We start from the raw sequence: 230,686 nt of genomic DNA, 5'->3' as shown, positions 1-230,686 counted from the left end.
AAACGATTTTTTCGCTTTTTAAGTAACTTGAATCCATTTTAATCGAATCAATCATGCCATTTTTCATGATTTTATTTAATGAATTCAAATCTTTTCTTTTCATCTCTAGTTCTTCCCACTCCTGTGGAAGATCTGTATCTAACCCTAATAAATATGATAATGTTTTTTTCTTATCACTGGCTTTTTGTTGTTTAATAAATTCTGTGGACTCCGAAAAACCGCCGTCAGCGTCTCTTCTTAAAAAGTATGATAAGGTGCTTCTCAATGAAACCGATTCCGGCATATCCCAAAAGAATTCCTGTCTTAGTAAGCCTATCAATTCAGTTTTTGAATAAATTCGAGTTTCCTTTTGCTCTTCTCTCATCATATTTAGTATGAATTTTGTCGGTTGCTTTGCTGACCTTGTAATCGTAAAGTTTTTATTGTTCACTTCAAAATCAACCGAGAAACTATGTTCGATTAGTTCTTGTGATTTGAAAATCGGATCCACATTACCGCCAAACAAAAAGTGAAGAATCTCTACAATTGTCGATTTTCCAGCTCCATTTCTCGTTGACTTTCCAGACAGCGGATTACTTTTTTCGGCAACAATTATATTTAAGCCATGATGAAATTCTACTGTTTTAAAGGTTGGAAGAGAACTATAAACTTTTTTCAGCATGTTCAATCCTCCTTATTGCCTGATTCTTCATCTCAATTGCATTCATCGTATAAAGAAAACATAAGGCATTGACAAAAACGTCAAATGAGACGACCGGCAACTGTTCGTCTTCCTGCATTCTTTTATAGTCATTCCATAGCTTCGAAACACTCTGTGGACGTTGAAGGAGATAGATGATTTTGGCACCAATTGACACTAACGTTCTTTCCGGATGTATGTACTTCCCTGGTAATAACATCGTCTCCCTCAACTCCTTTTCGCGAATAATATCGTCTTTAATTAATAACACTATATCATAGCTCTCTTTCGAAAATCGAACAACTGTTAAACAAATAAGCAAGAATTGTCAAGTAAACCGCCTGATCCTTATCATTAGTTGCTTTATCGTAACGAGTATACGTAAGTAACTTCATAAAAATGACATTTGGATCATTTGGGTACTCACTTTTCAACCTATGATATTCAGCGTTCACTTTTAAAGCGAGTTCCATGAATGCATTTTCATCTCCAGATAGCTCAATATACTTATCGATTAAAGCAGCCTGCTTACTTCCTGATTTAATAAGCGTTTCTGCAACATCATTTAATTTATTTATTTGGATTTTATTAATCGGTACAGGTGTTAAATCTTCTTCGGGGACAGATGGCATTGTTAGCGCAATCCCTTTAAGCTGATTCAGTACAGGTTCAATGTCACTGACTCGAATGGAGTATATTTCTTCAGTTGAAGGAGGTTTTTTAAAAAGTATTCTAAGGCTTTCTTCCGGTAAGCTGAGTACTTTATGTTTTAAAAGCTGTGTTGACCACCACTCGATTTCAATCCTGCCTTTATATTGCTCCTTTAAATCAAGTAAATACTTTAAAACGGAAGTAGGCACATCATTTACAACACGAGGTCCTCCCAACATTAGTACCCACTTTTTAATATGTACTTCCCAATATTGTTTTGATTTTTCAAAGTCTGTAGCGATTTTTTTAATTGTTTCAGCTGCTTTGATATCGTAAGGAGAGTAGCATTGAAACAATATTTTTTCAGTGATTAAATATCCATCATTCCCCCGATCTCCAAGCGTCCCCCATGGCATCGCGTTCGTAAAATTTTCTTTATGTAGTTGAACCATCACTTCTTGAAAAAATGCTTCAAAAGATGTTCCATTCAATTCCGTTAGCTTGCTTTTGTAACACATCTCATACCATTCTGTATTCATTTCATTCACCCCTTCTCAAATCCACCATTAAACCGCGATTCTAGCCACTAACCCTGTACGGTTTGCTCTGAGCACTTTCCCTTTTACACAACATGCCAATCAGATTGAGATCTTGCATCTGCATGTATAATGTAGTTTTATGTATATAAACTTTATATATTAATACCTATTATTTTAACACATACCAAAATGTTTACTAGTAATTTTCAGAATAAAGGTAATAATACTTTTTTCTGATAGAATAATAAAAATAAAGTTGGCCAAGGAGCGAATGGGTTAATTGAAAATATACCTGGACAAACTGGGATAAGACTGAAAGCAGTCCAATTCAAAATGATGTTGGAAGCTACCGTGAGTATGCAATAAAAATACACCAAATGTATCTGAGACTAACTCGATGCATTTGGTGTGTTCAACTCAATTCAAATTCCTACGAACAAACTCCAAATCAATCGTCTCCCCAAATTCCTTTTCCAACCGCTCAAAAATCGGCAGAAGACCACTCTTAATAATCGCAGATATTTGATTGTTTTTCTTCTTCTCAATTGCTTTTCCAAGCTTCGAAAGCTCAGCTTGCATATTAGACGTCAACTTGTGATACGTTTCCCAGTTAGAAGGGCGTTCTTTGCTAGTAGAAACCACTTTCAGCATATCATTCAGCCATTCTACCCCACCTAACAGCATATCGAATCTTTCCCAGGTATCATTGGTAGGAACACGATTGAAGTCATTGGCAAGTGCGCACACGTCGGGAATTGCACGCTGCAAATATTCCTCTGCCGATAGTAAAACATCATTCATGAATTCCTTTTCCGTCTTAATGACAACCTCAAGCTCCTTGATCTCGTCCAAGTTACTCTCCAAATACTCCTCATGCTCATCGTACACTTCTTCACCATCAGAAATGAAGTGGCTGAAATAATACCCTTCCGTCAGGCTTTCGTTAATCAGTTCAATCACTTCATCCGCAGACGGTATCTCTTTATACTCAATATGTTGTTCCCCGATAATTAATTTCAAAATGCTGCCTCCATCGAATTCAAATTTGCGGTGCTGTGTTTATATCGGTTAGTATGGGCATTTTTTCAGTTAAACAAAAGTGCTTTATTCTTGATTAAAACAGCGCTTCCCCTTTCGTCAAATCCAACACAAATTCGTTCACTTGCCTTTTCGGTAAATGATAGACTTGTCCCTTGCGCCGCTCGTGTTCTTGCTTCACTTGTGCCATCATCTGATCCCAGTTTCTACGCAATGCCGTCGGAGATAAGATAACTGTCTGCCAGAAATGGTGCTGCTGGGACCACTTTAAAAGATGATGGATCTGCTCAATTGTCCGGTGATCGTTTTCAACGATGAACCTCATGTCATTTATCCATTTCTCTAGATCGGGTTCCCTCTTGTCAGGATGATTCCTCCTGATATTATCATGTAGTGCCAACGCTAGTTGATAATACTCAGACGATTCATCGAAAACAACTGGTGGATAATTAGTTTTTACATTCTTTTCGTTCTTAACCTTCTTGTTAGATGTTACATGCCTGTTCTCCAGCTGTTGACTGCCTGTTGAAACGGCTGTTTCAAAGCTATCATTCTGTTGGTAAACATCCCAACTTACAATGGTTATGAGCCGGTTTTGATTCGTTGATTCGTCTGTTAGAAATCCGTATCTTTCAAAGCGTTTGAGAGCTGTGCGAATTTTCTGCACAGTTACACCTTTGCCGCATTGTAATACGAGAGACGGGAGAGACGTTATCAATTGTCCCGGTTGCAATGAATACTGCTTCCCTTTCCATTCCCACTGCCGCTCCTTATATGTCGCCATCTTCAACAAAGTCAATAGAATAACTTTCTGATCCGACGTCGCCCCCGTCCAAATAGGTTTATCCCACAGTGACCGATGTACTTTGATCCAACCTTGATCCATTTTCCTTCACCTCATATTAAGTATTTTATGAACAGTCCTTTCATTAATGATATAGACTGCTCCGAGGGAAAAGGATACACATTGGTTATAATTATTTTTTTGCAATCATAAATCGGTTATTTTATGTTCAAGATCAGCCTTAAATTATCATCAAAAATTAAAAGATAATAATTGTTTCACTGAACAAATCTATGATCTAAATATTGCTACTACATGATGAACAATTTAGGCAATTTTGATATAGTAGGAATATAATTTCCTAAGGAGGGAAATACATTGTCTTTTAATCAATTCATTTGCGGAAAATTATTAGGAGACGGTTGTATTACAAAGCAGGATAAAAGAAAGCCCCGTTTTCAATTCATGCATCGCGTAGAAGACTTCGGCTGGTCACTGTACTGTTATGAGGAACTAAAAGACGAAATTCCCTTAAACCCTCCTGTTTATAGGAAAGTTGCAGACAAGCGGTTGAAGAAAGGGTTTTCCGAAAGTTATGTAGTTCAGTCGAAAACGAATCTAATCATCACAGAGTTACATGAGATTTGGTATCCAGAAGGAAAAAAGAAATTACCAATCCGATGGGTTCAACAATATTTAGATGAGCGAGCGTTGGCGTGGTGGTACCAAGATGATGGGCATTTGAAAATGGTTAATGGAGTTGCAAGTAAAATAATATTATCGACCGATAGCTTTTCTTCGGAAGAAAACGAGTTTCTTATGCAGCTATTGTGGGATAATTGGAGATTGAAATTTAGTATAGACGGTCAAAATCGGCTCATCCTATATGATCAATTCCAAATCATTTATTTCGTTCACTTGATATCACCATGGATACATGAGTCAATGGATAGGAAAATATTGCCAACCCAACCACTCCGAACAATAGCGAAAAGGACAAGCATTTACTTACCTACCACTTACAAAATTGAAAAACCTACAGTTGAAATAAACATGAAATTGTCAACACTTTCGTCACTGTACAAAGACCCGTTCACGCGTACAGTTTGTCTTGATCATATCTTCCATACATTTCATCCTCTTATTAGAAAGCAAGAAAAGACAATCGGCTATCAAATTGTCATTGAACAACAGCATAGGACTGATTTAGCTAAAATACGCCAACAGACTGGTTTGACAGTAAGTCAGTTAGCGGATTATTGCTTTTCGTATGCACTAAAAACATAACCCTTGTTATTCATGCACTAAGTTGATTTCGAGTGGGCTAATTTGTAAATATCCATTTTATGTACAGTCAAAAAAGACCCTACGCGAACAGTCGAATAAGATCTTTTCCTGATCGTGCTCGTTTTAAATAATGCTCTCTATTTCGGTTACAAGATCCAAACCGTAATTTCTTTAATATTTCTTTAACTTCTTCCATTTCACCTGCCATTAATTTATTCTAAAATAATCAACCTAGTTATTGTGTAATGTATAAGAGAATTGGTATATGGGATTTTTGAAATTGGGAAAACTAAATAAATAGGATTCATATATTTAGAACCACAAACAAAGGACCTTTAAAAATAGTAATTCATAAAGTTTTGATGCCATTCAAATCTAAATTAAACAATATAATTAGATCATAGTTTATCCCATTTTATCTCATCGCCTATTTTGATTTCCTCCCGAGAAACCATAACAACACAATAATTGAAGTAGTATAGTGCCAAACATCGTATAGATAATTTAATTCAGCTCCGTTGGGCAATATTCTATGTTTAAACATTCTATTTCTGATTTCAACAATGTCTTCTGGATTGTTTTTGCTTATACTTTTGTAGACAAATAGATGAGACTCTTCTTCAAGTTTCTTTTTGTCGGTAGATGTGCCATGTCTTGAAATAAACCCCAGTTTTTCGGCCTCGTTAAATAATCCAAAAAAATGCTTTCTCTCTTTGTTACTAACTAGATCTAGTAATTCAATCAACTTATCGAATCCACTATCCTTTCTGAATTTGCTACTATTTTTTTGTACATCTGCTTTAATAAACTCTAAAATCTTACTCGCTGTCGATATAAATTGCACATCACTGTAATTATTTAATTTTCTCCAATTATGCATTACCATTCCTAATTCCGGATTGGAAGCCATTTTTATAATTAGATTATCGTAATCACTAATCATAAATTCCTTCTCATCGGCGGATAAATATGGTGAAATTCCATGACTTTCTAGAATCTTATTCAAATTCATAGCAAGCCAAGCCTCTAACACTTCACTTTTAGTTATATATCCATTATTATCAGTTCTATCTTGTCCAGGATAATAGGTGCAAAGGTACGTAGTTGCATCAACGGACTCATAATTAAACTCCATAATGTTGTAATGTAATGATTGTTTCTGTATTTCATCAAAGCTCAAATTACTTTCTTGAATATTCTTGTAGTACTTACTCGCGAAATGATTTAGCATATGGGCTGCATCAAAAAAGGACAAGATAACTCTATGAAAATAATATGTACCTTGTTCACCTAATAACTTTGGCATGGATTCTAACTGCTCATGCAATATAAAAAATAATCTATTAGGTCTTTTAAAGACATGTTCAGTAATGTCATTTCTTGCCCATTCATCTTGAATAAAAAACAATTTAGAATCGTGTTTGGTAGGTAGTTTACAAAATGGAGAATTAATATTTAAAGCAATTTTACTTGATTGCATATAGACTTCCTCCCAATTACTTTTATGCTTTAAGCAAGTTACCTACTCAATTTCCGTTATTTTAATTATGTATTCTCATTATGAAATCGCATTCAAACAGTATCTATAAGTAGTTTATAAAACATTTCCTAATTACTTTCAATTAATTTTGAAGAGTAATGTATTCAATAACAATTTGTCTCTAAGTACAAAAACGCGATCCGAAAAAACTCCGGACCGCGTTTTATTAACCAGATTAGCGTAGAAGTTGAAGTACGCCTTGTGGTTGTTGGTTGGCTTGCTTTGCCGCCATGTCTTTCAATCATGGAATAGACTATATCTTCACCCTCAAGTTGCCTTGTAGGGGCTGGGCACTTCGAATGTTACAACTCGTAACACCCTACGGATTTCATCGTCATAGCGATTGCCTTAGACGGTCTATCCTAGTCGTTGAACGTTCCCCACGGTTTCCCGACAGGGGCTTCGCTGCTGATTGTCCAATCTCTTCGTTTTTCAAGCCGTCGCGTTTACCGTTTCCAGTTCCGCTGTGGCAGAAGAGCTCTCAGGAGGTTCCAGCAATTCACCCAGTGATCCTCTAACTCGTTACCAAGTTAGACGCCCGTTCACAACATTACCGAAGAAGTTGTAAGACTCCTTGCGGGGATTGCTGTGCTTGAGCCAACATTGCTTGTGCTGCTTGAGTAAGGATGTTGTTCTTTGTGAACTCCATCATTTCTTTCGCCATCGTGCGAACATTAGCTTTCACTAATGACTAGACTATATCTTCACCCTTCGATTGCTCGGTAGGGGTCGGGCACTTCGGATCGGCAAGGTTCTCAGTCTTGCGTTTCCTACGGGTTTCATCATCATGGCATGTGCTGTAGATGGTATACCCTAGTCGTTGAACCTTCTCCACTCTTTCGAGACAGGAGCTTGGCTGCTGATTGCCCAATCTTTCTTCTTTTCGGCCCGTCACGCTTACCGTTTCCGGTTACGTTGTGGGGAAGAAAGCTTCAGGGGTTTCCAGCAATTCACCCGATTGTACTCACTGACCGTTACCAGTCAGGACGACTGTGTCTGTCACTGCTTACGCAGCAGCTAAGACATAATCCACGTCGCGGATACGTGATTCCGCAGCTGTTAGGTTTTCGGAAGAAGTTCCGAGGTTGTTGATTGTGTGCTCTAGTCGGTTTTGGTAAGAACCAAGCTTTGATCTTTCTGCCGATACTTTCTCCAAAGCATCATTGATAGTTGTAATAGCTTTACTAGCAGATTGTCCGTCAGAAATGTTAATTCCTTTTACATCAACTTGTGCTCCATCTGTAAGAGCAACTGTAGCTGTAAATAAAACTTTTGTTGTGTCGTTCATGTCAGTAAATGTAATTCCCGCGTCTGCAGTTTTAGCTACCGCTTTACCTGCTGCATCTCTTAATACACTATTTGCAGAATCGAACTTAAATGATCCTGACTCTAGTCCATTATTTTGGAATGTTGCATTAGCTTTCAAATTAGTGCCATCGAATGTCGCTTGACCAGTAGTGGTTTTTTGAGTGAAAACTATAGTACCAGTACCAGCACCAGTTCCATCTGCTTTTTCTGTTGTAAATGTTAAACCATCTGCACTTTTTGCCACAATATTATTTGATGAATCTACTAAATTATACGAGCCTGCAGTAGCACCGTCTTGAATTGTATAAACTGTTCCTTGAGACAGTGTGTATTCACCCGCAGCACCTGCAGTATAGGTTCCACTACTTGCAATGCTTGCATCTCCAATAACTCCAAGAGATGAAGATTTCATATCCTCAACCGATAAGGAGATGTTTTGTCCCTCATTGGCACCTATGTGGAAAGTTCCTTTAAACGAACCATCTAATAGCTTTTGTGTATTAAATTCTGTGTCATTACCAATTCTAGTTAACTCCTGTGCTAATTGGTCAACCTCTTTTTGTAATTCTGCACGGTCCGAATCATTATTAGTTCCGTTAGATGATTGAACAGCTAACTCACGCATACGCTGAAGGATTGCATGGGTTTCATTCAATGCACCTTCAGCAGTTTGAATCAAAGAGATACCGTCTTGCGCGTTCTTTTGAGCCATATCCAGACCACGAATTTGACCACGCATTTTTTCGGAGATTGCTAGACCTGCTGCGTCGTCTCCTGCACGGTTGATTTTAAGACCTGAAGATAGTTTTTCTAGGTTTTTAGATGCTTGAGTGTTGTTAGCACCTAGTTGGCGGTGTGTGTTAAGAGCCGCGATGTTGTGATTAATTCTCATTGTAATTTCCTCCTTGAGTGTTTATGGGTTCACGTCCTTGTGACCCTAAGTAGTTTAGTGCTCACGGAGTAAGAGCCGGCCGAACTCGTTACTGCCGCTTACAATATTAGTATCGGACAAGTTGGTTATGAGTTTAGCGTTTTGTGAAAGATTTTGTGGGATTTTAGAATATTTTAAGGAATGTTTTAGAGGGTGGGTTGGATGCCCTAGCTTTCATGAGTAGTTCAGGCATCCAATGAAGGTTATTCTTTTTTTGTAAGCTGTGAAAATAAGGATGCATCTAATGTTAGTGCTTCGGTATTTGTTTCTGTAATTGATTGCACGAGTTCGCCACGAAGGATATCAACGTGCTTCGGCGCTTCAATTCCTATTCGGATTGTGTCGCCCTTTACATCAAGGATTCGAATCTCGATTTCATCACCGATTTTAATTGTTTCGTTCGTTTTACGTGAGAGGACTAACATTTATTTTGCCTCCTTTGGTTGACCGATAACATAGCGGGTTGTAAAACGATTATCGTTTAAGATCATTTGCTTTGCTTTCCTGTTGTTCAATTGGAAGATAAGCGGTGCTTGTAGGTTGATTGTGGATGTTTCAAATGGTTGTTTGAGCGTAAGAATGCCTAGTACGAATACATCTTCCGGTTTTTCAATATTAAGCAGTTCGATTGTCGGTTCGTCGATATCGAATGAATAATCATCAACAAGTGTATATGGGTTTGTGACGATGAAAGCCACTGATGGTGTTCTAGAAGACTGCAATACTTGAAACATATCGTTTCCTTCAATAGGAAGAAGGATAAATTCATTTTCGTCTTCAAAGCCAGGCATTCCTTTTGGGAAGTTCCATAGTTGTTCGGACTGAATGTTAACTTCGCCGTGGAATTTTGTTTGGATGATCATGTATGTCGCTCCTTTAACTAGTTCACTATATTGAGAGTACCATTGTCTGAGAAAATAAAAAAGAACGAGCTCTCCCGTTCTTTTACACTTTCCAATCGATTTGGATGGATGGGTACTGTTCCATCACGCCGGATACTTTGCCCGTTGTGTAGGTGTGAATCGGTTTGTTCACTTGGACATCGAATACCGGCTTTTGCGGTGTTGCGTTGATGTTGAGTGTTCCCGGTTGGAAGGACATTTGGATTTTGGTGCGATTACCAACGAAACGGATGCCTAGTGGTGCAGGAGGCGGATTTGTGTTTTGTTTAGCTATGTCGGCGATTGGGTTGCCGCCGTTTTCGATTTGCATGAGCTGTTGGCCTTCTTGCGCTCGTCTTGCGATACCTTCAAGTATGGTCTGCATCCCGTATTGAGCGTTCTCATCGCCTCTTCGCAACGGGCTTTTCAAGTCGATATCCGCACGTGCTTCTGTTGTGTCGATAGACAGCTGTGAACTTGTTGTCGACATTTCAAGGATGGCAGCCGGTTGTTCTTGGTGAATGGTCGCTTTGGGTTGTTCAATCTCCTGAACTGGTTTATCGATTTGAAGGCCGAGGATGCCGCGCGTTGTCTGGATTTGAAGTTGTGGGATGTTCATAAGTTTTCACCTTTTAGCAAAGCGTTTGGCGTTAGACCAAACGCTTTCGGTTTATTAACGTAGAAATTCTACTAAAGACGGTTGGATGATCCTTGCGCCTACGGATAGAGCAGCGCGATGAACCGATTCTTGTGTGATCATTTCTGTGATCACTTTCTCGATATCGATGTCCTCGTTTTCGGACATTTGTTTTTTAGAGATGACTTCTTGGGAATAGAGACGGTTATCCATCATTTCTGCTCGATTTTGACGGGCACCGATGTTTGCACGCTCCTTCAGGACAAGGTTCTGTACAGTGTCTACATTACCTAAAAACGAACCGATGTCCGATCCACTCTTTCCTTCATCATTGATCGTCTCAGTCAATTGTCGGAACATGTCATCTATTTTAGAAAACAATTCAAAGCCATTTGTGTTAACTTGTAGTTCAACACCATCGAAAACTTCTATTGTTACGGATTGTTCGTACGACGAATAATCAGTAAAGGTTGGATAAGGTTCACTTGCGTTTTGGGGGATATCAAGACCTGCGATTTTCTCGGCATTAAATAGCGGTTCTCCGGTTTTTGTTCCGGAGAAAAGATAATTTTCTCCCGACTTTGTATTCGCCAGGTCACGCACTTGTTCACGCAGCTGCTCGATCTCTTTTAAAACTTTTTGCCGATCATCGTATGTTTTTGTATCGTTTGCTGCATCCGTTACAAGTTCTTGAAGCCGTTTCATTGCTTCACCGACATGGTCAAGTGCATCGTCAGTTGTATCTAGCCAGTTATGCACTTCTCCAAGATTTCGCTGATATTGCTCTACTTTATCCACCTGCATACGATATGCCATGCCCTTCATCGCAACGACCGGGTCATCGGATGGGCGGTTCACTTTCTTCTGGGTTGCTAACTGGTCTTGCAGTTTGCCCATTTTATTGTAGCTCGTCGATAAATTCCGGAGCATGTTGTTGGAAAGCATTGATTGTGTTACACGCATTGCAGTTCTACCTCCCCATTATCTGCCGACTACACCCATGCCGTTGATAATTTTATCTAATGTTTCATCAATTACTGTAATCATTCTGGCAGATGCGTTGTACGCTTGCTGGAACTGGATCATGTTTGTCATCTCTTCGTCCAAGGAAACTGAGCTGATGGATGCTCTTCGATGTTCGACCGCTCCGAGCAGTGCACCTGAATTGAATGCCATCTTCGAAGCATTCTGCCCTTCAACTCCTAGCTTTCCTATGACCCCTTGGAAATAGGATTGAATAGTTGACTCTCCTATTAAGGATTCAAATTGCATACGGGCAAGATTTTTCGCATTATCTCCGTTGCCTTCTTCGTTAGGTTTTAAAGAAGCTGCCAGTTTATCCGAGTTCTTTTGAATTTCGCCATTCACCTTAATATCTGCTGCAGTCATTTGGCTATAATCATATGGATCAGCGGGGTTATTAAGGTCCTCCGTGTAGCCTATGAAGAAATTATCGCCATGCGTTCCACTGTTCAATTCGTAGCCGCTACTATGAATCTCGTTAAACTTCTCAGCAAACTTTCTCGCCATTTCATTCAGGTTTTCAATCATTTCCGGATAAAGACCCCTGAGTTCATTGTTATCAACCTGGTAGCCGAAAGAAGTGATCAGGGAATTAATTTTTCCCACGTCCTTTGATTTTGCGAAGGTAATAGGGTCGACTTTGGTTTGGCTGTCAGATAAATTCAGATTGACAAACTTCTCGACTCCTTCTTCAACGGACTTTCCATCAACTAAATAGAAGCCTGCAAAAGGAGACGCGCTTGGAGTTGTCTTATTCTTAACATCTGCTCCCTCTGTTCTAAACTGTGCATACTTCGAACCTTCAACCACTTTTATTTCCTTACCGCCGAATGTTACTGTCACCGTAAGTGTGCCTTCTGCTATTTTCAAAGCCCTTCCGCCGGATTCAACCTTCTCTGTCTTGACTGGAAAATAGGCGGATAATTGATCCAATAAATTATCACGTGCATCATACAAATCATTTGGCAAGTAGCCGTTCGGTTCTACTTGGGCAATTTGTCCATTTAGTTTCGCAATTTGATCAAGGATTGAGTTTACGTCCTCCATTGCTATTCCAATCTCACTGCCAATATCCTTTTGTATCTGTGTTAATGAACTATGGAGATAGTTGAATGAATCAGCAACAGCCTCTCCACGTTGGACGACGACATCCCGCGCTCCGCCATTTTTCGGGTTGACGGCAAGGTCGTTCAGTGACTGCCAAAATTCACTAAGCGATTTTTGAAGACCATAGTTTGATGGTTCATTCAAAACATCTTCCATCTGGGAGATGGCTTTTGATTTTGATTCCCAATACCCAAGCTTATTAGATTCCTGTCTGAACTGCTGGTCGACAAACGAATCACGGATACGCTGGATAGAACCAGCTTCAACTCCTGTCCCAAGGAAGCCGGGCATTGTTGGTGTGTTGAGACCTACGCCTGGGAAGCCCGCTGTTGCTTGCATGTTGACGCGTTGGCGGGAGTAGCCGGGTGTGTTGGCGTTGCTGATGTTGTGACCGGTTGTATATAAGCCGGATTGTTGTGTGAACAAGCCGCGTTTGTTTGTTTCGAGTCCCATGAATGTGGAGCGCATGGTGAGTGTTCCTCCTTAGGCTTGCGAGTCGAAGTTTGGTATGTCCTTCGTCTCTTTTTTGCCGTTGATTTCTGTTTTTGAGTAGGTCGCCGATTCCGGGCGTGGGCGGATCATGTCCAGCGATAGATTCACGAATTGAAGGGATTGGTAAGTTAGTTTTTGGTTCAAGTCGTTCTGCGCTTTCAATTCATGAATCGCATGCAGGAGACGGTCCTTCGCCTCCGTTAGTTGTTTGTTTTCCGGTTCGGGCGTTGCTTCGATTAAGTTGGAGATTGTCGGGTTCATCGGTACGGGCCGTCCTTGTCCCTTCAAGTAGGCGATGACCGCTTTTTGCCGGTCGTTGTCCATTTGGACGATGGCAGCAAGATGTGCCTGCTCGTCTTTCATGAGCTGGTCGATGCCGTTGATGTCGCCGCTTTTAATAAGCGTAGTTTTTTCATTTGCAATGCGCAGTAGGCTCTTATGCAGTTTTTCCAAGTTGTCGAGTATGGAAAGGATTGTTGGGATAGACATGGAGACCCCTGCTTTCGTCTTCGTTTATTTTTTGTAGTACTTGATCAGGTTGGCAGCGAGTTTTTCATACTCGATTTTGTAGTTCCCTGATTCGATTTGGGCTTTCAATTGTTGCACACGTTCATTTCGTTCCGTCGTAATCGGTGAAGTTTCTGAAAGTTTTTTCGCTTCGGATGAGATTTCAAGTTTATCCGTTTTGATTTTCGCCTGTTCCTTCACCTGTTCCGCTTTCAATTGGTTTGTGCGGTACGGGTTAATGGCCGGGATGTTGATTTTACTTATTTTCATTTTTCCTCGCTCCTTTCGGTTTCATTATGCTCTTAGTCTTTATTTCGGCAGATTTGTGACAACGTTTAGGGGCTTTTGGACGAAAACCGGAAATGTGCTTTTTTCCTTGGGGTTTCCGTGCTTATTATTTCCTATTAGATGAAGAAAAAACCGACTTGTGCAAGTCGGTTGCGGCGTTTATGCGCATTTGTTGAGATTTATGCGTACGTTTTGGCATTTATGAGTATCTGTAAGCACTTATGCGTATTTTGAAGGATTTATGCGTGTATTCTGCGATTTATGCGCAATTGTTGGGTTTTCTGCGTTTTGGGTCAGACTATATTGAATAAGCTGAGTCTCTTCTCCCAAATATTCTTCGGTACCAATTCTACTTGTTTCCTCGAACCCTAAGTTCTCCAGCATTTTCCGAGACCGCTTATTCGTTTCGTGAGTTTCTGCAGTAAAAACGGTGATTCCTAGTTTCGTGGATGCGTATTCCATTAATCTCTGCGCTGCGTGATAGCCAATGCCTCGTCCCCATAGCGAGCTTTCGCCGATTGCGATGCCGATTTCAGCGGTGTTTCCTTCTATATTTGCCAAGTCTGCATAGCCGATCATTTTTCCATCTAATTCGATTCCCATTCTGATGAAATCATCTGCTCTATTGTTTACACAAAAAATCCACCATTGACGCAGCTCTTCTTCATCGCGGTTCCTCTCCCAGTCATTTGCGGAACAGAACTGATCGTCCTTGCTCCACTTCAGGACGGTTTCGTAATCATCGATCCGCAATGGTCTGAGTACGATTGATTCCTTACTCATCTTGCTTGCGCTCGGCTAAGTATGTGCCAGTTTCATTTCTTTTGATAGCTTCCCTGAATTCTTGAGCGGCTTCAAATTGGCGCAGACCGCTTTTTAGTTCTTCAGTGCAGTTGACGCAAAGCTTCCCTTTTGTTGTCAGTTTGCCGCAGTTGTCGCATGGGTAGCCGAGGTTCGGGAATAGTGCCGGTTGCAGGCGGCCTTTTCTCACCCATTTATGGAGCAATGTTTCAGTGACGCCTGTCACTTCGACGATTCGTTCGATAGTCGCGGCGCGGTTTTCGCGTTTTCTGAGGAAACGGTATACTTCCTCGTACATTTTCTCTTCATCGCGAGCGCAGTTAGCGCATACTTCGCGGATACCTGTGTAATTGAAAAACTCTCCGCATGTCGGGCAATTTCGTAATTCAGCCATTTTTGTTCCTCCTAGTTTTCGGCACGGATAAGTGTAACTGCTTCCACTCGATCAGCGCCGGCTTCCTTTAGGACAGCAGCAGCTTGACGTAGTGTCGTGCCTGTTGTGTAAATATCATCGACGAGTATATACGTCGTATTTTGAATGTCGCTTCCGGGTTTAATTACGAATAAATTCTGCATCGCAAGCCGCTCTTCCCTCGTCTTCTCCCCCATCACTTCGGTGTTCGTCTTCATGAGCAGATCTTCGAATGGAATGCCTGCCGCCACCAACATTTCTTCGACGTGTGCAAAAGTCCGTTCGATTTTCTTTTTTGGATGCATCGGAATCGGCACGATGATGGCGTCTTTTCGGGCGAGCTCCCCTCGCAGCTCATTCGCAAAGACACCTGCAAGCGCGACGTCCTGAAGGAATTTAAATTGGTGGAGATATTCGCGCATCGGCTCGTTGTATGTATAGATGGAAGTGATGTGATCGACGATATCGCCTTCCTCTTTTATGTCGACACGTTCGAAGCTTTTTGAACAGTTTCCGCAAATTAATGATGACGTTTCAATGTCGAATAGGGACTGCCAGCTCGGGATTGAAGCGAGTTTTTGTTCGCAAAGGAGGCAATTCATGTACGGACTCCTCCTTTATTCAACTTGAGGATTTCAGCTTTCGCTTCGTCCATCGCGTACGTGATGCCGTTATGGAACAGGATGAAATCACCTGTTGGATAATCGACCGAACGTCCGACACGGCCACCAATCTGAATGAGTGCCCCTTTGTCGAAAATTTTCTGCTCGGCCCCAACGACCGCCACTTGGACATTCGGAATGGTAATCCCACGTTCCAAAATTGTTGTCGTAAGCAGTCCAGGCAGTTCTTTATTCCGCAATTCTTGTACATGCTCTTTTCGGTCTGGGTGCGAGGCATGGACGGACCGGATGCGCGGGTCGATGAGTTGGAATAAAGGCTCCGCTTCCTCCATTAAGCCAATATGATGGAAGAAGATGAGGAATGGTTCGTTCCGCATGAGTCGTTGCTCCGTCCAATCGATGAGTTTTTTCGGAAGTTTTCCTTTCCGGATTTGCTTTTCGTAATTCCATAGCGGGCTGAAGGTTGGGACTGGTAATGGATGGCCATGATAGCGACGATTGATGATCGAGACGAAGCCGGTCCGTTTCGTTTCTAAGAGGAGTTTGTCTGAAGGCGTTGCGGTAACGTAATGGACGGGGGATCCAGGTTTGACGGCTTTTTTCACGGCTCGTTGCAATGTCGCATCTGCCTTGTATGGGAAGGCGTCCGCTTCGTCGACGAAGACGGCATCGAATGCATGCCGGAATCTGTACAGCTGATGGGTTGTCGCAAGGACGAGATGCGAGGCTTCCATAGCTGGCTTGGCACCGCCGGATAAAGCTTCGATTTTCGTTTCCGGAAATGCAGCACGGAGGCGCGGTTCGAGTTCGAGGATGACGTCGACGCGGGGCGCGGCGATGCAAACACGTTTTCCTTCCATGAGTAGCTTATGGATTGGCTGGAACATTATTTCTGTCTTCCCCGATCCACATACGGCATAGATTAGATGGGAAACTTTCTTTTCTTGGCTTTGCGTTAATTCCTCGGAAGCTTTTTGCTGAAGCGGTGTCAGTGTACCTTGCCAAGCGATTGTATGGTCCGTCGAGTATTCCGGTTTCTCTCCTTTCCAGACGATGAGTTCTGTACAAGACGAAACCCGCCCCATTTTCAAGCATTGTCGGCAATACGTGCACGACCCTTCGCATTTCGCACAGTAGAACGTTGTGAATCTAGTCTGATCATCGTTTTCACAACGGTTGCAGAAATGTTGTTTTTGATTGAGAAAAGACGGTTTTGATTCAATACCTTTGATTGTATCGATATGGCCTCCTTTGATGAGCGCGTCAATTTCTTCACGTGGAAAAGGGGTGTGCATGCGCAGCCAAATGCGGCCTTCCAGGAAATCACGGATTGCCGGATTGAATGGTTTTGTCATGTCTCCACCCCCAGTTTTGTTATTTGTTGTTGTGCGCGGCGGGTTTTTCATTGAACGAAACTTTGTGCCGTGCTAAATGCCTTTGACAAACTAATGATTTAGATAAGTGATGGAAGATTTATGATCACTTATTATGATTTATGAGCGCTCGGACGGCGTTTATGATCACTTATTCCGATTTATGAGCGCTCGGACAGTGTTTATGATCACTTGCCACGATTTATGATCACTCATCAAATCACGCCCTCCGTTTCACCCATCCAAGCCCCATTGCCCCCTCGCCTAAATGCGTTCCAATCACCGGGCCGAAGTGGCTGATCGTGAACTTGACGTCCGGCAGGCGTTCTTCAAGTTCTGCCTTCCACGCTTCCGCTTCTTCCGGCTGGTTGGCATGGATAATCGCTGCTTCTAGTGGCATGATTGCCGCGTCTTCCGCAAGCATGTCCGCAATTCGTTTCATCGCCTTTTTACGAGTACGAATCTTTTCGAATGGGACGATGACTTTCTCTTGGAAGTGAAGAATCGGCTTCACTTGCAGTAATCCACCTATCAATGCTTGTGCGCCTGATAGTCTGCCGCCACGCTGTAGATGTGCGAGGTCGTCCACTATGAAATAGGCGCGCATCGTCTTTTTCATTTCTTCGAGCTCCGCCATTATTTCGTCGGGGCTGGCACCGTCTTTCGACATTTCCGCTGCACGGATGACGTAGAAGCCTTGCATATAGCAAGACAGTTCCGAGTCGAATGCGCGGACGTCGACGCCTCCTACCATTTCCCCAGCTTGGACGGCACCTGTGTATGTACCGCTTATGCCACTTGATAGATGGATAGAAATAATCGCGTCATGATCCGCTTTCAACGATTCGAATAGCTTGGCGAATTTCCCGATCGGTGGCTGGGACGTTTTTGGCAATGGGCCTTCCCCGCGCACTTTATCGTAAAATTCCTCTGTTGTGAGATCGACTTCTTCCTCGTAAGCTTGTCCGTCGATCGTCACCGTCAACGGGATGACGTGGATATCGAGTTTTTCCACTATGTATGGAGGCAAGTATGCCGTGCTGTCTGTAACAATAGCTGTCTTCATTTTCTTATCAACTCCTGCAGACTATTCTACTAAAAATGCAGGTGAAAAGAAATGACATAGAGTTCATCTTTCAATCATCTGTGCCCACTGGTTTGCTTTATTGGAAAACAATGCAATCTCTTCTTTCGATATCCCAAGCTGTTTACTGATTTTCTCGATTTTCTCCAAATCGAATCGTTCCGTAGCAATGGCGAGCTCCAAGTAAGTCGTCATGCTCGTCTTCTTGCCAAGTAACGTTTCCGCCACTTTCTCGGAGAATGGGAACATTGGCAATATATCGTTCCAGCTGCGCTTCATAATGGCGTCCAGCAACGAGAACAATCCGACAAAGAAATGTTCGTCGCCGTTCGGATACCCCATACGGACTGCGACGAGTTCACACATTTTGGCTCGTGACATCGAATAAGAAACAAGCGCTTTAATGCGGCCACTTGATGAATGATCGCTAATATCTTGCAGCATTAAAATCCGCATCCATCTACGCAGTTCACGTAATCCAATCAGGACGATTGCCTGTTTGACGGAGCCGACACTTTTCGGGATGCTGAAATTGAGTGTATTAATGAATCGCAATAATTTGTATGTGAGTGAAATGTCATGGAGGATTAGAGTTGCGATTTCGTCAATGTTCGGAGCGTTGTCATTCAACCTGTTAATGATTTGCATATGCAAATTGAGGTTCGCGGGTATTTCGACGCCTTTAATGATATCGGGTTTAGCGAAGAAATAACCTTGGAAAAGGTCATATCCGCTTATTTTCGCTTGCTGGAATTGTTCCTCAGTTTCAATTTTTTCCGCAAGCATCTTAATATGCGGATATTTTTTTATGAATCTTTCGATCGTTTTTCTGCCCTCTTCATCGACATTGAGGAAATCCACTTTCACGTAATCGATGAGATCGAACAGTTCGTTATGTAAGGCATATTGGTCTTGCAAGATAAAGTCGTCAAGCGCAAGCTGAAATCCATCTTGTTTGATTTCCTTAATTCTCGAAATGAGTGTCGGTGTAATTTCGACGTCTTCTAAAATTTCGATGACGACATACTCCGGCTTCAAGCTTGAAAAAATATCTTTGATAAGCAGATCACCGGAAAAATTAATGAAAGACTTCGAGTTTCCCGAGATCTGATCGACGCCGATCGACAGAAACGTATTGACAAGCAATTGGATCGTCGCCTGTTCGGGATCGATGTTCGGAAAGCTATTCCGCTCACTATTCCGATAAAGTAATTCGTATCCATAGATGCGACCTTCACTGTCTAAGATCGGCTGTCTGCCTACAAATATATGCACTTCCATTCTCCCACCCCTCAATGCAAACAGTATACCAAAACTAGTCCTCTTTGACTATAAATTTTCAAACTATTTTAATAGATTGAAGTTGTGAAAAATGATATGTTGTAAGAAAGTTAGGGAATGGGAGGAGACAAACAATGGAAACGCTATTATTTGAACAACAAGGACATATCGCAAAGGTGACGCTCCACCGCCCGGAAGCGATGAATGCTTTCAATTACAATATGCTTACAGAACTAGGACAAGTAATCGAGTCAATCCGCATCAATCCCGATATCCGGGTTGTCATTTTTACAGGGGCTGGGGACCGGGCATTCAGCGTGGGGGCCGATTTGAAGGAAAGACGGCAGCTGACGGATTCACAAGTAAAACGGAATATTTATAAAATCGGCGAAGTGTTTACGATGGTGGAGAATTTGCCGCAGCCGACGATTGCGATGTTGAATGGCTATGCATTCGGCGGCGGAATGGAGCTTGCGCTTGCGTGTGATTTCAGGTTCGCAGCGGACACGGCTGTCATGGGGCTGACGGAAACGGGGCTTGCGATCATTCCGGGAGCTGGCGGAACGCAGCGGCTGCCGAGGCTCATTGGCGAAGCGAAAGCGATGGAGCTTATTTTAACGGCGAAGCGATTAAAGGCGGATGAGGCGTATTTGTATGGCATGGTGACGGGTGTGGCTACTGCAGACGGTTTGAAGGAGACGGTGGACCGATTTACAGAGCAGCTGCTCGCAAACGGTCCAATTGCGTTGCAGCAGGCTAAATTTGCCATTAGGCATGGAATGAACACCGATTTGCAAACCGGGCTTGCAATCGAGCGGAAGGCGTATGAAATCACCATTCCGACGGAGGACCGGTTGGAGGCGCTAGCTGCGTTTGCGGAGAAGCGGAAACCGTTGTTCAAAGGGAGATGATAACGGGACGTCCCGGGAATCGCAAATGCCGTGTGTTCCTGGGAGTTCTCGTAACTGCGCAAAGAGTCTCATATTCACCCGGAAACTTCTCGTAACTACGGAAAGAGTTCTCTTATTCTAACGGGAAGTTCTCGTAACTGCGCAAAGAGTTCTCATATTCACCCGGAAACTTCTCGTATCTACGGAAAGAGTTCTCATATTCTAACGGGAAGTTCTCGTAAGTGCCAAAAGTGTTCTCATATTCACCCGGAAACTTCTCGTAAATACGGAAAGAGTTCTCATATTCTAACGGGAAGTTCTCGTAACTGCGCAAAGAGTTCTCATATTCACCCGGAAACTTCTCGTAACTACGGAAAGTGTTCTCATATTCTAACGGGAAGTTCTCGTAAGTGCCAAAAGAGTTCTCATATTCACCCGGAAACTTCTCGTAAATACGGAATAAGTTCTCGTATTCACCCGGAAACTTCTCCTTCAAAGGCGGTCCGTCGTGAAATTTCTGCGTCGCGTTACTTGCTTTGCGACTTGCCATGACGCGATTAGCTGAACGGTTATTTCTTCGACATGGCCGAGCAGGTCATCTGTTTTGGCCATATGCGTCTGGACTAGGCATTGGTTCATATGTAGGTAAATGACCATTAGCCGGTCGCTTCGTTCTGCTTCGTGGTCGGTCGTCGTCATCAATTCGAAGAGGAAGTCTTGGGCTTTTTTCAGTGTTCGGTCACGTTCGTCGTTGTCGCCTGCTTCTATTGCCTGCTTGCAATGCTGGACGTTTTTTTGGAATTCGTTAAGCAGGAGAAGGACGTATTCCATCATGGAAAGTGTTGATGCGCTTGCTTCTTTGTAGATTTGGATCGCTTTTTCGATGTCTACGGTTGTCATGAGTAATTCCCCTGTCGCTTTTTCTTTAGTATCGGCTTTTTTCTGTTCATTTGAATGATTTGGAGCCGATATAAAAAGAGAAGTTGACGAATGTTGGAATTGGGGTGATGGAATGCGTGTTTTGAGTTCAGAGCATATTGCGGTTTCGGCAAACCGATCGATGCGGAATGCGGGCCAGATCGAGAAGAGTTTGTTGAAGCTCGGGTCTGGAACGAAGATTGCGAAAGGCAGCGATAATGCGTCGGGGCTGTCGATATCAGAGACGATGCGTGCACAGATCCGCGGGATTTCGCGGGCGCAGAGCAATATGCAGGATGGGCTGTCTTTGCTGGAGGCTTCGAATGAAGGGCTGAACAATGTGAATGGCCTGCTGCAGCGGGCGCGCGAGCTTGCGGTCATGAGTTCGAATGATACGCTGACGGTGAATGACCGGGCGGCGAGTCAATTGGAGCTTGATCAGTTACTTGAGGCAGTAGATGATACGGCGACGAAACTTGAGTTCAATACGAAGAAGATTTTGGGGCAGAACGGTTCGTTGACGTTGCAAGTTGGGGCGAATCCCGGGCAGCAGATGCAGATTACGCTTGTGGATGTTAGTTCGGAAGCGCTTGACCTTAAAGGTGCTTCGTTGGAGTTGCGGGATCTTGCAGAATCGTTAATTACAAAAATCGATGACGCAATTAAAACGGTTTCAAGTCATTTGACGCGAATCGGATCAAACATGGAAGCCGTCGAGCATCATTTGACGAATGCTTTAACGTTCGAGAATAATTTGACGAAGTCGCTTTCGTTGCTGGAGGATACGGATATGGCGAAGGAAATGATGAACTTCGTCAATTTGGACATTCGTCAGCAAGGCGATCATTTGCTTGTGAAACAGGTGAATCAGAATATCCATAGTGTGATGTCGTTGTTTTCGAAGTGAGTAGGCTCGGGATTTCTCCCGGCCTACTCTTTTTTTGTGTTTTCGCAGCGGGGTGATGCGGAGACGATTCGTGCTGCTTTTACGACGGTGGAGAGGATGTTCGTGGCGGCTTGCCGATCGGCGACGTGGGCGGCACGGATGTACGGGCTATGTTTTTCGTTGACGATGTATTGTGGCTTGAGCTCGTTGAGTGCGATTGCCATGATGTCGTCTTTGCATCTGTCACAATCGCAATTCAGTTGAAGTTCTTTTTTGTATTGTTGCAATACGGCTTGGACGACTTCTTCCATTACGTTGTATACTGGCATGTTTTCGTAACCCCCCTAGGATCTATTCCGCGGCGGATGTTGAGCTTTGGAGATGGACCGCCATTAGGATTGGTTATATTTTCATCAATTGTAACATTGTTGGAGTTGGTTGTGAATGTAGGATGGAAATGTTTTCATGGTTATGCGCGGATACAGGGATTTATGCGTATCTGGCACGGTTTATGCATTGATTTCATGATTTATGCGTAGCCGGACGGATTTATGCGTAGATTTCTTGATTTATGCGCATCTGGACAGAGTTATGCGTAGATTTCTTGATTTATGCGCATCTGGACAGAGTTATGCGTAGATTTCTTGGTTTATGCGTCGATTTCTTTATTTATGCGTAGCTTGATGGATTAATGCGTAGATTTCTCTATTTATGCGCATCTGGACGGATTTATGCGGGTTTCCAACAAAAAAAGAAGGTGCGAGACCTTCTTTTCATTCATTCCTCCGGGGCAAGGCCTTTTTTGAGGAAGTGGATCATTCGATTGATTTCCTCCTCGTCATCCCATTTTACGCCGAGGACGTATTTTGTGGCGAAGAAGCCCATGATTGTCGGAGCTGCGAGGCGGATGACGGTTGTTGCGGGCAACTTGACGATCTGGCCTTTCGATTGGTAGTGTTCGATAATCTGAATCAAGCGGTTGATTACTTTTTTTCCGATGTGCTCGATGAATTGCTCTTTCAGTTCGGGGTGGAACGGGACTTCCTGGAGAAAGATTTGGACGACTTTCAAGTTTTTCTCAAGGAATTCCTGGCGGTTTTTGATCATCGCGCGTACGAAGTCTTCGAAGTGCTCGAAATCTTTGTTCAGCACTTTATTCAAGTCTTTCAAAATGATGGGACCAAGCATTTTGAGCATCATTGGTGTGACAATGGAAAGCAGGAGGTCCTTTTTCGTCTTGTAATGGCGGAAGATTGTACCTTCTGCGACCCCTGCTTTTTTGGCGATTTCATTTGTTGATGTCGCGGCAAAGCCTTTTTCTGCGAACATTTCAGTAGCTGCGATGAGGATTTGCCGCTGTTTTTCTGTTAAGCTGTCGTCTTCCTGCAGTAGTTCTTCAAACATATTTTCGTCTTTCATGAGTCCCTCCTAAATTTTGCGATATTTGCGTAGAACGGCGATGTTCATTCCAATGAATAGCAGGCAGAATCCTGCAAGTATGAACAGGTTTATCATGATGTCGCCAAATCCGGCACCTCTTACCATGACGTCGCGTAACGCTTCAGCGGCATAATAAAGAGGTGTAAAGTAGCTGATCCAGCTGAGCCACTCGGCAATCGTCTCCAAGTTGAACAGGCCGGAAAAGAACACTTGCGGCACGACGACAATCGGGATGAATTGCATCATTTGCAGTTCGTTATGGGCGAATGATGAAAGTAGGATGCCAAGCGTCAGCGCAGTCATTGCTAGGATGAGGATGATTAGGAGCACGTATATGAAGGCCCCTTCCATCACCATGCCGAGCACATAAATCGCATACGCTGTTATTATTGTAGACTGGATTGTCGTGAAAAGTCCAAAGCCGATGACGTAGCCGGCAACGATTTCCCATTTCCGCAATGGGCTAGCGAGAAGTCGTTCGAGTGTGCCCGTCGTCCGTTCGCGCAAAAATGAAACGCCTGCGATGAGGAAGACGAAAAAGAACACGAAAAATCCGAGTAGGACGGGACCGAAATAATCAAACTGCCCCATGTCGCTTGAACCGTGCAAGTAGGTAACTTCCAATTCGGGAATGTCGACTGCTTGCGGCGGTTTCGGCAATGCGTTCTGTAGCCATTTCATCGTGGCACCCGTGACGCTTGGATCACTTCCTTCAAGAACGATGGCGGGAGTATTGCCTTCAATCTTCAAATAGCCGTCGAGTTCCTGCGCGGCAAGGCTTTCCTTTGCTTTTGTTTCCGTTTCGAAGAACGTTACTTGCGCACCTTCTGTGTTGATTTGGTCAGCGAGCATTTCCGGCACATCGACCAACCCGATTTTCGGGATATAATCCTCACCGTTAAAGACAAAATAAAGCATCGTCAGCACAAGAATCGGCGCGAAAATAAGCAGTCCAATCGTCCGTTTATCCCGGACGAGTTGACGGAGAATCCGTTTCACTAATGCCATCACTCTCATCGTTCCTCACCTCCGAATACAAGAAACGCTTCCTCGATTGTCGAAGAGTTCGTTTCCTTTTTCAGCTCAGCTGGCGTGCCGACCGCAATCAGTTTGCCGTCACGGATCAGCCCGAGACGATCGCATTTATCCGCTTCATCCATGACGTGGGTCGTAACGATGAGCGTCTTCCCTTCCGCCTTCAAATCGGTAAATGCTTTCCAAATGCTTTTCCGTAGGACCGGATCGATTCCGACGGTCGGCTCGTCGAGGATGAGTAATTCCGGTTCATGAAGAAGCGCAATCGCAAGCGACAATCTTCTTTTCATTCCACCCGAGTAGTTCGACACGAGTTTCGTCATGTCACCCGAAAGCTGGACGAGCTCCATCACTTTGCTGATTCGCTCCATTCGTTTTTCTCCTTTTAACCCATACAGTTCAGCGAAGAATTGGAGATTTTCCTTCGCCGACAATTCCTCGTATAGTGCGTCCGATTGTGCCATATACCCGATGCGTCTAATCAGATCTAACGAAGGCATCCTCTGTTGAAATAAATAATTCTCCCCTTCCGTCGGCTCGTCGAGTCCCGCCAACTCCTTCACCAATGTCGTCTTCCCCGCTCCGGACGGTCCAAGCAAGCCGAAGATCTCCCCTTCGTAAATATCGAGGTTAATCCCTTTCAGAACTTGATGCTTGCCAAAGCTTTTGGAGACGTTGCGGACAGAGACGCATACTTCACTTTTATTCATTGATGGTCACCTCTTTTTCATAGTGAGTGATTACTCACTTTAGTATACTCTATGAAAATCGGATTGTATAGTGAGTAATCACTCATTATTTTTATTTACTAAACAGCTATATGCAATGAATGCTTGCTAGATTTACCTTTTGAATTCTGAGAAGATTCAATTAAGGAGGTGGTGATAATGAATCTTGGAGAAAAATTAAAACTCAGGAGAAAAAAATCAGGTTTGACACAAGAGCAAGTTGCCATGGAACTGAATATCACACGACAAACATTATCGAATTGGGAAGTTGGTAAAAACTATCCCGATATTGACTCTATAATTTCACTTAGCCAAATTTATAATCTCTCGTTGGATGAGTTGCTGTTAGGGAAAATCCATTTTAAAGGAGAATCTGTTATGAGTAAGAAACTTTCAATAGAGGAAATCAAAACATTGATCACAACACATTACCCGGAAGCGATCAATGTGAAAGAATTGACTGGCGGTCTCGCTTCCCAAACGTACTTCTTCGAACAAGGCAAGCAACGGTTTATTTTTCAAGTAGGAAATCTTAAAGGTTTTCAAAAAGAACAGTTCATTGATCAAAAACTTTCTAACACGTTGCCTGTCCGTCATGTAGTAGAGATTCACGAGACAGATGAGGTAGCCTACGCTATATCCGAATATATCGAAGGCAATAAATTGTTTGACCTCAACAGCCAGCAATTACTCGACATCGTCCCTGCTGTCTTACAAACATTCGAAATGTTGGAATCGATTGAAGTAGAAAAGGAAGGCTATGGCTATTTTGATGGCACAGGAAATGCTTCCTACCCAAGTTGGATCGATTTTATCAAGGCGGTTTACAACAATGACATTTATAATTGGTCGTCATTAGAGGAAAAGGGATTGGATTCGGATGTTGTTCAACATGCCATTCAAGAGTTGAGGTCCCATATAAGCTGCATCAATTCCACCAAAAAGCATCTTGTCGACGGAGATGTAGGCTCATACAACTTATTGGCCGAGGATAACCAAATAACAGGCATCATCGATTGGAGCTTGGCATTGTACGGAGACCATTTATACGATAAAGCCAATTTACTCTTTTGGAATGAAGATAAATTACAACCACTCATTCAGGAAGTGAAAAAGAAGTACATTACTTCTGATGAAACAAGAGAAGTCATTTATTGCTATATGCTTCGGATTGGACTCGAAGAAATCTATAACACAGTAATCCTCAACGAAGCAGGATATGACATTGAATGGGTTGCCAATCGATTGAATGACATTTTGAACAGCTGGAAATCGAATTAAAAAAGAGGATCGTGTGTCATTACGACATACGATCCTCTTCTGCTTTCATGCGAAGCTTGTAAAAATCCCTTACAAGGTCTGCTTCTGCTTCAACGTTCATGTTGGCCCATCTTCTTTTCCCGAGGCGCCGGTCGAATAAGGCAATGGCCCGGATGAAAGGATGCTCATAGGTGAGCGCTTTGTCAAAGGCCATATGGATGTAATCGAACAGTAGCCCGATGATTTCATATGCGGGATATAAGCCGCTCTCTCTCACTTCTGTTTCGGCATCATCATATGCGGCGTGAAGTTGCTTAAGTTCATTTGATTCCCACATCTTCTTCCAATCAGAATCCCATTTCAATGAGAGTGCCCTCTCCTCAGTTAATTCCTGACCTCGAGTATTGGCAGCGATGTTGTAGGGAATATCCGAAGCTCGAAAAATCTCCTTACCGTCAAAGGTGATCCGGAACGTCCCCGGTTGGTCGTGGCTTTTCCGGTGGATGACATAATGGTATTCGATGCGTCCTTTGAGCGACTCGCAAAGCAATCCTTCCGCCAGTTGCTTAACTTTCGACCATCTCATTTCGCTTTATGCGCTTCCCATTCCTCACGAAGCATGCCCATCCGAATCGAGTCGTAGTAGACGCCTTCCCAATAGCGGACTTTGCGGATGCGGGCTTCCATCGTCATGCCGAGCTTTTCGGCGACGCGGATCATCCGGGCGTTACCCGACCACGTCGTAAGGCCGACGCGGACGAGCGGCATTTCATTGAATAAATGATCGATCCACATCGTGAGCGCCTTCGTTCCATAGCCGCCACTCCAATATTTCGGCTCGTAGATGAGAATGCCCATCTCAAGCCAGAGGGACGGCTGGTGCTCCCAATAGTAGCTCACCATGCCGATCAACTCGCCGTCCACTTCGATGGCCCAGTAATCGCCTTGATCGACGATTTGCTCTTTCCTTTCCAGGAACTCTTCGTACGTCATCGTCACGTGCTCAAAGTACGGGGCATCCCATTTCTTCCACTCGGGATTCTTCTCTTTGAAGCTTAATTCCCACATGCGATGCAAATCTTCTTCTTTAATTGGTCGGATCGTTACGCCTTCTAGAGTGTATGACAACTAAAATCCTCCGGTTCTTATAGGTATTTCTCGAACCAGCCCGTAATCTCGTTCAACCTCTCAACACGCAGATTCGGTGCACCGGTCCGCGATAAGTTATGGTCAGCATCCGGGAAACGGACGAATTCCGTCTCTTTCCCCATGCTCTTTAATGTAATATATAGCTGTTCCGCTTGTTCGATTGGGCAGCGGAAGTCTTTTTCCGAATGTAGAATCAATAGTGGCGTCTCCACGTTCTCCGCGTATTTCAACGGTGAATGCTTCCAAAGTGTTTCAACGTCCTTCATGTCTGCCGCGATTTGCCAGTCGCTGAAGTAGTAGCCGATGTCGGATACGCCGAAGAAACTGATCCAGTTACAGATTGAACGTTGCGTCACCGCCGCTTTGAAACGGTTCGTATGGCCGACGATCCAGTTCGTCATGAAGCCACCGTAGCTGCCACCCGTTACACCGAGGCGATCTCCGTCAATCCATTCATTTTCCGCCAAAACATAGTCGACCGACGCCATAATGTCTGCATAGTCGCCGCCGCCGTAATCACCGCGAACTGCATCAACAAATTCCTGGCTGTAGCCGTGGCTGCCGCGCGGATTAGTGTATAACACACCATACCCCTTCGCTGCAAAAAGCTGCATTTCATGGAAGAAAGAATTCCCGTACATCGTATGCGGTCCACCGTGGATGTTAACGATTAGTGGGTACTTCTCCCCTTCCTTGTAGCCAGCCGGTTTCATGAGCCAACCGTGCACATCCCAGTCTTTCGCGCCTTTGAATACAATCGCTTCCGGCTTAACGAGTTTCACTTCCTGCAAATAGTCTTTATTGAATGAAGTAAGGGCTTCCCTTTCGCCCGTTGCAATCGTCAATTGATAAATTTCGCCTGGATTTACCGGATCGCTCACCGCGACTAACGCGAAATCGCCTTCCCGATGGACGGCATAGCCATAGACGTGCTCGTTTTCAGCAGTTGCCGGATACAGCTCCCCTTCAAGCGTCGCGAAATAAAGGCGGACATCGCCCATCGCAGAAAGTTGGAAATACAAATGATTGTCCTTCGTCCATTCAGCACTTGGTGCACTTGCCCCTTGCTGATGGTCCGCAACCGTATAATCCCCGACCGGAGCATCAACGCTTTCCGTAATATTGATTGTATTGCCACGTCTCGTGTCATATACATACAAATTGCCGTGCGTCGCGTTTTGGAACGTGCGATCCGAGCCGACAAAAGCGATATAGTTGTCGTCGAATGAGAATCTAGCACCACCGTAGTAGCCTTGTTCTTCGACGATGACCGTCTCTTCTTTCGACTCGATATCGACTAAATAAAGAGGTTGGCGGAATTCATGATCCAAATTCTCGCTCCGGTTCACACCGATGACGAGCTGTTTGCCGTCATTCGAAACAGCCTGTAACGTATGCTGGTGATTCCCTTCCGTAAATTGAGTAACTTCTTCCGTTGCAATGTCGATGACACCGATTTGCTTGAATGAATCCTGCGGCAATAAACCGACGCCGTCCATTTTATATTTCATTTTTGTCACGCGAACCGGTTCAGGCTTTTTCTTTTCATCCTTCTCTTCTTTGTCCGTGAACTTCTTGCCTTCCTTCACAGAAGCGTCAAACCAGATTTTCGTTCCGCATGGTGACCATTCGAAGCTGGAAACACCCTTTTCAAATGAAGTGAGCTTTTTCGCTTCGCCTCCGCGGGCGGAAAGGATGTAAAGCTGATTTTTATCATCGCGATTCGACAAAAAAGCGATCTGCTTGCCGTCCGCGGACCATTTTGGCGAGCTGACACGGTGTTTTCCGTATGTCCATTGCGTCGTTTCTTTCGTCGCTAAGTCGATGTGGTATAGGTTGGAAATATATTTATTTTCCTCTTCGTCGATATGCGTTTTGATGAATACTGCTTCTTTTCCATCAGGCGAAAGCTGTGGATTCGTGACCGATTGCAGTTTGAATAAATCTTCTGTTTGTAAGTTTCTCATGGGAATTCCCCCTTCTATTTTTCTCTCCTACATATTTCGACATCCGGAGGAGTTTTCCCTTTTAATATTTTGATTTATTTCAAGACTTTTTTCCGATATAGACGGATTGCGGCCGGAAGATCGTGTTGTCGCTTAATTGTTCGATGGCGTGGGCCGTCCATCCCACCATTCTCGCTGCGCTGAATGTCGGGGTGAACAGTTCTGGCGGCATGTTAATCGCGCGCATGATTGCGGCTGCGTAATACTCGACGTTCGTGTATAGTTTACGACCAGGCTTGTATGTTTCGAGCAATGCGATAATCTCTTTTTCGGCCGCTGTCGCGAGGTCGAGCCACCCGTCTTTCCCTGACAGGTTTTCGCATTTGTCTCGTAATATGATCGAACGGGGATCTTCCGTTTTATAAATGCGGTGGCCGAATCCCATGATCCGTTCGCCGGTTTGCAATTTTTGCTCGATGATCGGTCGGATGTTTTCGATTGTGCCAATCTCTTCAAGCAGTTCGATGACCGCTGAAGGAGCGCCGCCATGCAATGGCCCTTTCATCGTGCCGAGAGCGGACGTGACAGCTGCCGTCAGATCTGACTCAGTGGAAATGGTCACCCTGGCTGCGAAAGTGGACGCGTTCATCCCGTGTTCCATCGTCAATTTCAAATACGTTTCAAGCGATTCAACATGGACGTCTGAAGGTTTAGTGCCGGTAAGCATCCATAAGTAGTTGGCTGTATGGGATAAAGCTGGGTCCGGCTCTATGATTAGTAGTCCGTTCGCGTTCCGGTAATGTCTCGCGATGATGACGGGCAGCGCCGCTGTGAGATGAAGCGCTTGCTGTTCGATCGATTGATTCGTGAAACTTTCATGCACGTATGCAGATATGGCGGTACGCATCGCGTCCATCAATGGCGTTTCGGGCGGGAGAGCGTCGATGATCTTTTTTACATGAGGGGGTAAGTCTCTTCCGTCTTGAAGTGTAAATGATTCGTTTTCGTCCGGGAATTTTCCGTTCCAGAGGAAATATGCAATCTCCTCGAATGAATGCTCATTGATAAGCTCACCTACTAGGACCCCACGGTAACGGAGTTCTCCAATATCCCCTTCGACTGAAGCGATTTTCGTGTGTACTGCAACGACATCTTTCAAACCTTTTTGAAACATGATCATTCCTCCTCCTTTTCTTCAGTATAAGAGAAAGGTATAATTAGGTAAATTGAATGTTTTGGAATGATTTGATTAATTTTATTAATCAGGAAGGCGGTTGGGGGATGGATACGCAATGGCTTCGAACATTCGTCGTGGCGGCGGAGACATTGAACTTCAGGAAGGCATCAGAGAAATTGCTGTTGTCGCAGCCGACGGTCACGGTACATATTAAGCTTCTTGAGGAGCAGTTAGGTGTTCAGCTATTCGACCGGATCAATAATCGTGTTTCGTTGACCGATGCGGGTAGATTATTTTACGCAGAAGCGACGAAGCTGTTGGCGCGGTTGGATGATAGCGTGAATCGGATGCATGCATTTGCACAAGGGTATCGCCGGATGTGGACAATCGCCATTTCGCCGCTCATGGCGGAGACGATTTTACCGTATTTCTTGCGGACGTTCATGGAGCGGCATACTGATGTGGAAATCACGATCCGAGTGGAAGAATCCGCGATGATCGAGCAGCTTGTCGATTCGGGCGAAGTCCATTTGGGCATTTCGGCGTTGGACGCAACGTTAAAAGGCATTGAGTCGTTCCGTGTCTACGATGATCCGATTGTTTTCATTACACCAAATGATAGCTACGACGAGGAAAGCGGGCCGCCTGTCGATGTGGAGGAGGCGTTGCTCGGGAATTATTTACTGACGCATCATCACCCCGTCTATTGGGACGATTTGCTTGTCGTTTTGAACAAACATGTACCGGGGTTACGTACGATGAAAGTGACACAGCCGCATATCGCGAAACGCTTCATCCAGGAAGGGCTCGGCGTCTCGTTCCTCCCCCATTCCATCGTCCGCCGCGAACTGACAGAAGGCCGGCTCATGCGCCCGCATTTCGATCTTTTTCGGTTGCCGACCGTTTCAACGTTCATTCTCGTGAAAAAGAAAGGCGAATTGGAGGAAGAGTTCATTCGGGAGATTTCGGCTTATTATTTTGGGTAGTGGATGGTGGAATGGACCTTCAACGGGGAATTTTGGAGCATCCCTCGACCACTTATCAAGGCTCTTTCTGCTTTTCAGGGTTCTAAGCTTCATATCACCATCCGCCTCCTTTATTTTAGGCATAGAAAAAGCACCCAAAGAATTGAGTGCTTAATAAATATTAGTCTTCGATGCTTTATAATAGTTTAAAATAACCGCGTACTTGTTTTCACCACACCATAGAACCTGATGGATTTCGACTTCTTGAGCTCCGTTTTCTCTTTTGCACATCCCTACAATTCGATCTACACCAGACCTCATATTCGGAATACCAGGCCCTAAAGTGAATTCACCAATATACTGTCCCTTTGTAAATGTTGATATCACTTATCTCACCCCCACTGACACTATTCGCCAAGAAAGGTGAAAATCCTTCAATTGAGCCCTTGCCAAAAAAGCCCTACCACGCCACGTGGAAGGGCCTCCGCACTTACTGCCTCACTCGATCTTTCAACGAGCGGCGCAAAATTTTACCGGTCGTATTCTTCGGCAGCTCGTCCAAAAACTCGATAACATTCGGTATTTTGTATTTCACGAGGCGGCTCGCACAGTAAGCTTTCAGTTGTTCGGCGTCCACTTTAGATCCCTCTTTCACAACGACGAAAGCTTGGACTTGTTCGCCGAAGTCGGGATCTGGAGCGCCGACGACAGCGGCTTCGACGATGTCTTCATGTGTGAAGAGCACCTCTTCGACTTCGCGCGGATAGACGTTATAGCCGCCGACGATGATCAAGTCTTTTTTCCGGTCGACGATATAGAAATAGCCTTTTTCATCCTGTTTGGCCAAGTCGCCCGTGTACAGCCAACCGTCACGGATGGCAACGGCGGTTTCTTCCGGCATTTTGTAATAGCCTTTCATGACGTTCGGCCCTTGGACGACGAGCTCGCCGACTTCGCCGACTGGCACTTCATCGCCAAATTCGTCGACAACTTTATTCACGACATTGACGATATTCGTGCCGATCGATCCCGGCACCCGTTCGCGGTCTAGCGGATTAAAGCATGTGACTGGAGACGCTTCTGATAGGCCGTAGCCTTCTGAGATTTTCACGTTGAATTTATTCTCAAAGTTGTGCAGCAACGCGACCGGCATCGACGCCCCTCCCGAAATCGATAGGCGGATTGTGCTGTAATCCGCGGGTTTGGCTTCCGGGAATTGATACAGGAAATTGTACATCGTTGGCACTCCCGCAAACACGGTTGCCTTTTGCCTCTTTATCGTTTGGAACACATCCGCCGGGCTGAATCGCGGCACGAGCAAGATCGTCGCTCCTCTAAGCAATGGTGCGTTGACGACGACAGTTAGCGCGAACACGTGGAAAACAGGCAACGTTGCGACGACCCGGTCGTTTTCCGCGAACCCTAAATAATCCGCGACATCACGCGCATTCGAATATAAATTATGATGCGTCAGCATCGCGCCTTTCGGATAGCCCGTCGTTCCGGACGTATACAAGATGACAGCGGTTTCATTTCCGTCAACTGCGACAGGTTCGAAATCCGGACGACCTGTCTTGATCAACTCGGAAAACAGTTTCACTTTCGCTTTCACACGATCCGGCAATGCCGCCACTTTCTCCCCGATGTCAGCAGTCATTTCACAGATGATATACTGCTCGATCGATGGGAACGAAGCGGATGCTTTCTCGACTAAAGGCAGTAATTGATCGAGCGCAATAACCGCCTTCGCATCGCTATTATGTAAAATGTATGAAATTTCGTCAGGTGAATAAATCGGATTGATTGGAATCGCAGTCGCCCCGATTCGCATCGTCGCATAAAGCGAAATGAGGAAATGCGGCGTATTCCCTAACAGTAAGGCGATATGATCCCCTTTTTCGATTCCTAAATCCTCCAATGCAGACGCAAACATTGACACTGACTGATCGAACTCTGCATACGTAGTGTCTTTCCCCATGAAGTGATATGCAGTTTTCCCAGGCTGCAGCTTTGATGTTTCGTAAACTTGAGTTACCAAATTCATACTGAACATCCTCCCTTTCATAAAATGAATGACTATTCATTCAATCCCGCTATTATTATATAAGAAAAATTTAAAGTTTACAATACTTTTAGAAAATCTATGCATATCACACATCGATGGGAAACACTTTTTATTTCAAGAAAATAATTACCTCAACCTTCCCCACATGAGGGAAGGCGGCAATGGTCAACCCGGTATCCTGATATGGGCTAAATAGCGCCAACGGATGAGGTAGAAATAAATGATTTGTAAAACCGTAAAGCCGACGAGCACCATCGTCAGTTCGCGGACGATGGAAATTTCCGCGAGGGCGTCCCAAATGACTTGCAACGACAGGAACGCAAATGAGCTATGGACGAGGGCCACGCCCCATGGAACAAAAAACTGCGGGATGAGCTGTCGGTTGACGATTTTTTTAAATTCCTTGTCCGTAATCCCCATGCGCTTCAGCACATCGAATTGCTTGCGGTCGCTTTCGAGCGATGTATAGAGACGGAAGTAGATAAAACTTCCCGCGGCCAGCAGGAACACCCCTGCGAGCAACAGCCCGATGAATAGTAACAGCGTAAACGTTGTGCGCATGATGGAATAATTGAGTCCCGGGTTGTCAAAGTTGAAGCGCAGTTCGCTGCGCGTCCCAGTCAACAGCGATTCCGTCAATGTATTCTCGATCTTCAACCCGATGTTTTTCGTGTTCTGCCAGTCTGGGATATCGAAGGCGTGATAGACGGAAGATGGCTCAACTAGCTCAGCTAACTTCGTATAGTCAGCATCATTCAAGATGATCGTGTTTGTACCGATCGCATGAGCCGGGAACAATTGATACGGATAAGCGCCGTTAATCCGTACCGCAATGCCGCTTTCCTCTAGAACCGTCTCGACAGTTTGACTGTTCAGCTGCTCATAAGTAGAGGCGGTCGGTGGCAGGAAGAGTGCCTCTCCTTCCTTCAATTCGAACGCCTGGTAGCCAAGTGACTTTGACAGCCTGTTGACGCTCGAAACTTTGATGATCGTCACTGTATAGCTCGTCAACGATGACCGCTGTTTCAGAATAGGGAAACGGACGTATGTGTAGTCGATCTCGTTCTTCCTCAGTTCATAGCCGAGCCGGTTAATATGCTCCTCCTCGAGTTCATTGCCCGGAAAGCTTTCGTAGACAAGTCCGAGCGGGTTCATTGCCCGGTATTGGGACGCGAATGACGTGAGGGACGCGAGGATACCGACCGACATGAACGCGACCGTTGAGACGATTGTCACGATGAAAAACATCCGGGCGTTCTCTTTCAGCCGAATGACGCCTTCCGAAATCGCGAGCAATCTAAAATGCCGCCAATAGAACTCCTTCCGCACTTTGAATAAATGAAGGAGGAACGGCAATGAGTCCGTGAAAAAGAAATACGTTCCAAGCGTCGCGAGCGGAGGCAATAGGAAAATGAGCCCGATCACGATGCTGTTCGATGTGAAAGCAGCCATGCAATAGGACAGACCAATTAGAAGAAGACCGATCACACCACGGACTTTTGAAAAGCCATGCTGCCCGACACCACCTACAGCCTCTCCGCGAATCAATTCGTCGAGATTACCTGTCCGGATGAAAACCGGAGCGACCCAAGAGATGATGATGAATAAGCTTAGGAATGCTCCGACGGTTAACGCGAAAGGTTCCCATGATAAATACAAGGGAAGCGCCGGCAGCATGACAATATTTTTGACGACCATAAAGAAAAACTTCGAAAACATATATCCTAAAAATATCCCGATGCCAATCGAAGCTGCACCGATAATGAGAGTTTCAATGAAAATGAGACGGTGCAACTGCCGCTTCTCCATCCCTAAATGAAGGAGGATGCCGAATTCCTTCGTTCTTGCGAGCAAAAAGGCTCGCATCGAATAAAACAGAAAGAACATCGTGAATATGTACAGAATGATTTCGGCAATCCCCATGCCGAGCACCGCGATCTCCTGAAGCGCACTTCCTTCAATCGACGGATGGAACAGCAGCATGGAATAAAGAAAAAACACCATGACCGAAAAAACGCTCGCCATGAAGAAGGCAGCGTAAATCCGACGGTTGCGCACGACATTTCGAAAAGCGAACTGGCGAAATGTCATGAAGCACTCCTCCTTATTCGGCTGTCACTGTTACAGCATCCGCAAATCATGGACATTCCCTCCAAGTAAACTGAGCACATTCAAAATGCGCTGGAAAAACGTCTGGCGCCGCTCGTCCTTATAGATTTCATTGAAAAACTCGCCGTCCTTGATGAACAGCACGCGATCGCAATAGCTCGCCGCAATCGGATCATGCGTCACCATAATGATCGTTGTCCGCTCGGTTTGATTCACAACGCTGAGCAATTCGAGGACTTCCTTTGCCGAGTTCGAGTCGAGGTTTCCGGTCGGTTCATCCGCCAAAATGAGCTTCGGCTTATGGATCAGTGCTCGTCCGACAGCGGTCCGCTGTGCCTGTCCACCCGACAGTTCATCCGGACGTCGGTTGAGAATATCCTTCAAGCTCAACTGCTTCGCAAGCTGTTCGACCCGTTTTTTCATTTCCGCGATCGGTAACCCATCCAATGTGAGCGGCAGGACAATATTTTCTTCTAACGTCAAACTTGAAAGTAAATTGATGTCTTGGAAGACGAAGCCGAAATTATGACGCCTGAAGAGCGCCAATTCATTCGAATTCAACGCTTCGGGCTCGATGCCGTCAATGATGACACGCCCGTACGTCGGCATGTCGATCGTCGAAATGATGTTTAACAACGTCGTCTTCCCGCTCCCGGAAGGCCCCATGATGGCAATGAATTCGCCCTGGTCCGCCTCAAAGTCGAGTCGGTTCAGCGCTCGGTGCATCACTTTCCCTTCATAGATCTTCGTCACTTGCTCCAATTTCACGATCGATTTCTTCATCCGCTTCACCTATCTCTCCATTTGTAAACAGAATCCTGACGGAAGTCCCTTGCCCCACTTCCGATTCAATCGTCAATGGATGCCCGAGCTTCAAACAGATCTCATCAGCGATGTACAGCCCCATTCCAGTCGATTCACCAGTCAATCGGCCGTTTTCACCCGTAAAGAATGCCTTCGTCACCCGCTTCAAATCGGATTTCGGAATGCCGATCCCTTCATCACGGATTGTAAGTTCAAAGCCGATAGCCGTCTGTTTCGTAGACAAATAAAGGCGCTTCCCTTTTTCAAACGTATATTTTACAGCATTTGTAATGAATTGCCCGATGACAATCTTCATCCATTTCGCATCCGTTGCGACGACGAGCGACTCATCGATCGAAATGACCGGAAACACGCCATTCGCAATGAAAAGGCGTTTATGGTCCGTCACAATTTGCTGAACGAGACTTTTCAAGCCGACTCGCTCGATCTGCATGTCTTCCTCGAACGTCTCAAGCCGGGCGTTGAGGAGCACGATATCGAGCCCACGCTGGATTTTATCCATTTCTTCGCGGACGCTACGTTTATCAAGCTCGCCCTCTTCCTGGAGCAGCAAATTGATGACGGAGATCGGCGTCTTCATCTGGTGCACCCATTGATTGACGAACTGCAGCTGCCGATGCTGGGATGCGTACAATGATTGCACTTCGGCTTGATACAGCCCATACAAATCGCGCATGAATGCAGCTGATTGCAGTTGCTCCGCTGTCTGCACTTTTCGGATGAGCGCATCTTCCATCTTTTCTGGCTTTCGAAGAATCGCTTCGTAATACGAGCGCCGGGTGATAAACTTCCCAACAAGGAACCCCGCCGTCAACAGCAAGCTCATAATGATCGAGTAGATTGCTGTATTGAGCCCCCGGAATCCGTCCAGCCAATATAAGACGAGGATGAATGTCACGAGCAGCATTTCAAAAATGAGCCATGACAAATGCTCTTTTAGGAATAAAACAATGATCTTCATGATTCCTCCGGCGCAATAAGGAAACGGTAGCCCGAACCGCGAACCGTCTCAATGACCGATTGCACGCCATAATCCGCTAGCTTTTTCCGCACGCGCGTCATATTTACATTGAGTGTGTTTTCATCGACAAAGGATTGATCATCCCATAATTCTTCCAGCAATGTCTCCCGCGATACGACTTTCGGTGACGCCTCCATCAGCAGCTCAAGAATAACGCACTCCTTTTTTTGAAGCGGAATTTCTTCATTCCGTAAATGAAGTTCCATCCGTTCAATGAACAGCTCGAGTGAACCGAGCTTTATGGTGCGTTCCCCTTGGCTCGGAGCATATTCTCCGAATGCCCTTCTCAAATGGCTTCTGATCTTCGCAAGGACGATCTCGTAGTGGAAAGGTTTCGTAATGAAGTCATCCCCTCCGTTTTCGAGCGCAAACACTTGATCCATATCGCCCGAACGTGCGGAGATGAAAATAATCGGGCATGTCGTCGTCTGCCGAAGCTGCCTGCACCAATAATACCCGTCGTAGGAAGGCAGATTAATATCGAGGAGTATCAGATGCGGATCGAACGCGGAACACTCCGCCTCCACATTATCGAAATCCTCGACAATCGCTACATCATATTGGTATTTGCGCAACGTATCCGCCAACAGCCGCGCAATTTTTTTATCATCCTCAACAATGAAGATACGGTGGTTCCTCATCGTAAATTCCCCCTTCGCTATTCCGTATATTATATCGTAAAAATGGAATGTACGCTCGGCGGGCGTGGGCGAAATGGGTTATTACCGACTTGGGCGACTTTATCACCGACATTATCCGGGTTATCACCGTTTCTCGGCCCGTTACCACCGACTCTATATGGTTTACCACCGAATCTCGATGCATTACCACCGATTCGGAGGACTTTACCACCGATTCTCGGCCTGTCGTCACCGATTGACTACAACTTATCACCACTCAGCGGAAGTTTATCACCACTTAGGAAGGCTTTATCACCACTCAGACAATGTTTATCACCACTTAGGACGACTTTATCACCACTCAGACAAGGTTTATCACCACTCAGACAAGGTTTATCACCACTCAGACAAGGTTTATCACCACTCAGCATTCAAAAGATAAAATCTCAGTCGAAACCGAGGTAACCACACAAGCTGATACCATCTAGCATAAACTAGGACAAAAGAAAAAACCGGTTTGCACCGGTCTTCTACTTAGTATATTAAATTAATGAACTCTTCTTTCGTAATTCCGCCTAATATTGTCGGGATGTCGATTGCGTCGAGCGCTTTTCTGATTGATTCGCGATCGTATTGTACACCTTTCAAGCTTTCTTCAACGACCGCCACCTCACCGACGCCAAAGAAGTCTCCGTAAATATTGACATCATCAATAATATTCCCTTTTTCAACTTGCAAGCGCACATCGATGCCGCCGACAGGGAAACGATGGGAATGCTGCATGTTGAATTTGGGGGATTTTCCATAGTTCCAATCCCAGTTCCCGTATCGTTCAGCGGACAATGCACGGATGTTGTCCCAATCTTCATCCGTTAGCTCCCAATATTGGATGTTCTCTTCACCTTCGAAAATTGATTTCAAAATGTTCATCCGGAATTGTTCGATCGTCATCGGCTCTTCAATGAACTCGGAAATGTTTGCTACACGGCTGCGGATCGATTTGATCCCTTTCGATTCAATTTTATCTTTCTTCACTTTCAATGCAGACACGACTCGCTCGATTTCCGTATCGAACATTAACGTCCCGTGCGTAAACATGCGGCCGTGTGTCGCAAATTGCGCATTGCCTGAAACTTTCCTACCTTCTACAAGAATATCATTGCGGCCTAGCAACTCCGCCTTAACGCCCATTTCTGCCAGCGCTTTAATGACCGGCTCGGTGAATTTTTTGAAGTTGCGGAACGACTCTCCGTCGTCTTTCGTAATGAAGCTGTAATTGAGGTTCCCTACGTCATGGTAGACAGCGCCTCCGCCTGAAAGTCTGCGGACGACGTGTATGCCATTCTCATCGACATACTCTGTATTAATCTCCTCGACCGTATTCTGGTTCCGTCCGATGATGATGGACGGTTCGTTGATATAGAACAGCAAGAACGAATCTTTATCGACATCCATGTTTTTCAATACATACTCTTCGATCGCAAGGTTGATCCTTGGATCTTTAATGCCTTTATTATCAACGAAATACATTAGTTATCGCTCCCTATGTAAATGAATTTACATTTATTTTATCTGAAAAGAACATATAAGTCTTGACATTTGATTGGCTGTTATATTACAATCACTCTAACAAATTTAGTTATAGAACAATAGGAGGATGAAAAAATGATCGAGAGTATCGTTGAGTTTTTCAGAAACCTGCCTGCTAAAGTCTGTGTCGTATGTGGAAAAAATATTGAGGAACAGCATGAATGCTATAGCAATAAATGTGACGAGTGCAACAGCGTCTAATTTTTTTATCGTACCTGTTATATTACAATTGTAGAATTACTCATTTAGTACTATTACAGAAAGAGAGGAGAGAACGCTAATGTTAGAGAATGTCATTGAGTTTTTCAAAAACCTGCCTGCGAAAAGCTGTGCCGAGTGTGGAAAAGAAATCGAGGAACAGCACGAATGCTACAGCAATAAATGTGACGAGTGCAACATCGTCTAATTTTTTTACCTCGGCTGTTATATCACAACAGTACAAACACCCATTTAGTACTAATACAACAAGATAGGAGGAACGCCAATGTTAGAGAATGTCATTGAGTTTTTCAAAAACCTGCCTGCGAAAAGCTGTGCCGAGTGTGGAAAAGAAATCGAGGAACAGCACGAATGCTACAGCAATAAATGCGATGAGTGCAACATCATATAATAAACAGTAAAACAGCTGAGAACCCGTATCTCAGCTGTTTTACTTATCATTCTTCCAATATATCCGGCTCATCCGTATGAATCCCGTTCACGCCCATCGCTTTCAACCGCAAGGCAGCTTCCTCGTCATTAACCGTATACCCGTACACCGCAAGCCCTTCGTCTTTCATCGTGTTGACGAAAGGAGGCGTCAGTGCCTCGTAGCTTACGCTAATGCCTGAGGCGTATGTTTTTATATCCTCCAGTTCCTCCTCCGAAATTCGCGCTTCTTCCCCTTCTTCGAAAGAAATCAATTGTAGCAATGGAATGGTTGGTTCTATTTTATGCACTTGTTTCAATGCCTTTTCATCGAATGAATGGATGACCGCTTTTGGATACTGCTGTCCGTCAACGCCGATCATGTCATTTTCCTTCAGTAAACGGACCAATTCCTCTTCTACGCCAGGATATTGCTCCGTATCTTTCAATTCAATGACGTAGCGGATATCCTCTTCCATCTCGTTGATGACTTCTTGTAAAGTCGGGATTTCGTATGCCTCTTCATCCTTGCCGCTAACGGCGACCTTTTCACCTTTATCCTCATTCGCAGTCAGCTGTTTCAATTCGGCTAGTGTGTAGTCCTTTATTTTACCGACCGCTTCCGTCGTCCGCTTTACGTCATCGTCGTGCATGACGATCAGTTCTCCGTCTTTCGTCAAATGGACGTCAAGCTCGACATAGTCCGAATCGAGATGTTCTGCAAGTTTGAAGGAAGGTATCGTATTTTCTGGTTCGTATGCGGAGGCACCACGGTGCGCGATTATGAGGAAGCCTTCTTCTGGCATCGGGTTATCCCATGTATTGCCGATGGAGCAAGCGGACAATAAAATCACTGTACTGATTATGAATACTAGCTTTCTCATATAACATTCCTTTCTAATATAAAAAGTCCGCACAGGGGCGGACTTTTCGATTTTATTTCGCAAATAGATCAGCAATGACTTCTTCCACTGCTGCTTTACCTTGGTTAATACAGTCCGGCAATCCGACACCGTCATAAGAGGCGCCTGCCAATTTGACGTTCGGAAAAGCTTCTTTCAATTCGGCACGAGCGGCGTCGACACGTTCGCGATGACCGACCCGGTATTGCGGGCGGTCTTCCTTGAAGCGTGTAATGACCGTGAAGTCCGGCTTGCCTTTGATCGTCATAATTTTCCCGAGATCTTCGAGCACGATCCGCTCAATTTCATCGTCCGGCAAATCGACAATCGCGTCTTCACCGACACGTCCGACGAACGCGCGCAACAAGACTTTTCCTTCCGGCGTCGTCGTCGGCCATTTCCGATGGACCCAAGTACAGGCAGTGATCGAATAATCGCTGCTTCGGGACACGAGGAAGCCGGTTCCTTCCGTATCTTGGACGATGGACTCCTCCGGAAACGCGAGAGCAACCGTCGCGACGGATGTCGTCTGAATTTCCTTCAGCCCTTCGAGCAGTCCATGGGAGGCGAAAATCTGGCTTGCCGCCATATGGCCAGTCGTTAAAATGACCGAATCAGCGACGACTGTCTCCCCCGTATTCAGTTCGAGTACGGTTTGATCCCCCTGTTTGGAAATGCCTTCGATGCGAATCCCTTTACGTACTGTACCTTGTTCCAGCTGCTGTTCTGCAGCTTCCACGATTGATTCAAGGCCATTCCGGAACGAATGGAACGCCCCTTTTCGGGAAGCTCCGTGGCCGTCTTTTTGCGGTACTTGCTTCGGCGTCGTTTTCTTCATGCCGAGGATCAGGCTACGGTGTTTCTTTTCCACTTCGAAAAACTGCGGATACGTCGACTGCAAGCTCATATGGTCGATATCTCCCGCATACACTCCCGATAAGAGCGGTTCGATGAGGTTTTCGACGAGTTCCGTCCCGAATCGACGGCGGAAGAAGTGACCGAGTGACTGATCTTTATCCGCCCTCGAGCGCGGCAAGACGATATCTCCCGCTGCCCTCAACTTGCCTGCCAATGAAAACAGATCCGATTTCAAGAATGGACCGACTTTTGTCGGAATTCCCATGACGGAACCGCCTGGGATAGGATGCAATTTTCCATTCACAAGAATATACGCTTGTCCAGTTGCATTTCGCACAAGGTCTCCGTCGATGCCGAGATCCTTTGCGAATGTCTCCATACTTTTCTTCCTTATAAGGAAACTGTCCGGTCCTCGTTCGATGACAAAGCCGTCCCGGCGGACCGTCTGGATCTTCCCGCCAAGACGATTCGTCGCCTCAATCAGCATTACTTCAATCGGCAAGTTTTGTTCACGTGCCGTTTTTTGCATATAAAATGCCGCGGAAAGCCCGGTGATCCCTCCACCGACGATGACGACCCTTTTTTTCTGTTCACTCATGTTCATCATCACTTCCTAGCTGCCGTCAGGCGTTCTTCAATTGTTCACGTACTGCGTCTGCCATTGAGCTGATGAAAAGCGGATCCGTATTCGGCATAGCCGGACGGTAATACGATGCACCGATTTCATCACATACGACTTTACACTCGTAGTCGTTGTCATACAGGACTTCCAAATGGTCCGACACGAAGCCGACCGGTGTGTAAACGAATGTTGTATAGCCTTCCTTCTCATGCAAATCGCGTGTTAAATCTTGGACGTCCGGCCCGAGCCACGGCTCACCCGTTTGTCCTTCACTTTGCCAACCGACTGCATACTGTTTCACATCTGCTGCTTCCGCGATCAATTGAGCCGTCTCTTCCAATTGCTCAGGATAAGGATCGCCGAATTGCTTGATTTTTTCAGGCAAGGAGTGTGCCGAAACGATCAGGCACGCTTTTTCCCGCTCTGCTTCACTCATCGTTTCATACGTGGCACGGATTTTGTCGGACCAGTATTCGATGAATTTCGGCTGCTTGTACCAGCTTTCGACCGATGTAATGGAGATGCCATGATTCTCAGCTTCTTCCTTCGCCCGTTCGTTGTATGATTTCACCGAGAAAGATGAATAATGGGGTGCCAATACGATCGACACCGCTTCTTTTATTCCATCCGCTTCCATCTGTTCAACTGCCTCTTCGACGAATGGAGTAATGTGCTTCAATCCGACGTATACCTTAAATTCGATTTCATTCTGCATCTCATTCAGACGGTCACCGAGCGCATTCGCCTGATTTTCTGTAATTTTTGCAAGCGGTGAAATGCCGCCGATCGCTTGATAGCGCGCCTTAAGGTCTTCCAGTTGTTCCGGTGCTGGCGGACGACCGCGCCGGATATGCGTGTAATACGGCTCGATATCCTCTTCCTTATATGGCGTTCCGTACGCCATGACTAATAGGCCCATTTTCTTTTTTGTCATCAATTGCACCTCTTTTTCGTTTTTCGCGTGATTATTTGCGAAGCTGCATACTATATTCGTGAACAAACTCTGTTAAACGTTTCAATGTTGCCGGCTGGACTTCAGGGAAGACACCGTGGCCGAGGTTGAAAATATGGCTGCCGTGCTCGACGCCCTGTTCAACGATCACTTTTGCACGTTCCTCGATGATGTTCCAATCCGCAAGAAGCAAGGAAGGATCCAAGTTGCCTTGTAATGTTTTCGTTAATCCTCTTTCCCCAGCTTCCTTAATAGATAAACGCCAGTCCAATCCGACGACGTCGACAGGAAGGTCATGCCATTCATTCGCCAAGTGGCTTGCACCAACGCCAAACGTGATCAATGGAACATTCAATTCGCGAAGCTCAGTGAAAACTCGAGTCATAACTGGTTTGATGAACGTACGGTAATCGGAAACGTTCAATGCGCCGACCCATGAGTCGAATACTTGGATTGCCGCCGCTCCCGCCTTCACTTGAGCTTTGATCGATGCAACGATCGTGTCTCCTAATTTATCCATTAGTGCAAACCATGCTTCAGGCTCGGACACCATGAAGGATTTTGTCAAATTATAGCTTTTGGAAGGTCCACCCTCAATCATGTAGCTTGCAAGCGTGAATGGCGCCCCCGCAAAGCCGATCAGGGGTACAGTCAATTGTTCTTTCAAGATTTTAATCGTATCGATGACGTAAGGGATGTGGTCCTCCGGCGAAAGCTCTCCGAGATTATGTACATCCTGAACCGAACGGATTGGATTGGAAATGACCGGGCCGACACCCGCTTTTATTTTTACATCCACTCCAATTCCCGGAAGTGGCGTTACAATATCCTTATACAAGATCGCAGCATCGACATTATAGTTGTCGACAGGCAGCTTTGTTACATAAGCACAAAGCTCCGGCTGGTGAGTAATCTCTTCAAGTGAATACTTCTCTTTGATTTTACGGTATTCAGGTTGAGAACGGCCCGCCTGCCTCATAAACCAAACAGGCGTATGTTCGATTTTTTCTCCTCTTGCAGCACGAAGCAGTGTATCGTTAAATGTTGTCATAAAATCGATTCCCACTTTCTTTATCTTATTTTCGAACTTCGAACTTCACATATTCGCTTTCAAATATAGACGTTTCCTTTTTGAATGTATAGTGTTTGTCCCGATTTGTCATGAAATTGTGCTCACTTTCACTTGTTAGCCGCCACCAATTCGACAATGTTTGTTTTAATTGCCTGATTAAGGGAAAATATGAGATATACGTTAATTTTTAAGGAGGGTTTGGGAATGTATATGTATTTCACTACCGGAACGAGAGATTTCATGAAGAAACTCCGAGAGCGCCATGCGACGAAAGAGATGATTCTCATGCATGGCGGAGGCCAATCGGTCCTTTTGCATGAAACCGAAGCGAAGTCGGTCTTCCAGACTCCGAGGCGGTATGAAGTGATCAGCTCTGTCGGCAAATTGCAGGAACAGGGATACTTCGTCTGCAACAACGTCCCTGTTACGGATGAAGGCCGCCCTGTCTTCGAACACCGATTTTCGAAAAGAGACAGCCTCATTGAAAGCCAGAAAGGGTTCATCGCTTTCCGTCTGCTTCGACCGCTCGATTCGGACACGTACGTCGTCATGACCGAATGGGAGGAGCCCGCCGACTATGATCGGTGGAAAAACTCGCAAGCGTTCAAGCAATCTCCTTTATCGAACGATATGAAAGAATTCGCGAATAACACGACACATATTTTCTCGAGCGCTTCGTATATTACGACGTACGTTGCGAAAATCGATGACAGTGAATGATCGTTTCGACTGGATTGCTACCCCAGGAACGTATTGTTATAATTATGAATGAATAAATAAAATAACGCGTTTCGAGAGGGGTAATGGAATGAACGAGCAACTGTTCGAAAAGTTGGATCTCGCTTATGAAGAAATGGTCGTCATTCGCAGACATCTGCATATGCATCCGGAATTATCTTTTAAGGAAGAGAAAACGGCACAATACATCCACGATTTTTATGCTGATCTCGGCGTTGAAGTCCGTACAGGCGTAGGTGGCAACGGCGTCGTCGCACGCGTAAAAGGAGCGCGTCCCGGAAAGACGGTCGCGTTGCGCGCGGATTTCGATGCATTGCCGATTCAGGACGAAAAGGATGTCCCATACAAATCGACGGTACCTGGCGTTATGCACGCTTGCGGGCATGATGGGCATACAGCTGCATTGCTGCAACTGGCGAAAGCGATCCATGAACTGCGGGAAGATCTCGCGGGGGAATATGTCTTTATTCACCAACATGCAGAAGAATTTGCTCCAGGCGGGGCCATTTCAATGATTGAGGACGGTTGCCTGGATGGTGTCGATGTAATCTTCGGTACACATCTTTGGTCGCTTACCCCTTTCAAAACTATTGAATATTTAACAGGGCCGATCATGGCGGCTGCTGACCGTTTTGAAATTACGATTCAAGGCGCGGGAGGCCATGGAGCGGCGCCACACCAGACGAAGGATGCCGTCGTTATCGGCGCGCAGCTTGTCATGAATCTTCAACAGCTCGTGTCTCGCCGTGTGGATCCGATTGAATCTGCCGTATTGTCAGTCGGTTCATTCGTTGCGGATAACGCGTTCAACGTCATCGCGGACTCTGCGAAGCTTGGCGGCACCGTGCGGACATTCGATCCCGACATTCGTGACCTGATGGAGCGGGAAATGGCTCGGGTCGTGGAAGGTACGGCACTTGCCAACAATTGTGAAATTGAATTCAACTATTTCCGCGGCTATCCGGCAGTGGTGAACCATCAAGCCGAAACCGAGTTTTTGAAAACTGTGGCGGAGTCGGTTCCAGGCGTCGAGCATGTCGTTGAAAGCAAACCGCAAATGGGCGGAGAGGACTTCGCGTACTATTTGGAAAAGGTACCTGGCACATTTTTCTTCACAGGCGCCCAGCCTGCTGAAACCTATCCTCATCATCATCCGAAATTCGATTTCGAGGAACAAGCTATGCTCGTCGCAGCGAAAACACTCGGCGCTGCCGCATTGGATTATCAAGCCGAATAAAGAGTTTACCAACAGGCTGAATCCCCCGTTTTTTATAACGGCGGATTTTATGATTTCATAAATGGTAGAATTGTACTTTTTATCGAATAGTTCCAATTATTCATTCAAAAGGCTTGTTTTTCTATTTCCTTATCCTATAATACTAGTAAGGGATGGAATAAATAGGATAGGAGGAAGTAGGTTTGACTGAATTTGTAACTAGGTATTATATCTCGTTCGATACTCTCATGTTACAACCGAAGGAAGAAGGCAATAAAATCTTTACGAGGGTGATTGAGCGGAACAGAACTGTAATTGTACCAAAAAAACCGATACATATCGTGACGGGTTCTTGCGCTTTTTATGGCTCTACCTATAAAAATGTCATGAACACGTCAAGAGTACTATTTGGGGATAATAAGCAGAAGTCGCCTCTTTTAATGGCAAACGCTTTCGGAATTCCATTCATCTTCATTCCAACATTATCTCCCCTATCGGATCAAAATGTATGGATTTCCTATCATGCAATCGATTTCTTCACAGCTGACGGACTCGGGACTTCCGTCACATTGGAAAATGATCAGAAATATAAACTGGATATTTCAATCCCGACGATGTACAGGCAATATGCGCTGGCAAGACTGTTGGAGAGGGATTTTTTAAAAAAGCAGAAGGCATTTGACCGTTCCGCTTTCCTGTTTCCACCTAATGGCCAGCAAATTGATTACCCGATCTTGTAAAATACAAGTCCAATAATTCTTCAGTCCGGTTGCGCAGCCTAACATTCAAATAGCGACGGTGGTCTTCATAGCCTCCATTAATGAAAATGTATTCCGTAAACATACTATCCCTCGTTTTCCGAATCACTTTCATATTATGGCGCCGCAAATAGAACGTCGTTTCCTGCAGCTCACTTTGGACTTGCTTCACGGTAGCGTCGACGATTTTCAAGTAAGGGCCCTTCAATTTGAATGGGCCTTTTTCAAATAGTTCCCGATCGCGCTGCAACACGGTCAGAACCATCGGCAAGTAGATCATATTTTCAAAATGAGGCAATGCCTTTGCTGGAATTAAAGGCATCACGGTTTCCTCCTTTCAAAAGGAACATCTGTTCTCATTATACATTTTTCATTTCCGGAAAGCAAGATGGCGCAGTAGGTAATTTTAACCGCTAAAACTTGCTTTCCGTTCCGGCGTCCGCTTTCCGCGGGCATGGCTTGAGCCTCCTCGTCCGCTTTGCTCCCTCCGGGGTCTCAAGTCTCATGCTATTCCCGCAGGAAGACGCCTCCACTCCAAGCTTCAAATGTCAAATAAATTTATCCATACATTTAAATAGAACGAAAAAACTGCCCGGCAATAAAGGCCCGGACAGTTTTAGTTTGTGGAAGTTTTATTGTAACTAAACGTTATTTCTGATCTTCCATATAATAGACAGAATTTACTTTCCAATCCTCGCCCTCTTTTGTGAATACGGTCACTTGCCTGCCCTCACGGTTTGTCTCCAAGCCGGTGGACTTCTGTTTCATCTTCGTCGACAAGTTGGCAAACACTTGCGCCTCGCCTGTCTCCTCATCAAATTTTACAATTGTAATATCTTTCGCATCACGCGTCAGTTCAAATTGATCAAATACCGTTTCGATATACTCCCGCTCTTCATTCAGATCAAAGCTTTTCGGGTTTTCGGAAAGGGTACTCATATATTCATCGATATCCTGATGATTGAACGCATCGATATATGTATCGAACGATTTGAGAATGCTTTCCTTCTCTTCCGCCGGCACGTTTGCTGCCTCTTCGATCGTGCCGCCAGCCAAATTGAAGCCTACTTTACTTTCATCTACACCGTGATCGATTGAACCGAATTCACTCGGAACTTCCCCGTCATTTACCGAGCCGTGGTTTGATGAAGTATCTTCCTTTTTCGAACATGCGCCAATCATGAGTACGGATATAAGCAATGAGAAAACGAGTATTTTTTTCATTCTTCTTCCTCCTATACAGTTCCTATACAGTAAAAGGGACCTTCCTAATAGGAGGCCCCTTACATTATAACATTACTTCACTTCGACCCAACCATTTTTGATCGCTGTAACGACTGCTTGTGTACGGTCGTTAACGCCCATTTTCTGTAAAATGCTGGATACATGGTTTTTTACCGTTTTTTCGGAAATGAAGAGCGTTTCCCCGATTGTCCGGTTACTTTGCCCATCCGTCAACAACTGTAACACTTCACATTCACGCTTCGTCAATAGATGAAGCGGACGGCGAATATCATTTTGTTGGAAAGACCCTTTATGTTCACGCTCGCTTAGACGGCGGAATTCGGCTACAAGGTTATGCGTCACTTTTGGATGTAAATAAGATCCGCCTGAAGCAACAACTTTAATAGCTTGTACAATTGCGTCGGCATCCATTTCTTTCAGCATATAACCGAGTGCACCCGATTTCAATGCGTGCGATACGTATGATTCATCGTCATGGATAGATAGCATAATGACTTTTGCTTCCGGAAATTCGTTTTTCAGAACTTCCGTCGCCTCTACTCCATTCATTCCAGGCATATTAATGTCCATTAAGACGACGTCCGGCTCAAAGCGGCGATATAGCTCGACCACTTCTGTGCCATCGTCTCCTTCTCCCACAACATCGAATGAGTCTTCAAAATCAAGAATCCTTTTTACTCCTTCGCGGAAAAGCTGATGATCATCTACAATTACAATTTTCGTTTTCGTCATTGTCATTCCCTCCCAATACCCTATTCAATTATATTTTCATGTAACGGAATACGGAATAATACAGTTGTGCCTTTGCCAATTGTCGACATGATTTTCATCTCGCCTTTTAGCAGTTCGACGCGCTCCCGCATCCCTATAATGCCAAATGATTTTTCTTTTGTTTGGTTCGGATCAAATCCTTCACCATTATCTTTCACGATAATATTCATTGTATCACGAAGCCACTCTACTTTCACCCAAACATCTCTTGAATTTCCATGTTTAAGTGCATTTGAGATACACTCCTGGACGAGCCGGAAAATCGCTACTTCGATATTCGACTCGAATCTCCTTTCGGATCCATTGTTCACAAAATGGATTGTCGTGCCTTTTTCATATTCCATAACCGTCGAAGAATATTTTCGGAGTGTCGGAATTAATCCGAGATCATCGAGAGCCATCGGTCGCAAATCATAGATGATGCGACGGACTTCAAGAAGGGCATTCCGAACCATTTCCTTCAATTGATGCAGTTCAGATAAGGCGTCAATCGGACCTCTTTCGGTATACGTTTTTTCAATGAGTCCCGACCTAAGTAATACATTCGCAAGCATTTGTGCAGGTCCGTCATGGATGTCACGTGAAATCCGTTTACGTTCATCCTCTTGGGCTTGGATAATTTGAATGGCGAACTCTTGTTTCTGTCGGGCTGTTTCAAGCACTTCCCCGACTTTCTTCAAATCGGAAGTCAAATATGTAATGACTGTCGTCACTTGATTGACGAGATGATCCGCCTTTTCGATCGTCTCTAAAAGAGCTGCAATGCGCCGATCCAACTCATCCCGGCGAACACGCAACTGCTTTTCTTCCATCCGGTTGATTGACAGCCTGACGAGCAAATCATTAGCAACTTCATATGCTTGACGCACTTGTTCTTCAGAATAATGCATGAAGTTTTTAGAGACATCAGCAAGCCGTCTTCTAGATTGGCGAGTCATATCTTCCAAATAATCACCTTCAGTGATTACCCGGGAAATATCTTCTTTAATAACGGCGAGTTCATTTTGCATCTCATGGAAGGATTGACGGCTTTGTTCGCTAATCGCGAAAATATCATTTTTGGATTGATCCATTACATTAACCATATTGTCGAATATCTTTTCCAAATTTTGGATATTTATCGTCTCTTCGACCATTTCAACCCCTCCCTCCTGGAAATGAAAAACAGCTACACATAGGCATTGTTGCAGTATTCCTTAATTCCTTATACACTTTATTATTATATCATCGTAAAACTAATTGCGTATTACGATTGTATTACAAGTGATAGGAGTGCTGCAAATGCGAACGGATTATAAAACGGTCAAATTGTTCGGTGAAAGCGAGATCGTCATTCAGAAATCCAGGTTCCTCACATACGTTAAGAGAGTGGAGACGGAGGAGGAAGCGATAAGCTTCATTCAAGACATCAAGAAGATGCATCATACAGCCACACATAATTGTTCTGCCTATATCATCGGCGAGCACGATCAAATTCAAAAGGCGAATGACGATGGAGAACCTTCTGGCACAGCGGGTGTCCCAATGCTAGAAGTACTAAAGAAACAAGGGTTGAAAGACACGGCTGTTGTCGTGACACGCTATTTCGGTGGCATCAAATTAGGAGGCGGCGGACTCATCCGCGCGTATGGCCGCGCAACGACTGAAGGGATCGCCGCAACAGGTGTCGTCGAGCGCAAGCTTCACCAGCTTATGAAAGTGACCATTGATTACACATGGCTAGGAAAGGTTGAAAATGAAGCGCGGCAGTCGCCTTACCCTCTCGTAGAAATCCTCTATGAAGAAGACGTAAGTATAATAATGAATGTTCCAATTGCAGAGACCGAGGCATTTGTCAGCTGGATGACGGAATTAACGAATGGTCAAGCCGAAATTTCGGAAGTCTCAACTTCCTTCCTTGAATTTGATGTGCAATAATAGTATACGATTTAGAAAATTAATAGTATAATGGTGAAAGTTGACGATTCATTGAGTATTCTGTTGGATCGTATACATGGCGCGTCAACATATATGGAAGAGTAAATTTGCTTGGGATGATTCCTTAGCCAATGGTGGAGGCCAATACAAGCTATGAAAAGAAGAGACTATAAAAAAATGAAAAAGAAGAGGTCCAAAACACGACTGGCCATAAAGGTCGGTCTGTTAGTTTCGCTAACTGCCTTGCTTGCGATAGCAGCTTATGGCCTTTCATTGCGCAACCAAGCGGAACAGGCAGTCGATCGCGCATATGAAGCGGTTCCCGCCACACAGAAATCCGAAATTAGGGGCGAAGCAAAAGTGGAACCTGCTAAGGACAATGTGTCCGTCCTCCTGATCGGTGTGGATGATAGCGATGTGCGCCAAGGCAATAGCCGTTCTGATGCTCTTATTGTCGCTACATTCAATCCTGAAGAGAAATCAGTGAAGATGCTCAGCATTCCGCGCGATTCCTACGTCTATATTCCGAAGGTCGGCTATAAGGACAGAATCAATCATGCCCATGCATTCGGTGGAACTCATGCTTCTATCGAAACGGTAGAACAAATGCTTGATATTCCGATCGATTATTATGTGAAAATGAACTTCAATGCATTCATTGATGTTGTCGACGCACTAGGCGGGATCGAAGTCGAGGTTCCGTATAATAGGCTCGAAAAGGACGAAAATGACAGAAACACGATTCAATTGAAAAAAGGATTGCAAAAGCTTGACGGTAGACATGCCCTCGCATTGGCACGGACGCGTATGGCGGATAGCGATATCGAACGCGGAAAACGTCAACAGATGATTATGCAAGCGATCATTAAAGAGATGATATCCGTGAAGTCCATTGGGAAATACGGTGATGTCATCGAAGCAGTCGGCGACAATATGAAAACCGACTTGACCTTCAAAGAAATGACGTCTTTCTGGGAATATGCAAAAGGCGGCATGCCAAAAATGGACTCACTCAATTTGAAAGGCTATGATGATTGGTCGAAAGGTCCATATTATTATCAATTGGACAAGAATGATTTAGAGAATGTGAGCCAACTGTTGAAAGCTCATCTCGGCTTGATTCCAGACTCATCCTCTTTAACAGATAGCAATTCGAACATTATCGGAAGTACCGATGAATCCGCTGACGGCAGCGATGATTTTTAAATCGAATAAAATCAATAAATAAACCATCCCGGCTGATTTAATTAGTGGGATGGTTTTTTAATATATAAAAGTTAGAAAAGGGGTTGTATATTGTTGATTTACGCTCCAGGTGGACGCTTTCCGCGGGCGAGCGCTGAGCCAATCGAACAACGAAGAGTTCGATTTGCCGTATTTCTGCGTCCTTTGCAGAAATTAAGGCAGCCTATTTCCATCGGAGATATCACTATCTATAATTGCTGTGTCTCTAGAAAATCGCCAGAAAAGGCGACACTCCTGCGGGAAAAGCGTCAGGTGAAGACCCCGCAAACGGAGCGAAGCGAAGTGAGGAGGCTGAGGCGACGCCCGCGGAAAGGGAGCCGTTCTGGCGATTTTCGGTATTTAGGATAACCCTCTATCACTTTTTGAAAAGAAAAAAACTGTAGGCAAACACAGGAAATTCCTAGTGTTTGTCTACAGTCACTTATTTATAGCATTCATTTATTTTCCAATCATACGAACTAAATTCAACAACGGCCGGTAATTTGTTCCGGCCAGGCCGATGATTTCGACGAATAGCTCGATTGCTAGGAGCATGACGACGATCAGGACGATTGCACCCCATACAGTCGCTTGCGAGAAAAGCACTGCCGCTACACCGAAAAGAATAGCAAGTCCATAGATGATCAGGACCGTTTGTCGATGTGAGAATCCTGCCCGCAGCAAGCAATGATGCAAATGCGATTTATCAGGAGCTGAAATCGGTTGTTTCATCCGCACCCGACGGATAATCGCAAAGAATGTATCCGAAATCGGAACACCCAGAATGATAATCGGAATGACGAGTGAAATCATCGTGACGTTTTTATATCCTAATAGCGCAAGCACTGAAATCATATAGCCAAGGAATAAAGCTCCTGTATCCCCCATGAATATTTTCGCAGGGTGGAAATTATAAAATAGGAAGCCGAGTGAGCTTGCGGCCAAAATGGCAGCAGTCGCCACAACAAACATTTCACCCATGATCATCGCCATGAGCGTGATGGAAATAAGCGCGATCGTCGAAACGCCCGCCGCCAGACCATCCAATCCATCAATAAGATTAATAGCATTTGTAATGCCGATGATCCAAAGAATTGTTATAGGTATACTTAAATAGCCAAAATCAAACGGGCCAAAAAATGGTAAGTTAATAAATTCAATTTGTAATCCGCCCCATGTGACGACGACAATTGCAGCAGCCAATTGACCGAGCATCTTCGCCTTGGCGGTAATATCAAGCATGTCATCAAGGAAGCCTGTTATAATGATGATAACGGCTCCAACGAGAATTCCGATCGCATGTTCATCTTCAGGACGCAACAATAAATAACCGACAACGAAAGCACCGAAAATCGCTATCCCTCCGATACGTGGCATGACAGATGCATGCACCTTCCGATAATTCGGATGATCGACTGCTCCAATGCGGAACGCGAATTTAATGACTAGCGGAGTCAGTATGATGGAAGCTATGAATGCAGCAGCCATTGCAAGGAATAACATGTCCTTCCTCCCCGTAATTACATTAATTTATTTAGCCACAAGTATTATAGCACGTCTGTCAATGGAAAGCACCCAAGTTCGTGAAACTGGACACTCAATTCTACCTTACCCTTTTGTAAGATAGAGTATGCATAACTACAGAATGCACAATTTCGTAACAAGGTAGTCTTTTCCCATATAGTTTGATAAAATAAAACAGTATCCTTAATAGTAGGATAAGATAAAGGAGCGTCAATCATATGTTATCAATATTTAAACGTTCAAATCAAACGAGCGAAAGACAACTTCGAAAATACCGCAAAGTTGTGCAACACATAAATGACCTGGAATCGAAATACGAAACATTGTCCGACGAAGAACTTGCACATATGACGGAAGTGTTCAAAGTACAAGTTCAAGAAGGCGAAACGATACAAACAATTCTTCCCGACGCATTTGCCGTCGTCCGCGAAGCTTCCAAGCGGGTATTGGGCATGCGTCATTTTGACGTGCAGCTCATCGGCGGGATGGTTTTGGCGGAAGGCAATATCGCCGAAATGCCTACCGGAGAAGGAAAGACACTTGTCGCTTCCCTCCCATCCTATTTACGCGCTTTGGAAGGAAAAGGCGTTCACGTTATTACGGTAAACGATTATCTAGCAAAGCGGGACTATGATCAGATCGGCCAAATCCACCGTTTTCTAGGATTGACTGTCGGCTTGAACGTTCCGATGATGCAAGGCCCTGCGAAACAGAAAGCGTATATGGCCGATATTACATACGGCGTCGGAACGGAGTTCGGTTTTGATTACCTCCGTGACAATATGGTTCAGCATACTTCCCAGAAAGTTCAACGCCCGTATCACTTCGCCATTATTGATGAAGTGGACAGCGTTTTGATTGATGAAGCGAAAACACCTTTGATCGTCGCGGGGAAAATGCAAGCGGATCCGGACCTTCATTACATCGCTGCAAGACTTGCAAAGCGATTTAAAAAAGGCGTAGATTTTGAGTTTGATGATGAAACAAAAGCGACTTCCCTCACAGACGAAGGGATTGGAAAAGTAGAGAAGGCATTCGGCATCGATAATCTATACGAACTTGAGCACCAAACCCTTTATCATTACGTGATTCAGGCTGTCCGTGCCTACGTCATTTTCAAACGTGACGTCGATTATATCGTGAAAGATGACAAAATCGAACTTGTCGACATGTTCACTGGGCGGATCATGGAAGGACGGACGCTTTCCGACGGTCTTCACCAGGCGATTGAGGCGAAGGAAGGCTTGCCGATTACCGATGAGAATAAAGCCCAAGCACAAATTACGATCCAAAACTATTTCCGTATGTATCCAAAGTTAAGCGGTATGACGGGAACGGCGAAAACTCAGGAAAAGGAATTCCGTGAAGTCTATAATATGGAAGTCATCCAAATTCCAACGAATCGCCCTCGCCAGCGGATTGATTCGCCTGACCGAGTATATCAAACTATTGAACAAAAGTATGAAGCGGTTGCGAAGGAAGTGGCGGAGCGCCATAAGAAAGGACAACCTGTTCTTGTCGGAACAACTTCTATCCTTCAATCAGAAAAAGTAGCAGAGTATTTGGATCGCGAGAATCTTGAATATCATCTATTGAATGCGAAAAGTGTCGAGCAGGAAGTCGATCTCATTTCCCAAGCGGGGCAACGAGGACATATTACGGTCGCCACAAATATGGCGGGACGCGGAACGGACATTATGCTTGGTGAAGGTGTCGAGGAACTTGGCGGTCTGTTCGTCCTCGGTACGGAAAAGCACGAAAGCCGACGAATCGACAACCAGCTTCGCGGACGGTCCGGCCGTCAAGGGGACCACGGCGAAAGCCAGTTTTTCATCTCACTTGAAGACGATATGTTCAAACGTTTCGCAAAGGATGATCTTGAGAAATTCAATAAGAAAGTCGATGTGGATGAAAACGGTCTCGTCTTAAACTCCGATGTGAACGAGCTTACGGAGCGTACACAGCGGATCGTCGAGGGCGCCCACTTCGCAATGCGTGAGTACAATTTGAAACTCGATGACGTTATCAATGATCAGCGCGGCGTCCTCTATACGTTGCGGGATAAAGTGCTCGAGCGCGAAAACCTTATGGATCAATTGAAAACAATGATGTCCGAGGCAGTGGAATTCGTTATCTATGATAGCTGTCCAGAACACGAAACTTCGGACAGCTTCGATTTCGATCGAATTGAGCGCACGATGAACGGACTTCTATTGGAGCCTGTTGCACTTCCACGCACCTTAGAAAAGCCAGCCGACATTTTGAAGTTTTATGAAGAGCCGGTTGCTGCACTGTTTGCGTATTTAAATACGTTTGCTGACAATGAACAAGTGAATGAGATTATTCCACAAGTGATGTTAAGCCATATCGATGTAATGTGGGTGAAACATCTGGAAGTAATGGCTCGTCTGAAGGAAGGAATCGGATTGCGGTCGTATGGCCAAGAAGATCCGATGCGTATTTATCAGCGTGAAGGCTTGCAATTATTCGGCAAGCACTATCAGAAGCTGCGGAGGGATATCGCAGCCGAAGTGATCGGCTTTATGAAGGTTATTTCACAACAACAGGAGGCCCAAGAATCATGAAACTCTTTAATTTATTCAAGAAAACCGAAAAAACGGGTTCAGACAGCACGATCGATTCAGAAGAAATTTTAGAAGGTAGTGCACAGTCACAAGGAACGGACGAAGTCGAGACGACTCTTTCGCTCCATCCGCAATGGACGCTAACCCAAGAACAGGAATACGTATTCCGCTTCCTTGCAAATGAACTGGAACCGCTGAAGCCGAACCAAATTTCCCTCTCCGGCATCGACATTGACGTCGAACCGGCAAATGGAAGCTGGCTCGTCAAATCATTCTTCCGTTCTTCATTGGAACAGTCGATTTCCGTCGGCTCTGTCGAGTTGATGTTGCTTGATGCTGAAGGTAAGACACTTGCATCGCAAGAATTCGATTTGAAAGAGCTGGGCGACATCCCTGGAAAAAGCGCACGTCCTTGGGTATTCGCTTTCACGAAGGATAATATTTTCGCCGAAGAGCCTCCTGCTGAAAACTGGAAGCTTGCGTTCAACGTCCAATCGATGGTGCCGCATAAGCTTGAGTTGGAGCAAGCGTGGGAAGATGGCCTAACAGCTGAGCAAAAAGAAGCGCTTGAAAAAGTCGTTGCCAACATGCCAAAGCTGAAGCCGCGTGAAGTGAACTTTGCCGGGTTCCAAGTGAAGAAACAGGAAGACGGAAGCATTGCAGCATCGATCTTCATCCGCAACGGCCATTCGAAACAGATCAATATCGAAAAGCTTCCATTGGAACTTGTCGATGCGACTGGCGAAATCGTTGCACGCGGATCATTCGATCTAGCGCCGCTTTCTGTCAAAGCGAACACATCGAAACCATGGACGTTCATTTATCCGAAAGAAATGGTCCAAAAGGAAAACCCGGATTTCTCCCGTTGGACAATCCGTGTACCTCAATAATGTAAATTTGAAAGCCGCGAAATTCGCGGCTTTTTTAATTTTGCGGCGTTGCGTTCGGTTATGCTCGAGTTTAGTACTGTTTTGCGCGATTTAGGTTGGGTTATGCGCGAGTTCGAAGGAGTTTTGCGCGAGTTTGAGTGAGTAATGCGCGACTTTTGCCTAGTTATGATCATTTCGTTACTTTAGACCCACTCTCGTATTTTATTATTGAACATAAAAAAACGGATTCCCCGTAAAGGAATCCGTTTTATTTATTGAATGCTACATCATCAGTTCCAGTAATGCGCTTCGCTCCTACATACCGCTTGCCCCAATAATGAGGGTCGTCGATTTTGGCGATGCTCACTCCTTTAGTTGATGATGAATGAGCGAAACTGCCGTCCCCAATATATATACCGACGTGGGAGACCCCTTTGCCGGACGTGTTAAAAAATACAAGATCTCCTTCTATTAGATCGCTTTTGTCGACCTTTGTCCCGGATGCGTACATGCCGGAAGACGTGCGGGCTAATGAGATTCCATGTTGATTAAACACATATCGTACAAATCCAGAACAATCAAATCCAGCTGTCGTCGTTCCGCCATACGCATAGCGGATGCCTTGCAGGCTCTTAGCCGTTTCTGAAATGGAAGCCGTATCGGATGATGCTTCGACCTGATCAAAGATAGGTGTGAACGATAACACGAGGACAATTGCAAAAAATGCAATCTGCCTTTGCATGCGCGTAAGTATTCTCATATGATCCCCCGAATTTATATTTATCTGAATATTTGTATGAGATTACTTTAACATGTACTATGCTCGTCCTATATTACAATTCGGTAACAGAAACATTACAAAATCTTTCGTTTTTTTCACTTTGAAACATTCCTGTCATCTATCTATCCATAAGAAAAGCCGCATCCTATGGGACGCGGCTTTTCATTAAAATTCCAAGTCTGTAATAATTGTAACATCATCGTGTTCGAGAAGGTACGTAATCGTCCAGTCAGGGTCGACTTTGCCTTCGAGCACTTTTGAGATGGCTGGGCGTTTTTTCTCTCCAAATGCTAAAAGTACCAACTTTTTGGCGCTCATAATGGAGGCGATTCCCATCGTAATGGCTATATTCGGGATTTCTTCGTCATTTTCGAAGTACTGGCTGTTCACGCCGAGTGTTGAATCTGTCAACGTAGCGACATGTGTGACGGAATCTTTCGGTGTGCCAGGTTCGTTGAATGCGATATGGCCGTTTTCGCCGACGCCTAACAGTTGAATGTCTAGTTTTGCGTCTTGCAATGCTTGCTCATAACGTCTGCATTCTTCCTCCAGGTCTTCCGCCATGCCGTCCGGTATATTTGTTTCCTTAAATTTCTTCTTATTAAATAGATGTTCTTTCATGAAATACGCGTAGCTATTCGGGCTGGATGCAGTTAAGCCGACATATTCATCGAGATTGAATGTTGTTACATCCGAGAAGTCCAGTTCCGATTCCGTCAATCTCTTATAGACGGGGATCATCGTACTTCCTGTTGCCAATCCAAGCACATGAAGTCGATTATGCTCAAGCTCTTCTTTTATCACCTGATAAAAGCGCTCTGCTCCTTTATCTGGGCTTTCAACTTGAATAAGTTTAACGTTTTCCATCATTCTCAACCGACTTTCATTATAGATTTGGTTTTACTGTCTAATTGTAATTTCCAAAAACAGTATGGTCAATTAAAAGATTAATATGCACGGAAGATTGACCACACTTCTATTCCCCTTTTGTATCTTTTAAAACTCATATCATTTTGCTAATTTGTATGTCTAATTTTTGAAGGCGTTGTGAACAAAGTGTGTACTATTTCCCAAAATATAGATTCATAGGGATTTCCCTAATTCTCTATTTTTTCACCAAGCTTATGATAAAAGTATGAGGCAGACAACTTCAAGCAGGAGGTGGAAAGTATGGCTAAGGGCAACTCAAAGAAGCGTCCACAAGTAACCGCTGATTCCGGAATCAATCTAAAAGGGACTTTCATCTCAGTCATGCTGCTAGGTGTCTTTATCCTAGTACTATGGTTCGGACTGTACGCACTTTTTTTATCAAGATAATGAAACTTGTTAGGAGGAACAACGATGCATTTGCATAAATACGAAAAGATCTGGCTTACGTTCGGATTAGGGTCGCTCGCACTTTTCCTTATCATTATCGGTTTTGCAGCTTTCTGGAAAGGAACGCATCCAATGAGCCATATCGAAACGATCGATCCGCAAAACGTCGAGGCGCATGATTCTTTTAAACCTGAGAACCTCGGCCTTCGCGAAGTGGCAGAAGGAAAATATACGGTGAATATCGTCGCTTCCGCATTCAATTATGATTTCGGTAATGACGCGGACGGTAAGCCCGTTAAAAAGATCCGTATACCAAAGGGTTCTACTGTTTTATTCCAGGTCACTACTAAGGACGTCGTGCACGGCTTCCAAGTTGCAGGCACGAATGTCAACATGATGGTTGAGCCAGGGCATGTGAGCCGGCTTGAAACAGTAATGAAAAATACCGGTGAATTCACCGTCGTCTGCAATGAGTATTGCGGAATCGGCCACCATCAAATGTTTGCAACTGTGGAGGTGTATGAATGATGTTAAAAAACAATTCGTTTTCGAAGAAGGAATCCCGTCTGTATATGTCGTTCATGCATGTCACGTTCGCGGCATTGCTCGTCGGGGGGCTCATGGGTCTCTTGCAAGTATTGTCCCGGTCGGGTAAGTTTCAATTGCCATTTGGAATTAATTACTATACGATTTTGACTGTTCACGGCGTTATTTTAGGTTTAGTCTTAACGACATTCTTCATCATCGGTTTTCAATTTTCCCTCATGGGGAAAACGGTCGGCATCTCTGATCAACAACGTAAATGGGGATGGGTTTCGTTCTGGACGATGCTCGTCGGAACGATTACTGCAGCAATCACCATTCTAGTCGGTGAGGCAAACGTATTGTATACATTTTATGCACCGCTTCGTGCGCATGCTGCATTTTACATCGGACTCGCTCTAGTCATCGTCGGGAGCTGGATTGCCGTATTCGTCAATTTCAGACAGCTCTATGTTTGGAAAAAGGCGAATCCGGGTCAGAAATCTCCATTGCTCTCATTCATGGTTGTTATCAATATGGCGATGTGGTTCATCGCATCGCTCGGCGTGGCATCGTCCGTTTTAATTCAATTCATTCCTTGGTCATTAGGTTACGCGGCAACAATCAACGTATTGCTAAGCCGTACGCTGTTCTGGTATTTCGGCCATCCGCTCGTCTATTTCTGGCTGTTACCGGCGTATATGGCATGGTATGCAATTATCCCGAAAATTATCGGCGGTAAATTGTTCAGTGATTCTCTTGCAAGACTTTCTTTCATTCTATTGCTTATGTTCTCAATTCCAGTTGGCTTTCACCATCAATTGACAGAGCCCGGAATTGATCCGACGTGGAAATTCATCCAAGTCGCCCTGACATTCATGGTTGTCATTCCGACATTGATGACCGCGTTCTCGATATTTGCAACATTTGAAATTACAGGTCGTCGTAAAGGCCATAAAGGGCTGTTCGGTTGGTTCAGACATTTGCCTTGGAAGGACGTTCGTTTCCTTGCGCCTTTCATCGGGATGGTCGCTTTCATTCCGGGCGGCGCGGGCGGTATCGTCAATGCGTCCCACCAAATGAATACGCTCATCCATAATACGATTTGGGTAACTGGCCATTTCCATTTGACGGCTGCAACGACAGTAATTCTGACGTTCTTCGGAATCGCCTACTGGCTCGTCCCACACTTGACCGGCAGACGTTTAACGCCGAAGTTGAATAAGCTCGGGATCATTCAAACGATCATTTGGACTGTAGGTATGACGATCATGTCAACAGCGATGCATATCCAAGGTCTCCTTGGCGGTCCAAGACGTTCCGACTTCTCGAATTATGCGGGCGGTGAACAAGTGAGCACATGGATCAGCTACCAGATGGCTCAAGCAATTGGAGGAACGATTCTGTTCATCGGGATTATCTTGATGGTCTATATCTTCATCCAACTCGCGTTTTTCGCACCACGTGGCGTTCAGGAATACCCGATTGCAGAAGAAGAGATCGATGCAGACCCAACTCCAAAAATTTTAGAAAACTGGTATTTATGGATTGGGATTACAATCGCCCTCATCCTCTTTGCCTATACAATTCCAGTAATCGATATTATCAAGCACTCCCCTCCAGGGTCGCTGCCATTTGACTGGCCGATAGGACGATAAGAATAAATTAAGCCTTACGCAATAAGTTTTCCGTTGCGTAAGGCTTTTTCGTTATTAAGCGGAAGGGAGAAGCAACTTCCCGCCCCGCCCGTATTTACGAATCATTTCATTAATTTCATCGACAGGAATAGGTCTGCTGAAATAAAACCCTTGCAGCTCGGAGCAGCCAAATCCCTTCAAAATATCCCATTGCTCTTTCGTTTCGACACCTTCGCCGATCGTTTGCAAACCCAGCATCTCCGCTAGATGGATAATTGTTTGGACGATTCCGGAGCTTTTCGGGTTCTTTCCTAATCCATTGATGAACTGACGATCGATCTTAATTTGCTGGATTGGAAAGTGCTGCAAGTAGATGAATGCAGAATACCCTTTTCCGAAATCATCGATTGAAATAAAGTAGCCCATTTCTTTCAATAAATGAATTCGCTTTGCAACAGCTTCCGTATCTTCCATTGCGACGTTTTCGGTAATTTCGAGCACAAGGCTTTTCGGTTTAATATTCGCTTCGGTGATGCATTTTTCCAGAAAGAACGGAAGGTTATGATGCAAGAAATGCCTCGGTGACAAATTCACCGATACGGTGACATTGTTCAAGCCTTGCTCATTCCACTCACGGATTTGATTGGCCGCTTGCTGGATGACCCATTCTCCAATCGGCGTAATCAGACCGGTCGACTCGGCGAGCTCGATGAAGTCCCCCGGAAAGATGAGACCCCGCTCTGGATGCTGCCACCGAATGAGTGCCTCAAACCCGATTACTTCTCCTGTTCGGCAATTTACTTGAGGCTGATAATGAAGTTGAAATTCATTCATATCAAGCCCTCTTCGCAAGTTCATTTCGGAAAGCATCGTCTCTTTCAAATACGTATGCATTTCGGGATTATATACGATACCACTTTTCCGGTTCGTTGCCACTTTCCCCGATTGCAAAGCCATGTAAGCCGCCTGAATTCCATATTTCACATTCGAGGCGTGTTCAGGATAGACGGAAGCCCCATAGCTGAATGTCATATACACTTCCTGACCAGATACGTGCATCGGTTGCTTTAATTTATTGACAATGAGCTCCATTTTCGCTTTTTCATTTTCCAGTTCGCCGTCGAACGGTGAAAAAATGACGAAATGATCAAATGCCAATCTAGCTGTTTGCGAAGGGTACGGGAACAATTTCTTCAACCGGTTCGCTGTGATTTGGATCATCAGGTCCGCTCCGTCAGGTCCGAGAACCCCTTGCATTTCCGTAAATTGATCCATAACTAAATAGTAGAAGATCCCACGCTGCCCTTCTTTGAAACTAGCAATTTGCTTTGTTACCTTTTCGGCGAATGAATATTCATTGTCTAGGCCGGTCAATTGATCGGTATACGCAAGTTGTTGAACGTGCTCCTCCACTTCAATCCGTTCCAGTCGGTCGAAAATGTAAGAAAGCATGTCTGCAATCGACGCTACAAGTACTCTATCAAGATATGACCACTTCCTCAGTTCGGTCGAATCGCAGCAGACAACACCGCCAATTCCCTTACCTAAGATGATTGAAGCATCTATAAGTGATTTCACTTCTCCCTCGTCGTAGAATGGATGTTGCCTCAATTCCTTCGTTACCGGATCCGTAGAAGCGTCCTCAATCGCTAAAATCCGCTCTTGTTGGACAGCTTCAAAATAGGATGGCAGCTCTTTCGCAAAAATCTTTACGCCGGATGAATAGGCGGAATCTTTTTTATGGAAACTATTTTGCATTGTCAACGTTGTATGACTTTCATTAAATAACCAAATACTCACTCGATCGCACGACATTATTTTTGATATGCGCATGCATAATTCTTCTAATACAGGGGCAATTGTATGTCGTGAAAGGTCCGACTGTTTCGCCTGTGTAAATATAAATTCCTGTTTTTTTTGGAGTTCCTCCAATATCATGTTTAGTTCATCTTTTGAACGATTCATCGGACGGATACTACCCCTTTCTGACTAAAACTATCTCTACCCCTTACTATCGACATAATTTTATAATTATAGAGGTATACCAACATATACTATTATATTACTAGTTTCATATAAAACACAATTCCTCTCGCTTTCCTCCTCTTGTTTTACTACTAGATTGCAAGTAAAATAGAACCAAAGAAATTTGTCGATGAGGGGGAAATAGGAGTGAAAAAGAAAGTTTTTTCAGTGATGGCCACATTTGCTCTTGCGACATGTATCGCAACTGGAAGTGCGGAAGCCGCCACTGAGCAATACACTGTGAAAACAGGTGATTCACTTTGGAAGATCGCTTCCCTACATAAGTTAACTGTAGACGAATTAAAGAAAATGAACAATTTAACATCAGATTCTATAATAGTTTCTCAAAAATTGATTGTCAAAAAACCGGCAAACGTTGAACAGAAGACAACTGCCAATGCCAACAGTACAAACCAGTTGAATACGAGCAAACCTGTCGAAAAACTGACATCTTCAACGAGCTTTTTCAAATCATTCGAAACGAAGGACAAGCCTACCTTGTTGCCTTTATCGAAAACAGCAAAAGAGATTCAATTGGCAACTATCGACGTTGCCCTTCCACTTCTGGATACACCATATGCATGGGCGGGCGTAACGCCTGAAGGATTCGACTGCAGCGGATTCATCTATTATGTGTTTACGAATGCCGGCCTCCAGTTACCGAGGCTAGACACCTTTAGCATGTTCACGAATTCACATCCTGTCGACGAGCCGGTTCCCGGTGACCTCGTCTTCTTCGAAAATACGTACAGGAGCGGCATTTCGCATGCAGGCATTTATTTAGGTGGCGGTCAATTCATCCATGCCGGGACACAGAAAGTGGAAATCTCATCAATCGACTCCGTTTACTGGAAGGATAAATTCGTCGGCTTTACCCGCTTCAATCAACTCCAAACAGTTCAATAACATAAACCAAGACCAAGAGATATGTGATTTTTATTCTCTTGGTCTTTTTATATCTAAAAGTACAATCGGGTCATAAGATAAGAATAAGTTGATTTGCATTTCCTTCAAAAAAGGCTTCCTTATTTGGTCATAATGGATTAGTATAGTCATGTGTCTTGACATCTATCTTGATCACAAAGAAAAGGAGAATAGTAATGAAAAAGAAACGTATGTGGACGTTGCAGTTTTCAACCGCTGCGATTGTGTTGATTCCTGCGGCGGTCGGCATCAACTTTTTGGGGAAATTGTTTGCAAGCGTCTTGAAATTGCCTCTATGGGTGGACGCGATCGGAACTGTGTTGGCGAGTATGCTTGCGGGGCCGATTGTTGGTGCGATTGTCGGTATCGTCAATAATATCGTCTACGGCTTTACGACAGATCCCGTTTCGTTCGTGTACGCAATAACCCAAGCCGCCATTGGGATAGCTGCCGGAATCATGGCTTACAAAGGCTGGATTTCGAATGTCGGCAAAGCGATTGTCCTCGGACTTGTCGTCGGATTCATTGCTGCTATCGTATCGACGCCTCTCAACATTATCTTTTGGGAAGGTACTACATCAAATGTATGGGGTGATGCATTATTTGCAATTATGCTTGCAAAAGATATGCCGCTCTGGCTCGCATCGTTTGCAGACAGCATCGTCGTCGATGTGCCTGATAAAGTCGTCACTGTCCTACTTAGCTTTTTGATTTTCAAAGGATTGCCGAAGAACGTGAAACTTATGTATGACAACTCAGGAGAGATTGAAAGGTTGTAAGCATTGCCAGGAAGGATGATTCGGATGAACAACATGACATTGTACGTTCAAAGGGATTCTCCGGTCCATCGTGTAGATCCTTTGACAAAGCTATTATTCGTCTTCATTTCCATCGCATCGACCTATCTTGTTTCGGATCATCTGGTCGTTTTAGGGATTCTCCTTTTTACATTCGCTATCTTGCTCACCGGTAAAGTGTTCAAGTCCATTTTGCCGGTGATCGGGGTCAGCTTTTTGTTGATTGCATCGATCATTATCGTGCAAGGATTTTTTCATCCCGATCGGACAACCGTGCTGTTCGAAGTCGGCCCTTTTTCGATTTACAAAGAAGGGTTTTCCATTGCATTTCTCATCACGCTTCGTGTCGTCAATATGGTATCCGCTTTCGGAGTACTCATTTTGACGACAAAGCCAGATGATCTTGTGGAAGCACTGTTGCAAAAAGGGTTGTCGCCGAGATTCGGCTATGTGTTGCTGTCAGTGCTGCAAATCATCCCACAAATGGTCGCGTTGACCGGCAAAATAACGGATGCACAACGGGCTCGCGGCATGGAGACGGAAGGCGGGTTGTGGATGCGATTCAAATCCTTCCTTCCCCTTCTCGGTCCCGTCGTCCTCAATTCACTGACAGAAACACGCGAGCGATCGATTGCACTTGAAATACGCGGTTTCAACAGAAAAGGGAAACGAACATTTTTAAATGAGACGGAAGACTACCGGTATGGCATTCCACTACGGATTGCATTGGTCGCCTTCTTTATCACTGTCATCGTTTGGAGGGTCATTTCATGAGTGTATTGCGTTTGGAGAATCTGAAATATAAATATCCAGCCAGTTCCCGATTTGCACTCAATGACATTTCTTTCACCGTCGAAAAGGGTGAATTCGTCGGGATTGTCGGGATGAACACTGCTGGAAAAACGACGTTATGCTATGCGTTGAGCGGACTAGTTCCCCATTTTTTCAAAGGGGCTTATGGCGGCGATGTATACATTGGTGACATGGATGTCCTAACGCATGAAATTAGCGAAATTACGGCAAACGTAGGGCTCGTCTTTGAGAATCCATTCTCGCAAATGACTGGCGCTAAATTCACGGTCTATGATGAAATTGCGTTTGGCCTTGAGAATCAAGGGATCCCACGTGATGTGATGCACGAACGGATTCGGGAAAGCATGAGACTGCTCGATATCGAAGAGTTGCAAGAGAAAAATCCATTTTCCCTATCAGGTGGACAAATGCAACGGGTCGCTATTGCAAGCGTCATCGCCATGAAACCTGACGTCCTCATACTCGATGAACCGACTTCTCAGCTTGACCCCGAAGGCACTGAGGAAGTGTTCCACGTCATTGAAAAGTTGGCGCAGGAAGGTATGACGATCATTATGGCCGAGCAAAAAATGGAGAAGCTTGCGGAATATGCAGATCGGATCCTCTTAATGCATAACGGAAAACTGATTGAGGACGGAACGCCGGAAGAAATCTTTTCGAGGGATGATTTGAATGATTTCGGCGTGGAACCACCCGTTTATGCAAAAATCGCCCGGACTCTCGGCATGCGAGATGATGCTACAGGGCTTTACCCGATTTCGCTAACGCAAATGCCTGCGAATCTTGACATTCAATTTGCACCAGAAGTTGAATCAAGATTGAAAGAGAAGGACACTGCTGAACTTATCGTGCGGAATCTTCACTTCGGCTATGAGAAAGGACAGGACGTCATCAATGGGCTGAATGTCTCTTTGCAAGGCGAGCCCATTGCAATCATCGGGCAGAATGGTGCAGGAAAAACGACATTCGTAAAATTATTGAAGGCTTTATTGAAACCGGATGCCGGCGAGATTGAACTAGACGGAACCCTGATTTCCAAAACAACGGCTGCTGCATTGGCAAGTCGCATCGGACTCATTTTTCAAAACCCGAACGACCAGATCTTTAAAAATACAGTGATTGATGAAGTCATGTTCGGACCTTTGAATATCGGCCAGTCTAAGGAAGAAGCACTGGCAAACGCCAACAAGATGTTAACACTTGTCGGGCTTCTTGAAAAAGCGGATGAAAATCCGTATGACTTGAGCCTTGCGGAACGAAAAATGGTTGCCATGGCGTCCATTCTTGCGATGAATACCGATGTTGTCATTTTCGACGAACCGACGATTGGACAGGATTCGCGCGGAAAGGCAAAGGTGAAGGAGATCATCGATTTGCTTTATGAACAAGGCAAGCTTGTCATCTGTATTTTGCATGACATGGATTTTGTTGCAGAAACGTTCGGTCGAACAATCATTTTCAGCAACGGTAAAATGCTTTTCGATGGACTGACACGCACTGCATTTGCACAAGAGGAAGCTTTGCGGATTGCCCGGGTCGAACAGCCACATATTACAAAGCTCGTCCGCAGTTTAGGATATGAGCAGATCGTGTTGAAAGAGAGCGAGTTTCTTGCGAGGAGTACTGCAGGAAATTAAAGGGAGACCTTGCCATCACTGCGTTTGTCGCCTATAATAATGATAGGAAATGTTTTTACAAAAACAGTGGAAGAAGTGTGACCAACTTGTTCAAAGATCAGCGATTTGTTGATTATAATGCGGCAGGATTTCGAAAAGATTTACTTTCAGGGATTACTGTCGGCATCGTAGCCATTCCACTCGGGATGGCTTTTGCAATTGCCTCAGGTGTTAAACCGGAATATGGCTTGTATACGACCATCATTGCCGGTTTTCTCGTTGCCCTCTTCGGCGGTTCCCGTTTTCAAATTGCCGGACCGACGGGTGCTTTCATCCCGATTCTCCTTGCTATCGTTCTTCAATATGGTTATGAGGATCTTTTAATAGCTGGTTTTCTAGCTGGTATTTTTCTAGTCATTATGAGTTTTGCAGGGATCAGCAATCTCATTCATTACGTCCCCCGCTCTGTTACGATCGGTTTTACTTCGGGAATTGCCATCATCATCTTTACCGGTCAATTTGGGAATTTCCTTGGTCTCACAGGTATGGAAAGCAAAGAATTTTTCCATGAAAATATGATTGAGGTAGCAAGACATCTTCATACGGTGAATATCTATAGCGTCCTTACAGCGGTGATCGGAGTCGCGTTGATTTTCATTTTGCCGAAAGTGGCGCCTCGGCTTCCTTTGCTCCTTTTCGCACTTATCATTCCAACGATTATATCCGTGCTGCTCTACCCCGGAAAAGTGGAAACGATTGGTACGGCCTTCGGTGGAATTCCTCAAACTTTACCGGGCTTTCAATTTCCGACGATTACACTGTCCAAACTCGTAAACCTTTGGCAGCCCGCTTTGATTATTGCTGCACTTGGAGCGATTGAGTCGCTTTTGTCGGCAGTCGTAGCGGATGGTATGAAAGAAGGTCCGAAGCATGATTCGAAGCGCGAATTGTTCGGGCAAGGTATTGCGAACATCGTCTCTCCTCTATTCGGGGGTATCCCAGCAACAGGTGCGATTGCGCGTACAGCGACGAATATTCGGTCAGGGGCGGTCAGCCCTGTTTCCGGTATGGTGCAAAGCGTATTCGTTTTACTTTTTATTTTGGTGTTTGCGCCGTTCGCTTCCTATATTCCGTTGGCCGCCATGGCGCCTATTTTAATGTTCGTTGCATGGAATATGAGTGCCCGCAAGGCATTTCTTCATATTTTATCGGTCAGGGGCAGTGATTCGATCGTACTTGTAACGACATTCCTTTTGACGATCTTCATCAATTTGACTGTCGCGGTTCAAGTAGGAATTCTGTTAGCCGCCATTTCATTCTTGCGTAAGATGAGTGGCAAACTCTATATTGCTGAAAGCAAACTTTCCGACGTTGAAATTCATAAATTCGGTGAAGATGTAACGAAATTCATCGTTGAAGGGCCGTTATTTTTCGGAACTGCAAAACCGTTCGAGGATAAAATGCCTGATATGCTTTCAAAAGGCACATCGAAAATCATCCTCGATTTTGAGCACCTCTCAATGATTGACGCGACAGGTGAAGCCGCCCTTTCCGCATTAGTGGATCGAGCAACAAAAAAGAATGTAAGAATCATTGTAAAGAAATTGCCGAAACAGAAGCTTACGTTGTTTAAAAAGAGCGGACTGTACGACCGGATCGGGGAAGAGAATTTCTTCATGTAATTGCTTATGCAGGACTTACGGAAAACTAATAAACAAAAATCACTCCATTTCCCGACAAACCGTCTGGGATATGGAGTGATTTCTTTTATTCCATAAATGAAGCTTTTGCCAATGTCGCCGCGAGTACTCTTGCACCTAAATCGAGGGCGTCCCGATTGAATGTCATGTCCGGATGGTGAAGTCCAGGGCCTAAATCCGCACCGACGCCAATCATTGTCGCTTTCAAGTCAGGGCGGTGAATCGTATAGAAATGAAAGTCATCGCTGCCGGATGTAATAATGGCAGGAGCAAATGCCCCTTCCCCAGCAGCTTCGATAATCGCATCCTTCGCAATGGAAGCAGCTTCTTCAGATACTTCTGCTGCAGGCGTATAGTCCGACCAGTTCAATTCGATATCGACACCGTACAGTTGGGCAATCGAATGGATTCCTCCATCTATTCGCCCTTGCAATTCGTTCAGCACTGCGTTCGACTGTGCTCGCACGTCAATTGCAAAAACGGCGTTCCCCGGGATGATGTTCAAGCTGTCTCCACCTGCTTGGACTTTCGTCAATTTTGCGGAATATGCTTCATACGGCGAAAAATGAATCGTTTTCAAAAACTGTGCAATCGCGAATATCGGATCAAGTGCATTTTTGCCTTGCTGCGGCCTCGCGCCATGAGCATCGATCCCTTTCACTTTCCCTTCAAGGAAAATGGCTGCCCCATGATGAATCGCGGGTGAAATCTTGCCAAACGGAATTTCTTCCTGCGGACGGAGATGGACGCCGAATAAGTGCGAAACGTCGTCAACGGCTCCCCTTTCGATCATCGACTTTGCTCCATTCCCTTTTTCCTCTGCAGGCTGAAAAATGAACCGAATGCGGCTTCCGATTTGTTGTTCCAGTAAATAGGAAAGCGCGCCGAGCACCATTGACATATTGGCGTCATGCCCGCATGAATGGTTCGCCCGGAAAACGCCGTCCACTTCTTGCCAAAGCGCATCGATGTCAGCACGGACTGCAATGATCTGATCCCCTTCTCCGATTTCAGCAACTACCCCTGTTACGTCATCGAAAGTATGATGCTTCACCTTCATGTCGGTTAGGATTTCTGCTATTTTCTTAGTCGTTTCGACTTCTTTCCAGCTGACCTCAGGGTTTGCGTGGAAATGCGCAAACCATTCCCCTATTTGTTTTTCTATCGCCATTGACATTCTCTCCTATTCGCTAACTAGTTTCTTCTTTCATTCAGAATATCGCAATTTGGCAATGAATAATAGATGGAGTTTATACTGTATCGCGGTTTATGCGTCGATTTTGGGATTTATGCGTATACGTAGTGATTTATGCGCGAATTCCGGGATTTATGCGTACGTATCGGAAGTTATGCGTTTTTAGAGGTGTTTATGCGCAGGTTTTCAAATTTATGCGTTTTTGATAAAAGAAAATCCCGCATGCAGTCGAGCTGCGGCGGGATTTATGAAAGATTATTATAGCTTCCATTTCAGTCTTGCGTAGATCATGAGCATGATGAAGTTGAAAGCTGAGCCGATGACGGTTCCATATGCAATTGCTGGCGCACCAATTGAATCAATGAACAGATAAATGATGGCGATATTAATTCCGAGAACGCTAACAAGACTAAAGATTACCGGCAATATTGAATTGCCTTTAGCATAATAAAAACGTGTTACATACGTTGTCCCCGCGAGGAAGAACATTGACAATGCGAACGCCTTGAAAATTGGAACCGTAATTAACACCGATGCCTCGCCGAATTCCCCCCGTTCGAAAACGAGACGGACGAGCGGATCTGCGAAAAAATAAGCGACTGCAGTTGCTGGCGCAATTAAGGCTGCCAACAGAAGCAATCCTTTTTTGTACAATTTCTTGATCGTTTCGTGATCCCCTTCACCTTCCTTCTTGCTCAGCATTGGATAGATGACGGTCGTAACAGCGGTCATCATGATCGCTTGAGGGAAGTTGCTCAGTTTAGAGGCGTAGTTAATTGCTGAAATTGCCCCTTCACTTAAACCTGTGGCGGCGGCCCTATGAATGAGAGCATAGAATTGCATCGATGCGCCGCCTAAAAGAATTGGCAACGCAATAATCCAAACTCGTTTTACATCTTCCGACTTGCCGAAAGCAGGCTTTAATGAATACAGCCTGCTACGCTTAATTCCGGCAAATAAGAAAATGCCCATGAGTACTGCACTCAACAATGCTCCGATTCCGTATGCCATTGTACCGTACCATTTGACAAGAGGAGCAGAAATGATGACAAACGCTGCATTGTAAACGAGAATAGCAATGCTTGATAGCTTGAACTTATCATTCAAATTCAACAATCCACTTAGCCAAGTTGAGAGCACAAGAATTATTGTCGATGGCATCATCCATAAAAACAACGGATACGTTAATTCAAACTGGTCTGGGTTTAATAGTATTTGAAAAATTGGTTTTGCAAAGATGAGAACAAGTGCTGTAATAATCGTTGCCGCCATTAACACCGAAGTCAACATTTTTCTAACGAATACCGCTTTGTCGGTTTTGGAAGAATGATAAACAGAAATGAAAGCTGTCGTTAGTCCACCGCCAACAACTAGATAAATAAAATTCGGTATCGTATAAGCGGTTGCGATGGCGTCTGCCGCTACAGACGTCCCGAATTGTTTTCCAATAACTACTTCCCGAAGGAACCCGAAAAGACGGGCAACGATATTAATGATGGCGACTGCGCCGATGATTTTCATCATTCTACTCATTTTACACTCTTTCCTTTCGACACAGCGTCATAGATGGCCATCAATCGTTCGGCAATGACATGATACGTATGTTTTGCGACGGTTTCTTCTGCGATTGTCTTTCTCGTGTCAGACGGCTCTTCCAACGCCTGTTGCAAGCCTGCAGCAAGCGAATCCGGATTTCTCGGTTCAACGAGGATACCTGCTTCATTGCCAAGAAGGAACGAAAGCCCCCCGACATCACTTCCGACAACCGTTGTTCCGACTGCCATCGCTTCCAGTGCGACGAGCCCGAATCCTTCATGGTGGGAAGGAAGTACGAAAACGTCCGCAGCCGCAATCCATTTTGCGATTCGTTGTTGGGACAGCGGTTCTTGATGGGTGATCTTATGATTATCCGACTGTAGCCGTGTTTTAAATCTTTCCATAAAATTTTCATCTTTGCTAGAGCCGATGAAGTGAAGAGATGCATTCGGATGAGCTTTCTGAACGGTCTCAAACGCATCGACCAAATCAAGAACGCCTTTTGCTTCAATCATATTGCCGACATATAATAGAAGTTTTTCATTCGAAGGGATGTCCAATTGTTGACGAGCTTCCTCTTTCGGCATCGGTTTAAAGATATCCGTGTTGACGCCCATGCTCATCACATGGACATGTTCTTCCTTCACACCGAACTTCGTGATGACGTCCTGTTTCAATCGCTCTCCAACGACGATGACGGTATCTGCGCCTTGCAGTACTTTCCGTGTATAGTTCGCAATACGAGCACTTTTCGCAGCCATTTTGTCGATATCCCCGCCGTGGACGGTGACGACATATGGGATTCCAAACAGTCTCTTCCCTATCAAGGATAGAACTCCTGTCGGAAATGCATAATGAGCATGCGTGAGTGATATATGATTTTTATTTTTTAATAAAAAACCGATTGACTTGAGAAACCAAGCTACATATTTTTTTAATGTGGCGACTTTTCCTTTTCCTGGCTCATCGATTGCAATGAGATCCACTTCAATTCCTTTTGAGCGTAATAGCTCGACTTGGTTCTTGACAAAAATACCGAAAGTCGGATGTTTTTCCGAAGGATACATATTGCTGAAAACAGCGATTCTGCGCATTAAGTTCTCATCCCATCTACAAGTAATTCTTATATTGAACGATTATACCATATAGATGGTTGCACCTCAGCCTGTTGACAAACACTCGCATCCGTTGTTGCTCGTGTCGCTCGTCCGCTCATGAACTTAAGTTCTATTCGCGTCTTCGCTCCACTTCGCGCGGGCTCGCAGGATGCGAGTCATGCAACCGTTGCCACAGGACGTGGCGCTTTTAGGTTGCCTTCCTTGACAAGCGTTTTCAATCAGGCTGAGGATATCTCTATTTATATTTTTTTCCAAAAGTAGAGTGTAAGCAAAGTCAAAAAACGACTTTTACTAGAATCAGAGATGGTTCTAACTATTTTGTAATATGACTGTCATAATACATATTCTCTATTGTAATAAATTAAGGTGAATTACCTAATAAAATGGAGAAAATTGACGAATTATAGGTTTTTATTCAACACAAAAAACGTTTATCACAAAAATTCACTCTTTAGGAAACGTTGATATGATTGGGTTTTCGACATGCGTCGAACGATGTAATGTTATTGTAATGTAACTGTAACCGAAATGAATGTTTAGCTATGGTAGGATGTTCTCAGATAAAGCACAGTGCAAGTAAACGTGCGAAAGGGGAATTTGGGGACCATATGAAGAGAATGTTTTTGCTGTTTTTCGCATGCCTTTTATTGTCAACAACCGTACCAAACATGGCTTCGGCGAATTCACCTACTTCGCTCGTCAATACAGCGCGAGCCTATATAGGAACGCCTTATGCCTATGGAGGCACAACCACTTCCGGATTCGACTGCTCAGGATATACGCAATACGTCTTTAAAAAGCAAGGAATTACAATTCCAAGATCGACTGGTGAACAGTTTGCTATGGGAACAGCTGTTAAGAAAAGCGATCTTACAACAGGAGACCTCGTCTTCTTCAACACTTTCGGGAACAGAGTTTCACATGTAGGAATCTATATCGGCTCCAACAGATTCATCCATGCTTCAACATCAAAAGGCGTGATGATTTCTTCCATCAACGATCCCGCATATTGGGGGAAACGTTATTTGGGCGCTCGTCGCGTAGCGGATTTCACACCGGATAAAGCTGTTGCTTTCGAAGAACCAACGGCAACCGAGAAAGCTCCAGTCTATGTATCTCGTGCAAAAATTGCAGAGACTCTCGTAAAAGAGCTTGGACTTGAAACTGAAACTACCGACATTTCATTCACCGACGTAGCTGCGGATCACCCGCAATACGATGCGATTGCAAAAGTGGCAAGCGCCGGACTCTTTACAGGAAATGACGGTAAATTCAATCCCAATGATTCATTGACTCGTGCACAAATGGCGAAAGTGGTAGTGGAAGCATTCGGACTTCAAGGTTCCGCAAACACTTCCTATAGTGATGTACCTGCCGATCATTGGGCTAATGAATATATCAATATACTAGCCTATAACAATATTGCTAGCGGATATGAAGATGGATCATTCGGTCTGAACGATAAATTGACTGAAAAGCAATTCCAGAAGATTCTTGATCGCCTTCATTGATAGCCTTAGTAAGTCGGGTGTTCCGTTAAATTGGACACCCGTTTTTTTTCGACAGGATTCTATTAAAATAGTAAACTTTCTATGGATTTACGACATGAACACTGGTAAACTTAATCTACATCTTATTTAGGAGGACACCATGAAAACGATTAAATGGGCAGCTGTTGCTTTACTGTTTTTCGCTCTTGTTTCCATCGTCCCTGGTCAATCTTCGGCGCAGTTCAAATTCTCGGACATTTCACCTAGTAAGGAATACTATGATCAAGTACATTACATAGCGGAACTCGGAATTGTCAATAAAGCCGACAAGTTCAATCCCGGCAACAATTTGACACGAGCACACGCAGCAAAAATGCTTGTCATCGCTTCCGGAAAAAAGGACATGCCTACGCCAAACATTCACTTCAAAGACTTAAAGCCCGGCACAGAGCAATATGAATTTGCGAGCCGCGCTGTAGACCTCGGTTATTTCAAGAAAAAAGCCGATGGAAGCTTTGGTCCGAATGAAAAATTGAAACGGGATGAAATGGGTTATGCCCTCTCCGTCGCCTTCAATCTTTCTGAAAACGTGACAGTCGATCGTCCCCTTATGCTCACTGACATGAAAGACCATCCTTACGTAAAAGAAATAAATGGATTGTATTACGGTGGTGTTACTCGAGGTGATGCGGGCAAATTCCTACCGAATGATTACTTGACCCGTTCACAATTTGCATTATTCGTTGCACGTGCATTGAATGACGACTTTAAGCTAACTGTCAAATTGCCAGAGCAGACGTCTAGAACGTATTTTGCGAAAGTAGCAACGGGCGGTGACAACTTGAACGTTAGAAGCCACCCAGCAGTGACAGGTGATGTTGTCAACCGATTGAAAGATGGCGAGATCGTAGAAGTCATCGGCCAAACTGGTGATTGGCTGAACGTCATCATTGACGGTAATTATGGGTATATCCACGGCCAGTACACAGTCGAAGTCGGTACTACGACACCATCCGATGATGTCGCGACTGAGGAGCCGGACGAGCCTGAAGTGACTGAACCGGAAAGTGATGAACCTGAAGTTACAGAACCTGAAATTACAGAGCCTGAAGAAGAGTGGGACACGCCTACCGAAACGACTGGCCTCGTCGGGAAAGTGACTGCCAAAGTGTTGAACGTCCGCAAATCCCCTAGCACGTCAGCTGCTATTACCGCGAAGTTATCAGCGGGACAGAAAGTTGATGTCATTTCATTGGACGGCAATTGGGCTCAAATCCGCTTACAAAGTGGTCCTGGCTATGTCCATAAAAACTACTTGAAGCTACTCAACCAAACTGGTAATCCGTTGAAAGATAGAGTCATCATCATTGATGCCGGCCACGGCGGAAAAGATCCGGGTGCTTCCAAAAATAAATTAAGTGAAAAGAACGTTGTATTGCAAGTTTCAAAGCTCGTAGAAAGCAAGTTGAAAAAAGCCGGTGCAAAAGTATTGCTGACGCGTTCTAATGATACGTACTTAACATTAGAACAACGAACTGATTTCGCTAAGAAGCATTATGCAGAAGCTTTCGTTTCAATTCATGTGAATGCAGCAGGCTCCTCTGCAGCAAAAGGTGCGGAAGTATTCTATGATTCTTCCACGAATCCGAATGCTTCAGAGAGTAGGCAACTGGCAAGCAAGATTCAAGCAAATCTTGTGAAAAACGCTAATATGTACGATCGTGGAGTTAAGGACCAACGTTTTTATGTCATTCGAAATAACGACGTTGCAGCAGTCCTTGTCGAACTTGGTTTCATCACGAATCCTGATGATTTCAAAAAACTATCTAGCGATCAATATGCAGAAATTTATGCAGAAGCAATCTACCAAGGGCTTGTACAATATTACGCAATACAATAGTAAAATATGCCGGAAAGAAGTGATTTTTACTTCTTTCCGGCTTTTTCTTTTGACCTATAAATTTACTAAAAATTAATTTGTTCTTTATTAGTGGCAATGGTAAACTATCATTGACTGTAATTTCATCTTTATTCCATCTTTGAAACTCTACTGGAATATTGATGAATGAAAAACCATAAAAGGAAGGTGCATTATGTCAAAGAAGTATGTAAAAGGCGCGGCTGCATCCATGTTGCTGTTCAGTATGGCAGGAATCACTCCTACTGCCGTTTCCGCAGAAGAAGCGTCAAAAGATTTCTCAATGACAGTGTTCCACACGAATGATACTCATGCGCAGTTGGACAACATCCCTTACTTCTCTGCATTATTGAAAGCGAAGCGGGCGGAAGTACCGCACAACGTATTGTTGCATGCAGGAGATGTGTTCTCGGGATCCCTCTACTTCAATGAATTTATCGGACAAGCAGACCTTGAATTCTTGAATTATTTTGGGTATGACGCAATGACATTCGGAAATCATGAATTTGACCTTGGAGGATCGGATGTCGGCCATAAAGGACTCGCTGACTTCATCAAAAAAGCGGAGTTCCCATTCGTTTCAGCCAACGTTGATTTCACGGAAGACAGCACCTTTGAAGGGCTTCAATCCCGTGAAGTGACTGCCGAGCCTGAAAACGGCAAAATCTTCAACGGAATCGTAAAAGAAGTGGACGGGGAAAAAATCGGTATTTTCGGTTTGACGACTGAAGAAACTGTCAATCTCTCAAGTCCTGGCGAAATTAAATTCACGAACTACATTACTGAAGCGAAGGCTGCAGTGGCAGCTTTTGAAGAGATGGGCATCAATAAGATTATCGCGTTGACACATATCGGTTTTGATGACAACTCCGCTGTCGATAACGATCAAGAATTGGCTAAGAATGTGCCTGGAATCGATATTATTGTCGGTGGACATACACACTCAACATTAAAGGATCCATATGTACATGAAGGAGAATCAGGCCCTGTCGTCATTGTACAAGCTAATGAACATCATAAATTCCTTGGACAATTGGATATTACATTCGATGAGAATGGAGTCATCAAGGAATATAATGGCGTACTTCATGAAGTCGACACGAAAGAAGGAGCAAAAGACGCTGAGGCTGAAGAGCTGCTGAAGCCGTATGCTGAAAAAGTGGAAGCTACAAAAGTTTCTCCTACTGGCGGAGTTGCAGAAGTATTCCTGAACGGCTTGCGAAACTTGGGCGGTGTCCGAACATCTGAAACGAATCTAGGCAATATCATTACAGATGGAATGCTTGAAAAAGCGAAAGAAGTAGATCCGGAAGTTGCTATCGCGTTCCAAAACGGTGGCGGTATCCGTGCATCTATCGATAAAGGTGAAATCACTTACGGTGAGGTCATCACTGTCCTCCCATTCGGCAACAGCCTTGCAATCATGGAATTGACCGGTGCGGAACTCCGTGAAACATTCGAGCATTCCGTTAAGGAGTACCCGAAAGAGAGCGGCGGTTTCCTTCATGTCGCTGGCATGCAAGTCATTTTTGACGGTACAGCAGAGCCAGGTAAACGGATCGTTTCATTGAAGATCAACGGTAAAGAAGTTGAAAATGACAAAATGTACAAGGCTGCCACGAACGTTTTCACCGCTAGAGGTGGAGACGGTTTTACAGCTCTTGGCAAAGCATATGAAGAAGGTCGTGTAATCGAACCTGGTTTCAGTGACTGGGAAAACCTTGCGAACCATGTCAAATCGTTAGGCAACGTTACAACTGGCCTTGAAGGACGCATAATCGCTACAGTTCCTTATAAGGACTTAAAACTCGGACAATGGGCATATCCATATATTTCAGACCTGCATTACCGAGACATTTTGACGAAAGAAACTACGTTCAAGCCAAATAAGCATATCACTCGTGCTGAAATGGTTTCATGGATCGTCAAAGCGAACGGATTGAAAGCGGAAGGTGAAGCGCCATTCTCGGATCTCAACGGACTTTCAGATGACTTGAAAGCTGATATTGCAGCTGCATACGAAAATGGCATCGTGAAAGGTGATAACGGCAAATTCAAGCCTAACGATAAAGTGACACGTGCACAATTCGCTTCGATCCTTGAGCGTGCATTTGAAAACTACACAGGCGAAAAATACACAGCTGCTGCAAAAGCGCCTTATTCCGACCTCGGCAACTACGCCGATGAAACGGTAAATGCGATTTCCATGTTGCATGAGCTTGGAATTGCTTCCGGCTATGAAGGGAAGTTCATGCCAGAACAATTCACAACTCGTCAACAAGCGGCAAAAATCGTTTCCAATTATATTTATAATACGAAACAAGTGAAGAAAGCAGAATAATAATATGTCCTCTGCACAACTCTCGTGCAGAGGACATTTTTTCATTCAGGCGGAAGGCCGACATGGTTCGTCACCCATGCCTCATCAAACATCGTCTTTTCACTCACATCCTGTAGTGGCACGACAACGAATCTCTTCTTGTCATCCCGGATGACAGTAGTCGGAAAGAATGTGGACTTCTTCACTTCCATATATCGTTTTCCCGCTGCGTCAATCGTCGAAATTTGCACTTTCGCAATGCCCCCAATGTTAGTGGAGTCGAATTGCTGAGCAGAGTAAAAGTTACCGAGCGAATAAAACACTTCTGTATTGCCGATTTTTGTATAAGGTTGGAGGACGTGTGGATGATGACCAAAAATGATATCGACACCTTGCTCCGCAAGCCATGCCGCCAGTTCCTCTTGTCGAGAAGATGGGTACAACGAATATTCGTCACCCCAATGGATAGAGACGACTGTCAAATCAACTTCCTCTTCCAATTCCCTAATTTCTGCCTCCATCCTGTCTTTATCAATTAATGAAACTAAGTAACTCTTCCCTTTCGGAACAGCAAGTCCATTCAGGCTATATGTGTAGGCTAAAACGCCGATACGAACGCCTTTCACATTGAAGATCCGCTTTGCCTCTCGGTCTTCCGGCGACTCATATGCACCTACGTATTGCATTCCATACTCCTTCATATGGCCAATGGCTTTTAAAAGGCCGCTATCTTTTCGATCGAGCGTATGGTTGTTCGTGATTGATAGTAAATCTACGCCATTTGTTTGTAAATCTCGGATAATATGCTTCGGACTATTGAACAGCGGGTAACCGGACAAACCTAGCTCCACTCCCCCCGGCAACGATTCCTGGTTAGCAATCATGAAGTCAGTACCGATCAAATGCTCTTTCACGGCAGTGAACGATTTATCATAGTTATCGTACGTGTAGAGCGGATAATGTAACAGGATATCCCCTATCATTCCGATTGTGATGTCCGATGACTTTTCATTCAATTTCATCTTAGGTGGATTGCACTCTATGATGCCAAAATTAGTAGGATGGACGATCATTTCTTCTTTTTTGATGCAGCCCGTCAATAAAAAACAGCAGGCAATGGTAAATAAAGCAAAACGTTTCAACCAACTATCCCCAGTCAAAAGTAATGGTATCTTTTCACTATACACCACTCTTGTAAATTTTGGAAGATAGAAAAACCTATGCTTCTCAAGAACGAAACATAGGTCACAGTTTTATTGTTCCCATTTATGATCTGTTGGCTTTTCTCTGCATTCGGTAGAATTCCGGAATTGTGCCATTTGCTTTTCCGCCTCTTGTTCGGGCTCTAAGTCAGGGAATTGCTTAGCGCTCGGCATACCCGTAAACGCCTCTCCCTTCTCTTCGTTGGGATTGGTTTGAAAACGGTTGTCCTTCATGATGAACAGCTCCTCCACTTTCATGTTGTACCTTATCAATACCCATAATCCGCTCTTTTAACCTGAGATGACAACGGGAGGGATTAAAATGCAGGGGTTATGATCACTTGCAAGGATTTATGAGCACTTGCAGGGATTTATGAGCACTTGCAAGGATTTATGAGCACTTGCAGGGATTTATGATCACTTGCAAGGATTTATGAGCACTTGCAGGGATTTATGATATCACTTACAAGGGTTTGTGAGCACTTGCAGGGATTTATGATCACTTGCAAGGATTTATGAGCACTTGCAAGGATTTATGATCACTTACAGGGATTTATGATCACTTGCAAGGATTTATGAGCACTTGTCAAGGTTTGAGCGTGTATGCATGTAAAAAGAAGCAGGGAATTCTCCCTGCTCCTGCATACACTCTACTTATTTCAATTGAATTGAGAAGTTGGCAAAGCCGTCTTTTGTTGGTGCGATGAATTTGATTCCGCTATCGGCTGGAATGAAATCTTGAGCTTTTGCCGATGTTTCGAAGACGATGTTTACATCGGCTTCAATCGGAACGAACTTCCAGTTGTCATCTGCCGATGGATCAATCGTTTCTTGCGCAATCATATAATCCATGATCGCTTCACGGTTTTCATAAGCATACTCGATCTTATCGGATGCATTGATGACACCCGGGAAGCTACCGCTCGCACGATAATTGTTCGTTACGACGATGAATTTCTGCTCAGGATTGATATCCTTACCGTCGTACTTCAAATTGACGATACGGTTGGCGTCTGCATTGATTGTTTTTCCTGCGTAATCATACTTCGCCGGTTGTGTCACATCAATTTCATACGTCACACCGTCAATAACGTCAAAGTTGTACGTGCGGAATTCACCATTGACCAAATTCTGCTGTTCTGTTGAAGCCGGGTCGATCTGATTGAATTGGCCTGCAGACATTTCAAGCCATTCTTTCACGTCCGCGCCTGTCATGACGAGCGCATTCACCGTATTATCAAACACATAAAGGTCTGCGACGTTTTTAATCGCGATTTCGCCTGCAGGAATATCCGTATAGTAGCTCGCCCCGTTGCGTCCACCCGCTTTAAATGGCGCACCTGCGGAAAGTATCGGCAAGCTTTCATACTCTGTTCCTTTCAACTGCTCTTCAACATACCATTTTTGTGCATTGGTGACGATTTGAATCGAAGGATCATCCTTCACCAGTGAAAAATAGCTAGTAATCGCAGCTGTCGTTTTTCCGACAGGGCTACGGACATACTCGACCGTGCCTTCATGAGCTTCCTTCACAGCTTCGATTACTTTTTCTGAAGCTGCATCCGATTCGGAATCAATTGCACGGACTTCGCCTTTCCCGCTGACGACTTTCCAGCTATCGCCGTCTTTTTCAAGAATAAGGTCCATGACGCCTAAATGGCTGCCGAATTTACCTGGCATAACGACAGGCGTCCCATTGACAGTTCCGTTTTCGCTGTCGACATTTTCGAGGTCCGCAAAATCACCAGGGAATACGGAGTGATTATGCCCCGTTAGAATCGCGTCGACTCCATCGATTTGGGAAATTTGATAAACAACATCATCTTCCCCTTTCGTATGGGTTTCATCTCCCATTCCGGAGTGGGATAGGACGATAATAATATCCGTGCCTGCCTCTTTCATTTCAGGTACGAATTTCTCCACAGTGTCCGCAGCATCTTCCGCAGTCACTTTCCCTTCCAGATGAGAACGGTCCCAGCGCATAATTCCAGGAGCGACAACACCGATCACACCAACCTTAAGTTCGTGTACTGCTCCGTTTCCATCGACAACCGCCTTGTCCAAGATGACATAAGGGGTATAACGGTTTTCACCCGTTTCAGCATCATAGACGTTGGCGTTCAACACCGGGAATGGCTCTTCTGCCAATACTAGATCCAAATAGTCAAGTCCATAGTTGAACTCGTGGTTCCCTAACGTGCCGCCATCATAATCCAATGCTTGCAAAACGGCCAATGCCGGGTGAAGTTCACCCTCTTTCAATGGATCAACGGACACTTTATACGCGCCTAGCGGTGTCCCTTGTATCAAATCCCCATTGTCGAATAAAAGGGTATTCGGATTTTCAGCACGTGCTGCTTCAATCAGAAGAGCTGTTTTTGCCAATCCGAATTCATTCGTCGGCTTGTCCTGATAATAATCATAGTTTACAAAGTTTGTATGCAAATCGCTCGTGCCGAGAATGCGTAAAGCGACTGCGTCCTTATTCGTTTCTTCCACTTCTGGTACAGCGTTATACACTGCAAGCATTCTTTCGATGATTTTCTTCACTTGGCCTTTCGTTACAATTTGTTGCGGCTTCGCAGTACCGTCCTCATACCCTCTGAAAAGGTCCAAACCGATGCTTTTCGCTAGTTCTTCGGGTTCATCCGTTTTGAAGTCAGCTTTATCTTTAAAGCGGTCCAGTAAACCAACAGGATACGTTTCTTCTGTCTTCACTGCACGGGTTGCAATCAAAAACGCTTGCTCACGCGTCAACTTCTCGTCCGGTTTGAATTCGTTCGTAGTAGCGCCTTTAATCAGTCCGTGTTGTTGGGCCGCTTCAATGATAGGAGCTAATGCTTCATCAACATCCGTAAATTCTGTCGTGCTTCCATCTCCCAATTCGAGTTGAAGTGCTTCGACGACGGCTGTAATGAATTCCCCTCGCGTCACATCTTGAGCTCCTGCCGCTTGTACGACAGACGTTGAAAAACCGCTGAATGCAAGCGCCAAAATAGCGATCCACATTCCTGCTTTTCGAATGAAAGACATTGTTCCATCTCCCCTACTTATTTATTATTTTAAGTGCTTCATGCACGTAAAACCTGTTCAATCGGTTCATCCAAAAAAGCCGTCCAGTAATCGATTGATTACCGGACAGCTTGTTGTCATTGCTTTGTCTTATTTGCGATTTCCATCGCCCGGTTCGTTCCTTCCGCTGCTTTATCAAGGACTTCCTGCGGATCTTTTCCTTGGTATAGTTCTTCCAAAGCTGTTACGATCTGCTGTCTCGATTCAGGGAATACGGAAATGAGCGCACCTTGTGTCGCAAGTCCAGGAATCGTGTCTTGAAGCTGATCCACTGTAACCTTGAACTGAGGGAATTCAGCCCATTTATCTTTGACGCTTTGCTCTTCATACGCTTTTGGGTTGATCGCGAAATAACCTGTGTCAAGATGCCATTTCGCTTGGACTTCTGGCGTCGTCATATATTTCATGAATTCCCAAGCAGCTTCCTGCTCTTCTTCCGCTATCCCTTTCGACATCCATAAGGAAGCTCCTCCGATGACAACACCGTTCCTCTGAACTTCATCCGCGTGCGGAATATACGCTACGCCAACTTCGAAAGGAGCGTTTTTAATCGCACCTGCAACACCTGCGGACGAGTCCATGTACATCGCAACTTTGCCTGTTGCGAATGCGGAGCGGATATCATCCCAGTTCGTTCCGAAGTTTCCGAACGTGCCGGCCTTGTTCATCGTATCGAGGAAGCGGAATACATTCAGCCCTTCTGGACCATTGAATAAAGCCTCGGTCGCGTCCCCTGATCTTCCATTGTCTTCATTCACATACAAGCCGCCTTGTGTCGCAACTAGCTGCTCGAAGAACCAGCCGTACGTCAGCATGGAAAACCCGTACATTTCATCCGTTTTTAGCTTGGCAGCCGCGTCAATGACTTCGGAGAACGTTTCTGGCGCTTTTTCTGGATCCAATCCAGCCGCCTCGAACGCGTCCTTATTGTAAATCATAACTGGCGTCGAGGAGTTGAATGGCATCGAATAAAGCTTGCCGTCTACACGGTAGTAGTTCAAAATGTTTTCCTCAAGCTGGGAAAGGTCATAATTATCTTCGTCGATGAACTTCTGCATCGGCTCGATATACCCACTGTCAATCATATATTTTGTACCGACTTCAAACACTTGTGTAATCGCCGGTGCATCCTTTGTTCCGCCAACACCACGGAGCTTCGTCAATGATTCCTCATAGGATCCTTGGAATTCCGCCTTCACTTCGTATTTGTCTTGGGATTCATTGAATCCTTTTACGATGGCATCGATCGATTCCTGTCCCGTACCAGACATCGCATGCCAAAATTCGATTGTTACTTTTTCGCCCGTAGAGGCGCTTTCTTCTTTCGACCCTTCCGTTTCGGAAGATGAATTATTCGGCGTTGCTGATTCATTCGTTTCCTTTTTGCTGTCGCTGTTCGTACAAGCCGTCAAAATGGCAACGGCAAGAATCAGCATCCAAAACAAAGATGAAGTGACTATTTTTTTCAAGTTCCAGCACCCCTTTTAATTAGATTCCCATTACTTAAGTGCACCTTGGGATAACCCTTTTTGCAGCTGCTTCTGTCCGATGAACAGCAAAAGCAGCGTCGGTATAATGACTACGATGACCCCTGCCATGACCACCCCCCATTCGGTTGCGATTTCTTGGGACTGCAGCTGCTTCAGGCCGATTTGCACAGTCCGCACGGATTGATTCGTCGTAATGAGCAGCGGCCATAAATACATATTCCACGTCGTCAGGAAACCGTAAGCCCCTAACGTGACAAGGCTCGTTTTCGATATCGGCAGGACGACCCGCCAGAAAAAAGCGAAACGGCTTAACCCCGCAATTTGGGAAGCTTCATGCAATTCCTTTGGGATCGTGAGGAAATGCTGCCGAAGCAGGAATGTACCGAATGCAAGCGCGAAAAACGGCAAGGTGAGCCCTTGGTACGTATTGAACCAATCTAGCTTGCGAATTGTGAACACGTTCGGGATCATCGTCGCTTCCCACGGGATCATCATCGTCGAAATGAACAAAAAGAATATGAAATCCCTTCCTTTGAATTTGAAAAAGACGAATGCATAGGCTGCTAGACTGCAGACGAGAAGCTGCCCGAGCATGACGCTAACGGAGACGATGAAACTATTCAACAAATAGTTCAGTAACGGAAGCCGACTGAACACTTTCACGTAGTTATCAAAACTGAATGTTTCCGGCAAAAATTTTCCTTGGATAATTTCCGGCGCCGTCATGAATGAAATAAGAAATGCGTACAATACCGGAAAGAAGACGAGTGCCGACGTGACGATCAATAGGAAATAAATCCATATCTTCGAAGCCAATCGCATTTTCATTGGTAATGCACCTTCCTTTCACCCAATTTGAATTGGAGGATGGTGATAACCAAGATGATGAGGAATAGAATAACGGCTTGTGCGCTCGCGGTGCCGAACTGATAGTTGATAAATGCTTCCCTGTAAATCGAATAGACGATCAAGTTCGTCGACTGCGAAGGTCCGCCTTTTGTCAAAATATCGATCTGGCCGAACGTCTGAAACGCATTGATGAGGGAAATCGTGATGATGAAGAACAGCGTAGGTGACAGCATCGGTAACGTAATGCGCCTCAATCGATAGAAATAGCCTGCTCCGTCTATTCTCGAACTCTCGTAAAGATGTTCGTCGATGTTTTGCAAACCACCTAATAGGATAAGGAATGAAAATCCGATATTCATCCAAATAGTTGAGATTGAAACAGATAACAAGGCCCATTCCGGATCGAGCAGCCATTGGATTTGCGGGAAATTAAAGACACTTAGCAGCCGGTTGAACATCCCGATGCTCGGGTTGAACATGAAGAGCCATATAACAGAAGAGGCTGCAACCGATATTCCCATCGTCGAAGAATACATTGTCCGGAAAAATCCGATGCCCTTCAATTTTTCATTCGCCAGCAAGGCAAAGAACAGCGCCAAAATGATTGTGATTGGAACGGTATAGATGACAAATAGTCCAGTTGCTTTCATACTGTTTTGGAATTCGGAGGATCCGAGCAAATACTGAAAGTTTTCGAATCCGACCATGATGGCTGCCTTGCCCGTTTGATCCGTCAGGAAAAAACTTAAATAGATCGTCCGGAACATCGGATAAAATACAAAAACGGAAAATAGAATGATAGATGGCAGTAAATAAAGGGCAGCAGTCCGGCCGTCGATGGACTTCCTCCAAAAAGTCGCAATCCGTGTCATGGCGACACCTCTTGTTGCGTAACATAATTTCCGTAGTCGATCGTCTTTTTTAACAGCTCACCGCTCTGTTCATCAAAGATGGATAATGACTCGAATTCCATTTGGACAGGTACTAAGTTGCCGATATCAATATGCCATTGGCCGCTCCATTTTGCCATCCACTCTTCTTCGCCCAGTTTGAAAGAAAAGACGGTTTCATTCCCGAGAACTTCGACATTCGTCACTTCGACTTGGAAAACGTCTTCCGCCTTCGTTTCCGGTTTCGCCGGGTACAAGTTTTCGGGTCGCACGCCGACAGTCATCGCTGTCTTCGGGATTTTACCGATTTCGTCGATTGGGACGTGAAGCCGCAATGCATTGCCAATGATGAGCTCTGAAGTCGATCGGTCGAACTCCGCTTTTGCCAGATTCATCGGCGGTGACCCGATGAACGTCGCGACGAACGGATTCGCAGGGTAGTTATAAATATCGATTGGTTTTCCGATTTGTTGGATTTTCCCTTCGTGGAGAATCATGATCCGATCTCCCATTGTCATCGCTTCCACTTGGTCGTGTGTGACGTAAATCATTGTAATGCCTAGTTGCCGTTGGATCCTTCTAATTTCGGAACGCATATGGGCACGAAGTTTAGCGTCAAGATTCGATAAAGGTTCATCCATCAGACAAATCGGTGTCTCACTGACGATGGCTCTCGCTAGAGCGACACGTTGACGTTGTCCGCCTGAAAGTTCACGCGGCTTGCGCTCGAGATACTCAGTCAATCCGAGCATTTTCGCTACTTCCTGCGCCTTTTTCCGTTGCTCCTCTTTCTTCATCCTTTTAACGTCAAGTCCAAACGTTATATTTTGCTGAACGGTCAAATGCGGATACAATGCATAGTTTTGGAAGACCATGGAGAGATCGCGTTTGTCCGGCGTCAAATTATTCGCGACCTTCTCTCCGATTTTCAATGTCCCACCTGTAATTTCCTCAAGGCCCGCAATCATCCGGAGCATCGTACTCTTTCCACAGCCGGAAGGACCGACAAGGACAAAAAACTCGCCCGGTTCAATCGTTACGTTTATATTGGAGATAACATTCACTTGTTTATCGTACGATTTTGAGACATCGATCAGTTCCACTCTCTTCATCAATCAAATTCCTTTCTGACAGGTAGTATTCAACTAGTCTGGAAATTAAATGCTAGGTACACACTTCGATAAAAGAAGTCATGATTCCTTCCTATTTTCACATTTTTTACAATTACTTTCTGTTCAAGGAGGAAACATTCATGAAAAAAGGGATTCTGCTCTGCTTACTCATTCTTCTTTCGGCATGTTCAACTGCTTCAGAAGCAGCGTCATTACCTGCCGATAAGTTCCTTATTATCGCGCATCGAGGCGCTTCCGCCTACGCTCCGGAACATTCCATGCTCTCTTATGCATTGGCCGTTCAGATGGAGGCCGATTATATTGAATTGGATGTGCATATGACGAAAGATGGAGAGCTCGTGTCCATGCACGATCCGTTCGTTCATTTGCCGAATGGCAGAAAACAGATTGCCCAAGTGGATTTTCAGGAGTTGAAAAATGTTCCCCGTGAAACTGATTATGAGGGGAAGCTGACGGTATCATTTCCAGTCGGTATCGATCCATTACGCATCGTGAGTACGGAGGAAGTATTTTCGTACTTCCAAAAAGATGTAAATTATTATATCGAATTGAAAACCCCCGCTTCCTACCCGGGGATTGAGGAGGCGCTCCTCGGACAGCTGCGGGAGTTCGGCCTGTTAACGGAAGACGGAGAGTTGCCAAAAGTGATCCTCCAATCGTTCGATCCATCTTCTTTACGGAAGATACACGAGCAAGAGCCTGCCATTCCGCTTATTCAACTGTATTCCTCGAAAAATGAAACGATGCTAACGAAAAATCGATTGCAGAAAGTGGCGGAGTACGCATCTGGCATCGGTGTCGATAAAACAGTCGTGACGAAGGAGTTAGTGGAGCTTGCGCACGAAGTGGAGTTGCACGTTCATCCGTTCACGGTGAATGAAGAAAAGGAAATCCGGCAAATGATCGACATTGGAGCTGATGGCATCTTTACCGATGTACCAGATGTGGCGGTGAAAGTGTTAAAGGAACTTAGTGAGGAGTGAGATTCCCCAGGGTCAAAAGTCCCAAAATAAGCATAACTATGTCAAACTCGCGCAAAACAACGCCGAACTCGAGCATAACTCTATAGAACTCGAGCAAAACGATGCCAAACTCGCGCATAACTTTACCGGACTTCGATATTCAGATGAAAACAAGCAATTTACGCATAAACCGTGAAACTCGCGCATAAATCGAGAATATTACGCATAAACTTATATTTTTGCGCATAAACCAAGAAATCTGCGCATAAACGCAAGTTTTCACGCATAAACCGAAAAATCCACGCATAAAGAAACCACCTTGTCGATAAAAAACAAGGTGGTTTTCCATCTTCATTATACAGTTGCTTCAACTTCCGCTTTAAAACGGTTAATTGCTTGCTCGATTGGAGCTTCATGTCCGACTGCATTCAGCGCGCCACCGATTTTTTTAATTGCAGAAATGAGCATTTCCTCCGTCGTGTTGCCCATATGGCCCATGCGGAATGCTTTTCCAGCTAAATGTGCCAACGAACCCGCGACGATGAGACCTTCTTTCGCAAGGGCAGCACGGAAATCTGCGTCAATGACACCCTCTGGATAATGGAAACAGCTCAACGTCGATGCTGCAACTTCTTCATCCGCCAACGGTATCATGCCGTATTCACGGAGGGCAGCACGTACACCGCGGCCGAATGCCGTATGCCTCGCATATCGTTTTTCCAAGCCCTCTTCAAGGACAAGTCTCATCCCTTCATCGTACGCATAGATTAAGTTAACTGGTGGCGTCGCAAAGTATTTCGATGGATCATGCATAATTGGAATCCAGTTTTCAATATCTGAATAATATGCAGGAATACGTCCAAGTTGTTTACGTGCTTCCAATGCGGTTTGATTGAATGCTACAATCGCAAGGCCCGGAGGAACACCGATCGCCTTTTGAGAGCCGGTCAGCACAACGTCGATCTTATAGCCCGCTTCCCCATACTCTTTGCTCATATCTTCTTCCATCGCAGCAGTTGCGCATACCCCGTCCAAAATGACGAGCGCTCCGTGTTTCTTCACAATCGGCACGAGCCCTTCCAAGTCGGCAGCTACACCCGTTGACGTATCCGCATGCGTGATCGTCACCGCCTTGTATGTATGCTCCGATAATTGACGTTCCACTTCTTCGAGCGCGACCCGTTTACCCCATTCTGCTTGGAGGACGTCGATTTCAATTCCGAACGCCTTTCCGAGTTGAATGAAACGGTCTCCGAAATAGCCATGGCTAATGACCAAAATCCGCTCGCCGGCTCCGACCGTGTTGACAAGCGCCATCTCCATTCCGATCGTCCCCGACCCAGCGATGACAAACACTTCCCCATCGGTTTTCAGCATTTCGCGAGTCCGCTCAATCGACCGTTTGTAAATTTCAACGAATCGTGGGTCTGTATGTCCTCTCGTTTCACTCGCCATCGCGTCGTAAATCGAGTCAACAACAGGCGTTGGGCCAGGAATTAAAAGCATTTCTTCGTTTCGCAAAAATAACATCCCCTTTACGTTAAATTATTCTTTTCTATTATACCCCATTCGCCGAGGTTAGCATGAAACCCTCTTCTACATATAAAAATGTTAAAAGCCCGTTCCCCATTGGAAAGGAGAGCGGGCCATTTTTTCATTCCTTATGTTTGCCGATGCAACGTTCGCATTCATAGAGTAAAGATTCAACTTTCTCCACGATTTCACAACCGCATTCCCGGCAATATTTTTTCGACTTCTGTTTCATATCATTTGTTTTCACCATTTTGAATCTCCTCCTTATAATAGTTGATATCCCGGCAGCGTCAAAAACTCTTCGAATTCATCACGGAGCGTCAACACCATAAACAATTCGCTTGCCTCTTTGAATTTACCGAAACGGAATTCCTTTTCACCGAAAGTCGCTCTCAATTTCTCCATTTCATCGTCAAATATGTCCTTGAATAAATCAACAGTAATGTCCCTGCCATCATCCAGTTTTGCTTCAGGATGACGGATCCACTGCCATACTTGTGTGCGGGAAATTTCAGCAGTCGCCGCATCTTCCATAAGATGATTGATCGGCACGGCTCCGCTGCCTTTCAACCAAGAAGCGATATACTGGACACCGACGCTGCAATTCGTCCGCAACCCTTCCTCCGTAATCGTCCCGGTCGGCACTTCGAGCAAATCATCTGCGGTCACTCGTACATCTTCCCGTTTTCGATGAATTTGATTTGGTGTTTCCATATGCTGATCGAATTCAGCCATTGCGACTGCGACGAGCCCCGGGTGCGCAACCCATGTTCCATCATGGCCGTCCATCACTTCCCGGCGTTTATCTTCCGCGACTTTCCGGAAAGCTTCGGCGTTCGCTTCCACATCGTTGCGGATTGGGATTTGAGCCGCCATCCCGCCCATTGCTGACGCGTTCCGCCGATGGCATGTTTGGATGCACAGCTGTGTATAGGCCCTCATGAAAGGGGATGTCATTGTCACTTGCCCTCGATCCGGTAAAATGACCTCCGGTTGATTGCGAAGCCTTTTAATAAAACTAAAAATATAATCCCAGCGCCCGCAGTTTAAACCTGCAGAGTGATCACGCAATTCATATAGGATTTCATCCATTTCGAATGCAGCCGGAATTGTTTCAATTAACACAGTTGCGCGGATTGTGCCAGTCGGAATGCCGAGCTTTTCTTGTGCGAAAACGAATACGTCATTCCACAACCTTGCCTCTAAATGGCTTTCAAGCTTTGGCAAATAGAAATATGGACCTGTGCCCTGCTCAATCAATTCCTTCGCATTATGGAAGAAGTACAGTCCGAAATCGAAAAATCCACCTGCCATCGGCTCTCCGTCAATAACGATATGCTTTTCATCCAGGTGCAAACCACGTGCCCTCACCATTAAAACGGCGGTCTCTTCATTCAAACTATATTTCTTTCCTGTCGTCTCCTGCTCGAATGCAATCGTCCGGCGCACAGCGTCTTTCAAATTAAGCTGACCGTCAATCATATTGGACCAAGTCGGCGAACTTGCATCTTCAAAATCTGCCATGAACGCCTTCGCACCAGAATTGAGCGCATTAATAATCATTTTTCGATCGACAGGACCGGTAATCTCAACCCGCCGGTCTTGCAAATCCGGCGGAATGGGTGCTACCGTCCAATCACTTTCGCGTATATGCTTCGTTTCCTCTAGGAAACTAGGCTTCTCACCTTCGTCAAACCGCCGTTGCCTCGCTTCCCTTTCAGCAAGCAACGCTTTTCGTCGGCCATTGAAATTTTCGTGCAAGCTATTAAGGAATTCAAGCGCTTCCGGTGTCAGAATTTCCTCTGTGCCTGCCGTCATTTCACCGACAACATCTACATTAAAACGCGTCTCTTGAATAGTCAGTTGAATCATCCTTCCTTTTAGATTGGTATACTGTCACCGGTATTAGACGAATTGCGCTTCTTCCGTCGATCCTTTCATAGCTGTTGTCGAGGAGGTACCTCCTGAAATGACTTGTGCCACTTCATCGAAATAGCCCGTTCCAACTTCGCGTTGGTGGCGTGTCGCTGTATATCCTTTCGATTCATTTGCAAATTCAGCTTGCTGGAGCTTCGAGTAAGCCGCCATTCCATCTGTTTTGTAGCCGTGTGCCAATTCAAACATGCTATGGTTCAATGAATGGAATCCAGCCAAAGTAACAAATTGGAATTTATAGCCCATTTTGCCGAGCTCCCGCTGGAATTTGGCAATCGTTTCGTCATCCAGATTAGATTTCCAGTTGAAGGAAGGAGAGCAGTTATAAGCGAGCATTTTGCCTGGAAACTTTTCATGGATTGCATCTGCAAAACGTTTCGCTTCCTCAAGATCCGGAGTCGAAGTTTCACACCATACAAGATCTGCGTATGGCGCGTATGCAAGACCGCGTGCAATCGCTTGATCGATGCCTGCTTTCGTCCGATAAAATCCTTCAGGTGTACGCTCCCCAGTAATAAATGCATGGTCCCGGCTATCAACATCGCTCGTAATGAGATCCGCTGCATCAGCATCCGTTCTTGCAATAATGATTGTTGGGACGCCCATCACATCAGCCGCAAGCCTAGCAGCAATTAAATTTCGTACTGCATTTTGCGTTGGAAGAAGTACTTTTCCTCCAAGATGACCGCATTTCTTTTCCGAAGCGAGCTGATCTTCGAAATGGACACCGGCTGCACCAGCCTCGATCATCGCTTTCATTAATTCAAATACATTTAGAGGACCTCCGAATCCAGCCTCGGCATCCGCAACAATCGGAGCAAACCAATCGAATCCATCGTTCCGGCCTTCCGCATGGTCAATCTGATCCGCACGTTGCAAAGCTTGATTGATCCGTTTGACGACATTCGGAACGCTATTGACCGGATACAAGCTTTGGTCTGGATACATTTGCCCCGCCATATTGGCGTCCGCCGCCACTTGCCAACCGCTTAAGTAGATCGCCTGAAGACCAGCCTTCACTTGCTGTACAGCTTGATTTCCTGTTAGTGCGCCAAGTGCTGCGATGAAGTCCTCTTCGTGGAGCGACTTCCATAGCCGATCTGCTCCCTTTTTTGCTAGCGTATGTTCTATTTGAACAGAGCCACGTAGTTTAATAACTTCTTCAGCGCTATAGCCGCGCTCGATTCCTTGCCAACGTGCATCCTCCTGCCAGCTTCTTTCCAACTCCTGTACTTGCTCTTCTCGATTCATCATTTCATTCCTCACCTTTCCATTAATAGAATAATTGCTACTTTCCTACTGTTCCACAACAGCTAAAGTTGTTATACATTACTATATAACAGAATATTAAAACTGTCTGTGCATTCCGACAAAAGGATAGTTTCATAGGATGAATGAAGAAATAGCTCGACGAAATCGAAAAGGGGTTGTTTAATCAATGGAGAAAACGGTACCACGTGAAGAACTCCTGCAGCAATTTTCCTGTCTGTTAGGAGATTGGATTCCCAAAGATGCCCGACTAGTCATTGCGTTCAACGGTTATTATCTACATTGCCTTCCGGGACATGATGATCACAAATGGATCGACGGTCAACCGGTGCAAGCGGGGAGCATTGCTGCAACAGTTTTGAAACAGAGGGAAAAAACAGGGGTCATGATCGATCCAACACTGTATGGGAATGAAACGTACGCAATCGGCTATCCGATTGACATAAACGGAGAGCCGGCTGCCCTTGTTGTCATTCTTCCTCCTGCATATGAAACAGCCAAAAGCGCTCCGCTCCGGCTGCTCACTGGCAAGCTCGATGACGAATGGTACCCGGTGCCGGTCGAACAGATCACCCATATCGAAAGCTTTCAGAAGAAGACTTTTTTCTATACGGAGTGCGGGCAATTTAGCATTTCAAACACATTGAAGGAATTGGAAAAACGGCTGCCTGAAATTTTCTTGCGCATTCATCGCTCTTATATTGTGAACACAAGTTGCATCCAAAGGATTTCACGTGACTTCTCATCGAATCTCGTCGTCACGTTGACAGACGGCACCGAACTGCCAGTGAGCCAGTCGTATGTGAATGAGGTGAAATGTGTGTTGGGGTTTTGATTGGGGATTACGTCCACTAAAAAAACCGCAGGATAAAGCATCCGGCGGTCCTCAATTATTTTTTCACCGCATTCGTAAACTGTACTGTTCCATTCATTGCTTCATCGTACAGTTTTTTCGAAAGTTTTTCGGTTTGTTGCAATGTTGCAGGCCAATCGGCACTCATTTCATTGAACGCACCTAGGAAATAGTCCTCGTTTTCATGGAGCTCGTCAATCGGGAATGAAAAGCGTTCGAGCTCTGCCAAACTCATGAAGTCTTTCACTTTATGATGGTAGGAAATCGCCATGACTGGCGTTTCGGTGCATGTTGCCAAAATCAAGGAGTGCAATCTCGTACCAATTACGATATCTTGCTGCTCCGTCACTTCCATAATTTTAGCAGGCAATAGGTTTTCATCGATGATATTCGTTTTTCCGCTCTCTTTCATGAGCGCTTGAATATCCTTTGTCACATTGGCGTCCTGTGGAAATTTCGTTGCAAAAAACGTAATTGCAACGTCTCTACCTGCAGCAAGCTTGTCCAGATTTTTCGCCATGCCCTCTACGTATGTTCGGTAAATTTCAGGATTCCCTTCCGGCCAGTAATCTGCGTTGTAATAAGGGACGGCCGTTACACCGATTTTTGTCGGGGTATCCGATTTCGCAGTAGCACCTTCTTCTCTCAATGAAAATGCCGGGTCGCCGATGACATCTACCTTTTCAATGACCCCGATCGAACGTAACAACTCAGCAGATTCCGGGTCCCGAACTGAAACACTTTCCGCATGTTTGCACATATACCGGATGAACCATTTTCCTAAGGACGTGTTCAATGGACCTGCTCCGCATCCATAAATGACGTAAGGGGTATTCGACTGTTTTGCCATCATGGCATACGATCCGTATAATGGCGCTTCCCGTTTGTACAAGTCCATGAGGATGCCGCCGCCACCGATGATGAGCAAGTCGAGTTTGTTGACGACCCTTTTATTTTGGCGGAACGTTTCGATGAACGTCTTGACCGCATTCCCTTTCTTATAATAAAGCGGATAGCTCTCAACCCCGTACCGCTCGGCGGTCTGCTTTGGGTTATTGCTGAAAATGGTGAGCTGGGACGTTTGAATGTTAAATGTGGACGTCACTTGTTTCACGAGGCTGAGCAGGATCGCTTCATCCCCGTTATTATCGTTTCCATAGTTCCCTACAATTCCTATTCTCATAATCCAACTTCCTTCTACAAAATAATGAATTCATTATAACACGCAAAAGCGGAGGGCGCCTGCCAAAGCCGTCACGTAGAACGGCTTTTGCGAGCACAAGCGCAGCGTTGCGAGCACATCTTAGCACTAGCCATCTACAGAAATTAAGGCATCCTTCCAGCGCCCGCAGCTAGATGATAGCACGCTTAGGTTCTAATAAAAAAATGCCGCGGACCGAAAACTCGATCCAACGACATATTTTTTTGATTAACCAATTAACGATTAATGGCGCGGTATAGGAATGCGCTGAATTGGGCGCGGTTGACCGGTTTATTCGGTTCGAAGTTCCCTTGTTCATTTCCTGTCGTAATCTTATGGTTCGCAAGGATATGAACTTGTTTGTGTGCCCAGTGGCTTGGAGGTACATCCTTGAATTTCTTCTCGGACTCCCCTTGTAACTCGTACGCTTTTACAAGAATCGCAGCCATTTGTGCACGTGTTAATTGGCCGGCAGGGTCGAATGTGCCGTCCCCTTTCCCTCCAACGAGGTTTGCCTCAGCAATTGCATTGATTTCCTTGAAGTAGCGGTGAGTCGATGGGACATCACTGAACTTTTGGGCTCCCGCTGTAGATGTATCCAAGTTGAATACGCGGCTCAAGATGACTGCTGCGTGTTCCCTTGATAACGTCTGTCCAGGATTGAACTTGCCGTCGAGATCCCCTTTAATATATCCGAGGTCCTTCAAGAAACGGATTTCCGTGTAGTATGCATAGTCGGACGAAATGTCTGTGAATGCTGGCAAGCCATCCGACAATTCGATTGGCATTGAAGCTGTTTTCGTTCCGAGTGTTACGTTGATGGCCCCTTTGCCAGGCACTTTGGACGCTTTGAACGTACCTGATGGCGTAATGGAACCGATATCGCCGCTAACGCTCCACTTCAATTGTTCCGGTGAATAAATGACCGGTTTTCCTTGTGCATCCGTAGCGGTCGCAGTAAATGTAATCGTTGAACCAGGTTCAACTGCCGATGTAACTGGTGAAATCGTCAATTTGGCTGGCGCTTCTACAATTGTAATCGGGAATGATTGCGTCGCTGCACCATATTGGATATTGATTCGATCTGTACCAGGCGCTGTCGCAGTAAATGTTGTGCCCGAAACAGTTGCGTTGCCGTTAACGGATGTAATCGACAATTGTGAAGGGTCAACCTTTAATGGATTGTAATACGTATCCAATACATAATTGATCGTCAACGGGACGCTTGCACCGACGAGCATTTCGCCGACTTGTCCGCGGGAAACGCTAATATGTGCTGGATCGCTGAGTGGTGCTGTACTGATCGCTTCAATGATTGCAGACACTCTCCGCTGGCTCGTATCTGTCGTCCGGTTTGCAAGGACAACTGTATTACTTCCGTATTTACGGATACCCATTGTCGTCGAGCCGCCGCCGTCAAAATTGATCGCGCGGTCGTACCCTTGGGAAGCCAAGTAGTTAGCGAACTGTGTCAACGTCATGCCGTTGCTGTATCCGCTACGGTTGTCCACCGTAACAAGGTCAACTTTCTTCTTGTCTTTGCTGATAGCAATCGCCGTCCGAGCAGTCATCGCTTTCGCGCGCCAGTTCGACGTATCCATCGTAATATGCGGCTTGCCGTCCTTCAACAACATCGGCCCGCTCGCAAGCATGAAAGAAGAATCCATCCATTTTGAATCTATGGATAAATTAAGAGATACACTGTCCCCAACTTTAACACTCCCCAATCGGTCCAACGGTTTTTTACCGTGTGCCGAGATGACAAAACCAGTTTTCGGAATCGTGACTTTTTCCTTTGACCCATAATCCCTTACATGCACAACTTGTCCAGTCAACTGCTGTCCATAATATGTAGACGTGATTGGTGAACCTGTATCGACGACAATTTCAATACCGAATTCATTCGAGCCGGTCGTCGATGAGATATGTTGTGGTGTAAATACGATTGTTTCTTCCGCTTGTCTTTCACGATTCAATCCGGTCATCTTGTAGTTCGTGCCTTGATGGTTGATACGAACGTCGAAATTGAATTCATCAATTTCCGCACGGCCATCACTCAGTACGCCGAATGCAATCGGTTTGTTCACATAATATTCCCGTGAACTTGAAATGACGCCTCCGTTAATAATTTCATTCCCTTGCGAAATCAAATACATCGGCAAGCCCGAAGTCATATCGAAAAATGAAGCATTGACTGCACCGACAACGCGGTTCCCATCCCGCGAATCCCGATTAGCCAATGTCGTCGTTGCTTCCCGTTTTGCAATTGGGGAAGGCAAACCGATATCCAGCTTCGTGTAAGGGTCATTCAAATTGACACTCACATGATTAATATGATTCGTGCCCGAATGCGTGTAATGCGTATACGTCACTCCGGATGAAACCGGATAGCTATCCACTGTCTGCGTCTTTGCCGATGCTCCTGCTGGTACTGCCACGAGAAGTGACACAGCTGCAGCTGTCAGCGCGACTTTTTTCCCAAGAAACTTCAATGAATCTACTTTCCTAACGATAAGTCGACACTCCCTTTCTATAAATCAATGTCAAGCTTACCAGAGGATTCGACAAAATACTATAATCCATAAGAAGGAAATAGCGAATAAAGTATTGTCCTGTCTAGATTTCCAACTAACTTAACTGGGAAATTTTATACGATTCGGGAAGGGGTGAGGGAAAAAAAATACGAGGATAGGAGAATAGCGGAGGCAGTTTTTTTCATGACGAAAAAAAACCATCCGGTAATAAAACCGGATGGCAGGAATCAAAGATCTTTCATTTTGAATTTCGTATATTGATTTGTCATCGAAGCAAAGACACCAAACAGGATGAAATAGAACATCGTGTAGAGCTTCAATTCCCATATATTATAGTAGAAGCCCGAGAAACAGGTTGCGAACCAAAGAGCAATCATGAACTTGCCCATTGTTGTTTTCCGTTCCTTCCAGAACAGATACAGCATACCGAGCAGGAAAGCTGCAAAGAGGATGACACCAATGACTCCTGTTTCTGTGATGATCTGAATGTATTGGTTATCCGAATAGAAAAACTTGCCTCCGTAAATATCCGAACGTATTCCATAATGATCGTAAATCGGCGAACCGTACGACAATGTTGCAGAGCCGCCGAACGAACCGAATCCTGAACCGGCAATCGGATACTCCTTAAAGATTTCGAAGCCTTTCGTAATATAGAAGAACCTTCCGCTTTCCGTCATAAGCGCCAAGTTTTCCTGATCGAACGTCTCACCGAAACGCCCCGCTATACTACCAATGTCCGGTTCCACCGGCTCAAGTCCAAGCTTTGCCACCAACTTGACGCCCAAGTTCACTGGATAATAAATGAGAATGATCGAAGCGATACCCGCGATGACAAGCCTCTTCAGCAATTGCCAGTTCCTTGTCGTCAAAATGAATATGGCTCCTAAGACGAAAGCGGAGATCCATGTTCCACGGGAATACGTCAAAATGAAAACCCCGATGAAAAGAACTAAATTAATGTTCAAGAACCATTTATACTTTTCGCCTTTGTAAATATTTTGGAGGAATAGCAATGCCATAATTCCGAAAAGCAGCAGGAGTGCGAGTGAGTTCGGATTGCCAGGCAACCCGTAAATGCGCACGGCGTTCGTTGCGCTTAACGTTTTATATTTCCAGACGTCCGGCAATAGGAGCTGTCGCATCGAAAGCTTTTCAATAAGTCCGTGGATACATGTTATCATGCCCGTCCAAACGGTCACCCATGCGAGTCTCTTCAACCAATCATCCGGCAACACCAATCTTGAGATGATGTAATAAAGCAAGTACATAATGATGAATGTCCGAATTTGGAAAATGACAGCCGCAGGCAAGACACCTTGGAGCAATCCGCTGATCGAACCAGCCACCATTAAAGCAAAGTACGCCCATTCGAACCATTTGAAATGAAACAATGTCTTCCAATTACGGCCGCTTGAAAGGACAAGCTTTGCGAACGCGATGACAGTGATCAAGTCTCCTACGAGCTTTAAGCCGGAGTTCACTTCCACGAGCAACGGACGAATGCTTACATAGATGACGAGAAATAACAGGCTCTGTTGCGGCCTGAAAAATGCATAGAGGGCAAAAAACAATGATGTCGCGACGAGTGCGATAGACGTCGGAAGGAAAAGCGCGACGATAACGACCGCCAAAGCGGCGATGAAATAAACTGTATCTTTTTCCTTCAACTTGTTTGTAAGTGTTGTCATTAACGATATAACCCTTTCCACGAATGATCTCCGATAAATAATGGGCCTTCGCCCTTTGTCATTATAGCATCTTATAGGACGTAGCGGTTTATTGTTTAGTTGCATTTTTAAAAAAATCGACAAGAACCTGTCGAAATCCCCATCCAATCAATTCTCGTAAAATTATTTTCTACTAGACGGAAATTCACCCCAATTTACACCTTATTATTTCATAAAGTATCTGATATTATAATAGAAGATGTACAAAAGGAGGTTTATTGGTGAAAAAAATAACAGCTTTCGCCTTGGTAATGTTGCTGATGTTTACTTCTCTATTCCAAAATCAGGTGGAAGCGAGCAGTGTCTCTGGACACCAGATGGAAACGGAGTTAAATTATTGGATTCAAAAAAACGTTATTCGGACAGACAGTAAATTTAATCCGAATAAGGCGGTTACTCGGGGGGAATTCGCTTCCTATCTCGCCCGTGCACTAGAATTGCCCACTTCTACGAAGTACACATTCAAAGATTTGAAGGCGGGCTCCGGGTTGACGATTGAAATTCAAAATGCCGCTGGAGCAGGATTGCTTTCCGGTTATCCTGACGGCACGTTCAGACCGAATGAAAAAATCACACGCCAACACATGGCGGGAATGATCTATAAAGCATTCCGTTATATGGATCTACCTATTGAAAAGACGAATTTCAAATTCAAAGACACTAATAAGATTTCGCCGAATTTCCGCGATGCTGTCTCAGCTGCTGTCTTTTTAGGCATTATCCGTGGAGACCATCAAAAGACGGGTGTTTATTTCAAACCGCAAGATAATGCAACAATCGCGCATGCAGCCGCATTCCTATTCAGAATGACTGCAGCAGCAGAGAAGTTGAAACCTTCTGTGCCGACTGACCCCACGAATCCGGAGACACCTGAAGTAGATCCTGAAATCTATAAGGTGAGCACGATTTCAAATGGACTAGTCAACCCGACACCGGCAATTTACACAACATATGAAGATGCATTGGCAGTATACAATGCATCTTCCTCCATTAAGGTCATCCAAAAAGGTAGCGATATCATTAAGATGAAGGCGGGGCGTGCTTTCGGCTCGGGCGTGAATAACCCGAAAAACTACACATCCCTTTACAGCGATAAAGCATTGCGGAATGAAGTTACATACATTTCGAGAGGCCGCGAGATGAAATATATCGGTAGCGGCTCCGATTATGTAATCGTCGAATTCGCAGGGTCGACTTTCTACGCAAGACATAATGAGGTCGATCTCGTTCCTACAGAACTTGTCACTGGCCATGATATCTATGAAGTGATCAATGGCGTATTAACACATTCAACCTATGATAATTTCAACAAGACAGCATGGGCTTATAACGTCGGTCCTGCAGCGCCAGGCATGTCAAACGGCAAAAGATATACGAGTTTTGACGGCGTCCACTTCACGGAAGTTGGAACGAAGAATACAATCAAGTATTACCCGTATTTCCAATTCCAATCCGTAAGACAGCCAACGTCCTACACTGCAGCGGAGCTTGACTCCTACATTGATTGGGCACTACGGGACCGAGAAAGTACGGGACATGCCCGCTACCAAGATGCAACGGTGAAATCAAAGCTGATCGGTTTAGGAGAATACTTGAAATCAGTAGAAGAAACGTACCGTGTGAATGCAATGTTCATTCTTGCTACTGCCATCCACGAAAGTGATTACGGCATTAGTGCGAATGCACTGACGAAAAATAATATTTTCGGAATCAAAGTCTTTGATTCTTCGCCTGAAATGGGAGAAGTATACGCGACTCCTGAAAATAGCGTCAATGCGTTCATCCAACGTTATATAAACTTGAATTATGCAAATCCACTTGGCGCACATGCGAACGGTGCTGTACCAGGCAACAAAGCCGTCGGCATCAACGTCAGATATGCATCTGATCCGAACTGGGGAAGTAAAATTGCAGGCCATATGTGGAAAATGGATACATTCCTTGGCGGACGTGATTATAAACAAGCGCAACTAGGAACTATCAATTATACAGGTCCTGAAGGTGTCAATGTAAGGACGAGCCCTGAAGTTCGTTCAGACAACAAATTGTTTACGTACAAACCGAAGAATCCAGGTTATAATGCAGCATTCGGCTATCCTGTTGTCATTGTCGAAGAAGTGGCAGGCAGCGACGGATATGTCTGGTATAAAGTGTTGGCAGACATCAACCCACCGTCCGACTATGGATGGATCCGCTCAGATCTTGTGAATAAAATCGATTAAAAAAAGTCCCGTATGAAGTTATCCTTCGTACGGGACTTTTCCTATTTAGAGTCAATCTAGCTTCGGGCGCCAGAGCAAAGATGTGCTCGTAACGCTACGCTTTTACTCGCAAAAGCCGTTCTACGTGACGGCTTTGCCCGTCGCCTCTATGCGGGCGCCCTACGCTTTATAGAGCGTCCGTATATTCAACACCTGCTGGTAATAATTCCATCATGTCGATCCGTTCAAGACCATTATTAATTTTCGTCGTATAGCCTTTTTCATTTCGATCCATATAACCCGCTTTTGATCTCATCAACTTCTCAAGGGTTGCGGTTTTGGAAGGATCAATTTCAGACCATAACTCGTACGAGTGGATAAGGTCCTCTAATGTCAAATGTACGTAATCCCTACCGACAAATGTATGATCCGGTGAAATTTTATACCAAATATCTCCGTCCGGTCGGATCCATTTATTGACGTCCTTATCGAGAGCTGATTGAATGGCTTCTGCTGTTCGCAAGTATGCCGGGTCACCAAGCTCCTTATAGGCTAGCAAGAGTATGTTCATGCCGCCAAGCAAATGGTTCATTGAACTGTGTGTCTTTACGTTTTGCTTCCCAGGGAAATAATCCTGGATGTAAAACGAAGAGGCGTCAACTCTAATGATATTCCCTTTACTTTCTTGGGAGACGAGCAGGTCAGCGTAGTTTTTCAAGCCAAGTGTATAATCATCATGCCCGAACGCTTTTCCTCCATTATAAAGGAATAAAGCGATCTGCTCATTGAATCGCGTATCTACGAACGGAGCCGTAATGCCGAACAGATTTTTCAAATACGTGCTCGTCACTTCGGTTTCCCAATACGTTTTATCTCCTCTGAAGATGTCGAGGTTCGCGAATGAATTGAAGAGCAAGCTTTCAAAATACCGCTCTTTCGTTTCATTGTACAGCGCCATCGTACGATCCTCTTTCACGAGGAGCAAGTTACGGCCGTACCCTCTTCCAGATTTCGGCATTGGTTCAATTGTCGTGGCCATTTTATTGTATGGACCGTTTGCTGTATACCATTTGTTTCGCTTCTTATAATAAGTAGCCGATTCAAGCATCCATCGGTCCATGCTTTGATGGCTCGAGAAGAGCAACTCATCGGAAACAAGAAGCCATTGGTCAACAATGTCATACCCTCTCGAATGCAACGTATAGACGGAAAGCTGAGTATCTCCGAGGAGGATTCCGCTGAATGCCTCGCTTTCATCAAATAATTCACGCGTATGACTGCTTCCACCGTGCGGATATGTCATCGTCAGCTCTTTCGATCGATACGCCTTGCCGATCATCCGCTGTGATTTATCTCCATCAATTGAAGTCTTTTCAAACACACCTGTCGGATACGTCGTCAAATCGAAGCCGAATGTATCGTCTGTATCTTTTTTGATCGGGTAGCGGCTATATTCCCTTAATATCCCTTTCTCTACGTCGCCTTCCGTCTGGATGACATCAATTGTAATCGGCATCCGCTGAGGATTTTTCAGTTCCGTGAAAATGAAATAATCCCCGTTTTCCAATACACGTTTTGTTACATTTACGACAGCTGGAGAGTAGCCGCCTACTTTATACGTATATTGTGTGTCAGTTGAATGGGCGTGTTTCCTCGTCTTTTCACCCGCAAACTGCAACCAGGCATTGGAACGCAAGTATGTTTTGCCTGTTCCGCCTATCGGCACTTCTGCAAAATTCTGTTCGTGGCGGACTTGTTCATAATCGCCAAGTATAGTTGGTTTATTGAAGACGATTTCTCCAGTTTCTTCGATCATTCCGGCATTGACCATCGCTCGATGAAGGAAAACGACATACGTTCCTCGATTCACCGCCGTTTTCGGGTCAAATGTTCCGTCTTCTTTACCAGTCGTTATCCCGTGCTGGGCAAGAATTTTCACGCCTTCTCGGTGCGATTCGCTAATCCTATGCTGATCTTTAAATTGGATGTTCTCACCCGTGTCTTCCAAGTTGAAGGCACGTACCAGAACAGTTGCCATCTGTTCACGCGTCAATGAATCTCTTACGCCAAATGTCCCGTCTTCTTTACCAAGGAAAATGCCAGCTTTGTACGTTGCCATCGCCCCTTTTAAATGGGAAGACTTGCTGCTGACGTCCTTGAAGATTGGTTCGTACGGGGCGTCAGGTAGCTGAAGCGCGTTTGAGAGGAGATTCGCCGCTTGTCCCCGTGAAACTTCAAGCGCTGGTCTAAACTGCTTGTCCGGGTAGCCATTGATGACTCCCATATCGACAAGCTGCGTCACTTCGTCCTTAGCCCAAAACTCATTATGTATATCAGAGAAATTTTGGTCCATCGTTATTGTATTTGCATCTGTTGGGCTGCAGCCAACTAGCACAAGTACAATAGATAGCACACTCGACAGAACGATTGTCGTCATTCTATTTTTCGACACTATATAACACCCTCCTGCTATAAACCTTTTTCTTAAAGTCCTATCATAACATAAAGTGCAGCTTCAATCAGTGGGGATTTCTTTCCTTCCCACTATGTAGGTTCGGTTTAAATTTCGACAAAAAACCTCCTAATTGCTAGGAGGTTTTTCATATCCATTTAGACGATTCCGTATTTGCGCTCTTCAGCTTTTTGATTCAACCGGTCCAGTAAATAGCTCGTCGTTGTTTGTGTCTCTGTGCGCTCTTTTTTCGCGAACAGCTCGGTTGCAAGATTGACCGTACTGAATTGGCGTGCGAATTGCTCCACTTTCACGGCTGTCGCTTGTGCAAGTGCTGCTGTCGCCTGTTCAGCGATACCAACGTTTTCGGTTTGTTCATTTTCCTTCACTTCTTCAACAATCGCAGGCTGCACTTGTTTCGCGTTGAATGAAGAGGATGCAGCATTCCGCTCGTATGCACCTTTATTAATGGACGCGGCAATTTTCGCGATATCCGGTCGATATTCATTGACAGCTTCCAATGCGAAAGCCATTTCGTTCGGATGGTCTGCGAAATAAGGGTTTTCATACCAAAACTTATCTTCAAAACGGCCTTGCGACACCGCAAGTGGATTATTATAAGGTGAATTAAACCACTCGCTCGATGGCTTCGGAATGCCGTGCGCAGCAGCCAATTCCGGATCTTGGGCGAATGCAATGACGTGCGGGACGTCACCTGGAGCATTTTTGAAATCGGCAATGAGCTCGTTCATACGCGCTTGCCGTCTTGCGATTTCCGCCTGATCGCCTGATTGGACAGCTTCTTTTAAGGAACGATTTTGCACGTCGATCAAGTTGCCATAATAAAGCTTATTTTGCTTCATCACCCCGCCGACGTTGTCATACCAGGCAGGATGCTGTTTTGCTTGGAATTGATGGTAGTCGGACCAATCATTCGTCCGGACCGCTTCAAGGATGAGGGAGTTGCGTCCTTGGTTCACTGCTGCGAGCGGATTGATGGCAGCCGCTTCCTTGCCCCACACTTTCCGCCAGCCGTCACCCGATGGGCTATTCGCATCTTTCACTTGCATCGAGAAAGATTGTCGATCATTTAATACGGAAACAAACACGTCCCCACCCCTTGTTCATAATAGTATGTATGTCATTTACAAATATCTGTACGTTTTTCTCTATTGTACACTATTTCGACAGTAGTAGACAAAGAATGTAATAGATTTCTCAACAAAAAATCCACCTCTGTTGAACGTAGAGGTGGACTTTGGAATTATGCGTGTTTTTTTTCGTAATTGGCAATATGCTCTTCATACTGGAACGTCAATGCGATTTCGTCCCATCCATTCAATAGCATTTGCTTGTAATACGGATCGATATCGAAGGAGTACGTTTTTCCATCGTCGCCTTTGACAGTTTGCTCTTCCAGATTGATGTCTAATGTATATGGAGCGGATTCGCCTTTCGCTAACAGCTCTTCCACTTCCTCGACACGAAGGCGGATCGGCAAGATGCCGTTCTTGAAGCAGTTATTATGGAAAATATCCGCAAACGACGGGGCGATGACGACTTCGAAGCCGTAGTCCAAAATTGCCCACGGCGCATGCTCCCGAGAGGAACCACAGCCGAAATTGTCGTGAGCGACGAGAATCTTCGAGTCTTTGAATCGGTCGTCGTTCAAGACAAATTCTTTGTTTTCCGTGCCGTCTGCTTGGAAACGCCAATGGTAGAACAAGTATTTCCCGAAGCCGGTCCGTTCGATCCGCTTCAGAAATTCCTTCGATATGATCTGGTCCGTATCGACATTTTTACGATTCAACGGGGTCATGACACTTCGCACTTCATTGATCGGTTTCATAGTATCCATCCTTTCTTCATCTATGAGCGTTAGCCGCTTTTGTTATCGTCTAGACTCCGGGTGGCAACTCCTCGGGTCATAAGTCAGCTCTGCTACACGGCAAAGTGCGCCGTTTTGCAGATCCGCCTTATGCCTGTCGGAGTTAACCGCCGCCCTCCGCTTTTGTTAAGCATGTGCCAATTTCATTTCACGTACGTCTGTGAAACGACCGGCGATTGCTGCTGCCGCAGCCATAGCAGGGCTCATAAGATGAGTGCGGGAACCTGCTCCTTGCCGTCCCTCGAAGTTCCGGTTCGATGTCGATGCACATCGTTCGCCAGCAGGAACGACATCATCGTTCATCGCAAGGCACATACTGCATCCCGATTCACGCCATTCGAATCCTGCCTCGATGAAGATTTTATCCAAACCTTCTTCTTCTGCCTGGCGTTTCACCGTTCGCGAACCAGGAACGACGATTGCTGTAACGTTCGGATGAACTTTCTGTCCAGCGATCACTTCTGCCGCATCGCGCAAGTCGTTCAAGCGGGCATTTGTGCAAGACCCTATGAAAACGTGCTGGATTTCGATTGAAGTAAGCGGTGTCCCTTCTTCTAATCCCATATAAGCAAGTGCTTTTTTCAAAGCCTCTTTATCTGATTCATCTTCAAAATCTGCCGCGGACGGTACATGGGCACTAATGCCGGATCCCATCGACGGGTTCGTGCCCCATGTTACGAATGGCTCGATTTCATCTGCGTCGATCTCAAGAACTTTATCGTAAACAGCGCCTTCGTCCGTTGCGAGTGCCAACCATTTTTCTGCTGACTGCTCGAATGCTTCGCCTTGAGGAACATGACGACGTCCTCTCAAATACTCGATTGTCGTTTCATCCGGGCTGATCAAACCAGCTTTCGCCCCTGCCTCAATAGACATATTGCAAATGGTCATCCGTTCTTCCATCGTCATGGAACGGATTGCTTCACCTGTGTATTCGGCAATATGTCCCGTTCCGACGTCGATGCCAAATTTTGAGATGATTGCTAGGATGACGTCCTTCGCAGTGACGCCAAAGCCGAGATTTCCATTAATTCGGATTTCCATTGTTTTCGGTTTTGATTGCCATAGCGTCTGTGTCGACAAGACATGCTCGACTTCACTCGTACCAATTCCGAACGCAATCGCTCCGAATGCACCATGCGTTGAAGTATGGCTATCTCCGCAAACAATCGTCTTGCCCGGCTGTGTCAACCCGAGTTCTGGACCGATAATGTGAACAATCCCCTGATCCGGATGCTCCATATGGGCAAGCTCGATACCGAACTCCTCGCAGTTTTTCTCCAATGTCGTAATTTGTTTCTTCGCAATCGGATCGTTGATCGTCGGCAAATTTCGTGTCGGGACATTATGATCCATCGTCGCGTAACATAGGTCGGGGCGGCGAACTTTCCGCCCTGCGAGCCGTAATCCTTCAAATGCTTGAGGTGAAGTCACTTCATGCAATAAATGAAGGTCGATGTACAACAAATCCGGTTTTCCTTGTTCTTCGTATACAACGTGTTGATCCCAAATTTTCTCTATAATCGTTTTAGCCATTTGAGTTTCTCCCTTCATTTCAGACGTAAGAAAACATAATGCTATTCGAGACGAACTCCAAATCGAGTTCAGCAATCACTTTATCTGTCCACTCTTCTGTTGTAAGAGCACGTTCTGCATCCTTTGCAAGGTCCGCTGTGAAATGACCATCCTCAAATACAGTATTCACCGCTTTTTCAATCGCGGCTGCTTCCGTCTCCATTCCGAATGAATAGCGCAGCATCATCGCTGCCGACAAAATGGCCGCGGCTGGATTCGCAACGCCCTTGCCCGCAACGTCAGGCGCAGAGCCGTGCACGGGTTCGTAAAGGCCAAAACCATCGGATCGAACACTTGCTGACGGCAGTAGACCAAGTGAACCGGTAATGACGGATGCCTCATCGCTTAAAATATCGCCGAACATGTTTTCAGTGACCACAACATCGAAGGATTGTGGATTTGTAATTAATTTCATCGCTGCAGAGTCGACGAGCTGATGCTCAACTTCTATATCTGGATAGCCTTTTCGTTTCTCTTCGACGACTTCCCGCCATAGCTTACTCGACTCAAGTACATTCGCCTTATCGACGGATGTCACTTTCCCTCTCCGTAAGCGAGCCAGTTCAAAAGCCTTTTCAACGATCCGTTCGATTTCTTCACGTGTATAGACGAGTGTATCGACTGCGGATGTTTCTGTCTTGCGGCTCGGTTGCCCGAAGTAAAGGCCCCCTGTCAACTCGCGGACGATCATCATATCGACATTACGAACGATATCCTCCTTCAAAGGAGAAGCTTGAATCAAGGAAGGGACCGCTTTTACTGGTCGAAGGTTCGCAAATAAATCAAAATGCTTTCGAATCGCCAGCAACCCTTTTTCCGGACGCAATTCCGAAGGGTTCTGGTCCCATTTAGGACCGCCGACCGCCCCTAAGAGCACTGCATCACTCGATTCACAGAGTTCGACTGTCTCCTTCGGAAGCGGATCGTTGAATGCATCGATCGCCGCCCCTCCGATTGAACCGTAATTGAAATGGAATGTGTGGTTGAACCGTCTTGCAACCACTTCAAGAATACGCACTGCCGCCGACGTCACTTCCGGTCCGATTCCATCACCTTGTAATACAGCTACTCTTTTTTCCATTGAACTTCTCCTCCTTGTTGTCATTCCCATTCGCAAAATCTTCTGACTTGAACATGTATAAATCATTCCAAACGACTTCCTAAAAGCGCATAAACTCATCCATTTACGCATAAACCAACTTATTTGCGCATAAATTGCGAGATTGGCACATAAATCTATTTATTTACGCATAAATTGCGATACTCGCGCATAAATCCCCACAATTACGCATAACTCAATTTCCACCTAAGCGTTTTTCTTCATTGACCAACAGTTTCTAATACTTTCATCTGATCTTTCACCAGTTTTCGGTTAATGGCGTTCAAGTATGCTTTCGCTGACGCTTCCAACACATCTTGTGAAACATCGCGACCTGTGAATGTTTCGCCATTGAAACGCAAGTTGACGACGGCTTCCCCTAGAGCATCGCGTCCTTTTCCAATCGATGTGACGCGGTAATCCAATATGTTGACTTGCCCTTTGACGAGCAGCTCAAGCGCATTGAAGATCGCCTCTACTGAACCAGCGCCTGTTGTCGCAACGACAACATTTTCTCCGGAAGGGTCCTTCGCTGAGATTGTTGCAGTCGGAACGTTCGAAGTGCCATATTGCACTTGCACATTTGTCAATTCATAAATGTCCGCATCCGCATCTTCGATTTGACGCCCTGTGAAGAGCACGAATAGATCGTCTTCCGTAATTTCCTTTTTGCGATCTGCGAGCTTCTTGAATTCGGCGAAAGCTTTATTCAATTGCTCATCGCTTAGCTCAAAGCCCATTGAAATGGCGCGGTCCTTGAATGCATGGCGACCGGAATGCTTCCCGAGTGCTAGCGGAGCTGTCTTATCACCAATCAGTTCCGGAGTGATGATTTCGTATGTCTCCCGATTTTTCAACATGCCGTCCTGGTGAATTCCGGATTCATGCGCGAAAGCATTTTTCCCGACGACTGCCTTGTTCGGCTGAATGACGACACCTGTCAACTGGCTGACCAATTGGCTTGTGCGTTTGATTTCCTGTAAATTAACGCCTGTTTCCAATCCGTAAAAGTCCTTGCGGATATGGAGTGCGACTGCAATTTCTTCGAGCGCTGCATTTCCAGCCCGTTCACCGATCCCGTTAATCGTGCCTTCGACTTGATCGGCACCATTTTCAATTGCTGCAATGGAGTTTGCGACTGCCATTCCTAAGTCGTTATGGCAATGCGCAGATAGTTTCACGCGCTCAATGCCTGTCACGTTCTCCTTCAAGAATTTGAATAAAGCACCATATTCAAGCGGCGTTGCATAACCGACCGTGTCTGGGATATTGATTGTCGTCGCACCTGCTTTGATCACTTCATTGATGATCCGGACGAGGAATTCAGGGTCGGAACGGAATGCGTCTTCTGCTGACCATTGAACGAGAGGAAAGAATTTTCGAGCGTATTTTACAGCTTCAACTGCAATATCTACGACCTGGTCAGGCGTCTTCATCAATTTATGTTCCATATGGATCGGAGAAGTAGCCAAAAATACGTGGAGATGTGGTTGCTGTCCACCTTTAAGCGCTTCCCACGAAGTATCGATATCGCTCTTCAACGCACGGGCAAGCCCGGTTACTGTCGAGTTCTTCACTGTATTCGCAATGCGTTGCACCGCTTCGAAATCACCAGGTGAAGAAGCAGGGAACCCTGCTTCGATCACCGTAGCGCCAAAACGTTCTAGTTGGCGGGCAATTTCCATCTTTTCAGCCGTATTCAGATTAATGCCGGCTGATTGTTCTCCATCACGAAGTGTCGTATCAAAGATGTCAATTTTTCGCACTACCCACCACTTCCTTCTGTTGTGCTTTCTTGCCTTCATTAACGAACGGCATCATTTCACGAAGCTTTGCGCCAACAACTTCGATTTGGTGTTTCGCTTCTGACTCTTCATATGCATTGTAATTTGGACGGCCGTTTTCGTTCTCTTCGATCCAGCCTTTTGCAAATTTACCTTCTTGGATATCAGTCAAGATGTCTTTCATGCGTGCTTTCGTGTCTGCATCAACAACGCGTGGACCAGATACGTAATCGCCCCATTCAGCAGTATCGGAAATTGAATAACGCATTCCCGACATTCCGCCTTCGTACATCAAGTCAACGATCAGTTTCAATTCATGCATCGTTTCGAAATAAGCGAGTTCAGGCTGATAACCTGCTTCTACCAATGTTTCGAAGCCTGCTTTGACGAGGGAAGTCAACCCACCGCAAAGTACCGCTTGCTCACCGAATAGGTCTGTTTCCGTCTCTTCCTTGAATGTCGTTTCAAGTACGCCTGCACGAGCTCCACCAATTCCTTTCGCATATGCGAGGGCAACGTCTTTTGCTTGACCTGAAACGTCTTGGTAAACCGCGAACAATGCCGGTACACCAGCGCCTGTTTCATACGTTCTACGTACGAGATGACCAGGGCCTTTTGGTGCAACAAGGAATACGTCCACGTCTGCTGGAGGTACGATTTGACCGAAGTGAACGTTGAAACCGTGTGCGAATACGAGTGATTTTCCTGCTTTCAATGCCGGTGCGATTTCTTCGTCATATACTTTCTTTTGTCTTTCGTCTGGAAGAAGAATCATGATGACGTCAGCTTCTTGAGCTGCTTCGCTTACAGGTTTTACGTCAAGTCCGTCTTCTTTCGCTTGGTCGAATGATTTACCTGGGCGTACACCGACGACAACTTTGAATCCTGAGTCTTTCAAGTTTTGTGCGTGTGCATGACCTTGTGAGCCGTAACCGATGATTGCGATCGTTTTTCCTTGTAGAAGTCCTTCGTTGATATCTTGGTTGTAATACATTTTAGCCATTGTAAATTCCTCCTCGGGGTTTTCGATTTATTTGTTATTTTAAAATAGATAACTGTGGTGCATTGCTTTTTTGGATTTCACGTGTGAATGCCGTTACACCGGTTCTAGCCAACTCTTTAATGCCATAAGGCTTGACGAGATCGATGAATGCCTCAATCTTTTCGGGTGTGCCTATCACTTGATACGTGACGACGTTCTTTCCGGAGTCGATGATCGTTGCACGGAAAGGTTCAACAACACTATTGATTTCACTACGTGCATGCGGTGGAGAGACAACTTTCACAAGTGCCAATTCCCGCATGACGATCGCTTTGTCAGTAATGTCATTCACTTTGATAACGTCAATCTGCTTTTGTAGCTGCTTGACGAGCTGTTCGATTTTCTGCTCATCTTCCACATGGACAATGAATGTCATCTTCGACATGCCAGGTTTTTCGGAATGCCCGACTGTAATGCTTTCGATGTTGAATTGCCGTTTCATGAGCAATCCTGTCACCCGGTTCAATACTCCGCTTTGATTGATGACAGTGACCGTAATGACTCTTCTCATTTGCTCTTCACTCCGATCATTTCTTGTAGTCCTTTTCCTGGTGCCACCATCGGATAGACGTTTTCTAGCATTTTCACCCGGCAATCGATAAGTACCGGTTCATCCGACAAGAGTGCTTCGCGGAATATTTGTTCAGCGTCCTCTTTTTTCGTGATGCGATAGCCTTTTAAATCGTATGCTTCGGCAAGTTTGACGAAATCCGGTTGAACTGGAATCAATGACTGCGAGTAGCGTTCATCGTAGAACGTTTCTTGCCATTGGCGCACCATTCCGAGCGCTCCATTGTTCAAGATGACAACTTTCACCGGAATCCTCATTTCCTGTAAGAGGGATAGTTCCTGTGCTGTCATTTGGAAACCGCCGTCTCCGACGATCGCGACGACCCTTTTATCCGGCTTCGCGATTTGTGCACCGATCGCAGCCGGGAATCCGAAGCCCATCGTTCCGAGACCTCCAGAAGTTACCCAATGGTCTGGATTGTTCAATGAATAATATTGAGCCGCCCACATTTGATGCTGTCCGACGTCTGTCGTGACAATCGCATCTCCCTCTGTAATTCGGTGGATCATTTGAACCGCTTCTTGCGGCAGGATTTCGTGCTCGTCAGTGTTGTACCATAATGGCGCTTCTTCTTGTAAACCGTTCAAGTAAGCAATCCAATCTGCTGTATCCGGCGCTTCGAATTCCTGTTCAAGTAACGCTTTCAAAGCCTCTTTCGAATCCGCGACAATCGGAATTTCAGTAGGTACGTTCTTACCGATTTCTGCAGGATCAATGTCGATATGAATGACCTTTGCATGCGGTGCGAATGAATTCAAATTACCTGTCAGCCGGTCGTCGAATCGAGCACCGACGTTGACGAGTACGTCACATTCACTAATGGCCATATTCGCTGTATACGTCCCGTGCATGCCGGCCATCCCTAGGAATAATTCGTGGTCCCCGGCAATGCTGCCGAGTCCAAGCAAAGTGTTTGTAATCGGTATCCTTTTCGATTCGACCAAAGTTCTCAATTCTTCCATCGCCTGGCCGTGCAAAACGCCTGCACCTGCGAGAATGAGCGGCTTCTTAGCGAAGCGGATCGCTTCAACTGCCTTTTGTATTTGCAAGTAATTTGGAGTCGTTGTCGGTTGGTATCCCGGTAGATTCACCTCTACATCGCGCTCAACATCTCCGACAAAGATTTCTGTCGCTATGTTTTTTGGAATGTCAACGACAACTGGGCCGCGTCTTCCCGTTGAAGCGATGTGGAATGCTTCTTTGATGATTCTTGGGAAATCCTTGAGATCTTGTACTTGATAGTTATGCTTTGTAATTGGTTGCGTAATGCCGATGACGTCTGCCTCCTGGAATGCATCCGTCCCAATTACTGAGCTTGCAACTTGCCCTGTGAAAACGACGAGTGGCAATGAATCCATCATGGCGTCCGTAATACCTGTAACCAAGTTCGTCGCACCCGGACCTGACGTCGCAATAACTACTCCCGGTTTACCGGATACTCGCGCATAGCCTTCCGCTGCGTGGATGGCCCCCTGTTCATGACGTGCAAGCACATGGGGAATCGGATCCTTGTATAATGCGTCGTAAATCGGTAAAACAGCACCTCCAGGGTAACCGAAAATGACTTCGACACCTTGGTCTTTCAACCCTTTAATCAAGACTGCAGAACCATCCATTGGTTGATTATTCTGTTGCACAGCCTGAGGCTCCGGCGCCAATTCCATAACTGCCTGCTTCGTTTGAACTTCCGCACTCATGTACGAACTCCTCCTTACTTTTTTCTCATTAATTGTTTTTATATAAAGAAAAAGCTTTTTCTCCCCACACAAAGAAGCCTAGTTCTTCGTATAAGGGATGAAAAAGCTTTTCATGGTACCACCCTTGTTCGCGGCATTTGCCGCCTCGTGAATGGAATTATTAGAAATTCCACTCGCTGATAACGAGCCCATCTTTCACGAGCCCGGGATTGCCTAATCAGTAACCTTTTCAGCAATCCACTCCGGGGTGATGTCGCGGATAGTTGCATTGCCGGCTTCCAGCACGACCGGCTCTCTGTGAATGCAAGGATCTATCCCCTTTTGCCCCATCATCGATTTTTATATTTTCATGACGCCGCCTGTACTTGCAGACGTAACTAGTTTTGAATATCTAGCTAAATAGCCTTTTTTAATCTTCGGTTCAAATGGCTGCAACTTCGCTCTGCGTTCTGCCAATACTTCATCTGGCACTTTCAACTCGATCGTCCGGTTCGTCAAATCGATGTCGATAATGTCTCCATCTTCGACTAATGCGATTGGGCCGCCTTCAGCTGCTTCCGGTGAAATATGGCCGATGGAAATGCCTCGGGATGCCCCGGAGAAACGGCCATCTGTAATGAGTGCTACTTTAGTTCCTAAGCCTCTTCCTTGGATAGCGGACGTTGGAGCAAGCATTTCCGGCATGCCCGGTCCACCTTTTGGACCTTCGTAACGGATGACGACGACATGCCCTTCACGGACTGTGCCGTTGTCGATGTTCTCCTGCGCAGATTCCTGGGAGTCGAAGACGATTGCTTCGCCAGTGAACTGCTTGATGGAAGGATCGACAGCTCCGACTTTAATGACGCCGCCGTCCGGTGCAATATTTCCAAATAGAACGGATAGGCCTCCTACCGGACTGTACGGATTATCTTTCGTTCGGATCACTTGATCGTTTGTAATATGATAGTCCTGGACGTCTTCACCGATCGTTTTCCCTGTAATGGTAATTCGATCCGGGTGGATAGCTCCAGGTATTTTTGTAAGTTCATTGATGATAGCGCTGACGCCGCCTGCTCTGAAAATGTCATCCATGGAAATATCGGATGCCGGCATGATTTTCGCTAAATACGGAACTCGTTCGGCAACTTTGTTAATATCCTGAACGCTATATTCGATTTCTGCTTCGTGTGCAATCGCCAATGTATGTAAAACTGTATTTGTCGATCCGCCCATCGCCATATCGAGAGCGAACGCATCGTCGATCGCTTCCTTCGTGATGATGTCACGAGGTTTAATATCTTCTTTCACCATACGGACCAAATGTTTCGCCGCTTCTTTGATCAACTTGTGACGCTCTTCAGATGTAGCGACAATCGTTCCATTGCCTGGCAATGCCATTCCTAGCATTTCCATGAGGCAGTTCATCGAGTTCGCCGTGAACATTCCCGAGCACGATCCGCAAGTCGGACATGCGTTGTTTTCAATATCGAGAAGTTCTTCGGCTGTCATCTTGCCGGATTTGTAAGCTCCGACCCCTTCGAACACTGACGTAAGGGAAAGTGGTGCTCCAGTAGACGAGACTCCTGCCTCCATCGGTCCGCCTGAGACGAAGACAGAAGGGACATTTGTCCGAACCGCTGCCATGAGCATTCCCGGCGTGATCTTGTCACAGTTCGGGATGTAGAACACTCCGTCGAACCAGTGGGCATTGATGACCGTTTCCGCTGCGTCCGCAATCAGTTCGCGGCTCGGCAACGAGTAACGCATACCGATATGCCCCATCGCGATTCCATCATCCACACCGATCGTGTTGAATTCGAATGGAACTCCACCAGCTTCCCAAATTGCTTCTTTAACGATTTCAGCAAATTTATTCAAATGTTTATGGCCTGGAATTATATCAATATATGAATTACAGACACCGATGAAAGGTTTCTCTAAATCTTTCGTTTTGACACCCGTCGCGTAAAGGAGACTCCTATGAGGCGCACGGTCAATCCCTTTTTTAATCATGTCACTTCTCATTGCAATCTCTCCTAATCAAATCATCCAAGAGCGTTCGTGCTAGATGAATTATGTGAAATGAATCACATATCTAAATAGATTGTTGCTATCATATATCGGATATCGGCCCACGTCAACAGTCTTTTTATAATTATTGTTCAATTAAGAATTATGTTTAATTTTGTATCCGCTTACATCCGCGATATATTGCATATTAAACCAATTATGACATTTTAAAAATATTTTTTTGAATTTCTTGACCAAGGACGTAACCAAGAATAGTTTCAAAGTTTAAATGGAAGTAAATAGGTTAAACAAAGAAGGTGAATGAAGATTCCTTTACCATTCTCGTAGATAAATGAACAAACAAAAAAGACGCATTCCCACCTCAAATGCGCATACGTTTTTTCTACGCTTTTCGAGGGGGTCATGCGTCACTCTAAGGATATATGCGTGTTTCATAAAAAAATAAAGAAAGTAGTGCCCCTGCCTATTCGTTGAATTTGTCGATTCGCCAGCCAGATTTCTTCACGTGAACGAAGCTGACGAGAAATGTTTCGGCTGTTCGCGTGTCACCGATCGGGACGGTAAGTTCGAATGTCTTCTTGCCCTTTTTCGATTTTAGTTCTTTTGCTGTCGCAATGTCCCATAACAATAGCGATTCGGAATCTGGTTCCGTCACAGGCGATGCCAATTTTCCATGGAATTTCTTGATTCCGTTTTCTTTCATGAACCGTTTCACTTTCTTCTTCGTCACGTGCTTCTGCAGTTCCGCTCTCAATTTCTTCTTGGAATCCAAATGTGCTGCCAAATAGCGGTATTCCAAGCCTTTACTTGCAAATGTTTGGTACTCGCCTTCCTTATACAACCCGCCAGCCTGAATAATTGTTTCCGTTCCTATCCATGCGATTGTCAATTCGACAGCATCTTTCGGCGTTAGTGCAGCTTGGTCCGCTAGTGTATTCCCGCCGCAAGCTGTCGTCATGAGTAATAGTAAAATGACCGACACTACGTTCATTGTCTTTTTCAACGTGCAACCCCCTGAGAGCTAATACTTTAACGTATGAACTATCTAGGGGCTACATACACCATCGTGTCAATTTCAATGGTAATTACTCAAGCGGCCTTCGACTTTATTCACTTGCGGCAATCCGATTGTCTCGCTCTGATATTTTGAATTTATTCTCAAACAGGCTTGCGGCGAGTGCGCCGACTGTCAAATTGATGACCATGTTGGCGACGGCTGGCACCGCTGCGAGTGAGCTAACGTGCTCCATTGCAAGTGTTGCGGCAAGTGCAGTATTGCAAATGCCTGTATGAAACAGGATGGCGCGCGCGTTCGGTTCCGCTACTTTTAATAACTTCGAAATGATATAGCCTCCTACCATCGGGATGCATACTTGAAATACCCCCGCTGCAAAAACGAGCGGAAGCACCGATAGATTTTGCTGTAAAGATTGTTGTGCGCTTGAAATGACCGACAAAATGACGATAAACAAGGCGAGCTGGGAGAGGACCGATGTATACGGTTTGATGACCTCTACCCTTTTCGTCCATTTCCATTGGATGAACAATCCTGCCAACAATGGGAGGAACACGATGTAAATAATATTGAGAAAGAGCGGCCAAAATGCAATCGGGATTAATTTTCCCGCAAACACTTGCACGAGCGTAGGCGTTAAAACAGGTGATATGAATGTATCCATCGTCGCCATCGTGATGCTCAAAGCCACTTCTCCGCCTGCCATGAACGTGTAAATATTGGCGGACGTACCACTCGGTACAGTACCTGATAAGATAATACCCGTCGCAATTTCTGCTTCGTCCCTGAAAAACAAATAAGCAATTCCAATCGCAACAACGATGTTCAAAGTCCACTTCAAGAAAACGCCGATACATGCAAATTTCGGATTTTTAATGATCGCTATCAATTTATCTGTCGACAACGACAAGCCCATCAGGAGAAAGATGGTTCCAAGTGCGGCGCCTGTCAATCCACGGATGTGAATGAAGAGCTCAGGAGCTAAGTACGCAATTACGGATAAAAGGACAATCCAAATCGGTAAATATTTTGAAATGATGTTTGTCGCTATTTGCAATACTTTCAATGGATTCCCTCCTTTTCACGTCCATCCCTTCTACTTGGTCATTTCCCTCCATTTGATCCCATTAGTTTTTCGTGAATAAAATCGACTACGTGCATGGCGCGGGTGGCTCCGGACAAGCCTTCCCTTTCTACGCCAACCTTCATTTGAAGTAAACATCCTGGGTTCGTCGTAATGATCGTCGTTGCTTGAATCCGTTTCACCTCTTCCATTTTCGAACCGAGAATCCGTGAAGCCATTTCTGGTTGAAGTAAATTATAGACACCGGCGGAACCGCAACATAAATGTGCGTCGGGCAATTCCACAAACAGACTATTGGAAACCGCTTTTAACATGTCCCTCGGCTCGTCCTTCACCCGATTGACATTTCGTAAATGGCAGGAATCCTGATAGGTGACGATTTCTGTAGCCTCCGTTTTCGGTTGCTTCAACAACTCTTCAACGATGCCGAGTTTCACGAGAAGCGAGGAAATATCAATCTGTTTTTCGACAAAGCGCCGAGCCAATACATGCAATTCTGTATCCCGATCGAACAGTCGGTCATATTCAGATAGGAACGCGCCACAACCGCCAGCATTGTTGACGATGTAGTCGATTCCATCGAGATCGAACGCTTCGAGATTCACTTTCGCGTTCCGTCTTGCTCGCTCCATTTCTCCACTATGCCCTTGAAGAGCTCCGCAACATTGCTGCCCTTTCGGTATGATGACCTCGCAGCCAAGCAGGTTCAACAAGTCGATTGTATTCCGGTTTGTCTCCTGGAATATCGTATCCATGAGGCAGCCGGAAAAAAAGGCAACCGTTGTTTTCTTTTCGGTCGGTGGCAGTTGCTCCCGTCTCTTTTTTGGCGGCGTGGGCAGCGACTTTTCCATATCTTTCATAAAAGGCGGGAATAGCTCCATGAATCCGACTTTCCGAACGACTTTTTGCAAACCGGATTTTTGATAAAACGTTACGAGTTTCACGGCAGTCTTCATTTTCCGTTGATCAGCGAAAAGATGGTCGAATGCCCCTTTCCGGACTGCCTTCTCTTTCAATGAAAGCGATTTGACCGAAAGGACCGCTTCCCGCGTCTCCTCGATGAGCGTCCCGTATTGGACACCCGCAGGACACGCAGGCTCACACGCCCTGCAACCGAGACAGAGATCGAAAGCCTCTTCAATGGAGCCGTCCCATTCGACAACCCCGTCACGTACAGCTTTCATAAGTGCAATCCTTCCGCGAGGCGACTGGGTTTCGTCATAATCAGAATGAATGTACGTCGGACAGGCTGGCAGACAGAAGCCGCAACGCATGCAATCCATTAGCCTGTTTTCATCGACATGGGTGACGAATGATTGCCGGATCAGTTCAGCCTGGGCGTTACTCATTATGCACCACGACCCTTTTCTTCACCGACTTGGCGAATATTTTCCCTGGGTTCATAATGTTGAGGGGATCAATCGCCAGCTTGATCGCTTTCATCGTGTCGATTCCTGCTTTGCCGATTTTCCATTCCAAATAAGGCGCTTTCATTTCACCAACCCCATGTTCGCCCGTAATCGTACCGCCGAGTTTAATAGCATGGTCAAAAATCTCCGCGAACGCCATTTCCACCCTCGCCATTTCCGCTTCATCCCTTACATCGGTCAAGATTGTCGGATGCAAGTTCCCGTCTCCCGCGTGTCCAAATGTACAAATAAGCAGATCGTATTTAGCAGCAATTTCCTGGACAGCTTTCACCATCTTCGCAATTTCAGAGCGCGGGACAGTAGCATCCTCAAGAATTGTTGTTGGCCGTTTTCTTGCGAGTGCGGACAGCGCGACTCTGCGCGCAATGCTCAACCGAGCTGCCTCTTCCGCCGATTGCGCCATCTGTGTTGACGTTGCACCGTGCTCCATGCAAAGCTTGTGGACAAGTTCCATATCTCTTTCGACAACAGCCGGATCTCCATCCTGTTCAATGAGAAGCATCGCTTCGCAATTCGTTGGCAAGCCGATTTTCATAAATTCTTCAACTGCTTCAATCGTTCCTTGATCCATGAACTCCAGTGTCGCGGGAACGATTTTCGCTGCAATAATCGAAGAAACTGTCTGTGCGGCCTTTTCGAGAGTGTCGTAAAATACGAGTAGCGTCTTTTTTGTCTCAGGTGCGGGAATGAGACCTAATGTGATCTCTACAATGATTCCAAGCGTCCCTTCCGAACCGACGAATAAACTTGTCAGATCATAACCCGCCACATCCTTTGCGAGTTTCCCGCCTGTCGTCAACAATTCACCGTTTGGTAGGACAATTTTAAGCGCTTTCACGTAATCGCGGGTGACGCCATATTTCAACCCTCGCAAGCCTCCGGAATTCTCACTCACATTCCCGCCAATCGTCGAAATGCTCATTGAACTTGGATCAGGCGGGTAGAACAATCCCTTTTCTGCAACCCTTTCATTGATCATTTGTGTAATGACGCCTGGCTGGACCGTCAATGTCAGATTCTCTTCATCCAGCTCCAAAATCCGGTTCATCCGGTTGAATAAAACAACGACTCCCCCAGAAGTCGGTGTCGTTCCTGCCGCAAGATTTGTCCCGGAACCGCGGGAAATGATTGGAACTTTATATTCGGCACAAACTTTTACAACCTCTTGGATTTCCTCAATGGAAGCGGGCGAAAGGACCAAATCCGGCAACGCCTGAAAATTGGCCGTCGCGTCATAGGAATAAGCCAATTTTTGCGCTGTCGAACTTCTTGCATGAGCACTACCCGTAATGGCAATCAATCGTTCTTTTACATGCTCATCCATAAAGCAGCCTCCTCCTAAACTCCGATTTCATCATAGACATTTTCCCTCTCCCAATAATGTTTTTAAGTTAATAGTATGGGAATTCTAAGAAATTCTCAATGAAAATTCATATTTACTTAATCCAGCTGATTACCTCCGCTCCCATAAGTGGTGGGATGAATGCAGAATTCTCTAAGATACAGTTTGAATTCAACCCCCGGCTGAATTAAGTAAAAGCCTCCGGCGGATGTCACGGATTTTCAAGAGGAGTTTATCGAGCTAGCTCGATAAAAATCCGGACACAATTACGCCAAGGCGTAATTGATAGTTCATCTTCAGAAAAATCTTTCGACAATTTTCGAGCTTTCTCCTGTCTGTGGATAACTTTGTCCACGTTTTCCACTACACCCCCCTTGACTTATGCGGCTTACAAACAAGTTAACCACAACTTATCCACGGTTAACTGTGGATATCGGAACGATTGTTCTTAAAATGATTTTTTGGTAAGGTAAAAACAGCAAAACTACTATCGTATGCAAACAGGTAGAAATGAATGACAAGGAGGAGAAAGAAATTGTTAAAAATACCGGATGATTTTCTAATCGACTCGTACAAAAAAGCAATTGCGCTGAACCTTTGTCCACAATTCATTAGTCTTTTGGAAAAAGAAATTAAACGCCGCCGTTCCTTACAATTCGCTCACCGAGATTCTGATTTCTGCTACATTAAAAAAGAGAGCCCCTCCATTCATTGACGGACAAGCTCTCTTTCTTTTTATCTTATTTCACAGTTACTTGTAGATAGATTCCTTTTGTGACGGATCTTCCGCTTTTATCTTTCCACTCAGGGTGGATGATCAATAAATACTCCTTGCCAGACTGTAAGGGTGCATTCGGAATCACTTCAATTGTCTTTCCGTTTTTCACTTCTAGTCGGACACTGCTCTCTTTTCCACCAATCTCGATCAATTGGACTGAATGTGTTCCAAGTTGACGCCAATCCATCTCTTTCGTCAAACTGACCGTAAATGTCTTCGTCGTCTTAACGTTTTCCAATGAAGGGAATGCCGAATATCCTTCTAACTTCGACAAAAGCTGATCATAATGCGCTGTCGTCAGTTCTTCATTTTCCGGCGTTGACACGTCCGGTGCAACACCAACTTTATCTACAGCAATGCCCTTTGGTGAATAAAAACGGGCAGTCGTCAATTTCAATACACTTCCATCATTGAAAGCGTACATCGATTGCATCGTCCCTTTTCCGTATGAATTCCTTCCATACAATAGCGCTGCTTGTTGTTCTTTCAAGTTAACAGCTAGCATTTCGGATGCGCTGGCACTGAATTCATTGATGAGCAACGAAACGGGGCGATCGATATTCTGCTTCTGCTTGACGGAAGGATAAATAGTCGGCTGCTTATTTTTCTCTCGTAATTGGAAAGCTTGCTCGACCCCTGGGAAAAAGCCCGCAATGTCTTGTGCCGCAGTTATATAGCCTCCCCCGTTATTTCGGATATCGACGATGAACCCCTCTGCTCCTGCAAGTGATTGGATGGCGCTCGCCATTTCTTTGCCGGAGTCGGTCGCAAAACTGTTTAACCGAATATAGCCGATATTCCCGCCAAGCATTTCATACTCGACCGTCGGCAAATGGATTTCCGCTCGCCGGATTGTCATTTGGATAGGCCGATCAGTCTTTTCCCGTTTGATTGTGAGGGAAACCACTGTATCCTCTTTTCCACTAATCAAAGGGACTGCCGCCTGCACGGACTTTCCTTTCAACGATGTACCGTCGACATGCGTAATGACGTCGCCAGGAAGTATTCCCGCTTTGAATGCAGGGCCATCTGTAATGACGGAAATCACTTTAATGCCCTCACTGCTTTCCTCGAGCACTACACCGATTCCGACAATGCGCTGCTCAATTCCGTTTATGAAACTTTCATACTCCTGTTTGGACATATAGACGGAATGGGCGTCAAGGCGATCCGTAATCTCTTTCCCTGTTTTTCCTTCCAAAACGCTCTGAGGGACGTCGTCGATATAATATTGCTTCACAAGCTGACGAATTTCATTGATCGGCTCTGCCGCAGTCACTTGATGGAACGGCAGCATGACAAAAAGAAGAGCAAACAGCGCAATAAGTGACTGCATTTGTTTTCTGAGCAAACTAAATCCCCGTTTCTATTAAGTAATAACTACTATTATACTTCTTTCCGCTCGAATTAGAATACCATTTTTTTCACACAATCCTTTCTAACATCCTGCATCTTTCGACCGATATACTAGATAGATAAATAAATAGACTTTATGGAGGTGTAGCCGTGTTCAGAAAGAGTTTACTTCATCTAGCGATCATCATTCTTGTCGTCACCAGTTTTTCAACAGGTCGCACCGTAGAAGCGAGTGCCCCTGTGAAAGGGACTTTTGTCAGCGTTACATATGAGGACGTGCAATTAGACAAAGACAGCTCCGAAAAGAGATTAAAAGAAGTGACGATTAAAAATGCACAAGGCCGTACAATCACTTTGACTATCGACAAATTCGCCCATTTGACGGTCGATTCCCGCCCAGTCAAAATCGAGGCATTCAAGCTTGGGATGGAAGTCGAGGCGGATGTGAATTTACGCCGTGTGAAAGCAATGCGTGGAAAAACGGGTACAGAGCCTGCCGCTATAAGTAAGCGCGATAAAGTGATCACTGCTACGATCACACAAATCGACCGAAATGGGAAATTCCTGACCGTCAAACGCGATGATGGTAGAGAGAGCACGTATTTCATTACGAATCGGACTGAGTTTTTCAAAGGGACGACGTTACGGGATCTAAGCGTCTTCTATGAAGGGGATCGCGTGAAGCTCACACTGCCAGAATACGACACGAACCGCCTGGAAACGGTAGAAATCATCGAACAAGGCATTAAGATCGAAGGATTGTACAAAGGGACTATCCTTCGAATCGACCAGACGAACAATAAGCTTCTATTGAAAGATGAAAAGGTATTCGAAAACTGGTATTGGCGCGATCGTACATATAAGAGCACGAGCAGCTATACGTACTCGACGAAGACACCGATCTACGTCGGCGATGAACAGATTCGCCCGGATAGACTCCGCTATTATGCCGGAAACGAAGTCCATTTCGTAACGATCAAGCAATTCGGCAAGGAAGTCATTGAAAGAATGGTCATTCAAAAGGAAAACGAGCGGACGTTCAATGAAGCGCTCGCTTCGGTCAACACGAAACGAAAAGAAGTTGGACTGCGTCAATCAGGCATTTTCAAATATCATGATGGCACCATTTTGATTCGGAACGGACGATTGGTCGACCCAATTGCGTTGCAGGCAGCAGGTACAGCGTTTATTGCGACGGATGGGTTGAATAAAAGCCGCTTCGCCAATGTAATCCACATTGCGAACGACGGGTTGGACAGCCCGAATCTTGTCGATCATCAAATTTATTTCGGTTCAATCAGTTCTGTGAGCAATAATTACGGATTGACGATCAATAATGCGTACGAGCTAAAGAATAATGGTTGGACTGCAGCATCCACCGCTTCATTCACATTCAGCAATGATACGGTTGCTGTCGAGGATAAGAATAATTCCGTTCTGCGGCTCATTCCACAGATGGATTTGAAATTTGAGACTGGTAAATATGGCTACTTCTATGTGAAAGACGGCAATGTTGTCGCATTGCATTTAATAGAAGATAAGCGTTGGCAATATACGGCTGCCCCTATGGTATCCGTCGGCAGGCTGGAAAGCGTGTCAGCAACGTACCCTGCCGTTATAAATGTCCGTAATGTCAGTCGCTGGCAGCAAATGTCTTGGAAGGAAGCCGGCAGCATCTTCCGGATGGATATCGAACAAGCGACAATTATCCGTAATGGAAAAGTCATTACAGCAAAAGAACTAAAGCCGAATGACAGATTATATATTTTACATGAATCAACAGTTAAAGGACGGATTATTTTCGTTGATTAATAAAAGGAATGGAAGCGGCTTGTACAAGTCGCTTCCAATTCAAAAAAGGATGGATTGAAAAAACTATGATAACGTTTTCCCCCAATAAATTGAACAGGCTATTTGTCTTCGCCTGTGTTCTATGTATCTCCCTCTTCTTGGTCGCGCCACATGCAGAAGCGAAGCCACCGGATTATAATGGTGGCGTTGCAAATGAATATATTTATGAAGAAGTGTTCTTTTTGACAGGTCATCCGATTGAATTCTCCGGGAAAGCAACGATTACGGAAAAAGAGAATAAGGGTAAGGTCACTTCGACGTATCGTTTTACATTGACGGGTAAAAATGGAGAAAAACTGACGAGAAGCGTCGTCTATGTTGCTGACCTCGAAAAGCGTGAAGACAAAGGACAGACGACTTCGAACAGCTCTATTAAAAGCTATTCCGAAAAGATTACAATGCCCGATAAAACGACATATACGCTCGACGACTATCAATTCTCCCAAGGCACTGTAATTGATAATCGCCCTGCCTCTGATTACTATTCGGGCAATGTCGTCGGTAGGAAAATCTATAAAGTTAAGTACGGCTCTACAAAAACTGAGGATTTCATTACCGTGCATTTCAGCGGAAGAAATATGGGCTACGAAAACTTCTGGGGGGCTACTGAAACGCAGTTGATCGACTATGAAATCGTCAAGCCGAACGGACAATCCGCCTTTGTGACAAGCAAAGTGTCCGATAGTAAGAGCAGAGTCCTTCAATATGAACCGCATGACCCTTCCCTTTCCAGTTTCACAGGCGGACATGCCGTCATCAGCGAATCAAATATGATCGGTGAATACACATATAACATCCCTTATGGTGATGGTGTTGGGACTATACATTTAAATCGGAAACGAACGCCGAAAATCGAGCGGCTCATTGTTCCGAAATTCCGTGATTTGAATAAGCACTGGGCGAAGGATCATATCGAAAAACTGTATTCACTTGGTGTATTTGACGAAACAACGCAATTTTTCTCACCGAACACACCGATGAAACGGTATCAATACACGGTCGGCATCCTGAAGGCCGTTGACATCCGTGTACTGGAGGAGCCGAAAAGTAAAAAGAAGGCGCCTCGAACTCCGATTTTCAAGGACTTGAACGTCAAAGATCCTGATTATTTGTATATTGAAAGTGCTGTAGAAAAAGGGATTATCACTGGCGTTACTCCGGACCGGTTCGACCCGGATGCTCCTTTGACCCGTGTACAAGCCATCGCTATTCTTGTCCGGGCTTTAGGCATGGAAGGCCGTGCACCAAGTCCTGGCTTCCGAACCCATTATGTGGATGACTATCAAATTGCAGATTGGGCGAAGGACAGCGTCTATGTCGCAACAGAACTCGGACTCGTTTCAGGGGATGAAAGAAACCGATTCAATCCGAAGCAGCCGTTAACTCGGGCACAAGCCGCAGCATTGACGTCCCGTTTCCTAGAGTTCCTTGAAGACGATCTACAACAGAATTACCGAGACGACATTCTCTTCTTTAATTAAGATTTGATTGAAGAATGAAAGGCGGGGAAATGGATGGAATGGAAACGCAATAGAATAATCGCATTGCTGTTAATGGTAGTGATGATTTTTTCATTAATGCCTGCCTCGACAGAAGCGGCAAGCCCTTTCAAAGATGTGAAACCGGGACATTGGGCGTTTGAATCCGTCGGCTGGGCTTACGCTGAAGGATTGACAAACGGCTATCCGGACGGCACATTCGCTCCGGATAAACCAATTACGGAAGCACAATTCGTTACGATGCTCGTCCGATTCGACTGCACGTCACCGGACGCTTTCCCGTCCCTGAAAGGTGAACATAAATCGAGCGGGAACTATCGATATTTAGCATCAAAGCACCTTCCACTCGAAGGCACCTCAAGGACGTTCGCACGTGATTGGGCAGTGAAAAAAGGAACAGCGGCACGGATCATTGCTGCTTTCAATGGATATGATTTGAGCGAAGCGCAAGCCGTCTACTATTTGTACACGGAAGACTTGGCAAGTGGTCGAACTGGGAAAAACACATTCAATGATTTCGGGGCAAATGAATCCCTTACCCGTGCGGAAGCTGTCGAACTTTTGCATCGACTGTCGAAAACGGGTGAATGCGATCTAGTTGGATTAAAGAAAAAAGCGACTGGAAGCGACAACGGTAGTTATCAACTTCCTCAGAACTTTAAGGATGACGGAACAGTATACTTCCCGACTCCGGGTGGACTAACGAAACCGCCTGTTGTGTTTAATCCGATCGATTCCGTTGAAATTGATGTAGGCAAGCGAGATCTCATTGCAAACAATTTGGATTCAACGTATGTCACCGTTTCTTTTAAGGGTTGCAATGGAGAGTCGATCCCTTACGACCGTTCTTTAGCGGTCCGGGTAAGTTCGAGTGCCGGGGCTATTTTGGACGGAGAGCATTATTTCGATCAAAAGTTGAATAGTAAAGTCACCTATGGTCGAACTTCCATCCTCAGCGGAACAGATGGTCCAGATATTACTGTTAAAGTGACTGCTCCCAAATCGACCGTTTATCGTACGGACACAATCACTTTTGAAGTGCTTGACCGAGATGCTTTTGGAAGTACTTTTTGTTTGACGAAGCCTGTGAATGTCAGTTTGAATTATGTGCCGCAAGCGGAGCTACGTTTGGAGAATGAAGGAACAACTATCCGTGCGACAATTGTACGACCTGGCGGAGAAGTAGTACACAATTTCAATGGTCGGATAAATTTCCGTTCAACAGGTGGATCACAATTTTTATCTGATACCGTCAACTTCTGGAACGGTGTCGCAACAACTTCCTTATATCCTATCCAAACTGTGCAGCCTACGCGGGATGTCATTATCGCGGAGGTAATTCCATACGATTCGCGATATCCAAACGAACTGATTGGTGTGTTGAATGAAAGCCATAGCATCGAAGTGCTTCATGATGCGGAGTTACGGATCAATCCGAGCTGTACTTCTGATATACCGGAAATGGCGTTCATCATTGATTCGTCAGGAAGTATGAAGAAGAATGATCCGGACAGATTAAGGGTTGCGAAGACACAAAGGTTGATTAATCGTCTGAATGCCGCACGGAATATTGCGACTGATTTCAATTCGTCAGCTCGCAATCTTAGAACCGGTGCGCCTTTCGAAGTCGTTCCTCATATACCTCGAGTTCAGGAGACAGGTGGAACGAATATCGGCGCAGGCTTGATCACTGCATTCGATCAAATGAATAGTTCAGGAAAAAAAGTCGCGATTTTATTAACCGACGGTAAGTCGAGTGAGAGGCAGATTGCATCTGCGCTATCAGTGGCAAAAGCGAAAGGCATCACAGTCTTCACAATCGGTCTCGGTAATGAGAAAAATTTAAATACTGCGCTTCTCAAGAAAATTGCCGCTGAAACAGGTGGATCGTATTACCATATTTCAGACAGCATCGATCTTGGGCTCGTCTATCAATCCATTTTGGATGAAATCACTTGCGGGGTGAAGCTGCCGACTTGTTCGTCAGCGAGCCAAATGTTTGTGTCCCCATCCGTGAAGATTACGAATAGCGATGTTTTCATGGAGACGGATATCCGTGAAACTTGCGGAGAGGTTGCAAAAGTGATCGTCCGATTTGAATCAACGAGAGGGTATATCGATTATGAATTGGTTCATCGAGGGCAGAACAATTATCGCTTCATTCGAGGACTAAACGAAATGGAAGATATTCATTATTATAAAGAAGCACAGTTCCTTGCATACGACCGTAATGGCAACCAGATCGGCGCATCCAGGACAGTGACTATTTCAAGATGATTGTGCATGAAAGCCTTTGTGGACAAGATTACTTGTTCGCAAAGGTTTTTTCTTGTTCAACATCAAGCGAGAAATGAAAGGAAGTAAGACATGAAAAGAGTTTTTTGGTTGGCGCTTCTATTTACGCTGGCTTTTCCACTTATGCCAGAAGCGGGAAGCGTTCCTACCGTTAACATCACAGAAAATACACCTGTTTATAACCAATCACAGAAAGTAGCCGTTTTCATGAAAGGCACCTCCACTTCTGTCGTGAAGGAAACGGACCGTTATTATCATACGGTTATCGGCGGCGAGGAAGTGATGTTTTCCAAGAAGCGTGCGAAAACCGTCAAAGATAGCTATGGATCGTTGAAAGGTTCCTATCCGGTCCGAGCCATTACGAAAAAGCATGTCCCGATTCTTAATTCGCCTAACAAAAAGGCAAAGGCGATCGGTCAGTTACAGCCGAATCTGACTATCAATCTTCAACGAGCACAAGGCAATTATTATCCGATCAACTTTGGTGGAAAGACCGCCTATATTGAAAAGAAGGACATCGTGATCGACGATGGCATCCCTGTGTTAATGTACCATGACTTGACGAGGGTCAAGTTGAGCGATAATGTCTCTGTACTTGAAGTAAAGAATTTTGAGGAACAGATGGACTATTTGAAGAAGAACAATTGGACAACCATTACGCCGAGGCAATTGGAATTATGGGTACAAGGCAAGCTCAATCTGCCTGAAAAGTCCGTCCTTATTACATTCGATGACGGCTATGATTCGACAATCGAATTAGGCTACCCCATCTTGAAGCGTCATGGGTTCAAGGCGACGTCCTTTCTGATTACTAGCAGAATCGGCAAGCATGGAATGGTTTCTGAAGATGATCTGCGAAAAACGACTGATGTTTATTCGTATGAAAACCATACAAATTCCTACCATATGTTCAATTCACGTACCGGCTTGAGCTATTTGCAATCGGAATCGCGCTATGCCATCGCTGCGGATATGAGGGAAGCGAATGAAACGATTGAACAGATTTTGGGCGGCCATAAAGTGCGTGCACACGCCTATCCATACGGAAAAAACTCTCCCCAAGCCGTTCAGGCACTGAAAGATGCGGGTATCACGATTGCTTTCACGATTGAGGAGGGTAATGTCCACCGCGGCGATCCGATTTATGCATTGAATCGGCAGCGAGTCCATTCGCATATGAGTTTGAAGGACTTTGCGGATAAATTGAAAGGGATGTAACGGATTAGATGGGAGCTAATCTGATAGTTGGCAAGTTTATGCGTATTTCTAGGCGTTTATGCGTCGTTATGAGAATTTATGCGCGTATGGGAACGTTTATGCGTGTTTAGAAGCATTTATGCGTCAATTCAACTATTTATGTGTTTATGGAGACATTTATGCGTAAATTCTACCGTTTATGCGTTTTTGAATTTTAGGGAATAACAAGATAAACAGGATTTCCTCAGCCTGATTGAAAACGCTTGTCAGCCTAGGCGCGAAGTGGAGCGAAGACGCGAATAGAACTTCAGTCACGACACGAGCAACAACGGATGCGAGCGTTTGTCAACAGGCTGAGGAGCCCTTTCGACATCAGAAAGGGCTCCTCTTTTATGTTGTTGTGGAGTGCACGCTGGCACGCAATGTATGTTTCAGTACTTTGCCTGATGCGTTTCTTGGAAGTTCATCCAGGAATTCAATTTCGGCAGGGATTTTATACTTTGCGAGATTGCTTGAGCAATGGCTGATGACGTCTTCTCTCGTAAGCGTTGCGCCTTCTTTTACGACAATGTACGCTTTCGGCACCTCCCCTAACACTTCATGTGGAATGCCGACAACGGCCGCTTCAAAAAGTCCAGGGATTTGGTAAAGCACTTCTTCCACTTCCACCGGATAGACATTTTCTCCTCCACGGATAATCATATCTTTTTTCCGATCGACGATATAAAGAAGGCCGTCCTCATCCATTCGGCCAAGATCGCCTGTATAGAGCCAGCCGTTTTTGATTGTCCGTCTTGTTTCCTCTTTGTTTTTTAGATAGCCTTTCATCACTTGTGGGCCGCGCATTACAATTTCGCCGACTTGACCGGTCGGAAGCGGTTCCCCAAATTCATTGACGACTTGGATTTCAGTTTGTGGCAGTGGTTCTCCGACTGAGCCGATTTTCTCGAGGGCGAGATGGTCTTTCAACGTGGAAGCGGCAGGCGAATTCTCCGTCTGCCCATATAGGTTTTGCACTTTCACATTCGGGAACGTCTCTTTGAGCTTCTTCACCATTTCATACGGCATTGGCGCAGCGCCGTAGCAAAATAATCGCAAAGAGGATAGATCGACATTTTTTATTTCCGGTAAGTTAAGAATGATTGTGTACATACCAGGAACGCCGAAGAAAATTGTCGGCCCCGTCTTCTGAATTAGCTCGATTGTGCCTTTCGGTGAAAACGCCTCCTCGATGATGACTGTTCCACCTTTATACGTGACTGGAATCATAAACACATGGCAAGCTGCGCAATGGAATAACGGTGTGGAAATGAGCATCCGGTCACTGTCTGTAATGGACATTGCCTCCGACCAGATTTCAGCGGTCGATAATAAATTTTGATGCGTCAACATGACCCCTTTTGGCTTGCCTGTCGTACCGGACGTGTACATGACAACCGCTACGTCTTCCCCATCAACGATAGCGGGCTCATAGTTCTCCTCATGTCCAGTGAGAAATGACTCGATATCATCTTGAATCGACAAGCGCTCATTGAATGGATGCTTCGACTGTTGGACGACGTCTTCCAGTCTTTTATCATAAATAAGCGCTTTTGCCACTGAATGATTGAAAATGTACTCCACTTCAGGGGGCGCTAATTTCGTATTGACCGGCATGACAATATAACCGCCCAATTGAATGCCGAAATAGCAGACGAGAAACAGATCGGAATTCAGTGAATAAAGTGCGATAATATCCCCTTTTTGATATCCTTTTGCTTGAAAATGCCCCGCCACTTTCTTCGCACTTTCATAAAACTCGCCGTACGTCCACTCTTTGCCGTTAAATGATGTAAAAACTTTGTCCGGCTGACTTTTTGCATACTCCCCTAACACTTCCGTCATGAACATGGACAATCTCCCCTTTGCACTGTTTTTACAATCTACTCATATAGTAGCAACCGATATTTCAGATTACAAGATATATAATTAATATTCAGATAAAATGATTTATGTCTAATTTTTTATTCTCTGCGTAAACTGCTAGTAACTATCATTTTTGATTCTTTAACTGGCGGGAGAGAATAATGGCGGACACTCAGAAAAAACGAACTAAAAAACTTTTACTATGGGCAGGCGGAATTGCCTCTTTCATAGTCGTTGGACTTGTTTGCTACACCTTCTTGTTCGTGAATGAATTAACGGAAACCGCGAAAGAGATCCATAAACCAATAGAGCGTGTTTTCTCTGAAAAGAGAGAGGACCCAGTAGCTTTTCAAGAGAAAGACCCCTTTTCAGTCCTCGTTTTAGGTGTGGATGAAAGGCAAGGAGACAAAGGCCGCTCCGATACAATGATTGTATTGACCGTCAATCCGACGCTTCAATCGACAAAGATGGTAAGCATCCCGAGGGACACGTACGCAGAAATCGTCGGGATGGGATTCGAGGATAAACTAAATCATGCCTATGCCTTTGGAGGCATTGAAATGTCGCTAGCTACTGTCGAGCATTTTCTCGATATCCCGATTGACTATGTTGTACAGGTGAATATGGAAAGTTTTAAGGAAATCATCGATGCCATCGGTGGTGTGACTGTTGTGAATGAATTCGAATTTAGCGTCAATAAGCATTCATTTCCGAAAGGTGAACTATCGTTGAATGGAGAACAAGCACTTGCCTTTGTCCGGATGCGAATGGATGATCCACGCGGGGACTTCGGCCGGCAAGATAGGCAGAAGCTAGTCATTCAAGGGATTTTGCAAAAAGGCGCGAAGCTCTCGAGTTTGTTAAAATACAAAAGCATTTTCGAAGCAATCGGCAATAACGTACGGACGAATATGACATTCGAAGAAATGGTGGAAGTGCAAAAAAATTATAGGGGCGCCGCCAAATCCGTCGAGCAAATTAAGTTTGAAAAAGGGGAAGGAAAATGGATGGACGGGATTTGGTATTATATGATGGATCCCGGCGAGCTTGAACATGTTAAATCTGAGTTAAATGATCATTTGGAAATGAAATAGTTGTTTTGCCCATTTTATTTATTAAATGGGTTTTTTTATTGTTTTAGTTTGTTAAAACGCTAGATTTGTTGGATAATATTGTTAGATCTTTTATTCCAATAAAGGGTCATTTATTTCAATAATTGTATTTCATAATTATGAAACGAGAGGATTTCAAATGAAACGTTCACTTTGGTTTTCCGTATTAGTTACAATGTTACTACTAGCAGGATGCTCCGATGAGAAAACGGTGCAAGAGCTGGAACCGGTCAACGAGGAAGATAATGGCTCAGCCGTTGTTGAAGTTGATGAAGGAGAGGTTCAGGAGGAAGAAGATCAGGAGGAAAAAGGTCCGGAGGAAGAAGATCAGGAGGAAGAAGTTGTTCAAATCGCTGGAACGGAAAATGAACCGCCCCTCTTTGACATGGAAGACGGCCATCTTTTCATTTATGGAATGACACTTGGAGATTCTCCTTCAAAAGCAGAAGCGAAATGGGGAAGTCCAGAAATCCTGGACGAAGAGCATATGATGGATGGTGAAGCCTATTATCACTATCCTGCTGTTGGCATGACAATTGGTTACTATGAAGAAAAACTTACATTTCTTGTAATCGAAGCAGACGAAGGGGATCTTAAGGAAGTTATCGAGAAATTCCAAGGCGACCATTACCGGACATCAGAATGGGATGCCGAATTCTTCTTCGCACCGGAAACGGGACAACTCCTCATTTACGGTACTGCCAATAGCGAAGATGGTGAAGCCGAATTGCGGTTGCTCATGTCCGATGATAACTTCTTTTATTATGTAGATGAAGGGATTTATGAGAAGGTTCCTGGACGATAAAGTGAAACTTCACTCAGTGGGAGCCTTTCCCACTGAGTGTTAGTTGAACCAATCGGGCATTTACTGGCAGTTGACCTCCACCCTAGTGGAGTCTTACTGCCAGTTAATGCGGGATAAGTCCAGGAACCTCTTCTTTTCCGTTATTGGTCTGCAAGTTTACGAATTACTTCAGCTAGCAAACTCGTTCTTTCCACCAATGTAGGGATTTCCAAGTATTCATCCTCATTATGTGTATTTCCTCCCACTGGCCCTAATCCGTCTATCGTGGCAACTCCCATGGCAGAGGTGAAGGAGGCGTCGGAACCACCGCCTGTTGCTACATCAGTTACTTTGATTCCTAATTCTTCGCCAGTTTCCTTGATAATTTCTAAAAGGTCTATCGTTTGTTGGTTTTTCACCATTGGCGGTCGGTTAATGCCGCCTTCGAGCTCGATCGACGTACCGGCTACGTCGGAAGTTGCGCATATTTCCTTTATTTTTTGGTCAAGCACTTCAGCTTGTTCTATATATGTGATCCTTACATCGACATGGGCCACGGCAGTCGGCGCAATCGTATTGACGGATTCTCCTCCTTCAATTATACCCACACTGACGCTTATCCCTTCTTCGTGATTCGTCAACGCATGCAGTTTAATGATTTTATGGGCAAGCTCTTCGATTGCACTGATTCCATTTTGTGGTTCAACGCCTGAGTGAGCGGCCTTCCCTTTCACATAAACGGAGTAACGTCCGCCGCCACGACGCGCAGTGACGAGTGAACCATCCTTCCTAGCAGGCTCCATAATAAGGGCGTACTTTTTGCCTTCCGAGTACTTTTCAATGAGCGGCCTTGAAGTTGATGATCCGATTTCTTCATCACCATTCAAAATGATTTGTATTTTCTCGAGTGCTGTAGGATTCTTTTCTTTTAATGCCTTAAGTGCATAGAGAAGAGCTACCTGACTAGCCTTCATATCAATAACGCCAGGTCCATATGCCCGATCGCCGTTGATCGTAAACGGCCTTTCACTCGCCGTTCCAACACGGAAAACTGTGTCCATATGCGCAACCGCGAGCATTGTCGGATTGTCGTTCCCCTGATATGTGATGACCATATTATTTCCGTTTTTGGGCTCTTCGATCACTTCGACTTCGAATCCCAATTCCTCATATAGCGATTTCAATATCCCGCCCACTTCATCAATTCCTTCTTTATGTGTAGAGCCTGAATCGATATTAACGAGCTTCTCAAGCAGCTGAAGCATTTCAGTTTGTTTCGTTTGCAAGTATTCCTTCAACATTTCCCACCCTTTCTTTACTCGACAATATGTCGGAACCATCGATATTCAACGGAAAATGGCAAGCGGTGAAATGGCCATCCTCGAGCTCCTGCAATTCGGGCTCAACGAGCTCACATTTCGTTTCCGCATATGGACATCTCGTCCGGAATCTACATCCGGACGGAATATCGACGTTGCTCGGGATATCCCCCTCGAGCAACACCCTTTCTCTATCCCGAATGTGAGGGTCTGGAAGCGGGACAGCGGAAACGAGGCTTACCGTATAAGGGTGCATAGGTTTATTGAATAATTGAGCTTTCGTCGTAATTTCTACGATTTTCCCTAAATACATGACGGCAATTCGATCGCTTATATATTTAACAGCCGGCAATCCGTGTGCAATGAAAATGAACGTCAGTTTATATTCCTTTTGCAGTTTGATCAACAAGTTCAAAATTTGTGCCTGAATGGAGACGTCCAGAGCGGAAACCGGCTCATCACAAATGATCAATTTGGGACGCAGTGCAATCGCTCGGGCGATGCCGATACGTTGCCGCTGCCCTCCACTGAATTCATGTGGATACCGTTTTCCGTAAGACCTGTCAAGTCCTACAGCATCCATAAGCTTGAATACTTCTTCCCGTATTTCACGTTTCTTCATCGTCGTATGTGTTTTCAACGGTTCCCCGATAATATCGACGACCCGCATACGTGGATTTAATGAAGAAAACGGATCTTGGAAAATCATTTGGATGTCGGCACGTGATTTCCTTACCTCTTCTTTTGTGAGGGAGTCCATGTCTTTGCCGTTGAAGATGATGGTTCCTTCTGTCTTATCAAGCAAATTCACTAGTAAATTGCCGGTCGTCGATTTTCCACAGCCTGACTCGCCGACGATTCCAAGAGTTTCTCCTTCATAAACCGTAAAATCGATTCCATCGACAGCTTTCAGGAGTTTCTTTTTGCCAATGCCTTCCGATATCTCAAAATGCTTTTTCAAACCTTCCACTGTCAATAAAGGCGGATGTTCTTTTAACGTACCCATATTAAATAGCATCCTCCTTTTCCTCGTACAGCCAACATCTCACTTTATGGTCGTAATCTACTTCTTTCAATGCCGGTTCGTTCAACGTGCATACGTCCATTGCGAACGGACAACGCGGATGGAATTTGCAACCTGTCGGCATGTTTGACGGAGTCGGAACTGTCCCGGTAATGGATTCAAGGACCTCGTCTGTTTCGTGGAATTTCGGTGTACTATTGAGCAAACCTTTCGTGTACGGATGCTTCGGTTTGCTGAACAGCGTATAGACGTCGGTATGTTCAACAACTTGGCCGGCATACATGACGACGACTTTATCCGCCATTTCGGCAACAACACCGAGATCATGAGTAATCAATAAAATCGCAGTGCTATTTTCTTTTGCGAGCTTTTTCATCAGCTCCAAAATTTGAGCCTGAATCGTTACGTCCAATGCCGTTGTCGGCTCATCTGCAATGAGCAACTTCGGATTGCATGATAATGCCATCGCAATCATGACACGCTGCCGCATCCCGCCACTTAACACATGGGGAAATGAATGATACACTTTTTCCGCCCGTGGAATTCCGACGTGGCGAAGCATTTCTATACTTTTCACTTTCGCCGTTTTTTTATCTACTTTTTGATGCAACTTAATAGACTCGGAAAGCTGATTACCGATTGTGAATAAAGGATTCAACGAAGAAAGCGGCTCTTGGAAGATCATTGCAATTTCATTGCCCCGTAACTTCCGGTACTCTTTTTTTCCGAGTGTCGTCAAGTTTTTCCCTTCGAATCGAATACTCCCTTTTTCCACTTTCCCGGGAGCTTCGATCAGCCCCATAATGGAAAGTGATGTGACACTTTTACCTGAACCCGACTCCCCTACAATAGCTAACGTTTCCCCTTCCTTCACTTCGAAGGACACCCCATTTACAGAAGGTATGACACCATGTTCCGTTCTGAAATAGGTATGTAGATCATCTACATCTAAAATAGCCGTTCCTGTCTTCATTTCCCTACACCTCCTTAACTTCTGCTTTGCGAACGAGGATCCAATACATCACGGAGCCAATCGCCTAAGAAAATGATGCCTAACACCGTAATCGTTATGGCAACCCCTGGGAATGTCGCCAACCACCAACTCGTTGCAAGATAATCACGCCCGTCGCTCAAAATGCCTCCCCATGACACTGTCGGGGGTTGAACGCCGAGCCCTAGGAAACTTAACGAAGCTTCCAAAATGATTGTCGTCGCAACACTCAACGTCGAGATGACGATAAACGATGAGATGACGTTCGGCAAAACATGTCGACTAATGATCTTCACATTTCGAACTCCGATGGAACGAGCTGCTCTCACAAATTCCCTTTCTTTTATGGACAGAGTTTCTCCTCTCACAATCCGTGCGTACGCGACCCAGTTCGTTACCCCAAGAACGATGATCAACGTCGGCACACTCGGTCCAAATACCGCCAAGAAGACTAACGCAAATAAAATATTCGGAATGGATAGGAAGGAATCGACAATTCGCATCAGAACCGCGTCCAACCATCCGCCATAATAGCCAGATGCAAGGCCGACGACGATGCCGATCATTCCAGCGAGAATGACTGATGCTACGCCTACGATTATGGAAACTCTTGAACCGTAAATGATTCTGCTCAAAATATCCCGACCAAGATTATCTGTGCCAAGCAAGTGCGCTTCATCGCCACCTTCCATCCAGGACGGGGGCTTCAGCATTTTAGCCGGATTGATGAGGGCGGGATCATGTGGAGCTAAGAAATTTGCGAAAGCTGCCACGAAGCATACAAACAGGACAATGATGAAACCGACTGTGCCTGTTTTACTTTTTAATAGCATTTTCAGCCAACGAGTAATAAAATGTAAAATTCCCCTACTCTTCATTGCACTGACATTGCTATCTGCGGCATGCGTTTGTAGATTTGCAGACATTTGACTCCCCCCTTAACTGTATTTGATTCGTGGATCCAAAATTCGATACACAATGTCTGCCAGTAGATTCATCAAGATGACCAGTATCGCGATAATGAACACACTTGCCTGTACGATTGCCATATCCCTCGTATTGACGGCCTGAATGAGAAGTTGCCCAAGTCCCGGCCATGAGAAGACCGTTTCAGTAATTAACGCGCCGCCGACAAGCGTCGACGTTTGCAATGCGGTAATGGTGACAACGGGTATGAGTGAATTCCGGAATGCATGTTTATACACAACAAAGAAATCTCGAAGCCCTTTACTTTTTGCGGTTCTTACATAATCCTGGCTCAATATTTCCACCATGCTGGACCGGATCAGCCTCGTCATTTCTGCGGCAATTCCCGTTCCAAGAGTGATCGCTGGCAATATCAAATGCGCCATTGTTCCTCTACCTGATACTGGAAACCATCCTAGAGTGACCGAGAACAATAAGATCAACATAATTCCGAGCCAGAAGTTCGGCATTGCTTTCCCGATGACCGCTCCACCAGTTGCCAATAAATCCAATGAAGAGTTTTTCTTCGTAGCAGACCATACACCGAGTGGTATCGCAATAATAATTGCAATGATCATGGCCGCTGCTGCCAATTCCAATGTGGCAGGCAATCGTTCAAGAACTAATGGCAAAGCATCGGTATTATATCTGAATGATTTTCCGAAATCCCCTTGGACGAGACCTAACATATACTTTCCATATTGGACGATAAATGGCTGGTCAAGCCCTAACGCTATCGTCAATTGTTCGATATCCTCCTGGCTAGCATCTTCGGGAAGCATCAAGGCCACGGGGTTTCCTGCTATGAAAACAAGCGAAAAGACAATAAATGAAATAATGATCAGAACGGGTATGAACTCAAGAATCCGTTTCAGAAGAAATTTAAACATAGTGGCCTCCTTAGTCGGTTTTACAACCCCAAATTCCAAATTAAAAGAAACGGGCCAGGAAATTTGCTCCCCGGCCCTACAATCAGGTTCTATTTCCGTTTGATTTTCGGAACGTAAATCATTTCATCCTGAGGTGGATTGAATTCAATCCGATCACTAACCCCAGTGTTGATCGTTTCCTGATAAAGCTGTACGTGCGGTACATCCTCGGCCGCGATTTCCTCGATTTTTTGAATTTGCGCTTCGCGTTCATCCGAATTCATATTTGAAGCGGAAGCATTTAGCAATTCCTCGATTTCATCGTTTTTATAATCCGTTTCACCTACGAACCGTTCTGCACGGTACCAGTCAACCGCATAGGCGCCATCGAACATGGAATTTCCTAATCCGAGAAGGTATGCATCCTTATTCTTCTTCGCTGTCCGCATTTCAGTGAAGTTGCTCCATTCCATGAATTCGATGTTCACTTTAATACCTGCTTGAGCAAGCATACCGGCGATCATTTCTGTTACTTCGGCATCTTGTAAGTAACGTCCGCGCGGTGAATGCAATGTCATTTCAAAGCCGTCCGGATAACCAGCCTCTGCAAGAAGCGATTTTGCTTTTTCGAGATCATAATTATAAGTGTCATATAATTTAGGGTTATGGCCGAAGTTACCCGGGCCGACTCGTGTACGTGTCGGAGTTCCGCCGCCTTTCAATGCATGCTCGGCGAGCGATCCGTCGTCGATGGCATAGTCAATCGCTTGACGAACTCGGACGTCGGCAGTCGGATACCCTTCCGTCGCCCGTAAAATTAACATGATTGTACGGTTGGAAGTATTCTTCTTCATTGACGTACCTTCATTTTTATCGACACGATCCCAATCACTTGGTGGAATATTAACGGCAATATCGACTCCGCCCGTCAATAGCTCGGAAACCCTAGTGGAGTTTTCCGGAATGATACGGAAGACTACTTCATCCCACTCATCTACTTTTCCTTCAAAATAGTCTTCAAATGGAACCATTACAATGCGGTCGTCCCTTTTCCACTCTTTAAATTTATATGGACCTGTTCCAACCGGATTCGATAGGAAATGATCCCATCCGTTTTCTTCAATATATTTTTTCGGAAGCATACTAGAGCCAAGTCTTGATAATCTATGGAACAAAGACGGCTCAGGAGCATGTGTGATGACCTTGAACGTCAATTCGTCCACAATTTCTACTTCTTTAATTTGCTTATAGTTAGGATATTCTCTCAATGTTTCGTCTGTTGCAACCCGCTCAAGAGTGAACTTGACATCTTCAGAAGTAAGGGTGTCGCCATTATGGAACTTCACGCCTTCCTTCAGTTTCATCTGCACAGTCAATTCATCCAATTGCTCAAATGTATCAACGAGTTCCGGTTGAATGACGTTGTTGTCATCCCTTTTGAAAAGATAGTTGAACATATTATCATGGACCGCTTCTGTCGACGTATTGTTATGATTGTGAATATCAAAGCTAACAATATCCGACCCCATTGCGATCGTTAATGTACGATTTTCTTCTGTCTTGCCGGATGATTCTTTACTGCTAGAGGTATTATTTTTGCTCGATGAATCATTATTACTTGTTGCACCTTCATCTTTCCCGCCACTGCATGCCGCTAATAACAACATCATTAATAGCGTTCCTGCAAAAAATAATAGATTTCTTCTTTTCATCTTCTGCCCCCCTAGTAAACTATTCATTCACACTTTCGTGAATAATTACAGATAATATTAAATGAATTTACAGCGGAATACAATATGTTTTTAGAATATATAAAATTAACGGAATCAAATAGTATTTTCTGACTAGTCATTATGGATTATTACATTTTTTCACCGTTAACAACCACTGAAGTAGGGAATATTAACAACATACCAATGTGAATAGGAGTTGTATGATTAAATGGCAATGCCAGTGGATAAAGGGCTCGATCATTCTGCTGATTTACTGACAGAAGGATACCATTTTATGCGAAATCGGTTCGATGAATTTGGTACGGATATATTCGAGACGAGATTGATGGGGAAAAAGATGATTTGTATGAAAGGCCCTGAGGCGGTTAGGCTGTTTTATGATGATTCCCGTTTCAAGCGGGAGGGCGCTGTTCCGAAGCGTATTCAGAAATCGTTGTTTGGAGAAGGCGGAGTGCAAACGCTTGATGGGACGGCGCATCAAGTTCGGAAGCTCATATTTTTATCGCTAATGACGGAGGCCGCGGTAAGGCGCGTCCACCAATTGACATTGGAACAATGGAGATTAGAAGCAAGTCGATGGAAGAGCGGACAAGAAGTCATTTTATTCGATAAGGCTGAAGAAGTGTTATGCCGAGTCGCTTGTTTGTGGGCGGGCGTGCCTCTGAAAGAATCTGAAGTGTCACAGCGGGCTTATGATTTAGGAGCTTTAATCGATGCGTTCGGAGGAGTCGGGCCGAGATATCGGGAAGGCCGGAGAGCTCGGAAACGGACAGAGGAATGGATCCGTTCTTTGATTGAAAAATACCGTTCGGGAGCTGTCGCGGACGGAGATCATCCGCTGGAAACCATCGCAATCCATAAAGATGAGAACGGGCAGTTATTGGACGCACAAATTGCCGCAGTGGAATTGATCAACATCCTTCGACCGATTGTGGCAGTTGCACGGTTCATCGTCTTTGGGGCACTGGCTCTTCATGACTTTCCACAATACCGCACAAAGTTAAAAGGTGCCGATGCTGAATTTATGGAGGCGTTCGCCCAGGAAATCCGTCGGTATTATCCATTTGCCCCATTCCTAGGAGCGATGGCACGCCATGATTTTGAATGGAGAGGCTATCAATTTAAGGAAGGCGATTCGGTTCTCATCGATCTTTATGGCACAAATCACGATCCGAAGAGTTGGAATCAGCCTGATCAGTTCAATCCTCACCGTTTTATAGAAGAAACCGTGTCCCCGTATAATTTTGTACCACAAGGCGGCGGAGATCCTGCGCGCGGCCACCGCTGTCCAGGGGAGGCAATAACCGTCGCGATCATAAAAGCAAGTCTGTCCTTTCTTGTAGAGGAGTTGGACTACTCGGTTGTCAAAGACCAGGATTTGTCGATTAATATGAGTCGCATGCCGACGCTTCCGGCGAGTCGGATGATCATTCAAACCAAATAAAAAATTGCCAGAGGAATTTTTCCTTTGGCATTTTTTATGTGAAGACTACCAGCCACTTATTACTCCTTTTAAAAAAGGCAGGGGCGGACCGGAACCTTTTTGCCGAACTTCTTTTTCCATGCTTTCAATGAATTCCTCAGAAGAATCCGTAATTGATTCATAAGTAACGGACGCTTTTACTTCGATGCGGTAATCTGGAAGTACGAGGTTCACCTTAAAGCGTTTAAGATTGCCATCGTTTTCAAGGATAACTTTTTCCACAGTATTTCTCACTTCTGCTTCAATAGGAATCAAATTAGATTCCATAATACGTAGGTAATCATCTGGATAAACGTTTTTTATAACTGGAAAAATATCATTTAAAGCATTGATATACGCAATTTCTTTTAACTGTCCACGACTTTCATTCTCACCCGCCTTCTTATCCACAAGTTCGGTCCATGATAGGATATCTTCATCTTCAGTATCTTCCTCTACCAAGAGGTCATCGAAAGCAGATAGCGCCTTTTTGGCTGCATTTACATACTCCAATGTTCCCGCAATTGCAGCCTGCTGCGTAGCGGTCGCAGCTTGTTGTTTGACGATGTATACTTTAGCGATATTCAACACAATTACGCAGATTGCAATCGAAACGACCATGATCCAAAGCATAAATATTAAACCATTTCCACGTTCATTTTTTAAATACTTCAATGGAGTAGCACCTTGCCTGTTGCTTTCGCCTCGAAGTCAATCGTTGGCCTCCATTTTTTTGGAATAACCTCAAGAGGATGACTCGCTGAAATCTTTAGATCAAATAGACTATCTTTAGATGGTGGATTGCAGTATTCAGTGTCGTTGTTTTGGCAAACTTCCACGCTATCAATTATTAGCACGCTGCTTTTGCCGATCGATTTATTGACAGCATTAACTGCGTCACTATAACTACCCGACAATGCATATGCCTGTGCACCATCGTTCGCAGCAGTTTTCAAACAGAGCACCGCATAGCCCGACGCGACAACTTGCCATAGTAGTATGAAAAACAGGAAGTAGAAAGGAAGAATGCCTAGGAATTCGATACTCATCGATCCTCTTTCATTACGAATGGACTTAAACTTTTTCACCGTAAACACCCCTTCAATCATTCGTGTCTGTTGATTTTGTATTGCAAATACCAAATATGGAATAAAATTAAGAGTACCCGGTTGAAAATTTCGTCTCCGGTTTTCTCCTCAATCGCCTCGGCGACACGGAAAACCGAATAGTATGTGATGCCAAGCCCGATGAACGTATTGATAATATTAAATGTCTCGACAAAATCCGTCCCCATTTCGGTAAGGAATGCCCCGCCGATAACGAAATAGAACGCAAGAAAGGCATATACAGCATATAGGAATTTCAGCCAGTTGTAGCTCACTTGAACTTTTCCTAGCTCGCCGATCGATTCTCTACGTGAAATGAACCAATATGGGACATAGACTCCAAATGTCACATTCGTCAACACAACAGCGAGAGCGGTATTTGTCTTTTTAAATGTTAGTTCGCCCATTCTTCCACCTCTCCAGTCATGCTTAGAAATTTTTCAGATAATGAGAATACCATAAAGGGAAAAATGAGTAATGAGAAAACCAATCGTGTTATGTTGTATGCGTCGTAACTCATTTCTAAGAATGAAGTAACGTATAGCACGCCTGACCATACCAATGTCACGATGGATGCCCATAAGATGATTTGTACCCATACTTGTATGAAATGGTTTATGTAGAAATCAACGGAATTTCGAATCCACTTTCTAATAGAAATCGTGCCGCTATACATAAAAGGTAAAATGAATAAAATTGGTAAGATAAGAATTCCTGGAACATAGAATGCAAATATCCCACCGTATACTAACACTGAAAAAACTAAGCCCATCAACAAAAGTGGTCCAATTGACCAAATAAATTCCTTAAGCATTGTTTTGAATTCCAATTCCTCGCTAACACTCGCTCTTTTGTATAAAGAAAAGAGCGGTCGAACAAAAATGACGAACATAAGAATATTCAATAATACATTTATCACATTTTCGCTGCCTGCCCAATCGACGGTAAATAGGAGTAAACTATAATTGGAAAAGATCAGCCATACAGGCACCATTACAACTAGCCCATACGCAACAATCTTCAATAGCTGTTCATTGTAATATTGAGCTGCCTCTCTCAACTATGAGCCCTCCTCGCTTCCATTTTCCTAAAGATGAACACACTTGCAATGACAATTCCACAAGCATTGACAAAGCTGAAGAATGCGATATCCGGTTCAAATAATAAAGGAATCTCGAAAAAGAAATGGGAGAACAGAATATTGATAATGACCAATGCGCATGCCAGCATGTAGGCGGTAAAGTAAGGGAATTGAAACGAGCGGGATAGATACCCTAACAAACCGTACGAAAAGACCATGACAATGATGGAATGGATTAAATAATCCGGGATGACAAGAACCATGACAAAGCTGAAGACAATCATTGCGATTGTTACAATCCCTAACACTTGTATGTATTTCATTTCTCCAAATACCCCTCCTTCACGTGGGATTTATAGGCAACCGAACTTAACAGGAATAGAAGCCAGCATGAAAGCAGATAGAGTATAGTTGAAACGTATGGCATCATGAATTCATTGCCAAAGAGCTGGAAAGCTGTTCGTGTAATTATGTAGTTTCCTCCGAATCCGAGAATGATCAGCAAAAACGGAATGGCATAGTAGACATACGCCACCCATTTTTTCTCTTTATCTCCGTCCGGGTAAACAATCGGCACTTCCGTTCGTTGGTCGTATCTAGCCAAAAAGTAAATACTAATGAATACAATGACTAGTAACAATTGAAAAACGATGTTTTCCTTTAACACTTTCAATAGCGGAAAAGTGAAAAGGAAGGTGAAAGCGTACAATTGATACGTAAGTGTCAACCGATACGCTTTCTCCTTATTTGATGGGAATCGGAATGATAATACGATTGGCATCGCCAGTAAAATGACAAAAATCACTGCAGCCCATTTTATGAATTGTTCGTCATAATCTGGAACGAATGCCACAATCCCCGCTGCCAATAGCGGTAAAAAATATCCCATTATCATTGCCTTGAATGGATTTCCCATCACTTACGACCCCCAACCTAACTTTTTAAACAGACTCTTCCCAAGGTTTTTGGCACCTTCGAAGACTGTTTTCACACCTGCTTCGATTTTTTCAACTACTTTTTTACCTGTTTTTGTCTGGGTTAGAGCTGCAAATCCTAGACCTGCTATAACTCCTACAACTGTTCCGACACCTGGAACAACACTTCCTACTGCAGCAGCCGTCATGGCAGATGCAGCCCATCCAGCACCAGCACTAACGACTGTAGATGCTGTTCCAACGATGACATCCGTTGTAATCCCTGCAGCTAAATCCATCCCTGTCCTAGTCGGATCATTGTAATTTTGAATGAGGCGGGTCCCGACACTTAATACGACATTGGTGAGACCGTTACCTTTCATCATTGTCTTCAGTTTAAAAAAGTCTTTGTTCGGCACCCAATTGGATTTTAAATAGTCTTTGACTTCCTTGCCAATTTTGCCGGGCGATGTGACTTCTTTCAAAAATCCTTGGAGATGCTTTTGCTTAATTTCGCTATCTGTACGTGGAGCATAAGTTACGTCATTGTGCGTCTGTTTTTTTAACTCATACCATTTCCGCTTATACTCGCCTTTACTATCACCCTTGACAACATCTTTTCTATTTTCAAAGGAACCTAGATAATCAGAGTAACGTTTGTTCACCCAATTACTGAAGAAATTATCACCCTTCAGTATTTTGGCTTTGCCATCTACGCGGTATAGATTTTTATTTCCCGGCGCCGTTTTTAAGTCCGTAATCCTGAAGCCTGCCGCGGTAGCCAATATGCCGTCAAATAGTTTTAAGTAGGTTTTTCGTTTCCCGTTCCATGATTTAACGTCTTTAGCTATTCCATGTGCTGCGATTAGCGCGTCAATCGTCGGACCCCCGCCTGTCGCGTCGCCGGATGTTCCTTCGCCTGAACCGGTTGAACCGCCGGATGGACCTGTTCCACTTGTGGAACCATCACCTTCGTTCGGCCCATTCCCTCCGTTTGGACCGTTACCACCGGCAGAACCATTGCCGCTATTCGGATCGTTGCGTCCTTTTGACCCATCACCGCCGTTTGGACCTTCACCGTCGGTTCCTTTGTTACCACCGTTTGGACCGTCACCACCATTTGGTCCTTCGGCGCCGGTACCTGCATTACCCCCGTTCGTACCTTCACCGCCCGAGGAACCTTCTCCACCATTTACATTGCCACCAGAATTACCGGCTTCCCCTCCATTTGATCCTTCGCCACCACTAACCGCTTCACCGGATATTGGAGGCGTTCCAACAGAAGCAGGAACATGTCCGTTAGTTGGTGATTGACCATTGGAAATGAGGAATTCCCCATATTCCGTACCGTTTAATGTACTTGGAATTAAAAACAATCCATTGTTTGTAGCGGTTATCGGAATAATTACCGTACCCGAAGTCTGGGAAAACACCCCTTCATACGAAGAGCCGTATGTATAAACCTCTCCAGGTGTCATGAATTCTCCGCCTGTATATGATTCCCCACCTGTGATTGCTTCCCCACCGGTAATCGGATCCGGAACATTAATCGCTTTTCCGGCTTTTAGCCAGTTGTCTGCCATCGCAATTCCTGGCAAAATGGTCCAGGACAGAATGACTGTCAGCATAAAGATGGCAAACGTCTTTCTTATCTGTCTACTATTCAAGTCCATCCTCCTTCCTTAGCCAGGAGTTTTTGTAGATATTTTTATGCTATTGCTTGGATTGCTGCACTATGTTGATTTGCTTCCTGTTCTTCAAAGCGGATGCAAAATATAACTTCTTCATTCGCCCTTTAGTTTCTCTATCCTTTCCTCCGATAGAGAAAATGGATTTGCTATGAAGATTGAAAATACCCCTAGCATATATAAAAAGACAACTATACCGACGTTCGGATGTACCGATTTAATTCGTAGAACTGCCATGATTACAATACCAATGATTACTATCCCCGCTAGAGCTGTTGGCCACATTACGAGTTGCTTTACCTTGCGCGGGTTCACAAAGACCTCTCCTATACTCTCCTTCCAGAGATGTCCTAATAGGAAGAGTAGTATAGTGCCGATAAGAAGTGGCCAGAAAGCTGCTGTTCCATAGCTCATTCTTACAAAAGGCATTGTTGTGAAAATCGAGAACCCTATAAGCATCCAATACACTTGGATGGAATAATAACGCTTTGTTTCGTGTTTGTATCGATTCCACATCGTAAGTACTCGAAATATAATTAAAGCCTCTACACCTAGATTAATGGCAAGCCAAAAGAAAAAACGGCCTTCTGGAATGGCGCTTGCTCCTAGTATTAAAAAGAGATGCAAGACAACAGTAAATCCCAGACGTTTTTCCGCGATTGGTTTCGCTACATTGTTTTGTGACATCATTGGTCATTCTCCTCTATTTTCACGACAGATTCCTTAACGATGCGAAAATACTCAAGCTTTTGCCGCAGTATTTTGGTTGACTTTATATTGGATGTAAAAAATATGAAAGAAAAATAAGAGATATTTATTAAACGTAATCGTTGAAGTCTCTTCAATTAATTCCCGTATTCTGAAAGCACTGTAATACAATAGTCCAATAAAGAAAAAAGTGAAAATAGTATCCATTGACTCTACGTATAAATAACCTATATTCGAAAAAATGAAGTGGTTGAAAGTGTTCAGAAAGAAAAAGACGATTAGGAGTACTGTAGAAATCGTCCACAAAGTGAAAGGTATATGGTTAGTCGATTGCAATGCATTCAGATCTCTTTTTCTATTCAGTAGCCAAAAGCCCAGATAAAAGCCTAGAGACAATACACTTAAAAGAATCATCAACCAAATGGGTACTTTTTTTAGCAATGGCTGTTCATTTTGTTTGCTCGCAGAAACTTCCATCTTGAATCTCCTCTCCTTATACATTGATCATCGTAAATTCTTCTTCAGTATCCCTGTACCGCAATGTCAAATAAATATACAGGAACGGGAATATAACCATATTTAATAGGGAACGGATCAGCATGAAGGAAATAATATTATTATCGAAGTTTTGCATGAAGTATGTCATTCCCGCCCAGAGTAAAACTAGCGTCGAAGTTATGATGATCAAGTCAACAACGATTGCAATATTCTCTTCAAATATCTTGTTTTTTGCTTGGATAAACATCTCTTTCAACGTTGGAAAGTCAGAGAAAAACGGATAAATCATTGTGAACAGTAAAATGATGATTGTCGGTACAAGCATCATCCAACTCGTATAAATTGCTATAGAATAAAATAAAAACGTAGTAAATAAAAGGGGGCCGAATTGAGTGGCAAAGAATGCAAGACATTTTTTCAACCCTGCTTTTTCATCGTTCAGATCTTTCAATGTCAGCCATAGGAAAGGTGGTAGACAGATGATGAAGTTGATAATAATGCTATAGCCTACAAAAAATACTGAGAGCTCCCCGTCAAATTCAATACCGAAGTAAATGATTGCTAGGAAAATTAAGCTAGTAACAGGTAGAATTACGAGAACCATAAGGAAAAGAATATCAAGCAGATTACGGTTATATATATCTAGGACATCTTTAAACATCGGCAAATCTCTCACCACTTCTATTTTTAATAAACAAAGTAATGGACGTAACGCTTAATGCAGTTAGGACAGCAAATGAAAGGATGTTATTAATACTGGTTGGATTAACAAACATCCATATTCCAAAAACAAAATTGGCAAATAGTATATTTAGCATTGCGATAATGAGGGCTCCGAGATAGGATGCTATGAATGGAGTTTTAGGATTAAAAACAACTGCAAAAAAACCCATCGTTCCATAAAACGATAGCATTTGAATAATTAGAAACACCATTTGATGTTCAAATTGGACTAGCCCTAGGATTGTAGATACGACTACTGAAATAAGTAATGACAGACCAACCGCCTGTAAAAATTTTTTAGTTTCAAACATTCAATCCCACGTCCTTCCCAAATGGAATGAAGGTCTGCTGGATTGTCAGCCAACAGACTTCATTCATTAAGAACCCCAACCCCAGATGCTCTTCATGTTGCCAAAAAACTTTTTACCAGAATTCCATATACCTTTCACCGTCTCAACAGCTCCATCATAAACAGCCTTTACACTGTCTCTAGCAAATTGTTTGACAGCCTGACCCGTCTTCGTGTTTAACAAAGCAGTAGAAATCAATCCAACGCCTAAGCCAACAACTGCACCTACTGCAGTCCCGAGTATTGGGATAGGTACAAGAGTTCCTGCAACTGCACCAGCAGCCATGCTCCCGACTAATGAGGAAGCGGCAGTAATTCCAACACCAATGGCGACGTCAGTTGTAATATCTGCAGCAAAGTCTGTCGATAGATAACCTTTTTTCGACTTTTCAGGATCCGCAGACCACTTACTATCAGAATAGTCAATGAGGCTATTTGCAGAACTTAGTAGCACATTCAGTGGTCCATTGAGTTTAGCGATATTGGAAGGCTTCCAAAAACCCTTACTTGTTACGTTAATAGCATCGTCCACACTGGATTTTGCTGCATCTTTAGCCAGTTGCCACTTGGTTTTATTTTGATTCCCTTCAATCGGCAACTTCTTAGATGCATGATAATCATCAAGTAGGTCCTGACCTAACCGAACATTCAATTTCCTTGTTTTACCGTCAACCGTATACTCTTTGAATTTTTGAAAATAATGGTTGAGGACTGAGTTTTTTAGATATCTCTGCCCCATCACCTTGTAGTTCCCTTTTCCATCTGGAACTATATTAAAATTGGCTTGATAGGCTGCTAGTGGCCCTAATAATTTCTCACCAAAACCAAACCAGTATGTCTTGACGTCCCTTAGCACGCCTACCATATGACCGAGAATTCCTCTCGAACCGTCGGTAGACTTTACAAGTGCATTCAACATTGATGGTCCGCCCGCAAATGGATCGCTTTCATCTAATGACCCACTGCTGCCGGAATGGCTCTGTTCACTGTCTATAGTTGGGCCGCCGCCAGTTTTTCCATCGGCTGATCCGTCTCCTCCTGTCGGACCTGTTCCACCGTTTGGACCTTCGCCCCCAGTAGTGCCATCACCACCGGTTGGACCGTCACCGCCGGCAGAACCTTCGCCGCCAGTTGAACCATCACCGCCAGCAGAGCCTTCTCCACCTGTTGGACCATCGCCTCCGGTAGAACCTTCTCCACCAATTGGACCATCACCACCGGTTGAACCTTCTCCACCAATTGGACCGTCACCGCCGGTTGAACCTTCTCCACCAGACAGACCATCGCTACCGGTTGAACCTTCTCCGCCGGACAGACCATCACCGCCAGTAGAGCCTTCTCCGCCTGACAGACCATCACCACCGGCAGAGCCTTCCCCTCCGGACAGACCATCACCACCGGTTGAACCTTCTCCGCCGGACAGTCCATCGCCGCCAGTAGAGGCCTCTCCGCCTTTTGCACCTTCACCGCTGTTCGGTCCTTCTCCTCCAGTCAGGGTGTCACCTGAATTCCCCGCTTGCCCGCCATTCGGACCTTCGCCGCCGTTAACCGCTTCACCGGATGTAGGTGCCGTTCCGACGGAGCCCGGAATCTGTCCGGTAGTCGGCGATTGTCCACCTGAAATGAGATCTCCCGCTCTAAGGAACTCGCCGTATTCCGTCCCGTTCAACGTGCTTGGGATTAAAAACAATCCATTGTTTTTAGCAGTAATAGGAATAATGATCGTACCAGATGTAAGGGAAAACACTCCTTCATAGGAGGAGCCATACGTATATACATCTCCAGGGGCCATGAATTCCCCGCCTGTATATGACTCCCCACCTGTGATTGCTTCACCTCCGGTAATCGGGTCCGGAACATTAATTGCTTTTCCGGCTTTGAGCCAGTTGTCTGCCATCGCAATCCCTGGCAAAATGGTCCAAGACAGAATGATTGACAGCATAAAGATGGCGAACGTCTTTCTCAACTGTCTACTCTTCAAATTCATCCTCCTTTCTTAATCAGGAGAGTTTTGTAGATACTTTTCCTCGAGTGCTTGAATCGCTTTGCTGTACTCCATTTCATTCATGTTCTTCAAATCAGCTTTGAGTGCATTATATTGCGATTGAATCCAATCATGGTATTCCTTATTTTTCGAACGGAGATAATCATAGCTTTCGCGGGACATCACTTTTTTTGTCTGATAGAAATATTGCAATGTAAAGCCGACTTGATCTCGCTCGTCGATAATCTTTCTGTATTCATCCACATCATAATTAGATATCTCCAGCTTTTTTTTCAGCCTTTGATGATCCAGACTATTGGCTTCTCTCTTTTTCCATGTGGCCCATTGATTTGCAATTTCATTTGCCTGGTCTAACTCTTTTTGGAGGGATGCAGCATCCTGGACATCTTGATACGTCCCTTCCACTGCCTTAGCAACCTCTTTCAATTGGCGCTGTCCATCATTATCGACATTGAAACCAATGACGTTGATAATCGGTGTAATATCCGAATCATAGAGGGCTTTTGCAGCCGCAACTGGATCATCATCGCATGTCGATATGCCGTCACTGACGAGATAAACGATATTCGTGTTATTTTCCCCGTCAAAATTGGCCAAGTCCTTCTGTGCTTCCGTAATAGCAAGTTCAGTCGGTGTCCAACCTGCTGGCTTCACTTGATCGAGCGACTGTTTGAACGCATTTTTTTCATATGGCTGCAGTGGATAGAGCAAGTCGCTGCTAGAGCATGACATCGCCTTGTCGGCAGAACTTCCAGTCCCTTTATGTCCGTAGACACGAAGACCGACATTTGCTTCCTCCGGCAAATTTCCGACGAACTGGACGATCGCCTTTTTCGCCGCTTCCATTTGCGTTTGGCCGCCGATATTTTTCCCCATACTACCTGAGCCGTCCAAAATGACTAAGACGTTCAAATTCTCCTTGAATTGCATTCGGGGATTCTCAATATCCGGACTGCCGATCGACTGGAACTTCAATTTCGCGATCAGCTCATCCGGTCCCTTGAAATCTTGTTGGAAGACTGCGAGCAATTCATTGTAATAATGATCTAATTCATTTTGAGAATGTTCTCCTGAAATGTCAGGTAAATGACCCGTCAATTCATCAATTTTCTTCTGTCCTTCTTCATCGAGGATAGAAATAAACTCTGTATATCCTGTAGGCATTGCTTCAAGTTCCGCCAATGATTGGGGAAGTGGAGCCGCAGCCACTTCTTCAACCGGGTCTCCATCGGCTTCCTCATCATCGTCGGAATTCCCTTCGCCTTTTCCATTGTCTTCACTTGCGTCTGATGTGGTCGGATCTTCTGCGACAACTTTTTCGTTGTTATTACTTTTATCACTACATGCCGCTGCTATTAAAAGGAGCATGAGCATGAGGGTGAATGCAACATATCTTTTTCTATTCATGACTACTCCTTTATCAAGTTCTATTCTTATTCTGGTCCTACCATTCCGTCGATTTTCGTAACGATTTTCGTAACCAACTTACCGATATTTTCCTTTTCACCGCTTAAAGCAGTCGAAATGATCCCAAGCACCAAAATGAGCAATGCCGCAATGCCTAACCACTCCAAAGATTGCGCCCCTTTTTCGTTCTTTACCGGGAACATCATTTTCGTCCAAGCCAACATTAATCTTTGTTTCATTTCCAATTCTCTCCTTAAATAAATGTATTTTAATTGAATAACTCAAAAATCCCTTTGTTCTGGTTGAAAATATTTATAATCATCAAGCCTCCGATTAGTACGAGGGCAGAAGGCAACACGAGGAAAGTAGTTACTAACGTCACTTTCGGTGAAGCTTTGGCCGCCTTCTCCTTGATCAATTCTTTCTTTAGCTTCCTCATCTCTTCGGCTTGTTGTTTAAACGTGTCCGCAATCGGAACACCTAAGCGTTCCCCTTGCAATAATGATTTGATCAGTATTTGGAACTCTTTGCTATCGTTCCGTTCGAGCAAAGACCTATACGCCTCCGACCTAGGAACCCCGACGCTCAATTCCTGAATAAAACGACCGAATTCCTCTTTAACGGGGCCTTCGAAATAATGCACGATATCACGAAGCGCCTGGTCCATTCCAACCCCTGCCTGCAAGGTGACGCTCATCGTATCAAGGAAATCTGGCAGTTGATACGAAATTTCCTCCTGCCTCTTTTTCGCCTTGGATCTAAGCCAGAGGACGGTTCCTCCAAATCCGGCGACCGGCATCAGGATGAGCATGAATTGCGACAACGGGAATCCGAGGATAAATAAAATCCCTCCGATGAAAAATCCAGCGATCATCATGAAAATTTTCAGCCCTTGGAAACGGGCAACCGTCAATTCGTATGGATGACCCGCCTGAATAAGGTATTTTTTTACCTCTTCATTTTCACTGAAGAAGTTGACACGCTGTCCGAGATCGGAAAAATCATCGGCAAATTTGAAAAGCCTTTCAAACACTTTCTCTTTTCGCGATTTCTTTTTACGGGTCCATGTTTCGATATAGACTGACTCGGTAATTTCTTCACGTAAGTTCCTTTTTTCATTTAAATACACATAGTAAGCACGTAACGAGATTCCTATTGTCCCAACAACTAAGAAGGTAAATAATGCAATTATGCCATCCATTCATTCACACCCTGATATTCGTAATTTTCCTGACGATGACAAAAGTCAGGACAGTCCCAAACAGGAAGAACACTAACAAAATCACACCGATGCCCGTAAACAACGGATCAAGGAAGCCTTCGATAATATTGTTCATCATCAGCACCAGGAAGATGGGAATTATCGGAACTAGTGTTGAGACATACCGTTGTTCGGCAGTCATCGTCTTCACTTCCTGTTTGAGCAATTTCCGGTCGTCCAGTGTCTGGCTCATTTCATCGAGTACGGCGGATAAGTTGCCTCCCGCCTTTTTCTGGATAAGCATCGTCGCTGCGAACAATTGGAATTCCTTATGGTCGATCCGTCTTTCCATTGTCCGAAGAGCTACAGGAAATTCGATGCCTAACGACAGCTCATGGGCCATCCGTTTGAATTCGCTTTTTGCGGGCTCATTGATTTCTTGTGTGACAAGCTGGATCCCTTGATTCAACGTCATCCCAGATCGTGTTGAATTGGCAAGTATCCGGCAGATTTCCGGCAACTGATCAATGAGCATTTGTTTTTTCTTGTTCTTCCTAAGAAGGAACAGAAGTCTTCTCGCTCCTTCGATGAGGAGCAGAGCGACAAGCAGCGCAGGCAGCAACGCCAACTTAAACATGTTAACGAGCATAAAGACGATGCCCATATATCCAACGATTAATGCGCCAATGAACTCTGACGGAGTGAACGGGATGTTGGCGTCGACAAGCTTCGGTTCCAATTCCTTTGCGGTCTCCGTCTCATCAAATTTTGTACCGATCAGAACGATGACGCTTTTCCGCTTTTCCCCGCCGAGGTAAAACTGTTCAACTTCCTTCCGCCACTCTCTTTTCGACTTACGGTAATCAAGCATAAAATAGACTGCGATGAGGAAGACAAAAACGGTTGCCGCCGCAATTAATGCTTCTACCATGTGGCGACCTCCTCTTTTACGCGGAAGTCCGACCTATCCATATGGATGCCGAAGATTTTGAGCCGATCGAGGCACGCCGGGATTTCACCGGTTGGTGTAAAGTGACCGAGGACCGTTCCGTCTTCCAACATGCCGGTCCGCTTGAACTTGAAGATCTCAACGATTCTATAAGTTCCATCCTCTTCATTTTTTTGCACTTCCGAAATGGAGATGATTTTCCGAGTCCCATCAGTCAGACGCGTCGCCTGGATGATGATGTCAAGTGCTCCAACAATATATTCCCTGATGACGGTCGAAGGCAGTTCCATGCCCGCCATGATGACCATCGATTCAACCCTTCGCAGTGCGTCAGCAGGTGAGTTCGCATGGACGGTCGTTAACGACCCTTCATGCCCCGTATTCATCGCTTGAAGCATGTCAAAAGCTTCCCCACTTCGGACTTCCCCGACGATGATTCGATCTGGGCGCATCCTGAGCGCGTTCCGAACGAGGTTGCGGATTGTCACTTCCCCTCGGCCTTCCACGTTAGCAGGTCTCGCTTCCATACCGACGACATTCGGCCGATCGAGGCGCAATTCGGCGGAGTCTTCAATCGTGATGACCCGCTCACCGTGAGGAATGGATGCAGCAACGACGTTCAGTAATGTCGTTTTACCAGATCCAGTACCTCCTGAAATGAGGGTGTTCATCTTCGCCTTTACGACACCTTGCAAGAAGCGTGCCATTACTTCATTCAATGAATTGAAGCTAAGCAGATCCTCCATTTGGAATGGCTCTTCCCGGAATTTCCGGATAGAGACCAACGTCCCTGACAGACTGACAGGCGGGATGACGGCGTTAACACGGCTGCCGTCTGGCAATCTAGCGTCAACCATTGGGGAGCTTTCATCGATACGTCTCCCTAAAGGAGCGACGATACGGTCCACGATATGACGGACGTGTTCGTCGTCCCTGAAAGCGACATCCACCACTTCTAATCGGCCTGATTTCTCGATATATACTTCATCGAATCCGTTGATGAGAATTTCGGTAATTGCTGGATCTTTGATGAGCGGCTCAAGTGGTCCATATCCGACCGCTTCGTCAAGAATCCTCGTTATTAAAAGATCTTTGTCATTTCGAGAGATGATCACTTTCTCTTCGGACATGAAATGGGAGACGTATTGTTCGATTCGGAGACGCATTTCACCTTGCGACAATTGGGTGAGCGCCTCTAAGTTCGTATCCCTTAGCAATCTAGCTTTGTAATGATCGACAAGTTCATCCACAAGGTGATTTTCATACTTATACGATGATTGCTTTTTTGCCAACTTCTCTTTACGCCGTTCGAATAAAGAACTCATCCTTCACCACCTCCTACTGCTGCTTTGCGACTTGACGGGCGAATTTCCGGACATCCTTTGCAAACGGAATTAGTTTCCTCTCCTTGGCCTGTTTTCGAACAGGCTGCCCCTGATTGATAAATGGCTGGAGGCCTTTCGTATCTTGCCTTATCGAAGCGATGATTGGGTGGCGCAACACATTTTTCAAATCTTTCTGTTTCACTTCATAGTTCTTCGATAATTTATTCAAGGCGATTTCCATCCTGCTTGTCAGGACAAGCCCAAGCCTCTCCGACAATTCTTCGTATTGCTTCATAATTTTTAAGGACGGAGTGTCTGGAGTGAGGACGTAATAAATCTTATCCGACTCCTCCATTGCCGTTACGACAAGCCCGTTTATCGAGGACGGCAAATCGACGATAACGTAATCGAATGAGCGCCTACATGTCCGTAGCAACTTTGCGATGAACTCCTCGTCAAGTGTTTCGAGTATTTCCGCATCACACGGACTAATGAGTACTTCCATTTTGGAATGCTCCTGCGTTTGGGAAACGTTCCGGATATGACTTTCGTTCAATTCTTCGATGACGGGCTGCAAGTCGGCAAGCGAGCGATTCGATTCAATGGAAAGCAATGTTTCAACACCACCGAACTGCCCGTTCAAGTCAATGAGAATGACTTCAGCAGATGACTCAAGCTTCATCGTCTGGGCGAAGGAAGCGGCAAGCAATGAACATCCGCTCCCTCCTTTCCCGCTATAAAACGAAATGATTTTTCCTCTTCCACGACCAAAAGAGTGGGTGGCTAACTCTTCGTTTTTCGCCTTCTTCGCTGCATAGCTTTTGACGATATTCGGGAACCGGCTTGAGAATATGCCGGCCTCTTCCGGAAAGACGAAAAACTCATCCGCTCCGGCTCTCGTTATACTACGGAGAACACCGAAGTCCGAAACATTGGCAATGAACAGAATGAGCGCATTCGGATTGATCATCTTCAGCATTTGAACGACCTCAACCGATGTATCGATATCCGTTTGGCCAAAAATGACGATATGCGCCATTTCACGGTTCATTTCCCTCACGGCTTCATTTGATCGTACGCCAATGACCTGTTCCGATTGCGTCTCTGCAATAGTTCTCAACTGCGACATAAGTGATTCTTCATCGGAGACGATCATAATATTCAACTTATTTTCCAACTTTCTCACCCTTCGATAAGTGACTGTTCACCTTTATTCATCTGAAGATTCCGATTTCTGATTTGATGATTCTTCCGTTTCCTCAGCTGTATCTCCATTGCCTTCTTCTGCTGTAGCCTTACTATCGGGTTTTTCGCCGGCCGGTTCTTCTTTCGGTTCTTGCTTTTCGACTGTTTCTTCCTTGCCACCAGTCGATGCGTTTTTGTCACCAAATGAGTTGGCCTGCCCGACGTTTGCCTTCAGTACGCGGATATGTTCTGCGTAATTTTGCATATGTATGAGTCTTGGTGCTTCTTCAGCTGTCACTTCTACCGCGATACCGGAAAAACTCTCATTTGTTCCTTGTGCATAGGCGACCAAAACATCTTTCATGAAGACCTCAGTCTTTTTCTTTCCATTGTCGTTTGTCGAGACGATTATATCGACTCGATCCAAAGCAGTCAGTACTTGGTCAAACTGGGTTTTTTCCGTTCGGTACATCGTCACGAGACGATTGTTCTCGTCTTGTAGGTTCGATACCGGCTTAATCATGTTTTTTGTAATGATGTCCCCTGGATTCAACGGAACGATGGATACTTTATGCTCGAACTCATCTTCGGACAAAATATGGCTATCCGTTACGAACTTATTAGGGATATCCATTTTCGTTACTTGCGAAAGTTCGATCGGTGAGCGGGAAGGGATGGACCCTTTCGCAATGTAAATCGATGTCATTCCACCTAATTCAGCATTCAACTCTTTGACCTTTTCTAGCACGAGATAACCAGTCACAGCTGCTAATATGAAGGCCAATATTAAAAAAATCGCCGCTCGCCTTTTTGCTTCTAACATCCCAATCCCTCTTTCATACTAAGAACTCCGGAAATTGTCCGCTCTCTTTTCCATTTAATAGTCTCCTATCTTCATTATTAATATCACTGCAAGAATTGTATGTCAAAACCGTGACAAACAAGCCCAAACCAACCTGAGTCATTAGTCATTGGACTAAAGGGAAGCAGCTATTGAATCTTGTTTTTACAGAGGCATTTTATGAGTGGTCCTAGAGGGAAAATTAAGGTAAAAAATCATATTTTCTATTGCCATTCACAACTTATGAATCATTTTCCATAATTTGAAAATCTGGAATTTGAGATATTTGATTTCAAGACTATGGTAATGCTAGCTAGGTTGCTTGTTTCGTATAATAGGAGCATGAATATAGAGTTGTTTTGTAGGAATGATGTAGGAAAAATATGTAGGATAAGTACTTATAGATGAAGACCAAAGGTGAATTGCTCCTCCTCTGGTCTTATTTTCATTATGATGCTTTTTTCAGGTCACTAGAATCTATTTTCTTCCAGATTGACTTCCCCCATTCCGGATGGTCGATGAAAGGGTTCCGGTTTCCTTGAATTCGTTCGATCACATTATTGCGGTTCATTTCAAACTCGTCGACCGGATCTAGTTCATGCCATTCGAGTAAAGTGGAAAGCTTTCCGTGGAATGGCTTGCTGCCGTTGTTCACTAGGTCATTCAACTCCAAATCCACGCGGTCGCCCGCTTCGTAACGAGTTGCCATATAGAACAGCATCCGTGCTACGTCGCCTTTCACACGATCGGGCGGCTCCCAGGAATTCGCCGTTCTAAAGCATCCATCACAGCCCTTCACTGGAGTTCCACCAGTGTCGAAGTCCAAGTTTCCGCGTGAGCTGTTCACTTGGACATCACTTGGACGTAAATGATGGATGTCCGTTCCAGGTCCTTTGCTCGTACCGAAATTGCCGTGTGATTGCGCCCATACATGCTCCCGGTTCCAGTCGCCTACATTTCCGCCGTTCCGATCTTTCGAGCGGGATTCACCAGAATACAACAAGATGACATTATTCGGGTTGTTCGGATCTTCATCCGTCTCCCTTAGCGCTTCCCATACTTCCGAATAGGACAACTGACGATGGTTCGAAATGATGTCGTGAAGAGCAGCTTTCAATGCCTGTCCTTCCTTACCGATCGCATTTTTATAGTAGCCGTCAGCTGGCACTTCCGCTTTCGTGACGACAACCGAGAAACTTGCAGTTACAGATTTATCTCCGTCAGACGCCGTTACACCGACAATATGGCTGCCTTCTTCCAATTCCAAGTTCAGAACGTTCCGAGTAAGATCAATCGTCCCTTTCGTTGCAGAATACGTCAGCTTATCGCCGTCCGGATCGCTGAAATGTTCGGAGAGGACGATTGATATTGTCTCTCCGGCTTTCGCTTGTTGATTTGCGATTGGCTTCGTGATGACTGGTGCATTATTCACCGTCGGCACGTTGATGCGCTTTCCTTTCGAGTTGTAGAAAATGACCTTAGAAGAGTCTGCCCCTTTGACAAAGTCAATTTTCTTAATGTTTTCAGCCCCTCTAATTTCGAGAGGATTCGATCCTTCGATAATGACATGACCCATTTCGGTGCCTTTCATATCGACGATCAAACCTTTTTTCTTAGGCTGCAGGATGACGGTATTCGTTTTGAACCCTTCACCTGTCAGTTCGGCATAATCGCCTTTCAAGTACATGCCATCTTTCAATGATGATTGTCCGTCCATGTAGACAGAGACACTCGGTTCAGCAATCATCACCTGTTTTTTATGTTCATTGATGAGCTTGTACTCTTTTTTGATTGGAACAGGTTCCCAAACGACAGGTGCTCCAAATCCGATTTGCACCATCACTGGATCATGGTCGCTTGCACGTCCCGCCATGTCCGTGAAATCCGCGTTAATGTGCAAAATGTCGATTTCTGTTTGATCCACCAGATTGTTCGACACTAAAATATGGTCGAGCACTTGCGAGTTTCCTTGATAGACATACGAATAACGGTCGGCTTCATCGACATAATTGATCATATTCGTCATGAGACTGCCTTCATGGATTTTCAATGCCTCTGCAAATTGGAAGTCATTGAAGTCTCCGACTGAGACGATATTCGCATCCGGGTTTTCTGTTTTAATTTCAGAAATGAAATTATAAACGAGCTGTGCAATCTGTTTCCGTTGCACTTCACTTCCATAGACCGGAGGCTGTTTTGAGCCGAATAACGGTGTATCTCCAGTTTTTGAATTCCAATGGTTTACAATTACAATTACCGATTCGCCTTGGAAATCAAATTGTGCCGCTAATGGCTTCCGGCTGCTATTGAACGCCGGATCATTTGGAGCAATGCGTCCTGGATTGTGCGTCAGCTTGCCATTTTCGTAGCCGACTGCTGTCGTCGCATCCCCATGCGGAATGCCTTCCATCAGTGTTACTCGATCAGGATTGTATAGGAACCCGACACGAATATTGGCATTCGGCTGTCCCCCATCCGCATTGTTCACTGGGTCGATGTTGACATATTCGTACTGGACTCCGCCCGCATCTACTATCGCTTGGATAAGTCTTTCATAACTTTCATTCGCACGGGAATCGCCTGCATTCGGACCATTATTATCTTGTACTTCTGTCACGCCGACGATATCAGGATTTTGCATATCTTGTACGAATGCCCTAGCTAACTTTTTCGCTTTGTCATTTGATGTTGAACTTGTATTGTTCGAGAAGTTTTCCAAGTTATAAGAAGCAATTGTAAGCTTGTCTGCATCCTTTACAATCGTCGTCTTCTCAGGTACTGAACTGCCTTTTGAATGTGCCTGTTGCATATCACTTAAAGACGTGTAAACCTTGTAGTTTTGGAATGAATAACCGACAACTCCCGTAATCGGACCCGTAAATCGGTCGCCTGTCGCGACTTCAAAATCACGTGCCGGCCCGTTAGGTTCCAGACGGAATTGAACACGCTCCGCATTAAGGTCGTCTTCTTTCAAAAGAAGTCCTCCATGAATCGTTTCTGTTTTTGTATTTTCAAAAACCGTTATTAAGTCGCCATGCTCCTGAGGTGCTACAGCCTTCACATTGCCTACCTGTACGAGCATCGCTTCACGGCTCTCCCAGAAATCGGCCGCATATCTTGTTGGATCAAATTCAGCAAAATTAGGACTCGCGATTTCATGTTTCGGGAGATTCGTTTCATCAATGATGAATGGTGTTGGAAGCGGAACGTTGCGCTCAAGGACTTGCACATTTCCACCACGGTCGTCGCGGACATTGATTTGCGTCGTCTTCAAGTCTGATTCCTGTCGATCCGCAAACCCATCGATTGCATACTCGCTCACCGTTCCTGTGACGGAAACAAGGTCGCCTACAGAAAGGTTCCAAGCATCTCTCCCACTGTAAAGGACGATTGCTTCGGACGTGTTCAAATTGCCATCACGCTTGTCGTCAGGTGTTTGGATATGGTAATAAGTCGAACCGTTCAGTTCATATTTATACGTAACAATCCCTTCAACACCTTCAACCACTTGACCGTCAAAAGGAGATGTATGGCCTTCCCCTTGGATGTCATGGATTTGTAGACTTTCTGTAATTGTATAGGTGAACGTACTTGTTTCGCCGAAACGGCCGTCATTCGTTTTCACGACCGCTTTCACTGTCGTGTCTTCGTTGATATTAATTGGCGATGCATATGTTGACCCATTATCAATCGGATCTGTTTCGTCCAATGTATAGAAGATTTCCGCTCCAGGCGTACTCGTCGTCAATGAAACTTGCACATTGCCTACGAACGTGCCACTACCTGGACTCGCCACGACCGGCTGGATGACAGAACTGTCAACGATAATATCCACCGTGGAACGAGGAATGATCTGATAATCGTTTTCGAACTGCTGGACAATTCCGGTGATCGAATCATAAGCTGTCCCAACTGAGAGACCTAAGGATGCTAACTCATCACGGACGATGAAATCACCAGTTCCATCATTCGCCAAATAATTCGCCCAGCCACTGCCCGTTGATACATCTGTTAAGATCGTGTTATGAACAGTGACGAGCTGCGATTCCAACTCCTCACCAACTTCCGAGCCGGTAATGACGACAGGTTCCGGAGCACCTACACCTTCCGTCACTTCAACGATTGTGGCACCATCCAACTGCAATAATCCTCGGAATTCAGCGAGTTTACCGGTCAATGTGACCTCATCGCCGATCTGGACATTCAAGCTAGTTGGCCGAACAGCAATTCCGCCTGTTCCGTCCTGTACGGAAATCGTATTTTTCAATTTAGCGGCAATAGTTCCTTTGATTGTCACGGTTTCCCCAAGTGCCTTTGTGCGTGCCTCGCCTATCGGTACAATATTACTTGGATCTTCGGGATCTTCGGGATCGCCAGGAGTTCCATCCATCTCATGCGAACCTAAATAAGTGAATGTGTCCTGCGGGTGGAGATTCCATTCAAGGTCACGGTTAAATGCATCACCCGGATTTGAATCACCAGTCGTAACCGAAGCCTTCCGGACAAGCGTTACATTTTCCCCCCAATTGATGCGGGCTCCGACTTGTCCAAATGAATCGATGACGACTCCATTGTTTTTGAGGACGAGAGCATCATCGCCGTTAAAGTTAATGACAGTAGTATTCTCGAGATTACCTTTATTCTTTATTGCATCTACGGCATCCTTATGATACAAAACATACGTCTCGCCGTTATTCAGCGTCCCCGATAATGACAGTGTCTGAGAAGCAGTTGATGCACCGTTAGAATACAACTCCAACTTGTAGTTACTTAGATTGACAGCTTGTCCCGTTCCATTGTATAACTCGATAGCCTTATTGAAACTGCTACCCTCCACATACTCGGAAATGAATAGATCCGATGCAACTGCCTCAGCTTTTGCCACTGCAGGGATTGATGGTATTACCATTGTTACAGCTAATCCAGCCGCCAGAAAACCGTTCAAGCGCTTCTTCCATCTCTTACTCCGCATGAAACCAATCTCCTTCCATTAATGAAATTAAGGTGAACTGCGTGAAGATTGTCCGAGAACCGCTCCCTTTCTAAATTAAATTAGTAGATTGCTAGATTTCATACCTATCGTAGCATTGCTCCCACGGCGTGGCTATGCGACTTTTTGTAATATTTTCCGACTTTTCCATCAAACTTTCGACACGTTTTTTCAGAAAGGATGCATGAGAATAGTTATAGTGATTGGTTGTGTTGCGAAGTGCGTTGATTGTGTTGCATGGCAGCTTGATTGTGTAGCAACGGAGTTTGTTTGTGTTACAACCTACTTTGATTGTGTTACGCCTAGTTCATTGTGTTGCGACAGACTTTGATTTTGTTACGCCGCACTTTCATTGTGTTGCGGCCTTACTTTATTGTGTTGCGCAAAGATTTTTCATCCCACAAAAAAACTCCCTAGCCCAATTGGACTAAGGAGTGTTTCCATTAAACAATAACTACTATCTCTTCGACTTTCGTCTCTTTGCGGTCAACGATTTCCTGAACTTCAGTGCCATCCAAAGTTTCTTTTTGGAATAACACATTGACCAATTCCTCAAATTGCGAGGCATTTTCCTGAATTAGTTCTTCGGTTTTCTGTAATGCCACATTAAAAATTGCTTGCATTTTTAATTCTTTTTCACCTTTATTGAACGTCAGTGTAAATCCATCTTGAAGCAAACCTGTGTCGACCATCCGTTCGATGATATCCTTCGCCTGCTGTACATCACCGCTGACGCCGATACTGTGCTCGCCGAGGTACAACCGCTCCGCGACGCCTCCTGCAAGAATCATGCTCACTTGGTCGAGTAGCTCACTTGCTGTCTGTAGATGGAGTTCTTTCTGAATCGGCGCTACGTATCCGAGCGCTTGTCCACGTGGAATGATCGTCGCTTTTCTGACGGATCCCGGTTTTGTGATCGCTGCGACTAATGCGTGGCCAGCTTCATGAATCGCGACCCTTCTTTTCGTATCAGGATCATTCAACGTACGTGAAGTGCTGCCAAGGATTGTCCGGTCGATTGCGAAATCGAGGTCTCCTTTTCCAATTTCTTCACGGCCATCACGAATTGCCCGCTTGCTAGCTGTTTCAAATAAAGAGCTAAGCTCCGCGCCGGAAAATCCAGATGTGCTTTCTGCCAATACATCCAATGAAGCATACACTTCATCCGCAAGAAGGCGGCCTTTCGTATGAATGTCGATAATTTCACGACGTCCATGCGTATCAGGAAGCGGAACATTAAACGTATAATCAATACGTCCGGGACGAAGGAACGCGTCATCGAGCATATCCTTCCTGTTTGTTGCTGCGATGAAAAGAATCCCGTCATTATCGTTGCCGCCGTCCAGTTGAACGAGCAGCTCCGTTAATGTCTTCTCGGACTCTTCACCGCCATGCTCTTTTCGCTTGCCTGCTAGCGCATCGACTTCATCGATAAAGATGACAGCCGGTCTAGATTTTCGGGCATTTTGGAATAATGTCCGCACACGTGAAGCACCGACGCCGACAAATAATTCCGTAAAGGCGGATCCGCTTGACGAATAGAACGTTGCACCAATTTCACGAGCAATCGCCTGTGCGAGCAATGTCTTCCCGGTTCCTGGAGGCCCATATAGAAGAATCCCTTTTGGTGCCCGAATTCCGACTTGTGTTGCCCGTTTCGGATCTTTAATAATCGACAATGTCTGATGGATCTCTTCCTTCATCTCTTCCGGAAGTCCACCAATGTCATTAAGCGTAATGTCAGGAAGTGGAGTCGATTTCGATGCTCCGTTTTTCATCGAAGACACGCCGACCCCAAGCTTCCCTTTTTTATGAAGAATGACCAAAGTCAAAAACGATGCGAGAATCAAACCACCGATGATCAGACCACTATATTGGCTCGCATCGGCAAATGTATATGAAAGGTTGTATTTTTCAACTAGTTGTTCTGCGAGCTGGCTTTGTGGACGGACTTGTGTTACATACAGTCCATCATTCGTCTCGAGATGCAATGTGCCATCAGCTTTCTCCTTCAAAGATAGTTGCTGACCTTCTTGAGCCTGGATCGTCTTCTCAAATTCCGAAAACGTCACATTCATTCCTTTATTTGCACCCGAGAGAACCAACCCGACACTTGTAGCAATTCCAATGACCAAAACGACAAGGACGACAATCTTCGTTGCAAATTTTGAATTAGGCTTCAAGCCATCCCCAACTCCCTTAAGAAAGATGCTATTATTATATAATATTTAGAGCCTGTTAAACAACAAGAAAGATATAGAAACTATGACAATTATATCGCGCTAACTGGCTTGCTTGTTGGTTTTTTATACTTCTATTTGTTTATCACAGCATAAAAACATTATATTTTGTTAATTAAAGATATTTTCTCCAATTGTTCATTAGCACACGACAGCTTGTCGAAAAATGTATATTCCCCGGGAAATATGCAGTTTACCAACGAAAACACGCATGCATCGTTCGAAAGGACATTTGAAACATTCGGTCTTGCCATTTATCTTCACCTATGCTATAATAGTTGAGTTAACGCCATAGTAACTTTTAACTTGACATGGCATTCTACGTACTGTTTTTGAGGACACTTATTCACACTGGCGCGGCTAAAGGGTCGCAAGGACGCAAGAGTTGGTAGGGCTTGCGTTGCTTAAGGATAGAAGACATCCAGTGGAACAATACCGCGGCATTGATCATTTTTTAATAAAGTCCGGCTTACCGGAGCTTTCGATCACATAAAACTTCAACAATAAAAGTTACTATAATAAGGGCTGCTTCTCTAAATGAGAGCAGCCCTTTTCCAATTCACTTAATAAATACGTTCTTCCGTTTCAGCATCGAAGAAATGCGCCTTTTCCATGTCAAACGCGAGCGGAATGGTATCTGACGGACGGATTGACGTGTCCGAATCGATTCTTGCGATGAAGTCGGAGCCGTTCAGCGTGGCGTACAAATATGTTTCAGCCCCCATCAGCTCCGCCACTTCGATCGTTGCCTGGAATGTCGCCTGTCCATTAGATTCGATATCGGAAGCTTTCGTATAAATATCTTCTGGACGGACGCCCAAGATCAATTCCTTCCTAGCATACCCTTTCCCTTCAAGCATTTCGCGTTTTCCCACAGGAACAAAAACCTTAGTATCTCCTATCATAAAGCCTTCTTCCGTCATATGCCCTTTGAAGAAGTTCATGGCTGGTGATCCGATGAAGCCGCCGACAAAGACATTTCGAGGATAATCATATACTTCTTTCGGCGTACCGACTTGCTGGATGTATCCATCTTTCATGACGACAAGTCGTGTCGCCATCGTCATCGCTTCCGTCTGGTCGTGGGTCACGTAGATTGTCGTCGTTTGAAGACGTCTATGCAATTTTTGGATTTCGGCGCGCATTTGCACCCGGAGCTTTGCGTCCAAATTGGAGAGCGGTTCATCCATGAGGAAGATCTTCGCATCCCTTACAATCGCACGGCCTAACGCTACACGTTGGCGCTGTCCGCCCGACAACGCTTTCGGCTTACGATCCAAATACTCCTCCAACCCTAATATTTTAGCGGCTTCCTGGACTTTCGCTTCAATCTCCTTCTTCTTCACTTTACGAAGCTTCAAACTGAACGCCATATTTTCGTAGACGGTCATATGCGGATAGAGCGCATAGTTTTGGAAGACCATTGCAATATCCCGATTTTTTGGTGGAACGTCATTCATCCGCTTGCCGTCAATTTCAAAATCGCCATCCGTAATGTCTTCAAGTCCCGCAATCATTCGGAGCGTCGTTGATTTGCCGCAACCTGAAGGACCGACGAACACAATGAACTCCTTATCTTTTATATCCAAATTGAAATCTTTGACGGCAACGACTCCTTTGTCATATTCCTTCGTCAAATTAGTCAATTTCAGCTCTGCCATTGAATATCCCCCCTCAATTACTTAGAACTTCCATCACGGGAATAGCCCACCATCCCTCTGCAAATCGTCGCACGAACTTGGAAATCGTCATTCAATAAGACGAGATCAGCATCTTTTCCGACTTCGATGCTTCCTTTTCGATCAAACACGCCTAATCGTTTTGCAGCATTAGAGGATGACATGCTCATCAAGTGAGGAAGATCAGCACCAGCGTTCCGCATCGTCTGGACGGCTTCATTCATTTTCAAGACGCTGCCGGCCAACGTCCCATCTGCCAACGTCGCCTTTGCCCCGGTCACATTCACATCCTGTCCCGCCAACGTATATGATCCGTCAAGCAATCCTTTAGCCCGCATCGAATCCGTAATAAGGATGATCCGCTCAGGTCCTATTTTTTTATACATAAGCTGCAGCATGTCCTCTGATAAATGGATACCATCTGCAATCACTTCACAATGAAGCTGCTTCAGCAAAAATCCGGCACCAACGACTCCGATTTCTCTGTGATGCAATCCGCTCATCGCGTTTCCGAAATGGGTCAGATGTGACAGTCCCACTTCTGTAGCATTGCTCATATCTTCGAAAGTCGCCTTCGTATGACCTGCGGAAACGAGAACATTGCGTTCTACGAGCCGCCGGGTCACTTCCAGTCCTTCATCGCATTCCGGAGCGAGTGTCACGACTTTCAAACTGTCGAGCGCTTCGCCAAACCATCTTTCCAAAAGTGCAAAAGACGGCTTCCGGATATATTCGACAGGCTGCGCACCTGCTTGTTTTGGATGAATAAACGGACCTTCCAAATGAAAACCGAGCATTTCGGCACCGTTTATCGTTTGCTCCATGAACCTTTTGCCTACGTTAACAGTTTTAGAGATTTCATCTTCCGATTGTGTCAACGTCGTCGCGAGGAATGAAGTCGTTCCTTCCTTCGGCAATGCATTTGCAATCGTTTCAAATGACTCAACAGTTCCATCCATGAAATCGGCGCCAGCCGCTCCATGGATATGGATATCGATGAATCCGGGAAGAGTCAGACAGCCTTGACCGTCCCATCGCTGTCCATTGAATCCCTTGATCGACTCATTGGATACATTTACAATCCTCCCGTTTTCCACGACTATCTCGCCGTCCATCACACTTCCGTCTGGCATGGCGATTTGGATGTTATGAATAAGCAACGAAGTCAACGCAGTCACCTCCCGAATTATCTCTTCCATTTTTTGAATGTTTCGTTCTGTATCTCTTCGATTGCATCGCGCGTGGCATCCAAATAGGTGATCGTCGTATCGAATTGCTTGGAAGCGACTGACATGAAAAGGATGTCCATAACATGTAACTGGGCGAGCCTCGATGAGGTTGCTCCACTTCGCAAATTCGCTTCTTTGGCAGGTGACGTGTGCAGCTGGATATCTGAAATCTGGGAGATCGGTGTTTGGCCAAACTTCGTTAAGCTGATCGTTGTCGCTCCGTTCGCCTGAGCGAGTTCGAGAATTTTTCCTACTTCGTACGTCGCGCCCGAGAACGAAATACCGACAACGACATCCTCTGCGTCGACATTTGCCATGATCGTTGCTCCCATATGTAAATCCGTGCTCACCGTGGACGCTTTATGAATCCGCAAAAATTTCTGCTGCGCATCAATTGCGGCTATTCCTGAAGCACCCACGCCGAAAAAGTGGATATTTTTCGCCTGAACAATCGCGTCGACCGCACGCTCCAACTGTTTCGTATCGAGCAATTCAGCGGTTTCCAACAACGTATGGATGGCATGTTCCGTCACTTTTTGAATCGTCGTCGCGACCGGCTCATTCGGTTGGATATCTCGTGTCGTAATTTCCAGCTTCCGTCCAAGATCGCCGTTAATACGTAACTTTAATTCTTGGAAGCCTTTCAATTGCAATGATTTGCATAGCCTCGTAACGGCAGCTCCGCTCGTTTGGCTCACTTCCCCTAGCTCCGAAACAGTCATCGTCACAATATCTTGCGGGTTCGCCAAAATATAGTCGGCAATTTTTTGTTCCGAAGGAGGGAGCAAATGCCTCATTTCTTTCAGCAGCACTAAGCCGCCGCTCGCTATCGCCATCTCCATCCCTCCACTTGTTTAATCTGTTAGTTCCTTAACCATAACATGAAATGTCCGGTACGTTTTGAATCCATTTTTCAAATATAAATGCCCTGCTGAGCTCTTTTCACTCGTCCAGAGGAACCAGGCTCCTTGGATCGTCCTTTGTTTCATGGAATGAAGGGCTTCGTGTAATAAAACCTTCCCGAGCCCTTTTCCTTGCTCACTATCATCGACTCCGAAAGGACCGAAACGTTCCCGAATCCCTTCGTACCCTCCATACATCGCAAACCCGACGATTTTTCCTTCCTTTTTGGCAATGAGAACTTGAGAAGGATCAAGCCCTTGCAATAAACCTTCGCGAATTGCCCTGCCCCAGTCCGGATTGAAGTCAGTATTTGCGAACCGGATGACAGCAGGCAAATCACCGTCTTGAACAGTTTCAAATACATATCCTTCTAGCTCCCGCTCCTTTTTCACTGCCTTCACCGATTCTGGATATACGTAATCCGTCAACGCCCGATGCATAGCAACCGGTGAATAGGCGCGCTTGAACCCAACCTTCTGAAGGAAGTTGAACCCTGCAGGATAAGCTGACTCGTCAATTCCTGGTAAGAAATAATTCGGTGCATAAGAGGAGAAGAACACTTTCTTCGCCCCTTGTTTCCGGATGTAATCAAACGTCCTTTCCATCAGTCCACATCCGACCCCTTGCCTTCCTACGTCAGGATGTACCAAGAAAAAGGTGATCCATCCGTTATCCGGTTCAAGATCGGCCCCCATCATCGGCAGCTTTCGTGTGATTGCTAACATCGCTCCAATTATCCGATCTCCGTCAACAACGACAATCAATCCTTCCGGGTCGAAATTTGCATCGAGCAGCACTTGTGTCCGAAAGCGCTTTTGATTGATAGGGTCATGGAGCAGGACAGCGTTCCACAGTTCAACAATTCCTATTTCATCTCCATTTTGAAACGTCCGAAACATGATGATCACCCTTCTTTCCTTGAAGCGAGTTTTACGGCTTTCCCTACGAATCCCTCCGCTACTTCAATGAAAGCTCGAGCCGATTCTTTATCGACTTCCGCTAGGATCATAACGATCGCAAGCTTCACATCGTACCCAGTCTGTTTCAATACGAACTCCGCTTTTTCTTCATCCAATTCCGTAATCGTGCAAACCATCTTTTTTGCACGCTCGCGCAATTTAAAATTGCTTGCATTCAAATCGACCATCAAGTTTTGATACACTTTGCCCGTCTTGACCATCGCTGTCGTCGATATCATATTTAAAATCAATTTATGGGAAGTTGCTGCCCGTAACCGGGTGGAGCCAGTCAATACTTCCGGACCGGTAATGACTTCAATTGGAATGTCTGCGTAGTTGCTAATAAGCGAGTTTTCATTGTTGGATAGACTGACAGTCGTCGCGCCGCGGTTTTTTGCGTACATCAGCGCTCCCTTTACGTAAGGCGTCCTACCGCTTGCAGCAATGCCGATGATGACATCGTGCTTGGTAATTTGTAAGTCCTCTACATCCTTCGCACCTAGTGCTTCATCATCCTCTGCCCCTTCAACAGCATGATACATCGCCCCTTCGCCGCCCGCCAAAATCGCCTTCACGAGATCGGGGGAAGTGCCAAACGTCGGTGGGCATTCGACCGCGTCCATGACGCCGATCCTTCCACTCGTCCCCGCACCGATATATAGAAGCCTGCCGCCGTTTTTAAACGCTTCCACCACTTTTTCTACCGTCTTTTCAATTTGCGAGATCACTTGCCGGACAGCTAGGGCAACGGTCTGATCCTCGTCATTCATCGTTTTCAGTATGTCCTCGATTGACATTTCATCCAACCGCGACGTCTTCGGATTGGATCGTTCAGTCGTCAGAAGTGATAATTTTTCCATCGTCCGCCTTCCTATCTATACCGTAAGTAACGTTCTCTCAATTCCATGAATCTTTCCGTGTCCCGTTTGCATTGCTGTCGGTAAGAATGGATATCTCCCTTCATAAGCCCTTGGCGCAATACATCGTTCCCAGAGAGCAGATCGAACATCAGATGCCGCAAGCTGCCATACTCTAAAAACTCAAGTTCCTCGGCATACATCGAAGCGATGACTGAAAGGACCGAGGTAACTGTTTCCACTGGCCGAAACGTTTTTCGATCCGTTATATGCAACTGGATTCCTTCACAAAGCTGGCCATTATACTTTTGATACGTCGGTGTGAAAGCGAGCGCGCGTGCATGAATCCCTTCCAGCCCTAAAGCATTTACTTGATCCTGTAGCTTCTCCCCGTCAATGAAAGGAGCCCCGATTATTTCAAAAGGCTGCGTCGTCCCGCGCCCTTCGGAAAGATTCGTTCCTTCCACCAAGCAAGTACCCGGATACAACAGCATCATATCGAGCGATGTCGTATTCGGTGAAGGCGGAATCCAAGGAAGCCCGTTCTCCGTTTGGAATGAATACCGTTTCCACCCTTCCATTGAGACGACTTCCAAATCACAGCCGATCTGGTACTCTTCATTGAAATAAACAGCCAGTTCACCGACTGTCATGCCGTGCCTGTTCGGAATCGGGTAAAGCCCGACGAAAGATGTGTAATCTGGATCGACGAAATTCCCTTCGACCCTCTCCCCGCCAATCGGATTCGGACGATCGAGGACGATCATCCTTTTGCCCGTCCGTGCACAAGCTTCCATCATATACGCCATCGTATAAATGTACGTATAATATCTCGCGCCGATATCTTGAATATCGAAGACGACAATGTCAACTTGCCCCATCATCGCGTCGGTCGGTTTCTTTGTCTGTCCGTAAAGACTAAACACTGGAATTCCAGTCGACCGATGAACCGTATCGGTGAATTTCTCCCCTTCCTTCGCATTCGTCAACAGCCCATGCTCTGGTGCGAAAAGGGCGGTCAATCGAAGATCCGGATGATTATGGAATAGCCGGATTGTCGAAACAAGCTTGGCATTCGCCCCTGTTTGATTCGTCAATAAACCGATCCGCTTCCCTCGAAGTTCCGACAAGTCCCTTTCAAAAAGCACATCTACGCCAAGTTTCACGTTATGAAGCTGTCCCATCGTCATTCCTTCACGCCGCCGAGCGTCAATCCTTGTACGAAGTAGCGCTGGAACAAGATGAAGACGATGATCATCGGAATCGCCGCGACCGCAGCCCCGCTCATAAGCAACTTAAAGCTAGCCAAGTTCGCGTCCTGCAACGTTTTTAAACCGACCGGCAATGTGTACAACTTTGCAGTATTCAACACGATGATCGGCCAAAGGAATGAATTCCACACGTTCATGAATGTAAAGATGCCGAGTGCTGCAAGTCCCGGTTTTGCTAGCGGCAGGACGACTGTCCAAAACGTCCTCCATTCACTTGCACCGTCCATTCGTGCAGCCTCCAATAATTCATCCGGAATAGAATACATGAACTGTCTCATGAGGAATACGCCGAATACCATTGAAAGATCGGGCAGGATCAATGCCCAATGCGTATCCATCAATCCAAGGTTCCCGACCATGATGAATAACGGTACGAGGGTCACTTGCCCGGGGATCATCATCGTGGAAATGATGACCCAGAAAATAAGATTCCGCCCAGGGAACTTTTTCTTTGCCAGTACATAGCCTGCCATCGAGTCGATGAGCAAGATGCCGATTGTGACAACTACGGCTATATAAAGGCTGTTGAAAAACCATTTTCCGACATCATGTTTCTTAAACAATGTCTTAAAACTTGCAAATGAATTTGAAACGATATGGTCCATCATGTCGCGATGGTAGGCTTCCTCCGTTGCATCTCCAGCTTTTGCCGCTTCCCTTGCCTCGCCCCAATGCTTGAAATAAAGCGGAATTCCCATCGGATACATTTTCGGTGGATTGGAATCGACGTACGAAACCGGCCGTTCCATATCTTGGGATTGATAACTGCTCAACTGAAGCGAAGTCGAAAATACCCAGTAGAGCGGGAGCAAAGATACAACTGCAAAAACAGTGAGCAATCCGAATATAATTAGTTTATTTAAACGATCGAGCGGTTTTTTCTTCATTTCCCTATCCCCCAATCACTCATCATGGCGAAGCACCCGGAATTGGATGACAGAAAAGATGAGGATAATGACAAATAATACGACGGATTGGGCTCCTGCCAACCCAAATTCGAAATCTCGGAAGCCCGTTTTGTAAATGAGGTGGACGAGCGTTTCTGTCGCGCTCCCCGGTCCTCCCCCTGTCATCATGATGATTTGCGTAAATACTTGGAATGAACCAATCGTACTCAGGAGAACCAAATACAATGTCGTCGGTTTCAATAAAGGGATCGTAATATGGATCCATTGCTTGAAACGGCTTGCGCCATCCATCCTCGCTGCTTCATACAATGATTGGGAGATCGATCCCATCGATGCCAAATACATAATGATTCCGACACCGAATGGAATGAGGCATTGCATGATGATCAACGCCCATAACGCCGTATTTGACTGCCCGAGCCAATTGACAGGACCGACGCCGAACCATCCGAGCACATAGTTGAAGAGTCCAAAATCATAATTGTACATCCAGCGCCACACCATCGCGATGATGACCATTGAAGTGACCGTTGGTAAATAGAAGGCTGACCTGAACAGACTTTGGGACAGCTTCCCCAATTCGAAGATGAGCGTCGACAGCACGAGGGCGCTTATGACACTAAATGGAACTGTCACAACAGTGAATAGCATTGTGTTTTTCAATGCAATGCGGAATGCATCACTCTCGAACACTTTTATGTAGTTCTCGAACCCGACAAATTCACTGCCGAAAATCTTGTATTTTTGAAAGGATAGGATGAATGCCCACACAACAGGGATTGCAACGAAAAGCGTAAATAGAATGAGTTTCGGCAGTAGAAAGAGGTACGAGCTATAGTTCCGTTTCATCTCGTAAAACAGTTTCCTTGAGTTCCCATTCTTTTTCCCGATTAATTTCAGTTTTTCCTTTTCCTTTTTCGGCACTGCACCCATAGGCATCTGAGTCATGGTTGACACCCCCTAAAAGTGAAGCAGGCGTACGCGATGCATAGCCTGCTTTCATTTATTTCTGCAATATTTGGTCTGTTTGAATCAAAACTGCTTACTTCAATATTTGATCGACTGCTTTTTTAGCATCCGCCATGGCCTGTTCAGCTGTTTTTTCACCATTGAACACGAGCTGCAGCTCACTTTGGATCGCTTCGTCGATTTTTTTCCATTCCGGATGACGCGGAAGCATGACGACTTGGTCAGACATTTCCATTGCACGTGTCATTTCAGGATTGTCTTTGAACGGATCCATTTCAGACGCACTGATGCGTGCAGGGAAGATACCGTAGTGTTGTGCCATATGGTATTGCTCTTCAGCTGTAGAAATGAATTTCATGAAATCTGCGACCGCCGCTTTCTTGTTCGCATCCTCTTGGTGCATCATGACCCATCCGCCAACACCGCCGATTGTAGCTGCGCCTTTATCCCCTGACGGATATTCAGCAACCATGAAGTTTGTCGGAAATTTGCCTTGTGCCGCACCGATTGCCCATGTTGCCCATGGTTGCATTGCAACCGTACGCTGCTCTTCATTCGCCCATGCTTGGAATGTGCCGCCGACGTCATTGCCGCCGTGCATTTCTGGCGCAACTTTATGCTTCAATTTCAAATCAGCCAAGTCTTGAATTGCTTTGACTGCTTCCGGTGAATCAAATGTGAACTCCGTCATGTCTTCGTTAAGTGGCGATCCGCCATTTTTATAGAAGAACGGCCACGCTTCATAATAACCAGGCAGAATGTACGTCGAGAATCCGTATACATCCGTCTTGCCGTCGCCATCCCGGTCAAACGTCAGTTTTTCCGCTGCTTGTAAAAATTCGTCGTAAGTCCACTTTCCGTCTTTCGGCGGCTCTACGCCTGCCTCTTTAAATAAATCCAAGTTTAATAGCATCGTATGCAATGTAATACTGTTCGGAATTCCATATAACTTGCCATCATACGTATACGCATCTAACGCATTTTCATAGAAGTCCGCCTTCGCATCTTTGTCCAAATACGGATCTAATGATTCGATGACGCCTTGTTCGATATGATCGATGCTCACCGAACTGCCGCTAATGTCGACAGGAGCGATGTCCGGCCAAGCTTTCCCTGCAATCGCAACGCCGAGCTTATCTCCCATTTCCGCCCATGGCACTTGGACCAGTTCGATTTCTATGCCGTCATGCGCTTCCTCGTATTCTTTGATCTTTTGTTCTAGCCAGTGGAACTTATTATCATCTTCGTCTGGCCATCTTGGACCATCCCAAATGGTAATCTTCCCTTTGAACTCATCAGCATTTCCCGCTTCTTCCTTATTACCGCAAGCTGCTAGCACTGTGCCAGCTAACCCGAGTGATAAAGCAGCAAGAGCGGATTTCTTCCAAAGCTTCTTCATGTTTGAACCCCCAATTTATTTGTCTGTGAACTTCCCCATCTTTTATCGACAGCTGGAACAACAGCAATCTATAAAACATGTATAAATGTTGCCAAATGCGCATAAAACGCTAAACTCACGCATAAACGCTGCTAAACACGCATAAATCTATAAACTCACGCATAAACGCCGCCAGTGACGCATAACTTGCTGGATTCACGCATAAATCCCCAAATATAAGCATAACCGCCAATAAAAACTCATAAACCGTACGCGATTTTCCCCATAATCGTAGCTCGCTCCGCTCCGGTCGCCGCAGGCAAGGAATTCGGCTTTTGATGGATGCCCAAGTAGCCTAACAATGCAAAAACGAACGCTTCTTTCGCATCTGCATCGATTCCAATATGACCAGTCGTTACAATCCGAATTTTCTCAGGCAACAGCTTTTGCAAGAACTCCATCAATGTCCGATTGTGCACACCACCTCCGCTAGCGATCACTTCTTTCACTTCATGAGATTGTATATATCTTTCTATCTCCGTCGCTATCGTTTTTGCTGTCAGCATCGTGGCGGTCGCGATTTTATCGGCAGCCGATCGTCCGCGTTCATCACCTTCCGCCCAAAACGCATCGACATATGTGGTCCCGAATAATTCCCTGCCGGTGCTTTTCGGCGTCGGTGCTGCGAAATAGTCGTGACCCATTAGGCTCTCAAGCCATTCATCGTCGACCGTTCCATCCTTCGCCAATTCGCCGTCCTGATCGAATGAGCGCTGTCCGTCCGTTAGTTTCGCAACAGATGCGTCGATCACCATATTTCCAGGCCCCGTGTCATACGCTATGATCGGTTGCTCTGATCCAGATGGCGGCAGCACAGTCATATTGGCGATACCACCGATATTGAGCAGGATGCGCCCTGCCGTTTCCGACTGGAATAAAACATGATCCGCATATGGCACTAACGGGGCACCTTGCCCGCCTGCAGCCATATCACGCGTCCTGAAATCCCCGATGACCTTTTTACCTGTTCGTTCCGCAATAACAGCGATATCCCCGATTTGCATCGTATTCGGACGAGCGAACGCTCGGTCAAGGTCAACCGCGGGTTCATGCCAAATTGTCTGGCCATGGGAACTGATAAGGTCTACCGTTTCCAAACCGATACCTGCTTCCTGTAAAGCTTCCTTCAGCGAATCTGCATATCGTTCCCCGAGATACATATTCATCGAGGAAACAAATTGCAATGGCGCCGCCGGATCCATCAACTTATGCAGTTCCTCCCTAAGCCCGTCGTCGAAAGGCATCGTCTTGAAATGAATCAATTCATGCCGAACCTTGCCCTCCTCATAAGAGAAATCGACAACAGCGATATCGAGGCCATCCAAGGACGTGCCGGACATTAATCCGCAGACACGCATTGATTTCACGGGCATTCCCCTTTCAATCTACTAAACTACTAACTGTAAGCGCTTACCGACATTTTAAACCTTCTGAAATTAAATATCAATACAAATTTGTTTCTCTAAAAAGAATTTTCACTCATCCAATTGTAACCGGCAATCTACCTAAGATCGATGTTTGCCCTGCCAAAAATTCCGCAACGACTTCAAACGCAGATTCCGTAAATTCATACGTGCAAATGATCCGGTTCACCTTCGGAAAATACGACGCGTCATATGGCGACCGTACGGCGACTACATCGACCGGCTTCCCGCTAGCTACTAAGTCATCGACGAGCTGCCGTTGGTTTTCATTCTTATCGGCATTCAACGTCAGTACGACAATATGGTCGTACATCCCAGCTATTTCTGTCATGTTCACGTCTCCCGGAACTTCCTTATCAATTTGCATGGACACGACGTTCCCGTGGACCTTTTTCAACTGCTCCGCCATCGTCAACGTCGCATATCGCTTATCCTCGACCATCATCGCATATTCGTTTTTCGGGTGGACAAGGAGCACCCGGTCTTCCGCTTTGATCGGGATACCCGGACCAGTCACTTCTGTTATGCCTTGCTTATAAATCTCTTTCATTTCATCATGATGTTTCTCTGAGCCGACAAATTCGGCAACTTTTTTATTCCCATTAATCTCTTCCCAAGACGTATAGTTGCGCGCGAGTTTTTCAATCCTTTCGATAGATTCATCGATCCGTTGCTCGGAAATCCGGCCGCTCTCGACTGCCTCCGCCATTCGGAGTACTGCCTGCTCCTGTAGATCATGCAAATGGGACACCATGACAAAGTCGACTCCCGCCTCGACCGCTTGCACGCATCCTTCTACTGTACCGATCCGCTTCGCAATTGCGTCCATTTCCATGCAATCCGTCGTGATGACACCGTTGAACCCAAGCTCTTCCCGAAGAAGTCCCGTTATGACCGAATGTGATAAAGTCGCAGGGACATTCTCCTGCTTTTCAAGCGCTGGAAAATAGACATGCGCACTCATAATTGCGTCCGCACCCGCAGCAATGCATTCCTTAAACGGAACCAACTCAACAGCATGCAACCGGTCTAGATCATGGTCAATCACCGGCAAGTCGAGATGCGAATCGACGCTCGTATCGCCGTGGCCCGGGAAATGTTTCAGTGTTGTCATGACCCCCGCCTCCTGCATGCCAAGCATCGAATTCTTCGCCATCTCAGTTACTTTTATAGGATGCTCCCCGAAAGAACGGACCCCGATGACAGGATTTTTCGGGTTATTATTAACATCCACGACAGGCGCCAAATTCCAGTTGATGCCGAGCGCCTTCAATTCCTTACCGGTCAGGAATCCAGCTTTTCTTGCAATCGACGGATCGTCGGTCGCTCCGAGCAGCATCGCACCCGGAATAATCGTCGTCCCTTCCCCGAGTCTTCTGACGACTCCGTTTTCCTGGTCGATGCAAATGAGCAATGGTGTTTCATAACCCGCCTTCTTCGCTTCCGCTTGCAAACTGTTCGTCAAAGCGAGGATTTCTTCGGGTGTCCCGATATTCCTACCGAATAAAATGATTCCTCCAATGTGATAGGTGTGAATCAAATGCTTGATTTCTTCCGACATCGTTATGCCTTTGAATCCAGCAATAAGCAATCGACCAACCTTTTTCTGTAGACTCATGGTGCTCCCCCTTTAAATTAGAAAATCCTATCCTTATCTAAAAACCCTTCCTCAAATCGGAAATCCCGGAATATGCCCTTCCTTCCTCACATGCAAGCCCCGTGAATTCTTCAACGTTTGCGCATATGTCGTGCGGGCCAAGCAGCCTCGCATCGTTCCGAGCGCTTTATAATAATCGTAATATCGGTAACTCGTGGAATTCATAATGAACCAATAGCACGACAACGCCTCCAAATAAGCGTCGAATGAATCGGTCACATCGACATAAATATCCGGTTCATACCCTTCCATGTCTTCCCAGTTCTCACTATGGAACACGCGGCGAAGTCCATGTGGCGGCAACCCGTCGAGTTCGAATCCAGGTAAGGAAGCTTTCAACCATGCATCCTGTACGATTTTCTGGCAAATTTCGTGATCCGGGTGCATGCTGTTCTCCCAGTGGGTAATGACAAATTCTGGTTTCTCTCGCCGAAAAATCGTCGCTACCTCTTTTACGATTTCTTCATTGAACGTCAACTCGGCATCCCGGTGGTTGAGTGTAATGCTCGTTCCGCCTAAAATAGCCGCTGCCGCTTCCGCCTCTCGAATTTTCTGCAACCTATACGATTCGACATCGATATGAGGCGGGGCCCCCTTCTCCCCGGCTGTCAAATGAAGGAACGTCACCCGATACCCCGCCTGCGCGTATTTATGGGCGATTGCGCCAGCCTGGATTTCCCCGTCGCCGCAATGCGCCCCGACAACCATGACATGTTTCAAACCAATTCCCCCTATGAAAACAATGATGTATAAATGAGATTATGTAAGCGGGGCCGCAAGCGGATCATCGCAAGATGCCGTCCGAAATATACCCGGTTCGTCAGGAGCATGACCGTCAATTCCTTTTCCGGATCGATATAGAAGCTCGTGCCGGTGAATCCTGTATGGCCGTATGTGCTTTGCGACATCAAATCCCCAGCAGGACTCGCCCCGCTCCCTTTCAATTGCCACCCGAGCCCTCGGCTTTCGGTAGCAAAGGGCGTTAAATTGCGTCTCGAAAGCGCGAGCCAATTGAGATCAAGGATTTTCTTTCCTTCGTGCACTCCGTCGTTCTCAATCATTTGTGTAAAGACGGACAGATCCTCCATCGTTGAAAACAGACCCGCATGACCGCTTATTCCACCCATGAATTCCGTATTTTCATCATGAACAATCCCATACTTATGGTCTTGCAAATGCTCGTAATACTCAGTCGGCGCATACCGTTGCCGCTCATACGCCGGTTTATATCCCGTATCTTTCATTCCCATCGGCTCGAATAAATGCCGCCGTGCGTACTGGTCGATTTTCTGCCCCGAGACCTTTTCGATAATTGCCATGAGGAGAATGAATCCAAGATCGCTATAGACGACGTCGGTATCCGGTACATACTCCAGTTTTTCCTCTTCGATTTCTTTCAGCACTTCATCAGCTGGAAGCCTTCTTTCAAAATATGGCCGATGAGCGGGCAATCCTGAAGAATGGGTGAGCAACTGCTGGATCGTCACGCTTTCTTTCCCATGTTGTTGGAATAAAGGAAGGAATGTCGCAACCTTATCGTGTAAATAAATTTCGCCCGCTTCACATAATTGCAGGACGGCAGGCATCGTCACCATCACTTTAGTCAGGGATGCCATATCAAAAATATGGTTCGCCGTCACCGGAACTTTGTCATAATCCAAGCTGTTTGTCCCGACCGCTTCGTCGAGAATGATCTTCCCTTTATAACGCACGCGGATCACCGCGCCCGGCGTCACATTTTGATTGATTTCACGTTGTAAAAACGTCCGAACCGCTTCTTTCATTGACCCACCCCTATTGTTTTCGCCATCGATTGATACTGTTTCCATGGTTGAAATCCGAGCTTGCCGTAAAACGAAACGAGCTGCGTCCAATCGATGACGATGTCCGTCACTCCCCTGTTGATCAGTTCATTCGCAGCAGCTTTCACCAAATCGAGTCCAAAATGCTTCCCCCGAATGTCGCGGTCAATTCCTAATGGCCCCATCCCGCCCATCTCCCCTTTGACGAGTGCGGACCAATACACATTTTGCGCGATGACCGGTGATTGTGAATCGTTTATCCGGCAGAACCCTTGCAGTTCATCTTCCATGAAAAATCCAATGAATTCCCTTCCAGTTCCACCGATCATTTCATAATGAATGGCCTCATAATGCCAGCGTCCCGGAAAGACCCGTTCCAAAAACGACAGCAACGAAGGGATATCCTCTGTCGTCAACAGACGATAATGCTCACTCGAGTTCGTTAGCTTATAGAGCTCGCCATCCCGTACATCTTTGATCAGATCCGTTTCTACCCCACCTTTGACGTAGCCGTGTTTTTCAAACCAGTTAATTGTATCTTCGTCTTCGAGCGGTATGCCCGGAAAGTAATGCCACGGATCGCGGCCCAAACGGATTTCTTCGACTCCGGCAGCAATGAGCGCCTGTTCCGCAAGCCGCAACAACTCCGACCCAATCCCTTCATTTCTCGATGATGTTCGGACAAGCATGCATTGAATCCATCCGATCGTCGCCTGCATTCGTGCATCCAGTTTTTCCACATACCGTTTTGCGACGATTAACCCGCGAAGTTCCCCTTCTTCGATAACGGCGAGCGATCCTTCCTTTAGAACGTTCGGCTCTTCTGTCGTGTTTTGATGCCATAAAGCGGTGCTCATCGGAAAACGTTCGCCGATTTCTTCATTCCACAGCTTCACGATATCGGATACGTTGATTTCGGATATAGGCACAACTTTCATGGCGTGACCCTTTCTTGAAGCTGTTCATTCAAACTGCTCACAAATACAGCTTCTGCATGTATTTGCCGCTCAGCCAATCCCGCAAGAACCGCCCCTCCGATAGGCGGCACTTGTGTCAATTGGAAAACAGCGTTCGGCATGGAAAGAAGGGCCAATTCGCGGAAACGACCGAGAAACTGCTCTGCGTCTGTGAAGACACCGCCCGACAGCACGATTGTTGCCGGGTGTTTTTCATCGAATAAACGGTCGTGGCATGCTTTGATGGAATGTATCATTTCAATGCAAGCTTTCTCCACAATCCATTTTGAAACTTCGTCGTCTGCCTGTGCCTCCTCAATCACGAGGCGTGCAAGAGGTGCGACGACTGAACGCGGGTGTTCTTTGCCGTACACTTTGCCGATAATATCCGGTACCTTTTGGACAGACAAATAGTCCATAACCCGATCCGTCAGCGATGTCGCTGGTCCGCGATTATCAAAAGAACGGAACACCGCTTTCAATGCCTCATTCCCTAAATAAAATCCGCTTCCTTCATCATCGAATAAATAACCCCATCCACCAGAACGGGCGACTTCCCCTTTTTCATTGATGCCTAATGTGACGGCGCCGGTGCCTGCAATCTGAACGATGCCAGGTCCGCCGAGCGTGCCGGAATACAAAGCATTAAACGCATCGTTTCGGACGGTCACTTTCGTTCCGGCTGGCAGCTCCTTCGTTAACAAAGCCGCCACTTCCACGTCCCGTCCACTTTCCCCAACGCCCGCGATGCCAGCAAAACAGACAGATACTTCATTAAAAATGGCTTCGTTCTGCCTTTTCAACTCTCTTACCAATCCGCAAAGCACTTCTTCGAATTCGATCTGTTGCAACGTGTTCGGATTGCTGCGACCAGTTACCGCATGCATGTAAACGTTTCCAAATTCATCTGCAACAACGCCCGTCGTTCGCGTTCCTCCCCCATCTATCCCTAAAACATACATTTGCTGACTACCGCCCCTCTAATCAATTACGCCTCGGCGTAATTGCGTCCAGATTTTTTCGAGCACGCTCGAAAGACTCCACTAAAAATCTGTGACATCCGCCGGAGGCTTAACTTAATTCAGCGGGGGCTGAATTAAGTTAATATCTAGTTTCCAAATCGATTCCAGTGTAAAAATGCTTCAATATAACATCATACGTATATCCTTTTTCAGCCATTCCGACCGCACCGACTTGGGACATTCCAACACCATGTCCCCATCCGCCGCCGTCCACTTTGTATCCGATCGTCTCATCCGTTTCCTCATCCTTGATCGGCTCGATGATGAACAATGTACTTAATAATACCGCCGGAGTGCCGTTCGCATTGATATATTGAAGTGCCCAGCGGATACGATCCTTGTATTCATAGAACGTACCGTTTTCGGTCACGAATTCAATGACAGCTGCACGGCCTGAACTGGAGCGTTCCGTAACATTGATTTCGAGCACTTGTCCGACGTCCGTGTTGAAGTAGGTTCCAATGACTTCACTGATCTCCTCTGCCGTCCATTCGAAATGCCAACGATAATATCTGGACCAGTCCGCCTCGAAATCGCCCCTCTTCACTTCACGCAATGACTCGCCCTCGTCGCTATTCTTGTAAATATCCAATGCAGGGACGTATTTCAGATCATTCCCTTTCTGTCCGACATGCTTTGCTCTCAAATAAGGAGTCGCTTCCGAATTCCAAACATCTTCATTATTCGCTGTGAATCCGCCGCTCGTCGAATGGAAGACAGCTGTAATGAGCTTGCCTTCATACGTGGCAACAATGCCCCTTGTTCCGTCAACAGCTTCGTTGGAAATCGGATGTTCCGCACTATAGCCGCCATATACTTGATCGGAAGTCGTCGGTAATAGATCATAGCCGTCCGCGCTTCGCTTGCCCATATTGGATAATGCATATGTTCTTGCAGCGATCGCCTGCGCTTTTTGTGCTTCGACTTCCCCATATGGAACCGGTGGAAGCTCGCGCGGGACAACGCCATATAAATATTGCTCGATGCTCAATTCATTGATGCCCGCCAGAGTACCAGTGCTGTTGAATCCGACCTCAGCGAGACCACGGTACGTCTGCCCATTGATCGTGACGAACCCGGACGGTGCTACAACTTGGACTGGATTTGAAGTTTCCTTCACTTCTCCGTCTTTCGTCACTTTCAGTTGCGTTTCACCTTCTGCAATCGTAATGAGTCTCCAGTACGCGTCACTTGCGGCTAATCCTTTTGCGACGACTTCATCTTTGAATGCAGTCCTAACTGCGAAGGAAGCATCCGCAGGAAATTCACCGATGAGCAAACGGTAGCCGTTGTTATAAGGTTCCAGGTATGTTGGGTACCCTTCGGCGTGCGCACGTCGAAGCCAATCGTCGATATAGGACTGACTCGTCGTAAAAGCAGCTTGCAGCCTGTAATTTGTTTGAGAAGTAGCAGCGGAGCCTAGTTCCACGAATACTTCTTCATTTTCTCCAGTGAATATAACTTCTCTTGTAAACTTGTCGATTACGTCAAATGTTCCTTGCCCGCCGACTGTCAATGATCCGACACTCGGCACGACTCCGATCCGGATCGTCGGATCGTCTCCGGTTTGCGCAGACGCATAGTTTCCGATTGCCCCTTGAAGAAACATCGTGCACACCAACAGACCCACGGCTATATACTTCAGAACCTTCATCCATCGCCCACCCTCTCTACTATTTTTGTAATTTTGTGTTGCTTCTAGTAGAAATTCGACGAAGCTATGAAATTCCCTTTTAAATTATTGAACTATTTTTGATATTTATTTTCAAAGAGTATGATTAGATGGGGTCGAAACGGAGAGAATTGAGTCCTCGCGAGATTAATTGAGCCCTTGATGAAATAAAGGAGCCCTTTGCCAAATAAAGGCGCCCCACATAAGATGCGGAGCGCTTTCAATAATAGTAAAGGCAAATAAAACCCTTTGAATCTGATCGTAATTTGACGAAGAAGGATTTTTCAACCATTACGTAATTATGTCGAGAATTTTATTTGACAAATTTTCACTCTCTACGTGGTTAAATGTTTTTGAATCAGCAGTTACAATAATTGAAATTCTTTCCTTAGGATAGATAAGCATTTGTTGACCACCGGACCCTAGAGCACGATAAATTTCATTATCTTTATACGATTTGATCCACCATCCAAATCCATAATCACCATAACTTAAATTTGTTGGAACGCCACTTGTAGTAGATGCCGTTATCCAATTACTCGGAACTATTTCCTCGGTATTTTTGAAACCATTATCAACTAGCATTTGAGATATTTTTATTAAACTTTCAAACGAAATCTTTAAACCTGAACTCCCAACAGTTATACCTTGAGGGTCACTTTCCCATTTAACATCTGATATTTCGAGTGGTGAAAAGAGATTTGTCTGAGCAAAATCGGACAACGGTAACCCTGTTGACTTGCTAATAATTGCTGATAGGAGGTGATAGTCAACACCTTTATATCTAAATGTACCTTTTCTTTCTAATGGAAGGTTTAAGATGTCCCTTACCCAGTCGTCACTATGTAGAACTAGTTTATATAGATTTTTGTCATCAATATCAAAACCCGAGCTCATTGTCAACAAATCTCTTATAGATATATGATCAAGAGCATTAGGTAGGTAGTAATGAATTGGAGTTTCGAGTGACTTGATAAATTCTTTTTGTAATGCAATCCCAATTAAAAGTGAAACGATGCTTTTTGTCATTGAACGAATATTTATTAAGTGAGGATTTTTCTTATTCTGAAATCTAACTACCTCTCTATTTGATTTTGACACATATAAAGTATGAATTGATTCATCCTGTTTATATAATTTAAGTATTTCTTTATCCACAAAAACCATTCCCCTAATATTCATTTCTCCCACTTTGTTGCAACTTTAGTAAATGAACAACCTCTACCTATGATTTGAATACTATAACTGGACCATTCCAAAGTTCATTTTCCAACATTTCTTCCTGATAGGAAGAACCATCTGCATACTCAGAAATCACCTTTTTCCAAAAAGCATAGGCAGGTTTATTTTCATAAGTTTGTCTTACTTCCCAAACACCTTTAAACTGATCAAACACAGAAAAAGCAACTGTCTTTCCAATACCTTTACGTCTAAACTTTCGCATTATGAAAAAGTCACTTATTACGTTTGTTTTATCTGCTGTACTTAGTTTAGTGAAATCTCCTGGTGCATCCAGAATGATTAATACAAACCCCGCAATTTCTCCATCCACTTTAACGATCAATGGACGACGGTAGTCTTCCGTCCATTGATGGTCGAGGTACTTATAAGAATATGTTCCGTGTTGACCCAGAACATGCCCATCAAATTCACTACTGTCATAACGATATAACTGAATTAAATTAGAGAGTACAATTTTATCTTCATATGGAATAATTGATAATGTTACATTCATGTAGTATCCTTCCTATCCTTCAAAACAGTTTTTCATGTCCCGAGTCTATACTTTACCCTAATTAAAACTTAGCCGTCATCGTCTTGGCTGTAATCGTTTTAAAAATACCAAATCCCGTAAGTTTTAACGTAATTTTTTCGTTTAATGAAAGATGTTTCTCAACATAAATTGATAAGTTGTCTACTTTGATTTCAACATAGTTATGCAAATCTTTCTGCTTTCCTAGACGGGTCATTAGATCCTGAATAGGAGGAGCACAGCAAGCATTAACTTGAATTGTTTTTATTGAAACCTGCTCACCTTTTGACTGAAGCCAACTTTTCGCATTTGCATCTAACTCTATATGCATTGATAACCCTCTCCTTCACCTTATGTATAAATAAGAAAAACGACTTTTCTACTTCTTTAAGTAAAGCACCCATTAGCACAATAAGAATTGAAACAAATCGCAGTCTAATTATCCAATTTATTATTTATTTGTTGCAAATGGTGGAGGTCATGGTTTAAGAAGATTTTTATGAAACTTTCACTTGAAAACTGTCGTTTCCCTTTTCCTATTGTAAATCGAACATCTTCCTCTACTTTTGAAATCCTATCAATAAGCTCCTCTCGAGTTTCCAGGAAAGCATCTATAATAGTTTCCACTGAGTTGTCTCTTATATATGATATTGCTTCTTTATTATGTTGATCATGGTCTGGAAACTGCGGCAAGTTTGCTCCATTAGCCATTAATGGAACCATTTTTTCGAGATTATACTTATCCCAATAATATAAATGTCCTATAATTTCTCTAATTGACCACTTTCCTTTACGAATCGGTTCAGTTAACTTAGATTCTTGCACACCTTTTAATTTCTCAATGGCCTCCATTGTTTTTTCAAATTCCTTTAGTATATTCTTCATCTTATTTCCTCCTCTCCGATAAATTTGCAAAATATAAACCTAATATCATTTATTGTTTTTTATTTCTAACCACTTCCAATAAGCTTCAAATAACATATCATGAAGGAACTCCTCATCCCCTGCTTCATCACTTATACTTTTGTTTTCTAACCGTAGACCTAACCAAACGCTATCGTCTTTTCTAAATCTTGGGTCACCTACGCCATCTAGGACAGCCAAAAAATGATGGAATGACAAAAGCATCCTATCTCTAACGATCTTTTCAATTGCACTAATACTTTTACCGCTAAATTCAGTTGATTGTAAGGCACTTAATTCCTCTTCAGTTAATGTAAACTCTTCCCACACCCTTGCTTTGTCTGGAGCACGCAAGCTGTCACCTATTTTTGAAAACTCTTCTAGGCTTTCATGTAAATCTATTAGTAGACTCATTTGATTATCCATTCGGAACCTCCAGTTCTCCTTTTTTATTGGAATAATGTCGTATACTTTTTTTATCTTCGTGATTCATAAACGATTTCCTTCTTTTTTAGTTAATGCTACTTTATGACAACAACAATAAAGGGCTACCTCCATTAATATGTGCAGCCCTTTAAACGTAAATCTATTCAACTCGTTTCACTAACTTACACTGCTTCCTGGACGTGTCTGATGCGCATCTCTGTTTCTTTATCGAAGAAATGAGCTTTTTCCATGGAAAAAGCAAGCTCTACACGTTCACCATGGCGGATTAACGTTTCGGCGCTTAGACGGGCAACAAACTTCTGGCCTTCTAGACTCGAATACACCATCGTTTCTGCACCAGTTAGCTCGGATACTTCCACGAGGACCGTAACGCTCGATTTCGTTCCACTTCCATTACCACTAACAGCTTCCTCGATATGTTCGGGCCGAATTCCGATCACCGCTTCTTTCCCGATATAACCGAGACTGCGCAGCATTTCCATCTGGCTATCTGGAATGGATAATATAGTTTCACCGATCGTAAACGTTCCTTCTCCCACAGTTCCTTCAAAAAAGTTCATTGCAGGCGAGCCGATGAATCCACCGACGAAGATATTTTCCGGGTGCTCATACACTTCTTTCGGCGAACCGATCTGTTGGATGAACCCGTCTTTCATGACGACGAGTCGTGTCGCCATCGTCATCGCTTCCGTCTGGTCATGTGTCACATAGATTGTTGTCGTTTTCAGCCGTTGATGGAGCATCGCGATTTCCGCCCGCATTTGGACACGCAGTTTCGCATCCAAGTTGGATAGCGGCTCATCCATGAGGAATACTTGGGCATCCCGTACAATCGCTCTTCCTAATGCGACACGCTGCCGTTGCCCTCCGGATAGTGCTTTCGGTTTCCGGTCCAATAATTCCTCTAGTCCGAGGATTTTTGCTGCTTTGATAACCCGCTCATGGATTTCTGCTTTCGGAAATTTTCTGTTTTTTAAACCGAATGCCATATTGCCATACACCGTCATATGTGGATATAGCGCATAGTTTTGAAAAACCATAGCTATATCCCGATCCTTCGGTGCCACATCATTGACCCGTTTTCCATTAATATAGATGTTTCCTGACGTAATTTCCTCGAGTCCTGCAATCATCCGAAGCGTCGTCGACTTGCCGCAACCTGAAGGGCCGACAAACACAATGAATTCTTCGTCTTTTATATGGAGATGAAAATCAGACACAGCGGTTACATTCTTATCGAATTGCTTATAAATATGTTCCAATACCAACTCTGCCATTTCGCACCCTCTCCTTTATTTATCCCCTTAACATAGAAGGTAGTTCCGATAGACTGCAAATTACATCTTGGGGAATCGCCTCTTTTGAAAGTTTTGTTACACGTTTTTTCATCTCCTTTGCAAACTTCTCCAATACCAACTCCTGCATTTCCGATAACCCCCTTCGTTCAGCAGGCGACAGCTCTTTCATCCAATCCGGCATGCGCCGATAGATCCAAATTGAACGGACTCCGACTGCATTCGCAGAAATGACGTCATGATCAATCCGATCTCCAACATGCGCAATGATTTCACCTTGCTTTAAAACGGAATCGTACACTCTTTGATCCGGCTTTGCCAAGCCCACCTCTTCAGGGGTGACGATTAAGTCGAAATGATCCGTAAGCTTCAATGCATTCATGACGGGCAATTGATATTTTGTAAAACCGTTTGTCACTACCGCCAATGAAAATCCACTCTGCTTCAGTTCACTGAGCACTTCAAACACCGTATCCTCCAGCAAGTAAATATTCGGTTCAACGCAAAATCCTCTCAAAATCTCTTCTACATTAATAAATAGTTGCAGACTATTCGTTTTCAAATAATGCAAGACAATATCGTCCCAGTCATAAGCGGCAGCAGTCCTTCCGTCCTTCAACCGTGTTTCATGCTCGGCCACAAGATGACCAACTATGTTTTTCAGCTTTTCATTCTCGAGCAGTATTCTTCTCTCAATTTCAGGGAAGACATAACTGACGAAAGGATTTTGCATGAGCGTTCCGTCCAAATCGAACGTAATCCACTTCTTCATTTCACTGCCCCTGTCGTCAAGCCTTCAATGAACTGTTTGGATGCCAGTACGAAAGCGACGATCATCGGCAGCGACGAAATCGTTAACCCCGCAAACAATAAATTCCATTGCGTGTCATACTCACCGAAAAGCGAAAGCATCCCGAGTGGTATTGTGTTTTTTGCATCATCATGAATGAATATTAACGGATAAAAGAAGTCATTCCATACGCCTATCAAATTGACAATCCCGACGATTGCCAACGACGGCCTCATGAGTGGTAAAATAATTTTGTAGTAGATTTGGAATTCATTGCACCCATCCAATCGTGCCGACTGATCCAAATCCTTCGGGAGAGACCTGAAAAACCCATAAAATACGAATACAGCGAAAGGGACATTACCCGCTATGTAGACAATAACGAGGGAGTTGAGCGAATTTAATAGACCGAGCTTCAGCATCATCATATAAAGCGGCAAGATCGCCAGTTTCATCGGAATCATGAGCCCGAGCATGAAGAAAAACAGGATGAATGCATTCCATTTAAAATCATATCGGGACAAGTAAAACGCAGCCAATGACGAAAAGAATAAAATGAAGAAGATAGACATTGCACTCACATACACGCTGTTCCATACATAACTGCTGAAATTCACTTTATCCCATACGACGGCAAAGTTTTCTAACGTAAACTCCTTCGGAAATGACAGAGGCGCCGTCAATATTTCTAAATTCGGTTTGACGGATGAAAGGAACATGAGGTAAATCGGATAGAGGGCAATGAGTGAAAACACAATCAGAATCGGATACTTCCATATTTGTTTAAGGCTCTTTGACATGCTGACACCCCTTATTGTTCGATTTCTTTCCGCTTAAAGAAGAACAGTGAAATAGCGGTTGCCGTACAGATGATGAGGAATAGTATGACCGCTAGCGCAGAACCAAGTCCGATCGCTTCCCCACCGTCAACGGACCCAAACGCCAATCGGTAGAAAAATAAGGCCAAGACATCCGTGGAATAATAAGGCCCACCTGAAGAACCTTGCATCGCAAATACGAGTTCAAACGTTTCAAAAGACCCGATGAACGTAAGAATTGTCATGATCATGATGGCTGGCATTGCCATCGGAATCGTAATTCGAAACAACATCTTGAATCCGGACGCCCCATCGATTTTCGCCGCTTCGTAAATTTCTTCTGGAATCGCTTGAAGGCCTGCAAGGAAGATGAGGATCGCAAAACCGATTCCATACCAGCTATTGACCAAGATGATGGTGTATAACGCCGTTTTCGGATCTCCGAGCCATGGATGAGCCCATTCCGCCAGCCCAACCATTTTCAAAAAGCTATTCAACGCCCCGTTCGTCGGGTTCAGAATTAAACTAAACAAGAAGCCGACAACGATGACAGACAATAATTTCGGCATGAAAAAGACAGCTTTGAAAAATTCCCTTCCTTTAATTCTGCTACTGATCAATAAAGCTAAAGCGAATGCCAACACCAGTTTTGTCAACACCGTACCGATGAAATAAATGATGTTATGCCAAAATGCATTTTTAAAAATGTTGTTAAACGGCTCTTCCGTGAAAAGCCGAATAAAATTTTCTAAGCCGATAAAGTCTTGCCTCACCATTCCTTTAAAGGAATAGAAGCTGTTCACGAACGCCGCTAAAATCGGATACACTTGAAAGCCAACGTAGAAAAATAAGGCAGGCAGTAAAAAAAGATGCAACAGATGCTTCTTCATATTTCTTTTATTTTTGGAGGGTTTGGGTGAAGCTTTCACTTCTATAACGTCTTGTTCCTTCAAAACCATAGCGCATCCCCCTCTTCGTATTAAAAAATCAGCCGGCAGGGTCTGGGCGAGCCCTCACATACCAGCTGATTTTTCCGGATATCATTTCACTGGTTCAAACCACTTATCCATTGATTTTTGGGATTCATCGATGACGCCGTCAACGGTCAGCTCTTTAATGTACATGCCCTGTAAGGCGTTTTCAAAAGTCGTCTTCGTCGTCGGTGAACCACCGCCAAGATATACAAGCATCAAATAAGGAATAGGGTTTTGTTCGCCAAGCGCTGTCATTTCCTTCACCAATTCGTGCTTCGGTTCGACTCCAGGAATTGCGCTGATCCGAGACAATTCATCGCTAAACATTTGGCCGAATTCTTTTGAAGCCATGAACTCCATAAATTTTTTCGCTTCCTCTTGATGCTTTGATGCTTTGACGACTGCATAAGAGCCATCCACCCACGTAACCAGTGGCGTCTCTCCGCCTTTTTCCTTCGCAAATGAAGGCAGGATTCCGATATTCAAATCCGGAGCTGTGTTTTCAAATGTTTCCAAACGGTAGCTTCCGTTAATGTACATCGCGGCTTGCCCCGTATAAAACATCGCCTGCGTATCTTTGTCATCTAAAGCGATGAAGTCTTTCGGAAAGAGTCCTTCCAACTGTTCCATCCGTTTTACCGATTCAATGAAACGGTCGTCGGCCAAATCCGCTTTCCCGCTCAATAGATCATCGATATACGCTTGATCATAAGCGGTGGCACCGATGACGCTATGCGTAAGGGAGAGCAAATAAGCGGCTTTACCGGCTTGTGCAATTGGAACAATCCCTTTCGCCTTCATCTCCTCTCCGACTTCAAGCAACTCATCCCAAGTGGTCGGCAAAGCAAAGCCGTGCTCGTCAAAGACGTCTTTATTGTAAAAAATGACACCCGCATTTAGCGATAATGGTACCCCATAGACTTTACCGTCCGTGCCCCTTGCCGCAGTCAAATACTCATCGGAAATTTCGTTGATCCCTTGAATATCATCTAGTGGCACGATGAATTCGGCATCGATAATCGACAGCGCTCCTTCATATGGGCGCAGCTGGATAATATCCGGCCCTTGCCCCGCAGTCAGCGCATTTGTCAAAATTGTTCCGTATTCCGTCGATTTATACGGTTTGAACGTTACGGTAATGCCTGGATTTTGATCCTCGAATACTTTAATGAATTTCTCATACGCCTCCCTGTCTTCTGGTCGCCAACTATACATGACGAGCTCAACAGGGTCTTTGACTTCCACTTTTTCTTCTACCTTCGGTTCAGTTTTCGTCGTTGTTTTCTCTTCTGTTTTCGTCCCTTCTTCCGCCTTATCCCCTTTTCCAGTACAAGCGGCAAGAAAGAAAATGCTCACAAGTAGAAAAACCGCCAGAAGCATCAGTTTCCTCTTCATTACCTATCCCCTTTTCAAAAGTAATGGCTTACCTTTTACATTCGATTCCTTCGCATCCTCCTTCCGCTTTTTCAACGGTTCCATCGAGTTACAGCTTAATTACTACCATCTTATTAAGGAGGTATATGCATTACGACTAATTATTTCGAAATGTGTAATTTCTCTTCTTGAGAAAATAAAAAAACGACTCAATGGATTTATTGCCCATTCAGCCGTTTTTCTTCATTCCGTAAACCTTGGACACGTAAAGTCCCGCTTGTGTTTTTGCGGGGCTGTGTGTTCCGTTTATGATCTTGTACAGTCGCCATCATATGAATGATTTGGTACATCAGTATCCCTCCATTCCGTTACAAATCTATAGTATGTAACAAAAACAGCAAGGATACACATCAATTAAATATAATATTCTTCAGAAATCATTAAAAATTCAGCAGATACAATACCCCTTTATTACAGTTATTAAACGAATTGCATCCCAATGTAATGTTTTTGTAATATAATTGCCCCTTTCTCGTAATATGTCGTCTCTACAATAGGAAGAGTGATCAGCAAGTATACAAAAATATGAAACCATATAGATCAGTGGTAGATAGGGGAAAAGTGTGAAGAAAGTTGCTTTATCGTTATTCGTAGCAGGTTCATTGGCATTTGGATTTACAGCAGCAGACGCGGAGGCAAGTGCTCCTTCATCACAAACCGTATCAGTACAAGCAAATAAAGGAACATATTCAACCGCATATAATGTAAATCTCCGTTCTGGAGCAGGAACAAATAATAAAGTTCTATTCTTAGCGAAAAAAGGGACAAACGTTACGTACGTCAATGAAAAGAAGGTCGGAAAAGAAGTTTGGTATCAAGTGAAAGTGAACGGCAAAACTGGTTGGGCGCTCAGCACTTTATTGACAAAGAAAGCATCTGCGCCAAAAAAATCGGTAGCGAAAAGTACGACTACTAATGCTGCGCTTTCAAACAATGTCGTGAAACGTGCAACTGGACTGACAGGCATTCCATACCGTTTTGGCGGAACGACGACGAAAGGGTTCGACTGCAGCGGTTTCGTCCAATATGTCTATAAAAAATCGGGCAAATCAGTAGCCCGTGATACATTAGGACAATACGCACAATCGAAAAAAGTAAGCGAGCCGAAACCGGGTGATTTGGTATTCTTCCAAAATACATACCGTAAAGGCATTTCTCACGTTGGCATTTATGTCGGTAACAATAAATTCGTTCATGCCGGTGGGAAGCAATCGCAAATCACAAGCTTGAACAATAGTTATTGGAAATCAAAATTCCACAGTTTCAAACGACTATAAAAAAATCCGCCTGTACACGAATGTGTGCAGGCGGTTTTGCGTTATACGATCATCCTGAAATTATATCGGCCATTTTCGATGGAATGTGGCCAAGTCCGTAGGAAGTCAGCAGTGCGGTTCCTTCCGATTTCCATGAGAGCATCCTTCTGTTCGTCTTCCATATTGAATTGGGTTGCGCTATATTGCTCGACAGGGATGAAAATAATATCCTTTTCGTGCTTCCTTGAAATATACCGCTCGTCGTGCGCATTTTTCATCGTCGAGAACAAAGCTTCGAACAATTGGAGCGCATTGTTGATTTCCCTGCCGCCCATCATGTCTTTCCGGTGGCTTAGCTTCATGCCGATCAACGGCCGCTCCCTCTTTCCTTGGGCGTCATCGAAAATCCACATAGGAAAATTGCTCAACACCCCACCGTCAACAACAATCGTTTCCCCGCTCGGTGCCCTAAAACGAACAGGTTCAAAAAAGAACGGGATATTGCAGCTCATCCGAAGTGCGCGCGCAATTGGAAACATTCCCGGCTCGATGCCATAATGGACAAGGTCATCCGGCAGCACGATCAATTTTCCATTTGTCAGATCAGAGGCGACGAGCTTGAGTGAACCGGGCGGCAAATCTGCAAAATTGTAGACCCCTTTATCCGAAAGCTTTTCGAAAAACCAATCTTCCAACGCTTTTCCTTGATAAAGACCCATGCGCCAATAAAGCGACAACCATTTCATAAATGGAATAGGAATGATCGTCTGTCGAGGGTCAAGCAATAATTGGAGATTCTCTTCCACCATCATCTCTTCAATTTCCTTGCCGGAATACCCTGCTGCAATGAAACATGCTAAGATAGCCCCCGCGCTCGTGCCCGCCACCCGTTTGAAACGGTACCCTTTTTTCTCTAATTCCTGGTACGCACCGACCAAAGCAAACCCTTTCAATCCGCCACCTGCAAACACCCCATCAATTAACACAGCATCCCTCCCATGGCGTTAGTACACTATAATAGTTCGCGAAGGAATGTAGAACAGAATGAGGAAATAGATGTTGGTTTTTGGTGTGATTGGCTGGCTTTGAGCGCGGGACGGCTTTCTTTGAGCGCGTGGCCACTCGCTTTGAGCGCAAGAACCTTTCACTTCGAGCGCAAGACCTTTCGCTACGAGCGCGGAACCTTTCGCTTCGGGCGCGAAACCTTTCACTTCGGGCGCGGAACCTTTCACTTCGGGCGCGGAACCTTTCACTTCGGGCGCGGAACCTTTCACTTCGAGGGCGAAACCTTTCACTTCGAGGGCGAAACCTTTCACTTCGGGCGCGGAACCTTTCACTTCGGGCGCGGAACCTTTCACTTCGAGCGCGGGGCGACACGCTTTGAGCGCGTAATCCCTTGCTTTGGACGTAGAACGGCCCTTCCGCAAATAGGAAGGGCCGTTCCTCATCATTCATTTTAAATATCTCCGTGCACCGGCGTAGTTTGTTTTATACGTACCTAAGTTAATGCTGACGATTTCGACTTTCTTTGATGAATTCGGGGCGTGGACCATTTTGCCGTCGCCGATATACATCGAAACGTGATACACGTTCCCCTTTCCTTTATTATGTGCAAAAAACATCAAATCGCCCGGTTGCAAATCTTTCCGCTTCACTGCCGTCCCATACGTCGCTTGAACGGAAGAATCCCGCGGAATGAGGATGCCGTGATTTTTATAAACCGAATAGACCAATCCCGAACAATCAAATCCATATGCGGACACACCAGCCCATAAATACGGAAGGCCAACATACTGTTTCGCGCTATCGACAAGATCCTGTTGTGTCGGCTTCGGAATGGATTCGAAATCGGCGTACACTTTTACATCCTTCTTGCGGACATATTTCACACCGTCCGTTTTCGTCTGCACTTGTAGCCAATCCCGTTCCTCCTTCACGACTTCAAGAATTGTCGTATAGCTAATATCGATGAATTTATATTTGTCATTGAGCTTTGGTTCATTGTACAAAGAAGCGATTTTCGCCGTCACTATCGCGATTTCTGAATTGTTACCGGAAGGAGGAGAGTACGCTTTCACATGCGCTTTTGGCACCCATCCCTCATAGCCTTTCGCTTGCCCTTTGTTGAATTGGTCCGTTACCGCTATATAATGCCAGTTCCCACTCGACTTCAGCACCTCTACCCGATCCCCGTACAAAGCTTGCGTATCCGTGCGGCCGATGAGCCCGTTTTTTTCCGCTACTGTTAAGCCTTTCGTCCATTTTGCCATATCCGGCTTTGCAGCGATCGAGATGGCGTCGATTTTACGGGTCTTAGTAGGCAGTCGCCAAACATTTGTCACTGGTACGCTAATCGCATACTGTACCGTATCAGTTTTTCTGTTGGATAATTCCTTGGACTCCGTCGCCGCAGACGTATGATGAAAAGTGGTAAATAAACAAACTATCATTATGAAAACAGCAATCTTTTTTTGCATGATCATTCTCCCCCCATTCTATCAATTTTAGTATATTCTTAATTCATTGCATAGTGGGTCGTACATGCGAAATGCGTTTTTTATCCAACAAGAACGGGTATCTACTAGACTGTACCATCAATTAAAGAGAAGGAGAGATGATCTTACATGGATGATAAAACATTTATCGGTATGTATCACGACGACTCGGAATTGATGAGCAAAATAGATGACTTGAAACAACAAGGCATCGAAGGCGAAAATATTTATGTCATTGCACAAGATGAATCTGATGTTACAATGTTTCAAGGGATGAAATACGGTGACGTACAGACGACGCCGGACTCATGGTTTGACCGTTTCTTGAATTTCCTAACGGGAGAAAATCATGTTCGCAGCATGCTGCGCGAAGCCGGCGTTGCGGATCACGATATGGATAATTATTATAATGAAATCCTCAATGGTGGAAAGTTGCTCTATGTCGATCAAGGCGAAATAAATCAGCTTCATACCAGAGGCGATGGAAGTTTCGGCTTTACGAATGCAGGCGTGGATCCGAATATCGGTGGCAACTTTGTCTCCGAATTTGAAGAGAATGAATTGAACCGGGCTCAATACGGCACGTCTTCTGCAGCATTCCAAGATTCCAATTTGTATGAAGGTAGCGATGAAAACTTCGGAAGAGTCGGCGGTGAAGCGTTGCGTAAAGAGCGTGACTATGAAACCCCTCCGAACAACTATTACGGAGTGCAAAACCGATACGACGAGACGAATCAATTGGACAAAGAGATGCAGGAGCACAAGATGCGCTTGCATGAAGAGCGTCTCAATGTTGATAAAGAAGAAGTTGAAAGAGGCGAAATCTCACTCCATAAAGACGTTGTCGAGGAAGAACAATCCTTTGATGTCCCTGTCCGTCATGAAGAAGTCTACGTTGAACGTCGTCCTGTAAATGAATACGAGTCAGATGTAAATTCCTACAAAATGCAGCATGACGATGAAACGATCCGTGTACCAATCACTGAAGAGCGTCTGGAAGTGACGAAGAAACCATATGTTTCGGAAGAAATCGTCGTCGGCAAACGGCAAGTGGAAGATACCGAGACTGTGAATGAAACAGTTAAACGGGAAGAAGCCCGTCTTGAGCAATCCGGTGAAGTCGATTGGCATGATGGCGAAGATTATCAGGATGAAGTCGTTGACGTACAGACGATGCGAGATAAATGGCATAACGAACCGCATTGATTGCCTGAAAAATGAACCCGCAAAGCAGCGAGTCCGCTTTGCGGGCTTTTTGTATTTATAAATGGGGTGTTGAAGATGATGCTATCTCTGCCCGATGTTCATTCTGAGCCATCTATATTTCTATGTTCATTGTCTTCCATCCGATTCGAGCTTTCCAATATGTCCGTTTCCATCCAGTTTCTGTCGCCTATAGCTTGGTCACCTCCTTTCCGACATCAATTACGTCGTAACGTAATTGTGCAGATGTTGAGTTCCCGTTTGCATTCAAGGGATCCTTATACTGTATGACTCGTTTTTCTGGTCCACGTAGGACGTCCGCTCGATTGTCCACATTCTTTTTTTGAATTTCGGGACTACTGTCGGGGAGGGTTGGAATAAAATGAGCTTTTCACACAAAAAAACAGTTCAACGCGAGATGCAGCGCATCCGGTGTTGAACTGTCTACTTACCTATTAAAATTTCACCAATGAATGGCATCCAGTCGATCAATTGCCACGGTGACGACGCCAGACGACGCGCCAAAATAGGCAACCCCCTCTTTTTCATTTACATTCAGCAAATGATCGACGTCAATCGGCCCACCATCAACGACGATTCGTTGAATAGGATATTTCGGAGGCAATGTAGCAAGAAGCGTACCTATGCTTTTCTTTGCCTGGAGGATTTTTCCGATCGATTTCTCCACTTCCTCTGCTTCCCGCTTCCGCTGCAAATCATGTTCCTCCAACTTGCCGATGACCTTCTCCTGCATTACGCCTATTTTCGCATGTTCAGAACTAATGCGGTCGAGCATGTCCAGAACGTCATGCAAATCATCGTATTGGTTAACGGTGAACTCGCGCATCGACATCCGGTGATGTTGAAAGCTTTTTCGCAGGCGGAAAACGGCTTCCCCTTGTTTCCCGAGTTCTTCCCGAATCGCGTCTTGCCTGTCGGATGCAGCCTTCAGTTTTTCATGGACTTCCCAAATCCGATCCCGTAAATGAATATAACGGTTCCGATGGACATGTTGCTGGTTGGAGACGATGTCGAGCATTTTGCCGCAAAGAACTTCCAATCGGTCTAACGCCGCTAAAAGATGCGCATTTATACCGGTTTGCTCTTGAATGAACGCAATATATGGATTCCAAACGAAACGATCCTGATTAATCGGAAACCCGCTCGACATATCACTTCGATGAACTTTCGAACTTTCCAATAGTCAAACTCCTCTACCCCGTCTTCCTCTTATAGTATGTAGTCCGGAGCGTTCAATGTTCACGTTTTTACTAACCGTTGCAATTCAGGCGGTTCGTGAAAGTTATTAGGCGGTTGTCGAGCTACTTCAGGCGGTTCTAACTTGGTTTCAGGCGGTTATCATAACACTTCAAGCGGTTTTATCGCAATTTCAGGCGGTTAGCATGGTACTTCAGGCGGATTAAGCGTAGTTTTAGGCGCTTACGATAGCACTTCAGGCGGTCATCTCGCGGCACTAACATCTAGTGCAAGTACTTCTCCCGCCAATCCGCAAGTTCGTGTTCCATAATCTCTTTCTCGATTGTTTCGTCCCATTTACCGGTCATCGTATTCCAGACACGGACATATAGACGGTCATCTGCAGTTTGGTGCAAACGGAATTCAATGCACGGAACAGACTTCTTCTCGACTTCCACGACCTTCACAATCGTCTGGACGACGACCTGCACATCGCCTTCCGTGTACGTCACATCCAACTGGTTAAGCGCTTCCCGCCATTCATCGTCACGGAAATCGTTCGGCCGGCGGAAATCGGGTGCATGTCGATACATCCCCTCATTGCCATCCACTATCTCCCCTAAAAGGAATGCCCCATGGGACGGGCTATAATGGACGGTCGCTTCAGCCTTCTCTTCTGGATGGACATGAATGCCGGATTCGAGTTGCTGTCTCCCCGTTTCTGTCAGTGCATAAGCGCCGCCGGTCTTCGTAATCATACCCGCCCGGTTCATTCGTTCCATGACGTCTTCAATGAATAACGGTTCGACGACAAGCATGTCGCTTAATTCCTCAGCTGATGTGAATTGGGATGTCCGAAAAGCGATTAGAAGCATCTTCATTAAGATGTCCATTTTCGTTCGCTTCACTGTTTCAAATTCAACTTCGATTAGTTGGATGGGCAGTGACCATTTTATAGTTTCCAACAATTTCACGTTCGGATTCTTCAGCAATTCATTGCGTAGCCGTTTTTCCAATTCATCCATTTAACCATTCCTTCCAGAACTTGCGAGGGCTAGCTCCTTAAAGCCTCCCTGTAGTTTCACCTGTTCCGCAAGACGGGTGTACATCGCCTTCGTCCCCGCCTTTTTCGGCCGTTTCGTGAACATTTCCGAACTGCCAACGATAATGAGTAATTCACGAGCCCGCGACAACGCGACGTTCAGGCGGCGGTAATCTTCGGCAAAGCCGATCGTACCGCTCGGCTGATCGTGGTTCCGCACGAAGCTCAAAATGATAATATCCATTTCCATCCCTTGGAATTTATCGACAGAGCCGGTCCGGCAATGCAAATGCTTCGGCATGATTTCTTGTTCGATCAGCCGGTCGATCCGCTTCACTTGTTCTCCGTAAAAACTGATGACGCCGACGCTTTTCTTCGCTTCCGGCTGGATCCGCCCTTCCCGCTTTGCAAGGGCTGTTGCTTCCTCGATATCAAGCAACAATTCACGGACTTTGTGCAATTCGGCTTCGTTATATAAGCTCGTCCCGCCTTTCACTTGCGCTTCGAAAAATGCAGGTTCGTTCGGCAAATCAAACCATAGAAGATGATCATTCCGCGATATATAGTTGGAAGATAGCAAATGATCGCGTGACGCATCCGAATCAGTCAGCCCGCATTGCAAGCGATACTGGCCTTCCTTATAGAATGGAGAAATCGTCTCCATAATATCTTCATGCATCCGATATTGGATCGCGAGCATCGTTTTATTCTGCTTCGGCAACGTTCTGAATAGCCGCTCGAAAAGCGATTCTTTCAACATGCCGCGCAGTTCTTCTTTTTCAGCACTGTCCTCGATTTCCTCGATGAACTCCTCCATCGTCTCTCTACCGACGAGTGGCGGCAGCTGATGATGATCCCCAACGAGGACGATTTTCTTCCCTTTCAGCATCGGCAACAACAGTTCCGGCGGCGTCGCTTTCGACACTTCATCGATAATGACAACATCGAATTCCGGGTAATCTTCCATAAAATCACGGCGGGCAGAAGCGACACAAGTCGTCCCGATAACATTGGCATGCTTCACATAGAGCTTGCGAATTTCATCCAAATCGAACTCTCCCGCTCCCGCAAGCATCTCGCTCCATTCATCTTGCAGGCGTTCCGCAACCGGGATTCGCTCAAATTCCTTTTGCAATTTAACAATGTCCGCCGATTTCCGTTCCTTTTCTTCAATCAATTCCTGCTGTCGTTTTTCCGGTTCTGAACGGATGATTTCCAAAAGGCTTACAATCCGTTCTTCGATATGATCCATCCTGCCCTCTGACTCCGCCTTCTCCATTCGCAAGCTTTCCGCTGCTTCATGTACAGTTTCCAGCTGTTCGGCAAGTCTGCGAGCTTCACTAGCATTCTCTTCAATTGCCCGTTCTGCTTGTTGGAATAAAACCTTTTGCTCTTCATAATCGGCAAGCATCTTTTCCTGTTCCGCGATTCTTTGCTCAACGTCTAGTTGATTTTCATGCTCATCGACATAATTCACGAGTGTAGAATGCTCTTCCTTCAATTGGAGAAGCTGTTTCTCATGCTCTTTGACCGCATTTTCAGCAGCAACAATCTCAGCTTCAACATCTCGTAGCTCCGCGGTCATTTCTTCGATAATTTCATCTTTCAAAGCGATAAAACGGCCAGACGCCTCTCGATCGGATGATACCTTGATCGTTGTCGCGATTTTCCGCACTTCTTCCGCCTTCCCGTATAAATACCCGAGATTGGCCGCCAACCGATGCAGAAGAGCCGCTTTTTCAGGATTTGCTGGCATTGCAAGCATTCGTTTCGTTGCTGGCTTTGCAAAGAAACGGCCGATCTTATCGAGCATATCGTGCATTTCCTCTGCCGTCTTGTATGTATCATCCTGTTTACTTTGGACTTGTTCAACCGGGTACAAATGTTTTCTGAGCACATCTTCCGCATAGCCGATTCCTTTTGCGAGCCGATCCGCCACTTCATTCCATTCGAGAAGAGCGTACGGGTACTTCCCGTTTTGGATATCTACACGTAAACGTCGAAGAGTATTCATTTCGAGACTCGTCGGAAGCGACGGCTCGATATTGTGGGCAGTAAAAAGTTCTTCCAGCTCATGCAGCTTCCGAACATGCGGCAGTTGTTCGATGAATCGCGGCAAAGAGCCGACCTTCAATCTGTGCATCGCAGATTCTTCGCCCAATGTACGAATAGCCATTTCCGCGTAACTCATCGCTTCAGCAGTTTGGAAATAACGGAGTTTTTTTCGGTGCATCGACAAGTCCTTTGTTGCCTCTGCCATCTGTTCATCCATTTCCGAACTGATCGAAACAGCCTCTAGTTCAATGAGGAGCCTGTCCTTATCGGTCGTCAGCTTCTCCTGCATGGTCATCAATTTTTCCAGTTGCTCCGTATTGGCAATCTGTTTTGCAGTAAGATCCGCTTGCAAGCTTTGCAGCGCTTCCTTCTGTTCAAGCAACTCCTTGTGATCCGCTTCGGCGGACCTTTTTTCGACGATTTGCCGTTGTACTTCCTCTTGTTCCGCTTGGATTCGCTCGATTTCCTCTTGTAGACGTCCGATTTCCTCATGGATTTGTCGCTTTCGATCCGCACGTTTCTCCCGCTGTTCATTGACCGCGGCTAACGTTTCGTCCCGCCAATAGGAAGCGACGTTTTCCTCGATGAACCGTTTCCCTTCCTCTTCGATGCTCTCCGTCCGTCCATAGCGTAATATTCGGATGCCCGGGTCGGACAGGAGCCGGCCGAGCGCATTATCGACCGCCAAATTCGATTGCGAGGCGACGAGTGTCCGCTGCCCCGCCTTCATAAGCTGGTGGCAAAGCTCCGAAATGACTGTCGTTTTCCCAGTACCTGGAGGCCCCTGGATGACATACAGATCATGCGCCGACATCGCACCGATGACCGCTTCCTGCTGGAATTCATTCAACGGATGATGGAATTCGAGCTCCAATCGCTTATTGTTAATTTGAACGACGGGACGTTCCTCGAATAACACTTTTTCCAAATTCGGATTGGCCGCAAAGCCATCTTGCAAATCTTTAAAGCCTTTCCGCAACCTTCGAATCTGACTTAATTCCGCAAAGTTACTGAAGACGATCTCCCTTGCGTCCTTTGGCAATAAAGAGCTGGATCGAGCTATTCCCTGGTATTTCCGGGTTAACTCGATTTTTACCGATCGTTTTCCACGATTCACATCAATGACAGTTCCGAGATCATCGTTTGAACCTTTTAGTTTAGCGCTGAAGCCAGTAATGGATCCCCAATCTTTCGCTTCTAAGCCGCCGCACTTGATTGTCAACTGGCTGAACGATTCGTTGACGACCGGATTCGAGAAATGCGCGGTCACATCCGCAACGTCTGCATTTTTCTCCTCGATCCGCAAATAGCCTTCCCAGCTTTTGATTCGTTTTTCCACGTATTCGGACCGCTCTTGGGCAATCGGGAGCTCCCGAAGGCTCGTATACAGCTGGATCGGCATCGGACTGCCCGTACGCCGGTTCACTGCAAAAGCTAGGCGCGCGCAAAGTCGGCGATTCGTCCGAACAGGCTCTTTCCGCCCTTTCACTCGAAAGCTTGTGGCGAGAAATCCTTCGTTTTTGTAGACGCATTCCATGACGGCGACCCGTTCGTTCAACAGAATCGCGAGCTGCGCATTTGCCACTGGATCGAAATAGAAGGCGAATGTCATATTGTCCTGTTTGGCAGGAAGTTTTTCGATGTAAACAGTAAAGTTGGCCTGCATGGAAAAGAGCTCGTTCTCGTCGATTGCCCAGTTTCCAATTTCTTTGCGAGCCCGATGTGTCATATCGAGGCGGCAGCTCATCACTTCGCTAGTTTTCATCATGACATCCTCCTTTCCGATCCTGATTCGAAATCAATTTCGCCTTGGCGTAATTGCGTCGGGGTTTTGAATTGCGAATCGAACAACGAAGGGTTCGATTTGCAATTAATTCCCTTCAAAATCCCTGACATCCGCAGGAGGCTTTATTTTGATTCAGCAGGAGGTTGAATCCTCACTTTGTAGGGGAAAAATCATACCCAACTTGCTACCTGTTAAAGAGTCTTCCGCTGAATCAAAATAAAACCATACGTTCTATCATACAACAAAATCGGGTATGGATTCATTAAAAATCGGGAAGTTAAACTTGTTGCAATCGTTTCCCTTTTTGCTGATTTGGGTATTGCATCAGTAGCTTGCATTGCTATCTGAAAAAACTGAAGGAGTGAGGAAATGACTGAGAAAACATTTGTCGGGTTATACGATACAGAGACGTCGCTGCTTGCTGCGATGAAAGAGTTAGATGAAAAAGGAATCGCCCCTGAGAACATGTATGTCATTGCAAAGAATGAAGATGATGTGCAAATGCTGCGACGGCGGACGTCTGAAGATATCCAATCCGCGCCTTCGAATTGGTTGGACCGTTTTATCGGCTATATTTCAGACGAGAATCATGTACGTAGCATGCTCGTAGAAGTCGGTTTTGACGAGGCGGATTTGAGGCGGTATGAAGCGGAGATCAAGTCAGGTAAATGGCTGCTGTACGTCGATGACGAATTGGAGAAATCCACTTATGAGATCAATGCGGAACGGCATCAGGCGGAAACAAATCCATTTAATCAGCCGGTTTCGGAAGCGGAACGGTTAAATAAGAGCGATGACGATTCACCAGTTGGCATCGGGAAGGATGGCTTGCCGAAAAATGAATACCGGGATAGCATTCTGTCGGATAGCTATGAGGGAGTCATGCATGTCGTGCAGGAGGATCTACTTTTTGGCAAAGTAGGCGCAGAGGTTTTATTCGATCGATCCGAATATGAACCGAACCCACCTAACGTTTCCTCTCCTTCGCAAATTCGCGGTACTCCGTCCGGGGAGCGAGCTCAGCTGCATCGAGCAGCCATGCGGGAAAGAGAAAGTGATCGCTCAGACGTCATCCCCGATCCTCGACACTTCATGGAAAGCCAGATGGATCGCCAGGATGCGATGGTCGATCCCATTGGTCCGAATGGTCTGGATGACTCTCATTCGAGGCACGGAAATTATTCCGCGAATCGAACCGAAACGAAGAAGCCAATTGTCATCGACTTGCGGAATGTCGGAAAAGAGGAGAGCAATGCCGAAACTTGGCTCAAGCCGAAAAACCAGGATCGGAATCGAGATAAGTAATGAAATCGACCATGCGCCTTGTAAGGTACATGGTCTTTTTACGGGGATTGAGGTGAAAAAATTGGGGTAATGATCATAAAATCGTGCAAGTGATCATAAATCCATACAAGTGATCATAAATCCACACAAGTGATCATAAATCCACACAAGCGATCATAAATCCACACAAGCGATCATAAATCCACACAAGCGATCATAAATCCACACAAGCGATCATAAATTCGTACAAGTGATTATAAATCCATAGAAGCAATCATAAAAACCATCTTACTCCAGAAAATTTCCATCCATTTTCTTCAAACTCTCGTTTCTTATAAACTTTCCTGCTATAATAATAGCCGGGATTTCAGAAAGGTTTGTACCCGCATGAAATTACCAAAAAAATAATAGATTATGTATCATTAGGATATGTTGGAGGATGGAAATTTGAAAGGTCTTTTATCGGTATTGGTCGTATTGTTGTTCATTGGCCTAGTCATCGCATTCCCTGTTTTCTTCATCGGCGTCGCGATCGCCATTTGGGGAGGGATTAAAATACGGAAAAACAAGGAATTGAGCCGGAAGTCGAAAATGGCTCCTACCCTATTGGTCATTGGATTATTAGTCGCACTTTCAGGATGTGTCGGTTCGGTCGACGAGGAAAAAACCGGAGAAGTCGCTCCTACCCAACAAGTTGAGGAGGAAACGCCGGAAGAAGAAAGTAAACCGGAGACAGAAACTCCGAAAGAGGAAGCGACGGCTGAGGAAAGTTCAAAAGTGGAAAAGGATGAGGCTGAATCAGAGACTGCTCAAAAAAATACGGCAGTTATCCCGCCATCCGGTGAAAAGAAGCCCGCTGCTTCGACGGCAAAACCAGCACCTGTAAAGAAAACCGAAACCTCTGGTACGACGGCGCAAGTTCCCGTCAAACTTGTAAAAACAATAGATGGCGATACGATCAAAGTATTGTATAACGGAAAAGAGATGAATGTCCGCTATTTGCTGGTTGATACGCCTGAAACAAATCATCCGAGACTCGGCAAGCAGCCGTTCGGTGAAGAAGCGAAGGAACGCAACCGGCAATTGGTGAATAGCGGCGAGTTGACACTTGAATTTGATATCGGGGAACGTGTGGATAAATACGATCGACTGCTTGCCTACGTTTACGTCGATGGGAAAAGCGTCCAAAAGACGTTGCTTGCTGAAGGGTTGGCGCGTGTCGCGTACGTGTATCCACCAAACACCCGACATTTGACGCCTTTCGAAGAAGCGCAAGCCGAGGCGAAGAAAAAAGGATTAGGCATCTGGTCGGTCGAAAACTATGCGACCGATTCCGGATTTAACAGCGACGCAGTTGAAAAGCCAAAAGCTAGCAGCCCAGCTCCGACGCCAAAAGCGCCAGTCGCTACGAGCAAACCGTCTACTCCGCCGAGCACGAATGCTTCAGGCAGTAAAGAATGGTTTAAAAACTGCACAGAGCTTAGAAAGAAATACCCGAACGGCGTTCCTGAAGGCCATGCAGCCTACCAACCTAAAATGGACCGGGACAAAGACGGCTACGCATGTGAAAGATAATAAATGATAAAAAGCCGATTGTTTCCATTAGGGATTCAATCGGCTTTCCTTTTTCTATAAAACTCCTGCCATCCCACCATCAATATTAACGGATGTACCCGTCACATAAGAAGCCGCATCTGACACAAGGAACGTTATCACTTTTGCTGCCTCATCCGTATTTCCAATACGTCCGAGCGGAATTTGACGTTCTAAACGAGAGAACTGTTCCCATGATAGCTCCGGGTTCTCTTTTTTCCACTTCTTTTCAATCTGTTCACTTCGAATTAAACCAATACAGACGGTATTTACCCGAATATTGTCTGGACCGAGATCTTTACTCATTGCTTTTGTTAAGGCCATACCTGCTGCTCTACTCACTGTAGTGGGTAAGGATGCTGCAGGAGGCGTCTTTCCAAGTACAGCGGTTACATTGACGATTGCACCTCCACCGACTTGTCGCATATGTGGAACGGCATGACGAGAACAATGAATGGCACCGAATAATTTTAAATCAAGATCTTGCTGCCAAAGTTCTGTTCCTACTTCTTCAAAGCGATGGGCTTGTGAAGTACCCGCGTTATTCACTAAAATATCTAACCGTCCATATTTTTCGACCGTAGCAGAAACGACTCTTGCACAATCTTCTTCTTTTGTAACATCCGCTTCTACAAAAAATACTTCCTTACCTGTTTGTTCTAGAATAAAAGCTGCTGCTTCTTCTAATCGCTCGTTATTTCTTGCACAAATGGTTACGTTAGCGCCTTCTTTTACTAAGTTTAAAGCTGTTTCTAAGCCAATCCCTCTACTTGAACCTGTAATGATTGCAACTTTTCCTTTTAATCCTAATTCCATAACAATCCCCTTTCACAGAATAATAAAACTCAATTACCTATTATTATATCTTTTATTCTTCATTCATACGAATTTATAGAGGTATAACGCTTGCTGTTTAACTTCGCAAGTATAGAATCGCAAGCGATAGACATATACATCAATAAACTATTCAAATAGGTGGGGTTCTTATTTTCATTCAAAAAGCCATCATTATTCTTATCGGTAGTGTTTTCGTTGCAATCGGTGTCAATTTATTTCTAGTTCCATTTGAATTATTAGACGGTGGTGCTCTCGGGATCAGTTTAATTTTTCATTATGTACAAGATATAAAGGTCGGCTGGGCATTATTACTAGTGAATATCCCTATTTTTATTTTGGCGTGGTTTTTATATCGTTCATTTTTTTATAATGGGATCCATGGCTTGCTCTTTTCCTCGTTAATGATTGATGTTTTCTACCCCATGCATAGTTGGGGAAGCACCTTATCACTAACTCCGCTTATAAGCGCCGTACTCGGAGGAATCTTTATTGGAATCGGCGCGGGAATTATGCTCCGTCATGAGATTAGTGTTGGTGGGACCGATTTACTTGCACAAATGATTGCAAGGCGTCTAAAATTAAATCCTGGCTATGTAATTTTCTCATTTGATATTCTGATCGTCACGATTGGTAGCATTCTTATTTCATCCATGTATTTAATTTTATCTTTTATGACCGTTTTCTCTGTTGGCATTACAATTAGTTTACTCGTATCAAGATCAAATAGAAGGACGGTTCCTTTAGACAAAAAATCGTATGTGAATTAGAATAATCCCCAAAAACACCGTTCGCGTAAACGAACGGTGGGCTTGGAATATTAACTATCTTGTTCCTCTTGAGCAGCTTTCAGCTCCAATGCGATTTTTAGAATTTGGTGGTTATCCATTTCGATTACTGACCATCGGTGGCCTTCGTGTTCAATTGAGTCATGTAAGGAAGCATCAATATTGTTCAATTGGAACCAACCACCGATTGTATCAACGTCTTCCATCTCTTCAAAGGTAAGACCGAAACGCTCTGCTAAGTCAGTAAGTAACACACGGCCGTTTACATAGTACAGGTCCTCACCTTTTTGTTCAATATCCGGTACTTCATCTACATCGAATTCATCGTGAATGTCTCCAACGATTTCTTCTAATATATCTTCCATCGTAATCATACCTGCAGTTCCACCAAATTCATCGATGACAAGTGCGATATGGACACGTTCCTTTTGCATTTTCAGGAGTGTATCTTGTAATGGTGTACTTTCATTCACATACGGCATCTCTTCAAGGCTTTCACTCAAAGGTTTTCTACGACCGACTGCGTTATCGGTTAACATCTTTTTTACATTCACGTAACCGATCACGTGATCTTTATCTCCATCATCTGTAATCGGATAGCGTGTATATTGGTGCTCATCCAGGATTGATAAAATCTCGGCTGTCTCCATCGATTGAGATAACGTCACCATTTGTGTGCGCGGTACCATAATATCCTTAGCAACCCGTTCATCAAACGTAAAGATATTCCTCATATATGATAATTCGGTTTGGTTGATCTCGCCGCCTTGAAAACTATTCGCCATAATAATTTTCAATTCATCTTCTGAGAGGGCATCCTTTGAATCTTTTGGCTTCACCCCAAATAGCCTAATTAAAATTCTAGCTGAACCATTTAACGTCCAGATGAAGGGAAACATTATTTTACCGAACCAATAGAGAGGCCCCGCCAAAAGCAATGTGATTTTCTCTGTAAATTGAATCGCCAATGTTTTTGGTGCCAATTCACCTACGACGACATGTAAATAAGTCATGATCGATAATGCCAATATGAGAGAGATTACGGTAGACAAAGCTTCAGGCATTCCCGAATTCTCGAAAAGAGGATGCAGCAGTCTCTCGACAGTCGGCTCTCCTAAAAAACCAAGTCCTAAAGCAGTCACTGTTATTCCTAATTGGCATGCTGATAAATAATAATCTAGATTGTCCACTAATTTCTTAGCAACAACGGCTTTTTTATTACCTTCCGCGATGAGTTGGTCGAGCCTAGACCTCCTGACCTTGACAACCGAAAATTCTGCTCCGACGAAGAAAGCTGTCAGTGCAATTAATAAAGCAACTAGCATTAAATTGATCATTATAGTTGTATCCAATAGTGACCCCACGAAAATAGGGGCTTTCACCTCCAAAATTTATTCTATCCATAATGAAATAAACTTTTTCAGTATATTTTCTATTTATACTTCACTTATCTTAGTACCTCTTGATATGCTCGGATAAACCGGTTGGAATAGAAAAGGGCTGTTCTAGAAAGTCAGTGACAATTGACTTCTAGAACAGCCTCTTTTTTATTCACCTATTACAGGAGATAAATGAACGTTGTGAATGGTAATTTCGGGCCGGCTACCTATCCTAATATTGATGCCGGTTTGTCCAAGTCCTTCGCTAATATAGAATTGTTTTTCTTTATAGCTATGCAGACCTTTTACCATATTCATTCTAACCAATTTGCCCATTTTTACAAGATGATATGGCTTGGGCCAATGAATTTGGCCGCCATGAAAATGACCCGAAAGCAAATAATCAAAATGGTAGTTATTCATTGTCAATACAACATTAGGATCATGTGTAATAACCAAATTATATCCTTTTTCTAGACCATCATAGGATTTCACCAAATTACTACGTTTTGTGCTGAAATCATCTATACCAATAATATTGAATTGAACTCCGTCTATGTCAATCATGTCGTTTTCATTTTGAAGCAGTTTGACATCATTCTGAATCAACATGTTCTTTAATTGCTTCAAGTCCTTGTTCCGCAATACATAATCGTGATTGCCAAGTACGGCGTAAATACCAAAAGGAGGATTCAATTTCTTTAACACTTCCAAATACGAAGAGAGCTTAGGGATGCTACGTTTTCTGTCAAGAAAATCGCCAGTCAAAGCAATTAAATCAATCGGCTGATTTTCAACTTTTTCATAAAGATCATCCGGGGAAATTGAGATGTTTTCAAGATGCAAATCAGAAATATGCAGTATACGTAAAGGTTTAAGGTTCTTATCTTTCGTACCACTATTACCATTTATATCTATATGATTTATTACAACAGAACTAGTGTTCTTATTGCCTATATATATGAACAAGCATAGAGCTATAAATATTATTAATGTAGCAATCATTTGTTTTCCTCCTCCTGTCAATTATACATGGTGAAAGGAGGTATTTTTACCTGTAATATATGGACGAAATGACAAATAGCCAATCAAGGAAGAGAGGATAAAACAACTCCTATTTCGCAAACTAGTCGTGATGTGAAACTTCACTCTTGCTAACGTCTTTCAACCTCATGTTAGTTAGACCAATCGGGCATTTACTGGCTGTTGATTTCCCACTTAAAGGATCCGGTGCCATTTATCATCAAGACTTTTAGAAGTGCTCAGTAACAAACTCTTTATTTCATTGACATGGCTACAATCTGAATTGCAAGTGCGTGCAATTATTCACTTTATCCGTTTTTGTTAACATCACAGTTCATAAATAATTGAATGCGATCTGGTCAACCTTAAAGATGTCATTGAATTTAGTGAGGAGCCTGCACATGAAACAACATATAATCAACGTATGGAGTATTGCCGATCCGTTTTATCTAAAGTGTACCCGTCTACAATGCCTCGAACAGATTACAGGAAGATACAGTATCTTCCGTATTCGTTTAACACGTTATAAAGGTCGCGAAGTCGTTCTGTCCGACGGTACAATTATTAAGAAAAATGATTTACTCGTAAAAATTCATTTGCATAATGTCCGTATTATGAAGGAAATGCAGAAGATAGATAAAGCAACGAATAAATTGTATCTCTACAAGACAGTTTATAATTCGATGCCTGCACTTGCGTTCTACGTATTGCAACATCATCATCGGGAGCAAATAAAAGGAATCATCGGGATAACTTCAATTGATAAAGGATACCGCCGGCTAGGGTTTGAATCCTTTTCATTTTCGAGCAGAATGTATACATGGTTTAAACGAATTTCACATTACTCGATCCATTTATTATCAAGTTCCAAGGCCTCGTCAAAAAGAAATAAGACTCCTATGCCTAGATACCTTTTCATGTCAAAAGATACCCTATGCGAAAAATATGGTTCATTGCAGAATAATGCTGCCTGATATGAAAAAGTCAACCGGAAGAGGCTATTCTCTTCCGGTTATATATTTTCAGTTAGTTATTTTTCACTTCAGACGATACACAAAGGATTTTTACATCACTGTCAGTGTAGTTATACCAATAATGCGGACGGGTAGAATCTAGCATGATCGATTCAGTCGGACCTAATTCGTAGAGCTCGTTTTCTAGGCGGACAGTGAGGATCCCCTCAATGACATAAAGAAATTCCTGCCCCTTATGTGTAAAAAGATTCCCCTCTGTCTGACTTGGCTTCAAAATGACTAAAAGCGGCGTGAAGTCTCGGTGGGTTACCATTGTGCCTAAATCCTTGTAATAAATATTATGCTCATCCATCCTCTGGTCGATATTTAACAGTTGATTGTTAGACGACCTATCTTCATCAAAGAAGTAACTTGGATTCACGCCGAATGCAATCGATATCTTTTTCAAGGATTCCAATGTCGCAGACGACTTCCCTCTTTCCAGTTGGGAAAGAAAGCTTATGGAAAAGCCCGTCCTATCGGCAAGAGTCTTCAATGTCATGCCCCGCCCCGATCTTATTTCTCTTATCTTTTCTCCTAAATGATTTGCTGACATCTTTCATTCTCCTAATTTTTTCTATTGACAGAATATTAGTATATACCTATGATGTTAGATAATTGAAGTGACACTTCAATATTTCGGTTATTGCATTTTTTTGACGTTCAATTGAAGTGGCACTTCAATTATAGCGAAGGGGGAATAGAATGTGGAGAAAAAACAGTTAAATAGGGTGTTGGTCGCGAGTCTCGTCGGAAGTTCGATTGAATGGTTCGACTACTTCCTTTATGGGACAGTGGCTGCGCTCGTATTCAATCAAGTCTTCTTTGTAAATGAAGACCCGACGATTGGTTTATTGTTGGCATATGCATCATTTGCGCTCGCCTTTTTCATACGGCCGTTCGGCGGTATCATTTTCAGTCATATTGGAGATCGGATTGGCAGAAAGAAAACACTTGTATTGACGTTAAGTCTTATGGGTATTGCCACATTCGGGATGGGGTTATTGCCTACCTATCAAGCAATCGGCATTTGGGCGCCGATCCTGTTAATTACGTTGAGACTTGTCCAAGGTTTAGGAATTGGAGGCGAATGGGGCGGTGCGCTCTTGCTTGCGGTGGAATATGCGCCTCCTGAAAAGCGTGGCTTCTTCGGGGCAGTACCACAGATGGGGGTAACGATCGGAATGGTGCTCGGTACATTCGCATTGTCGATCATGACACTGCTACCCGAAGGCTCATTCATGACATGGGGCTGGCGCGTGCCTTTCATCTTGAGTGCATTACTCGTCGTATTCGGTTTATGGATTCGTAAAGGAATTGACGAGACTCCTTCTTTTAAAGAAGTCCAAGAGCGTGGAGATATTCCTAAGATCCCTCTCGTTACTACATTGAAAACGCATTGGCGCGAAGTACTGATTGCAATAGGGGCGAAGGTTGTCGAGACGGCGCCTTTCTACATTTTCGGTACTTTTATCGTTTCCTATGCGACAAGCTATTTGGGGTATTCGCGTACGGCAACGTTAAACGCTGTCATGGTCGCTACAATCATTACGACGATATTAATTCCGATCATGGGGAGGCTATCAGACAAAGTCGGACGAAAACCACTTTATGTATGGGGTTCGGTTGGAATGATCTTATACGCATTCCCATACTTCTGGATGATTAAACAAGGGTCTGTAGCATTGCTAGTCATTGCAACAATCATCGGTCTGGGTATCATCTGGTCACCAATTACTGCAGTTCTCGGCACGATGTTTTCTGAAATTTTTTCAGCGGAAGTCCGCTATACAGGCATTTCACTTGGCTATCAAATCGGAGCTGCGCTTGCCGGAGGGACAGCACCGCTTGTTGCCACTGCACTGCTTGCTAAATTTAACGATTCATATGTACCGGTTGCGCTTTATATCATCTTCACCGCGGTCGTTTCACTTATTGCCATTTGGGCAGTTAAGGACCGAAAAAACGAAGCGCTCGATCAATAGTTAAGGAGCGATTTCATGTTAATCATCAATGAAAAAGAAATTCAAACGACCTACGGGATGAAAGAGGCTATGAAAGACGTCGAACATATTTTACGGGCGAAAGCGAGGGAAAAAATCGCAAACCCGCACCGGACGGTTATTGAATTTCCACAACATCACGCATCTGTCCTCTATATGCCGAGCGCTGATTCGGTAAAGGAAATTGCGACGATCAAAACCGTGTCGATTTTCCCTGAAAATCCTGCTTCAGGAAAACCGACAACCCAAGGAGTCATTCTTGTAACAGACGCTCGGGACGGCGAACATCTTGCATTGATGAACGCCTCGTATTTGACAAGGTTGCGTACGGGGGCATTAAGCGGTCTTGCAACAAATCACCTTGCTCGGCAGGACGCCACTGTACTAACTGTCATCGGCACCGGAGCGATGGCATTTGAACAAGTTCTTGGCGTATTGGAAGTCAGGAAGATTTCAAAAATCCTACTTGTAAACCCCACAATAGCGAAAGCGGAGCGCTTCAAAGAGAGTCTGTTTGCATTCGGCATTGGTGAGGACATTGAAATTGAAGTTATGGAAAATGTTGCCGAAGCGGTTCGCGCAGCCCATATCATCTGTTGCAGCACCCGTTCGAATACTCCCGTGTTTGACGGAAACGATGTGATGCCCGGCACCCACGTCAACGGCGTCGGATCATACCTTTCCCATATGCGTGAAATGGACTTCACTTTCATTCAACGGTGCAGCAAAATTGTCACCGATGATGAAGTAGGCGTGAAAGAAGAAGCCGGTGAATTAATCCACGCGAACGAGCAGCCAGGTTGGACCTTCGACGACTTGCATGGGGAGCTAATGGACCTGGTTACAGGTGTAGCTACCGGAAGAACGGACGACGATGAAATTACTTTCTTTAAATCGGTCGGTGCCGCGTACTTCGACCTCGCTGTTGCCGAAGGAGTCTACCGGAAGGCCACAGAGGTAGGCATTGGAATTGAAGTGGATGTATAAAAGATAAAGTATGACCGGCAAGCCCTGAATTGGGTTTGCCGTTTTTTCGTGATTTTAATAACAGATTACACAAGTTGAAGAGGGATTGGTGTCATCTTTATTGAAATTACTAATGAAACTATCGTTTTGGAGGTAATTAAATGAATCATAATAACGAGCATTTAGACAGTTTTACCAATATGCATGATAACTTTATTAGGGACTGGAACGAAGCAATGAATTCGGGAGAGTCGTCTTCGGTTGAAAGGATGACCGAGGATTATTATGTGGCCTACTTCAGGGAGCCTAATGAAAAACCTTTGTTTTTTAATAGGGATGAGTCTATAAGCGGGATGCGACAATCCGTTAAACAGATGTTAGGAGCGAAGAAGCGGTTTGAAAATCGGATGATTCGTCTTCGTAATGAGGACAATGCGGTCGTGTTTTATGAACTTTTGATTGAAAAAGAAAATAAAATAGTGGCTAGGCTGTTTAGTATCGAAAATTGGATGTTCCTTGATAACAAATGGATGATTGTTCGAGAAACAGAAGAGGCTATTTGTTAATGAAAATACGGATTGCTCATTAGGCAATCCGCTTTTCATTAACCTTCTTCTTCTACAATCACAGCTTTTCCTCTCATTTTCAACAATAACGGAATCAACAGCCATGCTGCAGCCGCAATGAGGAATACGAGTGATAACGGTTTCGTGAAGAAAATGCTGAAGTCTCCGTTCGAGATTGTTAACGCCCGGCGCATATTGTTTTCAATCATCGGCCCTAATACGAGCGCGAGTACGAGCGGGGCTACCGGGTAATCATTTTTCGATAATAAATAACCGACAACGCCACATCCGAGCAATAAATACAAATCAAACGTCGTATATTGCACAGCGTACACACCGAAAAATGAAATCATGACGATGATTGGCAACAAGTATTTCTTCGGTGTTTGAATGATTTTTGCAAACACTCGGACGAGAGGCATATTCAACACTAACAGCATCAAGTTTCCGATGAACATACTGGCAATCAGCCCCCAAGCGACTTCTGGATGCTCATCGAAAAGAAGCGGGCCTGGCTGAATATTGTACATGATGAGCGCTCCCATCAAAATGGCCGTCGTACCGGAACCAGGAATCCCGAGCGTCAGCAACGGAATCATCGCTCCACCGGAAGCCGCGTTATTCGCAGATTCAGGACCTGCAACGCCAGCGATGTTTCCTTTCCCGAAGGTCTCCGGCCGTTTAGCGAATTTTTTCTCCGTCATGTACGAGAAGAATGAAGCAAGTGTTGCCCCAGCGCCTGGGAGAACACCGATAAAAAATCCGAGCAACGAGCCGCGGACGATAGGTACCGAGCTGTCTTTCATGTCTTGTTTTGTCGGAAGGATACGGTTGATTTTCGCAATCGTCCCTCCTTCCTCGTCCCGTTCTAAAATTGTTTTAAACACTTCACCGAGCGCGAAGAGTCCGACTGCGATCGTCAGAAACTCAAGTCCCGAGAACAAGATCGGTTGGTTGTATGTAAAACGGGCGATTCCTGAAACTGCATCGATACCGATCGTGCCGAGCATAAGTCCAAAGACAGTCATCATCAATGCTTTGGTCATCGATTTTCCGGCAAGCCCGCTCACTGCGGCCAAGCCTAGTAACATTAATGAGAAGTACTCCGCAGGTCCAAATTTAATGGCGACATTCGATAACGGTTCTGCTAATAGCACGAGACCGATTAAGGCAACGATACCAGCGAAGAAAGATCCGATGGCAGCGATCGCCAATGCAGCTCCCGCCCGTCCTTGTCTAGCCATTTGATAGCCATCCAGCGTCGTGACGACTGATGACGATTCACCTGGAGTGTTTAATAAAATCGAAGTCGTCGATCCTCCATACATCGCTCCGTAATAAACCCCTGCAAGCAAAATAATGGAGCTTGCCGCAGCTGCACTCGTCGGCATTCCGGAAGTCATCGTTGCCGTTACCGGAATGAGGAGTGCGACACCGCTCATCGGACCGATGCCCGGTAGGACACCGACCGCAGTACCGATGACGACACCGATAAATGCGAACAATAGATTATGCCATTGGAATGCAATCGCAAACCCGTCCGCCAAAAATTGTAATGTGCTCATGTGTGACTCCTTTCTCCTTTCAATCAATTACGCTTCGGCGTAATTATGTCGGGATATTATCGAGCTTGCTCGATACTACTACTAGATAAGTTAAAACGGAAAACCAGGCAATGAGCCGCCAAGAAGTTCCGAGAAGAAATAATAGACACCGAATGAAAAAACTGCAGCTATAATAATGGTTGGCACGATTCGGCCGCGTTCCATCGTTTGGAAGGCAATTAGTAAAAATATGAACGTCGATATGACGTAACCGATTTTTTCTAATAAAAATGCATACAATACTGCGCTTACAAAAATAATGAGGAATTTTTTATATTGAAGTTTTTCTTTCGAAGCTGCGCCTTCCGCTTTGTATTTGAACGTTTCGTACAGCAATCTCAAACTTAATAACATCAGAATTATGCCGAGCCATAGTGGAAAAATCTTCGGTCCAACCGAAGATCCGTACGCGCTGTTCGATATTTTCAAGCTTTCGGTTACGAATAATAGACCAATCAGTAAAAAAGCGATGCTTGCGTATCGATCGAATGTTTTACTCATTGTTCTTGTCACCCCCTAAAAGAGAAGGCGGCCGCATGAGCCGCCCAACAAAATTTTCCCGCATTAACTGGCTGTAAGATCCCACTTGGGGATCAACAGCCAGTAAAAGCCCGATTCGTTCAACTAACAATCAGTGGAAAATCGCCACTGATTGAAGTTTCACCTTATTTTTGCATACCAAGTGCTGTTAAAAGTTCCACGATGACTTTGTCTTGGTCTTCCAAGTACTTCGTGAAATCTTCAGAGCCGCGGTATTCACTTTCCCAGCCGTTTCTTTCAAGTTCCGATTTCCACTCATCCGTCTCGACCATTTCTTTCAGCTTCGCTGTCCAATAGTCGACAGCTGCATCGGACATTTCTTTTGGTCCGAAAAGGCCACGCCAAATGGTGAACTCAGCGTCAATTCCTTCTTCTTTAAATGTCGGAACTTCCGCTAAGTCTCCACCTAGACGCTCAGAAGAGCTGACAGCAAGGACACGGACATCTCCGGATTTCATGTATTGACCAATTGTCGAGGCATCCGTCGCAATCACATCCGCATTCCCACCGAGCAATGCTGCAATTGCTTCACCGCCGCCATCGTATGAAACGTATTTCACCGTTTTCGGGTCAATTCCGTATTCGAACGCTGGCAAAACGCCAACAAGATGGTCCATCGATCCAGGCGCAGATCCACCCGCAAGTGTAATCGCTTTTGGATCCTTCTTAATCGCTTCCAACACATCTTCCAACGTATTGAATGGAGAATCCGCTTTGACGACGATTGCCCCATAATCGCGTGTCAACTGTGCCAATGGTGTCGTATCCTTATAGCCGTATGGGCTGTTCCCTTCGGCTTTATTGTTATTGATGAGAAGTGGTGGAGATTTAACGAGCAACGCGTAGTCATTCTTCACTTCTTTCGTTGCAAACTCAGCCATGTATACCGCACCGCCACCGCCAGGCTTGTTTTCAACCGTAATCGGCTTTTCAACCAACTTCGTGTCATTCATCGTTTTTGCAATCGCTCGAGCGGTCAAGTCCCATCCACCGCCTGCCCCAGATGGAGCAACAATCGTTAAATTACGTTCCGGATATTTCGAAGACCCCTTTTCTTCCCCATCAGTCTTCGAACACGCCGCTAGACCGATAGCCAATGCACCCGCCACAGCGACAGTCGTTAATTTCTTCCAAACCATACGTGAATCCCCCTTTGAAATAAATTTATGATAGCGCTTTCAATCGCTATCATAAATTTATCAGAAAGTTAGTTTGATTCAATGTTTTCGTCCATAAGTTGGATATTGGTCGTAAATATCATTTTGTTCATATTGTTCACCGGTGTTTAATGAAATATCTTCTTTCCGGACGTCCGACTGTACCGTAGATAAGCTCTGTAAAAGCGCATTTTTCAGTAACGAGATACTCTAAATAACGTCTTGCCGTTGACCGACTGACGCCAATTTCCATACCGAGTGATTCCGCGGTGATCCCCCCATCGAGCTGTTTTAAATGGTTGACCACTTTCTCTCTCGTAATCGGGTCAATCCCTTTCGGAGGAAGCGCATCCGTTGTCGGTTCGGTTATATTCGTTTTATTCCAAAGCAATTCAATCGAATCCGCTTGCAGGATGCCACTTCCGGCGAGTGCCATTCTTTTAGCCTTATAGGAAAGAAGACTTTCCTTGAAACGGTCGAATGTGAGTGGCTTCAATATATAATCGGCAACGCCGCGGCGGTATGCTTTTTTTACAATGTCGACTTCGGCCGCAGCCGTTATGAAAATGATATCCGTATCAGGGCTGCTTTCATGGATGAACCTCATAATGTCCGTGCCAAGCGCATCCGGTAAATAGACATCGAGCAAGACGAGGTCAGGTTGCAGCGCCTGCACCCAATCCTTCGCCTCCTCACCGGTAAGTGCTGTTCCTACAACTTCAAACCCTTCGATTCTATCAATAAACCGACGGTGAATATCGGCAATCCGCTTATCGTCTTCTATAATCAGAACTTCAATGAGTGACAAGTAAAAAACCCCCTTTCGGAATGGAGATGATGAACAACGCACCACCTAAATCCCCTTTTTCTACCGTAATGGAGCCGCCTAGATCCTCGACATTATCCGCTACTTTCAGAAGTCCGTATCCCCGGTCTGCAACATCTTTTGTCGAAACTTTTTCATGGAATAATGCATCGAGCAGTTCGTCCGCAATGCCAAGGCCCGAGTCTTCCACTTCAAATAAGATCTCCTCCCCATTATCTAAAATGAAAAGACGGACCATTCGTTTCTCCTCCGGCAACATTTCGACGGCTTCAAAAGCATTCGTAACAAGATTCCCAATGATGGAAACGAAATGGGTCTTCTCTAAGTGGGACGGCAGCTCTTTCAGGTAGCTATCTTCATCGAGAAGGAACCTAACTTTTAATTCCTTCGCACGGTTAAAGAAGCCGATGACGATTCCACCAAGAAACGGATCTTGCAACCGCTTCGTCACAAACTGGATGAGCGATTGATGTTCTGCCGTCTCATCATGTATGAGGCTTAGCGCCTCGTCATAGGACTGAAGCTGAATGAGCCCTGAAATCGTATAAAGGAAGTTATTGTATTCATGTGTCTGTGCCCGAAGTGCCTCTGTATAGCGCTTCACTTGCGATAATTCCATCGTAAGCTGGTCAAGTTCCGATTTAAGCCGGAATGTCGACACAGCCCCGATGATCTGTTCATTCGCACGAATCGGGATCCGGTTGACAATGACTTCCTTGCCGTGAATTTCCATTGGCCGATCAAGATGCCGTTCACCGGTTTCCAATACTTTCGGTAACAACGTGTTCGGTAAAACTTCCTGGATCGATCGTCCGATCAGTTCGGCCTGCCCTGGAATGGAAAGCGCATCGTAGGCGGCCGCGTTCACTGTCGTTATGAGCCCTTTTGCGTCCACCATAATAATTCCTTCACGGACGGATTCGATAAGCGCATTCCGTTCGGTGAATAAATTAGCAATTTCCGCAGGCTCCAAATCAAATAACTCCTTTTTAATATTACGAGCCAGAACGCTTGAACCGATGATACCGAGAATGATTGCGATGAGCACGATGTAGGAAATGTTATCAACGTATTGGAAAAACATAATCGAAATGTCTTCATTTAAATAACCGACCGAAACGACCCCGATAATTTCACCTTGCTCATTCAAGACTGGCGCCTTTCCGCGCAAAGCCGGTCCGAGTGACCCCGTCGCCTCTGAAATATACGATTCTCCGAATTGAAGCGCCCGTTCATTATCATCCCCGACCATTTTCTTGCCGATTCGATCGACAACAGGATGGGCATACCGGATCCCTTCGCTGTCCCCAATGACAACATACTCAGCACCGGTTTGCAGACGGACAGCTTCCGCAATCGGCTGCAACGCCTCAGTCGGATTCTCCAATTCAAAACCGGCTCGAACATCCGGACGTTCCGCAGTCGTCTTCGCGATGCTCAGCGCCCGAATGCCGAGCTGCTGCTCAATCCCGTGGGACATCGTGAAATAGAACGACACACCGACAAGGATTGCAACAAGAGAAACAAATAAGGCACCATAGAAAAATATGCGGGACTGCAAGGATTTCAATTTCATGAAGTATCCTCTTTCTATCACGAAGTTTGTAAATAGGAGGATGCTTGACTCCCGCCAGCATCCGTTTCTCTCTATGTTACACTATTGGGAATTGTGGGGGAATAGGGTTTAGGGAGAAAGATGGGATTGGACGCGCGGAGGGAGGGTTTGGACGTGGAACCATGAACTTTGGACGCGCGAGGACCGGGTTTGGACGCGTAACTACAGACTTTGGACGCGCGAGGACCGGGTTTGGACTCGGAACTACAGACTTTGGACGCGCGATGGCCTTGATTGGACGCCGGACTACTAACTTTGGACGCGAGCAATTCTTGTTCGAGTCATTGCATTCCCAGGAATCATTCTAATTCAAACAGGGTACGATATTCAATGACTGGTGAAGAAAGGGGTCCCTCCATATGCAAGAGTTCAAAATCACTTACTTTTTCGATGAAGAACATTACATCCGTCGCTTTATACATACCGATTCCTTGGAAAGCGCCGAACAACTTGTCCGCATCGAGCGGGATCAATACATTTCCTTTCGCGACAGCAGAGGCATCTATCACGAGCTCCATACTGGCAAAGTTCGGGTCGTGCAAGTTTCTGAATATCATCGGGTGGATAAAAAATAAAATGCCTTCCCAATAACAATCTCAAATCATTTCCCATGAAGCTTTTAAGATCGCATTTTGAAACTCTTCCTTCTCTTATCCGTAAAGAAGATGGTAAGGAGGTTAGTAATTTGACTAGGTGGACTTCATTTCAATTCGCGACAATCGTTGCCATAGGATTATTCTTAGCCGGAATGCAACTTTTCCGGACAAGTATCCTATCATTCCTTACTTCAATTAATATTGGAGTGCAGCCGCCAATCATCATCACGTTTCTAACGATCATTACTGTCATTTGGGGTTGTGCTCTCCTAGTTGTTTGGCAAAGCAAAAAAGGGAAGCCGCTTTTCAAGCATAAGATATGGCGAATTATGCCGGCAATTGTAGGAGGTTGGCTCCTTCTCTCGATCATTGGCTTTCTTGTACTCGGTTTGACGATTCTATCGGATATCAATACATACATGCTCTGGCTGGTTGATTTATTTATTATTTATTTTCTAGCACTCTTCTACATATTTATTCTTTCCATTGTTATTCGTTATGGAAATACACAAAATGATATGAGTACGATTACATTTTCCGCAAATATTGCAGTACTTGTCGCTATCATTATTTTATTTTTCCTTCCAGGGTTATAAGTCAATAGCAGAAAGCCTCACGAGACACAATCCCATGAGGCTTTCTTGATTAATTCCGATTTCGGTATTGCTCATCCACGACATGATACAAATTCGCCTTTTCTAAATAGGTTCGAGGTGCCAGGAACGTCACTGTGACGACACCCGGATGGCGGCCAATTTCGATTGAGCCGGTAATCGTTGCGCGGTTCATGATTTCTTCAACAGGTACATCGAAAAGCTTCGCAGCGCGCGCAAGACCGTTTGCGGTTGCGACGTTCAGATCGATGCCAGTTCCGATAACAGAGATCGGGAGGCTCTCCTCTATTTCCTCCACTCCCCATTGTGCGGCGAGGGCCTTGGCGGATAGCTTTTCCGATGCCGTAAGTGGTTTTGCTGTATATGGCAAGTCCTCTTCATTCGGCAACAAAATTGGCCCTTCGATGTTGAGTCCTTTCAAAACGTTCACTTGTAAATGAACAATACCCGCAACATCCGCTGTATGCCCTGCGATTTCGCCATCCCCTTGCATTGCGTGCATGTCTCCGATGTAAACACCGCCACCCGGTACCTTTACCGGGCAGATCAACGTTGCACCCGAACGGACTCGGTTAATATCCATATGGCCATCTGTCCGGTGCTCATCAAGTTGCTCCTGTGTAACAGCATATTCGTGAGGAGCGCCGACGAGGAAAGAGCCAAAATCGCCCGCATTATGAGAATCAGGCATCGGCATCGAAGGCGTTGTGCCGAGTTGGCCGAGGAATGGTCGCATTCTCGCCACTGTGCCGATTAAGTCATGCGGCGCAAAAGTGACAATCGGGTTTTGGACAGACGCATTAGGGGTTCCCATATAATGCCTGCCATTTTGTCCAATTTGCTCTGCAGCTTCTTTCGGCACCGTCACTCCGACATCACCGCGGTCGCTGAATGTGATTGTATAGCCATTCGTGAAAGTGAATGGCGTAATATCCTCATCACATGTAGCACAACGGATTGCTTCCTGCCCAATCCCCTTGATGACAGTTTCCGGATACATCGTCCCACATCCAGGACATTTCACCGCTACAAACGGGTCGCCTAGGAAGCGGCCTTCCACTGGCTGGTCACTTCCTGATGAAGTTGCCATTGAAGTCACTTGGATGGACTTAATCCTAATAGCAATCGCGTCTCCAACCTCTGCGCCTTCAACGAATACCGGTGTCGTCACTTCATGTCCGCCTTTTAAGCAAGGCGTTATCATCGGTCCCCAACAGCCCGGTGCTGTATTCGCGACAATTTGCCCGCCGTCCTTTACGGGTCCGAGCATCTCTTTTGCGGGATCCAATACTCCGTCAATGAATGAGTTCACAAAAAGCGTTTCAACTGGTGTTGCTACTGCAGTTTTCATCTTTTAGTCCCCCTTGTCAACTAGTACTCTACCTATTATATCAAAGTTCTGAATTTTTTATTATATTTTAATCCTTTTACTGTCGCTGATTTCGTTGCGGGTTCGCATGATTGTGTTACGAGTCGGATTGATTGTGTTGCTAACTAGTATATTTGCGTTGCCATGCTGTTTCGTTGTGATGTGACTGTTTGATTGCATTGCGAGGAATACTCATTGTGTTGCGAAGTCGCTTAATTGTGTTGCGATCTGTTATGCGGGTTGTTGGATTTCCATCTGGAAACCATGACGCGATTTCAATAAAAAAACCCAGTCCGATATGGTACGAACTGAGCTATTATCTGTATTTATCTTAGTGGATGTTCATCCCTTGTAAATATCTAATTTCTCTTGGTAGCAAGAATCGCCGATGTCTTTGGAGTCAAATAAATTTCAGTTGCAATTAATTCTTCGTGATTAAGCCAGTACTCTCTAACCTCATCCGGTTTTCCTTTCCACTCTTCTGGAAAATATTCTTCAGGAGTAAAATCATCCATTAATAACATTCCACAAGTGTTTAAGGCTTGAAATAAAATCTCTCTTTCTAACGTTTTCGCTGCAGCAGCATCGGCAAATATAAATTGGAATGGGCCTTTAGCTATTACCTCTTTCCAATCACCATACATAAATTCTACCTGGTTATGAAGTAGAGTATTTGTAACATCAACAATCTTTTCTTTTGAATTATCCACCGATATGAACTCTACTGTTGGAGCTATAGCTGAAAGTATCCAAGAGCTTCCAACACCATAACCAGTCCCTATTTCAAGTATTTTCCCATCTCTTACCTGCCCCACAAGAACTAATAGAAGTCTTCCAACTTCATCTGAACAGGAATTAATAAATTCTTTTTCTTCCGCTAATTTTTTGGAAGCCTTAACCAGCTCAGGAATGTATGTGTTAGAACGATAAGCAGTCGTCACTAAATAACCCCCTTAAGTAGTTGTTTGTATTATATAGGGTCATGTACTTTCGACACGATGTGCATTCGATAGAACACGCGACAACGTCTCCCTAACACATAATGCGAATCTGATTTTTCCCGCTTTCTTTCGCTTCATACAGCGCAATATCCGCTTGGTGGAACAGCTCGGTGAATGTTTGAATTTTACCGTTCGCGTTATCGGCGATGCCGACGCTTGCCGTTAAGGAAAGGTAGATGCCGTCTTTTTCAATTTTGATCGAACGGACAGCCTCGAGCAGTTTTTCGGCTTTGTGGTGAGCCTTTTCGACGGACAGATCACGTAAAATGATGGCAAATTCATCACCGCCGAAACGGCCCATCAAGTCGCCGTTTCTAATTTGGCCGGCGCATGCTTGACCGATTTTCTTGATGATTTCGTCGCCGAATATATGGCCGTACGTATCATTCAAGATTTTCAAATTGTCGAGGTCCAGTGCGATACAGACAATGCTTTCTCCCGTAACCGCAGCTTCCGCAAGCCATTGATCGGTTGTTGTTTCTGTGAAGCTTCGATTGTAAAGTCCCGTGAGGTAATCGGTGTTCGCTCTCCGTTCGATTGTCGCAACCCGATGCTTTACACCCAATTTAACTGCAGCCATCGCGACATCATGCTGTCTAAGATCGCTTAATAGGTTGATATACGCTTGCTGTGCTTTATACCCACGTTGCACATCCCCCATGACTTCACATAACTTGCATTTTTTCTCCAAAATCCCTTTCAGCAAATTCTTGTCTTTATAGCTTTCTGCAAGTTCTTTCGCAGTATCATACGCTTCCAGAGCTTCGGTGTACATCTTTTGCTTTATTAACAAACGGCCATACAAATCATGAACTTGCGTCTTTTCACGAATAAACGAATCGAGCAGTGGGTCATTAACCATTTCGTTTACGAGCAGTTCTGCAGCTTCCAGATCATTCATGCCGATCAGGGCATTTGCGATATTCAGCTTCACCCGGAATTCCAATATCGGAGTTCTCGGTTCATGAAGCTTGGCCGCTTCCAACCCCTTTTCGGCCATGGAAAGAGCGCTTTCAAAATCGTTTTCTTTTGCTAAAATCATGCTGTAGTTGCTGTACGCATTGCTGAGAATATTGAAGTGGCCAAGCTTTTTGCCCAACCTGATAGCATTTTGCAATGTTTCTTTCGCAGCTTCATAGTCTTTATTATACTCATGCAGTAGGAATAGCACATTGTACCCATTCAACCGATCGGCTTCATCGCCGAAGTCGGTGCAGTGTTCAATATAGGCATCGATGCTATGGAATGCCTCTTCTATTGCGCCGATGCAATAAAAGGACGCGGCATTGTTAATGTGGGCTGTTAAAATGGATTTTGAATCATGTACAGCTAAACCGGCTTCCAATAATTGAAAACAAGCTTCTATCGTTTCTTCATATTTCCCTTCCACTCGCAGCTTCAGGACATTTCGTTGCAATGAAATCAAATCTTCTTTCTCCATGCCCACAACTCCTATTCCAAAAGTAGTTCTATTTAACTGTACTTATATTTCTAAATTATAATACAATCGTATCACATACTGGGTTATTGTGGAACTTTTTTTATTGGAGAATTATGTATGGAGCTATGGAAGATAGCTCCTATATGTGACACTTCCCCCTATTTCCTTGCTTGTCCATCCAATGTATTGGCGGTTGTCTTCCCTGGCGTCTCAGCTAAGTCTAGTAAATTTGATTCGGCTTTGAATAATTGCTTTTCGTACTCTTTTTCGAATGAAGCTAGAAGATCTACGGCAGGACCCACTCCCGCAAATATAGCGGCACTGCTGGCTACGACGGCAATTGCCAAAAGTAATGCAGCTAACTTTTTAATCGTGCTCACTCCCCAAACTATGTCTTTCTCTTACTATACGACGGAACCAAGAAATAGAAAATTCAATTTTATTGATAAAATATGCTATTCACTTTGGAAAATCGTCAGTAAATAAAACAAACCCATGTGCATCGACAGATTATATTGTCAGATGCTGGAGGAACTTAGGGAAACATTCATTTTTCGCAATGCATAAAAAAAGAGTCAGCATAGTTAGCCGACTCCATTAATTTTCAAATAATCTCTTTGAAATATGCTACAGTCTTCATCGGTTCACCCACTTTACGTAAAGACCATGTTTCTTCTATATAAATGTCCGCGAGCTTTTCGAATTTACCACCATGTTTCTTTGACCATTCAAGCGCTACGACGCTTTCGAATACATGCGCCATTCGTTTCATGAGACCTTTCGCTTCAAACGTTTGAAGGTCATTATCAAATGAGGCGAACTCCGCCAAGTCACTAGATAGCTTGTTCAGTTCAACGAGAACCGCTTTTTTCATCTCGCTGTCATTGATGACGACGAGGCGGTTGCGCATTTCGTCGATGAACAGTTTATGGGCTTCGAATTTATTGACGAGACGGATGAGTTCGAGCCCGAGAATATTGGCGGTGCCTTCCCAGACGGTGAGCACTTGGGCGTCACGCAACAGGCGCGGTGTGACGAAATCTTCGATATAGCCGTTGCCGCCATGCATTTCAATCGCCTCGTGGGCGAAGTGGATTGCTTGCTCAGCCGTCTCCTTTTTGATGAGCGCAATGAAAAGTCGATTCAGGATCTTTTCACGGTCTGATGCGTTTCCGTCTGTGACACGTTCATACAGTTGGATGAAGTCAAAGACAGTTGCTACTTCGGCATGGAGTCTCGCTGCCATTTTTCCGAGTGTGTCCTGCACCATAGGATAGTCGGTAAGCCGCTTGCCGAATGCATTCCGTCGGGTTGCATACGCAGTTGATTCCAATAGGGCGCGCCTCATAATGCCGATAGAAGCGACTGCGTTACAAATGCGCGAAAGATTGAGCGCTTCCATCATATAATAGAAGCCTTTTGCTGGATCTCCGACTACATAGGCAAGCGCGCCGTCAAATTCCACTTCCCCGGAAGGGACGGCCCGGACGCCGAGTTTGTCTTTTAACCGACGGATACGGAGGCCGTTCAATTTGCCGTTTTCCGTGCGCCACGGGACAGCGAACAATGTTAATCCGCGAGTTCCAGCCTGTGCTCCTTCGATTCTCGCTAGCACCATAGCTACACCTGCCATGCCTGCATTCGAAGCGAAGTATTTCTCACCATAGAGACGGTACTGATCACCGTCTTTTACCGCCTTCACGACATTCGCCCCGACATCCGATCCGCCTTGGCGTTCTGTCAGAAACGTAGCTCCTTCGTACAGCGGAACTTCTCCCGTTGAACAGACATTGCCGAGAAACAGGTTTTTCACATGGTCATCCGCATAATGATCGAGTAAGTAGGCGGTCGCCATCGTCAACGTCACGGGGCAATAAAATCCGGGCTCTGCATGGGAAAGTAAATAGCCTTGTGCGAAACTGTACGTGTAATTCCCCTTATGGCCGAGCTCCGGGATTTCCTTGTGTACATAGCCAACAATGCCCGTGTCATACGTTTCTTGGACCGTTTTCCGATATCCCACATTCACCCAAACGTCGGAAACTTCTTCACCGAATTTGTCGTATCGAATGAGGCGAGGCTCCCCCTCGCGGTCGGTATGCTTCGCGCGTTCGTCGATTGCGTTTGCACAATGTTCCCCGAAGAGGGCAAGTTCGCGTTTGGCATAGTCGAGGAAAGGTCCTTGCAAATGCTCCTCGAGAATTAAACGAAGCGTATCGTCTTCTTCAAAGAAGTTGTCGGTTTTGATCGATTCCGCTTCCTGCACGACTTTCATTGAACCGTCACCCCTTCTCTCAATGGCTGTTTCAAAATTTTCCCGGAAGCATTCCGCGGCAATGCTTCGACTTGTTCATACAGTCGAGGCACTTTATATTTTGCGAGATGCTCAGTAAGGAATGCTTTTAATTCCCCGCTATCTATTGGATTTGCAGCGGCGAACACCGCTTTCACCGTTTCGCCCCACTCAGGGTGCGGCACGCCGACGACCGCGACTTCGCGAATGCCAGGAAAGCGGAGAATTGTCTCCTCGATTTCTTTCGGATAAATATTGACGCCGCCTGAAATGATCAGATCTTTTTTCCGGTCGACAATCCATATATAACCATCCTCATCGAACTTCGCCAAATCGCCCGTCTTCAACCAGTCCCCGATGAATGCTTCTTTCGTTGCTTCTTCATTTTTGTAGTAGCCGAGCATATTTCCTTCGCCGAATAAGACGATTTCACCGATTTCCCCCGGTTGAACGTCCATTCCTTGTTCATTCACAATACGAAGTTCTGTATGCAGCGGCGCCCGTCGTCCGACGCTCCCCGATTTCGTTATATGCTCTTCTGCAAGTAGCAATGAACCGCTCGGACCTGCTTCCGTCAAGCCGTAGACACAAACAAGATTGTCCGTCCGGAAAGCAGTTTGCACCATTTTCACTTCATTCGCGGATAGCGGCGCTCCTCCGTAAATCCACCATTTCATTGAAGACAAATTCGCTTCCTTCAGGCGAGGATGCCCTGCTGTGAGCAAATAGGCGACAGGGGCACCGAAGAAATGAGTCGTCTTTTCCTTCTCTACCGCGTCGATTAATAGATCCGGAGTGAACGTCGGCGTCAGGACGCAAGTTGCACCGACATACACCGCTGCCATCATGAATAAATGAAGAGGTGCGGAATGGCTAAGCGGCATCATGAGCAGGATACGACTTTCCGGTTTCACTTCCATTTCAACGGCGATCATCGAGGCGACAGTTAAGATGTTGCGATAACTGAACAGTACCCCTTTCGGATTGCCTGTCGTTCCGGACGTGTATAGAATTGTCGATTCATCATCCTCTTTCATGCTGCAAGCAATCGATCGCTCGTCCGCCTGTTGGATGAGCGTTTCGAAGCTATTCCAGTTTCCGGTAGCTTCACCTGTTTTAATTAAAATAGAAGGCGAGTTCAATGTTTTCACCGTTTCAAATAGCAACTCATGTGCAATGAGCGCTTCAGCATCCGAATGGTTTAAGACGTAGGCTAGTTCCTCCGTCGTCAGCTTGACGTTGATGGGAACAACGATGGCACCGATGCGCTGAATGGCAAAGTAAGCGACGATAAACTCCTCGACATTCGGTAGGAACAATGCCACTTTTGAGCCCTTATGGATACCATTACTTAGAAGCGCATTCCCGAACCGGTTGACACGAGTGTTCAATTCCTTATACGTCGTCCGCTTCCCCATGCTGACGACAGCTTCTGTTTCAGGATACTTCCTTGCATTTCTTTCCAATAACTGTGAACTGTTCATCCCATCAATCCCCTTTCGTTTTGGTGAACCTTTTACCGGATTGTACGCGTTATTCCCCAAAATGATTCCGACACTTCCGTAAACCCCTTCACCATCCCTTCGTCCTTTTCTATGAATATACCATTGACGGTAATGAAAAGGTATATATTGTTTGAATTATCTAATTAAACTTAACGAAATAAAAACCCACGAAGAGAAGGGCACTGACTATCTTTTTTGAGACAGTCAAAAAACACCTTATTATGCAGCCAGTTGTCGGAATTGTACCGGCGATTGGCTGTTTAATTTCGTTTGAATGCGGATATTGTTATAATAAGTAATGTATTCTTCGACAATTTGAATCACATGCGCATTCGATGTGCGATGGATTCCGTCGAGGTAGAACGTTTCCGACTTTAGCGAGGAGTGGAACGTTTCGATTGGGGAATTATCAGCGGGCGTGCCTTTACGGGACATGCTCATGGTAATTCCCTTTTCTTTTACTGCCTTTTGATAGGCATATGATGTATAAACCGAGCCTTGATCGCTATGCAAAATACAACCTTTAGGCAAGTCAGGTAATTGATGCAATGTATCCAAAACGAAAGTGGTATCCTGGATGAAACCGATGGTCTGGGCCACAATCTCTCCGTTGTAGACATCAAGAATACTTGAAAGATACATCATAGATTGGCCGAAAGGCAAGTACGTAATATCAGTCAACAGTTTTTCCAAGGGTTTAGACGCAGTAAAATCCCTTTCCAACAGATTCGGTGCGACATGTGCGGGCTGCCCGGTACGTTTGCGTTTCTTCACTTTCACTCGGCACTGCCATCCATATTTCTGCA

At 45.0% G+C, this 230,686-nt stretch carries 205 protein-coding genes, 1 pseudogene and 1 other annotated feature (1 of these 207 cut by a window edge); of the genes and pseudogenes, 47 read left to right on the top strand and 159 right to left on the bottom strand.

Annotation, left to right across the window (positions count from 1 at the left end; all coding sequences use genetic code 11):
- The 5 genes from MHZ92_RS09525 to MHZ92_RS09505 form a co-directional block, all read right to left on the bottom strand.
- Positions 1-661, bottom strand: partial view of a DUF2326 domain-containing protein gene (locus MHZ92_RS09525; protein WP_239431451.1) — the start only. Its footprint begins 1,046 nt before the window's first position; 661 of the gene's 1,707 nt are visible here — the first part of the coding sequence; it begins with the start codon at positions 659-661; its stop codon lies off the left edge, out of view.
- The gene (locus MHZ92_RS09520; RefSeq protein WP_239431450.1) at positions 642-950 is read right to left on the bottom strand and encodes an ABC-three component system middle component 6; all 309 of its coding nucleotides are present in this window, start codon (positions 948-950) and stop codon (positions 642-644) included. The genes MHZ92_RS09525 and MHZ92_RS09520 overlap by 20 nt, the downstream gene beginning before the upstream one ends.
- A 4-nt stretch (positions 951-954) precedes the next feature.
- Positions 955-1,869, bottom strand: coding sequence for an ABC-three component system protein (locus tag MHZ92_RS09515; RefSeq protein ID WP_239431449.1), 915 nt, complete (start codon positions 1,867-1,869; stop codon positions 955-957).
- A gap of 417 nt (positions 1,870-2,286) precedes the next feature.
- Complete coding sequence (locus tag MHZ92_RS09510) at positions 2,287-2,889, bottom strand: hypothetical protein (protein WP_239431448.1); 603 nt, start codon at positions 2,887-2,889, stop codon at positions 2,287-2,289.
- Positions 2,890-2,983: 94 nt separating this feature from the next.
- Positions 2,984-3,793, bottom strand: a complete 810-nt coding sequence (locus MHZ92_RS09505) for a hypothetical protein (protein WP_239431447.1) — start codon at positions 3,791-3,793, stop codon at positions 2,984-2,986.
- A gap of 276 nt (positions 3,794-4,069) precedes the next feature.
- On the opposite strand from MHZ92_RS09505, the gene MHZ92_RS09500 reads away from it, so the two are divergent.
- Complete coding sequence (locus tag MHZ92_RS09500; protein WP_239431446.1) at positions 4,070-4,978, top strand: endonuclease; 909 nt, start codon at positions 4,070-4,072, stop codon at positions 4,976-4,978.
- A 427-nt stretch (positions 4,979-5,405) separates the two neighbouring features.
- Here MHZ92_RS09500 and MHZ92_RS09495 read toward each other — a convergent pair whose 3' ends face one another.
- The 16 genes and pseudogenes from MHZ92_RS09495 to MHZ92_RS09420 all read right to left on the bottom strand — a co-directional run bounded on the left by MHZ92_RS09495 (position 5,406) and on the right by MHZ92_RS09420 (position 19,266).
- Complete coding sequence (locus MHZ92_RS09495; protein WP_239431445.1) at positions 5,406-6,458, bottom strand: hypothetical protein; 1,053 nt, start codon at positions 6,456-6,458, stop codon at positions 5,406-5,408.
- A 610-nt stretch (positions 6,459-7,068) separates the two neighbouring features.
- Positions 7,069-7,182: pseudogene (locus MHZ92_RS09490) on the bottom strand (flagellin); the annotation flags it as partial.
- 342 nt (positions 7,183-7,524) lie between these two features.
- A complete protein-coding gene (locus MHZ92_RS09485) occupies positions 7,525-8,718 on the bottom strand; it encodes a flagellin N-terminal helical domain-containing protein (protein WP_239431444.1) in 1,194 nt (397 codons plus the stop codon).
- 242 nt (positions 8,719-8,960) lie between these two features.
- On the bottom strand, positions 8,961-9,182 hold the full coding sequence (gene csrA / locus MHZ92_RS09480; protein WP_239431443.1) for a carbon storage regulator CsrA: 222 nt from the start codon (positions 9,180-9,182) through the stop codon (positions 8,961-8,963).
- Positions 9,183-9,620 carry a flagellar assembly protein FliW gene (gene fliW, locus MHZ92_RS09475; RefSeq protein WP_239431442.1) on the bottom strand — a complete coding sequence of 146 codons (438 nt, stop codon included), beginning with the start codon at positions 9,618-9,620 and terminating at the stop codon, positions 9,183-9,185.
- A gap of 82 nt (positions 9,621-9,702) precedes the next feature.
- On the bottom strand, positions 9,703-10,257 hold the full coding sequence (locus MHZ92_RS09470; protein ID WP_239431441.1) for a DUF6470 family protein: 555 nt from the start codon (positions 10,255-10,257) through the stop codon (positions 9,703-9,705).
- Positions 10,258-10,311: 54 nt separating this feature from the next.
- Positions 10,312-11,238 (bottom strand): flagellar hook-associated protein FlgL, encoded by a 927-nt coding sequence (gene flgL / locus MHZ92_RS09465; RefSeq protein ID WP_239431440.1) that lies wholly within the window; start codon positions 11,236-11,238, stop codon positions 10,312-10,314.
- A gap of 18 nt (positions 11,239-11,256) precedes the next feature.
- Positions 11,257-12,873, bottom strand: coding sequence for a flagellar hook-associated protein FlgK (gene flgK / locus MHZ92_RS09460; RefSeq protein ID WP_239431439.1), 1,617 nt, complete (start codon positions 12,871-12,873; stop codon positions 11,257-11,259).
- A gap of 15 nt (positions 12,874-12,888) precedes the next feature.
- On the bottom strand, positions 12,889-13,386 hold the full coding sequence (locus tag MHZ92_RS09455) for a flagellar protein FlgN (protein ID WP_239431438.1): 498 nt from the start codon (positions 13,384-13,386) through the stop codon (positions 12,889-12,891).
- Between the two features lie 24 nt (positions 13,387-13,410).
- Positions 13,411-13,674 carry a flagellar biosynthesis anti-sigma factor FlgM gene (gene flgM / locus MHZ92_RS09450; RefSeq protein WP_239431437.1) on the bottom strand — a complete coding sequence of 88 codons (264 nt, stop codon included), beginning with the start codon at positions 13,672-13,674 and terminating at the stop codon, positions 13,411-13,413.
- Positions 13,675-13,911: 237 nt separating this feature from the next.
- On the bottom strand, positions 13,912-14,475 hold the full coding sequence (locus MHZ92_RS09445) for a GNAT family N-acetyltransferase (protein WP_239431436.1): 564 nt from the start codon (positions 14,473-14,475) through the stop codon (positions 13,912-13,914).
- Positions 14,468-14,887: a TIGR03826 family flagellar region protein gene (locus tag MHZ92_RS09440; protein WP_239431435.1), complete on the bottom strand. Its 420-nt coding sequence runs from the start codon at positions 14,885-14,887 to the stop codon at positions 14,468-14,470. Before MHZ92_RS09440 ends, MHZ92_RS09445 begins: the two co-directional genes overlap by 8 nt.
- 11 nt (positions 14,888-14,898) lie before the next feature.
- Entirely contained in the window at positions 14,899-15,507 is a 609-nt protein-coding gene (locus tag MHZ92_RS09435) for a ComF family protein (RefSeq protein ID WP_239431434.1), read from the bottom strand.
- On the bottom strand, positions 15,504-16,883 hold the full coding sequence (locus MHZ92_RS09430; protein WP_239431433.1) for a DEAD/DEAH box helicase: 1,380 nt from the start codon (positions 16,881-16,883) through the stop codon (positions 15,504-15,506). The genes MHZ92_RS09435 and MHZ92_RS09430 overlap by 4 nt, the downstream gene beginning before the upstream one ends.
- A 238-nt stretch (positions 16,884-17,121) precedes the next feature.
- Positions 17,122-17,967: a DegV family protein gene (locus MHZ92_RS09425; protein WP_239431432.1), complete on the bottom strand. Its 846-nt coding sequence runs from the start codon at positions 17,965-17,967 to the stop codon at positions 17,122-17,124.
- 63 nt (positions 17,968-18,030) lie between these two features.
- Positions 18,031-19,266: an EAL and HDOD domain-containing protein gene (locus tag MHZ92_RS09420; protein ID WP_239431431.1), complete on the bottom strand. Its 1,236-nt coding sequence runs from the start codon at positions 19,264-19,266 to the stop codon at positions 18,031-18,033.
- Positions 19,267-19,400: 134 nt separating this feature from the next.
- Between MHZ92_RS09420 and MHZ92_RS09415 the strand changes: the two genes are divergently transcribed.
- A complete protein-coding gene (locus tag MHZ92_RS09415; RefSeq protein ID WP_239431430.1) occupies positions 19,401-20,177 on the top strand; it encodes an enoyl-CoA hydratase-related protein in 777 nt (258 codons plus the stop codon).
- Positions 20,178-20,289: 112 nt separating this feature from the next.
- Here MHZ92_RS09415 and MHZ92_RS09410 read toward each other — a convergent pair whose 3' ends face one another.
- Both MHZ92_RS09410 and MHZ92_RS09405 read right to left on the bottom strand, forming a co-directional pair.
- A complete protein-coding gene (locus tag MHZ92_RS09410) occupies positions 20,290-20,706 on the bottom strand; it encodes a hypothetical protein (protein ID WP_239431429.1) in 417 nt (138 codons plus the stop codon).
- Positions 20,649-21,056 (bottom strand): flagellar export chaperone FliS, encoded by a 408-nt coding sequence (locus MHZ92_RS09405; protein WP_239431428.1) that lies wholly within the window; start codon positions 21,054-21,056, stop codon positions 20,649-20,651. Before MHZ92_RS09405 ends, MHZ92_RS09410 begins: the two co-directional genes overlap by 58 nt.
- A 112-nt stretch (positions 21,057-21,168) precedes the next feature.
- On the opposite strand from MHZ92_RS09405, the gene MHZ92_RS09400 reads away from it, so the two are divergent.
- Positions 21,169-21,981 (top strand): flagellin, encoded by an 813-nt coding sequence (locus tag MHZ92_RS09400; protein ID WP_239431427.1) that lies wholly within the window; start codon positions 21,169-21,171, stop codon positions 21,979-21,981.
- Positions 21,982-22,004: 23 nt separating this feature from the next.
- Here MHZ92_RS09400 and MHZ92_RS09395 read toward each other — a convergent pair whose 3' ends face one another.
- The 4 genes from MHZ92_RS09395 to MHZ92_RS09380 all read right to left on the bottom strand — a co-directional run bounded on the left by MHZ92_RS09395 (position 22,005) and on the right by MHZ92_RS09380 (position 25,145).
- The gene (locus tag MHZ92_RS09395; RefSeq protein WP_239431426.1) at positions 22,005-22,289 is read right to left on the bottom strand and encodes a late competence development ComFB family protein; all 285 of its coding nucleotides are present in this window, start codon (positions 22,287-22,289) and stop codon (positions 22,005-22,007) included.
- Positions 22,290-22,737: 448 nt separating this feature from the next.
- Positions 22,738-23,379, bottom strand: coding sequence for a TetR/AcrR family transcriptional regulator (locus MHZ92_RS09390; RefSeq protein ID WP_239431425.1), 642 nt, complete (start codon positions 23,377-23,379; stop codon positions 22,738-22,740).
- Positions 23,380-23,388: 9 nt separating this feature from the next.
- Positions 23,389-24,417, bottom strand: coding sequence for an ABC transporter permease (locus MHZ92_RS09385; RefSeq protein ID WP_239431424.1), 1,029 nt, complete (start codon positions 24,415-24,417; stop codon positions 23,389-23,391).
- The gene (locus MHZ92_RS09380; protein WP_239431423.1) at positions 24,414-25,145 is read right to left on the bottom strand and encodes an ABC transporter ATP-binding protein; all 732 of its coding nucleotides are present in this window, start codon (positions 25,143-25,145) and stop codon (positions 24,414-24,416) included. The genes MHZ92_RS09385 and MHZ92_RS09380 overlap by 4 nt, the downstream gene beginning before the upstream one ends.
- A 177-nt stretch (positions 25,146-25,322) precedes the next feature.
- Here MHZ92_RS09380 and MHZ92_RS09375 point away from each other — a divergent pair, with 177 nt between their 5' ends.
- Positions 25,323-26,444, top strand: coding sequence for a helix-turn-helix domain-containing protein (locus MHZ92_RS09375; protein ID WP_239431422.1), 1,122 nt, complete (start codon positions 25,323-25,325; stop codon positions 26,442-26,444).
- A 19-nt stretch (positions 26,445-26,463) separates the two neighbouring features.
- Here the strand turns inward: MHZ92_RS09375 and MHZ92_RS09370 are convergent, their stop codons facing one another.
- From MHZ92_RS09370 to MHZ92_RS09355, 4 genes are all read right to left on the bottom strand, one after another.
- Positions 26,464-27,009, bottom strand: a complete 546-nt coding sequence (locus MHZ92_RS09370; RefSeq protein ID WP_239431421.1) for an SF0329 family protein — start codon at positions 27,007-27,009, stop codon at positions 26,464-26,466.
- Positions 27,006-27,551, bottom strand: a complete 546-nt coding sequence (locus MHZ92_RS09365; RefSeq protein ID WP_255723455.1) for a GNAT family N-acetyltransferase — start codon at positions 27,549-27,551, stop codon at positions 27,006-27,008. Before MHZ92_RS09365 ends, MHZ92_RS09370 begins: the two co-directional genes overlap by 4 nt.
- 17 nt (positions 27,552-27,568) lie before the next feature.
- Complete coding sequence (locus MHZ92_RS09360) at positions 27,569-29,539, bottom strand: S9 family peptidase (RefSeq protein ID WP_239431420.1); 1,971 nt, start codon at positions 29,537-29,539, stop codon at positions 27,569-27,571.
- A 79-nt stretch (positions 29,540-29,618) separates the two neighbouring features.
- Entirely contained in the window at positions 29,619-30,692 is a 1,074-nt protein-coding gene (locus MHZ92_RS09355) for a citrate synthase/methylcitrate synthase (RefSeq protein WP_239431419.1), read from the bottom strand.
- A 56-nt stretch (positions 30,693-30,748) separates the two neighbouring features.
- Here MHZ92_RS09355 and MHZ92_RS09350 point away from each other — a divergent pair, with 56 nt between their 5' ends.
- On the top strand, positions 30,749-31,681 hold the full coding sequence (locus MHZ92_RS09350) for a LysR family transcriptional regulator (protein WP_239431418.1): 933 nt from the start codon (positions 30,749-30,751) through the stop codon (positions 31,679-31,681).
- Positions 31,682-32,150: 469 nt separating this feature from the next.
- Here MHZ92_RS09350 and MHZ92_RS09345 read toward each other — a convergent pair whose 3' ends face one another.
- The 6 genes from MHZ92_RS09345 to MHZ92_RS09320 all read right to left on the bottom strand — a co-directional run bounded on the left by MHZ92_RS09345 (position 32,151) and on the right by MHZ92_RS09320 (position 39,830).
- Positions 32,151-33,704 carry a fatty acid--CoA ligase family protein gene (locus MHZ92_RS09345; protein ID WP_239431417.1) on the bottom strand — a complete coding sequence of 518 codons (1,554 nt, stop codon included), beginning with the start codon at positions 33,702-33,704 and terminating at the stop codon, positions 32,151-32,153.
- A gap of 186 nt (positions 33,705-33,890) precedes the next feature.
- Entirely contained in the window at positions 33,891-35,816 is a 1,926-nt protein-coding gene (locus tag MHZ92_RS09340) for an FtsX-like permease family protein (RefSeq protein WP_239431416.1), read from the bottom strand.
- Between the two features lie 30 nt (positions 35,817-35,846).
- Positions 35,847-36,617 (bottom strand): ABC transporter ATP-binding protein, encoded by a 771-nt coding sequence (locus MHZ92_RS09335; protein WP_239431415.1) that lies wholly within the window; start codon positions 36,615-36,617, stop codon positions 35,847-35,849.
- Positions 36,571-37,620 carry a sensor histidine kinase gene (locus tag MHZ92_RS09330; RefSeq protein WP_239431414.1) on the bottom strand — a complete coding sequence of 350 codons (1,050 nt, stop codon included), beginning with the start codon at positions 37,618-37,620 and terminating at the stop codon, positions 36,571-36,573. The genes MHZ92_RS09335 and MHZ92_RS09330 overlap by 47 nt, the downstream gene beginning before the upstream one ends.
- Positions 37,617-38,321, bottom strand: a complete 705-nt coding sequence (locus MHZ92_RS09325; protein WP_239431413.1) for a response regulator transcription factor — start codon at positions 38,319-38,321, stop codon at positions 37,617-37,619. Before MHZ92_RS09325 ends, MHZ92_RS09330 begins: the two co-directional genes overlap by 4 nt.
- Before the next feature lie 513 nt (positions 38,322-38,834).
- Entirely contained in the window at positions 38,835-39,830 is a 996-nt protein-coding gene (locus tag MHZ92_RS09320; protein ID WP_239431412.1) for a lipoate--protein ligase, read from the bottom strand.
- A gap of 135 nt (positions 39,831-39,965) precedes the next feature.
- On the opposite strand from MHZ92_RS09320, the gene yhfH (MHZ92_RS09315) reads away from it, so the two are divergent.
- From yhfH (MHZ92_RS09315) to yhfH (MHZ92_RS09305), 3 genes are all read left to right on the top strand, one after another.
- Entirely contained in the window at positions 39,966-40,091 is a 126-nt protein-coding gene (gene yhfH, locus MHZ92_RS09315; protein ID WP_239431411.1) for a protein YhfH, read from the top strand.
- A gap of 79 nt (positions 40,092-40,170) precedes the next feature.
- Positions 40,171-40,296: a protein YhfH gene (gene yhfH, locus MHZ92_RS09310; RefSeq protein ID WP_239431410.1), complete on the top strand. Its 126-nt coding sequence runs from the start codon at positions 40,171-40,173 to the stop codon at positions 40,294-40,296.
- Positions 40,297-40,374: 78 nt separating this feature from the next.
- The gene (gene yhfH, locus MHZ92_RS09305) at positions 40,375-40,500 is read left to right on the top strand and encodes a protein YhfH (protein ID WP_239431409.1); all 126 of its coding nucleotides are present in this window, start codon (positions 40,375-40,377) and stop codon (positions 40,498-40,500) included.
- A 46-nt stretch (positions 40,501-40,546) separates the two neighbouring features.
- Here the strand turns inward: yhfH (MHZ92_RS09305) and MHZ92_RS09300 are convergent, their stop codons facing one another.
- The 4 genes from MHZ92_RS09300 to hemE are packed head-to-tail and all read right to left on the bottom strand — an operon-like array spanning position 40,547 to position 44,902.
- Positions 40,547-41,401: a glycerophosphodiester phosphodiesterase gene (locus MHZ92_RS09300; RefSeq protein ID WP_239431408.1), complete on the bottom strand. Its 855-nt coding sequence runs from the start codon at positions 41,399-41,401 to the stop codon at positions 40,547-40,549.
- A 52-nt stretch (positions 41,402-41,453) separates the two neighbouring features.
- Complete coding sequence (gene hemY, locus MHZ92_RS09295; protein ID WP_239431407.1) at positions 41,454-42,875, bottom strand: protoporphyrinogen oxidase; 1,422 nt, start codon at positions 42,873-42,875, stop codon at positions 41,454-41,456.
- Positions 42,876-42,900: 25 nt separating this feature from the next.
- Entirely contained in the window at positions 42,901-43,833 is a 933-nt protein-coding gene (gene hemH, locus MHZ92_RS09290; RefSeq protein WP_239431406.1) for a ferrochelatase, read from the bottom strand.
- Between the two features lie 31 nt (positions 43,834-43,864).
- Positions 43,865-44,902 carry a uroporphyrinogen decarboxylase gene (gene hemE / locus MHZ92_RS09285; RefSeq protein WP_239431405.1) on the bottom strand — a complete coding sequence of 346 codons (1,038 nt, stop codon included), beginning with the start codon at positions 44,900-44,902 and terminating at the stop codon, positions 43,865-43,867.
- A gap of 225 nt (positions 44,903-45,127) precedes the next feature.
- Here hemE and MHZ92_RS09280 point away from each other — a divergent pair, with 225 nt between their 5' ends.
- The 3 genes from MHZ92_RS09280 (at position 45,128) to MHZ92_RS09270 (ending at position 47,617) form a co-directional block, all read left to right on the top strand.
- Entirely contained in the window at positions 45,128-45,643 is a 516-nt protein-coding gene (locus MHZ92_RS09280) for an antibiotic biosynthesis monooxygenase family protein (protein ID WP_239431404.1), read from the top strand.
- 88 nt (positions 45,644-45,731) lie between these two features.
- A complete protein-coding gene (locus MHZ92_RS09275) occupies positions 45,732-46,898 on the top strand; it encodes a M20 family metallopeptidase (protein ID WP_239431403.1) in 1,167 nt (388 codons plus the stop codon).
- A 182-nt stretch (positions 46,899-47,080) separates the two neighbouring features.
- A complete protein-coding gene (locus tag MHZ92_RS09270) occupies positions 47,081-47,617 on the top strand; it encodes a competence protein ComK (protein ID WP_239431402.1) in 537 nt (178 codons plus the stop codon).
- On the opposite strand, the gene MHZ92_RS09265 is transcribed toward MHZ92_RS09270, so the two are convergent.
- The 4 genes from MHZ92_RS09265 to MHZ92_RS09250 form a co-directional block, all read right to left on the bottom strand.
- Positions 47,583-47,957: a hypothetical protein gene (locus tag MHZ92_RS09265; RefSeq protein ID WP_239431401.1), complete on the bottom strand. Its 375-nt coding sequence runs from the start codon at positions 47,955-47,957 to the stop codon at positions 47,583-47,585. The two genes, MHZ92_RS09270 and MHZ92_RS09265, sit on opposite strands and share 35 nt — an antisense overlap.
- Positions 47,958-48,283: 326 nt before the next feature.
- Positions 48,284-48,859, bottom strand: coding sequence for a nuclear transport factor 2 family protein (locus MHZ92_RS09260; protein WP_239431400.1), 576 nt, complete (start codon positions 48,857-48,859; stop codon positions 48,284-48,286).
- A gap of 72 nt (positions 48,860-48,931) precedes the next feature.
- The gene (locus MHZ92_RS09255) at positions 48,932-49,612 is read right to left on the bottom strand and encodes a response regulator (RefSeq protein WP_239431399.1); all 681 of its coding nucleotides are present in this window, start codon (positions 49,610-49,612) and stop codon (positions 48,932-48,934) included.
- Between the two features lie 20 nt (positions 49,613-49,632).
- Positions 49,633-50,787 carry a sensor histidine kinase gene (locus MHZ92_RS09250; RefSeq protein ID WP_239431398.1) on the bottom strand — a complete coding sequence of 385 codons (1,155 nt, stop codon included), beginning with the start codon at positions 50,785-50,787 and terminating at the stop codon, positions 49,633-49,635.
- 145 nt (positions 50,788-50,932) lie between these two features.
- Here MHZ92_RS09250 and MHZ92_RS09245 point away from each other — a divergent pair, with 145 nt between their 5' ends.
- A complete protein-coding gene (locus tag MHZ92_RS09245) occupies positions 50,933-51,568 on the top strand; it encodes a YigZ family protein (RefSeq protein ID WP_239431397.1) in 636 nt (211 codons plus the stop codon).
- Positions 51,569-51,721: 153 nt separating this feature from the next.
- On the top strand, positions 51,722-52,774 hold the full coding sequence (locus tag MHZ92_RS09240; protein ID WP_239431396.1) for an LCP family protein: 1,053 nt from the start codon (positions 51,722-51,724) through the stop codon (positions 52,772-52,774).
- A gap of 477 nt (positions 52,775-53,251) precedes the next feature.
- On the opposite strand, the gene MHZ92_RS09235 is transcribed toward MHZ92_RS09240, so the two are convergent.
- The gene (locus tag MHZ92_RS09235; RefSeq protein WP_239431395.1) at positions 53,252-54,295 is read right to left on the bottom strand and encodes a glycosyltransferase family 4 protein; all 1,044 of its coding nucleotides are present in this window, start codon (positions 54,293-54,295) and stop codon (positions 53,252-53,254) included.
- A gap of 239 nt (positions 54,296-54,534) precedes the next feature.
- Here MHZ92_RS09235 and secA2 point away from each other — a divergent pair, with 239 nt between their 5' ends.
- Together secA2 and MHZ92_RS09225 are read left to right on the top strand one after the other, a co-directional pair.
- Entirely contained in the window at positions 54,535-56,901 is a 2,367-nt protein-coding gene (gene secA2, locus MHZ92_RS09230) for an accessory Sec system translocase SecA2 (RefSeq protein ID WP_239431394.1), read from the top strand.
- On the top strand, positions 56,898-57,791 hold the full coding sequence (locus MHZ92_RS09225) for an accessory Sec system S-layer assembly protein (RefSeq protein WP_239431393.1): 894 nt from the start codon (positions 56,898-56,900) through the stop codon (positions 57,789-57,791). Before secA2 ends, MHZ92_RS09225 begins: the two co-directional genes overlap by 4 nt.
- Before the next feature lie 247 nt (positions 57,792-58,038).
- Here MHZ92_RS09225 and MHZ92_RS09220 read toward each other — a convergent pair whose 3' ends face one another.
- The gene (locus MHZ92_RS09220) at positions 58,039-58,530 is read right to left on the bottom strand and encodes a C40 family peptidase (RefSeq protein WP_239431392.1); all 492 of its coding nucleotides are present in this window, start codon (positions 58,528-58,530) and stop codon (positions 58,039-58,041) included.
- Between the two features lie 186 nt (positions 58,531-58,716).
- Entirely contained in the window at positions 58,717-59,418 is a 702-nt protein-coding gene (locus MHZ92_RS09215; RefSeq protein ID WP_239431391.1) for a glucosamine-6-phosphate deaminase, read from the bottom strand.
- A gap of 303 nt (positions 59,419-59,721) precedes the next feature.
- Here MHZ92_RS09215 and MHZ92_RS09210 point away from each other — a divergent pair, with 303 nt between their 5' ends.
- Genes MHZ92_RS09210 through MHZ92_RS09200 form a run of 3 tightly spaced genes read left to right on the top strand, consistent with a single transcriptional unit; the run spans position 59,722 to position 62,048 of the window.
- Positions 59,722-59,868, top strand: a complete 147-nt coding sequence (locus tag MHZ92_RS09210; protein ID WP_239431390.1) for a cytochrome c oxidase subunit 2A — start codon at positions 59,722-59,724, stop codon at positions 59,866-59,868.
- A gap of 24 nt (positions 59,869-59,892) precedes the next feature.
- Positions 59,893-60,396: a cytochrome c oxidase subunit II gene (locus MHZ92_RS09205; protein ID WP_239431389.1), complete on the top strand. Its 504-nt coding sequence runs from the start codon at positions 59,893-59,895 to the stop codon at positions 60,394-60,396.
- Complete coding sequence (locus MHZ92_RS09200) at positions 60,393-62,048, top strand: b(o/a)3-type cytochrome-c oxidase subunit 1 (protein WP_239431388.1); 1,656 nt, start codon at positions 60,393-60,395, stop codon at positions 62,046-62,048. The genes MHZ92_RS09205 and MHZ92_RS09200 overlap by 4 nt, the downstream gene beginning before the upstream one ends.
- 54 nt (positions 62,049-62,102) lie before the next feature.
- Here the strand turns inward: MHZ92_RS09200 and MHZ92_RS09195 are convergent, their stop codons facing one another.
- On the bottom strand, positions 62,103-63,992 hold the full coding sequence (locus tag MHZ92_RS09195) for a sensor domain-containing phosphodiesterase (RefSeq protein WP_239431387.1): 1,890 nt from the start codon (positions 63,990-63,992) through the stop codon (positions 62,103-62,105).
- Between the two features lie 207 nt (positions 63,993-64,199).
- On the opposite strand from MHZ92_RS09195, the gene MHZ92_RS09190 reads away from it, so the two are divergent.
- The 5 genes from MHZ92_RS09190 to MHZ92_RS09170 all read left to right on the top strand — a co-directional run bounded on the left by MHZ92_RS09190 (position 64,200) and on the right by MHZ92_RS09170 (position 69,884).
- Positions 64,200-64,958 carry a C40 family peptidase gene (locus tag MHZ92_RS09190; RefSeq protein WP_239431386.1) on the top strand — a complete coding sequence of 253 codons (759 nt, stop codon included), beginning with the start codon at positions 64,200-64,202 and terminating at the stop codon, positions 64,956-64,958.
- Positions 64,959-65,152: 194 nt separating this feature from the next.
- A complete protein-coding gene (locus MHZ92_RS09185; RefSeq protein ID WP_239431385.1) occupies positions 65,153-65,755 on the top strand; it encodes an ECF transporter S component in 603 nt (200 codons plus the stop codon).
- Positions 65,756-65,779: 24 nt separating this feature from the next.
- Positions 65,780-66,547, top strand: a complete 768-nt coding sequence (locus MHZ92_RS09180; protein WP_239431384.1) for an energy-coupling factor transporter transmembrane component T family protein — start codon at positions 65,780-65,782, stop codon at positions 66,545-66,547.
- A complete protein-coding gene (locus MHZ92_RS09175) occupies positions 66,544-68,223 on the top strand; it encodes an ABC transporter ATP-binding protein (protein ID WP_239431383.1) in 1,680 nt (559 codons plus the stop codon). The genes MHZ92_RS09180 and MHZ92_RS09175 overlap by 4 nt, the downstream gene beginning before the upstream one ends.
- Positions 68,224-68,300: 77 nt before the next feature.
- Positions 68,301-69,884, top strand: coding sequence for a SulP family inorganic anion transporter (locus MHZ92_RS09170; RefSeq protein ID WP_239431382.1), 1,584 nt, complete (start codon positions 68,301-68,303; stop codon positions 69,882-69,884).
- Positions 69,885-69,969: 85 nt separating this feature from the next.
- On the opposite strand, the gene MHZ92_RS09165 is transcribed toward MHZ92_RS09170, so the two are convergent.
- The 3 genes from MHZ92_RS09165 to MHZ92_RS09155 form a co-directional block, all read right to left on the bottom strand.
- Entirely contained in the window at positions 69,970-71,073 is a 1,104-nt protein-coding gene (locus tag MHZ92_RS09165) for an amidohydrolase (RefSeq protein ID WP_239431381.1), read from the bottom strand.
- Between the two features lie 282 nt (positions 71,074-71,355).
- On the bottom strand, positions 71,356-72,630 hold the full coding sequence (gene murJ / locus MHZ92_RS09160) for a murein biosynthesis integral membrane protein MurJ (protein WP_239431380.1): 1,275 nt from the start codon (positions 72,628-72,630) through the stop codon (positions 71,356-71,358).
- Positions 72,627-73,727 (bottom strand): glycosyltransferase, encoded by a 1,101-nt coding sequence (locus MHZ92_RS09155; protein ID WP_239431379.1) that lies wholly within the window; start codon positions 73,725-73,727, stop codon positions 72,627-72,629. Before MHZ92_RS09155 ends, murJ begins: the two co-directional genes overlap by 4 nt.
- 632 nt (positions 73,728-74,359) lie before the next feature.
- Here MHZ92_RS09155 and MHZ92_RS09150 point away from each other — a divergent pair.
- From MHZ92_RS09150 to MHZ92_RS09140, 3 genes are all read left to right on the top strand, one after another.
- The gene (locus tag MHZ92_RS09150; RefSeq protein ID WP_239431378.1) at positions 74,360-75,262 is read left to right on the top strand and encodes a C40 family peptidase; all 903 of its coding nucleotides are present in this window, start codon (positions 74,360-74,362) and stop codon (positions 75,260-75,262) included.
- A gap of 139 nt (positions 75,263-75,401) precedes the next feature.
- Positions 75,402-77,141, top strand: a complete 1,740-nt coding sequence (locus tag MHZ92_RS09145; RefSeq protein ID WP_239431377.1) for an N-acetylmuramoyl-L-alanine amidase — start codon at positions 75,402-75,404, stop codon at positions 77,139-77,141.
- 193 nt (positions 77,142-77,334) lie between these two features.
- Positions 77,335-79,500 (top strand): 5'-nucleotidase C-terminal domain-containing protein, encoded by a 2,166-nt coding sequence (locus tag MHZ92_RS09140; protein ID WP_239431376.1) that lies wholly within the window; start codon positions 77,335-77,337, stop codon positions 79,498-79,500.
- A gap of 41 nt (positions 79,501-79,541) precedes the next feature.
- On the opposite strand, the gene MHZ92_RS09135 is transcribed toward MHZ92_RS09140, so the two are convergent.
- The 7 genes from MHZ92_RS09135 to MHZ92_RS09105 all read right to left on the bottom strand — a co-directional run bounded on the left by MHZ92_RS09135 (position 79,542) and on the right by MHZ92_RS09105 (position 88,094).
- Complete coding sequence (locus tag MHZ92_RS09135; protein ID WP_239431375.1) at positions 79,542-80,621, bottom strand: CapA family protein; 1,080 nt, start codon at positions 80,619-80,621, stop codon at positions 79,542-79,544.
- Positions 80,622-80,732: 111 nt separating this feature from the next.
- Entirely contained in the window at positions 80,733-80,939 is a 207-nt protein-coding gene (locus MHZ92_RS09130; protein WP_239431374.1) for a hypothetical protein, read from the bottom strand.
- Between the two features lie 396 nt (positions 80,940-81,335).
- Complete coding sequence (locus MHZ92_RS09125; protein WP_239431373.1) at positions 81,336-83,714, bottom strand: bifunctional 2',3'-cyclic-nucleotide 2'-phosphodiesterase/3'-nucleotidase; 2,379 nt, start codon at positions 83,712-83,714, stop codon at positions 81,336-81,338.
- A gap of 116 nt (positions 83,715-83,830) precedes the next feature.
- Positions 83,831-85,222 (bottom strand): ABC transporter substrate-binding protein, encoded by a 1,392-nt coding sequence (locus MHZ92_RS09120; RefSeq protein WP_239431372.1) that lies wholly within the window; start codon positions 85,220-85,222, stop codon positions 83,831-83,833.
- 30 nt (positions 85,223-85,252) lie between these two features.
- Entirely contained in the window at positions 85,253-86,065 is an 813-nt protein-coding gene (locus MHZ92_RS09115; RefSeq protein ID WP_370644679.1) for a carbohydrate ABC transporter permease, read from the bottom strand.
- 2 nt (positions 86,066-86,067) lie between these two features.
- A complete protein-coding gene (locus MHZ92_RS09110) occupies positions 86,068-86,964 on the bottom strand; it encodes a carbohydrate ABC transporter permease (protein ID WP_239431370.1) in 897 nt (298 codons plus the stop codon).
- Positions 86,961-88,094 (bottom strand): ABC transporter ATP-binding protein, encoded by a 1,134-nt coding sequence (locus MHZ92_RS09105; protein WP_239431369.1) that lies wholly within the window; start codon positions 88,092-88,094, stop codon positions 86,961-86,963. The genes MHZ92_RS09110 and MHZ92_RS09105 overlap by 4 nt, the downstream gene beginning before the upstream one ends.
- Positions 88,095-88,234: 140 nt before the next feature.
- Here MHZ92_RS09105 and MHZ92_RS09100 point away from each other — a divergent pair, with 140 nt between their 5' ends.
- The gene (locus MHZ92_RS09100; protein WP_239431368.1) at positions 88,235-89,098 is read left to right on the top strand and encodes a glycerophosphodiester phosphodiesterase; all 864 of its coding nucleotides are present in this window, start codon (positions 88,235-88,237) and stop codon (positions 89,096-89,098) included.
- Between the two features lie 333 nt (positions 89,099-89,431).
- On the opposite strand, the gene MHZ92_RS09095 is transcribed toward MHZ92_RS09100, so the two are convergent.
- The 4 genes from MHZ92_RS09095 to aceA all read right to left on the bottom strand — a co-directional run bounded on the left by MHZ92_RS09095 (position 89,432) and on the right by aceA (position 93,799).
- Entirely contained in the window at positions 89,432-90,598 is a 1,167-nt protein-coding gene (locus MHZ92_RS09095) for a pyridoxal-phosphate-dependent aminotransferase family protein (RefSeq protein WP_239431367.1), read from the bottom strand.
- Between the two features lie 133 nt (positions 90,599-90,731).
- On the bottom strand, positions 90,732-90,860 hold the full coding sequence (locus tag MHZ92_RS09090) for a YhfH family protein (RefSeq protein WP_239431366.1): 129 nt from the start codon (positions 90,858-90,860) through the stop codon (positions 90,732-90,734).
- 14 nt (positions 90,861-90,874) lie between these two features.
- Complete coding sequence (gene aceB, locus MHZ92_RS09085) at positions 90,875-92,428, bottom strand: malate synthase A (protein WP_370644678.1); 1,554 nt, start codon at positions 92,426-92,428, stop codon at positions 90,875-90,877.
- An 87-nt stretch (positions 92,429-92,515) separates the two neighbouring features.
- A complete protein-coding gene (gene aceA, locus MHZ92_RS09080) occupies positions 92,516-93,799 on the bottom strand; it encodes an isocitrate lyase (RefSeq protein ID WP_239431364.1) in 1,284 nt (427 codons plus the stop codon).
- Positions 93,800-93,983: 184 nt separating this feature from the next.
- On the opposite strand from aceA, the gene MHZ92_RS09075 reads away from it, so the two are divergent.
- Positions 93,984-94,649, top strand: a complete 666-nt coding sequence (locus tag MHZ92_RS09075; RefSeq protein ID WP_239431363.1) for a LytTR family DNA-binding domain-containing protein — start codon at positions 93,984-93,986, stop codon at positions 94,647-94,649.
- Between the two features lie 55 nt (positions 94,650-94,704).
- Here the strand turns inward: MHZ92_RS09075 and MHZ92_RS09070 are convergent, their stop codons facing one another.
- The 3 genes from MHZ92_RS09070 to MHZ92_RS09060 all read right to left on the bottom strand — a co-directional run bounded on the left by MHZ92_RS09070 (position 94,705) and on the right by MHZ92_RS09060 (position 100,093).
- Positions 94,705-95,850 (bottom strand): polysaccharide pyruvyl transferase family protein, encoded by a 1,146-nt coding sequence (locus tag MHZ92_RS09070; RefSeq protein ID WP_239431362.1) that lies wholly within the window; start codon positions 95,848-95,850, stop codon positions 94,705-94,707.
- Positions 95,851-96,104: 254 nt separating this feature from the next.
- Positions 96,105-98,360 (bottom strand): S-layer homology domain-containing protein, encoded by a 2,256-nt coding sequence (locus tag MHZ92_RS09065; protein ID WP_239431361.1) that lies wholly within the window; start codon positions 98,358-98,360, stop codon positions 96,105-96,107.
- 269 nt (positions 98,361-98,629) lie between these two features.
- Complete coding sequence (locus MHZ92_RS09060) at positions 98,630-100,093, bottom strand: O-antigen ligase family protein (protein WP_239431360.1); 1,464 nt, start codon at positions 100,091-100,093, stop codon at positions 98,630-98,632.
- A 260-nt stretch (positions 100,094-100,353) separates the two neighbouring features.
- On the opposite strand from MHZ92_RS09060, the gene MHZ92_RS09055 reads away from it, so the two are divergent.
- Positions 100,354-102,354, top strand: a complete 2,001-nt coding sequence (locus MHZ92_RS09055; RefSeq protein WP_239431359.1) for an S-layer homology domain-containing protein — start codon at positions 100,354-100,356, stop codon at positions 102,352-102,354.
- Positions 102,355-102,520: 166 nt separating this feature from the next.
- Here MHZ92_RS09055 and MHZ92_RS09050 read toward each other — a convergent pair whose 3' ends face one another.
- The 14 genes from MHZ92_RS09050 to MHZ92_RS08985 form a co-directional block, all read right to left on the bottom strand.
- A complete protein-coding gene (locus MHZ92_RS09050; protein ID WP_239431358.1) occupies positions 102,521-104,785 on the bottom strand; it encodes an S-layer homology domain-containing protein in 2,265 nt (754 codons plus the stop codon).
- Between the two features lie 158 nt (positions 104,786-104,943).
- Positions 104,944-105,894 (bottom strand): hypothetical protein, encoded by a 951-nt coding sequence (locus MHZ92_RS09045; protein WP_239431357.1) that lies wholly within the window; start codon positions 105,892-105,894, stop codon positions 104,944-104,946.
- A gap of 155 nt (positions 105,895-106,049) precedes the next feature.
- Positions 106,050-106,634, bottom strand: a complete 585-nt coding sequence (gene leuD / locus MHZ92_RS09040) for a 3-isopropylmalate dehydratase small subunit (protein ID WP_239431356.1) — start codon at positions 106,632-106,634, stop codon at positions 106,050-106,052.
- Between the two features lie 165 nt (positions 106,635-106,799).
- Positions 106,800-108,209, bottom strand: a complete 1,410-nt coding sequence (gene leuC / locus MHZ92_RS09035; RefSeq protein ID WP_239431355.1) for a 3-isopropylmalate dehydratase large subunit — start codon at positions 108,207-108,209, stop codon at positions 106,800-106,802.
- Between the two features lie 19 nt (positions 108,210-108,228).
- Complete coding sequence (leuB, locus tag MHZ92_RS09030; protein ID WP_239431354.1) at positions 108,229-109,329, bottom strand: 3-isopropylmalate dehydrogenase; 1,101 nt, start codon at positions 109,327-109,329, stop codon at positions 108,229-108,231.
- A gap of 239 nt (positions 109,330-109,568) precedes the next feature.
- A complete protein-coding gene (locus MHZ92_RS09025; RefSeq protein WP_239431353.1) occupies positions 109,569-111,113 on the bottom strand; it encodes a 2-isopropylmalate synthase in 1,545 nt (514 codons plus the stop codon).
- Positions 111,100-112,134, bottom strand: coding sequence for a ketol-acid reductoisomerase (gene ilvC, locus MHZ92_RS09020; protein ID WP_239431352.1), 1,035 nt, complete (start codon positions 112,132-112,134; stop codon positions 111,100-111,102). Before ilvC ends, MHZ92_RS09025 begins: the two co-directional genes overlap by 14 nt.
- 34 nt (positions 112,135-112,168) lie before the next feature.
- On the bottom strand, positions 112,169-112,684 hold the full coding sequence (gene ilvN / locus MHZ92_RS09015; protein ID WP_239431351.1) for an acetolactate synthase small subunit: 516 nt from the start codon (positions 112,682-112,684) through the stop codon (positions 112,169-112,171).
- The gene (ilvB, locus tag MHZ92_RS09010; protein WP_370644670.1) at positions 112,681-114,441 is read right to left on the bottom strand and encodes an acetolactate synthase large subunit; all 1,761 of its coding nucleotides are present in this window, start codon (positions 114,439-114,441) and stop codon (positions 112,681-112,683) included. Before ilvB ends, ilvN begins: the two co-directional genes overlap by 4 nt.
- Before the next feature lie 90 nt (positions 114,442-114,531).
- Positions 114,532-114,783, bottom strand: a binding site (T-box leader).
- Complete coding sequence (ilvD, locus tag MHZ92_RS09005; RefSeq protein WP_239431350.1) at positions 114,781-116,448, bottom strand: dihydroxy-acid dehydratase; 1,668 nt, start codon at positions 116,446-116,448, stop codon at positions 114,781-114,783. It overlaps the preceding feature by 3 nt.
- Before the next feature lie 469 nt (positions 116,449-116,917).
- On the bottom strand, positions 116,918-117,457 hold the full coding sequence (locus MHZ92_RS09000) for an IseA DL-endopeptidase inhibitor family protein (RefSeq protein WP_239431349.1): 540 nt from the start codon (positions 117,455-117,457) through the stop codon (positions 116,918-116,920).
- A gap of 103 nt (positions 117,458-117,560) precedes the next feature.
- Positions 117,561-118,535, bottom strand: a complete 975-nt coding sequence (locus MHZ92_RS08995) for a bile acid:sodium symporter family protein (RefSeq protein WP_239431348.1) — start codon at positions 118,533-118,535, stop codon at positions 117,561-117,563.
- Positions 118,536-118,573: 38 nt separating this feature from the next.
- Entirely contained in the window at positions 118,574-119,902 is a 1,329-nt protein-coding gene (locus MHZ92_RS08990) for a (Fe-S)-binding protein (RefSeq protein WP_239431347.1), read from the bottom strand.
- Positions 119,895-121,307: an FAD-linked oxidase C-terminal domain-containing protein gene (locus tag MHZ92_RS08985; RefSeq protein ID WP_239431346.1), complete on the bottom strand. Its 1,413-nt coding sequence runs from the start codon at positions 121,305-121,307 to the stop codon at positions 119,895-119,897. Before MHZ92_RS08985 ends, MHZ92_RS08990 begins: the two co-directional genes overlap by 8 nt.
- A 553-nt stretch (positions 121,308-121,860) precedes the next feature.
- Here MHZ92_RS08985 and MHZ92_RS08980 point away from each other — a divergent pair.
- Positions 121,861-122,040, top strand: coding sequence for a sporulation histidine kinase inhibitor Sda (locus tag MHZ92_RS08980; protein ID WP_239431345.1), 180 nt, complete (start codon positions 121,861-121,863; stop codon positions 122,038-122,040).
- 25 nt (positions 122,041-122,065) lie between these two features.
- Here the strand turns inward: MHZ92_RS08980 and MHZ92_RS08975 are convergent, their stop codons facing one another.
- Positions 122,066-123,454 (bottom strand): S41 family peptidase, encoded by a 1,389-nt coding sequence (locus MHZ92_RS08975; protein ID WP_239431344.1) that lies wholly within the window; start codon positions 123,452-123,454, stop codon positions 122,066-122,068.
- Positions 123,455-123,609: 155 nt separating this feature from the next.
- On the opposite strand from MHZ92_RS08975, the gene MHZ92_RS08970 reads away from it, so the two are divergent.
- The 4 genes from MHZ92_RS08970 to MHZ92_RS08955 all read left to right on the top strand — a co-directional run bounded on the left by MHZ92_RS08970 (position 123,610) and on the right by MHZ92_RS08955 (position 130,322).
- Positions 123,610-125,271 carry a hypothetical protein gene (locus MHZ92_RS08970; RefSeq protein ID WP_239431343.1) on the top strand — a complete coding sequence of 554 codons (1,662 nt, stop codon included), beginning with the start codon at positions 123,610-123,612 and terminating at the stop codon, positions 125,269-125,271.
- 8 nt (positions 125,272-125,279) lie between these two features.
- Positions 125,280-126,791 (top strand): S-layer homology domain-containing protein, encoded by a 1,512-nt coding sequence (locus MHZ92_RS08965; RefSeq protein ID WP_239431342.1) that lies wholly within the window; start codon positions 125,280-125,282, stop codon positions 126,789-126,791.
- Positions 126,792-126,824: 33 nt separating this feature from the next.
- A complete protein-coding gene (locus tag MHZ92_RS08960) occupies positions 126,825-129,086 on the top strand; it encodes an S-layer homology domain-containing protein (RefSeq protein ID WP_239431341.1) in 2,262 nt (753 codons plus the stop codon).
- Between the two features lie 90 nt (positions 129,087-129,176).
- Positions 129,177-130,322 carry a polysaccharide deacetylase family protein gene (locus MHZ92_RS08955; RefSeq protein ID WP_239431340.1) on the top strand — a complete coding sequence of 382 codons (1,146 nt, stop codon included), beginning with the start codon at positions 129,177-129,179 and terminating at the stop codon, positions 130,320-130,322.
- A 369-nt stretch (positions 130,323-130,691) separates the two neighbouring features.
- Here MHZ92_RS08955 and MHZ92_RS08950 read toward each other — a convergent pair whose 3' ends face one another.
- Positions 130,692-132,191 carry a class I adenylate-forming enzyme family protein gene (locus tag MHZ92_RS08950; RefSeq protein WP_239431339.1) on the bottom strand — a complete coding sequence of 500 codons (1,500 nt, stop codon included), beginning with the start codon at positions 132,189-132,191 and terminating at the stop codon, positions 130,692-130,694.
- A gap of 176 nt (positions 132,192-132,367) precedes the next feature.
- On the opposite strand from MHZ92_RS08950, the gene MHZ92_RS08945 reads away from it, so the two are divergent.
- Positions 132,368-133,300: an LCP family glycopolymer transferase gene (locus MHZ92_RS08945; RefSeq protein WP_239431338.1), complete on the top strand. Its 933-nt coding sequence runs from the start codon at positions 132,368-132,370 to the stop codon at positions 133,298-133,300.
- Between the two features lie 157 nt (positions 133,301-133,457).
- Positions 133,458-134,123, top strand: a complete 666-nt coding sequence (locus MHZ92_RS08940; protein WP_239431337.1) for a hypothetical protein — start codon at positions 133,458-133,460, stop codon at positions 134,121-134,123.
- Between the two features lie 140 nt (positions 134,124-134,263).
- Here the strand turns inward: MHZ92_RS08940 and MHZ92_RS08935 are convergent, their stop codons facing one another.
- The 6 genes from MHZ92_RS08935 to MHZ92_RS08910 all read right to left on the bottom strand — a co-directional run bounded on the left by MHZ92_RS08935 (position 134,264) and on the right by MHZ92_RS08910 (position 140,983).
- On the bottom strand, positions 134,264-135,400 hold the full coding sequence (locus MHZ92_RS08935; RefSeq protein ID WP_239431336.1) for a M20 family metallopeptidase: 1,137 nt from the start codon (positions 135,398-135,400) through the stop codon (positions 134,264-134,266).
- Positions 135,369-136,427 (bottom strand): ABC transporter ATP-binding protein, encoded by a 1,059-nt coding sequence (locus tag MHZ92_RS08930; protein ID WP_239431335.1) that lies wholly within the window; start codon positions 136,425-136,427, stop codon positions 135,369-135,371. Before MHZ92_RS08930 ends, MHZ92_RS08935 begins: the two co-directional genes overlap by 32 nt.
- Before the next feature lies 1 nt (position 136,428).
- Complete coding sequence (locus MHZ92_RS08925; protein WP_239431334.1) at positions 136,429-137,418, bottom strand: ABC transporter ATP-binding protein; 990 nt, start codon at positions 137,416-137,418, stop codon at positions 136,429-136,431.
- Between the two features lie 14 nt (positions 137,419-137,432).
- On the bottom strand, positions 137,433-138,314 hold the full coding sequence (locus tag MHZ92_RS08920) for an ABC transporter permease (protein WP_239431488.1): 882 nt from the start codon (positions 138,312-138,314) through the stop codon (positions 137,433-137,435).
- Positions 138,315-138,374: 60 nt separating this feature from the next.
- Positions 138,375-139,292 carry an ABC transporter permease gene (locus MHZ92_RS08915; protein WP_239431333.1) on the bottom strand — a complete coding sequence of 306 codons (918 nt, stop codon included), beginning with the start codon at positions 139,290-139,292 and terminating at the stop codon, positions 138,375-138,377.
- 89 nt (positions 139,293-139,381) lie between these two features.
- A complete protein-coding gene (locus MHZ92_RS08910) occupies positions 139,382-140,983 on the bottom strand; it encodes an ABC transporter substrate-binding protein (protein WP_239431332.1) in 1,602 nt (533 codons plus the stop codon).
- A gap of 229 nt (positions 140,984-141,212) precedes the next feature.
- Between MHZ92_RS08910 and MHZ92_RS08905 the strand changes: the two genes are divergently transcribed.
- Positions 141,213-142,448 carry a cytochrome P450 gene (locus MHZ92_RS08905; protein ID WP_239431331.1) on the top strand — a complete coding sequence of 412 codons (1,236 nt, stop codon included), beginning with the start codon at positions 141,213-141,215 and terminating at the stop codon, positions 142,446-142,448.
- 45 nt (positions 142,449-142,493) lie between these two features.
- On the opposite strand, the gene MHZ92_RS08900 is transcribed toward MHZ92_RS08905, so the two are convergent.
- The 48 genes from MHZ92_RS08900 to MHZ92_RS21380 all read right to left on the bottom strand — a co-directional run bounded on the left by MHZ92_RS08900 (position 142,494) and on the right by MHZ92_RS21380 (position 193,126).
- Positions 142,494-143,141, bottom strand: coding sequence for a pilus assembly protein TadG-related protein (locus MHZ92_RS08900; protein WP_239431330.1), 648 nt, complete (start codon positions 143,139-143,141; stop codon positions 142,494-142,496).
- Positions 143,138-143,554 (bottom strand): TadE/TadG family type IV pilus assembly protein, encoded by a 417-nt coding sequence (locus MHZ92_RS08895; protein ID WP_239431329.1) that lies wholly within the window; start codon positions 143,552-143,554, stop codon positions 143,138-143,140. Before MHZ92_RS08895 ends, MHZ92_RS08900 begins: the two co-directional genes overlap by 4 nt.
- Before the next feature lie 17 nt (positions 143,555-143,571).
- The gene (locus tag MHZ92_RS08890; RefSeq protein ID WP_239431328.1) at positions 143,572-143,979 is read right to left on the bottom strand and encodes a hypothetical protein; all 408 of its coding nucleotides are present in this window, start codon (positions 143,977-143,979) and stop codon (positions 143,572-143,574) included.
- Positions 143,967-144,632: a hypothetical protein gene (locus tag MHZ92_RS08885; protein WP_239431327.1), complete on the bottom strand. Its 666-nt coding sequence runs from the start codon at positions 144,630-144,632 to the stop codon at positions 143,967-143,969. Before MHZ92_RS08885 ends, MHZ92_RS08890 begins: the two co-directional genes overlap by 13 nt.
- Positions 144,629-144,976: a hypothetical protein gene (locus tag MHZ92_RS08880; protein ID WP_239431326.1), complete on the bottom strand. Its 348-nt coding sequence runs from the start codon at positions 144,974-144,976 to the stop codon at positions 144,629-144,631. The genes MHZ92_RS08885 and MHZ92_RS08880 overlap by 4 nt, the downstream gene beginning before the upstream one ends.
- Positions 144,973-145,569 carry a hypothetical protein gene (locus tag MHZ92_RS08875; RefSeq protein WP_239431325.1) on the bottom strand — a complete coding sequence of 199 codons (597 nt, stop codon included), beginning with the start codon at positions 145,567-145,569 and terminating at the stop codon, positions 144,973-144,975. The genes MHZ92_RS08880 and MHZ92_RS08875 overlap by 4 nt, the downstream gene beginning before the upstream one ends.
- A 3-nt stretch (positions 145,570-145,572) precedes the next feature.
- Positions 145,573-147,234, bottom strand: coding sequence for a hypothetical protein (locus MHZ92_RS08870; protein ID WP_239431324.1), 1,662 nt, complete (start codon positions 147,232-147,234; stop codon positions 145,573-145,575).
- 117 nt (positions 147,235-147,351) lie between these two features.
- Positions 147,352-147,942, bottom strand: a complete 591-nt coding sequence (locus MHZ92_RS08865) for a hypothetical protein (RefSeq protein ID WP_239431323.1) — start codon at positions 147,940-147,942, stop codon at positions 147,352-147,354.
- A gap of 54 nt (positions 147,943-147,996) precedes the next feature.
- Positions 147,997-148,440 (bottom strand): hypothetical protein, encoded by a 444-nt coding sequence (locus tag MHZ92_RS08860; protein WP_239431322.1) that lies wholly within the window; start codon positions 148,438-148,440, stop codon positions 147,997-147,999.
- A gap of 16 nt (positions 148,441-148,456) precedes the next feature.
- Positions 148,457-149,122: a hypothetical protein gene (locus tag MHZ92_RS08855; protein WP_239431321.1), complete on the bottom strand. Its 666-nt coding sequence runs from the start codon at positions 149,120-149,122 to the stop codon at positions 148,457-148,459.
- A complete protein-coding gene (locus MHZ92_RS08850) occupies positions 149,115-149,495 on the bottom strand; it encodes a hypothetical protein (RefSeq protein ID WP_239431320.1) in 381 nt (126 codons plus the stop codon). Before MHZ92_RS08850 ends, MHZ92_RS08855 begins: the two co-directional genes overlap by 8 nt.
- 66 nt (positions 149,496-149,561) lie before the next feature.
- Complete coding sequence (locus MHZ92_RS08845; RefSeq protein ID WP_239431319.1) at positions 149,562-151,520, bottom strand: hypothetical protein; 1,959 nt, start codon at positions 151,518-151,520, stop codon at positions 149,562-149,564.
- Between the two features lie 9 nt (positions 151,521-151,529).
- Positions 151,530-152,945, bottom strand: a complete 1,416-nt coding sequence (locus MHZ92_RS08840) for a vWA domain-containing protein (RefSeq protein WP_239431318.1) — start codon at positions 152,943-152,945, stop codon at positions 151,530-151,532.
- 26 nt (positions 152,946-152,971) lie between these two features.
- Complete coding sequence (locus MHZ92_RS08835) at positions 152,972-153,184, bottom strand: hypothetical protein (RefSeq protein WP_239431317.1); 213 nt, start codon at positions 153,182-153,184, stop codon at positions 152,972-152,974.
- 29 nt (positions 153,185-153,213) lie between these two features.
- Positions 153,214-154,146, bottom strand: coding sequence for a type II secretion system F family protein (locus tag MHZ92_RS08830; RefSeq protein WP_239431316.1), 933 nt, complete (start codon positions 154,144-154,146; stop codon positions 153,214-153,216).
- A gap of 4 nt (positions 154,147-154,150) precedes the next feature.
- On the bottom strand, positions 154,151-155,077 hold the full coding sequence (locus MHZ92_RS08825) for a type II secretion system F family protein (protein ID WP_239431315.1): 927 nt from the start codon (positions 155,075-155,077) through the stop codon (positions 154,151-154,153).
- The gene (locus tag MHZ92_RS08820) at positions 155,071-156,420 is read right to left on the bottom strand and encodes a CpaF family protein (protein WP_239431314.1); all 1,350 of its coding nucleotides are present in this window, start codon (positions 156,418-156,420) and stop codon (positions 155,071-155,073) included. The genes MHZ92_RS08825 and MHZ92_RS08820 overlap by 7 nt, the downstream gene beginning before the upstream one ends.
- A gap of 13 nt (positions 156,421-156,433) precedes the next feature.
- Positions 156,434-157,597, bottom strand: a complete 1,164-nt coding sequence (locus MHZ92_RS08815) for an AAA family ATPase (protein WP_239431313.1) — start codon at positions 157,595-157,597, stop codon at positions 156,434-156,436.
- 33 nt (positions 157,598-157,630) lie between these two features.
- A complete protein-coding gene (gene cpaB, locus MHZ92_RS08810) occupies positions 157,631-158,428 on the bottom strand; it encodes a Flp pilus assembly protein CpaB (protein WP_239431312.1) in 798 nt (265 codons plus the stop codon).
- Positions 158,429-158,894: 466 nt separating this feature from the next.
- Complete coding sequence (locus tag MHZ92_RS08805) at positions 158,895-163,418, bottom strand: endonuclease (protein ID WP_239431311.1); 4,524 nt, start codon at positions 163,416-163,418, stop codon at positions 158,895-158,897.
- A 461-nt stretch (positions 163,419-163,879) separates the two neighbouring features.
- A complete protein-coding gene (locus tag MHZ92_RS08800; protein WP_239431310.1) occupies positions 163,880-165,619 on the bottom strand; it encodes an AAA family ATPase in 1,740 nt (579 codons plus the stop codon).
- 620 nt (positions 165,620-166,239) lie between these two features.
- Complete coding sequence (locus MHZ92_RS08795) at positions 166,240-167,337, bottom strand: ABC transporter ATP-binding protein (RefSeq protein WP_239431309.1); 1,098 nt, start codon at positions 167,335-167,337, stop codon at positions 166,240-166,242.
- A gap of 17 nt (positions 167,338-167,354) precedes the next feature.
- The gene (nagA, locus tag MHZ92_RS08790; RefSeq protein WP_370644677.1) at positions 167,355-168,533 is read right to left on the bottom strand and encodes an N-acetylglucosamine-6-phosphate deacetylase; all 1,179 of its coding nucleotides are present in this window, start codon (positions 168,531-168,533) and stop codon (positions 167,355-167,357) included.
- 8 nt (positions 168,534-168,541) lie between these two features.
- Positions 168,542-169,420, bottom strand: coding sequence for a MurR/RpiR family transcriptional regulator (locus MHZ92_RS08785; protein ID WP_239431307.1), 879 nt, complete (start codon positions 169,418-169,420; stop codon positions 168,542-168,544).
- An 18-nt stretch (positions 169,421-169,438) separates the two neighbouring features.
- Positions 169,439-170,386 (bottom strand): GNAT family N-acetyltransferase, encoded by a 948-nt coding sequence (locus MHZ92_RS08780; protein ID WP_239431306.1) that lies wholly within the window; start codon positions 170,384-170,386, stop codon positions 169,439-169,441.
- A gap of 5 nt (positions 170,387-170,391) precedes the next feature.
- The gene (murQ, locus tag MHZ92_RS08775) at positions 170,392-171,306 is read right to left on the bottom strand and encodes an N-acetylmuramic acid 6-phosphate etherase (protein ID WP_239431305.1); all 915 of its coding nucleotides are present in this window, start codon (positions 171,304-171,306) and stop codon (positions 170,392-170,394) included.
- A gap of 11 nt (positions 171,307-171,317) precedes the next feature.
- Complete coding sequence (locus MHZ92_RS08770) at positions 171,318-172,493, bottom strand: exo-beta-N-acetylmuramidase NamZ family protein (RefSeq protein WP_239431304.1); 1,176 nt, start codon at positions 172,491-172,493, stop codon at positions 171,318-171,320.
- Entirely contained in the window at positions 172,490-173,461 is a 972-nt protein-coding gene (locus tag MHZ92_RS08765; protein ID WP_239431303.1) for a carbohydrate ABC transporter permease, read from the bottom strand. Before MHZ92_RS08765 ends, MHZ92_RS08770 begins: the two co-directional genes overlap by 4 nt.
- A 15-nt stretch (positions 173,462-173,476) precedes the next feature.
- Complete coding sequence (locus tag MHZ92_RS08760) at positions 173,477-174,430, bottom strand: carbohydrate ABC transporter permease (protein ID WP_239431302.1); 954 nt, start codon at positions 174,428-174,430, stop codon at positions 173,477-173,479.
- Between the two features lie 94 nt (positions 174,431-174,524).
- Positions 174,525-175,850 (bottom strand): ABC transporter substrate-binding protein, encoded by a 1,326-nt coding sequence (locus tag MHZ92_RS08755; protein WP_239431301.1) that lies wholly within the window; start codon positions 175,848-175,850, stop codon positions 174,525-174,527.
- 239 nt (positions 175,851-176,089) lie between these two features.
- Positions 176,090-177,247, bottom strand: a complete 1,158-nt coding sequence (locus MHZ92_RS08750) for an anhydro-N-acetylmuramic acid kinase (protein ID WP_239431487.1) — start codon at positions 177,245-177,247, stop codon at positions 176,090-176,092.
- Positions 177,248-177,368: 121 nt separating this feature from the next.
- The gene (nagZ, locus tag MHZ92_RS08745; RefSeq protein WP_239431300.1) at positions 177,369-178,931 is read right to left on the bottom strand and encodes a beta-N-acetylhexosaminidase; all 1,563 of its coding nucleotides are present in this window, start codon (positions 178,929-178,931) and stop codon (positions 177,369-177,371) included.
- A 51-nt stretch (positions 178,932-178,982) separates the two neighbouring features.
- Complete coding sequence (locus MHZ92_RS08740) at positions 178,983-179,690, bottom strand: PIG-L deacetylase family protein (protein ID WP_239431299.1); 708 nt, start codon at positions 179,688-179,690, stop codon at positions 178,983-178,985.
- Between the two features lie 11 nt (positions 179,691-179,701).
- On the bottom strand, positions 179,702-180,799 hold the full coding sequence (locus MHZ92_RS08735; RefSeq protein WP_239431298.1) for a serine hydrolase domain-containing protein: 1,098 nt from the start codon (positions 180,797-180,799) through the stop codon (positions 179,702-179,704).
- Positions 180,751-181,710, bottom strand: a complete 960-nt coding sequence (locus MHZ92_RS08730; RefSeq protein WP_239431297.1) for a GNAT family N-acetyltransferase — start codon at positions 181,708-181,710, stop codon at positions 180,751-180,753. Before MHZ92_RS08730 ends, MHZ92_RS08735 begins: the two co-directional genes overlap by 49 nt.
- Positions 181,707-182,690 (bottom strand): N-acetylglucosamine kinase, encoded by a 984-nt coding sequence (locus MHZ92_RS08725; RefSeq protein WP_239431296.1) that lies wholly within the window; start codon positions 182,688-182,690, stop codon positions 181,707-181,709. Before MHZ92_RS08725 ends, MHZ92_RS08730 begins: the two co-directional genes overlap by 4 nt.
- A 139-nt stretch (positions 182,691-182,829) precedes the next feature.
- Positions 182,830-184,404: a SpoIID/LytB domain-containing protein gene (locus MHZ92_RS08720; protein WP_239431295.1), complete on the bottom strand. Its 1,575-nt coding sequence runs from the start codon at positions 184,402-184,404 to the stop codon at positions 182,830-182,832.
- 309 nt (positions 184,405-184,713) lie between these two features.
- Positions 184,714-185,580 (bottom strand): serine hydrolase domain-containing protein, encoded by an 867-nt coding sequence (locus MHZ92_RS08715; protein WP_239431294.1) that lies wholly within the window; start codon positions 185,578-185,580, stop codon positions 184,714-184,716.
- 67 nt (positions 185,581-185,647) lie between these two features.
- A complete protein-coding gene (locus tag MHZ92_RS08710; RefSeq protein ID WP_239431293.1) occupies positions 185,648-186,157 on the bottom strand; it encodes a GNAT family N-acetyltransferase in 510 nt (169 codons plus the stop codon).
- A gap of 61 nt (positions 186,158-186,218) precedes the next feature.
- A complete protein-coding gene (locus MHZ92_RS08705) occupies positions 186,219-186,506 on the bottom strand; it encodes a CC/Se motif family (seleno)protein (protein ID WP_239431292.1) in 288 nt (95 codons plus the stop codon).
- A gap of 104 nt (positions 186,507-186,610) precedes the next feature.
- Positions 186,611-187,060 (bottom strand): DinB family protein, encoded by a 450-nt coding sequence (locus tag MHZ92_RS08700; protein ID WP_239431291.1) that lies wholly within the window; start codon positions 187,058-187,060, stop codon positions 186,611-186,613.
- A gap of 45 nt (positions 187,061-187,105) precedes the next feature.
- Entirely contained in the window at positions 187,106-187,504 is a 399-nt protein-coding gene (locus MHZ92_RS08695) for a hypothetical protein (protein WP_239431290.1), read from the bottom strand.
- Positions 187,505-187,686: 182 nt separating this feature from the next.
- Positions 187,687-188,802: an ABC transporter ATP-binding protein gene (locus tag MHZ92_RS08690; protein WP_239431289.1), complete on the bottom strand. Its 1,116-nt coding sequence runs from the start codon at positions 188,800-188,802 to the stop codon at positions 187,687-187,689.
- A gap of 19 nt (positions 188,803-188,821) precedes the next feature.
- Positions 188,822-189,592 carry an HAD family hydrolase gene (locus MHZ92_RS08685; RefSeq protein ID WP_239431288.1) on the bottom strand — a complete coding sequence of 257 codons (771 nt, stop codon included), beginning with the start codon at positions 189,590-189,592 and terminating at the stop codon, positions 188,822-188,824.
- The gene (locus tag MHZ92_RS08680) at positions 189,589-190,410 is read right to left on the bottom strand and encodes a carbohydrate ABC transporter permease (RefSeq protein ID WP_239431287.1); all 822 of its coding nucleotides are present in this window, start codon (positions 190,408-190,410) and stop codon (positions 189,589-189,591) included. Before MHZ92_RS08680 ends, MHZ92_RS08685 begins: the two co-directional genes overlap by 4 nt.
- Before the next feature lie 11 nt (positions 190,411-190,421).
- Entirely contained in the window at positions 190,422-191,387 is a 966-nt protein-coding gene (locus MHZ92_RS08675) for a carbohydrate ABC transporter permease (RefSeq protein WP_370644667.1), read from the bottom strand.
- Positions 191,388-191,468: 81 nt separating this feature from the next.
- A complete protein-coding gene (locus tag MHZ92_RS08670) occupies positions 191,469-192,797 on the bottom strand; it encodes an ABC transporter substrate-binding protein (RefSeq protein ID WP_239431286.1) in 1,329 nt (442 codons plus the stop codon).
- 197 nt (positions 192,798-192,994) lie between these two features.
- On the bottom strand, positions 192,995-193,126 hold the full coding sequence (locus tag MHZ92_RS21380) for a hypothetical protein (protein WP_255723452.1): 132 nt from the start codon (positions 193,124-193,126) through the stop codon (positions 192,995-192,997).
- Between the two features lie 273 nt (positions 193,127-193,399).
- Between MHZ92_RS21380 and MHZ92_RS08665 the strand changes: the two genes are divergently transcribed.
- On the top strand, positions 193,400-194,113 hold the full coding sequence (locus tag MHZ92_RS08665) for a C40 family peptidase (protein WP_239431285.1): 714 nt from the start codon (positions 193,400-193,402) through the stop codon (positions 194,111-194,113).
- 41 nt (positions 194,114-194,154) lie between these two features.
- Here the strand turns inward: MHZ92_RS08665 and MHZ92_RS08660 are convergent, their stop codons facing one another.
- The 3 genes from MHZ92_RS08660 to MHZ92_RS08650 are packed head-to-tail and all read right to left on the bottom strand — an operon-like array spanning position 194,155 to position 196,569.
- Entirely contained in the window at positions 194,155-195,078 is a 924-nt protein-coding gene (locus MHZ92_RS08660) for a patatin-like phospholipase family protein (protein ID WP_239431284.1), read from the bottom strand.
- A gap of 18 nt (positions 195,079-195,096) precedes the next feature.
- A complete protein-coding gene (locus tag MHZ92_RS08655) occupies positions 195,097-195,543 on the bottom strand; it encodes a hypothetical protein (RefSeq protein WP_239431283.1) in 447 nt (148 codons plus the stop codon).
- A complete protein-coding gene (locus MHZ92_RS08650) occupies positions 195,544-196,569 on the bottom strand; it encodes a C40 family peptidase (protein ID WP_239431282.1) in 1,026 nt (341 codons plus the stop codon).
- Positions 196,570-196,716: 147 nt separating this feature from the next.
- On the opposite strand from MHZ92_RS08650, the gene MHZ92_RS08645 reads away from it, so the two are divergent.
- Positions 196,717-197,793 (top strand): YsnF/AvaK domain-containing protein, encoded by a 1,077-nt coding sequence (locus MHZ92_RS08645; RefSeq protein ID WP_239431281.1) that lies wholly within the window; start codon positions 196,717-196,719, stop codon positions 197,791-197,793.
- Positions 197,794-198,253: 460 nt separating this feature from the next.
- On the opposite strand, the gene MHZ92_RS08640 is transcribed toward MHZ92_RS08645, so the two are convergent.
- The 3 genes from MHZ92_RS08640 to MHZ92_RS08630 all read right to left on the bottom strand — a co-directional run bounded on the left by MHZ92_RS08640 (position 198,254) and on the right by MHZ92_RS08630 (position 203,849).
- Entirely contained in the window at positions 198,254-198,991 is a 738-nt protein-coding gene (locus tag MHZ92_RS08640) for a hypothetical protein (RefSeq protein ID WP_239431280.1), read from the bottom strand.
- A 280-nt stretch (positions 198,992-199,271) separates the two neighbouring features.
- Positions 199,272-200,012, bottom strand: coding sequence for a hypothetical protein (locus tag MHZ92_RS08635; RefSeq protein WP_239431279.1), 741 nt, complete (start codon positions 200,010-200,012; stop codon positions 199,272-199,274).
- Positions 200,013-203,849: an AAA domain-containing protein gene (locus tag MHZ92_RS08630; RefSeq protein ID WP_239431278.1), complete on the bottom strand. Its 3,837-nt coding sequence runs from the start codon at positions 203,847-203,849 to the stop codon at positions 200,013-200,015. It lies immediately after the preceding gene.
- Between the two features lie 390 nt (positions 203,850-204,239).
- On the opposite strand from MHZ92_RS08630, the gene MHZ92_RS08625 reads away from it, so the two are divergent.
- A complete protein-coding gene (locus MHZ92_RS08625) occupies positions 204,240-205,175 on the top strand; it encodes a general stress protein (RefSeq protein WP_239431277.1) in 936 nt (311 codons plus the stop codon).
- A gap of 426 nt (positions 205,176-205,601) precedes the next feature.
- A complete protein-coding gene (locus MHZ92_RS08620; protein ID WP_239431276.1) occupies positions 205,602-206,729 on the top strand; it encodes a thermonuclease family protein in 1,128 nt (375 codons plus the stop codon).
- A 54-nt stretch (positions 206,730-206,783) separates the two neighbouring features.
- On the opposite strand, the gene MHZ92_RS08615 is transcribed toward MHZ92_RS08620, so the two are convergent.
- Positions 206,784-207,563 (bottom strand): SDR family NAD(P)-dependent oxidoreductase, encoded by a 780-nt coding sequence (locus MHZ92_RS08615; protein WP_239431275.1) that lies wholly within the window; start codon positions 207,561-207,563, stop codon positions 206,784-206,786.
- A gap of 149 nt (positions 207,564-207,712) precedes the next feature.
- Here MHZ92_RS08615 and MHZ92_RS08610 point away from each other — a divergent pair, with 149 nt between their 5' ends.
- Positions 207,713-208,351, top strand: coding sequence for a YitT family protein (locus MHZ92_RS08610; protein ID WP_370644676.1), 639 nt, complete (start codon positions 207,713-207,715; stop codon positions 208,349-208,351).
- 50 nt (positions 208,352-208,401) lie between these two features.
- On the opposite strand, the gene MHZ92_RS08605 is transcribed toward MHZ92_RS08610, so the two are convergent.
- Entirely contained in the window at positions 208,402-209,721 is a 1,320-nt protein-coding gene (locus tag MHZ92_RS08605) for a hemolysin family protein (protein WP_239431274.1), read from the bottom strand.
- Between the two features lie 195 nt (positions 209,722-209,916).
- Positions 209,917-210,750 (bottom strand): metallophosphoesterase, encoded by an 834-nt coding sequence (locus MHZ92_RS08600; protein WP_239431484.1) that lies wholly within the window; start codon positions 210,748-210,750, stop codon positions 209,917-209,919.
- A 422-nt stretch (positions 210,751-211,172) separates the two neighbouring features.
- Here MHZ92_RS08600 and MHZ92_RS08595 point away from each other — a divergent pair, with 422 nt between their 5' ends.
- Positions 211,173-211,745 carry a YkoP family protein gene (locus tag MHZ92_RS08595; protein ID WP_239431273.1) on the top strand — a complete coding sequence of 191 codons (573 nt, stop codon included), beginning with the start codon at positions 211,173-211,175 and terminating at the stop codon, positions 211,743-211,745.
- A gap of 52 nt (positions 211,746-211,797) precedes the next feature.
- Here the strand turns inward: MHZ92_RS08595 and MHZ92_RS08590 are convergent, their stop codons facing one another.
- On the bottom strand, positions 211,798-212,340 hold the full coding sequence (locus MHZ92_RS08590; protein ID WP_239431272.1) for a helix-turn-helix domain-containing protein: 543 nt from the start codon (positions 212,338-212,340) through the stop codon (positions 211,798-211,800).
- A 151-nt stretch (positions 212,341-212,491) separates the two neighbouring features.
- On the opposite strand from MHZ92_RS08590, the gene MHZ92_RS08585 reads away from it, so the two are divergent.
- The 3 genes from MHZ92_RS08585 (at position 212,492) to MHZ92_RS08575 (ending at position 215,319) form a co-directional block, all read left to right on the top strand.
- Complete coding sequence (locus tag MHZ92_RS08585; RefSeq protein WP_239431271.1) at positions 212,492-213,769, top strand: MFS transporter; 1,278 nt, start codon at positions 212,492-212,494, stop codon at positions 213,767-213,769.
- Positions 213,770-213,784: 15 nt separating this feature from the next.
- Positions 213,785-214,774: an ornithine cyclodeaminase family protein gene (locus MHZ92_RS08580; RefSeq protein ID WP_239431270.1), complete on the top strand. Its 990-nt coding sequence runs from the start codon at positions 213,785-213,787 to the stop codon at positions 214,772-214,774.
- A 140-nt stretch (positions 214,775-214,914) separates the two neighbouring features.
- Complete coding sequence (locus tag MHZ92_RS08575; protein ID WP_239431269.1) at positions 214,915-215,319, top strand: hypothetical protein; 405 nt, start codon at positions 214,915-214,917, stop codon at positions 215,317-215,319.
- Between the two features lie 38 nt (positions 215,320-215,357).
- Here the strand turns inward: MHZ92_RS08575 and MHZ92_RS08570 are convergent, their stop codons facing one another.
- From MHZ92_RS08570 to MHZ92_RS08545, 6 genes are all read right to left on the bottom strand, one after another.
- Complete coding sequence (locus MHZ92_RS08570; RefSeq protein ID WP_239431268.1) at positions 215,358-216,884, bottom strand: tripartite tricarboxylate transporter permease; 1,527 nt, start codon at positions 216,882-216,884, stop codon at positions 215,358-215,360.
- Positions 216,885-216,974: 90 nt separating this feature from the next.
- A complete protein-coding gene (locus MHZ92_RS08565) occupies positions 216,975-217,424 on the bottom strand; it encodes a tripartite tricarboxylate transporter TctB family protein (protein ID WP_239431267.1) in 450 nt (149 codons plus the stop codon).
- A gap of 164 nt (positions 217,425-217,588) precedes the next feature.
- Complete coding sequence (locus MHZ92_RS08560; RefSeq protein ID WP_239431266.1) at positions 217,589-218,602, bottom strand: tripartite tricarboxylate transporter substrate binding protein; 1,014 nt, start codon at positions 218,600-218,602, stop codon at positions 217,589-217,591.
- 136 nt (positions 218,603-218,738) lie between these two features.
- Positions 218,739-219,428 carry a response regulator gene (locus tag MHZ92_RS08555; RefSeq protein ID WP_239431265.1) on the bottom strand — a complete coding sequence of 230 codons (690 nt, stop codon included), beginning with the start codon at positions 219,426-219,428 and terminating at the stop codon, positions 218,739-218,741.
- Positions 219,415-221,022 carry an ATP-binding protein gene (locus tag MHZ92_RS08550; protein ID WP_239431264.1) on the bottom strand — a complete coding sequence of 536 codons (1,608 nt, stop codon included), beginning with the start codon at positions 221,020-221,022 and terminating at the stop codon, positions 219,415-219,417. Before MHZ92_RS08550 ends, MHZ92_RS08555 begins: the two co-directional genes overlap by 14 nt.
- A 338-nt stretch (positions 221,023-221,360) precedes the next feature.
- Positions 221,361-221,618 carry a hypothetical protein gene (locus MHZ92_RS08545; RefSeq protein ID WP_239431263.1) on the bottom strand — a complete coding sequence of 86 codons (258 nt, stop codon included), beginning with the start codon at positions 221,616-221,618 and terminating at the stop codon, positions 221,361-221,363.
- A 128-nt stretch (positions 221,619-221,746) separates the two neighbouring features.
- On the opposite strand from MHZ92_RS08545, the gene MHZ92_RS08540 reads away from it, so the two are divergent.
- Positions 221,747-222,253, top strand: coding sequence for a hypothetical protein (locus MHZ92_RS08540; protein WP_239431262.1), 507 nt, complete (start codon positions 221,747-221,749; stop codon positions 222,251-222,253).
- 49 nt (positions 222,254-222,302) lie between these two features.
- Here MHZ92_RS08540 and MHZ92_RS08535 read toward each other — a convergent pair whose 3' ends face one another.
- From MHZ92_RS08535 to MHZ92_RS08505, 7 genes are all read right to left on the bottom strand, one after another.
- Positions 222,303-223,622, bottom strand: a complete 1,320-nt coding sequence (locus MHZ92_RS08535) for an acetamidase/formamidase family protein (RefSeq protein WP_239431261.1) — start codon at positions 223,620-223,622, stop codon at positions 222,303-222,305.
- Between the two features lie 377 nt (positions 223,623-223,999).
- Positions 224,000-224,581 (bottom strand): O-methyltransferase, encoded by a 582-nt coding sequence (locus tag MHZ92_RS08530; protein ID WP_239431260.1) that lies wholly within the window; start codon positions 224,579-224,581, stop codon positions 224,000-224,002.
- A 91-nt stretch (positions 224,582-224,672) separates the two neighbouring features.
- Positions 224,673-226,082, bottom strand: a complete 1,410-nt coding sequence (locus MHZ92_RS08525; protein WP_239431259.1) for a tetratricopeptide repeat-containing diguanylate cyclase — start codon at positions 226,080-226,082, stop codon at positions 224,673-224,675.
- A 158-nt stretch (positions 226,083-226,240) separates the two neighbouring features.
- Positions 226,241-226,462: a hypothetical protein gene (locus tag MHZ92_RS08520; RefSeq protein WP_239431258.1), complete on the bottom strand. Its 222-nt coding sequence runs from the start codon at positions 226,460-226,462 to the stop codon at positions 226,241-226,243.
- 224 nt (positions 226,463-226,686) lie between these two features.
- On the bottom strand, positions 226,687-228,357 hold the full coding sequence (locus tag MHZ92_RS08515; RefSeq protein ID WP_239431257.1) for an acyl-CoA dehydrogenase family protein: 1,671 nt from the start codon (positions 228,355-228,357) through the stop codon (positions 226,687-226,689).
- Complete coding sequence (locus MHZ92_RS08510) at positions 228,354-229,859, bottom strand: class I adenylate-forming enzyme family protein (RefSeq protein WP_239431256.1); 1,506 nt, start codon at positions 229,857-229,859, stop codon at positions 228,354-228,356. The genes MHZ92_RS08515 and MHZ92_RS08510 overlap by 4 nt, the downstream gene beginning before the upstream one ends.
- A 240-nt stretch (positions 229,860-230,099) precedes the next feature.
- Positions 230,100-230,686, bottom strand: a 587-nt coding sequence (locus MHZ92_RS08505) for an IS3 family transposase (protein WP_239431255.1), incomplete at its 5' end; no start/stop codon positions are given.

This window comes from Sporosarcina sp. ACRSL (assembly GCF_022346605.1).
In the GTDB taxonomy this organism is placed as follows: Bacteria; Bacillota; Bacilli; order Bacillales_A; family Planococcaceae; genus Sporosarcina.
The sequence above is the reverse complement of the archived record's forward strand: the minus strand, read 5'-3'. Positions and strand labels throughout refer to the sequence as shown.

Coding starts and splice junctions, on each gene's coding strand:
- MHZ92_RS08985 (WP_239431346.1), bottom strand. CDS start 121,307: ATGGATGAGCATGTAAAAGAACGATTGATTGCCATTACGGGTAGTGCT.
- MHZ92_RS09410 (WP_239431429.1), bottom strand. CDS start 20,706: ATGGCAAGTCGCAAAGCAAGTAACGCGACGCAGAAATTTCACGACGGA.
- MHZ92_RS09205 (WP_239431389.1), top strand. CDS start 59,893: ATGCATTTGCATAAATACGAAAAGATCTGGCTTACGTTCGGATTAGGG.
- hemY (WP_239431407.1), bottom strand. CDS start 42,875: ATGAGTGAACAGAAAAAAAGGGTCGTCATCGTCGGTGGAGGGATCACC.
- MHZ92_RS21380 (WP_255723452.1), bottom strand. CDS start 193,126: ATGTACCAAATCATTCATATGATGGCGACTGTACAAGATCATAAACGG.
- hemH (WP_239431406.1), bottom strand. CDS start 43,833: ATGACAAAAAAGAAAATGGGCCTATTAGTCATGGCGTACGGAACGCCA.
- MHZ92_RS08950 (WP_239431339.1), bottom strand. CDS start 132,191: ATGTTCATGACGGAAGTGTTAGGGGAGTATGCAAAAAGTCAGCCGGAC.
- MHZ92_RS09090 (WP_239431366.1), bottom strand. CDS start 90,860: ATGGTGAAAACAAATGATATGAAACAGAAGTCGAAAAAATATTGCCGG.
- MHZ92_RS09370 (WP_239431421.1), bottom strand. CDS start 27,009: ATGAGATGGTCGAAAGTTAAGCAACTGGCGGAAGGATTGCTTTGCGAG.
- MHZ92_RS08560 (WP_239431266.1), bottom strand. CDS start 218,602: ATGGTTTGGAAGAAATTAACGACTGTCGCTGTGGCGGGTGCATTGGCT.
- csrA (WP_239431443.1), bottom strand. CDS start 9,182: ATGTTAGTCCTCTCACGTAAAACGAACGAAACAATTAAAATCGGTGAT.
- MHZ92_RS09505 (WP_239431447.1), bottom strand. CDS start 3,793: ATGGATCAAGGTTGGATCAAAGTACATCGGTCACTGTGGGATAAACCT.
- MHZ92_RS09245 (WP_239431397.1), top strand. CDS start 50,933: ATGCGAACGGATTATAAAACGGTCAAATTGTTCGGTGAAAGCGAGATC.
- MHZ92_RS08695 (WP_239431290.1), bottom strand. CDS start 187,504: ATGGATAATCAAATGAGTCTACTAATAGATTTACATGAAAGCCTAGAA.
- MHZ92_RS08850 (WP_239431320.1), bottom strand. CDS start 149,495: ATGTTTGAAACTAAAAAATTTTTACAGGCGGTTGGTCTGTCATTACTT.
- MHZ92_RS09225 (WP_239431393.1), top strand. CDS start 56,898: ATGAAACTCTTTAATTTATTCAAGAAAACCGAAAAAACGGGTTCAGAC.
- MHZ92_RS09070 (WP_239431362.1), bottom strand. CDS start 95,850: ATGAGAATAGGAATTGTAGGGAACTATGGAAACGATAATAACGGGGAT.
- MHZ92_RS09495 (WP_239431445.1), bottom strand. CDS start 6,458: ATGCAATCAAGTAAAATTGCTTTAAATATTAATTCTCCATTTTGTAAA.
- MHZ92_RS08920 (WP_239431488.1), bottom strand. CDS start 138,314: ATGAAGAGTAGGGGAATTTTACATTTTATTACTCGTTGGCTGAAAATG.
- MHZ92_RS09400 (WP_239431427.1), top strand. CDS start 21,169: ATGCGTGTTTTGAGTTCAGAGCATATTGCGGTTTCGGCAAACCGATCG.
- MHZ92_RS08725 (WP_239431296.1), bottom strand. CDS start 182,690: ATGTATGTTTTAGGGATAGATGGGGGAGGAACGCGAACGACGGGCGTT.
- MHZ92_RS08550 (WP_239431264.1), bottom strand. CDS start 221,022: ATGAAATTGAAATCCTTGCAGTCCCGCATATTTTTCTATGGTGCCTTA.
- MHZ92_RS09470 (WP_239431441.1), bottom strand. CDS start 10,257: ATGAACATCCCACAACTTCAAATCCAGACAACGCGCGGCATCCTCGGC.
- MHZ92_RS08965 (WP_239431342.1), top strand. CDS start 125,280: ATGGAAGCGGCTTGTACAAGTCGCTTCCAATTCAAAAAAGGATGGATT.
- MHZ92_RS08750 (WP_239431487.1), bottom strand. CDS start 177,247: ATGCGTGTCTGCGGATTAATGTCCGGCACGTCCTTGGATGGCCTCGAT.
- MHZ92_RS08905 (WP_239431331.1), top strand. CDS start 141,213: ATGGCAATGCCAGTGGATAAAGGGCTCGATCATTCTGCTGATTTACTG.
- MHZ92_RS09340 (WP_239431416.1), bottom strand. CDS start 35,816: ATGACATTTCGCCAGTTCGCTTTTCGAAATGTCGTGCGCAACCGTCGG.
- MHZ92_RS08510 (WP_239431256.1), bottom strand. CDS start 229,859: ATGAACAGTTCACAGTTATTGGAAAGAAATGCAAGGAAGTATCCTGAA.
- flgK (WP_239431439.1), bottom strand. CDS start 12,873: ATGCGCTCCACATTCATGGGACTCGAAACAAACAAACGCGGCTTGTTC.
- MHZ92_RS09455 (WP_239431438.1), bottom strand. CDS start 13,386: ATGTCTATCCCAACAATCCTTTCCATACTCGACAACTTGGAAAAACTG.
- MHZ92_RS08880 (WP_239431326.1), bottom strand. CDS start 144,976: ATGAAATACATACAAGTGTTAGGGATTGTAACAATCGCAATGATTGTC.
- yhfH (WP_239431409.1), top strand. CDS start 40,375: ATGTTAGAGAATGTCATTGAGTTTTTCAAAAACCTGCCTGCGAAAAGC.
- nagZ (WP_239431300.1), bottom strand. CDS start 178,931: ATGAGTCTACAGAAAAAGGTTGGTCGATTGCTTATTGCTGGATTCAAA.
- fliW (WP_239431442.1), bottom strand. CDS start 9,620: ATGATCATCCAAACAAAATTCCACGGCGAAGTTAACATTCAGTCCGAA.
- MHZ92_RS09330 (WP_239431414.1), bottom strand. CDS start 37,620: ATGAAGATCATTGTTTTATTCCTAAAAGAGCATTTGTCATGGCTCATT.
- MHZ92_RS09360 (WP_239431420.1), bottom strand. CDS start 29,539: ATGAGAAACTTACAAACAGAAGATTTATTCAAACTGCAATCGGTCACG.
- MHZ92_RS09275 (WP_239431403.1), top strand. CDS start 45,732: ATGAACGAGCAACTGTTCGAAAAGTTGGATCTCGCTTATGAAGAAATG.
- MHZ92_RS08855 (WP_239431321.1), bottom strand. CDS start 149,122: ATGTTTAAAGATGTCCTAGATATATATAACCGTAATCTGCTTGATATT.
- flgL (WP_239431440.1), bottom strand. CDS start 11,238: ATGCGTGTAACACAATCAATGCTTTCCAACAACATGCTCCGGAATTTA.
- MHZ92_RS08835 (WP_239431317.1), bottom strand. CDS start 153,184: ATGAAACAAAGATTAATGTTGGCTTGGACGAAAATGATGTTCCCGGTA.
- MHZ92_RS09175 (WP_239431383.1), top strand. CDS start 66,544: ATGAGTGTATTGCGTTTGGAGAATCTGAAATATAAATATCCAGCCAGT.
- MHZ92_RS08590 (WP_239431272.1), bottom strand. CDS start 212,340: ATGTCAGCAAATCATTTAGGAGAAAAGATAAGAGAAATAAGATCGGGG.
- MHZ92_RS09335 (WP_239431415.1), bottom strand. CDS start 36,617: ATGAAGAAATCGATCGTGAAATTGGAGCAAGTGACGAAGATCTATGAA.
- MHZ92_RS08735 (WP_239431298.1), bottom strand. CDS start 180,799: ATGGAAACAGTATCAATCGATGGCGAAAACAATAGGGGTGGGTCAATG.
- MHZ92_RS08545 (WP_239431263.1), bottom strand. CDS start 221,618: ATGATATTCAGAAACTTGCACGACCCGAACTTTGCCAGTATGGAGCTC.
- MHZ92_RS08825 (WP_239431315.1), bottom strand. CDS start 155,077: ATGGTAGAAGCATTAATTGCGGCGGCAACCGTTTTTGTCTTCCTCATC.
- MHZ92_RS08700 (WP_239431291.1), bottom strand. CDS start 187,060: ATGAAGAATATACTAAAGGAATTTGAAAAAACAATGGAGGCCATTGAG.
- yhfH (WP_239431411.1), top strand. CDS start 39,966: ATGATCGAGAGTATCGTTGAGTTTTTCAGAAACCTGCCTGCTAAAGTC.
- MHZ92_RS09325 (WP_239431413.1), bottom strand. CDS start 38,321: ATGAGGAACCACCGTATCTTCATTGTTGAGGATGATAAAAAAATTGCG.
- secA2 (WP_239431394.1), top strand. CDS start 54,535: ATGTTATCAATATTTAAACGTTCAAATCAAACGAGCGAAAGACAACTT.
- aceB (WP_370644678.1), bottom strand. CDS start 92,428: ATGACGGCAGGCACAGAGGAAATTCTGACACCGGAAGCGCTTGAATTC.
- flgM (WP_239431437.1), bottom strand. CDS start 13,674: ATGAAAATAAGTAAAATCAACATCCCGGCCATTAACCCGTACCGCACA.
- MHZ92_RS08960 (WP_239431341.1), top strand. CDS start 126,825: ATGGAATGGAAACGCAATAGAATAATCGCATTGCTGTTAATGGTAGTG.
- MHZ92_RS08565 (WP_239431267.1), bottom strand. CDS start 217,424: ATGAGTAAAACATTCGATCGATACGCAAGCATCGCTTTTTTACTGATT.
- MHZ92_RS09155 (WP_239431379.1), bottom strand. CDS start 73,727: ATGCGCAGAATCGCTGTTTTCAGCAATATGTATCCTTCGGAAAAACAT.
- MHZ92_RS08730 (WP_239431297.1), bottom strand. CDS start 181,710: ATGAAAGTTGTGCCTATATCCGAAATCAACGTATCCGATATCGTGAAG.
- MHZ92_RS08525 (WP_239431259.1), bottom strand. CDS start 226,082: ATGGAGAAAGAAGATTTGATTTCATTGCAACGAAATGTCCTGAAGCTG.
- MHZ92_RS09445 (WP_239431436.1), bottom strand. CDS start 14,475: ATGAGTAAGGAATCAATCGTACTCAGACCATTGCGGATCGATGATTAC.
- MHZ92_RS08830 (WP_239431316.1), bottom strand. CDS start 154,146: ATGGATGGCATAATTGCATTATTTACCTTCTTAGTTGTTGGGACAATA.
- MHZ92_RS08865 (WP_239431323.1), bottom strand. CDS start 147,942: ATGTCACAAAACAATGTAGCGAAACCAATCGCGGAAAAACGTCTGGGA.
- MHZ92_RS09415 (WP_239431430.1), top strand. CDS start 19,401: ATGGAAACGCTATTATTTGAACAACAAGGACATATCGCAAAGGTGACG.
- ilvC (WP_239431352.1), bottom strand. CDS start 112,134: ATGGCTAAAATGTATTACAACCAAGATATCAACGAAGGACTTCTACAA.
- MHZ92_RS09110 (WP_239431370.1), bottom strand. CDS start 86,964: ATGACACGGATTGCGACTTTTTGGAGGAAGTCCATCGACGGCCGGACT.
- MHZ92_RS09515 (WP_239431449.1), bottom strand. CDS start 1,869: ATGAATACAGAATGGTATGAGATGTGTTACAAAAGCAAGCTAACGGAA.
- yhfH (WP_239431410.1), top strand. CDS start 40,171: ATGTTAGAGAATGTCATTGAGTTTTTCAAAAACCTGCCTGCGAAAAGC.
- MHZ92_RS09395 (WP_239431426.1), bottom strand. CDS start 22,289: ATGCCAGTATACAACGTAATGGAAGAAGTCGTCCAAGCCGTATTGCAA.
- MHZ92_RS09220 (WP_239431392.1), bottom strand. CDS start 58,530: ATGAGAATACTTACGCGCATGCAAAGGCAGATTGCATTTTTTGCAATT.
- MHZ92_RS08615 (WP_239431275.1), bottom strand. CDS start 207,563: ATGGAATTAGGATTAAAAGGAAAAGTTGCAATCATTACAGGTTCAAGT.
- MHZ92_RS08955 (WP_239431340.1), top strand. CDS start 129,177: ATGAAAAGAGTTTTTTGGTTGGCGCTTCTATTTACGCTGGCTTTTCCA.
- MHZ92_RS08760 (WP_239431302.1), bottom strand. CDS start 174,430: ATGACTCAGATGCCTATGGGTGCAGTGCCGAAAAAGGAAAAGGAAAAA.
- MHZ92_RS09075 (WP_239431363.1), top strand. CDS start 93,984: ATGGAGAAAACGGTACCACGTGAAGAACTCCTGCAGCAATTTTCCTGT.
- murQ (WP_239431305.1), bottom strand. CDS start 171,306: ATGGAAAAATTATCACTTCTGACGACTGAACGATCCAATCCGAAGACG.
- ilvN (WP_239431351.1), bottom strand. CDS start 112,684: ATGAGAAGAGTCATTACGGTCACTGTCATCAATCAAAGCGGAGTATTG.
- MHZ92_RS09430 (WP_239431433.1), bottom strand. CDS start 16,883: ATGACAAAACCATTCAATCCGGCAATCCGTGATTTCCTGGAAGGCCGC.
- leuD (WP_239431356.1), bottom strand. CDS start 106,634: ATGAAACCGATCAATGAAGTGCGAAGTGTCATGACCCCGTTGAATCGT.
- MHZ92_RS08910 (WP_239431332.1), bottom strand. CDS start 140,983: ATGAAAAGAAGAAATCTATTATTTTTTGCAGGAACGCTATTAATGATG.
- MHZ92_RS09385 (WP_239431424.1), bottom strand. CDS start 24,417: ATGAGAGTGATGGCATTAGTGAAACGGATTCTCCGTCAACTCGTCCGG.
- MHZ92_RS09185 (WP_239431385.1), top strand. CDS start 65,153: ATGAAAAAGAAACGTATGTGGACGTTGCAGTTTTCAACCGCTGCGATT.
- MHZ92_RS09240 (WP_239431396.1), top strand. CDS start 51,722: ATGAAAAGAAGAGACTATAAAAAAATGAAAAAGAAGAGGTCCAAAACA.
- MHZ92_RS08845 (WP_239431319.1), bottom strand. CDS start 151,520: ATGAATTTGAAGAGTAGACAGTTGAGAAAGACGTTCGCCATCTTTATG.
- MHZ92_RS08940 (WP_239431337.1), top strand. CDS start 133,458: ATGAAACGTTCACTTTGGTTTTCCGTATTAGTTACAATGTTACTACTA.
- MHZ92_RS08705 (WP_239431292.1), bottom strand. CDS start 186,506: ATGCATATAGAGTTAGATGCAAATGCGAAAAGTTGGCTTCAGTCAAAA.
- MHZ92_RS08795 (WP_239431309.1), bottom strand. CDS start 167,337: ATGGCAGAGCTGAAATTGACTAATTTGACGAAGGAATATGACAAAGGA.
- MHZ92_RS08875 (WP_239431325.1), bottom strand. CDS start 145,569: ATGGGAAATCCATTCAAGGCAATGATAATGGGATATTTTTTACCGCTA.
- MHZ92_RS09235 (WP_239431395.1), bottom strand. CDS start 54,295: ATGTTATTCCTTGCAATGGCTGCTGCATTCATAGCTTCCATCATACTG.
- MHZ92_RS09115 (WP_370644679.1), bottom strand. CDS start 86,065: ATGCGATTGGCTTCGAAGATATGGATTTATTTCCTATTGATCGTCACG.
- MHZ92_RS09300 (WP_239431408.1), bottom strand. CDS start 41,401: ATGAGAAAGCTAGTATTCATAATCAGTACAGTGATTTTATTGTCCGCT.
- MHZ92_RS09215 (WP_239431391.1), bottom strand. CDS start 59,418: ATGGAAAACGTTAAACTTATTCAAGTTGAAAGCCCAGATAAAGGAGCA.
- MHZ92_RS09165 (WP_239431381.1), bottom strand. CDS start 71,073: ATGGCGATAGAAAAACAAATAGGGGAATGGTTTGCGCATTTCCACGCA.
- MHZ92_RS09255 (WP_239431399.1), bottom strand. CDS start 49,612: ATGACGAAAACGAAAATTGTAATTGTAGATGATCATCAGCTTTTCCGC.
- MHZ92_RS09145 (WP_239431377.1), top strand. CDS start 75,402: ATGAAAACGATTAAATGGGCAGCTGTTGCTTTACTGTTTTTCGCTCTT.
- leuC (WP_239431355.1), bottom strand. CDS start 108,209: ATGGCTAAAACGATTATAGAGAAAATTTGGGATCAACACGTTGTATAC.
- MHZ92_RS08770 (WP_239431304.1), bottom strand. CDS start 172,493: ATGACGATGGGACAGCTTCATAACGTGAAACTTGGCGTAGATGTGCTT.
- MHZ92_RS08720 (WP_239431295.1), bottom strand. CDS start 184,404: ATGAAGGTTCTGAAGTATATAGCCGTGGGTCTGTTGGTGTGCACGATG.
- MHZ92_RS09180 (WP_239431384.1), top strand. CDS start 65,780: ATGAACAACATGACATTGTACGTTCAAAGGGATTCTCCGGTCCATCGT.
- MHZ92_RS08650 (WP_239431282.1), bottom strand. CDS start 196,569: ATGCAAAAAAAGATTGCTGTTTTCATAATGATAGTTTGTTTATTTACC.
- MHZ92_RS09125 (WP_239431373.1), bottom strand. CDS start 83,714: ATGTCTTTCATTCGAAAAGCAGGAATGTGGATCGCTATTTTGGCGCTT.
- MHZ92_RS08655 (WP_239431283.1), bottom strand. CDS start 195,543: ATGATGAGGAACGGCCCTTCCTATTTGCGGAAGGGCCGTTCTACGTCC.
- cpaB (WP_239431312.1), bottom strand. CDS start 158,428: ATGTTAGAAGCAAAAAGGCGAGCGGCGATTTTTTTAATATTGGCCTTC.
- murJ (WP_239431380.1), bottom strand. CDS start 72,630: ATGAGTAGAATGATGAAAATCATCGGCGCAGTCGCCATCATTAATATC.
- MHZ92_RS09260 (WP_239431400.1), bottom strand. CDS start 48,859: ATGAAAAAAATACTCGTTTTCTCATTGCTTATATCCGTACTCATGATT.
- MHZ92_RS09350 (WP_239431418.1), top strand. CDS start 30,749: ATGTTTTGGAATGATTTGATTAATTTTATTAATCAGGAAGGCGGTTGG.
- MHZ92_RS08755 (WP_239431301.1), bottom strand. CDS start 175,850: ATGAAGAAGCTTTGGAAGAAATCCGCTCTTGCTGCTTTATCACTCGGG.
- MHZ92_RS09440 (WP_239431435.1), bottom strand. CDS start 14,887: ATGGCTGAATTACGAAATTGCCCGACATGCGGAGAGTTTTTCAATTAC.
- MHZ92_RS09140 (WP_239431376.1), top strand. CDS start 77,335: ATGTCAAAGAAGTATGTAAAAGGCGCGGCTGCATCCATGTTGCTGTTC.
- MHZ92_RS08765 (WP_239431303.1), bottom strand. CDS start 173,461: ATGAAGAAAAAACCGCTCGATCGTTTAAATAAACTAATTATATTCGGA.
- MHZ92_RS08820 (WP_239431314.1), bottom strand. CDS start 156,420: ATGAGTTCTTTATTCGAACGGCGTAAAGAGAAGTTGGCAAAAAAGCAA.
- MHZ92_RS09280 (WP_239431404.1), top strand. CDS start 45,128: ATGTATATGTATTTCACTACCGGAACGAGAGATTTCATGAAGAAACTC.
- MHZ92_RS08690 (WP_239431289.1), bottom strand. CDS start 188,802: ATGGCAGAGTTGGTATTGGAACATATTTATAAGCAATTCGATAAGAAT.
- MHZ92_RS08575 (WP_239431269.1), top strand. CDS start 214,915: ATGAATCATAATAACGAGCATTTAGACAGTTTTACCAATATGCATGAT.
- MHZ92_RS09355 (WP_239431419.1), bottom strand. CDS start 30,692: ATGTTTCAAAAAGGTTTGAAAGATGTCGTTGCAGTACACACGAAAATC.
- MHZ92_RS09380 (WP_239431423.1), bottom strand. CDS start 25,145: ATGAATAAAAGTGAAGTATGCGTCTCTGTCCGCAACGTCTCCAAAAGC.
- MHZ92_RS08685 (WP_239431288.1), bottom strand. CDS start 189,592: ATGAAGAAGTGGATTACGTTCGATTTGGACGGAACGCTCATGCAAAAT.
- MHZ92_RS08990 (WP_239431347.1), bottom strand. CDS start 119,902: ATGAGTAACGCCCAGGCTGAACTGATCCGGCAATCATTCGTCACCCAT.
- MHZ92_RS09320 (WP_239431412.1), bottom strand. CDS start 39,830: ATGTATTTCGTTGATAATAAAGGCATTAAAGATCCAAGGATCAACCTT.
- MHZ92_RS08625 (WP_239431277.1), top strand. CDS start 204,240: ATGACTGAGAAAACATTTGTCGGGTTATACGATACAGAGACGTCGCTG.
- MHZ92_RS09100 (WP_239431368.1), top strand. CDS start 88,235: ATGAAAAAAGGGATTCTGCTCTGCTTACTCATTCTTCTTTCGGCATGT.
- MHZ92_RS09375 (WP_239431422.1), top strand. CDS start 25,323: ATGAATCTTGGAGAAAAATTAAAACTCAGGAGAAAAAAATCAGGTTTG.
- ilvB (WP_370644670.1), bottom strand. CDS start 114,441: ATGAGTGCGGAAGTTCAAACGAAGCAGGCAGTTATGGAATTGGCGCCG.
- MHZ92_RS08675 (WP_370644667.1), bottom strand. CDS start 191,387: ATGGTTTTGAAGGAACAAGACGTTATAGAAGTGAAAGCTTCACCCAAA.
- MHZ92_RS08945 (WP_239431338.1), top strand. CDS start 132,368: ATGGCGGACACTCAGAAAAAACGAACTAAAAAACTTTTACTATGGGCA.
- MHZ92_RS08535 (WP_239431261.1), bottom strand. CDS start 223,622: ATGAAAACTGCAGTAGCAACACCAGTTGAAACGCTTTTTGTGAACTCA.
- MHZ92_RS09210 (WP_239431390.1), top strand. CDS start 59,722: ATGGCTAAGGGCAACTCAAAGAAGCGTCCACAAGTAACCGCTGATTCC.
- ilvD (WP_239431350.1), bottom strand. CDS start 116,448: ATGAGAAGTGACATGATTAAAAAAGGGATTGACCGTGCGCCTCATAGG.
- MHZ92_RS08925 (WP_239431334.1), bottom strand. CDS start 137,418: ATGAAGACAGGAACGGCTATTTTAGATGTAGATGATCTACATACCTAT.
- aceA (WP_239431364.1), bottom strand. CDS start 93,799: ATGATGAATCGAGAAGAGCAAGTACAGGAGTTGGAAAGAAGCTGGCAG.
- MHZ92_RS08860 (WP_239431322.1), bottom strand. CDS start 148,440: ATGGAAGTTTCTGCGAGCAAACAAAATGAACAGCCATTGCTAAAAAAA.
- MHZ92_RS09345 (WP_239431417.1), bottom strand. CDS start 33,704: ATGAATTTGGTAACTCAAGTTTACGAAACATCAAAGCTGCAGCCTGGG.
- MHZ92_RS08890 (WP_239431328.1), bottom strand. CDS start 143,979: ATGGGCGAACTAACATTTAAAAAGACAAATACCGCTCTCGCTGTTGTG.
- MHZ92_RS08840 (WP_239431318.1), bottom strand. CDS start 152,945: ATGAATAGAAAAAGATATGTTGCATTCACCCTCATGCTCATGCTCCTT.
- MHZ92_RS08645 (WP_239431281.1), top strand. CDS start 196,717: ATGGATGATAAAACATTTATCGGTATGTATCACGACGACTCGGAATTG.
- MHZ92_RS09250 (WP_239431398.1), bottom strand. CDS start 50,787: ATGGTCGAAGAGACGATAAATATCCAAAATTTGGAAAAGATATTCGAC.
- MHZ92_RS09420 (WP_239431431.1), bottom strand. CDS start 19,266: ATGGAAGTGCATATATTTGTAGGCAGACAGCCGATCTTAGACAGTGAA.
- MHZ92_RS09060 (WP_239431360.1), bottom strand. CDS start 100,093: ATGACAACACTTACAAACAAGTTGAAGGAAAAAGATACAGTTTATTTC.
- MHZ92_RS08515 (WP_239431257.1), bottom strand. CDS start 228,357: ATGAAAGTCGTGCAGGAAGCGGAATCGATCAAAACCGACAACTTCTTT.
- MHZ92_RS08570 (WP_239431268.1), bottom strand. CDS start 216,884: ATGAGCACATTACAATTTTTGGCGGACGGGTTTGCGATTGCATTCCAA.
- MHZ92_RS08780 (WP_239431306.1), bottom strand. CDS start 170,386: ATGTTTCGGACGTTTCAAAATGGAGATGAAATAGGAATTGTTGAACTG.
- MHZ92_RS08805 (WP_239431311.1), bottom strand. CDS start 163,418: ATGCGGAGTAAGAGATGGAAGAAGCGCTTGAACGGTTTTCTGGCGGCT.
- MHZ92_RS09405 (WP_239431428.1), bottom strand. CDS start 21,056: ATGACAACCGTAGACATCGAAAAAGCGATCCAAATCTACAAAGAAGCA.
- MHZ92_RS08595 (WP_239431273.1), top strand. CDS start 211,173: ATGAAACAACATATAATCAACGTATGGAGTATTGCCGATCCGTTTTAT.
- MHZ92_RS08630 (WP_239431278.1), bottom strand. CDS start 203,849: ATGAAAACTAGCGAAGTGATGAGCTGCCGCCTCGATATGACACATCGG.
- MHZ92_RS08930 (WP_239431335.1), bottom strand. CDS start 136,427: ATGGGTACGTTAAAAGAACATCCGCCTTTATTGACAGTGGAAGGTTTG.
- MHZ92_RS09425 (WP_239431432.1), bottom strand. CDS start 17,967: ATGAAGACAGCTATTGTTACAGACAGCACGGCATACTTGCCTCCATAC.
- MHZ92_RS08670 (WP_239431286.1), bottom strand. CDS start 192,797: ATGAAGAGGAAACTGATGCTTCTGGCGGTTTTTCTACTTGTGAGCATT.
- MHZ92_RS08680 (WP_239431287.1), bottom strand. CDS start 190,410: ATGTCAAAGAGCCTTAAACAAATATGGAAGTATCCGATTCTGATTGTG.
- MHZ92_RS08580 (WP_239431270.1), top strand. CDS start 213,785: ATGTTAATCATCAATGAAAAAGAAATTCAAACGACCTACGGGATGAAA.
- MHZ92_RS09105 (WP_239431369.1), bottom strand. CDS start 88,094: ATGAAGAGAGTGGAACTGATCGATGTCTCAAAATCGTACGATAAACAA.
- hemE (WP_239431405.1), bottom strand. CDS start 44,902: ATGACAACATTTAACGATACACTGCTTCGTGCTGCAAGAGGAGAAAAA.
- MHZ92_RS09485 (WP_239431444.1), bottom strand. CDS start 8,718: ATGAGAATTAATCACAACATCGCGGCTCTTAACACACACCGCCAACTA.
- MHZ92_RS08710 (WP_239431293.1), bottom strand. CDS start 186,157: ATGAATGTAACATTATCAATTATTCCATATGAAGATAAAATTGTACTC.
- MHZ92_RS09200 (WP_239431388.1), top strand. CDS start 60,393: ATGATGTTAAAAAACAATTCGTTTTCGAAGAAGGAATCCCGTCTGTAT.
- MHZ92_RS08635 (WP_239431279.1), bottom strand. CDS start 200,012: ATGGATGAATTGGAAAAACGGCTACGCAATGAATTGCTGAAGAATCCG.
- MHZ92_RS09195 (WP_239431387.1), bottom strand. CDS start 63,992: ATGAATCGTTCAAAAGATGAACTAAACATGATATTGGAGGAACTCCAA.
- leuB (WP_239431354.1), bottom strand. CDS start 109,329: ATGGAAAAAAGAGTAGCTGTATTACAAGGTGATGGAATCGGACCGGAA.
- MHZ92_RS08785 (WP_239431307.1), bottom strand. CDS start 169,420: ATGGCGATAGCGAGCGGCGGCTTAGTGCTGCTGAAAGAAATGAGGCAT.
- MHZ92_RS09265 (WP_239431401.1), bottom strand. CDS start 47,957: ATGCCTTTAATTCCAGCAAAGGCATTGCCTCATTTTGAAAATATGATC.
- MHZ92_RS09150 (WP_239431378.1), top strand. CDS start 74,360: ATGAAGAGAATGTTTTTGCTGTTTTTCGCATGCCTTTTATTGTCAACA.
- MHZ92_RS09390 (WP_239431425.1), bottom strand. CDS start 23,379: ATGAAAGACGAAAATATGTTTGAAGAACTACTGCAGGAAGACGACAGC.
- MHZ92_RS08915 (WP_239431333.1), bottom strand. CDS start 139,292: ATGTTTAAATTTCTTCTGAAACGGATTCTTGAGTTCATACCCGTTCTG.
- MHZ92_RS09130 (WP_239431374.1), bottom strand. CDS start 80,939: ATGAAAGTGGAGGAGCTGTTCATCATGAAGGACAACCGTTTTCAAACC.
- MHZ92_RS09435 (WP_239431434.1), bottom strand. CDS start 15,507: ATGAATTGCCTCCTTTGCGAACAAAAACTCGCTTCAATCCCGAGCTGG.